Annotated in this window: 226 protein-coding genes, 3 tRNA genes and 1 pseudogene (2 of these 230 running past the window's edge); 80 read left to right on the forward strand and 150 right to left on the reverse strand. The window is 68.7% G+C overall.

The window, feature by feature from the left end:
• Positions 1-239, forward strand: the 3' portion of a protein-coding gene (locus FB475_RS10795) for a tryptophanase (RefSeq protein ID WP_238332078.1). It extends 1,126 nt beyond the left edge of the window; 239 of the gene's 1,365 nt are visible here — the last part of the coding sequence; its start codon lies beyond the left edge, outside the window; the stop codon is at positions 237-239.
• On the opposite strand, the gene FB475_RS10800 is transcribed toward FB475_RS10795, so the two are convergent.
• Positions 206-511, reverse strand: a complete 306-nt coding sequence (locus FB475_RS10800; RefSeq protein WP_141854933.1) for a helix-turn-helix transcriptional regulator — start codon at positions 509-511, stop codon at positions 206-208. The two genes, FB475_RS10795 and FB475_RS10800, sit on opposite strands and share 34 nt — an antisense overlap.
• A 56-nt stretch (positions 512-567) precedes the next feature.
• Between FB475_RS10800 and tsrT the strand changes: the two genes are divergently transcribed.
• Positions 568-2,397: a tryptophan 2-C-methyltransferase gene (gene tsrT / locus FB475_RS10805; RefSeq protein ID WP_272952063.1), complete on the forward strand. Its 1,830-nt coding sequence runs from the start codon at positions 568-570 to the stop codon at positions 2,395-2,397.
• Positions 2,398-2,484: 87 nt separating this feature from the next.
• Positions 2,485-3,855, forward strand: a complete 1,371-nt coding sequence (locus FB475_RS10810) for a TrpB-like pyridoxal phosphate-dependent enzyme (protein WP_141854935.1) — start codon at positions 2,485-2,487, stop codon at positions 3,853-3,855.
• Here the strand turns inward: FB475_RS10810 and FB475_RS10815 are convergent.
• Both FB475_RS10815 and FB475_RS10820 read right to left on the reverse strand, forming a co-directional pair.
• Positions 3,848-4,354 (reverse strand): hypothetical protein, encoded by a 507-nt coding sequence (locus FB475_RS10815; protein ID WP_141854937.1) that lies wholly within the window; start codon positions 4,352-4,354, stop codon positions 3,848-3,850. The genes FB475_RS10810 and FB475_RS10815 overlap by 8 nt on opposite strands.
• Before the next feature lie 261 nt (positions 4,355-4,615).
• Positions 4,616-5,866: an IS256 family transposase gene (locus FB475_RS10820; RefSeq protein WP_141854940.1), complete on the reverse strand. Its 1,251-nt coding sequence runs from the start codon at positions 5,864-5,866 to the stop codon at positions 4,616-4,618.
• Between the two features lie 149 nt (positions 5,867-6,015).
• Here FB475_RS10820 and FB475_RS10825 point away from each other — a divergent pair, with 149 nt between their 5' ends.
• The 4 genes from FB475_RS10825 (at position 6,016) to FB475_RS10840 (ending at position 10,197) form a co-directional block, all read left to right on the forward strand.
• Positions 6,016-7,356 (forward strand): NsdA family TPR-like regulatory protein, encoded by a 1,341-nt coding sequence (locus tag FB475_RS10825; RefSeq protein WP_141854942.1) that lies wholly within the window; start codon positions 6,016-6,018, stop codon positions 7,354-7,356.
• Between the two features lies 1 nt (position 7,357).
• Positions 7,358-7,987: a 2'-5' RNA ligase family protein gene (locus FB475_RS10830; protein WP_185759191.1), complete on the forward strand. Its 630-nt coding sequence runs from the start codon at positions 7,358-7,360 to the stop codon at positions 7,985-7,987.
• Between the two features lie 254 nt (positions 7,988-8,241).
• A complete protein-coding gene (locus FB475_RS10835) occupies positions 8,242-9,558 on the forward strand; it encodes an NsdA family TPR-like regulatory protein (RefSeq protein WP_238332079.1) in 1,317 nt (438 codons plus the stop codon).
• A gap of 12 nt (positions 9,559-9,570) precedes the next feature.
• The gene (locus tag FB475_RS10840; protein WP_141854946.1) at positions 9,571-10,197 is read left to right on the forward strand and encodes a 2'-5' RNA ligase family protein; all 627 of its coding nucleotides are present in this window, start codon (positions 9,571-9,573) and stop codon (positions 10,195-10,197) included.
• Here FB475_RS10840 and FB475_RS10845 read toward each other — a convergent pair.
• From FB475_RS10845 to FB475_RS10885, 9 genes are all read right to left on the reverse strand, one after another.
• Positions 10,179-12,401, reverse strand: coding sequence for an FAD-dependent oxidoreductase (locus FB475_RS10845; RefSeq protein WP_141854948.1), 2,223 nt, complete (start codon positions 12,399-12,401; stop codon positions 10,179-10,181). The two genes, FB475_RS10840 and FB475_RS10845, sit on opposite strands and share 19 nt — an antisense overlap.
• Before the next feature lie 10 nt (positions 12,402-12,411).
• Positions 12,412-13,287 (reverse strand): MurR/RpiR family transcriptional regulator, encoded by an 876-nt coding sequence (locus FB475_RS10850; protein WP_238332080.1) that lies wholly within the window; start codon positions 13,285-13,287, stop codon positions 12,412-12,414.
• 22 nt (positions 13,288-13,309) lie between these two features.
• A complete protein-coding gene (locus FB475_RS10855; protein WP_141854952.1) occupies positions 13,310-14,689 on the reverse strand; it encodes a hypothetical protein in 1,380 nt (459 codons plus the stop codon).
• Positions 14,686-15,504 (reverse strand): carbohydrate ABC transporter permease, encoded by an 819-nt coding sequence (locus FB475_RS10860; RefSeq protein WP_141854954.1) that lies wholly within the window; start codon positions 15,502-15,504, stop codon positions 14,686-14,688. Before FB475_RS10860 ends, FB475_RS10855 begins: the two co-directional genes overlap by 4 nt.
• Positions 15,497-16,429: a carbohydrate ABC transporter permease gene (locus FB475_RS10865; protein ID WP_141854957.1), complete on the reverse strand. Its 933-nt coding sequence runs from the start codon at positions 16,427-16,429 to the stop codon at positions 15,497-15,499. The genes FB475_RS10860 and FB475_RS10865 overlap by 8 nt, the downstream gene beginning before the upstream one ends.
• Entirely contained in the window at positions 16,429-17,601 is a 1,173-nt protein-coding gene (locus FB475_RS10870) for an ABC transporter substrate-binding protein (RefSeq protein ID WP_141854959.1), read from the reverse strand. Before FB475_RS10870 ends, FB475_RS10865 begins: the two co-directional genes overlap by 1 nt.
• 215 nt (positions 17,602-17,816) lie before the next feature.
• A complete protein-coding gene (locus FB475_RS10875) occupies positions 17,817-18,842 on the reverse strand; it encodes a UDP-N-acetylmuramate dehydrogenase (RefSeq protein ID WP_141854961.1) in 1,026 nt (341 codons plus the stop codon).
• The gene (locus tag FB475_RS10880) at positions 18,839-19,240 is read right to left on the reverse strand and encodes a MaoC family dehydratase (protein ID WP_141854963.1); all 402 of its coding nucleotides are present in this window, start codon (positions 19,238-19,240) and stop codon (positions 18,839-18,841) included. Before FB475_RS10880 ends, FB475_RS10875 begins: the two co-directional genes overlap by 4 nt.
• Complete coding sequence (locus FB475_RS10885) at positions 19,237-19,659, reverse strand: FAS1-like dehydratase domain-containing protein (RefSeq protein WP_141854965.1); 423 nt, start codon at positions 19,657-19,659, stop codon at positions 19,237-19,239. Before FB475_RS10885 ends, FB475_RS10880 begins: the two co-directional genes overlap by 4 nt.
• Before the next feature lie 68 nt (positions 19,660-19,727).
• On the opposite strand from FB475_RS10885, the gene FB475_RS10890 reads away from it, so the two are divergent.
• Positions 19,728-20,474: a (2Fe-2S)-binding protein gene (locus tag FB475_RS10890; protein WP_238332081.1), complete on the forward strand. Its 747-nt coding sequence runs from the start codon at positions 19,728-19,730 to the stop codon at positions 20,472-20,474.
• Positions 20,475-20,820: 346 nt separating this feature from the next.
• Here FB475_RS10890 and rpmG read toward each other — a convergent pair whose 3' ends face one another.
• The 4 genes from rpmG to FB475_RS10910 all read right to left on the reverse strand — a co-directional run bounded on the left by rpmG (position 20,821) and on the right by FB475_RS10910 (position 22,311).
• Positions 20,821-20,988, reverse strand: a complete 168-nt coding sequence (gene rpmG / locus FB475_RS10895; RefSeq protein ID WP_130384703.1) for a 50S ribosomal protein L33 — start codon at positions 20,986-20,988, stop codon at positions 20,821-20,823.
• A gap of 63 nt (positions 20,989-21,051) precedes the next feature.
• A tRNA-Met gene (locus tag FB475_RS10900) sits at positions 21,052-21,125 on the reverse strand.
• 48 nt (positions 21,126-21,173) lie between these two features.
• Positions 21,174-21,246, reverse strand: a tRNA-Thr gene (locus FB475_RS10905).
• 87 nt (positions 21,247-21,333) lie between these two features.
• The gene (locus FB475_RS10910; protein ID WP_141854967.1) at positions 21,334-22,311 is read right to left on the reverse strand and encodes an NAD-dependent epimerase/dehydratase family protein; all 978 of its coding nucleotides are present in this window, start codon (positions 22,309-22,311) and stop codon (positions 21,334-21,336) included.
• Between the two features lie 140 nt (positions 22,312-22,451).
• Between FB475_RS10910 and FB475_RS10915 the strand changes: the two genes are divergently transcribed.
• Positions 22,452-23,084 (forward strand): DUF899 family protein, encoded by a 633-nt coding sequence (locus FB475_RS10915; RefSeq protein WP_141854969.1) that lies wholly within the window; start codon positions 22,452-22,454, stop codon positions 23,082-23,084.
• Here FB475_RS10915 and FB475_RS10920 read toward each other — a convergent pair.
• The 12 genes from FB475_RS10920 to FB475_RS38380 form a co-directional block, all read right to left on the reverse strand.
• A complete protein-coding gene (locus FB475_RS10920; protein WP_141854971.1) occupies positions 23,075-24,124 on the reverse strand; it encodes an LLM class flavin-dependent oxidoreductase in 1,050 nt (349 codons plus the stop codon). The genes FB475_RS10915 and FB475_RS10920 overlap by 10 nt on opposite strands.
• Positions 24,121-24,897 (reverse strand): DUF1684 domain-containing protein, encoded by a 777-nt coding sequence (locus tag FB475_RS10925; protein ID WP_141854973.1) that lies wholly within the window; start codon positions 24,895-24,897, stop codon positions 24,121-24,123. The genes FB475_RS10920 and FB475_RS10925 overlap by 4 nt, the downstream gene beginning before the upstream one ends.
• On the reverse strand, positions 24,894-25,994 hold the full coding sequence (locus FB475_RS10930) for an LLM class flavin-dependent oxidoreductase (RefSeq protein WP_141854975.1): 1,101 nt from the start codon (positions 25,992-25,994) through the stop codon (positions 24,894-24,896). Before FB475_RS10930 ends, FB475_RS10925 begins: the two co-directional genes overlap by 4 nt.
• Entirely contained in the window at positions 25,984-27,900 is a 1,917-nt protein-coding gene (locus FB475_RS10935; protein WP_141854977.1) for an FAD/NAD(P)-binding protein, read from the reverse strand. Before FB475_RS10935 ends, FB475_RS10930 begins: the two co-directional genes overlap by 11 nt.
• Entirely contained in the window at positions 27,897-29,213 is a 1,317-nt protein-coding gene (locus FB475_RS10940) for an NtaA/DmoA family FMN-dependent monooxygenase (protein WP_141854979.1), read from the reverse strand. The genes FB475_RS10935 and FB475_RS10940 overlap by 4 nt, the downstream gene beginning before the upstream one ends.
• Positions 29,210-30,238 carry an LLM class flavin-dependent oxidoreductase gene (locus tag FB475_RS10945; RefSeq protein WP_141854981.1) on the reverse strand — a complete coding sequence of 343 codons (1,029 nt, stop codon included), beginning with the start codon at positions 30,236-30,238 and terminating at the stop codon, positions 29,210-29,212. Before FB475_RS10945 ends, FB475_RS10940 begins: the two co-directional genes overlap by 4 nt.
• On the reverse strand, positions 30,235-31,290 hold the full coding sequence (ssuE, locus tag FB475_RS10950; RefSeq protein WP_141854983.1) for an NADPH-dependent FMN reductase: 1,056 nt from the start codon (positions 31,288-31,290) through the stop codon (positions 30,235-30,237). Before ssuE ends, FB475_RS10945 begins: the two co-directional genes overlap by 4 nt.
• Before the next feature lie 14 nt (positions 31,291-31,304).
• Complete coding sequence (locus FB475_RS10955; protein WP_238332082.1) at positions 31,305-32,249, reverse strand: ABC transporter substrate-binding protein; 945 nt, start codon at positions 32,247-32,249, stop codon at positions 31,305-31,307.
• A gap of 9 nt (positions 32,250-32,258) precedes the next feature.
• A complete protein-coding gene (locus FB475_RS10960) occupies positions 32,259-33,197 on the reverse strand; it encodes an ABC transporter substrate-binding protein (RefSeq protein ID WP_141854985.1) in 939 nt (312 codons plus the stop codon).
• A 3-nt stretch (positions 33,198-33,200) separates the two neighbouring features.
• Positions 33,201-33,953, reverse strand: a complete 753-nt coding sequence (locus FB475_RS10965) for an amino acid ABC transporter ATP-binding protein (RefSeq protein ID WP_141854987.1) — start codon at positions 33,951-33,953, stop codon at positions 33,201-33,203.
• The gene (locus FB475_RS10970; protein ID WP_141854989.1) at positions 33,950-34,843 is read right to left on the reverse strand and encodes an amino acid ABC transporter permease; all 894 of its coding nucleotides are present in this window, start codon (positions 34,841-34,843) and stop codon (positions 33,950-33,952) included. Before FB475_RS10970 ends, FB475_RS10965 begins: the two co-directional genes overlap by 4 nt.
• A gap of 89 nt (positions 34,844-34,932) precedes the next feature.
• The gene (locus FB475_RS38380) at positions 34,933-35,007 is read right to left on the reverse strand and encodes a putative leader peptide (protein WP_355483003.1); all 75 of its coding nucleotides are present in this window, start codon (positions 35,005-35,007) and stop codon (positions 34,933-34,935) included.
• 338 nt (positions 35,008-35,345) lie between these two features.
• Between FB475_RS38380 and FB475_RS10975 the strand changes: the two genes are divergently transcribed.
• Positions 35,346-36,284 carry a M23 family metallopeptidase gene (locus FB475_RS10975; protein ID WP_238332083.1) on the forward strand — a complete coding sequence of 313 codons (939 nt, stop codon included), beginning with the start codon at positions 35,346-35,348 and terminating at the stop codon, positions 36,282-36,284.
• Positions 36,285-36,294: 10 nt separating this feature from the next.
• Here FB475_RS10975 and FB475_RS10980 read toward each other — a convergent pair whose 3' ends face one another.
• Positions 36,295-37,617 (reverse strand): hypothetical protein, encoded by a 1,323-nt coding sequence (locus FB475_RS10980; RefSeq protein WP_141854991.1) that lies wholly within the window; start codon positions 37,615-37,617, stop codon positions 36,295-36,297.
• 114 nt (positions 37,618-37,731) lie between these two features.
• Complete coding sequence (locus FB475_RS10985) at positions 37,732-38,229, reverse strand: GNAT family N-acetyltransferase (RefSeq protein ID WP_141854993.1); 498 nt, start codon at positions 38,227-38,229, stop codon at positions 37,732-37,734.
• Positions 38,230-38,288: 59 nt separating this feature from the next.
• On the opposite strand from FB475_RS10985, the gene FB475_RS10990 reads away from it, so the two are divergent.
• From FB475_RS10990 to FB475_RS11000, 3 genes are all read left to right on the forward strand, one after another.
• Positions 38,289-39,122, forward strand: a complete 834-nt coding sequence (locus tag FB475_RS10990; RefSeq protein ID WP_141854995.1) for a helix-turn-helix domain-containing protein — start codon at positions 38,289-38,291, stop codon at positions 39,120-39,122.
• 66 nt (positions 39,123-39,188) lie between these two features.
• Positions 39,189-39,767 (forward strand): dihydrofolate reductase family protein, encoded by a 579-nt coding sequence (locus FB475_RS10995; protein ID WP_141854997.1) that lies wholly within the window; start codon positions 39,189-39,191, stop codon positions 39,765-39,767.
• Between the two features lie 66 nt (positions 39,768-39,833).
• Positions 39,834-40,430, forward strand: a complete 597-nt coding sequence (locus FB475_RS11000) for a M15 family metallopeptidase (protein ID WP_141854999.1) — start codon at positions 39,834-39,836, stop codon at positions 40,428-40,430.
• Here FB475_RS11000 and FB475_RS11005 read toward each other — a convergent pair.
• Positions 40,427-40,948, reverse strand: a complete 522-nt coding sequence (locus FB475_RS11005) for a GNAT family N-acetyltransferase (protein WP_141855001.1) — start codon at positions 40,946-40,948, stop codon at positions 40,427-40,429. The genes FB475_RS11000 and FB475_RS11005 overlap by 4 nt on opposite strands.
• A 38-nt stretch (positions 40,949-40,986) precedes the next feature.
• On the opposite strand from FB475_RS11005, the gene FB475_RS11010 reads away from it, so the two are divergent.
• Complete coding sequence (locus FB475_RS11010; protein WP_141855003.1) at positions 40,987-41,550, forward strand: helix-turn-helix domain-containing protein; 564 nt, start codon at positions 40,987-40,989, stop codon at positions 41,548-41,550.
• On the opposite strand, the gene FB475_RS11015 is transcribed toward FB475_RS11010, so the two are convergent.
• Positions 41,517-43,031: an FAD-dependent monooxygenase gene (locus FB475_RS11015; RefSeq protein WP_141855005.1), complete on the reverse strand. Its 1,515-nt coding sequence runs from the start codon at positions 43,029-43,031 to the stop codon at positions 41,517-41,519. The two genes, FB475_RS11010 and FB475_RS11015, sit on opposite strands and share 34 nt — an antisense overlap.
• A gap of 68 nt (positions 43,032-43,099) precedes the next feature.
• Complete coding sequence (locus tag FB475_RS11020; protein ID WP_141855006.1) at positions 43,100-43,705, reverse strand: TetR/AcrR family transcriptional regulator; 606 nt, start codon at positions 43,703-43,705, stop codon at positions 43,100-43,102.
• Between the two features lie 101 nt (positions 43,706-43,806).
• Between FB475_RS11020 and FB475_RS11025 the strand changes: the two genes are divergently transcribed.
• Complete coding sequence (locus FB475_RS11025; RefSeq protein WP_141855008.1) at positions 43,807-45,015, forward strand: TerC family protein; 1,209 nt, start codon at positions 43,807-43,809, stop codon at positions 45,013-45,015.
• 4 nt (positions 45,016-45,019) lie between these two features.
• Here the strand turns inward: FB475_RS11025 and FB475_RS11030 are convergent, their stop codons facing one another.
• From FB475_RS11030 to FB475_RS11045, 4 genes are read right to left on the reverse strand one after another with little or no spacing between them, the layout of a single operon-like run.
• Positions 45,020-45,850 (reverse strand): carbohydrate ABC transporter permease, encoded by an 831-nt coding sequence (locus FB475_RS11030; protein ID WP_141855010.1) that lies wholly within the window; start codon positions 45,848-45,850, stop codon positions 45,020-45,022.
• A 2-nt stretch (positions 45,851-45,852) separates the two neighbouring features.
• Positions 45,853-46,794, reverse strand: coding sequence for a carbohydrate ABC transporter permease (locus FB475_RS11035; protein WP_141855012.1), 942 nt, complete (start codon positions 46,792-46,794; stop codon positions 45,853-45,855).
• On the reverse strand, positions 46,791-48,101 hold the full coding sequence (locus tag FB475_RS11040; RefSeq protein WP_141855014.1) for an extracellular solute-binding protein: 1,311 nt from the start codon (positions 48,099-48,101) through the stop codon (positions 46,791-46,793). Before FB475_RS11040 ends, FB475_RS11035 begins: the two co-directional genes overlap by 4 nt.
• Positions 48,102-48,103: 2 nt before the next feature.
• Positions 48,104-49,936, reverse strand: coding sequence for a glycoside hydrolase family 127 protein (locus FB475_RS11045; RefSeq protein WP_141855016.1), 1,833 nt, complete (start codon positions 49,934-49,936; stop codon positions 48,104-48,106).
• Between the two features lie 193 nt (positions 49,937-50,129).
• Here FB475_RS11045 and FB475_RS11050 point away from each other — a divergent pair, with 193 nt between their 5' ends.
• On the forward strand, positions 50,130-50,930 hold the full coding sequence (locus FB475_RS11050) for a TrmH family RNA methyltransferase (protein WP_141855018.1): 801 nt from the start codon (positions 50,130-50,132) through the stop codon (positions 50,928-50,930).
• Here the strand turns inward: FB475_RS11050 and FB475_RS11055 are convergent.
• Positions 50,913-51,707 (reverse strand): methyltransferase domain-containing protein, encoded by a 795-nt coding sequence (locus FB475_RS11055; protein WP_141855020.1) that lies wholly within the window; start codon positions 51,705-51,707, stop codon positions 50,913-50,915. The genes FB475_RS11050 and FB475_RS11055 overlap by 18 nt on opposite strands.
• Before the next feature lie 167 nt (positions 51,708-51,874).
• Here FB475_RS11055 and FB475_RS11060 point away from each other — a divergent pair, with 167 nt between their 5' ends.
• A complete protein-coding gene (locus FB475_RS11060) occupies positions 51,875-52,171 on the forward strand; it encodes a putative quinol monooxygenase (protein ID WP_141855022.1) in 297 nt (98 codons plus the stop codon).
• Positions 52,168-52,902, forward strand: a complete 735-nt coding sequence (locus FB475_RS11065; RefSeq protein ID WP_141855024.1) for an isocitrate lyase/PEP mutase family protein — start codon at positions 52,168-52,170, stop codon at positions 52,900-52,902. Before FB475_RS11060 ends, FB475_RS11065 begins: the two co-directional genes overlap by 4 nt.
• On the opposite strand, the gene FB475_RS11070 is transcribed toward FB475_RS11065, so the two are convergent.
• Positions 52,899-54,179, reverse strand: coding sequence for a bifunctional transcriptional activator/DNA repair enzyme AdaA (locus FB475_RS11070; protein ID WP_141855026.1), 1,281 nt, complete (start codon positions 54,177-54,179; stop codon positions 52,899-52,901). The genes FB475_RS11065 and FB475_RS11070 overlap by 4 nt on opposite strands.
• An 84-nt stretch (positions 54,180-54,263) precedes the next feature.
• On the opposite strand from FB475_RS11070, the gene FB475_RS11075 reads away from it, so the two are divergent.
• Both FB475_RS11075 and FB475_RS11080 read left to right on the forward strand, forming a co-directional pair.
• The gene (locus tag FB475_RS11075) at positions 54,264-54,803 is read left to right on the forward strand and encodes a P-loop nucleotide/nucleoside kinase family protein (protein WP_238332084.1); all 540 of its coding nucleotides are present in this window, start codon (positions 54,264-54,266) and stop codon (positions 54,801-54,803) included.
• Between the two features lie 20 nt (positions 54,804-54,823).
• Positions 54,824-55,498: an RraA family protein gene (locus tag FB475_RS11080; RefSeq protein WP_141855029.1), complete on the forward strand. Its 675-nt coding sequence runs from the start codon at positions 54,824-54,826 to the stop codon at positions 55,496-55,498.
• Positions 55,499-55,507: 9 nt separating this feature from the next.
• On the opposite strand, the gene FB475_RS11085 is transcribed toward FB475_RS11080, so the two are convergent.
• The gene (locus FB475_RS11085; RefSeq protein ID WP_141855031.1) at positions 55,508-56,392 is read right to left on the reverse strand and encodes an LLM class flavin-dependent oxidoreductase; all 885 of its coding nucleotides are present in this window, start codon (positions 56,390-56,392) and stop codon (positions 55,508-55,510) included.
• Positions 56,393-56,484: 92 nt separating this feature from the next.
• Here FB475_RS11085 and FB475_RS11090 point away from each other — a divergent pair, with 92 nt between their 5' ends.
• On the forward strand, positions 56,485-56,907 hold the full coding sequence (locus FB475_RS11090; RefSeq protein ID WP_141855033.1) for a MarR family winged helix-turn-helix transcriptional regulator: 423 nt from the start codon (positions 56,485-56,487) through the stop codon (positions 56,905-56,907).
• Between the two features lie 10 nt (positions 56,908-56,917).
• On the opposite strand, the gene FB475_RS11095 is transcribed toward FB475_RS11090, so the two are convergent.
• From FB475_RS11095 to FB475_RS11105, 3 genes are all read right to left on the reverse strand, one after another.
• Entirely contained in the window at positions 56,918-57,436 is a 519-nt protein-coding gene (locus FB475_RS11095; protein ID WP_141855035.1) for a YciI family protein, read from the reverse strand.
• Positions 57,433-58,512 (reverse strand): hypothetical protein, encoded by a 1,080-nt coding sequence (locus FB475_RS11100; RefSeq protein ID WP_141855037.1) that lies wholly within the window; start codon positions 58,510-58,512, stop codon positions 57,433-57,435. The genes FB475_RS11095 and FB475_RS11100 overlap by 4 nt, the downstream gene beginning before the upstream one ends.
• A gap of 95 nt (positions 58,513-58,607) precedes the next feature.
• A complete protein-coding gene (locus FB475_RS11105; RefSeq protein WP_141855039.1) occupies positions 58,608-59,696 on the reverse strand; it encodes an HD domain-containing protein in 1,089 nt (362 codons plus the stop codon).
• A gap of 95 nt (positions 59,697-59,791) precedes the next feature.
• On the opposite strand from FB475_RS11105, the gene FB475_RS11110 reads away from it, so the two are divergent.
• A complete protein-coding gene (locus FB475_RS11110) occupies positions 59,792-60,649 on the forward strand; it encodes an alpha/beta fold hydrolase (protein ID WP_141855041.1) in 858 nt (285 codons plus the stop codon).
• An 86-nt stretch (positions 60,650-60,735) separates the two neighbouring features.
• Here the strand turns inward: FB475_RS11110 and FB475_RS11115 are convergent, their stop codons facing one another.
• The 4 genes from FB475_RS11115 to FB475_RS11125 form a co-directional block, all read right to left on the reverse strand.
• Positions 60,736-61,044 (reverse strand): hypothetical protein, encoded by a 309-nt coding sequence (locus FB475_RS11115; RefSeq protein WP_141855043.1) that lies wholly within the window; start codon positions 61,042-61,044, stop codon positions 60,736-60,738.
• Between the two features lie 23 nt (positions 61,045-61,067).
• The gene (locus FB475_RS11120; protein WP_141855045.1) at positions 61,068-61,841 is read right to left on the reverse strand and encodes a hypothetical protein; all 774 of its coding nucleotides are present in this window, start codon (positions 61,839-61,841) and stop codon (positions 61,068-61,070) included.
• A gap of 544 nt (positions 61,842-62,385) precedes the next feature.
• Positions 62,386-62,661, reverse strand: coding sequence for a DUF7669 domain-containing protein (locus tag FB475_RS38385; protein WP_420359205.1), 276 nt, complete (start codon positions 62,659-62,661; stop codon positions 62,386-62,388).
• Positions 62,662-62,959: 298 nt separating this feature from the next.
• Positions 62,960-63,042: transfer RNA gene (locus FB475_RS11125), tRNA-Tyr, on the reverse strand.
• 81 nt (positions 63,043-63,123) lie between these two features.
• On the opposite strand from FB475_RS11125, the gene FB475_RS11130 reads away from it, so the two are divergent.
• Positions 63,124-63,615 (forward strand): YajQ family cyclic di-GMP-binding protein, encoded by a 492-nt coding sequence (locus FB475_RS11130; RefSeq protein ID WP_141855047.1) that lies wholly within the window; start codon positions 63,124-63,126, stop codon positions 63,613-63,615.
• A gap of 60 nt (positions 63,616-63,675) precedes the next feature.
• Positions 63,676-64,605 (forward strand): phosphotransferase enzyme family protein, encoded by a 930-nt coding sequence (locus tag FB475_RS11135; protein ID WP_185759195.1) that lies wholly within the window; start codon positions 63,676-63,678, stop codon positions 64,603-64,605.
• A gap of 3 nt (positions 64,606-64,608) precedes the next feature.
• Here FB475_RS11135 and FB475_RS11140 read toward each other — a convergent pair whose 3' ends face one another.
• Positions 64,609-65,340 carry a hypothetical protein gene (locus FB475_RS11140; RefSeq protein ID WP_141855051.1) on the reverse strand — a complete coding sequence of 244 codons (732 nt, stop codon included), beginning with the start codon at positions 65,338-65,340 and terminating at the stop codon, positions 64,609-64,611.
• Between the two features lie 10 nt (positions 65,341-65,350).
• A complete protein-coding gene (locus FB475_RS11145; protein ID WP_141855053.1) occupies positions 65,351-66,130 on the reverse strand; it encodes an AraC family transcriptional regulator in 780 nt (259 codons plus the stop codon).
• 102 nt (positions 66,131-66,232) lie between these two features.
• Between FB475_RS11145 and FB475_RS11150 the strand changes: the two genes are divergently transcribed.
• Together FB475_RS11150 and FB475_RS11155 are read left to right on the forward strand one after the other, a co-directional pair.
• A complete protein-coding gene (locus FB475_RS11150; protein ID WP_185759197.1) occupies positions 66,233-67,096 on the forward strand; it encodes a phytanoyl-CoA dioxygenase family protein in 864 nt (287 codons plus the stop codon).
• Positions 67,093-67,389, forward strand: coding sequence for a hypothetical protein (locus FB475_RS11155; RefSeq protein WP_202878304.1), 297 nt, complete (start codon positions 67,093-67,095; stop codon positions 67,387-67,389). Before FB475_RS11150 ends, FB475_RS11155 begins: the two co-directional genes overlap by 4 nt.
• Here FB475_RS11155 and FB475_RS11160 read toward each other — a convergent pair.
• Positions 67,386-68,399 carry a lactonase family protein gene (locus FB475_RS11160; protein WP_141855056.1) on the reverse strand — a complete coding sequence of 338 codons (1,014 nt, stop codon included), beginning with the start codon at positions 68,397-68,399 and terminating at the stop codon, positions 67,386-67,388. The genes FB475_RS11155 and FB475_RS11160 overlap by 4 nt on opposite strands.
• 76 nt (positions 68,400-68,475) lie before the next feature.
• Here FB475_RS11160 and FB475_RS11165 point away from each other — a divergent pair, with 76 nt between their 5' ends.
• Positions 68,476-69,324: an arylamine N-acetyltransferase family protein gene (locus FB475_RS11165; protein ID WP_141855058.1), complete on the forward strand. Its 849-nt coding sequence runs from the start codon at positions 68,476-68,478 to the stop codon at positions 69,322-69,324.
• On the opposite strand, the gene FB475_RS11170 is transcribed toward FB475_RS11165, so the two are convergent.
• The 10 genes and pseudogenes from FB475_RS11170 to FB475_RS11215 form a co-directional block, all read right to left on the reverse strand.
• Positions 69,302-70,753: an NADH-quinone oxidoreductase subunit N gene (locus FB475_RS11170; protein ID WP_141855060.1), complete on the reverse strand. Its 1,452-nt coding sequence runs from the start codon at positions 70,751-70,753 to the stop codon at positions 69,302-69,304. The two genes, FB475_RS11165 and FB475_RS11170, sit on opposite strands and share 23 nt — an antisense overlap.
• On the reverse strand, positions 70,750-72,303 hold the full coding sequence (locus tag FB475_RS11175; protein WP_141855062.1) for a complex I subunit 4 family protein: 1,554 nt from the start codon (positions 72,301-72,303) through the stop codon (positions 70,750-70,752). The genes FB475_RS11170 and FB475_RS11175 overlap by 4 nt, the downstream gene beginning before the upstream one ends.
• Positions 72,300-74,066, reverse strand: a complete 1,767-nt coding sequence (locus tag FB475_RS11180) for an NADH-quinone oxidoreductase subunit 5 family protein (RefSeq protein WP_141855064.1) — start codon at positions 74,064-74,066, stop codon at positions 72,300-72,302. The genes FB475_RS11175 and FB475_RS11180 overlap by 4 nt, the downstream gene beginning before the upstream one ends.
• A complete protein-coding gene (gene nuoK / locus FB475_RS11185) occupies positions 74,063-74,380 on the reverse strand; it encodes an NADH-quinone oxidoreductase subunit NuoK (protein WP_141855066.1) in 318 nt (105 codons plus the stop codon). The genes FB475_RS11180 and nuoK (FB475_RS11185) overlap by 4 nt, the downstream gene beginning before the upstream one ends.
• Position 74,381: 1 nt before the next feature.
• Complete coding sequence (locus FB475_RS11190) at positions 74,382-74,912, reverse strand: NADH-quinone oxidoreductase subunit J family protein (RefSeq protein WP_141855068.1); 531 nt, start codon at positions 74,910-74,912, stop codon at positions 74,382-74,384.
• 137 nt (positions 74,913-75,049) lie between these two features.
• Positions 75,050-75,241 (reverse strand): annotated as a pseudogene (locus FB475_RS37520) (4Fe-4S binding protein); the annotation flags it as partial.
• A gap of 205 nt (positions 75,242-75,446) precedes the next feature.
• Positions 75,447-76,205, reverse strand: coding sequence for a methylenetetrahydrofolate reductase (locus FB475_RS11200; protein ID WP_141855072.1), 759 nt, complete (start codon positions 76,203-76,205; stop codon positions 75,447-75,449).
• A gap of 26 nt (positions 76,206-76,231) precedes the next feature.
• On the reverse strand, positions 76,232-77,428 hold the full coding sequence (locus FB475_RS11205; protein ID WP_141855074.1) for an RNA polymerase sigma factor: 1,197 nt from the start codon (positions 77,426-77,428) through the stop codon (positions 76,232-76,234).
• A complete protein-coding gene (locus FB475_RS11210; RefSeq protein ID WP_141855076.1) occupies positions 77,425-77,766 on the reverse strand; it encodes a YciI family protein in 342 nt (113 codons plus the stop codon). The genes FB475_RS11205 and FB475_RS11210 overlap by 4 nt, the downstream gene beginning before the upstream one ends.
• A gap of 90 nt (positions 77,767-77,856) precedes the next feature.
• Complete coding sequence (locus FB475_RS11215; RefSeq protein ID WP_238332085.1) at positions 77,857-78,804, reverse strand: complex I subunit 1/NuoH family protein; 948 nt, start codon at positions 78,802-78,804, stop codon at positions 77,857-77,859.
• 62 nt (positions 78,805-78,866) lie between these two features.
• On the opposite strand from FB475_RS11215, the gene FB475_RS11220 reads away from it, so the two are divergent.
• Positions 78,867-79,712 carry an SDR family oxidoreductase gene (locus tag FB475_RS11220; RefSeq protein WP_141855080.1) on the forward strand — a complete coding sequence of 282 codons (846 nt, stop codon included), beginning with the start codon at positions 78,867-78,869 and terminating at the stop codon, positions 79,710-79,712.
• On the opposite strand, the gene FB475_RS11225 is transcribed toward FB475_RS11220, so the two are convergent.
• The 3 genes from FB475_RS11225 to FB475_RS11235 are packed head-to-tail and all read right to left on the reverse strand — an operon-like array spanning position 79,703 to position 82,022.
• On the reverse strand, positions 79,703-80,635 hold the full coding sequence (locus FB475_RS11225) for a GNAT family N-acetyltransferase (RefSeq protein WP_238332086.1): 933 nt from the start codon (positions 80,633-80,635) through the stop codon (positions 79,703-79,705). The two genes, FB475_RS11220 and FB475_RS11225, sit on opposite strands and share 10 nt — an antisense overlap.
• Before the next feature lie 11 nt (positions 80,636-80,646).
• On the reverse strand, positions 80,647-81,468 hold the full coding sequence (locus tag FB475_RS11230) for an NADH-quinone oxidoreductase subunit C (RefSeq protein ID WP_141855081.1): 822 nt from the start codon (positions 81,466-81,468) through the stop codon (positions 80,647-80,649).
• A complete protein-coding gene (locus tag FB475_RS11235; protein ID WP_141855083.1) occupies positions 81,465-82,022 on the reverse strand; it encodes an NADH-quinone oxidoreductase subunit B in 558 nt (185 codons plus the stop codon). Before FB475_RS11235 ends, FB475_RS11230 begins: the two co-directional genes overlap by 4 nt.
• Before the next feature lie 89 nt (positions 82,023-82,111).
• On the opposite strand from FB475_RS11235, the gene FB475_RS11240 reads away from it, so the two are divergent.
• The 7 genes from FB475_RS11240 to FB475_RS38095 all read left to right on the forward strand — a co-directional run bounded on the left by FB475_RS11240 (position 82,112) and on the right by FB475_RS38095 (position 88,614).
• Positions 82,112-83,563 (forward strand): purine-cytosine permease family protein, encoded by a 1,452-nt coding sequence (locus tag FB475_RS11240; RefSeq protein ID WP_185759199.1) that lies wholly within the window; start codon positions 82,112-82,114, stop codon positions 83,561-83,563.
• A gap of 3 nt (positions 83,564-83,566) precedes the next feature.
• A complete protein-coding gene (locus FB475_RS11245; protein ID WP_141855085.1) occupies positions 83,567-84,079 on the forward strand; it encodes a cysteine hydrolase family protein in 513 nt (170 codons plus the stop codon).
• Positions 84,076-84,777 carry a GntR family transcriptional regulator gene (locus tag FB475_RS11250; protein WP_141855087.1) on the forward strand — a complete coding sequence of 234 codons (702 nt, stop codon included), beginning with the start codon at positions 84,076-84,078 and terminating at the stop codon, positions 84,775-84,777. The genes FB475_RS11245 and FB475_RS11250 overlap by 4 nt, the downstream gene beginning before the upstream one ends.
• 110 nt (positions 84,778-84,887) lie before the next feature.
• The gene (locus tag FB475_RS36710) at positions 84,888-85,043 is read left to right on the forward strand and encodes a hypothetical protein (protein WP_185759201.1); all 156 of its coding nucleotides are present in this window, start codon (positions 84,888-84,890) and stop codon (positions 85,041-85,043) included.
• Positions 85,044-85,261: 218 nt separating this feature from the next.
• Positions 85,262-85,390: a hypothetical protein gene (locus FB475_RS38090; RefSeq protein ID WP_272952064.1), complete on the forward strand. Its 129-nt coding sequence runs from the start codon at positions 85,262-85,264 to the stop codon at positions 85,388-85,390.
• A 15-nt stretch (positions 85,391-85,405) separates the two neighbouring features.
• Positions 85,406-85,570, forward strand: coding sequence for a hypothetical protein (locus tag FB475_RS36715; protein ID WP_185759203.1), 165 nt, complete (start codon positions 85,406-85,408; stop codon positions 85,568-85,570).
• A 125-nt stretch (positions 85,571-85,695) separates the two neighbouring features.
• A complete protein-coding gene (locus FB475_RS38095; RefSeq protein ID WP_141855088.1) occupies positions 85,696-88,614 on the forward strand; it encodes a helix-turn-helix transcriptional regulator in 2,919 nt (972 codons plus the stop codon).
• A 13-nt stretch (positions 88,615-88,627) separates the two neighbouring features.
• Here the strand turns inward: FB475_RS38095 and FB475_RS11260 are convergent, their stop codons facing one another.
• Positions 88,628-88,834, reverse strand: a complete 207-nt coding sequence (locus FB475_RS11260) for a hypothetical protein (protein ID WP_141855091.1) — start codon at positions 88,832-88,834, stop codon at positions 88,628-88,630.
• A 233-nt stretch (positions 88,835-89,067) separates the two neighbouring features.
• On the opposite strand from FB475_RS11260, the gene FB475_RS11265 reads away from it, so the two are divergent.
• A complete protein-coding gene (locus FB475_RS11265) occupies positions 89,068-89,976 on the forward strand; it encodes an ornithine cyclodeaminase family protein (protein WP_185759205.1) in 909 nt (302 codons plus the stop codon).
• Here FB475_RS11265 and FB475_RS11270 read toward each other — a convergent pair.
• Positions 89,973-90,329, reverse strand: coding sequence for an NADH-quinone oxidoreductase subunit A (locus FB475_RS11270; RefSeq protein WP_141855095.1), 357 nt, complete (start codon positions 90,327-90,329; stop codon positions 89,973-89,975). The genes FB475_RS11265 and FB475_RS11270 overlap by 4 nt on opposite strands.
• 9 nt (positions 90,330-90,338) lie before the next feature.
• A complete protein-coding gene (locus FB475_RS11275) occupies positions 90,339-91,094 on the reverse strand; it encodes a hypothetical protein (protein WP_141855097.1) in 756 nt (251 codons plus the stop codon).
• 260 nt (positions 91,095-91,354) lie between these two features.
• Between FB475_RS11275 and FB475_RS11280 the strand changes: the two genes are divergently transcribed.
• Positions 91,355-93,325: a 2-oxoacid:acceptor oxidoreductase subunit alpha gene (locus FB475_RS11280; RefSeq protein ID WP_238332088.1), complete on the forward strand. Its 1,971-nt coding sequence runs from the start codon at positions 91,355-91,357 to the stop codon at positions 93,323-93,325.
• Positions 93,322-94,395, forward strand: a complete 1,074-nt coding sequence (locus tag FB475_RS11285) for a 2-oxoacid:ferredoxin oxidoreductase subunit beta (RefSeq protein WP_141855099.1) — start codon at positions 93,322-93,324, stop codon at positions 94,393-94,395. The genes FB475_RS11280 and FB475_RS11285 overlap by 4 nt, the downstream gene beginning before the upstream one ends.
• Here FB475_RS11285 and FB475_RS11290 read toward each other — a convergent pair.
• Genes FB475_RS11290 through FB475_RS11310 form a run of 5 tightly spaced genes read right to left on the reverse strand, consistent with a single transcriptional unit; the run spans position 94,392 to position 98,923 of the window.
• On the reverse strand, positions 94,392-95,144 hold the full coding sequence (locus FB475_RS11290; RefSeq protein ID WP_141855101.1) for an alpha/beta fold hydrolase: 753 nt from the start codon (positions 95,142-95,144) through the stop codon (positions 94,392-94,394). The two genes, FB475_RS11285 and FB475_RS11290, sit on opposite strands and share 4 nt — an antisense overlap.
• 58 nt (positions 95,145-95,202) lie before the next feature.
• Positions 95,203-95,847, reverse strand: coding sequence for an HAD family hydrolase (locus tag FB475_RS11295; protein ID WP_141855103.1), 645 nt, complete (start codon positions 95,845-95,847; stop codon positions 95,203-95,205).
• A complete protein-coding gene (locus FB475_RS11300) occupies positions 95,844-96,866 on the reverse strand; it encodes an alpha-hydroxy-acid oxidizing protein (RefSeq protein ID WP_238332089.1) in 1,023 nt (340 codons plus the stop codon). Before FB475_RS11300 ends, FB475_RS11295 begins: the two co-directional genes overlap by 4 nt.
• Positions 96,754-98,367 carry a nitrilase-related carbon-nitrogen hydrolase gene (locus FB475_RS37535; protein ID WP_141855107.1) on the reverse strand — a complete coding sequence of 538 codons (1,614 nt, stop codon included), beginning with the start codon at positions 98,365-98,367 and terminating at the stop codon, positions 96,754-96,756. Before FB475_RS37535 ends, FB475_RS11300 begins: the two co-directional genes overlap by 113 nt.
• On the reverse strand, positions 98,351-98,923 hold the full coding sequence (locus tag FB475_RS11310; RefSeq protein WP_185759207.1) for a TetR/AcrR family transcriptional regulator: 573 nt from the start codon (positions 98,921-98,923) through the stop codon (positions 98,351-98,353). Before FB475_RS11310 ends, FB475_RS37535 begins: the two co-directional genes overlap by 17 nt.
• A 165-nt stretch (positions 98,924-99,088) precedes the next feature.
• Here FB475_RS11310 and FB475_RS11315 point away from each other — a divergent pair, with 165 nt between their 5' ends.
• The 5 genes from FB475_RS11315 to FB475_RS11335 are packed head-to-tail and all read left to right on the forward strand — an operon-like array spanning position 99,089 to position 104,580.
• Positions 99,089-100,087 (forward strand): hypothetical protein, encoded by a 999-nt coding sequence (locus FB475_RS11315; RefSeq protein WP_141855111.1) that lies wholly within the window; start codon positions 99,089-99,091, stop codon positions 100,085-100,087.
• Positions 100,065-101,267, forward strand: a complete 1,203-nt coding sequence (locus tag FB475_RS11320) for an MFS transporter (protein ID WP_238332090.1) — start codon at positions 100,065-100,067, stop codon at positions 101,265-101,267. Before FB475_RS11315 ends, FB475_RS11320 begins: the two co-directional genes overlap by 23 nt.
• Before the next feature lie 35 nt (positions 101,268-101,302).
• Positions 101,303-102,550: a DUF445 domain-containing protein gene (locus FB475_RS11325; protein ID WP_141855115.1), complete on the forward strand. Its 1,248-nt coding sequence runs from the start codon at positions 101,303-101,305 to the stop codon at positions 102,548-102,550.
• Between the two features lie 54 nt (positions 102,551-102,604).
• Positions 102,605-103,144, forward strand: a complete 540-nt coding sequence (locus FB475_RS11330) for a SigE family RNA polymerase sigma factor (RefSeq protein WP_141855117.1) — start codon at positions 102,605-102,607, stop codon at positions 103,142-103,144.
• The gene (locus FB475_RS11335) at positions 103,141-104,580 is read left to right on the forward strand and encodes a hypothetical protein (RefSeq protein ID WP_141855119.1); all 1,440 of its coding nucleotides are present in this window, start codon (positions 103,141-103,143) and stop codon (positions 104,578-104,580) included. The genes FB475_RS11330 and FB475_RS11335 overlap by 4 nt, the downstream gene beginning before the upstream one ends.
• On the opposite strand, the gene FB475_RS11340 is transcribed toward FB475_RS11335, so the two are convergent.
• Both FB475_RS11340 and FB475_RS11345 read right to left on the reverse strand, forming a co-directional pair.
• Complete coding sequence (locus tag FB475_RS11340) at positions 104,577-105,329, reverse strand: sugar phosphate isomerase/epimerase family protein (RefSeq protein WP_141855121.1); 753 nt, start codon at positions 105,327-105,329, stop codon at positions 104,577-104,579. The two genes, FB475_RS11335 and FB475_RS11340, sit on opposite strands and share 4 nt — an antisense overlap.
• 63 nt (positions 105,330-105,392) lie before the next feature.
• Positions 105,393-105,809, reverse strand: a complete 417-nt coding sequence (locus FB475_RS11345; RefSeq protein WP_141855123.1) for a hypothetical protein — start codon at positions 105,807-105,809, stop codon at positions 105,393-105,395.
• Positions 105,810-105,882: 73 nt separating this feature from the next.
• Here FB475_RS11345 and rarD point away from each other — a divergent pair, with 73 nt between their 5' ends.
• The 4 genes from rarD to FB475_RS11365 all read left to right on the forward strand — a co-directional run bounded on the left by rarD (position 105,883) and on the right by FB475_RS11365 (position 109,253).
• Positions 105,883-106,797: an EamA family transporter RarD gene (rarD, locus tag FB475_RS11350; RefSeq protein ID WP_141855125.1), complete on the forward strand. Its 915-nt coding sequence runs from the start codon at positions 105,883-105,885 to the stop codon at positions 106,795-106,797.
• 39 nt (positions 106,798-106,836) lie between these two features.
• A complete protein-coding gene (locus FB475_RS11355; RefSeq protein WP_141857928.1) occupies positions 106,837-107,313 on the forward strand; it encodes an RrF2 family transcriptional regulator in 477 nt (158 codons plus the stop codon).
• A 182-nt stretch (positions 107,314-107,495) separates the two neighbouring features.
• Positions 107,496-107,978, forward strand: a complete 483-nt coding sequence (locus FB475_RS11360) for a cupin domain-containing protein (RefSeq protein ID WP_141855127.1) — start codon at positions 107,496-107,498, stop codon at positions 107,976-107,978.
• 33 nt (positions 107,979-108,011) lie between these two features.
• Entirely contained in the window at positions 108,012-109,253 is a 1,242-nt protein-coding gene (locus tag FB475_RS11365; RefSeq protein WP_141855128.1) for an HNH endonuclease, read from the forward strand.
• Here the strand turns inward: FB475_RS11365 and FB475_RS11370 are convergent.
• Both FB475_RS11370 and FB475_RS11375 read right to left on the reverse strand, forming a co-directional pair.
• Positions 109,225-110,907 (reverse strand): IS1182 family transposase, encoded by a 1,683-nt coding sequence (locus FB475_RS11370; RefSeq protein ID WP_238332091.1) that lies wholly within the window; start codon positions 110,905-110,907, stop codon positions 109,225-109,227. The genes FB475_RS11365 and FB475_RS11370 overlap by 29 nt on opposite strands.
• Before the next feature lie 1,093 nt (positions 110,908-112,000).
• On the reverse strand, positions 112,001-112,405 hold the full coding sequence (locus FB475_RS11375) for a hypothetical protein (protein WP_141855133.1): 405 nt from the start codon (positions 112,403-112,405) through the stop codon (positions 112,001-112,003).
• Between the two features lie 1,618 nt (positions 112,406-114,023).
• On the opposite strand from FB475_RS11375, the gene FB475_RS11380 reads away from it, so the two are divergent.
• Together FB475_RS11380 and FB475_RS11385 are read left to right on the forward strand one after the other, a co-directional pair.
• The gene (locus tag FB475_RS11380) at positions 114,024-115,286 is read left to right on the forward strand and encodes a cytochrome b (RefSeq protein ID WP_238332092.1); all 1,263 of its coding nucleotides are present in this window, start codon (positions 114,024-114,026) and stop codon (positions 115,284-115,286) included.
• A complete protein-coding gene (locus tag FB475_RS11385) occupies positions 115,246-116,760 on the forward strand; it encodes a phospholipase D family protein (protein WP_238332093.1) in 1,515 nt (504 codons plus the stop codon). Before FB475_RS11380 ends, FB475_RS11385 begins: the two co-directional genes overlap by 41 nt.
• Here FB475_RS11385 and FB475_RS11390 read toward each other — a convergent pair.
• The 21 genes from FB475_RS11390 to FB475_RS11490 all read right to left on the reverse strand — a co-directional run bounded on the left by FB475_RS11390 (position 116,709) and on the right by FB475_RS11490 (position 140,864).
• On the reverse strand, positions 116,709-117,863 hold the full coding sequence (locus tag FB475_RS11390) for an XdhC family protein (protein WP_141855139.1): 1,155 nt from the start codon (positions 117,861-117,863) through the stop codon (positions 116,709-116,711). The genes FB475_RS11385 and FB475_RS11390 overlap by 52 nt on opposite strands.
• Positions 117,856-118,338: a (2Fe-2S)-binding protein gene (locus FB475_RS11395; RefSeq protein WP_141855141.1), complete on the reverse strand. Its 483-nt coding sequence runs from the start codon at positions 118,336-118,338 to the stop codon at positions 117,856-117,858. Before FB475_RS11395 ends, FB475_RS11390 begins: the two co-directional genes overlap by 8 nt.
• A gap of 6 nt (positions 118,339-118,344) precedes the next feature.
• Positions 118,345-120,663 (reverse strand): molybdopterin cofactor-binding domain-containing protein, encoded by a 2,319-nt coding sequence (locus FB475_RS11400; RefSeq protein ID WP_238332094.1) that lies wholly within the window; start codon positions 120,661-120,663, stop codon positions 118,345-118,347.
• Positions 120,664-120,808: 145 nt separating this feature from the next.
• Positions 120,809-121,996: a PucR family transcriptional regulator gene (locus FB475_RS11405; RefSeq protein WP_141855145.1), complete on the reverse strand. Its 1,188-nt coding sequence runs from the start codon at positions 121,994-121,996 to the stop codon at positions 120,809-120,811.
• Between the two features lie 42 nt (positions 121,997-122,038).
• On the reverse strand, positions 122,039-123,079 hold the full coding sequence (locus FB475_RS11410; RefSeq protein WP_141855147.1) for a polyprenyl synthetase family protein: 1,041 nt from the start codon (positions 123,077-123,079) through the stop codon (positions 122,039-122,041).
• On the reverse strand, positions 123,076-124,656 hold the full coding sequence (gene nuoN, locus FB475_RS11415) for an NADH-quinone oxidoreductase subunit NuoN (protein ID WP_141857929.1): 1,581 nt from the start codon (positions 124,654-124,656) through the stop codon (positions 123,076-123,078). Before nuoN ends, FB475_RS11410 begins: the two co-directional genes overlap by 4 nt.
• Positions 124,657-124,661: 5 nt before the next feature.
• Entirely contained in the window at positions 124,662-126,185 is a 1,524-nt protein-coding gene (locus FB475_RS11420) for an NADH-quinone oxidoreductase subunit M (RefSeq protein ID WP_141855149.1), read from the reverse strand.
• Positions 126,182-128,050, reverse strand: coding sequence for an NADH-quinone oxidoreductase subunit L (gene nuoL / locus FB475_RS11425; RefSeq protein WP_141855151.1), 1,869 nt, complete (start codon positions 128,048-128,050; stop codon positions 126,182-126,184). Before nuoL ends, FB475_RS11420 begins: the two co-directional genes overlap by 4 nt.
• A gap of 11 nt (positions 128,051-128,061) precedes the next feature.
• A complete protein-coding gene (gene nuoK / locus FB475_RS11430; protein WP_130384807.1) occupies positions 128,062-128,361 on the reverse strand; it encodes an NADH-quinone oxidoreductase subunit NuoK in 300 nt (99 codons plus the stop codon).
• Positions 128,358-129,197, reverse strand: a complete 840-nt coding sequence (locus FB475_RS11435) for an NADH-quinone oxidoreductase subunit J (RefSeq protein WP_141855153.1) — start codon at positions 129,195-129,197, stop codon at positions 128,358-128,360. The genes nuoK (FB475_RS11430) and FB475_RS11435 overlap by 4 nt, the downstream gene beginning before the upstream one ends.
• Positions 129,194-129,775, reverse strand: coding sequence for an NADH-quinone oxidoreductase subunit NuoI (gene nuoI, locus FB475_RS11440; RefSeq protein ID WP_141855155.1), 582 nt, complete (start codon positions 129,773-129,775; stop codon positions 129,194-129,196). The genes FB475_RS11435 and nuoI overlap by 4 nt, the downstream gene beginning before the upstream one ends.
• On the reverse strand, positions 129,768-131,075 hold the full coding sequence (nuoH, locus tag FB475_RS11445) for an NADH-quinone oxidoreductase subunit NuoH (protein ID WP_141855157.1): 1,308 nt from the start codon (positions 131,073-131,075) through the stop codon (positions 129,768-129,770). The genes nuoI and nuoH overlap by 8 nt, the downstream gene beginning before the upstream one ends.
• Entirely contained in the window at positions 131,072-133,504 is a 2,433-nt protein-coding gene (locus FB475_RS11450) for an NADH-quinone oxidoreductase subunit G (RefSeq protein ID WP_141855159.1), read from the reverse strand. Before FB475_RS11450 ends, nuoH begins: the two co-directional genes overlap by 4 nt.
• Complete coding sequence (gene nuoF / locus FB475_RS11455; protein ID WP_141855161.1) at positions 133,501-134,811, reverse strand: NADH-quinone oxidoreductase subunit NuoF; 1,311 nt, start codon at positions 134,809-134,811, stop codon at positions 133,501-133,503. The genes FB475_RS11450 and nuoF overlap by 4 nt, the downstream gene beginning before the upstream one ends.
• Before the next feature lie 2 nt (positions 134,812-134,813).
• Positions 134,814-135,644: an NADH-quinone oxidoreductase subunit NuoE gene (nuoE, locus tag FB475_RS11460; protein ID WP_185759211.1), complete on the reverse strand. Its 831-nt coding sequence runs from the start codon at positions 135,642-135,644 to the stop codon at positions 134,814-134,816.
• Positions 135,645-136,982 carry an NADH-quinone oxidoreductase subunit D gene (locus FB475_RS11465; protein WP_141855163.1) on the reverse strand — a complete coding sequence of 446 codons (1,338 nt, stop codon included), beginning with the start codon at positions 136,980-136,982 and terminating at the stop codon, positions 135,645-135,647.
• Positions 136,982-137,689, reverse strand: coding sequence for an NADH-quinone oxidoreductase subunit C (locus FB475_RS11470; RefSeq protein WP_141855165.1), 708 nt, complete (start codon positions 137,687-137,689; stop codon positions 136,982-136,984). The genes FB475_RS11465 and FB475_RS11470 overlap by 1 nt, the downstream gene beginning before the upstream one ends.
• Positions 137,686-138,240, reverse strand: coding sequence for a NuoB/complex I 20 kDa subunit family protein (locus FB475_RS11475; RefSeq protein ID WP_131286677.1), 555 nt, complete (start codon positions 138,238-138,240; stop codon positions 137,686-137,688). Before FB475_RS11475 ends, FB475_RS11470 begins: the two co-directional genes overlap by 4 nt.
• A 1-nt stretch (position 138,241) precedes the next feature.
• Positions 138,242-138,601 carry an NADH-quinone oxidoreductase subunit A gene (locus tag FB475_RS11480; RefSeq protein ID WP_141855168.1) on the reverse strand — a complete coding sequence of 120 codons (360 nt, stop codon included), beginning with the start codon at positions 138,599-138,601 and terminating at the stop codon, positions 138,242-138,244.
• A gap of 96 nt (positions 138,602-138,697) precedes the next feature.
• On the reverse strand, positions 138,698-140,011 hold the full coding sequence (locus tag FB475_RS11485; protein WP_141855170.1) for a geranylgeranyl reductase family protein: 1,314 nt from the start codon (positions 140,009-140,011) through the stop codon (positions 138,698-138,700).
• A gap of 154 nt (positions 140,012-140,165) precedes the next feature.
• Positions 140,166-140,864: a demethylmenaquinone methyltransferase gene (locus FB475_RS11490; protein WP_141855172.1), complete on the reverse strand. Its 699-nt coding sequence runs from the start codon at positions 140,862-140,864 to the stop codon at positions 140,166-140,168.
• A 59-nt stretch (positions 140,865-140,923) separates the two neighbouring features.
• Here FB475_RS11490 and FB475_RS11495 point away from each other — a divergent pair, with 59 nt between their 5' ends.
• Complete coding sequence (locus FB475_RS11495) at positions 140,924-142,204, forward strand: isochorismate synthase (protein ID WP_141855174.1); 1,281 nt, start codon at positions 140,924-140,926, stop codon at positions 142,202-142,204.
• A 1-nt stretch (position 142,205) separates the two neighbouring features.
• The gene (locus tag FB475_RS11500) at positions 142,206-142,820 is read left to right on the forward strand and encodes an MBL fold metallo-hydrolase (RefSeq protein WP_141855176.1); all 615 of its coding nucleotides are present in this window, start codon (positions 142,206-142,208) and stop codon (positions 142,818-142,820) included.
• Here FB475_RS11500 and FB475_RS11505 read toward each other — a convergent pair.
• Positions 142,813-143,643 carry a GNAT family N-acetyltransferase gene (locus tag FB475_RS11505; protein ID WP_141855178.1) on the reverse strand — a complete coding sequence of 277 codons (831 nt, stop codon included), beginning with the start codon at positions 143,641-143,643 and terminating at the stop codon, positions 142,813-142,815. The genes FB475_RS11500 and FB475_RS11505 overlap by 8 nt on opposite strands.
• A gap of 56 nt (positions 143,644-143,699) precedes the next feature.
• Between FB475_RS11505 and FB475_RS11510 the strand changes: the two genes are divergently transcribed.
• The 4 genes from FB475_RS11510 (at position 143,700) to mptB (ending at position 147,590) form a co-directional block, all read left to right on the forward strand.
• Positions 143,700-144,335 (forward strand): PadR family transcriptional regulator, encoded by a 636-nt coding sequence (locus tag FB475_RS11510; RefSeq protein ID WP_141855180.1) that lies wholly within the window; start codon positions 143,700-143,702, stop codon positions 144,333-144,335.
• A gap of 63 nt (positions 144,336-144,398) precedes the next feature.
• Positions 144,399-145,385, forward strand: coding sequence for an ATP-binding cassette domain-containing protein (locus FB475_RS11515; RefSeq protein ID WP_202878305.1), 987 nt, complete (start codon positions 144,399-144,401; stop codon positions 145,383-145,385).
• A complete protein-coding gene (locus FB475_RS11520) occupies positions 145,382-146,146 on the forward strand; it encodes an ABC transporter permease (RefSeq protein WP_141855182.1) in 765 nt (254 codons plus the stop codon). Before FB475_RS11515 ends, FB475_RS11520 begins: the two co-directional genes overlap by 4 nt.
• Positions 146,147-146,186: 40 nt before the next feature.
• A complete protein-coding gene (mptB, locus tag FB475_RS11525; protein WP_141855184.1) occupies positions 146,187-147,590 on the forward strand; it encodes a polyprenol phosphomannose-dependent alpha 1,6 mannosyltransferase MptB in 1,404 nt (467 codons plus the stop codon).
• Here the strand turns inward: mptB and menD are convergent.
• The 3 genes from menD to menE are packed head-to-tail and all read right to left on the reverse strand — an operon-like array spanning position 147,577 to position 151,228.
• A complete protein-coding gene (gene menD / locus FB475_RS11530; RefSeq protein WP_141855186.1) occupies positions 147,577-149,217 on the reverse strand; it encodes a 2-succinyl-5-enolpyruvyl-6-hydroxy-3-cyclohexene-1-carboxylic-acid synthase in 1,641 nt (546 codons plus the stop codon). The two genes, mptB and menD, sit on opposite strands and share 14 nt — an antisense overlap.
• Positions 149,214-150,140 carry an o-succinylbenzoate synthase gene (locus FB475_RS11535; protein WP_141855188.1) on the reverse strand — a complete coding sequence of 309 codons (927 nt, stop codon included), beginning with the start codon at positions 150,138-150,140 and terminating at the stop codon, positions 149,214-149,216. The genes menD and FB475_RS11535 overlap by 4 nt, the downstream gene beginning before the upstream one ends.
• Positions 150,137-151,228 carry an o-succinylbenzoate--CoA ligase gene (gene menE, locus FB475_RS11540; RefSeq protein ID WP_141855190.1) on the reverse strand — a complete coding sequence of 364 codons (1,092 nt, stop codon included), beginning with the start codon at positions 151,226-151,228 and terminating at the stop codon, positions 150,137-150,139. The genes FB475_RS11535 and menE overlap by 4 nt, the downstream gene beginning before the upstream one ends.
• A gap of 110 nt (positions 151,229-151,338) precedes the next feature.
• On the opposite strand from menE, the gene FB475_RS11545 reads away from it, so the two are divergent.
• Positions 151,339-152,211 carry a 1,4-dihydroxy-2-naphthoate polyprenyltransferase gene (locus FB475_RS11545; protein WP_141855192.1) on the forward strand — a complete coding sequence of 291 codons (873 nt, stop codon included), beginning with the start codon at positions 151,339-151,341 and terminating at the stop codon, positions 152,209-152,211.
• Positions 152,212-152,221: 10 nt separating this feature from the next.
• Here FB475_RS11545 and FB475_RS11550 read toward each other — a convergent pair whose 3' ends face one another.
• A complete protein-coding gene (locus FB475_RS11550; protein WP_141855194.1) occupies positions 152,222-152,806 on the reverse strand; it encodes a TetR/AcrR family transcriptional regulator in 585 nt (194 codons plus the stop codon).
• A 106-nt stretch (positions 152,807-152,912) separates the two neighbouring features.
• Between FB475_RS11550 and FB475_RS11555 the strand changes: the two genes are divergently transcribed.
• Positions 152,913-153,878 carry an NADPH:quinone oxidoreductase family protein gene (locus FB475_RS11555; RefSeq protein WP_141855196.1) on the forward strand — a complete coding sequence of 322 codons (966 nt, stop codon included), beginning with the start codon at positions 152,913-152,915 and terminating at the stop codon, positions 153,876-153,878.
• Positions 153,879-154,103: 225 nt separating this feature from the next.
• Complete coding sequence (locus tag FB475_RS11560; protein WP_238332095.1) at positions 154,104-154,523, forward strand: hemerythrin domain-containing protein; 420 nt, start codon at positions 154,104-154,106, stop codon at positions 154,521-154,523.
• Between the two features lie 377 nt (positions 154,524-154,900).
• On the opposite strand, the gene cds1 is transcribed toward FB475_RS11560, so the two are convergent.
• Positions 154,901-156,019 (reverse strand): L-cysteine desulfhydrase Cds1, encoded by a 1,119-nt coding sequence (gene cds1, locus FB475_RS11565; protein ID WP_141855200.1) that lies wholly within the window; start codon positions 156,017-156,019, stop codon positions 154,901-154,903.
• A gap of 81 nt (positions 156,020-156,100) precedes the next feature.
• Between cds1 and FB475_RS11570 the strand changes: the two genes are divergently transcribed.
• The 4 genes from FB475_RS11570 (at position 156,101) to FB475_RS11585 (ending at position 158,621) form a co-directional block, all read left to right on the forward strand.
• Positions 156,101-156,409, forward strand: coding sequence for a hypothetical protein (locus FB475_RS11570; RefSeq protein ID WP_141855202.1), 309 nt, complete (start codon positions 156,101-156,103; stop codon positions 156,407-156,409).
• Between the two features lie 114 nt (positions 156,410-156,523).
• Positions 156,524-157,540 carry a M48 family metallopeptidase gene (locus tag FB475_RS11575; protein WP_141855203.1) on the forward strand — a complete coding sequence of 339 codons (1,017 nt, stop codon included), beginning with the start codon at positions 156,524-156,526 and terminating at the stop codon, positions 157,538-157,540.
• Positions 157,541-157,548: 8 nt separating this feature from the next.
• Positions 157,549-158,148: a TMEM175 family protein gene (locus FB475_RS11580; protein WP_202878306.1), complete on the forward strand. Its 600-nt coding sequence runs from the start codon at positions 157,549-157,551 to the stop codon at positions 158,146-158,148.
• A complete protein-coding gene (locus tag FB475_RS11585; RefSeq protein WP_141855208.1) occupies positions 158,145-158,621 on the forward strand; it encodes a GNAT family N-acetyltransferase in 477 nt (158 codons plus the stop codon). The genes FB475_RS11580 and FB475_RS11585 overlap by 4 nt, the downstream gene beginning before the upstream one ends.
• 50 nt (positions 158,622-158,671) lie before the next feature.
• On the opposite strand, the gene FB475_RS11590 is transcribed toward FB475_RS11585, so the two are convergent.
• The 9 genes from FB475_RS11590 to hemL all read right to left on the reverse strand — a co-directional run bounded on the left by FB475_RS11590 (position 158,672) and on the right by hemL (position 167,250).
• Positions 158,672-160,234: an MFS transporter gene (locus tag FB475_RS11590; RefSeq protein ID WP_141855210.1), complete on the reverse strand. Its 1,563-nt coding sequence runs from the start codon at positions 160,232-160,234 to the stop codon at positions 158,672-158,674.
• A 57-nt stretch (positions 160,235-160,291) separates the two neighbouring features.
• A complete protein-coding gene (locus FB475_RS11595; RefSeq protein ID WP_238332096.1) occupies positions 160,292-160,888 on the reverse strand; it encodes a TetR-like C-terminal domain-containing protein in 597 nt (198 codons plus the stop codon).
• 177 nt (positions 160,889-161,065) lie between these two features.
• Positions 161,066-161,317 carry a DUF4229 domain-containing protein gene (locus tag FB475_RS11600; protein ID WP_141855213.1) on the reverse strand — a complete coding sequence of 84 codons (252 nt, stop codon included), beginning with the start codon at positions 161,315-161,317 and terminating at the stop codon, positions 161,066-161,068.
• A 1-nt stretch (position 161,318) separates the two neighbouring features.
• Positions 161,319-162,371, reverse strand: coding sequence for a c-type cytochrome biogenesis protein CcsB (gene ccsB / locus FB475_RS11605; RefSeq protein ID WP_141855215.1), 1,053 nt, complete (start codon positions 162,369-162,371; stop codon positions 161,319-161,321).
• Positions 162,368-163,954, reverse strand: coding sequence for a cytochrome c biogenesis protein ResB (resB, locus tag FB475_RS11610; protein ID WP_141855217.1), 1,587 nt, complete (start codon positions 163,952-163,954; stop codon positions 162,368-162,370). Before resB ends, ccsB begins: the two co-directional genes overlap by 4 nt.
• A gap of 1 nt (position 163,955) precedes the next feature.
• Entirely contained in the window at positions 163,956-164,699 is a 744-nt protein-coding gene (locus tag FB475_RS11615) for a cytochrome c biogenesis CcdA family protein (RefSeq protein ID WP_141855219.1), read from the reverse strand.
• Between the two features lie 4 nt (positions 164,700-164,703).
• Positions 164,704-165,267: a TlpA family protein disulfide reductase gene (locus FB475_RS11620; protein ID WP_141855221.1), complete on the reverse strand. Its 564-nt coding sequence runs from the start codon at positions 165,265-165,267 to the stop codon at positions 164,704-164,706.
• Positions 165,267-165,890, reverse strand: a complete 624-nt coding sequence (locus FB475_RS11625) for a histidine phosphatase family protein (RefSeq protein WP_238332274.1) — start codon at positions 165,888-165,890, stop codon at positions 165,267-165,269. Before FB475_RS11625 ends, FB475_RS11620 begins: the two co-directional genes overlap by 1 nt.
• 37 nt (positions 165,891-165,927) lie before the next feature.
• Complete coding sequence (gene hemL / locus FB475_RS11630) at positions 165,928-167,250, reverse strand: glutamate-1-semialdehyde 2,1-aminomutase (RefSeq protein ID WP_141855225.1); 1,323 nt, start codon at positions 167,248-167,250, stop codon at positions 165,928-165,930.
• Positions 167,251-167,544: 294 nt separating this feature from the next.
• Between hemL and FB475_RS11635 the strand changes: the two genes are divergently transcribed.
• Complete coding sequence (locus FB475_RS11635) at positions 167,545-168,906, forward strand: lytic transglycosylase domain-containing protein (RefSeq protein WP_141855227.1); 1,362 nt, start codon at positions 167,545-167,547, stop codon at positions 168,904-168,906.
• A 115-nt stretch (positions 168,907-169,021) separates the two neighbouring features.
• Here FB475_RS11635 and FB475_RS11640 read toward each other — a convergent pair whose 3' ends face one another.
• From FB475_RS11640 to FB475_RS11650, 3 genes are all read right to left on the reverse strand, one after another.
• Entirely contained in the window at positions 169,022-172,672 is a 3,651-nt protein-coding gene (locus FB475_RS11640) for a S8 family peptidase (protein WP_238332097.1), read from the reverse strand.
• A 149-nt stretch (positions 172,673-172,821) separates the two neighbouring features.
• Positions 172,822-173,784: an LLM class F420-dependent oxidoreductase gene (locus FB475_RS11645; RefSeq protein WP_141855230.1), complete on the reverse strand. Its 963-nt coding sequence runs from the start codon at positions 173,782-173,784 to the stop codon at positions 172,822-172,824.
• 86 nt (positions 173,785-173,870) lie between these two features.
• Positions 173,871-175,682, reverse strand: a complete 1,812-nt coding sequence (locus tag FB475_RS11650) for a S8/S53 family peptidase (protein ID WP_141855232.1) — start codon at positions 175,680-175,682, stop codon at positions 173,871-173,873.
• A 177-nt stretch (positions 175,683-175,859) separates the two neighbouring features.
• Between FB475_RS11650 and FB475_RS11655 the strand changes: the two genes are divergently transcribed.
• The gene (locus tag FB475_RS11655; RefSeq protein ID WP_141855234.1) at positions 175,860-179,018 is read left to right on the forward strand and encodes a glycoside hydrolase family 3 N-terminal domain-containing protein; all 3,159 of its coding nucleotides are present in this window, start codon (positions 175,860-175,862) and stop codon (positions 179,016-179,018) included.
• A gap of 58 nt (positions 179,019-179,076) precedes the next feature.
• Here FB475_RS11655 and FB475_RS11660 read toward each other — a convergent pair whose 3' ends face one another.
• From FB475_RS11660 to FB475_RS11670, 3 genes are all read right to left on the reverse strand, one after another.
• Positions 179,077-179,736: a hypothetical protein gene (locus tag FB475_RS11660; RefSeq protein WP_141855236.1), complete on the reverse strand. Its 660-nt coding sequence runs from the start codon at positions 179,734-179,736 to the stop codon at positions 179,077-179,079.
• Between the two features lie 68 nt (positions 179,737-179,804).
• Complete coding sequence (locus FB475_RS11665) at positions 179,805-180,722, reverse strand: GlxA family transcriptional regulator (RefSeq protein WP_141855239.1); 918 nt, start codon at positions 180,720-180,722, stop codon at positions 179,805-179,807.
• A gap of 4 nt (positions 180,723-180,726) precedes the next feature.
• Positions 180,727-181,326: an isochorismatase family protein gene (locus FB475_RS11670; RefSeq protein ID WP_185759213.1), complete on the reverse strand. Its 600-nt coding sequence runs from the start codon at positions 181,324-181,326 to the stop codon at positions 180,727-180,729.
• A 179-nt stretch (positions 181,327-181,505) separates the two neighbouring features.
• Between FB475_RS11670 and FB475_RS11675 the strand changes: the two genes are divergently transcribed.
• Positions 181,506-182,747, forward strand: coding sequence for an aldose epimerase family protein (locus FB475_RS11675; RefSeq protein ID WP_141855241.1), 1,242 nt, complete (start codon positions 181,506-181,508; stop codon positions 182,745-182,747).
• Positions 182,748-182,757: 10 nt separating this feature from the next.
• Here the strand turns inward: FB475_RS11675 and FB475_RS11680 are convergent, their stop codons facing one another.
• Positions 182,758-184,155, reverse strand: a complete 1,398-nt coding sequence (locus FB475_RS11680) for a sensor histidine kinase (protein ID WP_238332098.1) — start codon at positions 184,153-184,155, stop codon at positions 182,758-182,760.
• 244 nt (positions 184,156-184,399) lie between these two features.
• Here FB475_RS11680 and FB475_RS11685 point away from each other — a divergent pair, with 244 nt between their 5' ends.
• Positions 184,400-185,746 carry a hypothetical protein gene (locus tag FB475_RS11685; RefSeq protein ID WP_141855245.1) on the forward strand — a complete coding sequence of 449 codons (1,347 nt, stop codon included), beginning with the start codon at positions 184,400-184,402 and terminating at the stop codon, positions 185,744-185,746.
• 1 nt (position 185,747) lies between these two features.
• Here the strand turns inward: FB475_RS11685 and FB475_RS11690 are convergent, their stop codons facing one another.
• The 5 genes from FB475_RS11690 to FB475_RS11710 are packed head-to-tail and all read right to left on the reverse strand — an operon-like array spanning position 185,748 to position 191,271.
• Positions 185,748-186,965 (reverse strand): cytochrome P450, encoded by a 1,218-nt coding sequence (locus tag FB475_RS11690; RefSeq protein WP_141855247.1) that lies wholly within the window; start codon positions 186,963-186,965, stop codon positions 185,748-185,750.
• A gap of 34 nt (positions 186,966-186,999) precedes the next feature.
• Complete coding sequence (locus FB475_RS11695) at positions 187,000-188,115, reverse strand: Gfo/Idh/MocA family protein (protein ID WP_141855249.1); 1,116 nt, start codon at positions 188,113-188,115, stop codon at positions 187,000-187,002.
• Positions 188,116-188,140: 25 nt separating this feature from the next.
• Positions 188,141-189,442: an ABC transporter substrate-binding protein gene (locus tag FB475_RS11700; RefSeq protein WP_141855252.1), complete on the reverse strand. Its 1,302-nt coding sequence runs from the start codon at positions 189,440-189,442 to the stop codon at positions 188,141-188,143.
• Between the two features lie 31 nt (positions 189,443-189,473).
• The gene (locus FB475_RS11705) at positions 189,474-190,358 is read right to left on the reverse strand and encodes a carbohydrate ABC transporter permease (RefSeq protein ID WP_141855256.1); all 885 of its coding nucleotides are present in this window, start codon (positions 190,356-190,358) and stop codon (positions 189,474-189,476) included.
• Positions 190,348-191,271 carry a carbohydrate ABC transporter permease gene (locus FB475_RS11710; protein ID WP_141855257.1) on the reverse strand — a complete coding sequence of 308 codons (924 nt, stop codon included), beginning with the start codon at positions 191,269-191,271 and terminating at the stop codon, positions 190,348-190,350. Before FB475_RS11710 ends, FB475_RS11705 begins: the two co-directional genes overlap by 11 nt.
• Before the next feature lie 215 nt (positions 191,272-191,486).
• Here FB475_RS11710 and FB475_RS11715 point away from each other — a divergent pair, with 215 nt between their 5' ends.
• Positions 191,487-193,235: a hypothetical protein gene (locus tag FB475_RS11715; RefSeq protein ID WP_141855259.1), complete on the forward strand. Its 1,749-nt coding sequence runs from the start codon at positions 191,487-191,489 to the stop codon at positions 193,233-193,235.
• A 22-nt stretch (positions 193,236-193,257) separates the two neighbouring features.
• Here the strand turns inward: FB475_RS11715 and hemB are convergent, their stop codons facing one another.
• From hemB to FB475_RS11750, 7 genes are all read right to left on the reverse strand, one after another.
• On the reverse strand, positions 193,258-194,244 hold the full coding sequence (gene hemB / locus FB475_RS11720) for a porphobilinogen synthase (protein ID WP_141855262.1): 987 nt from the start codon (positions 194,242-194,244) through the stop codon (positions 193,258-193,260).
• A gap of 6 nt (positions 194,245-194,250) precedes the next feature.
• The gene (locus FB475_RS11725) at positions 194,251-195,894 is read right to left on the reverse strand and encodes a bifunctional uroporphyrinogen-III C-methyltransferase/uroporphyrinogen-III synthase (RefSeq protein ID WP_141855264.1); all 1,644 of its coding nucleotides are present in this window, start codon (positions 195,892-195,894) and stop codon (positions 194,251-194,253) included.
• A gap of 146 nt (positions 195,895-196,040) precedes the next feature.
• Positions 196,041-196,943: a hydroxymethylbilane synthase gene (hemC, locus tag FB475_RS11730; protein ID WP_141855266.1), complete on the reverse strand. Its 903-nt coding sequence runs from the start codon at positions 196,941-196,943 to the stop codon at positions 196,041-196,043.
• A complete protein-coding gene (locus tag FB475_RS11735) occupies positions 196,940-198,217 on the reverse strand; it encodes a glutamyl-tRNA reductase (RefSeq protein ID WP_141855268.1) in 1,278 nt (425 codons plus the stop codon). Before FB475_RS11735 ends, hemC begins: the two co-directional genes overlap by 4 nt.
• A complete protein-coding gene (locus FB475_RS11740) occupies positions 198,214-198,969 on the reverse strand; it encodes a redox-sensing transcriptional repressor Rex (protein ID WP_141855269.1) in 756 nt (251 codons plus the stop codon). The genes FB475_RS11735 and FB475_RS11740 overlap by 4 nt, the downstream gene beginning before the upstream one ends.
• 100 nt (positions 198,970-199,069) lie before the next feature.
• Entirely contained in the window at positions 199,070-199,306 is a 237-nt protein-coding gene (locus FB475_RS11745; RefSeq protein WP_141855271.1) for a glutaredoxin family protein, read from the reverse strand.
• Positions 199,303-200,745, reverse strand: coding sequence for a class I adenylate-forming enzyme family protein (locus FB475_RS11750; RefSeq protein WP_141855273.1), 1,443 nt, complete (start codon positions 200,743-200,745; stop codon positions 199,303-199,305). Before FB475_RS11750 ends, FB475_RS11745 begins: the two co-directional genes overlap by 4 nt.
• A 367-nt stretch (positions 200,746-201,112) precedes the next feature.
• Between FB475_RS11750 and FB475_RS11755 the strand changes: the two genes are divergently transcribed.
• Together FB475_RS11755 and FB475_RS11760 are read left to right on the forward strand one after the other, a co-directional pair.
• Positions 201,113-201,685 (forward strand): sigma-70 family RNA polymerase sigma factor, encoded by a 573-nt coding sequence (locus tag FB475_RS11755; protein ID WP_238332099.1) that lies wholly within the window; start codon positions 201,113-201,115, stop codon positions 201,683-201,685.
• Positions 201,686-201,890: 205 nt separating this feature from the next.
• Positions 201,891-203,012, forward strand: a complete 1,122-nt coding sequence (locus FB475_RS11760; RefSeq protein ID WP_238332100.1) for a DUF5667 domain-containing protein — start codon at positions 201,891-201,893, stop codon at positions 203,010-203,012.
• Positions 203,013-203,113: 101 nt separating this feature from the next.
• On the opposite strand, the gene FB475_RS11765 is transcribed toward FB475_RS11760, so the two are convergent.
• The 3 genes from FB475_RS11765 to FB475_RS11775 all read right to left on the reverse strand — a co-directional run bounded on the left by FB475_RS11765 (position 203,114) and on the right by FB475_RS11775 (position 205,365).
• On the reverse strand, positions 203,114-204,196 hold the full coding sequence (locus FB475_RS11765; RefSeq protein WP_141855277.1) for a lysophospholipid acyltransferase family protein: 1,083 nt from the start codon (positions 204,194-204,196) through the stop codon (positions 203,114-203,116).
• Positions 204,189-205,181, reverse strand: a complete 993-nt coding sequence (locus tag FB475_RS11770) for an NAD-dependent epimerase/dehydratase family protein (protein ID WP_141857933.1) — start codon at positions 205,179-205,181, stop codon at positions 204,189-204,191. The genes FB475_RS11765 and FB475_RS11770 overlap by 8 nt, the downstream gene beginning before the upstream one ends.
• 82 nt (positions 205,182-205,263) lie before the next feature.
• Positions 205,264-205,365 carry a 30S ribosomal protein bS22 gene (locus tag FB475_RS11775; RefSeq protein WP_008356322.1) on the reverse strand — a complete coding sequence of 34 codons (102 nt, stop codon included), beginning with the start codon at positions 205,363-205,365 and terminating at the stop codon, positions 205,264-205,266.
• A 110-nt stretch (positions 205,366-205,475) separates the two neighbouring features.
• On the opposite strand from FB475_RS11775, the gene FB475_RS11780 reads away from it, so the two are divergent.
• Positions 205,476-206,135 carry a class I SAM-dependent methyltransferase gene (locus FB475_RS11780; protein ID WP_141855280.1) on the forward strand — a complete coding sequence of 220 codons (660 nt, stop codon included), beginning with the start codon at positions 205,476-205,478 and terminating at the stop codon, positions 206,133-206,135.
• On the opposite strand, the gene FB475_RS36720 is transcribed toward FB475_RS11780, so the two are convergent.
• Together FB475_RS36720 and FB475_RS11785 are read right to left on the reverse strand one after the other, a co-directional pair.
• A complete protein-coding gene (locus FB475_RS36720) occupies positions 206,132-206,299 on the reverse strand; it encodes a hypothetical protein (protein WP_185759215.1) in 168 nt (55 codons plus the stop codon). The genes FB475_RS11780 and FB475_RS36720 overlap by 4 nt on opposite strands.
• Before the next feature lie 160 nt (positions 206,300-206,459).
• Positions 206,460-208,208, reverse strand: coding sequence for an AfsR/SARP family transcriptional regulator (locus FB475_RS11785; protein WP_141855282.1), 1,749 nt, complete (start codon positions 208,206-208,208; stop codon positions 206,460-206,462).
• A gap of 54 nt (positions 208,209-208,262) precedes the next feature.
• On the opposite strand from FB475_RS11785, the gene FB475_RS11790 reads away from it, so the two are divergent.
• Positions 208,263-209,123 carry an alpha/beta fold hydrolase gene (locus tag FB475_RS11790; protein ID WP_141855285.1) on the forward strand — a complete coding sequence of 287 codons (861 nt, stop codon included), beginning with the start codon at positions 208,263-208,265 and terminating at the stop codon, positions 209,121-209,123.
• Here FB475_RS11790 and FB475_RS11795 read toward each other — a convergent pair.
• Positions 209,113-210,348 (reverse strand): amidohydrolase family protein, encoded by a 1,236-nt coding sequence (locus FB475_RS11795; RefSeq protein ID WP_238332102.1) that lies wholly within the window; start codon positions 210,346-210,348, stop codon positions 209,113-209,115. The two genes, FB475_RS11790 and FB475_RS11795, sit on opposite strands and share 11 nt — an antisense overlap.
• A 64-nt stretch (positions 210,349-210,412) precedes the next feature.
• Here FB475_RS11795 and FB475_RS11800 point away from each other — a divergent pair, with 64 nt between their 5' ends.
• Positions 210,413-210,892, forward strand: coding sequence for a MarR family winged helix-turn-helix transcriptional regulator (locus FB475_RS11800; RefSeq protein WP_141855287.1), 480 nt, complete (start codon positions 210,413-210,415; stop codon positions 210,890-210,892).
• Between the two features lie 56 nt (positions 210,893-210,948).
• Here the strand turns inward: FB475_RS11800 and FB475_RS11805 are convergent, their stop codons facing one another.
• The 3 genes from FB475_RS11805 to FB475_RS11815 form a co-directional block, all read right to left on the reverse strand.
• Complete coding sequence (locus FB475_RS11805) at positions 210,949-211,164, reverse strand: helix-turn-helix domain-containing protein (protein WP_012923942.1); 216 nt, start codon at positions 211,162-211,164, stop codon at positions 210,949-210,951.
• A gap of 196 nt (positions 211,165-211,360) precedes the next feature.
• On the reverse strand, positions 211,361-212,536 hold the full coding sequence (locus FB475_RS11810) for an acetoin utilization protein AcuC (protein ID WP_141855289.1): 1,176 nt from the start codon (positions 212,534-212,536) through the stop codon (positions 211,361-211,363).
• Between the two features lie 17 nt (positions 212,537-212,553).
• On the reverse strand, positions 212,554-212,865 hold the full coding sequence (locus FB475_RS11815) for a hypothetical protein (protein WP_141855291.1): 312 nt from the start codon (positions 212,863-212,865) through the stop codon (positions 212,554-212,556).
• Between the two features lie 75 nt (positions 212,866-212,940).
• On the opposite strand from FB475_RS11815, the gene FB475_RS11820 reads away from it, so the two are divergent.
• The 4 genes from FB475_RS11820 (at position 212,941) to FB475_RS11835 (ending at position 216,337) form a co-directional block, all read left to right on the forward strand.
• Positions 212,941-213,525, forward strand: coding sequence for a TetR/AcrR family transcriptional regulator (locus tag FB475_RS11820; protein WP_202878307.1), 585 nt, complete (start codon positions 212,941-212,943; stop codon positions 213,523-213,525).
• A gap of 170 nt (positions 213,526-213,695) precedes the next feature.
• On the forward strand, positions 213,696-214,463 hold the full coding sequence (locus FB475_RS11825) for an SGNH/GDSL hydrolase family protein (protein WP_238332275.1): 768 nt from the start codon (positions 213,696-213,698) through the stop codon (positions 214,461-214,463).
• 162 nt (positions 214,464-214,625) lie between these two features.
• Positions 214,626-215,594 carry a tryptophan--tRNA ligase gene (gene trpS, locus FB475_RS11830; protein WP_141855297.1) on the forward strand — a complete coding sequence of 323 codons (969 nt, stop codon included), beginning with the start codon at positions 214,626-214,628 and terminating at the stop codon, positions 215,592-215,594.
• Complete coding sequence (locus tag FB475_RS11835) at positions 215,591-216,337, forward strand: endonuclease/exonuclease/phosphatase family protein (RefSeq protein ID WP_141855299.1); 747 nt, start codon at positions 215,591-215,593, stop codon at positions 216,335-216,337. Before trpS ends, FB475_RS11835 begins: the two co-directional genes overlap by 4 nt.
• Here the strand turns inward: FB475_RS11835 and FB475_RS11840 are convergent.
• The gene (locus FB475_RS11840) at positions 216,323-217,225 is read right to left on the reverse strand and encodes a TIGR03560 family F420-dependent LLM class oxidoreductase (protein ID WP_141855301.1); all 903 of its coding nucleotides are present in this window, start codon (positions 217,223-217,225) and stop codon (positions 216,323-216,325) included. The two genes, FB475_RS11835 and FB475_RS11840, sit on opposite strands and share 15 nt — an antisense overlap.
• Before the next feature lie 5 nt (positions 217,226-217,230).
• A complete protein-coding gene (locus tag FB475_RS11845; RefSeq protein ID WP_141855304.1) occupies positions 217,231-217,587 on the reverse strand; it encodes a winged helix-turn-helix transcriptional regulator in 357 nt (118 codons plus the stop codon).
• Positions 217,588-217,638: 51 nt separating this feature from the next.
• On the opposite strand from FB475_RS11845, the gene FB475_RS11850 reads away from it, so the two are divergent.
• Positions 217,639-217,953: a TIGR03618 family F420-dependent PPOX class oxidoreductase gene (locus tag FB475_RS11850; RefSeq protein ID WP_185759217.1), complete on the forward strand. Its 315-nt coding sequence runs from the start codon at positions 217,639-217,641 to the stop codon at positions 217,951-217,953.
• Between the two features lie 106 nt (positions 217,954-218,059).
• Here FB475_RS11850 and FB475_RS11855 read toward each other — a convergent pair whose 3' ends face one another.
• From FB475_RS11855 to FB475_RS11865, 3 genes are all read right to left on the reverse strand, one after another.
• Complete coding sequence (locus tag FB475_RS11855; protein WP_238332103.1) at positions 218,060-218,635, reverse strand: hypothetical protein; 576 nt, start codon at positions 218,633-218,635, stop codon at positions 218,060-218,062.
• Between the two features lie 71 nt (positions 218,636-218,706).
• The gene (gene proC / locus FB475_RS11860; protein ID WP_141855309.1) at positions 218,707-219,510 is read right to left on the reverse strand and encodes a pyrroline-5-carboxylate reductase; all 804 of its coding nucleotides are present in this window, start codon (positions 219,508-219,510) and stop codon (positions 218,707-218,709) included.
• Between the two features lie 29 nt (positions 219,511-219,539).
• A complete protein-coding gene (locus tag FB475_RS11865) occupies positions 219,540-220,469 on the reverse strand; it encodes a proline dehydrogenase family protein (RefSeq protein ID WP_141855311.1) in 930 nt (309 codons plus the stop codon).
• A gap of 169 nt (positions 220,470-220,638) precedes the next feature.
• Between FB475_RS11865 and FB475_RS11870 the strand changes: the two genes are divergently transcribed.
• From FB475_RS11870 to FB475_RS11880, 3 genes are all read left to right on the forward strand, one after another.
• Complete coding sequence (locus tag FB475_RS11870; protein WP_141855313.1) at positions 220,639-221,673, forward strand: DUF695 domain-containing protein; 1,035 nt, start codon at positions 220,639-220,641, stop codon at positions 221,671-221,673.
• Positions 221,674-221,738: 65 nt separating this feature from the next.
• Positions 221,739-222,248, forward strand: coding sequence for a SigE family RNA polymerase sigma factor (locus FB475_RS11875; RefSeq protein ID WP_141855315.1), 510 nt, complete (start codon positions 221,739-221,741; stop codon positions 222,246-222,248).
• An 11-nt stretch (positions 222,249-222,259) separates the two neighbouring features.
• Positions 222,260-223,294, forward strand: a complete 1,035-nt coding sequence (locus FB475_RS11880; RefSeq protein WP_141855316.1) for a hypothetical protein — start codon at positions 222,260-222,262, stop codon at positions 223,292-223,294.
• Positions 223,295-223,345: 51 nt separating this feature from the next.
• Here the strand turns inward: FB475_RS11880 and FB475_RS11885 are convergent, their stop codons facing one another.
• The 6 genes in view from FB475_RS11885 to FB475_RS11910 are tightly spaced (at most 39 nt apart) and all read right to left on the reverse strand, a layout consistent with a single transcriptional unit that may run on beyond the window.
• Complete coding sequence (locus tag FB475_RS11885) at positions 223,346-224,083, reverse strand: ABC transporter permease (RefSeq protein ID WP_141855318.1); 738 nt, start codon at positions 224,081-224,083, stop codon at positions 223,346-223,348.
• Positions 224,080-224,802 carry an ABC transporter ATP-binding protein gene (locus tag FB475_RS11890; protein ID WP_141855320.1) on the reverse strand — a complete coding sequence of 241 codons (723 nt, stop codon included), beginning with the start codon at positions 224,800-224,802 and terminating at the stop codon, positions 224,080-224,082. The genes FB475_RS11885 and FB475_RS11890 overlap by 4 nt, the downstream gene beginning before the upstream one ends.
• Before the next feature lie 39 nt (positions 224,803-224,841).
• Positions 224,842-225,411, reverse strand: a complete 570-nt coding sequence (locus FB475_RS11895; protein WP_141855322.1) for an HD domain-containing protein — start codon at positions 225,409-225,411, stop codon at positions 224,842-224,844.
• A complete protein-coding gene (locus FB475_RS11900) occupies positions 225,411-226,001 on the reverse strand; it encodes a TetR/AcrR family transcriptional regulator (RefSeq protein ID WP_141855324.1) in 591 nt (196 codons plus the stop codon). Before FB475_RS11900 ends, FB475_RS11895 begins: the two co-directional genes overlap by 1 nt.
• Before the next feature lie 7 nt (positions 226,002-226,008).
• A complete protein-coding gene (locus FB475_RS11905; RefSeq protein ID WP_141855326.1) occupies positions 226,009-226,857 on the reverse strand; it encodes a sugar phosphate isomerase/epimerase family protein in 849 nt (282 codons plus the stop codon).
• Positions 226,858-226,861: 4 nt separating this feature from the next.
• Positions 226,862-226,884, reverse strand: the 3' end of a protein-coding gene (locus tag FB475_RS11910) for a Ppx/GppA family phosphatase (RefSeq protein ID WP_141855328.1). The gene runs 910 nt beyond the window's last position; the window shows 23 of its 933 coding nt (coding positions 911-933); the start codon falls outside the window, past its right edge — the gene reads right to left on this strand; the stop codon is at positions 226,862-226,864.

Consider the following 226,884-nt stretch of genomic DNA (forward strand, 5'->3'; position numbering starts at 1 on the left):
ACTTGGGCACCTTGGCGTTCGGACGGGCCGACCCGGACGGCGGGGTGGACATCGCCGCACCCCGCGAACTCGTCCGCTTCGCGCTGCCCCGCCGGGTCTACACCAAGAGCCACCTCGAGTACGTGGTCGACGTGGCAGCGAACGTGGCCGCCAAAGCCGCACAGATCCCCGGTTACCGGATCGTCGAGCAGGCGCCGGTGCTGCGTCACTTCACGGCAGTGCTCATGCCGCTCGGGTGAGGCAGTCGTTCACGAGCAATCCGCCGGTCCGACCGTTGAGACCGGATCGCGACCTCCAGATCGCTCACCGGCAACCGGAGAACCACACAGATCCACCGCCGCCAGTACGGACCAGGCAGTCGCTTTCCGCGTTCCCAGCGCGCGACCTCCTCCCGGGTCAGCGAGTCGTTGCCGGACACGCGCGCCAACTCGTCCGCGATCACGTACTGGCTGTATCCGAGGCTGTGACGCGCTTGCCGCAGCATCTCCCCGACCGGCATCTGGTGCTCCATGGCGCTCCTACGTCGCGATCGGTCCTCACTCTCAGCCATCAGGCTAGAAGCGCGGAGTGAGCCGCAAGATCCACATTGCGCACCGTCAAGTGCACTTCGCGAACCGCGGTGCCGCGCCCGAGCGTGACCCGGGCTACCGCGGGTTACTGGCCCCTGCCACGACCGTCGCCGGCGCTGTCACGATCGCAGCGACGATCCGCCGGACGAAGGAGACCGTGGTGCTCAACAGGCTCGTGACACTGGTGAACCCGAACCTTGTCCATCCCCCGATCACGCCTTACGCGCTGGACATTCTGACGACGTCGCTGGAGGCTGCCGGCTTCGAGGTCGAGGTGCTCGATCTGACCCTGGTCCGGGACCGTTGGCGCAGCGCGATCGCGTCGTACTTCGAGCACCGCGAGCCGCTGTTGGTGGGAATAACCATCCGCAACACCGACACCATCTATCCCCAGGAGCAGCGGGTGTTCCTGGATTCGCATCGGGACATCATCAGCGAGATCCGCCACTACTGCGCCGCGCCCGTCGTCGCCGGAGGGGTCGGGTTCTCCTCGATGCCGTTCGCGTTGGTCGACTTCTTCGACATCGATTTCGGGGTCAAAGGGCCGGGGGAGGTCACGGTCGTCCGGTTGGCCCAGGCTCTTGCGGCCGGGTCGCCGGCGAGCGACGTACCGGGGCTCATCGTCAACGAGGGCGACGGGCAGGTTCATCAGGTACCGCACCACGATCGGCTCACGGCGGTCGGTCGTGCCGCCCTCGTCAACCGCTCCACGCCGTACCAGCGGCGATCCGGTACGCCGTACAAAGTCGACAACCTCGCGTACTACCGGCACGGCGGTCTCGGCAACATCCTGACCAAGAACGGTTGCACCTACGCCTGCACCCACTGCGTCGAGCCCGATGCGAAAGGCGCTCAGTTCGCGCGTCGCGCCGAGACGGCGGTCGTCGACGAGATGGAGTTGCTGACCGCGCAGGGTGTGCACGACCTGCACACGACCGACAGTGAGTTCAACCTCAGTATCGGCCACAGCAAGGCCGTACTGCGCGAGATCATCCGGCGGAAGGCGAGCGACGCGTCATCGCCGTTGCACGACCTCCGGCTCTGGATCTACGTGCAGCCGGCGCCGTTCGACGAGGAGTACGCCGATTTGCTGGCAGCTGCCGGCTGTGCAGGTATCAATGTGGCTCCCGACCATGTCCGGGACGACGTGCTCGACGGCTGGAAGGTCACTGGGAAAGGGACTCGGTTCTACACCTCCGAGGATGTCCGGAGGTTGTGCAAACTGGCGCAGAAGTACGGAATGCTGACGATGGTCGAGGCACTTCTCGGCATGCCCGGCGAGACCGAGTCGACCATGCACGACTGTGTGGACGAGCTGATGGCGCTCGACGCCACGGTGGTCGGATTCACGCTCGGGATCCGTGCCTTTCCGTACTCTCCGCTCGGCAAGCTGCTCGCCGACCGCAGTCGTGGCGTCCGCCCGGTCCCGGGTGTCCAGTCCAACACGGCGACCGAACCGATCCTGCTGACGCCGGCGGACCGGTGCCGGAGCGTTGTCGAGTACGAGCGGCAGTTCATGTTCGACCCGCAGGGCAACTTCCGGCCCGTCTACTTCTTCTCTCCCGAACTGCCCGAGGGCGACGCCACGATCCATCCAGGTGACCGCTGGCTGACCAGCCTCGATCTGCTCTGGAAATGGGTGCCGGAACGCGACCGGCACCGGGTGATGTTGCCGACCGTGGCCGGACTCACCCCGGAGGACAACAACTACGCCGACAACCCGTTCCTCCTCCGCCTGACCCAGCTCGGCTACAAGGGAGCGTTCTGGTCGCACTGGCGCGAGCGCGAGGAGATCATGGCGACGGATGCTGCCCCTGTCGGGTCGTAGGCGCCGGCTGATCAGGGCAAAATTTGTTCCGGTCCGGTTCCGGATCGGGTCATTGTCGGGGCGCCTGCCCGGGCATAACTTTGCGTTATGACGCCGACGAAGATCCTGTTGCCAGAGGACGAGCTGCCCACCCGGTGGTACAACGTGCTCCACGATCTGCCGACGCCTCCGCCGCCGGTGCTGCATCCGGGGACGGGGCAGCCGATCGGGCCGGAGGATCTGACGCCGTTGTTCCCGATGGACCTGATCCTGCAGGAGGTCTCGCAGGAGCAGTACGTCGACATCCCGGGCGAGGTGCTCGACGTCTACCGGCTCTGGCGGCCCAGCCCGCTGTACCGGGCGCACCGGCTGGAGAAGGCGCTCGATACGCCGGCGCACATCTACTACAAGTACGAAGGCGTCTCCCCGGCCGGCTCACACAAGCCGAACACAGCGGTTCCGCAGGCGTTCTACAACGCCAAGGCCGGCGTCCGGAAGCTCACCACCGAGACCGGCGCGGGCCAGTGGGGGACGGCGCTCGCGTTCGCCTGCGCGCAGTTCGGGCTGGACTGCGAGGTCTGGCAGGTGCGCGCGTCGTACGACCAGAAGCCGTACCGGCGGACGATGATGCAGGTCTTCGGCGCGACCGTGCACCCGAGCCCGTCGGAGCTGACCGAGGCCGGCCGCAAGATCCTCGCCGAGAACCCGGACTCCACCGGGTCGCTCGGCATCGCGATCAGTGAGGCGGTCGAGGCCGCGGTCCAGGATCCCGAGGTGCACTACGCGCTCGGTTCGGTGCTCAACCACGTGTTGCTGCACCAGACCGTGATCGGCGAGGAGGCGCTGATCCAGCTGGCGATGGTGGGCGAGACCCCGGACCTGATCGTCGGCTGCACCGGCGGCGGGTCGAACTTCGGTGGCCTGGCGTTCCCGTTCCTGCGGGAGAAGTGGGCCGGCCGGATGTCACCGGTGATCCGCGCGGTCGAGCCGGCCGCCTGCCCGTCGCTGACCCAGGGCACCTACGCGTACGACTTCGGCGACACCATCGGGATGACGCCGCTGATGAAGATGCACACCCTCGGCCACGACTTCGTGCCGGACCCGATCCACGCCGGCGGCCTGCGGTACCACGGCATGAGCCCGCTGATCAGCCACCTGTACGAGACCGGCGAGATCGAGGCCGTCGCCAAACCCCAGTCCGAGTGCTTCGCCGCCGGCGTCCAATTCGCCCGTACGGAAGGAATCGTCCCCGCCCCCGAACCCACCCACGCCCTAGCCGCCGCCGTCGAGGAAGCCTTGCAATGCAAGGAGTCCGGCGAGGAAAAGGTCATCCTCACCGCCCTCTGCGGCCACGGCCACTTGGACCTCGCCGCGTACGACGCCTACCTGTCCAACTCCATCACCGACCGCACCTGGGAAGACGCCGACATCCAATCCGCCGTAGCCGCCGCCCTCACCCGGCTCCCCGCGCTCAGCTGAAACCGCCACGCTTCCACCAGGGCTTCGGCCGCTTCGCGACCGCGGTCAGCCAATCCTCCGGGATGGCCCAACCGCGGCCGCGCAAGGCGTCGAAGTACTCGGCCTTCAGGCTGTCCGGTAGCCAGTACGTCGCCTTCTGGCGCGCGGCAACCTCGAAGTACGTCGTGCGCTGGCGACGGCTCCACACCGTCGCCTGGTTCGAGCTGTACGCCAGCCGCACGTAGTCCCACCGCGCCTGCTCGTCATCCATCTCGAACCCGCGCTCGACCACCCGCGCCCTGCCGACCGGCTCCTCCTCGATCTCGTCGATCAGCTTTTGCACCACAGCGCGGTCAGCGGTCATGTTCTCCGGCAGCCGGAGTCCCACCGGATCCAGCACCACCGCGCCGAGCTGGGGCCGAGCCACCTCCAGGAACACCTCGAGCAGAGCAAACCCTTCCTCCACCCGATCGAACCGCTCCAACTCCGCACGCAGCGTCGTGACGGCTTCCTCAGGCATTCACCCACTGTAGAGGGCTGCCCCGAAATGCCCCGCGATGCCCCGTTGCAGTCACCGCTCAGCGAGCCCGGATTCGGGGCCGCAGGCCGGTTGCGGGGTGGCCGGCAGTGTCCGGGAAGCCCTTTACCGACTGGGATTCGGGGCATCGCGGGGCAGTGTGGGGCAGATCGTCCACAGGTCCCGATTTGGCCGTCGCAGAGGGTGTTCGAGGTCAAGTCCTGTGGAGTGGTGTACGAGGGTTGGTGATTCGTCGTTGGTTGGTTAGGCGCTGATCGCGCCGGCGGTCTGGGGGTTCTCCTCCTCGGTGGGGTTGGTGGTGGTGATGAGGACGAGGCGGCTGCGGTGGAGGGCGTCGAGGCCGAGGTAGCGGCGTCCGTCGGCCCATTCGTCGTGTTGTTCGGCCAGGACGGCGCCGACGAGGCGGATGATCGAGGGCCGGTCGGGGAAGATGCCGACGACGTCGGTGCGGCGGCGGATTTCGCGGTTGAGGCGTTCGTTGGGGTTGTTGGACCAGATTTGTCGCCACACGTCTTTGGGGAACGCGGTGAAGGCGAGGATCTCGGCGCGGGCGTCGTCGAGGTGGGCGTGAACCTCGGGCAGCGTCTGCGCGACCTGGTCGAGGAGTTTGTCGTACTGCGTGTGCACCGCGGCGGCGTCGATCTGGTCGAACACCGAGTGCAGCATCGCCTTCACCCCGCCCCAGGCGTGTTTCGGGCAGGTGGCCATGAGATTGGCGGTGTAGTGGGTGCGGCACCGTTGCCAGGACGCGCCGGGCAGGTTCGCGCCGATCGCGTCGACCAGCCCGGCATGCGCATCAGAAGTCACCAACGCGACGCCGTTCAGGCCGCGGGCGACCAGGTCTTTGAAGAAGCTGTTCCAGCCGGCCCCGGACTCGGCGGTGGAGGTGGCGACGCCGAGGATCTCGCGGAACCCGTCGGCGTTCACGCCGGTGGCGACCATGACCGCGATCTTGATCACCCGGCCGCCCTCGCGGACCTTCATCGTCAACGCGTCCGCGGCCAGGAACGTGTACGGTCCCTCGTCCAGCGGCCGCTCCCGGAAATCGCGGACCAGCTCGTCGAGATCCCGGGCCATCACGCTGACCTGGCTCTTGGACAGGCCGGTGATGCCCAGCGACTGCACCAGCCGGTCCATCCGCCGCGTCGACACCCCGAGCAGGTAACACGTCGCCACCACGCTCGTGAGCGCCGCCTCCGCGCGCCGGCGCCGCTCCAGCAGCCAGTCCGGGAAGTACGAGCCTTCGCGCAGCTTGGGCACCGCGACATCCAGCGTGCCGATGCGGGTGTCGAGTTCGCGGTGGCGATACCCGTTGCGGGAGTTCACCCGGCCCGGATCGCGTGTCCCGAACGCGGCACCGCACACGCTGTCGGCGTCCGCGGACAGCAACGTGTTGATGAAGCCTTCCATCAGCTCCCGCAGCAGATCCGGGCTGGCCTGCTCGAGGTGCTCGTGCAAGAACTCGGCAGGGTCGATACTGGGTGATGCGGTCATCGCAGTGCTCTTCTCTTCGAGTGGGTTGTGAGAGATTCCTCGAAGAATCACGCGGTGACCGCACCCACGTCCATGCCTGGGCCAGCCACCACCTCGCCGTACACCACTCTGCTGGACGCAACTGTGTTCGACGTCTTACAGTTACCGCCATGTCAGGGCCGAACGACTTGCTGCGCGCAGCGCGTGAGCGCACCCCATCACGTCGCGCACCGGGCGCACACATGTCCCGCAGCGAACTCGCCGACACCGTCCGCGCCTGGCTCTGGGACACCACCGAGGTCAAGTACGAGCTCGACGGCCACTACATCGCCAAGCTGGAACGCGGCGCGGTCCGCTGGCCCGGTGCCGCGTACCGTTCCGGCCTGCGGCATGTCCTCGGCGTTGCCTTAGACAACGAACTCGGCTTCTTCCCGCCCAACGGCGTCGTGCTGACCGAGCCGGAACCGACGCCGCCGGCGTCGATGGCCGGCGCCGAGGACGACCTGGTGAACGCCGGCGACGAGTCGATCGCGCTGCTCGCGTTCGCCGAGGAGTCCAACGTCGGCGACCTCACCGTCGAGCAACTGCACGCCGACATCGAGCGGATCGCCCAGTCGTACCTCAGGACGCCGATCCGCCCGCTCTTCGCGAAGAGCCGCGCGATCCGCGACCGGGCGTTCACGCTGCTTGCCGGGAACCAGTCCCCGCATCAGTCCCGCGACCTGTACTCCGCCGCCGGCTGGGCGATCACGCTGCTCGCCTGGATGTCCGTGGATCTGGGCCGCCCTGACATCGCCGAGAGCCACACGCGTACCGCCTGGGCGTGCGCCGAGGCCGCCGACCAGGACGTACTCCGTGGCTGGATCCGTGCCACCCAGCACACCGCCGCGTTCTGGCAGGAGGACTTCGCCCGCGCGGCGGCGTACGCCGAAGACGGGCTCCGGTACAACGCCGGCACCGCACGGCTGTTCCTCGCCAGCGCCGGCTCGGTGGACCTCGCGCGGATCGGCAGCAGCGACAAGGCCCGTGAGCTGCTCGACATCGCCCAGGCGTTGAACGTCCGGCCCGCCGGCTCCGAACCTGGCGGCGTCTTTCTCTGTACGCCGGAGCGCGCCGAAGGGCTGTGGGCGGATACGCACCTGGCGTTCGGTGATGCAGGACGAACGGCGGAGCACGCCGATCGCAGCGTCGCGCAGTTCGAGACCGTCCCGTACGCCCTCCGGAACGCGGGGTCCGAACGCATGGCCCGCCTGCAGCAGGCAAAGGCCAGGCTCCTGCTGGGCGAGCTCGACGGCGCCATCGAAGCGGTCAAGCCGGTGCTCGAACTGCAACAGGAGTACCGGGTCCGCCCGCTCGTCCAACGGCTCACGGAGGTGGCGGCACTCAGCGCGCCGTATGTACGCAGTCCGAAAGGACGACTACTGCGGGACCGGATCGCCGAGTTCATCCAACGTCCGGGGCTGCCGACCCGCCGCCTGGCCCGGACCGACAAGGCGCCGAAGAGGAGCTGACATGGTCCAACAGGTCCGCGATCACTGGTGCTGGGGCCCGAACTGGCGGCCGGGCCGGTCGTTCTACACCTGGCACATCATCTTCCCGAGCGACGCGGTGCTGGCAGGCCTGCACTCGGCGTACCAGGGCCTGGTGACCTCCTTGCCCGGGATCTCACCGGTTCCGGCGCAGTGGCTGCACCTGACATTGCAGGGCATCGGGTTCGCGGACAAGGTCCCGCAGGCCGACCTCGACCTGATCATCGACGCTGCTCGCCACCGGCTCGAAGAGTTCCGGCCGTTCGCGATCAAGCTCGGCCCGGCGATCGTCGAGGCCGAGAGCCTGCAGCTACCGGTGTCGCCGGTCGACCGGCTGCGCCGGCTGCGCGGCCAGCTACACGCCGCGATCACCGATGTCTGGGGCCGCGACTCGGTGCCCGAGCTGCCGGAGCTCCACCCGCATGTCTCGCTCGGTTACTGGAATCAGAACGCCCCGGCCGCACCGCTGCACCGACAGGTCAAGGCCATGTCGATCGGCGTCGCGAAGACCGAGGTCACGCAGGTCAGCCTGATCAACCTCACCCGCGACCACAAGCAGTACGAGTGGACGAAATACGCCGACCTCGCGCTCGGAGCAACGCTGTCCCGGTGAGGCTGCTGTCTCCGCTCGGGGCATTCGTCCTGGCTGCATGGGCCATGCGATGGCCCATCTGCCCTGACCTTCCCCGATCTGCCCACGCTTGCTCCCGTTACGACACGCTCACTTTCGGGTCGGGACTCCGCAAACCCCTTATGCACCAGGAAAATCCGGGGCATGCCGGGGCATCGTGGGGCAGCTTGGGGCAGATCGTCCAAGGCCCCGGATTCGACGTCGCTGTGGGTGTTCGCGCTCCTACAGTTACCGGCATGCCGGAGCCCAATGAACTACTGCAAGCCGCACGGGAGCGGACGCCGTCGCGGCGGACACCTGGCGAGCAGATGTCCCGGGCAGAGCTCGCGGACGCGGTCTGCACCTGGCTGTGGGAGACGACCGAGACCAAGTACGAACTCGACGGGCACTACGTCGCGAAACTCGAACGCGGTGCCGTGCGTTGGCCCGGAGCGGCGTACCGCGCCGGCCTGCGCCATGTTCTCAACGTCGAGGACGACAGCGAGCTCGGGTTCGTCCCACCCGGTGGGTTCGGCACCGCGGAGCCTGAACCCGGACTGAGCTCGGTGGTCGATCTCGAGGACGAGCTCGTGGAGGCCGGCGACGAGTCGATCGCCCAGCTCACACTGGCCGAGGAGTCGAATGTCGGCGACCTCACGGCCGGGCAGTTGCTGGCCGATCTCCTGCGCATCACCGAGAACTATCTCCGCGCCCCGACCAGGCCCTTGTACGTCCGCACTCGCGCCATCCGGGACCGGGCGTTCCGGCTGCTGTCCGGGCGACAGCCACCGAGCCGGACCCGTGAGCTGTACGCCGTCGGTGGCTGGGCGCTGACCCTCCTGGCCTGGATCTCGGTGGATCTCGGCCGACCGGACATCGCCGAGAACCACACGCGGACCGCCTGGGCATGCGGCGAGGCCGCAGATCGGGACGAGCTTCGCGCGTGGGTCCGGGCCGCACAGCACCGGGCCGCGTTCTGGCAGAACGACTTCGGTCGCGCGGCATCGTATGCCGAAGACGGGCTGCGGTACGCGACCGGCAGTTCGTTGCTCTATCTCGCCAGTGTCTTCGCCGTGGACCTGGCCCGTTCCGGCCGTCACGCGGAAGCCCGCGAGGCGTTGGCGATCGCCAAACGCACCACGGTCCGGCCTGATGTCCCGGAAATGGGCGGGCCCTTCCTGTGTACGCCGGAGCGCGCCGAAGGACTGTGGTCCGACGCCCACCTGGCAGTTGGGGAGGCGCACCTGACTCTGCAGCACGCGGATCGTGCGATCGCCTTGTTCGAGGCGTCTCCGCATCTGGTCCGCAATTTCGGGTCCGAGCGCATGACCAGACTCCAGCAGGCGAAGGCGCACCTGCAGATCGGCGATCTCGACGCCGCGGACGAGGCCGTCGCGGTGGTGCTGACGACTCCGGTCGAGTACCGCGTCCGGCCCTTGATCCACCTGATCAACGAGGTCGCCGCCCTGACCCGGCTGAGCCGGCATGCGAACGATCCGAAGGCCCGGCACCTGCACGACGCGATTCGGGTCTTCACCCGGCACCCCGCCATCCGGGTTGCCGCCGGCAACTGAAAGGAACCACCGATGTTCGAAGAAGTGCGGGACCATTGGTGCTGCCGTCCCGACCGCCCGTTTTACTCCTGGCACATCACCTTCACCGACTGTCCCGAGATTGCTGCTCTGCAACTGTCGTACGCCGAGCTGATCGACGAGCTGCCCGGATTCACCGCGGTGCCTCCGCAGTGGTTGCACCTGACCGTGCACGGCGTCGGATTCACCGACCGGGTTCCGGATTCGGAGCTGGCTGACATCGTCGAGGCGACCCGGCATCGGATCGCCGAACTGTCAGCCTTCCCGGTGACCGTCGGCCCCGCAGTACTGGACCCGGAGTCCATTCTGCTGCCGGTACGCCCGATCCAGCCGTTCCAGCATCTCCGAGACCTCGTTCGCGCGGCCATCTTCGATGTCTGGGGCGAAGACTCCGTTCCGAGGCTGCCCGAGATCGATCCTCATGTGGTCCTTGGCTACAGTCACCTTCGGGCGCCGGCAGCGCCGATCGCCGCGCGCGTGCAGGCCTATCCGGAACAGTCGACGACCTCGTCGGTCTCCGCCCTCACGCTCCTGTCGCTCACCCGGACGGGCCGCCTCTACCACTGGATTCCGAAGCTGACGATTCCGTTCGGGTCCCGTGCTCAGGTTGGCGAACCGTAGGCGCGGAGGGAGACGACGTGGGCTCTGGAGACGCCGTTGGTGTGGTGGGGGGTTAGGCGGAGGTGGGTGGTGGGGGTGGGGGTTGGTAGGGGGTGGCGTTGGGTGCGGTGGTGGTTGTTGGTTACCTGGGCGATTGTTTGCCAGTCGCCATTGCCGTTGCGGAGTTGGAGGTCGTAGTCGGCGAGGAGGGTGGGGAGGGATTCGAAGGGGGTGCGGTGGTGGTGGAGATTGATGAGGTCTTCGTGGACGTCGGCGTCGAGGATGACGACGATCTCGGAGAGGGTGACCGGTTCGGGCCAGGTGAGTTGTAGCCAGGGGTTGGGGTCCCAGGCGAGGTCTTCGGAGGACCAGAGGTTGGGGCCGCCGTACGGGCGGGAGAAGCCGCCGACGACCTTGTCGGGGGTGTACGCCGCTGTCTCGCCCAGGCGGATGCACAGGCCCTGGCGGGGAAGGATGTGTTTCCAGGCGCGGAACTGTTCGGTCCATTGCTCGTCCGCCGTGGGATCGCGGTGGGCGAAGTGCACGGTGCCGGGGAGGGCTGCCGCCGTGGTGTGGACGGAGATTTCCGAGGTTTTCCGCAGGATGACGAAAGCGTTCGACGGATTGCCCGGACGCCACGACAAAGGCACCGTAATCCAGCGCTTTTCGCCGGCCGCGACCTCTACAGTGCAGGAGTCGATCAGCTCAGCAGGCAGGTAGTTCTGGGGCTTGACCGGATCGTGGAGCTCGACGGTCAGCGTGCCGCCGGTGGAGTCGACGAGCAGTTCGAAGCCATCGAGAACCGGGTCCACCGGGATGATCATGCCGATATCCGTTGTCAGCGGCAACGTTCCGGACGAGACCTCCAGTGCGGGCCGGGTCAACGTCGAGGAAGCGGTGGCAGTTGCCGAGAGCGCGAGGTTGGCGGGGTCGTCGTCGCTGACACCGAGGACGGAGGAGTCCGCGCGGGTCAGCGCGTGGCGCATCAGGGCGAAGTGGTCATGCGCCAGTTCGTGCGGCGTCAGTCCGTTGCGCAGGGCAACCGCCGCGCCGATGCCGGCGGCTTCGCCGAGCAGTGCGCAGGTGGCCATCACCCGGGTCGTTCCGAACGCGACATGGCTGGCGCTGATGTTGCGCCCGGCCATCCACAGATTCCGGACGTTCCGCGAGTACAAGGAACGCAACGGAATGTGGTACGCGCCGTCGGAGAACCAGTGCTTCGAACCGCGCTCGGACGCGTACACCCCGCCCGGCGGATGCAGGTCGATCGACCAGCCGCCGAACGCGACCCGGTCGTCGAACTCGGTCTGCTCGAGGACGTCGTGCTGGGTCAGCACGTGATCGCCCAGGAAACGCCGGTACTCACGCTTTCCGGGGACCGACCCGATCCACTCCAGGGTCAGGTTGTCGGCGTCGAACTTTCCGCTGTTCTTGATGTAGTCCCAGATCCCGTAGACCACGGCCTGCAGCTCGTCCCGGATCGCCTCGTTGTCGTCGACGACGTCCAGCTCGCCGCCCCATTCGATCCACCAGTACGCGCAGCCGTTCAGGTCGGTGCGGATCACCCGGCGGTCCGGAATAGCGGTTTCCGTGACGTCCCGCGCGAACCACGGCGGTACGAACCGGACCGGCTCGCCCGCGTCCTTGGAGTAGAACAGGATCGTGCTGCCGAGCGTGTTCGAGTCCGGTACGTCGGGCGCCCACGACTCGCCGTACTCCGATCGCGGCTCCCGCCCGGTGTGGAACTCCGCCCCGGCCAGCAGACCGACCAGCCCGTCGCCCGAGCAGTCGACGAACACCGGGCTGACGAACCGGATCTCCTTCTCCGACCCCATTTGCCACCCCGTGACGGACCGGATCACGGCGTCCGCGGCCTCGACGGAACGTACGTCGGTGTTCAGGAACAGCGTTATCCGCGGTTCCGCGCGCACCGCCTCCAGCAGCACGAGGTCCCAGTAGTACGGGTTTCCGAGCGGATTGCGGTACTGGTTCTCCAGGAACAGCTCGCCCATGATGCCGGTCTCGCGGGCGAAGCTCTGGACGCCGTGCGCGGTCGCGCCGCACACCCACACCCGCACCTCGCTGGACGAGTTGCCGCCGAGCACCGGCCGGTTCTGCACCAACGCCACGGTGCTCCCCTGCCGCGCGGCGCCGATCGCCGCGCAGATCCCGGCGAGCCCGCCGCCGACGACGGTCAGATCGGACTGGACCTCGAGCTGCTGCATACAAGACCTCTCAGGTATCAGGCTGGACGACGGGCTGCCCGGGCCCGTTCGGATGATGTGCGGTCAGGTGGTCGGGCACCCGCTGGGCGACCAGGACGAACAGCAACCCGGCCGTCAGTACGTCGCTCGCCCGGCCGGCGAAGAACTCGGTCCAGTTCGCGCCGTTCGGCGTACCGGTATCGAGCGTGACGTCGGCGACCCGGCCGATCGGCGCGCTCGGCATCCCGGTGATCGCGACCGTGAGCGCGCCTTCGGCTCGGGCCCGCTCGAGGTAGTCGAGTGTTGTCGGATCGGTACCGGACCGGGTCACGGTCAGCGCGACGTCGCCCGCCCCGAGCAGGCCGGCGCCGATCTGTGAGGACTGCGGACCGTCGAAGAACCACACCGGGATGCCGATCCGCAGCAACCGGATGTACAGCTCGCGGGCCGGAACTGCGTCGCCCCACTCGCCGTAGATGTGGGTACGGCGGGCGCCGGCGATCGCGTCCGCGACCCGGGTGGCGGCGCCGAGGTCGATCGCGGACAACGCGTTCCGCAGCGCGTTCGCCTGCGTCGACGCGAGCACGTTCAGCACCTGCTCCGGCGGGTCCGCCGGGCCGATCGCCATTCCGATGTCGCTCGCCCAGCCCGCTTCCAGACCGCGCCCGACCTCCATCGCCAGTGCGGCTCGCAGCGCCGGGTACCCGGCGTACCCGAGGTGGGTCGACAACCGGGTCACGGTCGCGGCCGAGGTCTGCGCGGTCTCGGCCAGCTTGGTGATCGAACCGCGCGCGACCTCGTCCGGGTGCGCGAGGATGTGCTCCGCGACCCGCTGCATCGCCCCGTTCAAATCGGGCAGCGCCCGCTTCACCAGCTGCAACGGGCTCGGACTGCCGGCTCTGTCCATCGAGGAATCCATCCCGTTATCGTCACGTATAGACGAACTGGGCACTGGCCACACCGTCGGTGTCGCTGACCACCCGCACCCAGTGCGCGCTGAAACCGGGCGGGAAAACGTGTGACCGCACCTGCCCCGGCTCGACCGTCAGGCTCTCTACCGCACCGAACCGGCCGTGCCCGTGGAAGTCGATCTCGACGGTGAACGTCATCGCGGTGTCCGAGAAGTTCTCCAGGTGCAGGCACTTCCCGTCGAAACCGGTCATCAGGTACGGATCGGACGGAACGCCGGCGGACACCGGTGTCTCCCACCACGGCCCACCCCAGCCGGCCGGCTTGCCGAAGCTCCACAGGTCGTCGGTCTTCCCGAACCACAGCCCGGACTGCGGTTCCGCGGTCGTGGGGTTCAGCCCGTGACTCGGTGAGGCGTTGTCCGCGCCGGCGACGAGCATCCCGCGCCAAGAGCAGAAGTCGCCGAGCACCCACAGATGCGTCGAGATCGGGCGGACACCCCAGATCCGCCCGCCGTACGCCCAGGGCGAGAGCTCGTAGAACATCCCGTGGTGGTCCATCAGCAGCCGCTCGTGCTCGACCTCGCGGATCCGCGGCCACTCGGTCTGCCACTTGTGGTCGAAGCAGTGCGACGCCTTCGGCAACCTGTACCGCGTCCACCGCTGATCGGACTCGGTGAACACCTCGAGGATCGCCGACGCGCGGTCCCAACCGGTCGCGAAGATCGTCCCGCCGAACTCGTGCCGCCCGCCGATCGCCGTGTACGGGTCCTCCCGCAGTACCTTCCACGCCGTACCGTCGTACTCCGCGAGCCGGCCGCGGGACCGGACGCCGGCCCACTCGGGCTCGGAGTACTCGTTCGAGCAGACGACCAGTCGGCCGAACGACGTGTAGCAGTCCTTGTAGTGGACCTTCATCTCACCCTCGGTACCGAGCTCGTCGTTCAGGTCGAAGAGCTGCGTGCATTCGTACGTCGTGACGTCCAGCTCGAACAGCTCACCCTCCATCGCGAGCACGTACACGTGCGTGTCCGGTTTCGTCAGATGCCGCGACGTACCGCAGACCCGGGTTGGCTGCAACTCGGGGATCGTGACGATCTTGTGGTCGGCCGTGATCACATGCGGACCGAGGACCAGCCGCGAGGTCGGAAAATGCACGAACCGGTTCGTGTAGGTGCCGTCCACGCCGAGCGTTTCCGACACCGTTTCCATCGAGAAGTCGGCGTCGATCCGGCGCAGGCTGACGCCGGCGCCGGACGACGCCTTGTGCGAGTTGTAGTTCTGGACGTAGAGCTTCCCGTTCCACGGCATCAACGAGCCGACGCCGAGCTCGCTGCGCGGCGGACCGAAGTCGCCGATCTGGGCGAGCTGCGGAAAGACTCCGGAAACACTGATGGTCATTTGATTCCCGTATGGGTCATGGCGGCGATGAAGCGCCGCTGCAGGACGATGAACACGAGCAGGACCGGCACGATCGAGATCACCGAGGCGGCCATCGTCACGCCGGGCGCGATCTGACCCTGCTCGTCGACGAAGTTGGTCAGGCTGAGCGGCAGCGTGTACCGGTCCGGGTTGCTGATCAGGACCAGCGGCGTCTCGTAGTCGTTCCAGGACCAGACGAACGCGAGGATGCCGAGCGCACTCAGCACCGGCGTTGCCAACGGCAAGTAGATCCGGGTGAACACCCGCCACTCGTTCGCGCCGTCCATCCGGGCCGCCTCGGCGAACTCGGCCGGCTGGCTGACGAAGAACTGCCGCATCAGGAAAGTCCCGAGCACGGTGAACATCCCGGGCAGGATCAGTGCCCACAAGGTGTCGTACAGCCCGAGTTTCTGGAAGTAGATGAATCGCGGGACCAGCAGCAACTGCGCCGGGATGATCGCCGTCGCGAGGTACAGCAGGAACAACTTGTCCCGGCCCTTGAACGACATCCGCGCGAACGCGTAGCCGGCCATCGTCGCGGTGGTCAGCTCCCCCGCGACCCGCAGTACGGCGACGAACACCGACCGGCCGAACGCGGGCAGCACCGAGGTCGCGCCGCTCAGCACCGTACTGAAGTTGTCCCACTGGAACGGGTGCGGGATCCACTGCATCGGGATCTTGTACGCGTCCACGTCCGGCTTCAGCGCGGTCGAGATCATCCACGCGAACGGCGCCAGGAAGGCGATGGCGAGCACCCACAGCGGGATCCCCCACCACCATTTCGACCTAGTCATTCAGAGCCCTCCCTCGCTGTGCCCGCCACGTGAGCAGGGTCAGGACGAGTACGCCGGCGAAGGTCACCAGGCCGATCGCCGACGCGTAACCGAACCGGTAGAACTGGAAGCCCGTCTGGTACATGTAGTACGAGATCGTGGTGGTCACGTCACCCGGGCCACCGGCGGTGATCAGTGCGATCAGGCCGAAGCCCTGCGAGGCCCCGATGACCAACGTCACCAGCAGAAAGATCGTTGTCGGCAGCAACGACGGCCAGGTGATCACGCGGAACTTGGCCCATGCGGACGCGCCGTCGATGTCGGCCGCCTCGTACAGCTGCCGCGGCGCGTCCTGCAGGGCGGACAGATAGATCAGCGAGCAGTACCCGACGCCGCCCCAGACCGCCATCACGATCAGCGCCGGCAGCGCCCAGTGCGAGGACGCGAACCAGCCCGGCCGGAGCCCGAACACGTCGAGCACCTGGTTGACCAGGCCGGCCTTCGGGTTCATCAGCATCAACCAGGTCATGCCGATCGCGACCACGTTGACGATGTACGGCAGGAAGAAGATCGCCCGCAGCACGGCGCGACCTGGCAGCGGGCGGTTGAGCGCGATCCCGAGGGCGAGTCCGAGGACGACGGTCAGCGGGACCGACACCACGACGTACACCAGCGTCAGGCCGATCGCGTGCCAGAACCCCGGGTCGCGGGCGATCGCGACGAAGTTGTCGATGCCGGTGAAGGTGATGCCGCCGATTCCGGACACCAGATTCCAGTCGGTGAACGCGAGTACCAGCACGCTGATCAGCGGGATCAGCGTGAACGCCACGACGCCGAGCAGGTTCGGAGCGATGAACAGGAACCCGATCCAGCCGGACGGGCGGATCCCGCGGCCTTGTTCGGTACGGGCCTTCGTACCGGCGGTGACCAACGTGGCGGTGGCCATCAGGGCCTCCTCTCGTTCCGGGCGATCGCGGCGTCGGCGAGCCGCCGTACCTCACGGATCGCCACCCCCGGGTCCTTCTCGCCGAGCCAGCACAGGTCGCGCTGCTGCTTGACCGCGAGCGAGATCTCCGGGAACCCGGTCAGCCGGGTGTCGGTGGCCAGCTTCGGGTCGGCGGTCAGCACGACCCGCTGGAAGGAATCGAGGTCGAAGTACTTCTCCGGTTCTTTCCCGAGCATTCCGGCAACGACCTGGTCGTCGGTGACGTCGCCGAGCACCGGCAGCTTGCCGCCCTTGAGCATCGGCGTCGCGCCCTCGGTCAGCCAGAACTTCACGAACGCCCAGGCCGCCTCGAACTTCGGCGACTTCGGGTTGATCATGATGAAGTTGCTGAACGAGCCGCCGTTCCAGTCCCGGCCGTCGACCGTCGGCGGCGGCGCGAACGCGACCTTGAAGTCATGCGGGTACTTCTTCGCGTCGTACAGGTACCGCAGGTTGAACGGCGCAGTCGACCAGAGATGGAACTCCTCGCCCAGAAAGGCGTTCTGCTGGTACGCGTCCAGGTGCCGGGACAGGACCTCGGTCCACGGAAACGCCGTTCCGTCCGCGATCATCTCCCGGCCGAGCCGGAAACCCTGCTCGAAGTGCGGATCGCCGAAGTTCGAACGGTTTCCGTCGTACCAGTAGTTCGGGCCGAGCGCGATCCGCGCGACGTCCGGGACCGTGTACACCCCGACGGTCCGGTCCGTGGTCAGTTTCCGGGCCGTCGCGCGGAACTCGTCGATCGTCCACCCGTGCGGCAGCTCGACACCCGCCTGCTGCCGGAGCTTCTCGTTGAACAGCACGAAGAAGGGCTCGCGCGCGGTGGCGAGCGCCTTGACCTTGCCGTTGTCGATGTACGACCGCGGCTGCTCGGTGTCGAGGAACACCTGCAGCTCCGGGTCCGCCGTGACCCGATCGGTCAGGTCCGCGGCAAGTCCGGACCCGGCCCGGAGCGCCATCGCGCCCAGCGAGTACGTGAAGTACACGTCGATGTCGACGCCACCCTGGAGCGCGGTGTCGAGCTTCAGGTTGCCCCGGTCGTCGTTCACGAACCGTGTGTACTCGACCTTGTACTGCGGAAACTTCTGCTGGAACGCTTTCACCACATCGGCCGGCCCCGACGCGGCGGGCACCCCGCCCCACACCTGCAGAGCACCCGAGCGCCCGCCGTCGTCCCCGGAACACCCAGGAAGCACGGCAGCCGTCAGCCCCGCCCCGACCCCGGCGAGTACCTCCCGCCGAGAAAATCTTTTGCGCCTCACAACCCACCTCCCGCCTGATTTCGCAAAAGATTAGCGAGCGCGACCAGGCTTGGGAAGGGTTGGTGTAAAAGTTTTTCAGCGCCCGGCTAGAGCGAGCAGTTCACCAGGACCGGTTCGTTGACCAGCGTGATGCCGAAGGACTGCTGAACCTGGGTGCGAACGTGAGTGGCCAGCGTGAGGAGTTCCTTGGCGGTGGCGTTGCCGCGGTTGGTGAGGGCCAGCGTGTGCTTGGTCGAGACACCGGCGTTGCCGATCGTGAAGCCCTTCGAGACGCCGGCGTGTTCGATCAGCCAGGCCGCGCTGGTCTTCACGCGGCCGTCCGGTTGCGGCCATTGCGGCGCGCCGGCCGGGACCTCGGCGGGCGAGTCGAGGATCGGGTTGGTGAAGAACGAACCCGCGCTCCACGTGTCGTGGTCGGCGGGGTCGAGCACCATGCCCTTGCTGCGGCGCAGGCCGAGGACGGCTTCGCGGACCTCGGTCATCGGCGCGCGGGAACCCGGTTCGACATCGAGCACGCGGGCGAGTTCGGCGTACCCGACCGGTGCCGACAGGTCGCCCAGCTTCAACTGGAAGGTGACCTCGAGGACGACGTACCGCGACGGGTCCTCCTTGAACCGGGAGGTCCGGTACGAGAAGCCGCAGTCCGCGGCGAAGACGGTCCGGACAACGTTGTCGGAGCGGTCCCAGACGCGTACCGACGCGATCGTCTCGGCGACCTCGTGTCCGTACGCACCGACGTTCTGCACCGGCGTCGATCCCGCCAGTCCGGGGATCCCGGACATCGACTCGAGCCCGCTCCACTGCTCCGCGATCGCGCGCTGGACGAATCCGTCCCAGTCCTCGCCGGCCGCGACCCGGACCATCGCGCCGGAACACATGTCCGCGTCGATCCCGATCCCGGTGGTCGCGACCTTCACGACGGTGCCGCGGAAACCGTCGTCGCCGATCACGACGTTGCTGCCGCCGGACAGCAGCAGCACCGGTTCCCCGGCCGCGTCGGCGTCCCGGACCGCGGCGATCAGATCGGCTTCGGTCGTGACCTCGACGAACTTGTCGGCCGACCCGCCGATTCGCAGCGTGGTGTAGTCGGCCAGCGACACGTGGTTGTTCACCGGACCCGCACGACCGCCCTGGCGCGGCCGAGCACCTTCTCCTCGCCGGCGAGCGCCGTGATGTCGATCTCGGCCAGCCCGTCCCCGACCTTGTCCACCTTGGCGGAGAACGTGATCGTCGCGCCCTTGTCGTCATCCGGTACGACGACCGGCTTGGTGAACCGTACGCCGTACTCGACCAGGTCGGCCGGGTCCTCGATCCAGTCCGTCACGACCCGCGCCGCCGACGCCATCGTGAGCATCCCGTGCGCGATCACGCCGGGCAGCCCGAGCGCGGCTGCCATCCGGTCGTTCCAGTGGATCGGGTTGAAGTCGCCGCTGGCCCCGGCGTACCGGACGAGGTCCTCGCGCCGCAGCGTCACCTGCAGGGGCGGCAGTTCGGTACCAACCTCGATCATGCTTCCGCCCGGTTGTGCGAGATCGTGGACGTCGAGGTGGCGATCGGCTCGCCGTCGACGGTGGTCAGGGCGGTCTCGTACATGATCACCTCGACGTCGCCGGCCTTGCGGACGGTGGTGAGGGTGGCGGTCGCGGCGATGTCGTCGCCGGCCTTGATCGGGCGGGTGTAGCTGAACTTCTGCGCGCCGTGCACGATCCGGTCCAGCCGCAGGCCGAGCTCTTCGTCGTTCAGCAGCTGCTCGAGCGCACGGCTGCCGAGCACGAACGCGAACGTCGGCGGTGCGATCGCGTCGTCACCCCGGTACGCCGGGTTACCGTCGCCGATCGCGTCGGCGAACTCCCGGATCTTCTCCCGGCCGACCTGGTAGGACTCGGCGGCCGCGTAGCTCCGGCCGACCATCGTGGCGTCGATCGTCATATCCGCTAACCCTACTGGCACACTATGGCTCGGGTTTCCGCCGCCCACGATTCGATGGAAGGTTGATCGTGACGGCTGTGGCGGCGCTGGCGGAGTACGCGCCTCGGTACCGGGTGGAAATCGGTGAGCCGGAGGGCTCCGAGTGGCTGCGGGTGGACCGGATCCTCGAGCCCGGCAGCCCGGAGCTGACCGAGTTGCTCAAGCGTGACGACGAGGCGAGTTGTCACCGTACGGCGCATGCGAACGCGCTGAGCATGATGTCGTTCTACGCCGGGCGGGCGCCCGCGGCCGCGTTGCTGTTGTGGGCGCTGGAGGGGCACGTGCTCGACATCCGGCCGCAGAACCTGTGGGTCCGACCGCACGACGGGCATGGGATCGCCTCGGTGGCGATCCGGTCGGCCGACTTCCTGCCGGGTGGGTTGGAGACGCTGTACGACGTCGTACTGCGGCAACATCTGCTGCCGCTGTCCGAGGAGTTGCACCGGCGGACGCGGGCCGGTTTGCGGCAGGTGTACGGCGGGGTGGCGGCGGGCTGCGCGATGGGGTTCTGTGCCGCTACGCGTGAGGAGGTGACGGTCGAGCCGGCGTACCTGCTGGAGCGGTGGCGGACGTTCGTCGCGAAGGCACCGGGTGACCTGGCGCGGCTGGGGGACGTGGAGGTGGCGGCCGGGAAGCTCGTCTACCTGCGGAACACGTGCTGCCTGTACTACACGAGCCAGTCAGGCGAAGGCACCCTCTGCGGCTCCTGCTGCCTGACCCCACGTGACCAGCGTCTCACCGCCTACGAAGCCGGCCGCCCCATCCTCACCGTCTGAACACACAACACAAAGCCGCTCCGGACTGCCGGAGCGGCTTGGCTGGAACCTTGGATCAGCGGGTTTCGCGGTGGGAAACCTCACCCCGCCTTTCCCCGACCACAGCACAAAGCCGCTCCGGAGCGCCGGAGCGGCTTGGCGGAAACCCTGGATCAGCGGGTTTCGCGGTGCGAAACCTCACCCCGCCTTTCCCCGACCACAGCACAAAGCCGCTCCGGAGCGCCGGAGCGGCTTGGCGGAAACCCTGGATCAGCGGGTTTCGCGGTGGGAAACCTCACCCCGCCTTTCCCCGACCACAGCACAAAGCCGCTCCGGAGCGCCGGAGCGGCTTGGCTGGAGCCTTGGATCAGCGGGTTTCGCGGTGGTCCGTGTGGTCGTTGCAGCGGTGGCAGTACTTCTTCAGCTCAAGACGGTCCGGGTCGTTGCGCCGGTTCTTCTTGGTGATGTAGTTCCGCTCCTTGCACACCGTGCAGGCCAGCGTGATCTTCGGGCGGATGTCGGTCGACTTGGCCACTGCTACCTCTTCATGTCATGAGTACGCAACTTGGGTGATCGCACTCTCGAAATACTGCGCCGGTAGCGGGGGCGGGAGTCGAACCCGCGACACCACGATTATGAGCCGTGTGCTCTAACCACCTGAGCTACCCCGCCGGGTGAGTGAGTTCGGCATCCCACCCGGAAGCGGGATGCCGTGCTCAGAGCCCCTTTACGGAATCGAACCGTAGACCTTCTCCTTACCATGGAGACGCTCTGCCGACTGAGCTAAAGGGGCGGGCCGAGGAGAGAGATTACACGGTCTCCCGGCCGATGCGAAATCGAGTCAGGAGCGCCTTGCAGGCCCCTCAGTCCGTCCCGGAAATCATACCGGGTCCGCGGCAGTGCTCCTGACCATTTTCCGGTCCAGTACGGCGTCGTCGGCGGAGAAGTCGTCCGAGGCGTCCGCGGGCGGGTGCGCGAGGTGCCACCGCACGGACGCCCGCAGCGAGGCCGCCGGATCCGCGGGCACCCACCCGAGCACGTCGCGCGCCTTGGCGGAATCCGTCACCAGGTGCTGGCTGATCGCTCCGGTCAGCGCCAGATCCTCCGGCAGCAGGTCGTCGGGTACCCGTACCAGCTCCACGTCGTCCGCATCCGCCGCCGCGAGGATCTGCTCCGCGAACAGCCGGTACGGCGCGGTCGTCGGCTCCACCACGTTGAACGCGCCCGGGAAATCGCCGGCCAGTGCCAGCGACACCGCTGCCGCGACGTCGCCGACGTACACCCGGCCGAACAGGAACTGCCCGGAACCGACCGGAAGACGCTTTCGACCCGCCCGCACCCGGCGCAGCACGAATTCGAACCGGTGCTGGTAGTCGTACTCGCCGTACACCGCCGCGAGCCGGAGCACGGTCGCTCCGCGCGGCAGGTACCGCTCCTCCAGCTCGAGGTTCTCGTACCGCGGTCCGTCGACGAACCGGCGCTCCCGCAGCGGCGAGTCCTCGGTGAGCGGCACCACGTCGGTCGTCCGGTCCGAGTGCAGGGAGTCGTACGCGCGGTACACGTCACAGCTGGAGATCGCGATCAGCTTCACCTCCGGGCCGACCGCCGCGAGTGCGGCGTCGGCGGCGGTCGCGTTCATCCCGGAGATGTCGACGAGTGCCTCCGGCCCGAACGGTCCCAGCACCCCGGAAAGCGCTGCCGGATCGTTCCGGTCGACATGCGCGTGCTCGACCTCGACCAGGTTCTCCGGCTCGTTCTCGCCGCGGTGGACGACCAGCAACTGATGTCCCTCTGCGGCCAGGCGCTCGACGACGGCGCGGCCGATGAACCTGGTTCCGCCCAGAATCGCGATTCTCATGGACCCAGTCCTACCGGTCCCGGCATCGTGGGCCCAGAAACTTCTGCGAGTGGCAGAAACGATGTCGAGGAACGGCCGGCAGGTTCGTCATACCCATGAGACCCCATGAGACCCCATGACACCTATGTGAGGAGCACCAGATGGCTGCGAAGGCACAACCGCCGATCGTGTCGGCCGAGGAGTGGGAGAAGGCGCGGGCCGAGCTGTTGGTGGCCGAGAAGGAGGCCACCCGCGCCGAGGACCGGTTGGCGGCGCAACGGCGGCGGTTGCCGATGGTGCAGTTCGGCGAGTACACGTTCGCGGCGCCGGACGGTCCGGTGACACTGCGGGAGCTCTTCGGCGACCAGCAGCAGCTCGCGCTCTACCAGTTCATGAACGTCGGCCCGGATGCGCTCTGCGGCGGGTGCACGTACTTCACCAACAACGTCACCAACCTGGACACCCTGGCCCGGAACGGAATCGCGTGGGCGACGGTTTCGGACATGCCGCTCGAGCAAATGGCCGGGGACTGGAAGCGGATGGGCTGGGAACACATCCCGTTCGCGTCCTCGGCCGGTACGACGTTCTCCGCGGACTGCGGCGCGGGCGGCGGGTTCCTGCTGAACATGTTCTTCCGCGACGGCGACACTGTGTACCGGACCTATTCGACCGGTCAGCGCGGTGTCGACCGCCTGATGTTCAGCACCCTCGTCAGCGACCTGGCTCCGTACGGCCGCCAGGAGGACTGGGAGGACTCCCCCGAAGGCTGGCCGCAGCAGCCCACCTACGGCTGAGCCCAGACGCGGCTGGGGTACGACGCGCGCAGTACGGGCATCACCTCGGTGACGAAGGCTTCCACGGACTCCCGGTTCTCCTCCTCCGGGAGCCCGGCCACCTCCAGGGAGATCCCGGAGAGCTCGTGCCCGAAAGCCTCCTGGTACCGGCCGAACTTGTCGATCACCTGTTCCGGCGACCCGACGAGTACGGATCCGCCCTCGAGGAACTCTTCCAGCGTCCGGAACGGCAACTGGTTGTGCCGGGCGCCAGGCGAGTCCATGAACGCGTCGAAGATCGGCCGGTACCCGTCGACTGCTTGCTGGGACGTCTTCTTCACGTACAGCCCGTTGAACCCGGCGCCGACGACCGCGTCCGCCGGATCCCGTCCGTACGCCTCCCAGCGCTCCCGGTAGTGCTGGATAAGCCCCGCGTACTTGGCGAGCGGATGGAACCCGTTGGCGGAGAACAACGGATCGCCCCACCGAGCCGCGAGCTCGGTCGACTCGGTCGAGGACGCCGACCCGTGCCACAGCGGGATGCCGTCCGGGCGGTAGGGCCGCGGTTGCGTGGTCGCGTCCGTCAGCGCCGGGCGATACTTCCCCGACCACGACACTTTCGTCTCGCGCAGCAGCCTCCGGAGCAGCTCGTACTTCTCCCGGTTCCGGTCCCACTGCCCGTCGAGGTCGTACCCGAACAGCGCGTTCTGCTCCGGATCGTTGCCCTTGCCAATGATGATGTCGAGCCTTCCCCCGGACAGCTGGTCGAGCGTCGCGTAGTCCTCGGCCACCCGCACCGGATCGAGCAACGACAGCACGGTGACCGTGGTCAGCAGGCGGATCCGCGACGTGACCGCGGCGATGTAGGAGAGCACGACCGGCGGCGCCGAGGAGATGAAGCGCTGCGCGTGCCGCTCGCCCACGCCGTATGCGTCGAACCCCAACTCCTCGGCCCATTGCGCCTGCCGGACCACGTGCTGGAACCGCTCGGCCGGTGTGAGCTGTACGCCGCTGATCGGGTCGGGCGAGTTGTCGATCAGCGTGTAGGTACAGAACTTCACCGCACCCTCTTCTCGCCGGCGGTCACCGGAAGCGCGAGGCGGTTACCTGGTACCGGCGCGGGGCAGGTGCCGTACGCCGTGAATGCGAACGGCAGGTTGATCGTGCGGTTGAAGTCGATCCGCACCGACCCGTCCGGCTGGACCGGGCCGGTCGTGACGACCCGCCACGGCGCGGTCTCCTCACCGTTCGTCTTGTCGTGGAACGAGACGTTGAGCCGGCCGTCCGCCGCGGCGGTCGCGACCAGCTCGTACGTCGTACCGCCGAGCGCGACGTGCACCGTACCGACGGCGGTGATGTTCTGCCGGAGGTCGTCGCGGGCGGTCGACACCTCGACGCTCCGCGCCTTGGGGTACGGGCTGAAGTAGCCGGTGACGACCCACGAATCGTCCAGCGGGTACGTCGGTACGCCGCCGAAGCCCTGCCGGGTGGCCGCGTGCGGGTCCCGTTGGCGGATCGCGTACCGGCCGCCGCGGAGGACGAGTTCCGCGAGCCGGTCGCCGTACTGGAGCCAGCTGAGCGATCCGGCTTCCGGAACGGTTGCGGAAACCGTTCCGTGCACGGGTTCGCCGGCGAGGGTGAGTTCGCCCGAGGCCGCGGCGTACGCCTGGCCGGCCGCCCACCATTTTCCGGGCAGTCCGTCGATCACCGTCGGCGTCGGCTGCAGCCAGTCGAAGGCAACGATCGACAGCCAGCCGTAGTCCGTGTCGAGGTCGCGTTCCCGGGCGGCGTGCCAGGTATGCCAGTCCTGCTCGAGATCGGAGACGACGGTCATGATGCTTTCCTTTCTTCGCGGTGGGCAACCTCGGAGCGGACCAGCGGGATGACGTGCCGGCCGAAGTCGATCGCGTCGTCGTAGATGTCGTAGCCCCGGGCGGAGAAGATCCGGATCCCGAGGTCGTAGTAGTCCAGCAGTGCGGCAGCAACTGTTTCCGGTGTTCCGACCAGTGCGGTGGAGTTTCCGCCGCCACCGGTCAGCCCGGTCGGCGCGGTCCACAGCGCGCGATCGTGCCGATCGCCCTCGGCGACCGCCTTGAGCAAGCGCTGCGAGCCGGCGTTCTCCGGTGTCTTCGAGCGTAGCCGGGTGCTCGCCGGAACTCCGCCGGCCTGCACGGCCTTGATCCGGCCGAGGACGTTCTCCGCCTTCTCCCAGGCGAGTTCCTCGGTGGCCGCGATGATCGGCCGGAACGCGATCTGGATGATCGGCCGGTCCGTGCGCCCCGCCGCGGCCGCCGCGGCGTCGATGGTGGCGAGCTGCTCACGGGTGCCGGCCAGCGGTTCGCCCCAGAGCGCGAAGATGTCCGCCTCGGCCGCGCCGACCTCGTACGCCGCCGGGGACGAGCCACCGAACGAGATCCGCGGCCGCGGCTGCTGCAGCGGCTTGATGTCGGCCAGGAACTGCTCGAACCTGTAGTGCTCTCCGTCGAAGTCGAACCGCTGGTCCGAGGTCCAGGCCTGCTTCAGGATCTGGATGAACTCGCGGGTCCGCCCGTACCGGTCGTCCTTGGCCAGGAAGTCACCCTCGGCGGCCTGGTCCGCGGTCGAGCCGCCGGTGATCACGTGCACCTCGAAGCGTCCGTTGCTGAGCTGGTCCAGCGTGGCGAACGTCTTCGCGGTCAACGTCGGGTAGGCGACGTTCGGCCGGTGCGCGACGACCAGGTTGATCCGCTCGGTGCGGCCGGCGACGTACGCCGCGACCTGGGCCGGATCGGGTGCGCCGGAATGGTAGGCGAACAGGATCCGGTCCCAGCCGTTGTCCTCGTGGGCACGGGCGAGCTTGGAGGTGTACTCCAGGTCCAGCGGGCCGCCGGTTCGCGGCGTCACCTCGCTGGCCGGGTTGGTCCCGGCGATCCCCAGGAACTCAACTGGCATGACGTTCTTCCTTCCGTACGGTGGGAGCGAGAAGTTTGAGCAGGTCCCGGGCGACGGCGTCGTTCTGCCGGAAACCGGGGCCGTTGAAGTGCGGGCGGGAGAACCCGGACGAGCCGGCCGAGCCGGACACCGACGGACCGAGCAGGAACAGGTTTTCCTGGACCGAGCCGTCGGCGCGGATCGCGCGGCACCGCGAGTCGGCCTTGAGCTGCCCGCCGCCGAGGCTGGTGCCGTCGGCGGCGAACAGTTCGTCGGCCGCGAGGACGCCGGAGGCCAGCAGGCCGCGGAGCAACGGATCGGAGGCCGCGAGGACGTCGGGACGCGGGAGACGGGCCTCGACGAACGCTCGCGCGGTGATCTCACCCGCCACACCGGGGCTCCAGGCAACGAATTTGTCGTTGTCGATAGCAACTTCCAGGTCAGGGCCGGCGAACCGGACGATTCCTGCGCGGTGCAGCGCGAGCAGCTCTTCCAGCCGCCGCGGCGGCGGCCCACTCGCCACGAATGAGAAGAACCCGTGCCACTCGGTCTCCACCTTTCGCACCCGATCCTCGTCCGACAGTTGCCCGTCGGTGATCGCTCGCGACAACACGGTGTAGATGCTGAGCAAGGCGTTGAACACCGCCAGATCAGCCGAGTAGGCAGGGTCGGCCCGCCGCAACAGGTCCCCCTCGATCAGCTCGACCATGAACTGCTCGAACCGTCCCCGCTCGGCGAACACCCTCCCACCCAACGGCCGATCCACCTCCTGCCGGACAAACCGATCCGCAGGATCCGGCACCGCAACAGCAACCACGTCCACGAACCCCCCATCGGCCTCCCTCGATCCGCAGTTCTGGGCCGGCGTGGGGTGCCAGTTGTCCAGAGCCTTCGCGAACTCCTCCCAGGGCATGCGGACTCGCTCGGGATGGGCGGTGAACAACTGCTTGTAGTGGGCGTACGCGAGTTCCTTCTCGATCAGTGGCAGTACGTCCCGGTCGAAGTCGAGGGGCCCGTCCCCGAGCGCCTCCTTCCTCAAGTAGTGCGTGGGAACAGGCTTGGTACCGGCAACCGTGTAGCCCAGCTTCGAGTGGTACGGGACCCCGCGGCGCGACCCGACGTACAGCACCGGCTCGTCGCCGGACGGCCGGTACGTGAGAAGCCCGTCGCACTCGTCGTACCAGCCGCCACGTCCCTCGGTGAGCAGCACCATCAGGTCGATGAACGCCTGCCCGAACCCGCGTACGATCACCGGTGCCTGCGGCCACAACCCGTCGAGATCGACGTCGGCCGTGTACCCGGGCGGAATGTAGGTCAGCCCCGCATCGGCGGCCTGTGCCGCCCAGGCGGATTCAGATGCCGTCGGCAACCGATCCAGGTAGCCGAGGGCAAGTACCACCGCGTCGGCCGCGATCTCGGCCCCGGACTCGAGCACCACCCGCTGGTCCGCGGTGAGCTCGACGGCCCGCTCCCGGTGCGTACTGACGGTCGCGGGGAGATCGCGGACGACGCGCTTCCACACCCACGCCAGGTACTCCGCCTGCTCCAGCCGCGACGGGAAGTCCATCGGCCCGGGCGGCTCCAGCCCGGCTTCCTCCAGGATCACCGCCCCCTCACCGGCAACCCAGGTGGCCAGGTCCGGCCCGGGAACGATCGGCCCTTCGCACTCGACCGACTCGTCGGTGAAGATCGTGACGTCGGACGTCATCGAGTTCATCCACAGCAACCGCGACTGTTCCCGCCGCCAGATCCGGCCACCACCGGCCGGATACGGATCGACGACATGGATGTGTACGTCGCGACCGCCGAGCAACTCGTCCGCGCTGGCCGCGAACCGCTCCAGCAGGCCTACCGTCCGCGGCCCGCCGCCGACGAACACGACAGTTGCCGGCGGCTCCTTCCACGGGCGCATCGCCGAAACCGTCATCGCGACAACCCCAGGTGGTCGCGCAGCGTCGTACCGCTGTACTCGGTCCGGAACACGCCGTACTCGCGGAGCAGTGGGACGACCCGGTCGACGAAGTCGTCGAGGCCGCCCGGGGTCAGATGCGGAACGAGTACGAAACCGTCTGCCGCGTTCTCCTGAACGTGCCGGTTGACCGCTTCCGCGACCGTGGTCGGCGAACCGACGAACGTCTGCCGGTTCTGCTGGTTGATCACGGTCTGCCGCAGCGACCAGCCGTTCGCCTCGGCCTGCGCCCGCCATTCGGCAACGATCGGGAACGGATCGTTGTACCCGACGCGCCCCTGCGTCACCGACGATCCGACCACCGGGTCTTCGGCCGGCAACGGTCCGTCCGGGTCGTAGGCGGACAGGTCCCGTCCCCACAGCAGCTCCGCCAGCACCAGCGCGGTCGGCCCGGAGACTTGCTGCTCCCGGATGTACGCCGCCTTCTCGATCGCCTCGGCGTCGGTGTCCGCGACCACGACCGTCACGGCAGGCATGATCTTCAGCGAGTCCTCGCTCCGGCCGTACTTCGCCAGCCGCGACTTCACGTCCTTGTAGAAGGTCTGCCCAGCGGCGAACGTCCCGTGCCGGCTGAAGATCACGTCCGCGCTCGCGGCCGCGAACTCCCGGCCCTCGTCGCTGTCACCGGCCTGGATGATCACCGGCCGGCCCTGCGGCGACGGTGGCAATCCGAACCGTCCGTGGATGCTGAAGTGCGGGCCGTCGTCCGCGAAGGCCCCAGCGCCTTCGCGGGCGAACGTTCCCGCCGCCTGGTCGAGCACGAGCTCGTCGCCGGTCCAGGAGTCCCAGAGTTTGCGCACGATCCGCAGCGATTCCTGCGCGCGGGTGTACCGGTCCGCCTTGTCCAAGTAGCCGCCGCGGCGGAAGTTCTCGCCGGTGAACGCGTCCCAGGAGGTGACGACGTTCCAGGCCGCGCGCCCGCCGGACACGTGGTCGAGCGTGGCGAGCCGCTTGGCGAGTTCGTACGGTTCGTTGAAGGTCGAGTTCACCGTCGCCGCGAGACCGAGGTGAGTGGTGACCGCGGCGAGTGCGCTGAGGACCGTCAGCGACTCGGGGCGGCCGACGACGTCGAGGTCGTGGATCTTTCCTTTGACCTCGCGGAGCCGGAGTCCTTCGGCCAGGAAGAAGAAGTCGAAGGTTCCGCGTTCCGCCGTTTCCGCGAGTTTCCGGAACGAGGAGAACTCGATCTGTGAGCCGGATGCCGGGTCCGACCACACCGTGGTGTTGTTGACGCCCGGGAAGTGCGCGGCCAGGTGGAGCTGCTTGGTCATCGCGCGCTCCCCGAGAACGTGTTCCGCGGTCGTCCCAGGCCCAGTCGCCCGCGCAGACTCCCGCCCCGATCCGCCGGCCCGGTCAACCCGCGCGCCCGCAGCTCGGGCAGCACCTGATCAGCAATCACCGGCACGTCCAGCTCGAGCGAGGCCGGCCGCAGATGCACGCCGTCGATCCCCGCGGCGGCCCACCGCCCGATCTCCTCGACCAATGCCCCGACCTCTTCGGCCTCTACGGGGAGTGAAACCACAATCACCGGCACAGAACGGGAGCCCTCCGCTGCGATTCCGCTGGTGCGCAGGGCCTGCAGCTGAGCGGCGACCTCGTCGGAATCCGGCAGCAACACCAACTCGGCATCGCGGGCAGCCTCGAGCGCCTCCGGCGTACGAACGAAGACCGCGGTCACTGGATGACCCTGAGGGGGCCTCGGAACGATCGACGGACCTTTGACGGAAAACGTCGGCGAGGAGAAGTCGACGTAGTGCAGCCGCTCCCGGTCGACGTACCGGCCGGTCGAGGCGTCGCGGATGATCGCGTCGTCCTCCCACGAGTCCCACAACCGCCGGCTCACGTCGACGACGTACCGCGCCTCCCGCCAGGTCTCCGCAGCCGAGGCCGGCTCCCGGCGGCCGATCACCGCGGCCGCTTCACCGGATGTCGACACCTCGACAACCCAGCCGGCGCGACCGCCCGAGATGTGGTCGAGCGTCGCCACCGACGCCTGCACATGGAACGGCTCGGTGTGCGTGACCGTGATCGTCGGCAACAACCCGATCCGCTCGGTCACCGGAGCAACTCGCGCCGCCAGCCCTAGCGCATCGAGCCGCACGCTCACCCGGTCCGGTACGTCCTCGGGCGCCTCCAACGCATCGGCGAACGTCACGAAGTCGATCCCCGCCGCCTCCGCCCGCTGCGCGGCGCGTACCGCGAGCTCGCCGGTCAGCAGCGCCCGCGGATCCACCTCGGCACCGCGCCAGGCCGCCGGATCCGCGCCGGCCCCGTCGATCTCCAGACCGATGATCACGACGCCACCTTCAGCGCCACGGTGATCTCCTTGGCGAACGGCAGCGGCCCGACGGACTCGGGATCCGCCGCGGTGTCGAACTGCGGCTCGAAGCCCGCCGCCAGGTACAACCCAGCTGCCTCCGGCTGTCGCGGCCCCGTCGTCAGATACAGCCGCCGGTACCCGAGATCCGCGGCCGCGGCCTCCAACTCCGCGAGCACCCGGCGCCCGAGCCCCTGGCGCCGATGCAGCTGCGACGTCCACATCCGCTTCACCTCGGCGGTCTCGTCGTCGTACCGCCGGATCGCCCCGCCGGCCACCGTTTGCCCGCCGTACCGCAACAACACGAACGCGCCACCGCGTTCACCGTGGAAGTCCGACGGCGGTACTTCGGTCAGCTGGGTGTTCTCGTTCGTCCGCCCGTACCGCGTGCTGTACTCGACGACGAGATCCGCCAGCAACGGCGCTGCCTCCGGGTCCTCCGGCCGTACCCGGACCGCCTCGACCGCTCCGAGCTGCAGCGGCACGCTCTCCACCACCGGCGCGCCCTCGACCGTTGCGAGAAACGCCTCGGTCACCTGGTACAGCGGTACCGACGCGGCCGGATCGAGCAGCAGCCCGCCGCCTTCATACACGTGGATGTGCGACGACAGTACGAACCACCCCTGCCCGATCGCGCCCGCGCCCAAGCTAGTCAGCACCGGCCGGAGCGCGTAGTCGATCACCAGCACGTGTGCCGGCGTACCACCCGTTGCCAACGGCAACACCGTCTTGCCCTTCAGTGCGTACTGCGGCAACAGGTCGAGGAACACCTTCAGTAGACCGGAGTACGCCGCCTTGTAGACCGGGGTCGTGACGACGACGGCATCGGCGGCCTCCAGTACCGCGACCGCGGCGGAAATCGCTGGATCGTCGGCCGCGCCGCGCAGCAGCGGCTCGGCCGGGAGGTCGCGGAGCACGATCGGCGTCACGGTGTGGCCGTGGCTGATCAGCCGTTTGGTGACGTGGTCGAGGACCGCGTCGGTGCGTGAGGAAAACGACGGACTGCTCGAAATCGTTGCGATGGTCGCCATAGGAAAGCTCGCTCCTACTTCTTCGGAAGGCCGGGGGGATTGATCAAGGACTTCGGGACGGCCTCGGCCTGCAGTCCCCACTTGGCCAGGACCTTCGCGTAGCTGCCGTCGGCGATCGCCGCGTTCAGCGCGTCGGCGAGCGGCTTGACCAGGCCGTTGTCCTTCTTCGTCGCGACCGCGACCAGACCCTGCACCGGGTAGCTGGACGAGACGGTGCCGACGATCTCGGTCTGGTGCTGGGTGGCCACGTGGTACGAGGCGTTCGGGTTCGGGCCGAGGTACAGGTCGATCCGCCCGGACTGCAGCGCGAGGTAGGTGTCGGCGGACTGCTGGTAGTACTTGATGATCACGGGTTTGCGGCCGGCCGCGACGTCCTGCTTGCTCCAGTCGGCGAGGATCGCCTCCTGCAGCGTTCCGGAGCCGACGGCAACGGTCTTGCCCGCGACGTCGGCCGGACCGGTGACCTTCAGGCCGGAGCCCTTCTTCGCCTCGAAGGCGTGCAGCCCGAGCCGGTACGACGCGAAGTCGTACTTCTCCTTGCGCAGCTCGGACACTCCGATGTTCGAGATTCCGACCTGGTACTTCCCGGAATCGAGCCCGAGGAACAGGTTCTCCCAGCTGGTCGTCTCGATCTCGGGTTTCAGCCCGAGCACGCTCGCGAGCAGGTAGGCGATGTCGATCTCGACACCGATCGGTGTCTTGTTGTCGTCGGCGGTGAAGCCCAGTGGCGGCTGCCCGCCACCGGCGGAACCGTTGCCGACCACCAGCGTCCCCGAGTCCCGCACGGCCGCCGGTAGCTCCGCCGCGATCGCGTCCACCTTCGCCGAGGTGACGTGCGTCTGCTTCGCCGAGGTGTCGAAGGCGACCTCGGAGGCCTTCGATGCCGACGTGGTCTGCGGATCAGCGCAGGCAGCGAGCAACAGCACACCGGCGGATACCAGCATCAGATGTTTTCTCATCAGTCGTCCTCAGCTCGTGATCGGCAGGCCGGGCGGGTTGATCTCGGACTTCGCGACCGCCTCGTTCGAGACGTTCCAGCGGGCCAGTACCTTGGCGTAGCTGCCGTCCGCGATCACCGCGTTCAGCGCCGCCTGGTAGGCCTTGACCAGCCCGTCGTCCTTCTTGGTGGTGGCCGCGATCAGTCCCTGCAGCGTCGGCCCGGCGCCGGAGAACTTTCCGATCGTTTCCGTGTCGCCCGACGTCTTGACGTGGTACGCGATCGACGGGTTCGGACCGAAGTACGCATCGATCCGCCCGGAGCTCAGCGCCAGGTACGTGTCGGTGTTCTTCTGGAAGTACCTGATCGTTGCCGCGGGCAACCCAGCCTTGATGTTCGCCTCGTTCCAGTCGACCAGGATCTTCTCCTGGTTCGTCCCGGAACCGACCGCGATCGTTTTCCCGGCGATGTCCTTGCCGCTGGTGACCCGCCAGCTGCCACCCTTCTTCGCCTCGAACGCGATGTCGTCCTTGCGGTACGTCGCGAAGTCGTACTTCTGCTTGCGCTTCTCAGTCACGGTGATGTTCGAGAATCCGACGTCGTACTTCTGCGAATCGAGACCGACGAACAGGTTCTCCCAGCTCGTCACCTCGATCTCCGGCTTCAGCCCGAGCGCGTCCGCGACCAGGTACGCAATGTCCACCTCGAGCCCGATCGGGGTCTTGTTGTCGTCGGCGTAGAAGCCGAGCGGCACACTGCCGCTGCCGAAGCCCGCACCGACGATCAACGTCCCGCGGTCGCGGACCTTGGCCGGCAACAGCGCGGCCGCGGCCTCGTTCTTGGCCGTCGTCACCCGGTTCTGGGAAGCCGACGTGTTCACACCGGTATCGGTGGTGGAGGAGGCGGTTGCCTGCGCGCCGCAGCCGGCCAGCGTCAGCAGTGCGAGGGAAAGGACGAGAAAGCGTTTCATCAGTCAGAGCACCTTCGAGATGAACGCGCGAGTGCGTTCGTGGACAGGGTTGTCGAGCACTTCGCGCGGCGGACCCGACTCGACGATCCGGCCGGCGTCGATGAAGACCACCGTGTCGGCGATCTCCCGGGCGAAACCGATCTCGTGGGTGACGACGACCATCGTCGCGCCGTCCCGGGCGAGTTCCTTGATCACGTCGAGGACCTCGCCGACGAGTTCCGGGTCGAGCGCACTGGTGGGCTCGTCGAACAACAGCACCTTCGGTTTCAGCGCCAGCGCCCGGGCGATCGCGACCCGCTGCTGCTGGCCGCCGGACAGTTGCCGCGGGTACGCGTCGGCCTTGTCAGCGACGCCAACCCGCTCCAGCAACTCCCGCGCGTACGTCTCGACCTCGGCGCGCTTGCGCCGCTGCGCCGACACCGGCGCCTCGACGACGTTCTCCAGCACGGTCAGGTGCGCGAACAGGTTGAACGTCTGGAACACGAACCCGACCTGCGAGCGCTGCCGGAGGATCTCCCGCTCGCGCAGTTCGTGCAGCTTGTCGCCGCGCCGCCGGTACCCGATCAGCTCGCCGTCGATCCGGACCAGCCCGCGATCCACCTTCTCCAGATGGTTGATCGCGCGCAGCAGCGTCGACTTCCCGGATCCGGACGGCCCGAGAATCACGGTCACGTCGCCGGCCGGTACCTCGAGGTCGATGCCCTTCAGGACTTCCAGATCCCCGAAGCTCTTGTGTACCCCTCGTACGTCGATCATCGCGTCGTACCTCTCGCGAACCGGCGTTCCACGTAGTACTGCACGATCGACAGCAGGGTGGTCAGGACGATGTACCAGACCGTCGCGACCATCAGCAGCGGTACGACCCGGCTGTTCCGGCCGTAGATGACCTGGACCTGGTAGAAGAGTTCCGGGATCGCCATCACCGACACGATCGACGTGCCCTTGAACAGGCTGATCACCTCGTTCGCACCGTTCGGCAGGATGGATCGCATCGCCTGCGGCAACACGATCCGGAAGAACTGCCGCAGTTTCGGGATCCCGAGCGCGGCGGCCGCCTCGGTCTGCCGGGCGTCCACGGAGATGATTCCGCCGCGGATGATCTCCGCGGCGTACGCGGCCTGGTGCAACGCCAGCCCGAGGACGGCGGCGCCGAGCGGACCGAACAGGTTGTTCGTACTGAAGTGCACGAACTCCGGCCCGAACGGGATGCCGAGGCTGAGTTCCTTGTACAGATAGGCGATGTTGAACCAGAACAGCAGCTGCACGATCAACGGGATCGAGCGGAACGCCCAGATGTAGCCCCAGGCAACTACTTGCAGGAACGGGCTGCTGGACAGGCGCATCGAGGCGAGGACCGCGCCGAGCACGAAGCCCAGCACCGTTCCGTAGACCGTCAGCTGCACGGTCACCCAGAGCGCGGAGAAGATCGTCCGGGTGGCGAAGAACTGGAAGAACGTCGGCCAGTCCCAGCCCGGGTTCGTGGCGAGTCCGTGCACGAACATCGCGAGCAGGACGAGGACGGCGGCGACACCGACCCAGCGCCACGGGTGCCGGCGGGCGACGACGGGCAGTTCGGATTCGGGTAGCAACGCGGTGACAGGCGGTCCGGTCGTACCGGACGCAGGCGTGACTGAAGTAGTGGACACGATGACTCCCTGGCGGTGGGCAGGCTTCGCGGGCCCTTCGGCGGCGAAGGGCAGCAGCGGGTGATGGGGCGGGGGTACGACGACTCAGGTCAGCGCAGACAGAGCGCGCTGGAGACCCGGAGCAGGTCGATGTGGAGGCGGTAGTACGGCGGCTTGCGCGTCATGCCCGTCCCCTCTCGTCGGTCGTGTCATTTCAGTATGAGACCGGCTTGAAAGAATAGTAAGTGGGTCGACAAACCTCTCAATATATGGACGGCTTATACCGGTTCGGAGGGGCTGCTCGGCGCCAAAGTTCGGGTGATCCGCGTCACGTCTTCAGCGCCGTTCCTTGCCGTCGCGATCACGCCTGAGCATCGACTGGGCGCCAAGCCGCACTCACGGAGCGTGGCCGATTTCGTGAAAGTTTTCGCAACCCTTGTTTGAGCCCGCCGTGATCTGATCGTTATGGTCATTCAGCGCCGGACCCCTCACCGGCGCAATTCCCCTCCCTGGAAGGTTTCCCGTGCCCACTCACCAAGACGCGCCGACCGCAGATCGGCAGGCGTCCAGTCGCCCGGCTGCCTCGCGCGGGGTGGCCAAGCACCGCTTCTCCCGTCGCGGCTTCACCCGCCGTAACCAGCTGATCGGTCTGACCGCCGCGCTGGCAGCCGCCGCCGGCACCGTCGGTGTCTCCGCGGCCGCCTCCGGCTCGCCTGCCGCCCCGAACACCAGCACCGGCCTGAGCCCTGCCCAGGCCGACGCGCTGATCGCGGCCCGCGTCGACCGGCGCGATCTCGGCTCCCGGGACGCGTCCCGGATCGACGTATCGCTCGACGACGCGCAGAAGGCGGCGGCTGCGACCGCCGCGCGGCAGCGCGCCGAGAAGCTCGCGGCGAACGCGACCCTGACGCAGCGCCGGGCGCTTGCCCTGGCCGCCACCAAGGCCGCCGCCGCGAAGAAGGCCGCCGACAGCGCCAAGGCCCTCGCCGCCGCGAAGGCCGAGGCGGCTGCCAAGGCCGCCGCGATCGCCAAGCAGGCCGCGATCGCGAAAGCGGCCGCCGCGCCGAAGATCGTGCTGCCGACCACCGGTTACCACCTGACCGCCCGCTTCAACCAGGCCGGCGGGCGCTGGGCGCACAACCACACCGGCCTCGACTTCGCGGCCCCGATGGGTACGCCGGTCCTCTCGGTGATGGCCGGCGAGGTCATCCAGGCCGACTGGGAAGGCGCGTACGGCCGCCAGGTGAAGGTCCGGCACGCCGACGGCACGGTCACGTCGTACAGCCACATGTCCGAGTTCGACGTCTCGGTCGGCGACACGGTCCAGGCCGGCACCATGGTCGGCCGCATCGGCATGACCGGCAACACCACCGGCCCCCACGTCCACTTCGAGGTCCTCCCCGGCGGCGGCGCCCCCATCGACCCCGAACCCTGGCTCCGCGAACACGGCCTCAACCCGTAAGGCCCAGGCGTCAGCGAACCGTCAGCTTGAACGCGCGGCTCGTGGTGGGCTGGATCGGCAGACCGTTGACGGTCATCGTCGGTACCACGATCCGCCACGACCGCGTCGTCCCACGGCCCGCGGCCTTGAAGACGAACGCACCCCTGCCCTTCGTCAGCGAGATGTACGCCGCGTGGCGCCAGACCTTGCCGTCGTACCACTGGAGGTCGGCCTTCACCGTCCCGGCCGGCTGAACGCTGACCGAGGCGGTGACCTGCTGACCGACCTGTGCGACCGAAGTGTTGAAACCCGCAGTGACGAGCTTGGCCAGTACGGCGGTGTACCGCGCCGACGTGGAGATTGCCGGCGCGACCGTCAGCTCGCGGCCCTCGAGGTGTGACCAGGCCGGAACGTAGAGGCGGTACTGACTTCCGCCGTACACCCGGAAACTGGTCGAGAACCGCAGTTGCTGACTCGTGTACCGGCCGATCGTCTTCCAGGGACGGTCGGCGTCCGGCCGGGACTGCAACTGGATCTGGATGCCCGGGTTGGCGACGAACGGGTTCGACGGATCCGGACAGTTCACCGTCGGGTTCACGCAGAGGCGCACGCCGGCGAGGCCCGTGAGCTGAACGCTGTCCGCGTAGACCCCGGCGGCCGGCATCGTCAGTCCGGCGGTCATCGCGCTGAAGACAACGCTGGATGCGCCCGTGTAACCACCCCTCAGACTCCATTCGTTCTCGGTCATGAGTCGCACCGGGTATGGGCGCGGATGTGGCGGCAAGGTCGTCGAGGTGGTGCCTGCCGGCAGCTGGAACCCCTGTCCGGCGGCGCTCGGTGTGCTGTCGATGACCACGTCGACGATCTCGTTCGTGGACGGCAGGTCCAGTGGATCGCCAGGGGTGGTGTCGGCAGGTACGTCGCTCAGCGACCAGTCGAGTTTGAGCGATCCGTCCGCGAGTGGCGTCGCCGCCGTGAAGGTCGGCACCGGGGCACCGATGGTGTCGAACCACGGTGAGACCACCGGCGCGCTCTCGGCACCCGCTGCGTCCACGGACACCACACTGATCCGGACGACCCGGTCGACGGCCGCGAGCGCGACGCCGGATCGGATGTACTCGTTGGGCAGGTCTGCCCTCCAGGTCACCAGCTTGCTGACGCCGCCGCCCTGGTACTCGACGCGCACTATGTTGGCCTCGCCACCGTCGGTCCAGGCGATCTTGACCTTGTGGTTGTCGGTGACCCAGCTGAGTTGCAGATCTGTCGGCGCCTCGGGGGATGCGGCCGCCGCGGGAAGCTGGGTTGCCCCGAGCAGCAAAGCCGCGGCTGCGACGACACCGATTGTTTGACGCATGGCTGGTGACCCCCAGGAATTGGAATGCCTGGCGATCCACCCCAGCCGCCAGTACGTCGGCACAAGTTAGCGCATTCGGGCGCTGCCGAGAAGCATGGCTGCAGCTTGTTGCAGTCAGAGGAACTTCGCCATGTCGAGGGCGTCTACCGGGGCGCCCTCGATGACGAACTCGGCGGTGTGGATGCCTTCCACGACGTAGCCGTGGCGTTCGTACAGGCTGCGGGCCGGGGCGTTGACGCCGTGGACATGCAGGGTGATCTTGCGGGCGCCGCGGCGGCGGGCCTCGTCGGTGGTGGCGATCATCAGCGCGTTGGCGACGCCGAGGCGGCGGGCCTTCGGGGCGACCGCGAGGCCGTTGATCGCGAGTACGCCGGCGCCCTCGGGAAACGGGTACTTGTCCTGCAGCCGGAGGTATCCGACCACCTTCCCGTCGTACTCCGCGACGAGGTGCGCGTCCGGCCCGCTGCGAGTGAAGAACGTGTCCTGCAGCGTCTCGCTGTACGACGGGAACCCGGACGTCGCGTCCCACGCCACCCGTTCGATCGCGAGCAGCGCCGCGTCATCCTCCTCGACAGCCCGTCGTACGGTCACCCGCTGGTCTTCTGCACTCACCTCCCCATCCTCACCCGCCGACCGGGCCAACTGTCTGCGGCGTCGGCGATGCTGTGGGGATGGAGTACGTCTTCCGAGTGCCGCGACCACCACTGGACGCGCTGATCGACGACCTCTACTACTTGGAGGGTTCGCCGCCGTACGCCCGGCTGACGCTGCCGCCCGCGCCGGCGGCGCTACTCATCGTCAACCTCGGGGCGCCGTTCCGCATCCGCACCGGCACCGAGACGGCCGAGTACGCCGACGGTTGCGTGGTCACCATGCCGACCCGGGCGTATCAGTTCAGCTACCCGATCCGGACCCGGTCCGTCGGAGTGCACCTCAAGCCGTGGGGGCTCGCGCCGTTCTTGCCGATGCCCGCGGCCGAACTGTGTGACCGGCCGTTGACGATAGAACAGGTGTGGGGCCGGGCCGCCAGCGCTGAGCTGCGGGACCGGCTCGCCACGCTCGACCGGCCGCACGAGATGCTGACGCTACTCGAGGCGGAGCTGATACGACGGCTGTCAGAGACCACCGGCCTCGGGCTGGTCCGCCACACGAGCAGCCTCATCGCGGCGACCAGCGGGGCGGTGGCGATCGGCGACCTGAGTGTGGCAGCCGGCGTCAGCAGCACTCATCTCGCGCAGCGGTTCAAGGAGCTGATCGGCGTCACGCCGAAGCGGCTCGCCCGCACCTACCGCTTCACCGCAACCGTGTTCGCGATCAACCCGGGCGGACCGGTCGACTGGGGCGAGCTCGCGGCCGGCGCGGGGTACTTCGACCAGGCTCATTTCGGCCACGAGTTCCGGGCCTTCACCGGGCTGACGCCGAGCCGGTACGTCGAAGTACGTCGCCGATTCCTGCGCGAACATCCCGGCAACGCGTTGGACGGCTGGCCGCTGCCGGCCGATTGATTTCTTACAAGAACGCCCGCCCGCGAGCCGCTAACTTGAGGCAACCCCGAAGTAGAGGAGAGCCCCGTGGGCAAGGTGGTTATGTACAGCTCGGTGTCGGTCGACGGCTTCATCGCGGATCAGGACGATCAGCCGGGGCCGTTGTTCGACTGGCTCTCCAGCGGTGATGTCCCGTTGGACGCGAGCGGCGCACTCACGGTGTCTCAGGTGTCGTACGACTACACGCGGGCGTACTGGGACCAGATCGGGGTGACAGTCGTCGGCCGCCATGTCTTCGACATCACGGACGGTTGGGACGGGAAGCCTCCCGGCGGGATCGACCACGTGGTCGTCGTGACGCACCGGCCGGCGCCCGACGGCTGGGATCCCTCGGCGCCGTTTCACTTCGTCGATGGCATCGAGGCAGCGATAGCCCAGGCGCAGCAGCTTGCAGGCGAGCGTCTCGTCGAGGTCGCGGCCGGTGATGTCGGCGGGCAAGTGCTCGCCGCGGGCTTGGTCGACGAGGTGCGGATGGACGTTGTACCCGTCGTGTTCGGATCCGGAAAACACTACTTCGGATCGACCGCTGCGCAGCACCTGTTGGAGGATCCTGATGTGCTGCAGGGACAACGGGTGCTGCACATGCGCTACCGCACCCGCCGCTGACCGTATCGAAAATGTATAGGAAACGGGAGACGGCCGGGCAACATCGGTTCCGATGCACTGGTGGGCATGGTCACCAGTCGCATCCTCGCCGGCTTCGCGATGGTTGCCGTCGTCATCGGTCTTGCCGTGACCGCTTGTACGACGGGCGCGGCCCGGAGCGAGCCGCCGTCCACGCACAGCGCGCCTTCGAAGACCACCTCGACGTCAGCAGTCCCTACCCACAAGGGCCCGCCGAACGCGGAGGACGGCGTACTGCCTGACCACACGTCCGCGTACGACACCGATCTACCTGGCATCGCGAAGCTCGATCCCGCGCTGCGCAAAGCGGTTCAGGAGGCCGAGACCGCGATGCGGGCGGACGGCATTCGGATGCAGGTCACCACCGGATGGCGGAGCAAGAAGTACCAGGAAGAGCTGCTGGAGAAGGCGATCCTGAGGTACGGCAGCCGGAAGAAAGCGCTCGAGTACGTCGCCGAGCCGAACGAGTCGCACCACGTCACCGGGCACGCGGTCGACATCGGCCCGGCCGCCGCCGACCACTGGCTGGAGCGCAAGGGCAACCGCTACGGTCTGTGCCGCACGTACACCAACGAGATCTGGCACTTCGAGCTCGTCACCACACCCGGCGGCAGCTGCCCGCCGATGATCGACCCGACGCGCTAGCGCGGTTCCTCCGGCGGATCCGGGAGCTGGGCGAGCGGGCGCTGGGACCAGGCGACATCGTGCCAGCTGTCGTGCTTCCAGCCGATGTTGCGATAGATGCCGATCGGTTCGAAGCCGAGCGACTTGTGCAGGGCTTCGCTGGCCGGGTTCGGCAGCGTCACACCGGCGACGGCCGTGCGGTAGCCGCGGGCGACCAGGCGCTCGAAGAGTGCGTCGTACAACCGGCGGCCGGCACCGGTGCGGTGATGGGTGGGGCTGACGTAGACGCTGACCTCACAGGACCAGCGGTACGCCGGGCGCGGTTTCATCGGGCCGCCGTACGCGTACCCGACGACCTGGCCGTCGTCCTCCAGGACCAGCCAGGCGTGGGTGGCGACCGCCTTCGCGATGCGCTCGGCCATCTCGGCGGCCGTCGGTGGCTCGAGCTCGAAGGTGATCGCCGTACCGGTGACATAAGGCGCGTAGATCGCCGCGCAGGCCTCGGCGTCCGCGGCCGAGGCGTCTCTGATCTGAACCATGGCACGATAGTAGCCACAACTGACGCTATAGTGGCAACGTGATTGACGATCTTTCTCGCTCCCTGGCCACTACGGTGCAGCAGGCCCGGGTCGCGCAGGACCTGTCCGTGAACGCGCTGGCGGAACGGTCCGGGGTGTCCCGCGCGATGATCGGCAAGATCGAGCGGGGCGAGGCGCAGCCCACCGCCGTACTGCTCGGAAAACTGTCCGGCGCGCTCGGTATGACGCTTTCCGAACTCGTCGCCCGGGCGGAGAACACCGGTGACCTGCTCCGCCGGGCCGCCGACCAGCCGGTCTGGACGGACCCGGTCACCGGCTACCACCGCCGTGCGGTGTCCCCGGTGACCGACGGGCCACTGGAGTTGGTGGAGGTGGAGTTGCCGCCCGGCGCATCGGTCTCGTACCCGGCCGACGCGTACATCTTCAAGTACCAGCAACTCTGGATCCTCGACGGAAACCTCCGTTTTCACGAGGGTTCCCAGGTCCACGAACTCCACGCCGGCGACTGTCTGCAACTCGGTCCGCCGTCGGCGACAACGTTCCACAATCCTGGTACGACGGCCTGCCGCTACCTGGTCGCGCTGGTCAAAGGCCGCGCCTGAAACCACCGCGCGAGCGCGTCCCGCAGCCCGTCCCGCTCGGCAGCTCCGTCCTGCTCGGCGGCCCAGGCGACATACCCGTCCGGCCGGATCAGCAACGCGATCGGCCGTTCGCCGCGCCCCGTGACGACCTCGATTTGTTCCGGAACAGGTGTCCCGGCGAACAGACCGCCAGGGGTGAGGTCGACGAGCAACGGACGGCCGGACCGCATCAGCTCAGCCAACCGCGCGGAGTCGACCAGCAGGTCCGGAGCCCAGCGACCCACCAGTGGATGCGCGCCCGCGGCATACCGGATGTCGGCACCGGACATCAGGTCCGCGATCCGCTGGACGTTGCCGGAATCCTGCAGAAACTCGCCGAACAATTGCCGCAGCGCGGTCACGTCGTTGCCCGGAGCAATCAATGCGGACTGCGCCTGGGTGTGCATCAGCACCCGTTCGGCGACCGGCCGGCGCTCGGCCTCGTATGTGTCGAGCAGCCCCGGCGGCGCCCAGCCCTGCACCTCGGCCGCCACCTTCCACGCCAGGTTGACCGCGTCCTGCAGCCCGAGGTTGAGACCCTGGCCGCCGATCGCGGAATGCACGTGCGCGGCGTCGCCGACCAGCAGCACGCGTCCGGAACGGAAACTCGAAGCCAGCCGGCTGTTTCCGCCGACAAGTCGCCGGAGCTGCCGGACGCCGTCACCCGTTGGCTCGGCCAACGGAAGGTGCACCCCGAGCACCCGGTCGACACTGTCCTGCAGCTCCTGGAACGTCATCTCGCCGTCCGGCGGCACGTCCCACTCGACCGTACTCACGGCAGGCAGCCGGCCCGGGAACGGCGCCCAGACGAACATGCCGCGCTCCGTGCGCTGATGCAGGAACGGCGGCACCGCGCCGTACCCCGGAAGGTGCAGCAGGCCGCCCCGGACGTACTCCGCCGGCACCTCGGCGCTTCCGGTCCGCGACACCGTCGAGTCGTTGGTGACACCGGGAAAATCGATGCCGGCCAGTTTGCGGGTCAGGCTGTGCCCGCCGTCGGCGCCGATCAGGTACCGGGTGCGCAGCCGGTACTCGCCGTCCGGTCCGGACAGTGTGACCGTCACGCCGTCCGCGTCCTGCGTGAACCCGATCAGCTCGTGCCCGCGCCGGAGCTCCGCGCCGAGCTCGAGCGCCCGCTCCTGCAGGACCTCCTCGATCCGTGCCTGCGGAACCGGCAGCAGGTAGAGCGGGTTCTCCTCGAGTAGATCGAGCTGCAGCGGCATCGCACCGAAGACGAAGCCCGGTGCGGGTTGCGGTGCACCCGGCGTACCGCTCAATCGTTCGTACAATCCGCGCCGGTCGAGCATCCTCACGACCTGGCCGACCAGACCGTTGGCCCGCGGCACCGTGCTGCGTTCCGGGAGCTTCTCGAGCACGATCGGCCGCACTCCGGCCAGCCGCAGTTCGCTCGCCAGCATCAATCCGTTCGGCCCGGCACCCGCAATGACGACATCTGTATCCATGACACCCTCCAAGTGGGCATGACTGACCACCCCGGCGACGGGCCAGGGGCAAATAATCGGGTTGGTTGTTAGGGGACCGGCAGCCCGGCTTCGATCTGGTCGAGTGCCGACGAGAGCAGCTCGGCGACCGATCGCGGTGGATCGGCCCGCATCCATTCGGCCGTCACGACCGACCGGGCGGCGCCGATCACTTCGGCGACCAGCCGCGGGTACATCCCGGACGTCCCGGTGCGCTCGGCGACGGCGGCGGCGAGCTCGTCGGCGGCCCGGGCGTACGCGCGCACGATCGCGCCCTGTAGTGCGGGCTCGGTCATCATCAACCGGATGCCCGCGATCCACTTGTCGTCCGGCGGCCGCCGCTCGGCGTGGCCCTCCTCGCCGAGGGCGAAGTGCTTCTCGACCGCCGCGCGGATCGCCACCCACAACGGCTCCTCCGCCGGACGGGCCCGGAGCTCCTCGGCGATCCGCAGGCTGCGATCCACCTCGCGCGCGGCGATCGCGTCCGCCTTGCTGTCGAAGTAGTTGCGGAACGTCCGCAGCGAGACCCCGGCTTCGGCGGCGATGTCCTCGATCCGCACGTTGCCGTACCCGCGCTCGACGGCGAGCCGGACCGCCGCCCAGCTCAACGCGATCCGCGTCTCCTGCTTCTTCCGCTCCCGCAACCCATCGGCCATGTCCCGACCGTAGCCGAACTTGCCTAAAAAGCAAAGATGCCTTTTAGGCAAATTTCCTCCAGGTGGGCAGGCCGCGCGGCCGGCCGTGGTTGGGTAAGCACATGACGGTGTCCCCGCTGGTCTGGGTGCTGACGCTGCTGGCGATCGCCGGCCTGCTGTTGTTCGACTACTTCTTCCACGTCCGCTCGGCACACGTGCCGACGCTGCGCGAGGCCGCGGTCTGGTCCGCGGTGTACGTCGGGATCGCGATCCTGTTCGGGCTCGGGACGCTGGTCCTCGGCGGGACCCAGATGGGCTCGGAGTACTTCGCCGGGTACATCACCGAGAAGGCGCTGTCGGTCGACAACCTGTTCGTGTTCCTGATCATCATGACCGGCTTCCGGGTGCCCCGGGAGAACCAGCAGAAGGTGCTGCTGGTCGGAATCGTGGTCAGCCTGATCGCCCGGGCCGCGTTCATCTTCGTCGGATCCGCGTTGCTGCACACGTTTTCCTGGGTGTTCTACCTGTTCGGGATCGCGCTGCTGCTGACCGCGGGCAACATGCTCAAGCCGGAGACCGAGGAGTCGCATCAGGCGCAGAACGTGGTCGTCCGGCTGGCCCGCCGGCTGTTCCGCACCTCGGAGGACTACGACGGCGACCGGCTGACGACCCGGGTCGACGGGCGCCGGATGCTGACCCCGATGTTGCTGGTGATGGTCGCGATCGGCGCCACCGACCTGATGTTCGCGCTGGACTCGATCCCGGCGATCTTCGGCCTGACCCAGAACGTGTACGTCGTGTTCACCGCGACCGCGTTCAGCCTGCTCGGTCTGCGGCAACTGTTCTTCCTGCTCGACGGACTGCTCGACCGGCTGATCTACCTCTCGTTCGGGCTGGCCGCGATCCTGGTCTTCATCGGCGCGAAGCTGATCCTGCACGCGCTGCACGAGAACAACCTGCCGTTCGTGAACGGCGGCGACCACGTCGAGGTCGCCGAGATCAGTACCGGACTCTCGCTCGCGGTGATCCTGGTCGTCCTGCTGATCACGATCTTCGCCTCGTTGTTCAGCACCCGCGGGCGGACCCAGACCGCGATGGCGCACATCCGCCGGGACGCCACGGCGTACCTCGACCCCGAATACACCGACGACCCGGCGGAGCGGGAGCGCGTCTTCCAGCGGCTACTGCGGGCCCGCGACCACATCACCGCCCTCGGCCCGAAGGCCAAGCAGCACGTGCTGAACGAGGAGGAACTGATGGCCCTCTGCCGCCAGGTCGGCGAGGCCCACGCCACCGCCCACGCCGACCATGTGATCCGCCCCAGCCTCTGAGGACCTAGCCTTTGACAGCTCCCGACGCGAGCCCGGAGACATAGAACCGCTGCAGGCCGACGTACAGCACCACGCACGGGATCATCGCGATCACCGATCCGGCCACCAGCGAGCCGAAGTTGATCTCGCCGTACGCCCCGGCCTGTACGTTCACCAGCGCGACCGGCAGCGTGTACAGCTTCTCCTTGGTCAGGAACGTCAGCGCCCCGAGGAACTCGGTCCACGCCGCGAGGAACGCGTACAGCGCGACGGTCGCGGCGCCCGGCGTGATCAACGGACGGAGCACCGAGCCGAGCATCCGCAACGTCCCGCAGCCGTCGACGTGCGCGGAGTCCTCGAGCTCCACGGGTACCGAGGAGAACGAGTTCCGCATCACGAAGACGCCGAACGGCAGGTTCACCGTGGTGTAGAACAGCACCAGCCCGAGCGGGCTGTCCGTCAGCCGCAGGACGTTCAGCTCCAGGTACAGCGGCGTCAGGATCGCCTGGAACGGGATCATCATCGAGACCACCACGAGCGCGAACAGCAGCGGCCCGGTGCGGAACCGGAACCGCGCGAACCCGTAGCCGGCAAGGGTGGCCAGCAACGTCGTCAGTACGGCGGTGCTCAAGGCGACGATCAGACTGTTGCCGACGGCCCGGATCAGGTTCCCGGGTCCCTCGATCAGCGTCCGGAAGTTGTCCCAGGTGAGGTGGAAGAAGGTCGAGGCGTTCGGCGCCGCGACGATCACGTCGTTCGGCTGCACCGACCGGAACAGTGCCCACAGCAACGGTACGGCGAAGACCAGGAACGCCCCACCACCACCGATCAGGTAAAACGTGTTCTTGAGTCGCATCGTCAGTCCTTCTCCCGGAGCAGGCGGAACTGGGCCGCGGTGACCAGGCCGACCACGATCACCAGCACGATCGACAGCGCGGTCGCGGCGCCGAGCTGCAGCTGGACGAACGCACGGTTGTAGATGTACTGGACGACCGTCGTGGTGTCCGTCCCGGGGCCGCCGCGGGTGAGGATGTAGAACTGCGAGAACGCGAGCAGCGAACCGATGACCGAGATGATCACCGCCATCGCGATCGTCCGGCGCAGGATCGGGATGGTGATCTCGCGTTCCTGCTTCCACCAGCCGGCCCCGTCCAGCTCGGCGGATTCGTAGAACTCCCGCGGGATGGCCTGCATACCGGCCATCAGCAGCATCATCGTCAGCCCGCTGACCGCCCACACGACGAGGACGCAGATCAGTCCGGTGGCGAGCGGCCCGCTCACCAGCCAGGCGGTCGAGCCGTCGGTGATGCCGAGGGCCTTGAGGACGATGTTGATGATTCCGCTGTCCGGTTGCGCCTCCAGGACCGTGACGAAGCTCAGCGTGGACAGCCCGACCACGAACGGCAGGAAGAACACCGTCCGCAACATCGTCGACCCCCGGCGTTTCCGCCGGACCAGCACCGCGAGCGCGTAGCCGAGCACCAGGATCGGCCCGGTCACGATGACCGTGTAGAGCAGCGTGTAGAGGACGGACTTGGCGAACGCCGCGTCGGAGACGATCGCGGTGTAGTTCTTCAGCCCGCTGAACTTCACCGTGCCGATCAACGGCCAGTTCGTCAGCGAGATCACCAGCGCGAACACCAGCGGCACCAGGACGAAGACGCCGACGAACAGTACGGCGGGCGTGACCAGCAGCAGCCCGGTCCGGGAGGGGTGCGTGAGCGAGCCGCGGCCGATCCGGCGCGGCGGGGACCCGGCGTTCTTCGCGAGCCGGGTCCGCACTTCGAGGCCGGTACTCATGCCTGCCCCTGGCGGAGAATGCGGTCGTAGTTCTGTTGGGCTTCCTTCATGGCGGCCTCCAGCTCGCCGTCGAACACTGCGCGGCGGAACATCTGCAGCCACGGCCCGTCCGGCTGGTTGTAGAGGAGGTTGTAGGACAGCGTTGTCGGCGCGTACCCGTGCTGAATCTGCTCCAGCGGCAGCGTCGCCAATGGGTATTTCTTCGCAAACTCCGCGGTCCGCGCGTCCGACCGGACCGGCGTGTAACCGCCGGCCGGCAGATCGATCTGCTGCGGCAGGTCGAGCGCGAACCGGACGAACTCCCAAGCACCGGAGGCGTTGCGCGCACCGCGCGGGATGCACATGTTGTCGCCGCCGTCGAAGAACGCCGAGCCCCCGTCGGGCCCGGACAGCAGCCGGGGCGTCACCTTCCGGTGGAACGCCGGATCCGAGGCGGAAACGACCACGCTGTAGTTGGACGGAAAGATTCCGATCTTCCCGGCGCGGAAATCGCTGCCCCATCGCGAGGCGTCGTCGGAGAAGTTCGCCCGCGGCACGAGTCCCTCGACCCACAGCTGCCGGTGCAGCTCGAGCATCTGCCGGACGACGTCGTTGCCGACGATGTGCCCGGACTGACTGCCGACCGGCCCTTGGATCAGATCCGTGTCCGCGGCCCAGACCATCGGCTGGACCACGAACCCGAGCGCACCCGGACTGTTCGCCGGGAAGCTCCAGGCATAGATGTCGTCGCCGAGTTTGCGGAGTTTCCGCGCCGCGGCGAGCAGGTTGTCGAAGGACTTGATCGCCTCGTCCGGATCGACGTCCGCCCGGTCGCACAGCTCGGTGTTGAACCAGAACATCGAGTTGTCCGCCAGGTACGGAACGCCGTACACGCGCTTGTCCTTGGTCGCCAGCCGGAGGTGACCCGGACTGAGCCGGTCCCGGAAATCCAGCGCGGCCAGCGGTTCGGTCAGGTCGGTGAACGCGTCGCGGTAGATGAACAGCATCGAGTTGATGTCGTCGATGTCGACCAGGTCCGGCACACTGCGGCCGCGGATCGCGGTCGCCAGCTTGGTCACGTACTGCGCGTCCAGCACCGGTGTCAGCTCGACGGTGAGCCGGTCCTGGGACGCGTTGAACTTCTTCACCAGGTCGGTCAGACCGCTCTGCGTCGCCGCCCGGCACCAGACCTGCACGGTGCCGGTCGCGTCCTGCCCGAAACCCGCCGCCTGGACGTCGGGTTCGGGCAGCACCGAACTGCAGCTGGACGCGAAGCCGGCCGTGGTCACCGCGGCTCCGAGGCCGAGAAACTTCCGCCGGGTGAGCATCCCTAGACCCGCGGCAGCCAGACGCGCATGGCACCGATCTCCCGGTTGGCCCACGCGTAGTACGGCACCGCCACCACCTCGACCTCCTCGCCGACGGAGTCACCCGCCTCAGGCACGAACGACCAACCCGGCCGATGGCCCGTTCCGGCACGTCCCTGGGCTCTCAGTACGGTCACGCCGTCCAGCAGCTCCGAGGCTTCCGCGATAGGGGCTCCGGGCAACAGATGCAGGTCGTCGACGTTCGCCGCGTTGTCCTCCTGCTCCACGGCGTACACCAGCGGACCGCGTTCCAGTGCGACACACCCCCGCACAGCGTCGATCCGCGGGTCGGCGCCCACGACGCGCGGAGTCAGCGGCAGGACCAGTTCGATCTCGGTCCCCTCCGCTCGGGCATAGCCACCCGCGTCCACGCGATGTCCGTTGACGGTCGCACCGTCGGCCCACCCCGGAATGCGGAGTTCGACAGCGGTCGGCGCAGACGCCGTGATGTGGACGGTGCCGTCCCACGGGTACGCCGTCTCCACCGTCAGCTCCACGTCACCGGACTTGATCACGCCGTCGGCGTACTGGTGGAGCTGGATCGCGTCGTCGGTGCTCGTGGCCAGGTAGGTGTCGAGGCTGGCGAGCGTACGCATGATGTTCGGCGGGCAGCACGCGCAGTCGAACCAGCCGCGCCGCCCGTGCGCCGGGCTCCGGCCGTTGTCGGCGTGCGCCGCGCCGCGCAACTGCAGCGGGTTGACGTAGAAGTATTCCGTTCCGGACAGCGAGACCCCGGCCAGGAAGCCGTTGTACAGCATCCGCTCGATGGCATCGCCGTACTTCGCCTCACCGGTCGCCAGCAGCATCCGCCAGGCCCATTGGATGCCACCGATCGCGGCACAGGTTTCGGCGTACGCGCGGTCCGCCGGCAACTCGTACTCGTCGCCGAAGGCCTCGCCCTCCCAGCGTGCACCCAGCCCGCCGGTGATGTACGTCTTGGTGGACCACATGTGGTCGAATTGCACCTTCAGCGCGTCGAGCAGCGCGGTGTCGTCGGTTTCCAGCGCGACATCGGCGGCGCCGGCGGCCAGGTAGACCGCACGGACCGAGTGCCCCTCGACCGTGGTCGCCTCGCGGACCGGGACGCGGTCGGAGAAGTACGCCGGCGCGTGCCCGTGCCGCTCGATGATCCCGTGCCCGCGGGCGTCGACGAACCACTTCGCGAGCTCCAGGTACGTCTCCGTACCGGTTTCCCGGTACAGCTCGACGAGCGCCATCTCGATCACCGGATGGCCGTCGATGTCGACCGTCTTCCCGTCGCCGAAGGTCGCGTACAGATGGTCGGCGAGCTTGATCGCCACGTCGAGCAGCTCGCGCTCACCGGTACAGCGGACGGTCGCGACGGCGGCCTGGATCAGGTGGCCGGCGCAGTAGTGCTCGTGGCTCCAGACGAGTTGCTGGTAGCGGCCCTCGTCGCCGTACCGGAGCTGGACGACCGAGTCGAGGTAGCCGTCCTCGCGCTGCGCGGCCGCGACCACCGCGGTCAACTCGCGGATCCGCCGCAGCAGGTCGTCGTCGGGGTTGCGGCCGTACTCCCAGGCGGCAGCCTCGAGCCACTTGTAGACGTCGGAATCGGCGAACACCGGGCCGATCGCCTCGCCTTCGCCGATCCCGGCGGTGAGCCGGAGGTTGTGCAGGTTGCCGGCCTTCTCCAGCTGGTCCTGGCCGCTGGGAATCGCGGCGGCGCCGTTCCGCGCCTGCCGGGGGGCCCAGAAACCGCCGGTGATGCTGACCTGACCGAGTCCGAGGGGGTGCCGGCGGCCCTTGGTGGTGGCGGCCGGGCTGCGAGAGGTCATAGGGCGCTGTCTCCTGAGTTTAGGAAAATACGGCACACGTTTTCCTAAACGAAGGTAAGGACCAGCGAGCTCCAGGTCAAGCCCTACTTCGGGCCCCTGGACAACTTCCGAGCCGACCGAGCTGCTCTTCGCGGAAATTATGGAAAGGAGTTGCCTCGCAACTGCATCGAGCCGCTTCTCGTAAGGTGAGGCCGTGCAACGGATCTCGTCGCGGAATGCCCGGTTCCAGGTGTGGCAGGCCTCGCTGACCAACCGGACCAAGCGGCAGCGGTCCGGCGAGTTCCTGGTCCAGGGCGTCCGGCCGATTTCGGTTGCCGTGGACAACGGTTGGCCGGTGCGGACGGTGATTCAGGATGCCTCGCGGCCGTTGTCCCGCTGGGCATCGGAGCTGCTGCGGCGGCTGCCGCACGTCGAGCGGGTGGCGATGGCGCCCGAACTGCTCGCCGAGCTCGGCGAGAAGGAGGACCCGGAGCTGATCGCCGTCCTCGAGCTGCCGCCCGACGACCTGGATCGCATCCCGGTGGGACCGGACTTTCTCGGTGTGGTGTTCGACCGGCCGACCGGGCCCGGGAACATCGGGTCGATCATCCGGTCCGCCGACGCGTTCGGCGCCGACGGGGTGATCGTGACCGGGCATGCCGCCGATGTCTACGACCCGAAGGCGGTCCGCGCGACGACCGGGTCGCTGTTCGCGGTCCCCGCGGTCCGGATGCCGTCACATCGCGAGGTGCTCGAGTGGGTACGCCGTACGCCGGTCGTCGTGGTCGGTACCGACGAGCACGGGTCGACGAACATCTACGACTTCGACTTCACCCAGCCCGTCCTGCTGCTGATCGGCAACGAGACGGCCGGACTGAGTACGGCGTGGAAGGAAGCGGCCGATCACCTGGTGCGGATCCCGATCACCGGATCGGCCAGCTCCCTCAACGCCGCGAACGCGGCAACCGCCGCCTTGTACGAGATCTCGCGGCAGCGGTCACGCCGTGCAGAGTAGTTCGCCGTGCAGGATCGAGATGAACGCGTCCGGTGTTTCCGTCCAGGTCCGCCAGGCTCGGGAGATCGCTTCGAGCGTTTCATCCGGTACGCCGGACGCGCGGGCCTGATCCGCGAGCGCTGACTTGAGGATCCGATCCGCCCACATCCCGCCCCAGAAAGCGCGATCCTCCGGATTCGTGAACGACCAGGTCGACGTGGTGACGTCCGCCTGCTCGAAGCCCGCGGCTTGCGCCCACGACAGCAGCCGGCGCCCGGCGTCCGGGTCGCCCTTGTTGGCGCGGGCCATCCGCTGGTAGAGGTCCATCCACTCGGTCAGCTCCGGTAGCTCCGGATACCAGACGAAGCCGTGGTAATCGGAGTCACGGGCCGCGACGATCCCGCCCGGCTTGCAGACTCGGCGCATCTCGCGCAGCGCCTGGACGGGATCGGCGACGTGCTGCAGCACCTGGTGTGCGTGGACGACGTCGTACGTGTCGTCGGGCAGGTCCAGCGCGTGGACGTCACCGACCACGAACTCGACATCGGCCGTCTCGTTCTCGAAGGCCTTCCGGGTGATGTCCAGCGCGGCGGCATCGGCCTCGAGCGCGGTCGTCCGGCCGGGTGCGACCAGGCGGGCGAGGTCGGCGGTGATGGTCCCGGGACCGGCGCCGACGTCGAGCAGCGACATTCCCGGCCGCAGGTGCGGCAGCAGGTATCCAGCCGAGTTCTCCGCGGTCCGCCAGCGGTGCGACCGCAGCACCGACTCGTGATGGCCGTGTGTGTACACGTTGTTCATCCAAGGCTCCTTTGCCCTCGCCGACATTTCCACGCTAGCGCAGAGTCTTGCTGAATGAGACATATTGTCTCGCTATATGGGCGGAGGGACATGACCGAATATGGCCAGACCGGGGGCGGACAACGCGCGAACCTTGACGTACTGCGAAACCGTCAAGGAGGAAAGTGATGCTGGCAAAGGTGTTTCCGATCAAGCTGAAGGACGGCAACCAGGCCGCCGCGGAGGCGATCGTGCAGGAGTTCGGGCCGCGCGGACCGGGCGCCGAGGAGGGGACGCTGTCGTTTCGGGTGTACCGCGACGCGGCGACGCCCGACTACCTGTTGTTCGTCGAGCACTTCGCGGACCAGGCGGCGTACGACGCGCACACCGGGTCGGAGGCGTACCAGGAACTGATCGCGGGACGGTTCGCCGACCTGATCGTCGAGTTCGTCGAGATCGACCACGAACTGCTGGTCAGCCTGTGAACGATCTGGCGCGGCGGCTGCGTGAACTCCACGAGCAGCCGCCGCTGGTGCTCCCGAACGCGTGGGACGCCGGCTCGGCGCGCGCGATCGAGGCGGCCGGAGCGCAGGCGATCGCGACGACGAGCGCCGGTGTCGCCTGGGCGCACGGGGTGGACGACGCGGGTGGGTTGGATCGCGCTGCGGCGGTGGCCGCAGTGCGGGCGATCTGCGCCGCGGTCTCGGTGCCGGTGACGGTGGACGTCGAGGCCGGGTACGGCGATGTGGCGCGGACAGTTCGGGAGGTGGTCGAGGCAGGTGCTGTCGGGGTGAATCTCGAGGACAGTACGGCGCGGGTGCTCGACGAGCCGGCGGTGCACGCGGAGCGGATCCGTGTCGCGCGGGAAACCGGTGGGGCCGAGTTGGTGATCAATGCGCGGACGGACACGTACCTGTTCGGCGACCGGACCGGGACGATCGAGCGAGCGAAGCGGTACGCCGACGCCGGGGCGGACGTGCTGTTCGTACCGGGCGTCGTCGACCTGCCGACGATCGCCGAACTGGTGAAGGAGTCACCCCTCCCGGTGAACGTCATGGTCGGCCCCGGCGCACCGTCCGTGCACGAACTCGCCGAGGTCGGCGTGGTCCGGATCAGCGTCGGCCCGGCCATCACCGGCGCGGCCTACGCCCTCGCAACAGCTGCCGCCCGAGAAGTCCTTACCACCGGCACCTACGAAACCCTGAGCATCCACTAACCGATGCCTGCGGTGAGGCGGTGGTAGGTGGTGGCCAGGGAGCGCCAGGGGCGGAGGTGCTCCGCGTCGTCGGCGAACGGCCAGGCGTCGCGGGCTCCTAGGCGTAGGGCAATCTCTTGGGCGGCCGGCGGGCTCGTCACGGTCTCCAGGGACCGGACGAGCTCGGCGGCGTCCTCCCCCACTTCCAGGGTGATGTTGCCGTTGGCAACTTCTACGGCAAGCGACCCGACCAGCTCGGCGGACGCCAGAGCCTCGGGGCCGGGGAACAGGTGGGTGAGGCCGTGCGCCAGCCCCGGCACCGGTACGCCGTACACCTCGACCAGCTTGCGCAGCGCATCGGGAACGTCCAGTGCGGGCAGCTGGTCCCGGACGACCGCTTGTACGGCGACCTCGAACAGGCCCCAGGCGCCGGGAACGCGGACCCCGGGCCGCTCCGCCACCAGCGGGCCCAGCTCTGGATCGGAAGCAAGCAGCGCCCGGGCCAGCACCGGCTCGCAGTCGAGACCGACCAGCCGCGCGGCCCGGTCGACGACGTGGATCACGCCCTCCCAGAACGGCAGATGCGCCCGGAGCAACAGGTAGTCGTCGCCACCCGGACCGATCTCGAGCATCCCGGGCGAGCCGTCGAGCGAGATCGTCCGCCGGTACACCCCGTCATAGACCGCCTCCACCCCAGGAATCGCCCGCTCCGCGAGGAACGTACACATGGCGTCCCAGTCGTACGGCGGTGTGTACGGCAACCGCAGCACCAAGCCGCCGTCCGCGATCAAGCGATCGCTGCGTCGCCGGCGCTCGCGCAGCTCGCGCGGTGAAGCGCGGAAGATCTCCCGCATCGCCCGGTTGAACTGCCGCAGACTCCCGAACCCGGACGCGAACGCGATCTCCGCGATCCCGAGCTCGGAATCGTCCAGCAACCGCCGCGCGAAATGCGCCCGCCGCGACCGCGCGAACTGATCCGGCGTGACACCGAGATGCTCGTGGAACATCCGCCGCAGGTGCCGCGCCGACATCCCCAGCCGCGCCCCGAGTGCCTCCTCGCCGGATTCGTCCAGCAACCCGGCGATGATCAGCTGGACCGCACGGCAGACCAGCTCGGGCGCTTCGTCCGCGACCGTGCCGGCCACCCGGTACGGACGGCAGCGCAGGCAGGCCCGGTACCCCGCGGCCTCGGCGGCGGCGGGCAGCTCGAAGGTGCTCACGTTCTCCGCGAGCGGTTTCGCCCCGCACCCGGGGCGGCAGTAGATGCCCGTCGTGCGGACCGCCGAATAGGTCGTCACACCGAGCACGCTAGCCGGGCCCACCGACAGTTCATGACACGCGCTTTACACCGGGCGCGCGCGGTCCCGACTAAGGTACGGCGAGTGCAGTCGAAACCTATGCTGGTCGTGGTGAGTGGTCCGCCTGGGACGGGGAAGACAACGCTGGCGCACCGGATCGCGGCCGCGATCGGCTGCCCGGCGATCTGCCGGGACGAGATCAAGGAGGGCATGGCGCACGCGACTCCGGGATTCGTGCCGGGGCCCGGCGATCCGCTGACGATGCGCACGCTGTCGACGTTCTTCGACGTGATCGGTCTGCTGGTCGGACGCGGTACGACGGTGGTCGCCGAGGCCGCCTTCCAGGACCGGCTGTGGACGCCCGGGCTGAGCCCGTTGCTCGGCCGCGCCGATGTGCGGATCGTGCACTGTACGACGTCCGCCGAGGTCGCGCTCGCGCGGATCACGGCCCGGTCCGGTGCGGACCCGCGCCGGGCGGCACACGAGGACGCGCAGATCAGCCCGGAGGCGCGCGTACGGACCCACAACGCGTTCCAGCCGGTGGATCTGCCGGTTCCGTCGCTGGTGGTGGACACGACCACGGAACCTCCGTTGGAGCAGGTGCTGGCATTCTTGTCCCGCTGACGACACGAGAGGGGACGGACATGTTGGAGGGTTTGACCACGGCGCACCTGGCCGACGCTTGTGTACGGGCCGGGGTGCCGGTGCGCACGGTGTCCGTCACAGCGGTTGTCGGCGAGCGGGTCGCGGGGCGGGTGTTGCCGGCGCAGCATGTGGGCAGCGTGGACGTGTTCCTGGAGGCGTTCGAGTCCGCGGCCGAGGGCGACGTACTCGTGGTGGACAACGGTGGCCGCCGGGACGAGGCGTGTGTCGGAGACCTCGCCGCGCTGGAGGCTGTCGCGGCCGGTGTCGCGGGCATCGTGATCTGGGGATTGCACCGCGACACGGCCGAGATCACCGCGATCGGGTTGCCGGTGTTCAGTCTCGGCGCGTTGCCGACCGGGCCGCTGCGGCTCGACCCGCAGCCGGCCGATGCGTTGTCCAGGGCAACTATCGGGGAGTGGACGGTGACCCGCGACGACGTCGTCCTCGCGGATGCCGACGGCGCGATCTTCGTACCGGCGGATCGCGTCGACGAACTGCAGGCGCTGGCGGAAGGGATCCGGGACACCGAGCACCGGCAGGCCGCGGACATCCGGGGCGGGCGGACGTTACGGGAGCAGGTGAGCTTCGCGGAGTACCTGGAGAAGCGGGCGGCGGATCCGTCGCTGACGTTCCGGCAGCATCTCCGGGCGGTGCGTGGGGCGATCGAGGAGTAGGCGGCCGGCTCAGCTGATTGCGGCGCGGACTGCGGGAACGACTTCTTGGGACCAGCGGGTCAGCTGGGTCTCGTACGGCGTGGCGCCTCGGGGGAAGAGGGTGAAACCGGTGGCGTTGTGGTTGAGGATGCCGTCGGTGAGCTCCTCGATCCACTGCGCCGCAGACCCGCCGATCCAGCGGCCCTCGGCGTCGCGGGTCCGGCGGAGTGGGGCGTCGGTGATCTCGCCGGGGAAGTTGTAGATCGTGCCGACGTCGGACGGTTTGCGGCCGACGGACGACGCGGCCTCGTCGATGATCGGGCGGGACCAGCGGTAGCGGTCGCTCAGCCAGTCGGCGGCGTGGCCGGGGATCCAGCCGTCCGCGTTCCGGCCGGTCGCGGCGAGGGACTTCGGCCCGTTCGAGCCGGTCCAGATCAGCGGGGCCGGTACGGCGGCGGGCCGGAGCTTGCCGATCGGGTAGTGCTTGGTCGGTACCGGCGTACCGCCGTCGGACATCGCGTGCACGAGTTGCATGGCCTCTTCGAGTGCCTCGACCGCTTCCGCGGGGCGGAGTTCCGGGATGCCCATCGTGGTGATGCGGTCCCAGGCGCCGCCGGCCCCGAGGCCGAGGACGAACCGGCCGCCGGACAGCGCCGTCAGCGAGGTCGCCGTCCGGGCGAGAACCGGCGCGGGGCGCAGCGGGAGGTTCGTGACGTTGACGAACGCGGACAGGTGCTCGGTGCGGCCGAGCAGGAACGCGATTGCGGCGTACCCGTCGAGCATGTCGGGGACGTACGGGTGGTCGGCGAGGCTGACGTGGTCGAGGCCGTCGCGGTCCGCCTGCTGGGCGAGCCGCACGATCGCGGCCACCTCCCGGACCGAGTCCGGCGATCCGTATCCGAACCGCACGTTCATATCGACTCCTTCAGATAGTTCGATGTCCCAACTAGTTGTAGCACGAATACTTCGTACCACAAACTATTAGCTCAGCTGACTATCATGGGGTCATGGTGACGACGACGGCTGCCCGGGACACCGACCTCGCGAGCGCGCTGGTGCAGGCGATGCACCGGCTGCAGGACATCCACGCCGAAACCAGCCGCCCGCTCGGCCTCACTCCGCAGCAGGCGCACCTGCTCTGCGTACTGATCGGCGGCCCGGAGGGCATGACCGACCTGAGCCGCATCCTGAGCATCGAACGCTCGAGCCTGACCAGCATGGTCGACCGCCTCGAACGCCGCTCCCTCGTCGCCCGCATCCCCAGCCCCGGCGACCGCCGCGCCTGCCGCATCGAACTGACCCCCGACGGCCTCACCCTCGCCCACCAGGCCCACGACGCGGTAGTGGACCGCATCAACACCCTGACCGCCCACCTCCCCCCAACCACCCGCCACGCAGTAACCACCGCCCTCCAATCCATCACCGGCTGAGGGCGCCGGTTCAGCGACGGCCGCCGAACTCCCAGGGGTGGATTTCGGGGGTGCTCGACTGGAGTAGGTCGGCAGCGGCTTCGGGGGACGGAGCTTCGAGGAGAGCGGCTCGGCCCGCGTGGCGGGTGCCGTCGTACAGGTTGCCGTAGACGATCAGGTGATCGGAGGACAGCGGGCGCGGGGCATCCTTCGTCAGGACGAGGAAACGGTCGTACTCCGGGACCGTTGTGGTGAACTCCCACATCGTGTGGGCGGTCAGGTTTTCGAAGCGGTACACCTCGACGGAGGCGAACGCCCCGCCGAGGTAATACGGCTCCTCGTACACGAATCGCCGCAGCGCATCCACCGACGAGAGGTCGACGATGTGCAGGCTGCCGGTCGGACGGGAACGGTCCGCGGTGAGGGTCGGGCCGCGGGCGATCAACTCCGCGGCGTACCTGTCCATGAAGGTCCAGTGTTCCTCGGTCAACCGGACCTTCACGTCGAGGCTTCCAGGCCGATCCCGGCCGTAAACCAAGTACTGCGTCACGCCAGGTGCAACCGCAGGATCGTGTCGTAGTCGACGACCTCGACCCCGGCGGCCGGCGTCACGGTCTCCTGCGACGGGACGATCAGCAGCAACCGCGGGTCGGTGACGTCGACGTCGTACTTCGACTTGAGCTGCGAGCGGTTGTCCGCGGTCTTGAGGTATTCGGCGTACGTCACCAGCTCGGCCGCGCTTTCCTGCACCGGCAGGCGGAACACCCGGCGGCGCTTCTTACCGTTGGTGGTGTCAACGACCGGGAGCTCCAGCCGGCCGACGATGTGGCTGCCGTCCGCCCGCTCGAGGATGAAGTCCGGGTGCAGCTCGCCGAGCGCCGGCTCGCGGACCAGCTTGGTCGCGCCGAACGCGGACAGCAGGATCTGCTCGTGCGTGTCCAGGAAGCCGTCGACGGTCGAGTCCTGCAGGCCGTGCGCGAGGTACGTGCTCTCGAACGGGTCGGCCTTCAGTACGGCGGGGTCGATCGGCAGGCTGATCGTGCCGATCGGGTCGAGGTGCGGGCGGGCGTTCGAGTACGACTGCAGGAAGTCGAGGTACTTGTCGGCCGGCTCCGAGCGGTGGATCGCGATCGCGAAGTTCACCCAGTGCAACCGCAGCGAGTCACCCGCGGTGTGCACGAGCAGCGTCCGGTCGAACGTCGAGTAGTTGCCCGGCGCGAACTGCAGCAGCTCCTCCCCCGGCCCGACGTACTCCTCGCCGATCACGTTCGCGGCGGCCGGGAACCGCTCTTCCAGCGCCTGCCGTCCCGCCGTGGTCGCGATCGTCGCGTCCTTGAACAGGTTCTCGCCCGGCAGCGTCATCACCGCGGTGCCGTCGCCGACGCCGAAGTACTCCTCGACGCTGCCCAGCTTCTGCCGCCGGACCTCCGGCGTCCGGTACTCCCGGCTGAGCCCGACGAGCTCGAGGATGTTCCAGTCCGGCGTCTCGGTCAGCACCATCATCCGCGGGAACAGCATCGGCCCCGGCAGCTCCGTACGGTGGCTGACCGGCAGGTGCCCGGCGACCCCCTTCAGGTGCTCCCCCCAGAACTGAGTGTTCACCTTGACGAACTCGGTGGGTTTCATCGTTCTCCTCGCTCAGACACGCTTGAATGCAGACACTCCGGCCCAGCTTCCAACTCCCGCCCGATCCGAGCCTATTCCCCGTCAGCGCAACACGATCAGTGAGTCCCGGCCGCGGCGTCGTGCCGGTGGTCGACGTGCTCGTTCGCGCCGAGCAGGTGTGAGTTCTGGACTGCATCGAAGAGGATCCCCAGGAGAATCACCGCCACCGCGGCGCCGAGGATGCCCACCGTCCGCCCTCGATTCCGCGCGACGGCCGGCGTGAACCAGGTGGCGGCGAAGGCTGCGGCGCCACCCAGGATCAGCGCGACCGACCCGAGCAGCATCGTGGTGACACGCGGCCCAGGACCCGAGACGCTGGCCAGGACCACGACCGCTCCGACGAGACCGATCGCTACCGGCGCCGCAGCGACGAGCCGGGCCGTCCGATCGGTACGACGTGCCGCCCACGTCACGGCGAAGAGCGATACCAGAGCCAGGGCCACCATCAGGACCGGTTGCCAGCTCACGCGGTCGTGCGGTCTCGGGCCAACCGCTCCGCCGAGTCCGGCGGCCGCGGCCCCCGCGGCCATGATCGCCAGCATCGAGAGGGCGCTGTGCTGCCAGCCGTGCCAGCGGCTCAGGGCCATGTGGTCGAGCAGCTCCAGCTCGGCCGCGAGGTTGGCGCGGGCGGCCGGCTCGTACCGCTCGTGCGCGAGGTCGGTGCGATAGATCCGCCCGGACGCCAGCATCGCGCGGAGCTGCTCCCGCCGTACGCCGATGTCGAAGCGAGTGTCCCGCCGGATCTCGGCCGCGAACGTCGCGTACTCCGGATCCGCGAGCAGGGCGTTCACCGCATCCTGCAGGACCGCTCCGTTGGCGCCCTCGCCACCTGAGTACGAGACCAGCCGGGCCACCTCAGCGGTCCGCATCTCATCGACGCCGTACTCCGGCAGCAACTTCTCCGCCAACCGCGCCGACGCGGCGGCGTCGTCCATCGCGGTGCGGTTAGCGGAGTACGCGGCCCGATGGAACCAGGCCGCAAGCCGTACCGCGACCGGGTCCGTCGCCAGGTGCTCGAGCGAGTCGAGGGCGTTCAGGATGACGATCAGATACTTGGCCCGGTACCCGTACCGCCGTACCAACTGATCAGCAAGGTCCCCGGCGCCAGGGATCACCTCGCCCCACAACTCCCGCAGTCCAGCCACCTATCAATGGTGACAGAACCACAGGGGGACCCGCTGTGGCCGTCCGCGTGGCACCGGGCGGAGTAAGGAGGACGCGAGAGGGTACGAGAGAGGGCGTGATCGACGGGTTCGAGGAGTTCGACGTACGGGTGCCTGGGGCAACCATCCACGGGCGGCGCGGCGGCAATGGTCCGCCGGTACTGCTGCTGCACGGATTCCCCGAGTCACATGTCATGTGGCACCGCGTGGCGCCGGCGCTCGCGGGCGAGTTCAGCGTGGTCGCGACCGACCTGAGCGGCTTCGGCGACAGTACGTCCGACGGCGAGTACTCGATGCGCGCACTCGCCCGGCATCAGGTCGAGGCGATGAGATCGTTGGGGCACGACACGTTCGCCGTCGTCGGCCACGACCGGGGCGCGCGCTGTGCGTACCGGATGGCGCTCGACCATCCCGAGACGGTGACGAAGCTCGCCGTACTCGACATCGTCCCGACCCTGGACGCGTTCGAACGCGCCGACAAGGACTTCGCGCTCGGCTACTGGGCCTGGTCGTTCCTGACCGCCCCCATCGCCGAGACCTTGATCGGCACCGCACCCGAGGCATTCGTCAACCATCTCCTAGACAGCTGGGCCGCCCACGACGCGTTCCCACCAGAGATCAGAGCCGAATACGCCCGCCACTTCCGCGACCCGGCCACAGTCCACGCCATCTGCGAGGAGTACCGCGCAGCCGCCACCACCGACTGCGACCACGACTCGGCAGACCGAGGAATCAACCGAATCACCTGCCCGGTACTCGCCCTCTGGGACTCCTCCGGCGCCCTCGCCCACTGGTACGGCGACCCCCTCGCGATCTGGCGCCACTGGGCCGACAACGTCTCAGGCGCCCCCGTCGAAGCCGGCCACTTCATCCCCGAAGAGGCCCCGGCCGAGACCCTCCAGCACCTCCTCCCGTTCCTTACCCGCGGAGAATAGGCCCGAACGCGATGAGGGCCGCGCGGTTGGTTCCGTTGAAGACGCCCGGCACGCTGCCGCACGACATCACCTTGACGGCGTCCACCTCATTGCTGGTTCGCGTCCAAGGCTGCAAGCTGCTCCTTCAACGAATGGATCTCTTCCTCAATGGCTTGTAGCCGGTATGGATGGAGCCAGCCGAGAGGCTGATTGTTCACCGCGTGCGCGACAACCATGTCACCGCCGAACAGTTCAGCGACCTGGCGAATTGAGATCTCGTCATCTCTGGTATCCGCGACTCGGTAGATCTCCAGCAATGCCGGCATCTTCTGCGGCAGTTCAGCGAACGCGCTCAGCAACCTCAACCGCATCAGAATACACCCCCGCCGATCCCCTTCCGAGTCAACCAGATCCACGACGGGTTCCTTCCATGGGTGTGTCACACAAGCCAATATGGATGAGTGCTTGACTTTGGAATGTACCAGCGCTTGGTGTCCCACTTCCACGGCCCGAACGACGGCTTCGACAGAGCGCTGGTCCTGAACGTCAGCGCATACTTGTTGTAGTACTTCTCACCGCGTGTCCCGCCCTGCTTCCAGGTCTCAGGCAGGATCAGCGCCCGCTTCGTAAAGGTATTGCGCTGGTGCGCAGCCGGGCAGTTGGACCAAGTGTGAACGGTCGAGTCCGGCCAGTTGTTGGCGTCCCATCGTGCCAGGCAGTCGTTCTGCGTAAAGTCGACCGTCGGGCCCTGGGTTACGGACAACTCACCATCCAAGGTGACTTCGGGGTAAAATCCGATATTGGTAACGTACTTCGCACGGACCTTCCCGAGCAGCGTGCACCCCGTGGACGGACAGTAGAAGTAGTTCATCGTGTAGTCGGGAGTGTGAATGTAGCCACTAACTGTGCCCTCACCAGCTGCCGCGGTTATTGCATCCCCGCGCAACTGTTGATCGCTGAAGAGTTTCTCAAGTACAGCCTGTTCACCATCCCGACGGCTTCGGCTACGGTTACTGACGAATTGGCGGGCTTGAGCCACCCCGCCACGCTCTATCGCCTGCGCGACAGCCACTTTAGGCGACACCGCCGTCCCTTCCGGAACGAGGGCCGTCAGGCAATTTCCCCGGGTAAAATCAGAATTCGTGCAACCGGCCGCATCGGCCGACAGTAGAATCACCGCGAGCCCGACGGCCGAGATCACTATTGCCAACACGGGAATGAGTTTTCGAGACACGGGCGGCCCCCCAATAGTGGAAAATCTAGATTCAGCATGTTCAGCGCACGGCTTCAGCGTCAACAGTTCTCAACCAAGTTGCATCTTTTGACATTCGTGTTCCAGCGGCTTGCCCGATAGCTTGCTGAGCTTCCGTGACGGTTCCCCGAGGTCCGTCATGCCTACATCTCCCGATGAGGTCCGGATCTTCAAGACCGAGGCCTACGACGGCAAACGTCGGACCAGTTACGGGGGTTCGATAGTGCATGGACGGCGCTACCGCCACCCATCGCCGAAGGCACGACACCGACGTAGCTGGTATCAGCACGCCTGCGCGTAAGTACGTCGACCTGAAGTGGCCGCATGTCTTACCCGGTCACAGCCGGTGCATCTCTGTTACCCGGACCGCACCTGGGTGCGCTGACAGTGACGCCCGACGCCGATGAGAGAGCACTCAGCACTCGGAGCGCCCTCCAAAAGCACAGCGGCGATGCCCGGGAGCCGCGTGCACTGCGATGGCACTGGGGCTTCGGACGAGCGAGGCTCAGTCGGAGTCATCCCGGTAGAGCCGGTACCGACCTCGGCCCCGGTCAACGCACCAAAAGTCTCGATAGCGGACGGCATGGTGAGCCGGCGCGTTCGCGCACATCCGTGACGTCACGTGGGTGCGGATTGTCGACTCCTTGTATCGGCTGCCGCGAGCACGCATCTCCGCGATGAGCTCGGACAGGTGGAACTCGCCGTCGGGGGCTCTGGAAGCCAGCGCGTGCGCCACGTCGCGAATCTCGTGATGTGCGGCCACGGGGCCATCCTCGTTCACTCGGGGCTGGTTGAGGAAGAACCGGCTACGTCTGTGCGGTCACCGAGCCAGTCTCGCCATCAGGGCTGTCGCCGGGACGCCCGCCTCGGGGCTGAGCCGACCGCCCGCCGATCGGCGGCTTGAGGCCACCGAACCGTTAAGTGCGCCCCTTGCCCAGCACCCGCAAGCTGGCACTAGCTGCATGCATCGAGGATGCCAACGGCGACGCGCTCAATCTTCCGGACAGTCGAACACAACCGGACACAGCAAGAGAGCCCCTGGTCTGCGTTTCCGCAGGTCAGGGGCTCATTCTTGCGTGTGGCGGGTGCAGGGTTCGAACCTGCGTAGGCATACGCCGACAGATTTACAGTCTGCTCCCTTTGGCCGCTCGGGCAACCCGCCAGGGTGGTGCCGGTTCGTGAACCGGCGTGGGAGACGATACAACAGGTAGTGGCCCTGACAGCAAATCGGAAAGGAAGTGCCATGGCTTCGGAGTCCTCCTTCGACATCGTGAACAAGGTGGATCACCAGGAGGTGGACAACGCCGTCAACCAGGCGGCGAAGGAGATCAGCCAGCGGTTCGACTTCAAGAACGTGGACGCTCAGATCAAGTGGTCCGGGGAGTCGATCGACATGCAGGCGAACACCGAGGAGCGGGTGAACGCGGTCCTGGACGTGTTCAAGGACAAGCTGGTGAAGCGGCAGATCTCGCTCAAGGGGCTGGAGGCGGACGACCCGAAGCTGTCCGGGAAGGTCTACAAGATCAACGCGTCGATCAACGCCGGCATCACCCAGGAGAACGCGAAGAAGATCTCCAAGCTGATCCGCGACGAGGGCCCGAAAGGTGTGAAGGCGCAGATTCAGGGCGACGAGCTGCGGGTGTCGAGCAAGAGCCGCGACGACCTGCAGGCGGTGCAGGCGCTGATCAAGGGGCAGGACTACGACTTCGCCGTACAGTTCGTGAACTACCGCTGACGCACGGCTGGGCGCTAATCGGGTCGCTTCGGCATCCGGTGGGCGGGCATGCTGGCGGGCGTGGGTGTGACGTTGATGCGGAAGTGGTTGCTGGCGGACTTCGGGCTCGAGGTGGTGGAGCTCACACCGGTGGCGTTCGGGGCGGATGTCGCAGCGCAGGTGTGGAAGGCGGCGACGGCGACCAATGTGTACGCCGTGAAGTGGAGCGGTGCCGGTACGAACACGGGCCACCAAGTCGCGGCGTACCTCGCCGACTGCGGGCTGCCCGGCGTACCGGAGCTGATCCGGACCGTCGAGGGCGGCCTGTGGAGCGTGCACGCGAAGAAGCGGCTCACGGTGACGCCGTGGATCGACGGGCCGCGCGCGGCGGAGACCGGGCTGACGGACGAGCAGTGGACGGAGTACGGCGTACTCCTGCGCCGCGTGCACGACGCGGAGCCGCCGCCGCGGCTGCGGGACGCGCTGCCGAAGCACAGTCACATCGATGCGCGTACGCCGGCGCTGGCCGAGGAGGTACGTACGCGGCTCGAGACGCCGGAAGGTGACGTCGAGGAGGAGCTCGCGGCGGTGTGGACGCAGTACGACGGCATCCTTGACGACCTGCTCAACAACCGCCCGCCCGAGCCGACCGGCCCGCGCGTGGTCTGCCACGGCGACCCGCACCTCGGCAACGTCCTCGTCGGCAAGCACCTGCACCTGATCGACTGGGACGACGTGATCTACGCGCCGCGCGAACAGGACCTGATGTTCATGCTCGGCGGCATGGGCGACGTCGGCCCCACCACTCAGGCCCAGTTCGAAGCCTTCCTGACCGGCTACGGCCCGCACGTCCTCGACGAGGAAGCCGTCCACTACTACCGCCACGTACGAGCCTTCGAAGACGTCATCGGCTGGTCCCACCAGGCCCTCACCGGCCCGGACGAGCCCTACGCCCTCCAAGTAACCAAGAACATCCTCACCCAAGGCCTGGCCGCCCTGGCCGTGCAGTAGCTCTCAGGCGTGGCGGAGCCAGATGTTGGGTTCTACGTAGAGGCCAGTGTCTGATTCCCGGTTGATCTCCAGAGTGGTCAGCCCGGCGGGGATGGTGTAGGTGCCGGTGCTGGGAAACAGCATGGAGGTCCAGGATTCCCAGTCCGAGACCGAGCCCGTCATGGTCTGGGAGGCGGGGGCCGGGGCCAGCAGCGTGGCGCCCAGGCGGACGTGGGTTCGGACCCAGGGGTCCAGCGGGAGGCCGTCCGAGCGGGTCCAGGTCATGAAGGTTTCGATGGGGGTCAAGGGGTAGCTCGACTTGAGGGTCGGGCGGACCGGAGCGATGACCTGGGGCAGGCCGTTGGCGACAGCGTGGTCGCGGACCGCGGTGATGACTCGGCCGGCGTGGCCTTGGCCCTGTTCGTCGGAGCGTACGGCGGCGGCCATCAGTACGAACGTGTTCGGTACGACGTTTGCCTCGTACGACGTGACCGATCGCGCCAGCGCGTCCGTGAAGCCGCCAGGCAGGTCCTCCACGGTGCCGTCCCAGGCGAGCGGTACACCCCAGCAGCCCGCTATCAGACGGCCGTCCAAAACGTAGTAGAACTCCCACTGCGGGAAGTACGACACCCGACGCTCGCGGTACTTCTTCACCTCGGCGTCGTGGAAGATGAACTCCGGCCAGTCCTCGGCGAACCGCACTTCCGCCTCGGCGTCGTACTGCGGGGCGTCGCCGGCCGGGATCAACTCGTACATGCGCGGAACGCTAGACCCCCGACCCGGTCACAGCCACCGCATTACGCACCGACCGCGGCGAGGAGCCCAGCTCACGACGGCAGGTCTTGTTGAAGGCTTGGAGGTCCGGGATGCCGACCGACGCCGCGATCGCCGGGATCGACAGCGTCGACGACACGAGGAGATGTCGCGCGCGGGCCATCCGTCGCCGTCTCAGGTAGGCGATCACCGTCGAACCGGTCTCCGCCACGAACAGCCGGGTCAGGTGGTTGTGGGACACCCCGGCGACCCGCGCCAGCTCGGGGACGGCGAGGGGTTGCGCCAGGTTCGCCTCGATGTGCGCGATCGCCGACGCGACGGCCGGATGCCCCGCCTCGACCCGGGCCGGGGTCAGGTCGGCGATCCGCCACAACGCCGTCCACACCTCGGCCGTGGTCCGCGACGACCCCGACGGCGACGACTCGATGGCCGAGCGGAGCAGCCGCGACAGCACCGGCGCTGCCTCCCCCGCGTCCTGCACGACGGGCACGTACGAGGGCTCGCCCACGGGAACCGGGCGGAAATGCGCGTACAGGTGCTCGGAGCGTCCGCGGTAGTCGAACCGCACTTGGGTGCCGGCCGGGGTCAGGGAAACGTAGCCGGGCGCGACGGAGAACGTTTCGCCCAGCAGCGTCAGCTCGGCCGAGTAGTTGTACAGGTGCAGCTGCCACAGGTCCCGCAACCGGAAAACGTCGCGCGGACGACGCGTGCCGTGGATGCCGGCGCCGACGTTCACGGCCTCCGGCGGTTGCGCCAGGTGCAACTCGATCACGGTGAGAATTTACCACTAGTAGTGATCACAACCCACGCGAGACAACGGCGACCGATCGCAGAATGGAGGAGTAGTGACCACTACCGCGAACAGGGAGTCTTCATGCCCCAACCGCACCGCAAGCACCTGCTCACCTCGGTGCAGATGGCGCACTTCGTCGCCACCGGCGCCCTCCGGATGGACGCCGTCGTACCGGACGACATGAACCAGCAGGCGATCGAGGTCCTGAAGAACGGCATTCCGGGTGTTCCGTACGGCACACCGCTGTCGGAGGCGTTCGTGGACAGCGAGTTCGTCCAGCGGCTGGTGCAACTGCCGGAGGTGGCGGGGGCGATCCACAGCCTGGTCGGTCCGGAGCCGACCGTCGACCACCACGCGGTCCACATCCGCAAGGCGCACGAGGGCGAGGCGCAGAACCTGCACGGTGACGCGATCATCGACGTCCGCACCGACGCCTTCGACGTCCAGCTGATGTACTACCCGCAGGACGTGACGCTGGAGATGGGCGGCACGCTGAGTGTCCCGGGCAGCCACCTGCGCCGGACGAACGAGTCCGACACCGGCCGGTACCAGAACCTGCTCGGCCAGACCCGGCTGGTCTGCCCGGCCGGCACTGTGCAGTTCCTGCATCACGGCATCTGGCACGGCGGCCGCAAGAACGACAGCGACGTCGACCGCTACATGTTCAAGATCCGCTTCAACCCGACCGTGCGTCAGGTCCGGCTCTGGAACACCGACGACCTCTACGACGACGCGGTCGCGGCCGAGCTCGAGCAGAACTTCCCGTGGTACGAGAACGCCACCGGCCGGCTCGAGCGGTACAACCGCATCCTGCTGTGGCGCGCGATCAGCGGCGACGACACCTACGACCCGAACTACTGGGTCACCCGCGTCAGCAACCGCCCGCAGCGGGTGGTCACGGACCGCGCCAACAACCCGCACGCCGGCAAGAAGGAGATGGTATGACCGCCACCGCCGAGACTCCGACCCAGACAGGCTTGAGGCAGCAGGTGCTGGTGCTCTACCTGGCCTCCTCCGCCCTCGACTCGCGGACGGTCGGCTGGTCGACGTACGACGGCACCGGCGAGACCCACCCCACGACGGGTGACTCCGACGAACCGCCGTACGTGACCGGGCTCGACGCGCTCAAGGACGGGTGGCGGCTGTTCCAGGCGTCACAGCTGAACCCGCCGTACCCGGGTCACGAGTACGACGTGTCGTTCCTCAAGCACGAGTTCTTCTTCGAGAAGCTCGTCTAGACCGGCAGGATGCACACCGGCTTCGGCCAGCTGACAGGCTCACCTCGAGCGGTCAGCTGGCCGTTGCTGATGGCAAAGACCGCGATCTGGTCGGAGCGCTCGTTGGCGGCGTACAGCCGGGTGCCGTCGTTGCTGAAGGCAAGGTGCCGCGGCCAGTCGCCGCCGGAGCCGATGGTCTGTACCAGCTCGACGCTCAGCCCGTCCGGCGCGATCGCAAACACGGCGATCGTGTTGTCGCCACGATTCGACCCGTACAGGAAACCGCCGTCCGCGGAGATCAGCAGCTCCGCCGGGTAGTTCTCGCCCGGCGAGTCGGCCGGCCGGGTCGACACGGTCTGCACGATCTGCAACTTGCCGTCGGCGTACCCGCAGACCGTCAGCGTCGAGTCGAGCTCGTTGATCACGTACGCCGCACCCGCCGTCGGGTGGAACACGATGTGCCGCGGCCCCGCGCCCGGGTGGATGTGCAGGCGGTCGACCTCGGCCAGCTCGCCGTCCGCGCTCAGCGTCGACGAGTAGACGGTGTCGGAGCCCAGGTCGATGTCGAACACGTACGCACCCGCCGGGTCGAACGCGACCTGGTGTGCGTGCGGCCCTTCCTGGCGATCCGCGTTCGGTCCTGTGCCGGAGCGCTGGACGAAGTACACCCGCTCGCCGAGCGAACCGTTCTCGTTCAGCGGGTGGACGGCCACCGAACCCGACGAGTAGTTCGCGGACAGCAGGAACCGGCCGGACGGGTCGATCTCCACGTGGCATGGGTGCATGCCGCCGGTCGGCTGTTGGTTGAGCAGCTCGAGCCCACCCTCCGGCTGGATCGCGAACGCCGCGACGCTGCCGTCGTCGGTCTCGTCGGTCGAGTAGAGGAACCGGCCGTCCGCGGACCTGACCAGGAACGACGGGTCGGCCACCGTCGCCACGGTCTCGAGCCCGTCCAGCGGGCCGAACGCGATCCCGTCCCCGCCGCCGGCTTGACTGGTGTAGCTCCCGACATAGATCCGCTCAGAAGTCATGACGCCTACCCTGCCAGGTCAGCGAGCTTCCGGCACTCCCGTGTCCAGCCTGTAGAGCGCGCTTTAGCCTAAGCGCATGGACACCGCGGCGTTCTTGCGACGGATCGGGCTCAGCGGGTACGACGGCCCGCCGCGGCTGGAGGCGTTGACGCAGCTGCACGAGGCGTTCGTGGACCAGGTGCCCTACGAGACTGTGCAGTACCAGCTGACGCCCGGCGGTCCGATCGACCCGGAGGAGGTGGCGAAGCGGATCGTCGCGCGCGAAGCCGGCGGGTACTGCTTCCAGCTGAACGGCTCGTTCGCGCTGCTGCTCACCCAGCTCGGGTACCGCGTCGCGATGCATCGCGGCGGCGTACAGACGGTCAACCGCCCCGGCGACATCGACGGCAGCCACCTGGTGCTGACCGTCACCGGCCTGGCCGAGGACCCCGATCGCGTGTGGCTGGTCGACGCCGGCTTGGGCGACGGTCTCCGCCAGCCCATGCCGCTGGAGACCGGTGAAGCCGAGCAGTACCCGTTCACGCTGCGTCTGCGCCGGTCCGAGAAGACCGACGGTTGGCGGCTCGACCACGATCCGCGCGCGAACCTGATCGGCATGGACTTCGAGTCGGCCCCGGTCACGCTCGACGCGTTCGCCGCGAAGCACGCGGAGCTGTCCGCGGACCCGTCGTCCCCGTTCGTACGCCTCGCCTCAGCGTTCCGCCGGACGCCGAAATCGGTCGTCGTACTGCGCTCGATCGGCCTGACCGAGACGTACGCCGACCGCGTCGACAACCAACTGCTCGACACACCCGCCGACTACTTCACCGCACTCGCAGACATCTTCCGGCTCCCCCTCCCGCACTACACCGCGGCCGACCGAGACACCCTGTGGCGCCGCGTGTGGTCCCAGTACGAGGCATTCAGGTCGCAAGCGCGAACATGACGCTTGGGAGGACCGAGAGTACGGCGGTTAGCGCGGCGCACAGGGTGAGCATGGTGACGGCGGGGGTCTCGATGTCGACGGAGAACGGGTTGTCCGCGGGTAGCCGGAACAGTTCGGTGATCCAGCGGAGGTAGACGGCCAGGCCGATCATCACGTTGAGCGCCATCACGATCGCCAGCCAGCCGAGGTGCGCGTCAATGACGGCCTGGAACGCGGCGAACTTGGTGAACAACCCGGCGAGCCCCGGCGGCAGGCCGGCCAGAACCACCAGGAAGAAGATCAGCGCGGCAGCGAGACCAGGCTCCGAGCGGACCATGCCGCGGTAGTCGGTGAGCAACCCGCCGGGACGATGCCGCTGCACGACAGCGACCGCCCCGAAGGCGCCGAGCGTCACCACGACGTACGCCGCCAAGTACCCGACGACGGCCTGCGCGTCGCCGACCGCCAGCGGGGCGAGGAGGAACCCGACCTGACCGATCGACGACCACGCGAGCAGCCGGACCGCCTCGACCTGACGCAGTGCCGCAAGGTTGCCCACTGTCATCGTCACGGCCGCCAGGATCGCCACCGCCGTCCGCAACTCCGAGCCAGCCGGCGCGATCCCGGACGTCACGACGACGAGCAGCCCGCCGACGCCCGCTGACTTCGACACGACCGCGAGGAACGTGGTGACCTCGACCGGCGCTCCGACGTACGTGTCCGGCAGCCAGGCGTGGAACGGTACCGCCGCGATCTTGAACGCGAACCCGACGATCACGAACAACCCGGCCGCGAACGCCACCCGGGCCCGGTCCGGATCGAGGTCGCTCAGCCGGTTCGCGATCGTGGACAGGTACAGCGAGCCGGTCACGCCGTACAGGTAGGAGACGCCGAACAGCATCACCGCGGTCGACAGCACCGAGACCAGGAACGCCTTCAACGCGCCCTCGGAGCCGCGCCGGTCGTGCCGCAGCCCGACCATCGCGAACGTCGGCAGCGACACCACCTCGAGCGCGATCACCAGCGTGGCCAGGTCCCGCGCGCCGGCGAGCACCGTCGCGCCGGTCAGCGCACTGAGCAGCAGGAAGTGGTACTCCCCGATCGGTACGTCCTTGGCCAGCAGGTTGTACGACGACAGCCCGACGACGCCGAGCGCGCCGACCAGCAGCACCGCCCACAGCCCGGCTGTCAACGGCTCGAACACGAGGCTGCACTGCGCGGGCCCTTCGACGGCCGGCCGGCAGAACCCGGGCTTGAAGTCGTCCCGCTGCGCCCAGACGAACACGATCCCGAACAGGATCACCGCACTCGTCAGCGAGGTGACGACGATGTGCCGCAGTTCGGCCGGCGCGCTCTTCCAGAAGCTGTCGATCAGCAGTACGGCGATCGCGCCGATCGCCAGCACCAGCGGCACCGCGACCGCCTGCCAGTCCGTCCACGACAGCGTCATAGGAACATCCACTCGTTCAGGAGCGTGAACGGCCAGAGGCCGAGGAACACCGTCAGCACGGCCAGTGGGCCGAAGGTGACGAGCTCGATCCGGCTGAGGTCGACGGCGAACGCGGTCGGCGGGTACTCGGCGGGATCGCCCTGGCACAGGTTCCGGATCAGCCGGAGGAAGTACGCGGCGGTGAGGACGGCGCCCAGCCCGGCGATCACCATCAGCACGACGAAGGTTGTCCGTGGCAACCAATCGGCGGGGTGGTACGCGCCGAGCAGGATCAGCATCTCGCCCCAGAAACCGGCCAGCCCGGGCAGCCCGAGCGACGCGAGGCAGGCGTACGTGAGCAGGCCGCCGATCCGCGGCAGCCGGGCGTACAGCGCGCGGCCGAGCGCCCGCAGGTCGCTGGTGTCGTGCCGGTCCTTGATCGCACCGGCCAGGAAGAACAGCAGGCCGGTGATGACGCCGTGCGCGATGTTCGCGTACAGCGCGCCGTTCAGCCCCTCCGGCGACATCGTCGCGATACCGAGTCCGATGAACCCCATGTGCCCGACGCTCGAGTACGCGATCAGGCGCTTCACGTCGGTCTGCGCCAGGCAGGCCAGCGATCCGGCGATGATCGCCACCACCGAGAAGCCCGCCAGGTACGGCGCGATCGTGGCCGTCGCCCCGGGCAGGATCGGCAGCAGGATCCGGATCATGCCGTAGCTGCCCAGCTTCAGCAGCACGCCCGCGAGCAGCACCGACCCGACCGTCGGCGCCTTCGCGTGCGCGTCCGGCAGCCAGATGTGCAACGGCCAGAGCGGCATCTTCACCGCCAGCCCGACGGCGATCAATACGGCCGCTGCGAGCGCGATCCCGTGTCCGCCGCGCAGCGGATGCTCGCCGAGCTGCAGTACGTCGAACGTCCCGGTCTGCCGGTGGATCAGCAGGAACCCGAGCAGCATCAGTGCGGACCCGAACACCGTCATCAGCACGAACGTGTTCGCGGCCCGCCGGCGCCCGGGCCGGTCGTGGTGGTCGCCCCAGATGTCGATCACGAGCCACATCGGGATCAGTACGACCTCGAAGAACACGAAGAACAGCACGAGGTCCGCGGCCGCGAAGGTGCCGATCACGCCGGTCTCGATGACCAGCAGCAGGGCGATCAGTGAGCGGACGCGGCCGATGCGCGGCGTGATCTTCAGTGAGTACAGGCAGCAGAGCAGGACGAGCAGCGCGGTCAGTGTGATCAGCGGCATCGAGATGCTGTCGACCGCGACGTGGAACCGCACGTCGAGCTGCGGGATCCAGGACACGTCGGTCTGGGCGTACGGCAACAACTTGCCGGGCAGGGTGCGCGGCGGCAGACCGTAGGAGACTTCGGCCCGGGTCACACATGGGCAATGTGGACGGCGCATGTCCCACCACAGGACCAGCGAGCCGACGAGAACCAGCCCGGAGACTGCCGACCCGACGATTGCCGCGACCCGCTCGCCGACAACCACCGGCAACGACCACAGCACGACGGCGGTCAGCGCCGGCACCGCCAGCAGGGCGATCAGCAACGCCTGGCTCACGAGCCGATCACCCCCGCGAGGATCGCCAGCGCCACCACGCCGACCACGGCCGCGGTCAGGTACGTCTGCACGTTGCCCGTCTGCAGCTTCCGGAACCCGGCCGACGCGAGTACGCCGGCCCGTCCGGTCGCGCGCACGTATGCCCCGATCACGTCCTGATCCCCACCCACGGTCAAGCGGGCCAGCCACCGCACCGGGACGACGAACAACCGCTGGTACGCCGGATCGACGCCGTACTCCCGCTCGAACAGCACCGGCCGCGGGTCAGCGCCGCGGCTCCACAGCGAGTACGCCGGGAGCGCGCCGAGCACCGCGAGCACCGTCGTGATCAACGCGATCTGCCACTTGAGGTGCACGCCGTCGGTGTAGCCCAGCCCGATGGCGGCGATCGTCAGCAGGAGCATCGGCGCGAGCATCACCCACGATCCCTCGCGCAGCTTGCGGGCGTCCGGTTCGTCCAGGTCCGCCATCGGGTCGTCGTCCTCGAACGCGCCGACGGCTCCGGCGAGGGCCGGCGTACGGAAGAAGATCCACAACCACATCCGCACGCAGTAGAACGCGGTCATCATCGCGGTCAGGCCGACCGACACCAGCACGATCCAGCCGACCACCGAGCCGTCCCGCGCCCTCTCCCAGGCCGCCTCGACGACGGAGTCCTTCGAGAAGAACCCGGCGAAGCCCGGTACGCCGGCCAGCGCCGCGAGGCCGATCGTCATCGTCACGAACGTCCACGGCAGCCGCTTGCGCAGCGCACCGCGGCGCGAATACCGGCGGAGCACGACGAAGGCGGCGCTGCCGACCTGATGCAGCAGGACGCCCGCGCAAAGAAACAGCAGGCCCTTGAAAGCGGCGTGCGTCAGCAGATGGAAGAGCGCCGCGTGCCGGCCGTCGCGCGTGCCGAGCGAGAGCCCGGAGAACATGATGGCCAACTGGCTCACCGTCGACCACGCGAGCACCCGCTTCACCTCGACGGCCGCCATCGCGCACGACGCCGCGAACAGCATCGTCACGCAGGCGATCACCGCGAGCACGGTCAGCGTGGTCTCGGCCTTGACGAACAGGTCGAACAACCGGGCGATCAGGAAGACGCCCGCGGCAACCATCGTGGCCGCGTGGATCAGCGCGCTGACCGGACTCGGACCGGGCATCGCGTCCGGCAGCCAGGTCTGCAGCGGCACCTGCGCCGACTTGCCGACCACGCCGACGAGCAGCAACAGTGTGCCGATCGTCAACGTGTGCGACTGGATCGGGCCGCTGCCCAGGTCGGAGATCCGGAACGTGTGATACCCGACGCCGAGGACGAAGATGCCGAACAGGAACCCGACGTCGGCGAGCCTGGTGATCAGGAACGCCTTCATCGCGCCGGCCCGGGCGTCGCGACGCTCCCAGTAGTGACCGATCAGCAGGTACGAGCAGGCGCCCATCACCTCCCAGCCGATCAGCAGCACGAAAAGGTTGTCCGAGATCACCACCGTCACCATCGCGGCGGTGAACAGCGTGACGAGCGCCGTGTACGACGCGACGCGCTCGCGGACGTAGCCGATCGAGTACACCTGGACGCAGGCCGAGACGACCCCGACCACCGCGAGCATCAGGACAGTCAGGCCGTCGGTGCGGAACTCGTACGAGAACCAGAACTCCTGGCCGATCATGATGCCGCCGGCCTTGGTCGTCCCCGGCGTCACGCCGTGCAGCAGGGCCGCGGCGAGCACGACCAGCAACGAGAAGCCGACGCCGACGACCCGCCAGGCGGTGGCGATCACGAGGCCTCCTCGCGCTCGAGCAGGTCGCGGGCGGCGTCCGCGTCGACGTGGCCCTGGCTGCGGAACAGCAGCAGCACGATCGCCAGCCCGAGGCCGATCTCGGCGGCGGCGAGCGTGATCACGAAGACCGCGAGGGTCTGGCCGGTCGACTCGTCCACGCGCCAGGCGTCGAAGGCGACCAGGTTCAGGTTGACGGCGTTCAGCATCAGCTCGAACGACATCAGGATCGTGATCACGTTCCGCCGGGCGAGGACGCCGTACACCCCGAGGCAGAACAGCACCACCGCCAGCAGCAGCGGCAGAATCAGCGGCATGTCAGTCCTCCTTCCCCGAGGAGGACACTGTGTCAGACCGCTCCGACAATTTCCTTTGGGACAAGGCGATCGCGCCGATCAGGGCGGCGAGCAGCAGTACGGAAAGGACTTCGAACGGAAGCACCCAGTTCTTGAAGACCTGGGTCCCGACCGCGGTTGCCGATCCGCCGTGCACGGGCTTGATCTTGTCGTTGCCGAAGGCAAGCACAATGCCGAGGCCGAGGATCACCGCGAGCACAGCGGCGACAACAGCGGCGAACGGGCTGCGGCCGGTGGTCAGCTCCGGCAGCGGATTGGTCGGTGCCTTGGTCAACATCAGCGCGAACAGCACCAGTACGACGATGGCGCCGACGTACACCAGGATCTGCACCAGCGCGACGAACTCGGCGTGCAGCGCGCCGAAACAGCCGGCCACCGCGCCGAGCGCGACCACCAGCCAGAGCGCGGCGTGCACGATCCGGCGGGAGGTGACGACGAGGACTGCGGCAGCGACCGCCACCAGGCCGGCGACGGAGAACAGGACCGTTGTCACTCGGCGTCCTCTGATTCCCCCGCAGCCGGTCCCGGGTCGATCGCCTGGGGCGCCGGGACGGTCCACATCCAGTCGCGGAGGCGGTCCTTCTCGTGGGTCAGGTTCCGGATGTCGGTCTCGGCGTACTCGAACTCTGGCGACCAGAACAGCGCGTCGAACGGGCAGGCCTCGATGCAGATCCCGCAGTACATACAGAGGCTGAAGTCGATCGCGAACCGGTCCAGCACGTTCCGGCTGCGCTCGCGGGCCTGCTCACCGACCGACGGCGCGGTCTCGGTGTGCGAGTCGATGTAGATGCACCAGCTCGGGCACTCGCGCGCGCACAGCATGCAGGAGGTGCAGTTCTCCTCCAGCAGCGCGATCACACCGCGGCTGCGCGGCGGCAGCTCCGGCTGCACGTCCGGATACTGCTCGGTGACGGAGCGCCGGGCCAGCGTCCGCGCAGTGACCTTCAGCCCCTCCACCAGCCCCTTACCAGGCAGCCCCACACTCCACCTCCCGTCGGTTAACAGGACACTAGCCGATCGGTACCCCTTACAGCTCACGTTCCAACTTGGCGGCGACCTGGCGGTAACGGCTGACCGGTATCAGGTGAACTCCCTCGAAGGCGCCGGAGTCACGGATCTTCAGGATCTGGTCGCAGGCGTGGTCGACGCCGGCGTCGCGGTCCTTGTCGACGACCTCCACCAGCGCGTCCGGGATCTTCAGTTGGGACAGCCCAGCGAGGTTGCGGGCCATCTGGGTGGACGCGAGCACCATCACCCCGGCGTACACCGGGATGTCGAGCCGGACCGACTCCCGCCAGCGGAGCAGCTCGTCGAGGTCGTAGCTGACCTGGACGTACAGGAAGTCGGCCTCGGCCTTCCAGCGCGGGACCGGCCGCAGCCGGGTCGCGGCGCCGACCTTGAACGGGTTGCAGCCCGGGTACGTCGTCTCGCGGGTCTGCTCGATCATCCGCCGGACCGTCAGCTGGCTGGTCCGCGCACCCTCGGCCGGATCGTCGCCGTGCACGAACAGGAACTGCTCGACGCCGTACGCCGCCGCGGTCAGCAGGTCGCGCCGGAACCCGAGCAGGTTCCGGTCCCGCGAGTTCAGGCAGGCGATGCCGCGGGCGCCCATCAGCTGCACCTCGTTCGCGACCGCGACGCTGGACACCGTCGCCCGGCCGATGTGGTTGTCGGGGATCAGGAACCCGTCGGCGACCGCGCTGAGCACCCCGATCTGGTGCCGGACCTTCTTCAGGTCGGGACGGGTCGGCGGCTCCACTTCGCAGATCAACTCGAATCCGGACACGGCTCGGACCCTACAGAAAAGTCCGGCTACCGGATCCGGGTTCTCAAGAAATCGCGTTCCGCCTGGTTGGTGCTGTGCGTCAGGGCGGTCGCGTACGCCGCCTGCGCCTCGGCGTCGCGGCCCAGCTGGGCGAGCAGGTCGGCGCGGATCGCGTGGAAGAGGTAGTAGCTGTCGAGGGACAGCTCGTCGACGATCGCGAGCGCGGCGGCCGGCCCTTCCACCTCGGCGACAACGACCGCTCGGTTGAGCGCGACGATCGGCGTCGGGTCGATGGCCAGCAGGTGGTCGTACAGCTGCAGGATCTGCCGCCAATCAGTGTCCTCGGCGTTCGCAGCGTCCGCGTGGACGGCGTTGATCGCGGCCTGCAGCTGGTACGGACCAGGCTGATTCCTGCGCAGACACTTCCGGACGAGCTCATGCCCTTCGGCGATCAGCGCGCGGTCCCACAGGCCGCGGTCCTGGTCGCGGAGCCGGATCAGCGTGCCGTCGGGCGCGACCCGGGCCGGTCGGCGGGACTGCTGCAGCAGCATCAGCGCGAGCAGGCCGGCCGCCTCGGGTTCGTCCGGCATCAGGTCGACAAGGAGCCGGCCCAGGCGGATGGCCTCGGTCGCGAGCTCGTCGCGCACCAGCGTCTCGCCGGACGAGGCGGCGTACCCCTCGTTGAAGATCAGGTAGACGACCGCGAGGACGCCACGGACGCGCTCGGGCAGATCCGCCTCGGACGGCACCCGGTACGGGATGCCCGCGGCCCTGATCTTGGCCTTCGCCCGCACCAGCCGCTGCGCCATCGTCGGCTCCGGGACCAGGAACGCGCGGGCGATCTCGGCCGTGGTCAGCCCGCCGAGCATCCGCAGCGTGAGCGCGACACGGACGTTCAGCGCGAGCGCCGGGTGGCAGCAGGTGAAGATGAGTCGCAGACGGTCGTCGCGCACAACACCCTCCTCCACCGGTTCGGCCTGGGCCTGCAGCAACGCCGCCTGGGCATGTTTGTCTGCCCGCGCCGCCTCCCGGCGCAGGCGGTCGATCGCACGGTTCCGCGCGGTCGTGATGATCCAGCCGGCCGGACTCGGCGGTACGCCGCTGTCCGGCCACTTCTGCACCGCGGCTGTGAACGCGTCCTGGACGGCGTCCTCCGCGATCTCGAGGTCCCCGAACACCCGGGTGAGCACGGCGACGGCGCGCCCGTGCTCGGCCCGGAAGATCGCCGCGAGGTCAGCTGTCACGACTGCGAGGGCCTGACCTCTACCGGCAGGCCGAGGATCGTGGTGAGGCGGCGTCCCCAGTGCAGCGCGGCGTCCAGGTCCTCGACCCGGATCACGATGAAGCCGCCGAGGTGTTCCTTGCCCTCGGTGAACGGACCGTCGGTGACCAAGACCTCGTCGCCCTTCGCCCGCAGCACGGTCGCGGTCTCGGGCGGGTGCATGCCGGCGTCGAACACCCAGACCCCGGCGGATCTGAGCTCCGCGTTCAGGACCGCGAGGTCGCGCATGATCGGATCCAGGATCTCCGGCGGGGGCGGCGGGCCGTCGGGCTGGTAGATGCTGAGCACGTACTGGTTCATCGTTCCTCCTTCTCGTCCCCTACACGAACGCCCTCACCCTGGATCGACAGGTAGCGTGACGGGTTGGGGAAGAAGCTCCTCCCCAACCCCTCAGAACGCGATGACGCCGATGCCGGTGAGGGCGAGCTGCAGGAGCGCGACCGGGACGAGGCCCTGCCAGGCGAGCTTCTGCAGTTGGTCGGCGCGCATGCGCGGGAACGATACGCGGACCCAGATCACCACGACGGATACCAGAGCGACCTTCAGCAGAGTCCAGATCCAGCCGATCGACTCCGGCCCGGGACCGCTCCAGCCGCCCAGGAACAGCACGGTGGTGAGGCCCGCGAGTACGACGATGCCGGCGTACTCGGCGAGCAGGAACATCGCGAAGCGGAGCCCGGTGTACTCCGTGTACGGGCCGAAGATCACCTCCGAGTCCGCGACCGGCATGTCGAACGGCGGCCGCTGCAGCTCGGCGAGACCGGCGATGAAGAACACGATCATGCCGGGCAGCTGCCACAGCAACCACCATGGGTTCCAGGCGTGGGCGATCCCGGTCAGGCTCAACGACCCGGCCGCCACCGCGACGCTCGCCGCTGACAGTACGAACGGCAGCTCGTAGCTCATCAGCTGCGCCGCCACCCGGAGCCCGCCGAGCAGGCTGTACTTGTTGCCGCTGCCCCAGCCCGCCATCAGCGAACCGAGTACGCCGATGCTCGTCACCGCGAGCACGAAGAACAGGCCCGAGTCGAGGTCCGCGCCGACCAGGCCGGGCGCGAGCGGGATCGCGGACAGCGCGGCGAGGTACGGCAGGATCGCGACGATCGGCGCCCACTCGAAGACGCGCTTGTCCGCGGCGGCCGGGACCACGCTCTCCTTCTGCACGAACTTCACGCCGTCCGCGACCAGCTGCGCCCAGCCGTGGAACCCGCCGGCGTACATCGGGCCGAGCCGTGACTGCATGTGCGCCATCACCTTGTGCTCGGCCTGCCCGACCAGCAAGGGCGCCACCAGGAAGGCGACCAGTACGCCCACCACCCGCACCACGAACTCAAGCATGTACGTCAGCCTAGTGGTTCCGGCTTGACCTCAACCGGCGTTCAGGTCCGAGGCTGGGTCGCATGCGAACAATCCTTGTCACCGGAGCCACCGGTCGCGTCGGTCGTCACGTCGTCGACGGACTGCTTGCGGCGGGCGCCTCCGTTCGAGCCCTCGTCCGTACGCCGGAACGCGCCGGCCTCCCGTCCGGCGTCGAGCTGGTCCAGGGCGATCTCAACGATCCGGGCGCCGTACGACGTGCCGCGGAAGACGTCGACGCGGCTTTCCTGCTCTGGCCGTCGTTCAGCGCCGACGGTGCCGCGGCCGTGATCGACGAACTGCCGCGGCGGGTCGTCTACCTGTCCTCGTTGAGCGCGCCGGCGGGTGGCGTCTGGGGTGACGTCGAGAAGCTGCTGCAGGACAAGGACTGGACCTTCGTCCGGCCGAGCGGGTTCGCCGTCAACGCGCAGAACTGGGCAGCTGATTTCCGGACCGGCGACGTGGTCCGGGTCCCGTCCCCCGCGGCGGGCCGCTCGCTGATCCACGAACGCGACATCGCCGCGGTCGCCGTACTCACGCTCCTCGACGACCACCACATCGGCCGGACCTACGAGATCACCGGCCCGGAGGTGCTCACCCAGACCGAACAGATCCAGACCATCGCGAGAGCCATCGGCAAGCCGATGCGCGTCGAAGCCCTGTCCGACGCAGCCGCCCGCCAGGCAATGCTCGACCTCGGCGCCGACCCCATCCTCGCCGAAACCTCAGTCGCCTACTGGTCCTCCCTCGTCAACAACCCCGAACCAGTCACCACCACGGTTGCCGAGCTGACCGGCCAACCCGCCCGCACCTTCGCCGAATGGGCCACGGAGCACGCCACCGAGTTCCGCCCACCAACCACAGCCGATGTCGCCCAGGCTCAGGGTTGAACGAGGGGGAGTTGGAGCCAGCCGCCTACGTCTTGGCGGCCGGATTTCAGGGCGGCGGTGCGGGCGCCGTGGTTGGCGGCGTGGATGGTGCCGATCAGGACGCGGGTGGGGTCGGGGAGGGACTGGGCGAGTAGGGCGCTCAGGTGGCGGCCGTAGCCGTGGCCTCGGTGTTCGGGGGCCAGGACCAGTTCGCGGACGACGTAGGCCGAGAGGCCCAGGGCGTCGTCGGGTTTGATGGTCGCGGCGGCGTAGCCGGCCCACTCGCCGTTGACGGTGACGTCGAACAGCAGGCCGTCGTCCGCGGATTCCTGCAGGTCGTCGAGGTCCTGGAGAGTGGCTTCCTCGACGTGGTGCGGGTGGTCGGCGTCGACGGCGGCGTATGCGCGGCGTGCGTCGTCGTAGTGGTCGACTTTCTTCGCCGGGCGGAGCGCGAGGCCGGGCGGTACGTCGTACGGCTGCAGCTCGCTGATCGGTGCGCCGAGGAACCGGCGGTCCGGGGTGGTGCCGTCGACGCCGGCGTCCGCGGTCCAGAGGCGGACGTACAGCGGGTGGTGGATGCCGTAGTACTCGCGTGCCGCGGCGGCGATCGCGGGCAGGTCGGGCGGTTCCGGCGAGCGCGTCATCGGGGTCGCGTCGACGAACGGCCTGGCCAGGTTCATGTTCTCGAACCGGATGCTGAACATCACGCCAAGATCGTTGCCAACAGCAACCCAACGGTTGAGCATCGACCCGGCCGGCTTGCCCGGTGCGAGCCGGGCCGCCCGCAGCGCCGCGACGTCGAGGTCCTCGGCGAGCAGGATGTCCAGCGCGGCATGCTCCTCGGCCAGGATCGCGAGCCGGCGCGCGTCGTCCACCCAGGTACGCGTCAGCGGGTGCTGCCGCTCCAACGTCCACCCAGCCAGCTGTTCAGCAGTAGGAATCACAGCCGATCAGCCTACGACTCGTCCGCCCTGTCGGGCGGCGGGTCGCCCTGAGGAGGGCCTGACGGCCCCGCACCGGACGCGGGCGGCTCCGGTGGCGGGGTGGCCCGCGGCGCCGGCTGGTCCGGCTCAGGTGCGGACGGTGCGGCGTCCGCGGGAGTCTGGCGGCGGGTGCGGCGTTCGCCGGAGGCGGGCGTGCGGCGTGGGCGGGCTGGGGTGGAGGCCGCCTCGGCGGGCGCCAGTGGGTCGGGGTCGGGCGAACCTGGTGGGCGAGGCCCCCAGGTTTCGGGGTCGGGTACGCCCGGTGGAAGCGTGCGGCGGCGGCTCGGCGCGCCGGCGGGCGCGTGGTCGGATTCGCCGGGTTCCTTCGCGCCGGGCCACGGCTTGGCGACCCGGGAGGCGAGGACGAACTCCTTGCGCAGCGGGTGCCCCTCGAACTCCTCCGGCAGCAGCAGCGTGGTCAGATTCGGATGCCCGTCGAAGCCGATCCCGAACATCTCGTGCGTCTCGCGTTCGTGCCAGTTCGCCCCGGCGTACACATCGGTCAGTGTCGGCAGTACGGCGTTGTCGCGCGGCACCAGCGTCCGCACCAGGACGTGCTCGACGTGCGCACCGCCCCAGAAGTCCGCGAGATGCGACACCACCCGGAACCCGTCCTTGAGCTCGTCCGACGCGCTCAGGAAGTCGAAGAACGTCAACCCGACCGCGTCCCGCAGTACCTCGTGCGCCGCCACCCAGGACTCCGGCGGTACGTCGACCGCCGCCGGGCCGAAGCTGTCCGCCTCGGTGGCCGCGATCCCGGCGCCGGTCAGCGCCTGCAGCGCGTCCGAACTCAAGGCTGCACCAGGCCCCGCGTCAACGCGCCCACCGACGGCTCGTCGTACCGGCTCGCGACGGTCTCGCCGGCGATCTTCTCCTGCAGTTTGAGGATGCCCTGCAGCAGCGCCTCCGGTCGCGGCGGGCAGCCCGGTACGTACACATCGACGGGAATGATCTGGTCGACGCCCTTCGTCACGCAGTACGAGTCCCAGTACGGGCCGCCGGAGTTCGAGCAGGAGCCGAACGAGATCACATACTTCGGCTCGGGCATCTGGTCGTACAGCCGCTTGATCGCGGGCGCCATCTTGTCGGTGACGGTGCCGGACACCACCATCAGGTCCGCCTGCCGCGGTCCGGGCGCGAACGGGATCACGCCGAGCCGGATGAAGTCGTGCCGGCCCATCGACGCGGCGATGAACTCGATCGCGCAGCAGGCCAGACCGAAGTTGAACACCCAGAGCGAGTACTTCCGGCCCCAGTTCAGCAGGTACCGCACGGGCTCCGGCGCGAGCCGTGCCAGCGCACCCACCTCCGGCCGCACGGTCGGCATCCCCAGCTCGGTTTCGGCCATGTGGCCAGCCTATAACTCGTTGACCGCCCACGACCCGCGTCCTACCGTCGTTTTGAACAGGACTGGACAGGTCCTTCGAAGGAGCCGAGATGACCGATCAGGTCGAGGTGCAGCAGACCCGCGCGCTGTCCGTCGAGAGCAACGGGCTGAACGTGATCGCGGACGCGGACCGCAAGGGCCGACCGAGCCAGTTGTTCTGGCCGTGGTTCGGGGCCAACGTATCCGTTCTCGGCCTGAGCTACGGCGCGTTCGCGCTCGGGTTCGGCATCTCGTTCTGGCAGGCGGTGATCGCCGGGCTGATCGGAGTGGTGTTCTCGTTTCTGCTCTGCGGGCTGATCGCGCTGGCCGGAAAACGTGGCTCGGCGCCGACCATGGTGCTCAGCCGGGCCGCGTTCGGGGTCCGCGGCAACAAGCTTCCGTCGCTGATCTCCTGGCTGCTGACGGTCGGCTGGGAGACCGTGCTGACGATCCTCGCGACGCTGGCGACGGCCACCGTCTTCGAACGCCTCGGCTGGGGCGGTGGCGCGCTGACCAAGGTGATCGCGCTGATCGTGGTCGGCCTGCTGACGGTGGCCTGCGGCGTACTCGGGTTCGATCTGATCATGCGGGCGCAGACCGTGATCACGATCGTCACCGGCGTACTGACCGTCGTGTACCTGGTCCTGGTCGCCGACCAGCTGCACTGGACGACGGTTTCGTCGATTCCGAACGGCTCCACGCAGGCGGTGATCGGCGCGCTCGTGTTCCTGATGACGGGTTTCGGGCTGGGCTGGGTGAACGCCGCCGCGGACTACTCGCGGTACCTGCCGCGCCGGTCGTCCAGTGCGGGCGTGGTCGGCTGGACGACGTTCGGCGGATCGGTCGCCCCGGTCGTACTGCTGGTGTTCGGTCTGCTGCTCGCCGGCTCGTCGGAGGACCTCAGCAAGGCGATCGGTGCCGACCCGATCGGGGCGCTGGCGGCGCAGTTGCCCACCTGGTTCCTGGTGCCGTTCGTGGTCGTCGCGGTGCTCGGGCTGGTCGGTGGCGCCGTGCTCGACATCTACTCGTCCGGGCTCGCGCTGCTGTCGCTCGGGCTGCCGGTGAAGCGGTACGTCGCGGCGTTCGTCGACGGCGTGGTGATGATCGCGGGGACGATCTACGTCGTGTTCTACGGCGGGAAGTTCCTCGGGCAGTTCCAGGGGTTCCTGATCACGCTCGGCGTACCGATCGCCGCATGGTGCGGGATCATGCTGGCCGACATCGCCGCGCGCCGGCGCGACTACGCCGAGGACGACCTCTACCGGCCGGAAGGACGCTACGGCGACATCCGGTGGCTGCCGGTGCTGACCGTGCTCGTTGCCACCGGCATCGGGTGGGGCCTGGTGACGAACACGCTGGCGTCCTGGCTGACCTGGCAGGGGTACCTGCTCGGCGCGGTCGGGCTCGGCGGGAAGAGCGGGTCCTGGGCGTACGCGAACCTCGGTGTACTCGTGGCGCTGGTGCTCGGGTTCGTCGTGCAGTGGTTCGGCGGGCGGCCCGCCGTACGGCGTCAGGAGGCGTGACCGGTGCTGGCACTGATCGATCTGCAGCGGATCTTCGCGGACCCGTCGTCGGGCTGGGCGACACCTGACTTCCGGCGGGTGGTGGATCCGGTACGGGAGCTGATCAAGCTGTTCTCGCCTGACGTGGTGTTCACGCGGTTCATCGCGCCGGAGAAGCCCGCGGGCGCGTGGACCGGGTACTACGAGGCCTTCCCGTTCGCCCTGCAGCCCGCTGATGCCGAGGACTACCAGTTGGTGGACGAGTTCAAGGGCGCTCCAACGCTGGACAAGACCACGTTCGGTGCCTGGGGCCCCGAATTGGCGGCACGGGTCGACGACCGGCTGGTGCTGGCCGGGGTGGCGACGGACTGTTGTGTGATCAGTACGGCGCTGGCCGCGGTCGACGCCGGCGTCCAGGTGCAGGTGGTCGAGGAGGCGTGCGCCGGGTCGACCGCGGAGAACCATGCGAAGGCGATCGACGTGATGCGGCTGTACGCGCCGATGCTGGAGATTGTGAGCGTGGAGCAGTTGCGATGATCCGCCTGAAGCACGAGCGGATTGCGCGGGTACTGGCCCGGGAGATCAAGTCGGGCGCCGTCCGGCCCGGGTCACAGTTGCCCGGCGAGGTGGAACTGGCGAAGCGGTTCTCGGTCAGCCGGAACACGGTTCGCGCCGCTCTCGCCGTACTCGCCGAGGACGACCTGATCGCGACGCGGACCGGCAAGGGGTCGTACGTCCTGTTCGACGGGCGGCCCTTGGACGGGCGCCTCGGCTGGACCCACGCCCTGTCCGAGCAGGGCGTCGAGACCCGGATGCGCACGGTCCGGATCGAGCTCGAGGACGACGCCGACCTGGCCGCGCGCTTCGACCTCGGATCGCCGTCGTTCGTGGTGATCGAGCGCGTCCGGCAGCTCACCGACGGTACGTCGATCTCGCTCGAGCGCAGCCGGATCCCGGCCCTCGACACCCTGCGCGACCTGTCCGAACGCGGTCTCGACAACGGCTCGATCAGCGTCACCCTGAACCGGGCGGGCCTCTACCTCGACCACTGCGAACAACGCCTCCGCGGCCGCCCCCTCACCCCGGTCGAGGCCGGCCACCTGAATCGCCCGGCCGGCACCTGGTTCCTGCACACCACCCGGACCAGCTGGACCGCCACCGACCAGTTCGCCGAACACGCCGACGAACTCCTCGACCCCACCCACTACGAACTGAGCCTGTCCTACAACAGCTGAACCGGTCCCTAAGGGGGTAGTTGCCGGGGGCATAGGGAGTTGTGCTGATGTGGCGGGTCTCCTCAGGGGCGGACTGTGTTCTCACGAGCGAGAAGCAGTCGGAGGAAATCATGTTCGTTTACTCGACCGCCGCGGTTCAGGCGGAGATGAAGTACCGCCAGGAGCGGATCCGCCGCGACTTCCAGCGTCCCGTGTGGTTCCGCAAGCGGCTGCCGCAGCCCCCGCCGCCCTGTGCGCCCGAGCTGCGGGCCCGGCCGGCGATGTGACCGCACGTTCACCGCCGTACCAGACCCCTCCCCCCGGCGCGGCCGGCTCGTCGTGAGCCGGCCGCGCCCCTGTCGTTTCAGGAGCACTAGGACCCCCTGAGACCGCCTAAGTGGCACCAGGGCGCAGGGATAGGGAGGAGTTCCGATGTGCGGGTCCACCTCAGACGCGCAGATTAGTGGTTGCCGGCAGCGAGCCGGCGCAGACAACGGAGGAACACATGTTCAGCAACGCATCGGTCAAGGCAGAGGTCGACTACCGCAGGGAGCGCCTCAGCCGTGACTTCCGGCAGCACCGGGAGTCCCGCGGCCGCCGGACCATCAGCCACCTGTTCGGCCGGAAAGCCTGAGAGGAGGAACCGACCATGATCAACATGCCACTGACCCCGGACTCCGTACGAGCCGAGACCGCGTACCGGCTGGAGCGCGCCAAGCGTGACTACCGGGCCGCGAACCGCCGCAAGCGGACCGCGAAGGAGACCGAGCGCCCCGAGGCGCGGCCCGCCCTTCGACCCCGTCCGGTCGCATGACCGCCGGAACCGCCGTCCCTGATCGAGCAGCACAGATCAGGGACGGCTTTTCTGTCGCCGGTTCCGCGACTGGAAGAACTCACACAACGGGATGCCGTCGATTTGTGTCGGCGCCAGGGGCGAAGATGGACGACGTGCCCTGGAATTCGACACCTCTCGTCGGCCGCTCGTCCGAGATGGCCGCCCTGCTCAGCGCCGTGGACGACGCCAAGACGCGCCGCGCCGGTGCCGTGCTGCTGTCCGGCGACGCCGGCGTCGGCAAGACCCGGATGCTCGACGAGGTCGCGACCGGTGCGCACGAGCGCGGTTTCGGAGTACTGGTCGGGCACTGCACCGACTTCGGCGACGCCGGCCTGCCGTACCAGCCGTTCTCGGAGATCTTCGGCCGGCTGGCCGGCGACCGCCCCGACCTGGTCGAGGGCGTGCTGCGGAACTTCCCCGCGATCGGCCGCCTGCTGCCCGCGCACCGCCTGCTCGGCGCCCAGCCCGCGCCGCAGGAGGCCCAGCTCGACCGGGCCGCGCTGTTCGACGCGGTCCTCGGCGCGTTCACCGCACTCTCGACCAGCGAGCCGCAGTTGGTGATCATCGAGGACGCGCACTGGGCCGACGACTCGACCCGGGACCTGATCGGTTTCCTGATCACCCGGCTGACCTCGCAGCGCCTCGCGCTCGTGGTGTCGTACCGCAGCGACGACCTGCACCGCCGGCACCCGCTACGCCGCCCGATCGCCGAGTGGTCCCGCAACCCCCGGGTCGGCCGGGTCAACCTGCTGCCCCTCGACGCCGAGGAGTCCCGCACGCTGCTGCACTCGCTGCTGCGCGCTCCGCTGCCTCCGATGGAGGAGCGGCGGATCCTGGAGCGGGCCGGCGGCAACGCGTTCTTCACCGAGGAGCTCGCGGCCGCGGCGTCGATGGGCGACAACGACGGCGTACCGCCCGACCTGGCGGATCTGCTGCTCGTCCGCCTCGACCCGCTGTCCGACGACGCCCGCCAGGTCGCCCGGGTGATCGCGGTCGCCGGTCACCGCGTTCCGCACACGCTGCTCACCGCGGTCGCCGACCTCCCGGACCGCGAGCTCGACGAGGCCCTGCGCGAGCTGATCGACGCCCACATCATCGACATCCCCACCACCGATCGGTACTACTTCCGCCACGCCCTGCTGGCCGAGGCTGTGTACGACGACCTGCTGCCAGGCGAGCGCGTCCGCCTGCACGCGGCGTACGTGAAGGCCCTCAAGGACCAGACCGTGGCCGGTACGGCGGCCGAGCTCGCGGGGCATGCCACCCGGTCGCACAACCTGCCGGTCGCGTTCGAGGCCCGGGTCCGAGCAGGTGAGGAGGCGATCTCGGTCGCCGCGCCGCAGGACGCGCTCAAGCACTACGAGCTGGCGCTGGAGCTGTTCCCGAACCGGGCGCCTGACAGCGCGATCGACAAGACCTGGCTGATCGTCCAGACCGCGACCGCCGCGACCCTGTCGTCGCAGCACCTGCGCGCGGTGAAGATCCTGCGCAAGGCGCTGGCCGATCTTCCGCCCGATGCGCCGAAGCTCGAGCGGGCGCAGCTACTCCTCCCGCTGGCCGACATCGCGCTGGTGATCGACCAGGACCAGGAGTCCCACGAGGCCGTGTCGCAGGCGCTGAAGCTGGTCAACGACGAGCCGGCCAGCGTGTTCAAGGCGCAGGTCGCTTCGCTGTACGCGCGGGTCTCCGACGCGCTCGGCCGCCCGATGGAGGCCGAACGGTGGGCGCACAAGGCGCTCGAGATCGCCCGGGACGCCGGTCAGGAGTCCGCCGCCAGCGACGCCGGGATCACCCTCGCCCAACTGCGGCGCCGCGCCGGCGATCCGGAGACGGCGGTGAAGCAGCTCGAGGAGGCCGCCGTCCGGGCGCAGCTCACCGGGGACCCGGCCGCCGAGGTGCGCAGCCGGTTCCTGCTCGGCTCCACGCGCTACGAGCAGGGCGACCTGCTCAACGCGAAGGCCGCGCTGTCGTTCGCGACCAAGCGGGCCGGGGAGCTCGGGCGGCAGTGGGCGGCGTACGGGTTCGACGCGCGCCGGATGCTGGCGCTGACCCAGTTCATGCTCGGTGAGTGGGACGAGGCGTCGGCGACCGCGCGGACGGACTCGATGACGCCGGCCGCGGCCGCGGCGGCACTCCGGGCGGTGGAGTTCTCGGTCCGCAGCGGGCGCGGTGACACCGCGGTCGCGGAGGAGTTCGAGATGTCCCGCAAGTGGTGGGACCTGGACATCATGCTGCCGATCATCGGGCTGCAGCCGGCCGTGGACGCGTACCGGATGCTCGACAAGCCGGCCGAGGCGGAGAAGCTGATCGCCGACGTCTCCACGCTGTGTGCCGACCTGTTCCAGACCGAGTGGTTCCTCGGGCGGATCCGGTTCGCAACGCTCGGGCTACAGCTGTTGTGCCACCGCGCGGTCGGCGAGCCGTCGGCAGCGGCGGACCTGGCCGAGCGCGGGGCCGAGCTGCTGTCGATCGGTCAGGCGACCGCGGAGAAGGGGCTGCCGCCGGGGCGGTTGATGGGCGTCGAGGGGCTGGCCTGGCTGGCGCGGCTGGAGTCGGAGTGGGATCGGTTGCGGTGGCTGGCCGGGATCGACGCGCCGACGCCGGAGGACCATGTCGCGTCGTGGCAGCGCACGGCCGACGCGTTCGGGTACGGGTACGTCTTCGAGCAGGCGTGGTCCCGGGTGCGGCTGTCGGACGCGCTGCGTGCGGCAGGGCGGGTCGCGGAGGCGAACGAGCAGTCCGCGTTGGCGGCCGAGGTCGGGCGCGAGCTGAATGCGCGGCCGTTGCTCGAGGAGGCCGGTGGCGGGGACGCGCACGGTGCGAGTGCGCTGACGTCGCGCGAGACCGAAGTACTGCGGTTGCTCGCCGAGGGCCGGACCAACCGGCAGTTGGCGCGCGAGCTGTACATCAGCGAGAAGACCGTCAGCGTGCACGTGTCGAACATCCTCGCCAAGCTCGGTGTCCGCTCGCGGACCGAAGCAGCCGCGGTGGCCAGGCGCGACGGGCTGCTCACCGAGGACTAGGGCGTGTCTGGTCCTAGCCGTGGCGGCGTTTGGGTTCGGCGTCCAGGTGCCGGGCCCGGGCCCGAGCCAGTTCGTCAGGCTCGGGCTCGCGGCGTGGCGCGGGGCGGCTGACTCCGGTGATGTCGTCGAAGACCTTGCGGGCGTGCCGCATCCGCGCTGCGGCCAACAACACCAACCCGGCCGCAGCGAGGGTGATCAATACCCACAGTTGCCACGACATAGCCTCACCACCACGTGCTCGCCCCGTTCCCCCGAGTAATCACCATAACCCCGAACCCAGCGCTTGGCGACCGGCTGTACGCAATCCGTTAAGAACGGCGCTTGAAACTCCCGTTTGTTGCCCCACGCAAGCACAAACGGTGACCAGGGCAACGGAAATTGAAGGGACTTTCAGTTACTCCGGGGAGTGAGCCGCCGGCCGCTCAACAGACACGTAGCGCGACGGTCCGCCGTATGCTCGGGCAGGTGTTGGTGCTGTCAGCTGAGGATGTCCGTAACGCCGTTCCGATGAGTACGGCGATCGACGCTGTCCGGGACTCGTTCCGGGAGCTGGCGGCCGGGAACTTCGTGCTGCCGCCGCGGCAGATCTTCGGCGACGGCGCGGTGCTGGTGATGTCGGCGTACCACTCCCCGACCGGGACTGCGGTGGTGAAGAAGATCGGCATCGCGCTCGACCAGGTGCCGGCGATCCGCGCGACCGTGATCTGGACCGGCGCCGGCGAGCAGCTCGTTGCGGACGGCGGCTCGATCACGACGCTGCGGACCGGCGCGGTCGTCGGCGTCGCCACCGACCTGCTCGCGCGCGCGGACGCGATCCGGCTGACTGTGATCGGAACCGGCGCCCAGGCCCCCGACCAGGTCCGCGCGGTCCTCGCCGTCCGCCCGATCACCGACGTCACCATCACCGGCCGTTCCCTCGACCGGGCCACCGCCTTGGCTCGGGCCCTCGCGGCGGAGTTCCCAGAGGTCCGCTTCACGCCGACCACGGACGTCGAAGCCTCGATCGCCACCACGAACATCATCTGCTGCGCCACCTCGTCAAGCACCCCACTCTTCGAAGCCGACGCCCTCCCGGTAGAGGTTCATATCAACGCCATCGGCGCCTTCCGCCCCACCATGCGGGAACTCCCGCGCGCCCTCTTCACCACCAGCACGGTCGTGGTCGACCAACGCGAAGCCGCGCTCGAGGAATCCGGCGAAGTCATCGACGCCGTCGAATCCGGCACCCTCGACAGCCTGATCGAACTTGGCCCAGCCCTCTCCGACCCACCAGCTCCGACCGCCCGAACCGTCTTCAAATCAGTAGGCATCGGCTGCCAGGACTGGGCCATCGCCGCCGCGCTTGCCGGAATTCGCTGCTAAGTCCAGCGCAGAACGCCTTTGCGGTAGGCGTACAGCAGGCCGACCGCGACGAAGGCGAGGAACACGAACATCTCGATCAGGGTGGCGAAGCCGAGGGTGTTGAAGATGGTGGCCCACGGGAAGAGGTAGATCGCGTCGACGGCGAAGATCACGTAGAGGTACGCGAACAGGTAGTACCGGATGTGGACCTGGGCCCAGCCCTCGCCGACCGGGTCGACGCCGGACTCGTACGTCTTGAGCTTGCCCTCGGTCGGATAGGTGACGGTCAGCGCCTTGTTCAGCGCGAACGCGCCGATCAGCCCGACCAGGCCGAGCGCGACCACCGCGGCGACGACGCCATAGCTGTCCGACACGAGACCACTCTAGTTCGTGCAGAGCAGCAGGGAGTCGATCGAGACGTACGGGCCGTAGCCCGAGCGGATGTCGTCCACCTGGAGCCGGAGCCTCGTCACGCCGGTGATGTCGGAGTTCAGCCAGCCCTCGGTCTCCTGCCGCATCCGGACCGAGGCGATCGCCTTGACCTCGCTGCGCAGCGATACCCGGACCAGCCCGTCGGTCAGGTTCCCCAGCCAGTTCCGCGAGTACCGGCAACCGGTCGAGTCGACCTCGCCCCACACGTACCCGCCCTGGTTCGCGAGCAGGTCCGCCTCCGCGCGCCGCGGCCCTTCGTTCGGCGGTACGACGTTGAACTGCGGCTGACCCGCTCCACCGACGGACAGCACGCCCTTCTTGAACATGCCCCGCCACACGTAGTGCTTGAAGCTGATCGTCGGCGAGAGCGCAGCGGCGTACGGCGCCTGCGCACCGACCGCGATCCGGTACGTCCGGATCGACCCGGGCTGGACCGTGGTGATCGTCACGCTGGTGCCCTTGGAGTAGCCGTGCGCGATTTCCTGCCAGCGCTTCAGCGACGGGATCCACTGGTGCAGCGGGATCCGCGTCCCGTTCGCGGGCGCCGGCGTCAGCGTGCCGACGACGGTGATCACGCCCTTGGTCGCGTCCGTCGTACGGATGCTGGAGATCTGCACCGTGCGCACCGGCGACGGGACCGCGGACGCACTCGGGACCACGCAGCCGAGGAACAGCACGACAAGCAGTCCGGTCAGTAGTCGGCGCATCGGACAACTCCCTGAAGTTGCAAGCAGTTGCGCGCCAGCCTGCCGGTTCTGGCTGCGGATCGCAAGCGAGCGTTCGCGCACGGTGATAGGCCCCACTACCCGACCTGACCAGCTTTTAACACCGCGTCCCAGGCTGTGGACCACCGGGGCTTGCGCATGGTTCCGTTCTAAGGGCGAACTAATATTGGGGTTATCGCCCTGACGGGGGGATCGACCTGTCGTCCACGAAGCGGCAGACCGACCCAAGCTTGGACTTGGAGATGAACAGAACAGTGACCATCGAGGTCAAGCAGCTCGACCGCGTGGTGATCCGCTTCGCCGGCGACTCCGGTGACGGCATGCAGCTCACGGGGGACAGGTTCACAGCGGAAACGGCGTCGTTCGGCAATGATCTGTCGACGTTGCCCAACTTCCCAGCAGAGATCCGGGCACCAGCCGGGACCCTGCCGGGGGTCAGCTCGTTCCAGCTGCACTTCGCCGACCACGACATCCTCACGCCGGGCGACGCGCCGGACGTGCTGATCGCGATGAACCCGGCCGCGCTGAAGGCGAACCTCAAGGACGTGCCCCGCGGCGCGACCCTGATCGTCGACACCGCCGACTTCACCGCGCGCAACCTGAAGCGGATCGGGTACGACGAGAACCCGCTGGAGACCGGCGAGCTCGACGGCTACCACGTCGTACCGCTGAACCTGACCGGGATGACGGTGGAGTCGGTCAAGGAGTTCGGTCTGTCCCGCAAGGACGCGTCCCGGGCGAAGAACATGTACGCGCTCGGCCTGGTGTCCTGGCTGTTCCAGCGGCCGGTCGAGTCCACGATCACGTTCCTGGAGACCAAGTTCGCCTCGAAGGCGGATATCCGGGACGCGAACATCGCCGCGTTCCGCGCGGGCTACAACTTCGGCGAGACCGCCGAGGAGTTCTCGGTCCGGTACGAGGTGAAGCCGGCCTCGATGGCCTCCGGCACCTACCGGAACATCTCCGGCAACCTGGCGCTGGCCTACGGGCTGGTGGCGGGCGCACAGCGGGCCGGGCTGCCGATGGTGCTCGGTGCGTACCCGATCACCCCGGCGTCCGACGTACTGCACGAGCTGTCCAAGCTCAAGCGGTTCAACGTCACCACGATCCAGGCCGAGGACGAGATCGCCGGGATCGGCGCCGCGCTCGGAGCGTCGTTCGGCGGTGCGCTCGGCGTCACCACGTCGTCCGGCCCGGGTATCAGCCTGAAGTCGGAGACGATCGGCCTCGGCGTGATGCTCGAGCTGCCGCTGGTGATCTGCGACATCCAGCGCGCCGGCCCCTCCACCGGGATGCCGACCAAGACCGAGCAGGCCGACCTGCTGCAGGTGATGTTCGGCCGCAACGGCGAGGCCCCGCTGCCGGTGCTCGCGGCCCAGTCCCCCGCGGACTGCTTCGCGATCGCGGTCGAGGCGGCCCGGATCGCAATCACCTACCGGACGCCGGTGATCGTGCTGTCCGACGGCTACCTGGCGAACGGGTCCGAGCCGTGGCAGATCCCCGTCATCGAGGACCTGCCGACCATCGACCCGAACTTCACCACCGCGCCGAACGCCCCCGACGGCAAGTACCTGCCGTACGAGCGCGACCCGGAGACGCTGGCCCGTGCCTGGGCCGTCCCCGGTACGGCGGGCCTCGACCACCGGATCGGTGGCCTCGAGAAGGAGGACAAGACCGGGAACATCTCCTACGACCCGGCCAACCACGACCTGATGATCCGCACCCGGCAGGCGAAGGTGGACGCAGTCGCGCGCAGCATCCCGCCGATCGAGGTCGACGACCCGGACGGTACGGCGAAGGTCCTGGTGCTCGGGTGGGGTTCGACGTACGGACCGATCGGCGCCGGTGTCCGCCGGGTCCGCACCGTCGGCGGCAAGATCGCGCACGCGCACCTGCGGCACCTGAACCCGTTCCCGTCGAACCTCGGTGATGTGCTGCGCAGCTACGACAAGGTCCTGGTCCCGGAGATGAACCTGGGCCAGCTGGCGATGCTGCTGCGCGCGAAGTACCTGGTCGACGTGGTCTCGTACGCGCAGGTCCGCGGGATGCCGCTCGGCGCCGCGGAGCTGGCCGAGGTGATCGGCAACTTGGTCGAGGAGACCGAGGGCATCGACGACGACGCCCGCCACCTGGGCACCGCGGCCGCGGCGTTGAAGCACGGTGAAGCACTGGCCGATCAGAACGGTCATCTCAAGACGGAGGGTGCACGATGAGCACCGTTGAGCTCGGCATGCCGGGTCATGGTTTGGCAGGCGTCCCGCTGGCGACCGAGCCACAGAACCGCAAGGAGTACGTGTCGGACCAGGAGGTCCGGTGGTGCCCCGGCTGCGGTGACTACGCCGTACTCGCGGCCTTCCAGGGGTTCCTGCCCGAGCTCGGGATCAAGCGCGAGAACGTCGCGATCGTCTCCGGGATCGGCTGCTCATCCCGCTTCCCGTACTACCTGTCGACGTACGGCATGCACTCGATCCACGGGCGCGCGCCGGCGATCGCGACCGGGCTGGCGACCGCGCGGCCGGACCTGAGCGTGTGGGTGGTGACCGGTGACGGCGACGCGCTGTCGATCGGCGGCAACCACCTGATCCACACGCTGCGGCGGAACGTGAACCTCAAGATCCTGCTGTTCAACAACCGGATCTACGGGCTCACCAAGGGGCAGTACTCGCCGACCTCGGAGCCGGGCAAGGTGACGAAGTCGACGCCGATGGGGTCGGTGGACAACCCGTTCAACCCGGTCTCGCTGGCGCTCGGCGCGGAGGCGACCTTCGTGGCCCGTACGGTCGACTCGGACCGCAAGCACCTGACCTCGGTGCTGCGGGCCGCGGCCGAGCACCGGGGTACAGCGTTCGTGGAGATCTACCAGAACTGCCCGATCTTCAACGACAACGCGTTCGAGGCCTTCAAGGACCCGGAGACCCGGGACGACGCGATCATCCCGCTGGTGCACGGCGAACCGATCCGGTTCGGGACCAATGGGCACCTCGGCGTGGTCCGCGACGGGTTCGCGTCGCTCGCGGTCCGCGAGGTTGCGGACCTGCCCGGGGGCGAGGCCGACCTGGTCGTCCACGACGCCCATGTCGAGGACCCGGCGTACGCGTTCGCCCTGTCCCGCCTCACCGACGGCGGCGTGCTGCACCGCGCTCCGATCGGCGTGTTCCGCAACGTCGAACGGCCCGCGTACGACGACCTGGTCCGCCAGCAGATCAAGACCGCCCAGGAAACCCAGGGCACCGGCGACCTCCAGTCCCTCGTCACCGGCGCCGACACCTGGACGATCAACTAAGCGAGGAATTCCCGGACGACTTTCTGGAAGCCGTCCGGGTCCTCGATCCACGGGTAGTGCCCGACACCGTCGAGCACTACCCGTTCCGCGTCGGGCAGCGCCTCGAGCAGACTGTCGGTCACGTCCGGCGGCCGCAGATCCTCTGCACCGTGCACCAGCAGCGTCGGTACGACGACCTTGGCGCAGACGCTTGCCCGATCCGTCAGCGCGGCCAGCTCGGCTCGAAGTGCGTCCGCGCACACCTGGTTGGGCTCGAACCACGGCGTGTTCAGCTTCCTCGCGCGATCGAGAGCAAGCTTTCGATCGGCGAGGTTCACGGAGATCTGCGCGATCCACGGATCAGCTTCCGGTGTCATGGCAAGACGCTCGGCAACCCGAGCGCGGTAGTCCGCCGGCGGGCCGTCGAGCCCGACCGACGAAACCAGCACCAACCTGGACACGGCGTCCGGATGTGCCTGGGCAAACTCCAAGGCGAGCGACGCTCCCCAGGAGTGCCCGATGACGATGGACGGAGCAGGCCCGCAGACGGTGGCGAGGTCAGCGACGTAGCGGGCCAGCGTGTACGGACCACGACGGTCCGAGCGGCCGCAACCGCGTTGGTCCCATCTGTGCAGCGTGAACTCGGGCAGCGACAGCTCGTGGAACACGTCCCACCACCCGGGACCACCATGCACAAGTACGACGGACGGCCCGGAGCCACGAACCTCGGTCCAGAGCCGACAGCCGTCGTCAGTCGTCAAGTGCGCCATCCGCCCCGCGACCTCCTTGTAGCTACTACTTCAGAGAACCGAATCTCTGTCACATAGACTACAAGAGGTCGAGCAGGGTCTGTCCCACCGCGCGATCCAGGTGGCGCGCGGCCAGCCCGGCTTCGCGGGCTGCCAGTACGTCCAGCTCCAGGTTGTCGCCGACCATCAACGCAGCTGCCGGCTCCACACCGAGCTGTTCACAAACGCGTTGGTAGGCATGAGGATCGGGTTTGCTGACTCCGAGTGATTCGGACGTACACACGACATCGACGTACTCCGCGAGGCCGATGGCCGCCAGCTTGGCGTTCTGTTGCTTCGTACTCCCGTTGGTCAGCACGCCCACCAGCCAGCCGTTGCCCCGAGCAACTTCCAAGGCCGGTCGCGCGTCCGGGTAGGCCACCCAGTTGTCCTGGTACAGCCGCAGATACCCGCCGAAGACCTCGTCCAGCCCGGCGTCCGTGCCCGGCACCTCGCGCCCGAGCAACGGCAGGAATTGCCGCATCCGCTCGCGCCGCTGCCCCTGATGCGTCAGCTCGCCGGCCAGCCACGCCGGGTAGACCAGGTCTTCGATGACGAACCACTGCGCGACCAGCTCGTCCGTCGGCACGACCCCGAGCTCCGCCACCCACGCCCGCAGGGCTCGCTCCGCCGACCCGGTGTGGTCGAAGAGCGTGTTGTCGAGATCGAAAACGACCGCCTTCATGCCCGCACGACCGAGTCGCGGTTCAGCTCGCGGTGGTTGGCGTAGCCGGACAGTGCCAGCGTGAGGTCCAGTTCGGCCAGGAGACAGCGGAGTACGTGCTCGACGCCCGCCTGGCCCGCGAGCGCCAGCCCGTAGAGCAGCGGGCGGCCGAGCAGTACCGCCTTGGCGCCCAGCGCGAGCGCCTTCGCGGCGTCGGAACCCGTGCGTACGCCGGAATCGAACAGGACCGTGAGCTGCTCGCCGACCGCGTCCGCGATCGCCGGTAGTGCGTCCAGCGCGGCGACCGCGCCGTCGACCTGGCGGCCTCCGTGGTTCGACACGACGATCCCGTCGACGCCGTGCTCGGCCGCGAGCTTCGCGTCCTCGACGTGGGTGATGCCCTTGAGCACGATCGGGCCGTCCCAGTTGTCGCGCAGGAACGACAGGTCGTCCCAGGCCAGGCCGACGTTCGGGAACATCTGCGCCCAGTGCATCACCGCCGCGGCCGGATCGTCGGTGATCGGGGCGACCAGCTTCGCCTGGAAGGCGGGGTCGCTGAAGTAGTTCGCCAACCCCTCGCCCTTCAGGAACGGCAGGAAGCCGCGGTCCAGGTCGGCCGGCCGCCAGCCGATCGTCCCGGTGTCGAGCGTGACCACGAGTACGGCGTAGCCGGCGGCCTTGGCGCGCTGCAGGAAGCTGAGGCAGACGTCGCGGTCGGTCGGGTAGTACAGCTGGAACCACTTGTTCGCGGCCTCGATCTCCTCGATCGCGTGGCTGGCCTGGGTGGAGTGCGTGTACGTGAGGCCGAGGGTGTCTGCGGCCCGGGCGGTGGCGAGTTCGCCGTCCGGGTGGGCGAGGGTCTGGACGCCGATCGGCGCGACGAGCACCGGCGCGGGCATCGCCGTACCGAGGATCGTGCAGGACAGGTCACGGTCGGTGCTCCCCCGGAGCATGCGGGGTGCCAGCCGCCAGCGGTCGAACGCCGCCTGGTTCGCCCGCGCGGTGGCGCCACCACCCGCGCTCGGCACGATGTATCCCATCGCCTCGACCGGCAGTTTCCCGGCCGCCTGCGACTCCAACCGCGCCAGGTCGGTGGTGATCTCCGGCGTCGTCCCCTGCAGCATCCCCTGCAGGTAGATCTGCAGCTGGTAGTCCCCGAAGTTGGCCATGCCGGATGCTCCCACGACCACCACGCCGGCTCAACAGCACCACCCCCGCGAGCGCGATCAGGCCGCACAGCCAGGCGAACCAGTCGCCCCAGGCGGTGTAGAGCGTCCGGTCGACGCCTGGCCGGAGTTCGCCGATCAGGGTCGCCGGGCCGTCCGGCGGGGCGGTCGTCTCGGCGACGATGCGGCCGTTCGCGTCGGTCAGCGTCACGCGGCCCTTGCTGCCGTCGCGGGCGATCGGGATGCCGTTCTCGATCCCGCGGAGGATCGCCATCCGGCTGTGCAACCAGCCGTCGTCGACGAAGTCCAGCGCGGGGACGAGCAGCAGGCCGGTACGGAGTTCGCCGTACTGCCGGGCGAGCGCCGGGAAGTCCATGTCCTTACAGATCATCAGCCCGAAGTCCTTGTACGTCGCCAGCTTGTCGCCGGACTCGTACGGCTCGAGGCCGGGGATCAGGTGGTGCTTGTCGTACGACGTCGGCGGGGTGCCGTCGGGGTGGAAGATCAGGGCACGGTTGTGGTCGCCGCCGCCGAGTGCGGTGACGCCGACGACCAGTTCGATCTTGTTGCTGATGGCAAGCTCTTGGAACAGCTTGGGCAGTCGGTCGTTCTGCACGTCGATCGTCTTCTCCGGGAGCAGGACGATCTGTGCGCCTTGGTGAGCGGCGTTCTCGATCAACGGGCGATACCGCTCCAGGATCTTTGGTCCACCTGCGTTCGGCCAGCCCGCGTCGTCGGCACCTTCAGCTGACAGTACTGCGATCTTCACGGGCTCGGCGTTGGTGCTGCCATCGAGTCGCACCACGCCGTACACGCACACACCCAGGGCAACCACAAGCACGAGGAGGGTGCGCCGGGCCGCGATCGCCGCCGCCGGAAGCAACAAGAGGAAGCTCAAACCCCAGGGACCTGCCAACGAAACGATCTGGTTGACCGGGGCAACTTCCACCTGCGTGTACGCGAGACTCGTGAACGCCCCGTGCGGCGAGACCATCGCGATCAAGTAATCAGCCGCGGCCCACAACGCCGGCGCCGCGACCGCCGCCACCACCGGATGCCCCCGTACCACCAACGCCCGGAAGAACAACACGGTCCCCGCGAACACCAAAGCCAACCCCACCAAAAACCCCAACACCACTGGCGGAACCTCGAGATCCCCCAGCAAGTACCCCACTAGATTGCTGAGACCGAGCAGCCACCCCACGAACGCCGCCACCCCTGCGACCCACGCCCTCACCCGCGGCGCAACAAAGAAGACAGGCACCGGCGCCAGCCACGTCAACAAAGGAACCGTGTGCAAACCCGACCCGAAGAACAGCAGCACACCCGCGGCAACAGCTGCCGCGACAGCCCACCACCTAGACACGTAGTTCATCGATCATCCTTTCGCCCAGGCGGAGGCACAGGGTGCGGAACGACTTGTCCGGCATGCTGATGCGGTCGCCGTGGTGGAGCTGGATCAGGCCGTGCAGGAGAGCTGCGAACATCAGGCTGGTTTCCCAGATGTCCTGGTCGCGGAAGAGTTTCTGCTCGACGCCGGCGGTGACCGCGTCGGCGACCAGGTTCAGCGTCGGCGACCTGCGGGCGCGAAAGTCCGCTGGGAACTGCCGCGCCTGGTCACGCCGTTCAGTGAACATGTAGTCGTACAACCGCGGCTGGGCGAGTGCGAAGTCGACGTGGTCGACCAGCATCTCCCGCAGCCGTTCGTCCGCCGCGACCGGCCGGTCCGCGGCCTCCCAGCGCCGGACCAGCTCGGCGAACGCCGTGTCGGCCACCGCGTTCAGCAACGTTTCCCGATCCGGGAAGTACTGGTAGATCGCCATCGGCGTGATCCCGACCGCGGCCGCCACCTTCCGCATCGACACCCCGGCCGCGCCGTGCTCGGTCAGCAAGTACGTCGCCGCCACGGTGATCCGCTCTTTTGTCGTCACGGAAACCATTAGAAACGCATTCCCTATACGCCGTATAGGCAATGTGACCCTGATTGGACCCTGAGACCGTGACATCCGTCAGGGACCGGACCGCGCCGGACGTCAGCACCGGAACGGGACGGATCGCATCCGCAGGCCCCGCCCGCCGCGCCCACAGTGGTGACCATGACGAACACGCACGTGGTGACCGCTCCCCGACGAAGCGGCGTGAAGCGCGGACTGCCGGCTCTCGGCCTGTTCTTCCTGTCTCCGATGGTCGCCGAGTTCCTGCTCGGGAACATCCCGATCAGCGGCCTGTTCGCACTGTTCGCCCTGGCCCCGCTGTACGGCGGCGGCGCGGTGCTGATCCGTGAGGTCGCCCGGCGCCGCGGCTGGGGCTACCCGAGCATCCTGATCCTCGCCCTCGCGTACGGCGTGATCGAGGAGGGCATCACCACCCAGTCGCTGTTCAACCCGAACTACGCGCACCTGCGGCTACTCGACCCAGGCCACATCTCGTTCCTCGGCATAGGCGCACCGTGGACCGTGATGGTCCTCGGCCTGCACACGCTCTGGAGCATCACGGTCCCGATCGTCGTGATGGAGTCCCTGTCCAGCCGCCCGCGCGAACCCTGGCTGGGCAAGCTCGGCCTCAGCGTGTACGGCGTCCTGTTCATCCTCGGCGTCGTCGCGACCACACTGTTCGGCTACGCCCAGGACTCGTTCCGCGCCTCCCCCGGGCAGAACGTCGGCGTTGCCGTCGCGGTCGTCGTACTGATCGCTCTCGCAGTCTGGGCCGGCCGCCGCACGCCCCGGCGTACCACCGGAAATGTCCCGTCGCCGTGGATCGTCGGCATCGTCGGACTCGTGCTCAGCAGCGGCTGGATGCTCGTGAATGACGAGATCAAGAACGGCTGGCTCTGCGCCGCGGTATCGATCGCCGTCGACGTACTCGCGATCGTCCTGTTCGTCACGTGGTCCCGCCGGACCACGTGGACGCGAATGCACACCTTGGCCGCGGCGGGCGGCGCGATGCTCACCTACGCGTGGCATGCGTTTCCGGAAAGCCCGACCTTCGGCGCCTCGAGGACGGTCGACCTGATCGGGAACGGGGTCTTCGCCCTGCTCGCGGTGGTCCTGCTGATCTCTGCGACAATCAGGTGTGACAAGTTCGTTCGCTCCTGACCGTACGGCGCGGCACGTCAGCCTGGCGTTGTTCGCGCTGGCGACCGGTGGTTTCGCGATCGGGACCACCGAGTTCGTCACGATGGGGCTGCTGCCACAGATCGCGGACGGCGTCCGGATCTCGATCCCGACCGCGGGCCACATCGTCTCGGCGTACGCGCTGGGCGTCGTGGTGGGTGCTCCGGTGATCGCGGCGCTCGGCGCGCGGACGGGCAGAAAACGGTTGTTGCTCGGGCTGATGGCGGTTTTCGTGGTCGGCAACGTGCTGTCGGCCGTTGCCTCGAGCTACGAGTTCCTGCTGGCGGCGCGGTTCCTGTCCGGGTTGCCGCACGGCGCGTTCTTCGGGATCGGCGCGGTGGTCGGAGCGTCGATGGTTCCGGCCGAGCGGCGGGCGCGGGCGGTGTCGATGACGATGGTGGGGCTCCCGGTCGCGAACATCATCGGCGTACCGGTGACGACTCTGCTCGGGCAGCAACTCGGGTGGCAGGTGCCGTTCCTCGCGGTCGGCGTACTCGGTCTGCTGACGCTGGTCGCCGTCTGGCTCTGGATCCCGCCGCAGCCGGTCGGGAGCGACGTCAACGTCCGCAGCGAGCTGAGTGCGCTGGCCCGGCCGCAGGTGTGGATGGCGCTGCTGGTCGGCATGGTCGGGTTCGGCGGGATGTTCGCGACGTACTCGTACATCACGCCGACGATGACGGAACTGGCCGGTTTCTCCGAGTCCGCGGTGACGATCGTGCTCGGCGTGTACGGCGTGGGCATGACGGTCGGCACCGTTCTCGGCGGCCGGCTCGCGGACCGCTCGCTGATGGGCAGCGTGTACGGCGGCCTGGTCGCGGTCGCCGTCGTACTGGGGACGTTCGGCTGGCTCGCACACACTCGGCCCGGCGCGCTGATCGCGGTGTTCGCGATGGGCTGCTCCGCGAGCATCCTGGTCCCGGCGCTGCAGACGCGCCTGATGGACGTCGCCCACGAGGGCCAGTCGCTGGCCGCCTCGCTGAACCACTCCACACTGAACATCGCGAACGCCCTCGGTGCCTGGCTCGGCGGCGTCGTCCTGGCCGCCGGCTACGGCTACGAATGGCCCAGCCGCCTCGGCGCCGCCCTCGCCGTGGCCGGCCTGATCCTGGCCGCGATCTCCGGCCTGATGGAACGCCGAGGGTCGACTCAGGTACTTGCCTGAGGGTTTCGTGACCAGGGACTTGGTTAGATCGGTGTATGGCGACCTTGACGTTGGGTGCTGCCGACCTGGTCCGGCGGCGTGGGCTGCGGCGGATGCGCTCGGTGGCGCTGGCCCTGCTCGTGCTGGCGGCGGCGATCTACGTGGCGACGCTGCACCGCGGCGGTGGCTGGGCCTATCTGAACGCGGCCTCCGAGGCGGCGATGGTGGGTGCGCTGGCGGACTGGTTCGCGGTCACCGCGCTGTTCCGGCGGCCGCTCGGGCTGCCGATCCCGCACACCGCGATCGTGCCGACCCGCAAGGACAGCCTGGCGGAGAGTCTCGAGCAGTTCGTGACCGAGAACTTCCTCTCCGAGGAAGTCGTCTCGGAAAAGATGCGGACCGCGGAGATCAGCCGCCGGGTCGGTGAGTGGCTTGCCGACGGCAACCATGCCGAGCGGATCGTGGCCGAGGGCGCCCGGACGGTCGGCGCGGCGCTGCCGAAGCTCGGCGACGACGACGTGGCCGCGTTCGTCCGCGGTTCGCTGCTGCCGCGCTTCGTGAAGGAGCCGTTGAGTCCGATCGCCGGGCACTTCGTCCAGTCGGTGGTCGAGGACGGCGCACACCACGCGCTGTTCGACCTGCTGATGGTGGAGGCGTACGACTGGCTGGCGAGCAACCGGGACCTGCTCGCCGACGTGGTCGGCCCGCGCGCGCCGCGGTGGTCGCCGCAGTGGGTGGACCGGCTGGTGATCGACCGGATCCACCGCGAGGCGCTGGCGTGGCTGGCCGACGTACGGGACAACCAGGCGCACCCCGCCCGCCGGGCCGTCGACCGGCTGCTCGCCCAACTGGCCGACGACCTGCAGAACGACCCGGAGACGATGGAACGGTTCGAGGCCTGGAAGGCTCGGATGCTGACCCATCCGGACATGAGCAACAGCCTGACCGCGGTCTGGGACGCGATGCGGACCGCGCTGATCGACTCGATCAACGACCCGAACAGCACGCTGCGCGTTCGCGGCATCAAGGTGCTGCACGACCTCGGCGACCGCCTCCAGCACGACGACGACCTCCGCACCAAGGTCGACACCCGCGCCGCCGAGGCGGTCGGGTACGTCGTCCGCACCTACGGCACGGAGATCGTCTCGGTCATTTCTGACACCATCGAACGCTGGGACGGCCGCGAAGCCGCCGCCCGCATCGAACTCCACGTCGGCCGCGACCTTCAGTTCATCCGCATCAACGGCACCGTCGTCGGCGCCCTCGTAGGCCTCCTGATCCACACCGCCAGCCAGCTGATCTGACGCTGTGCGCCGGTCGGGGCAACCATCCGGAAGACCCAGGCGGTCCAGCAGGATGTGAGCATCGACGACGGCGTGGTGACGGAGGTGAGAGCGGTGCCGACCGGCGGTACGGCGAGTTTCGACGCGTTCGTGGCAGCCCGCTCACTGGCCCTGGTCCGGACCGCGTACCTGCTGACCCGCGACCACGCGCTGGCCGAGGACCTTGTGCAGACCGCGCTGGCGAAGGCGTGGTTCCACTGGAGCCGGATCCGCGAGGACAACCCGGAGCCGTACGTCCGGCGGATCCTGGTCACGACGTACGCCTCCTGGTGGCACCGCAAGTGGACCGGCGAGATCCCGACCGAGGAGCTGCCCGAGGCCCCGGTCCCGCACCGTGAGGACCGCCTCGACCTGTGGGACGCGATCGGCCGGCTCCCCCGCCGGCAACGCGCGGTCGTCGTACTGCGCTTCTACGAAGACCTCAGCGAGCCCGAGACCGCGCGCCTCATGGGGACGAGCGTCGGCACCGTCAAGAGTCAGACCGCCAAGGCTCTTACGAAGCTCCGGCTCGACCCGGCGTTGACCACTCCGGCAGATCTGGAGACCCCACGATGAACCTCCAAGACCTCCGCGACGAGCTCAGCACCCGCGCCGCCGACGCCGACCAGCACCAGAACGACCTGCTGCCCGGCGTACGGCACAAGGTCCGCCGTACCAAGCGGCGCCGGATCGTCACCGCCGCCGGAGCGGCCGCCGCCGTACTCGCGGCCGTCGTCGCCGGATTCCTCCCTGGGACGCATTCGGCAACCCCGCCGGCCGACCGGCCGCCCGCGGACTACACCCGCGACGGCGTCACGGTTCCGGGCACGGTCGGCAGCGACAAGTTGCTCAAGGCATGGATCGGCGACCGCGGCCAGGACAAGCTGTCGTTCTCCTGGACCCCGACCACCGACTCGATCACCGTCCACGCCAACTGCGAGGCGGACGGCGGTCTGTACGCCGTCCGCTTCAAGATCAACGGTTGGTACGTCGGTGACGCCGGCTGTGTGACCGGATCCGATGCATGGACGCTGGGCAGCAGCGTGTCGCTGCGACCGGACTCGCCGTTCTGGCTGGCGTCCCCGATCGGCCGACCGGTCCAGGTCGTCGCGGACGTGATCGATCTGTCGACCCGGCGCGTGGTCACTCCCCACGCCCGGATCTCGCTCGGCATCTACTCGACGCCGTACGACCCGTCGGCGGCGGTCGACGGCGCACCGGCGCGGACGGTCCCGGCCGGCCCGGACGACTACACCAAGGACGGCGTCGTCTACCGGCGGCGCATCGGCGGCGACACCCTGGCCGGCGCCCAGATCGCGGACCCCGGCCGCAGCCAGGTGCACTTCAGCTTCACCTCGACCGGCAGACCGCTGGTCGTGCACCAGTTCTGTACGGCGAACGCGGGCTCCGACAGCGAAGAACGCCCGTACTCGATCTCTGTCCGCGTCGGCGCCGGAGAGCCCAACATCTCCACCTGCGTCGGCAACTCGACGGACGCGGGCGCCGGCGACAGCGTGACGCTCCCGGCGCCGGTCCCGGCCGGACAGCGCATCGACGTCGTCGCGGAGGTAGTACCGGCGAAACCGGGCGGCCCGCCGGTGCCACCGGACACGCGCTTCGGTCTGGGCGTCTACTTCCAGGGCGAGCAGCGGACGATCGACGGCGTCGACCTGGCGGAGCGGATCGAGCTCGGGGGGTACGACTACCGCCTCGCGGACGTCCGGACGGCGCCCGGCCCGAGCAAGAAGCTCACGATCGCCACACCCGCCGGGCGCCCGTACGTGATCGCGTACGGCAGCTCACCGCTCGGCGTCGCGGGTGAGGTCACCGGCAGCCTCTGGATCGGCAAGACCGAGCGCACGCTCAGCATCGGGCCGAACACCACCGGCGCTCTGGGTCTCAGTACTTATCCGCGCGCCGCCGGAGCGGCCGACCGCGCCACCCTCACCGTCTCGAACGGCACGCCGACCAAGGGCACGCTGATCGTGGCGCTGTACGAACCGGTGTCCTAGACCCAGCTGTGCAGGTCGGCGGCGTCCTGGGTGAATTGTTCGGTGGAGTCGTCGGCGACGAACTCGAGGAGGGCGTTGATCTCGCGGGGTTCCGCGGCGAGGCGGTCGAGGACCGGGCGCCACAGGGACTCGCGGGCCGCCAGCGGCAGGCGGTTGTTCGACGGCCACCACGAGAAAACGTGCACCGTGCTCAGCCAGGGCATCAGCGACTCGAGCTGCTGCAGGCACTCCGCGTCGTCCAGGTCGACCGGCGGCTGCCAGTACGTCGTGAGGTTCGGCGCGCCGACGTCGAGCAGCAGGGTGATCGTCGAGTCGACCTCGTCGGTCAAGGTGTTCCGGTGGAACTCCATCGCGATCTCGATGCCAGCGCCGGCTGCCATCTCGGCCAGTTCGCCGAGGCCCCGGGTGACCGCCATCCGGTCGCCGACGCCCGCGTCCGCCGTACCGACGTTGCCCGCCCAGACCCGGATCCGCGGCGCGCCGAGCGCCTCCGCGGTGGCGACCGCCGACCGCATCTCCTCCCGGTCGACGCTGCCGGCCCGCAGGTACGAGCCGTACGCCGCGATCTGCAGGCCGTGCACCTCGGTCAGGTTCCGGACGCGCTTGGCGTTGACCAGGTTCCCGAGCGGGACGTGGATGTCCCCGCCCCACTCGATCGCCGACAACCCCGCCGCGGCAGCCACCTCGACCACCTGGTCGACGGCCAACTGCCGAAACGTCACCGAGACCAGACCGGTCCTCACACCCACGCGTGCCTCCTGGTGTCCACACCTCCATCCAACCGCATCACACCAACAGACTCACGCCACGAGTCACCCGATGGACGGCGTCCTGCCCTTGTCGCCCTGTACCCCGGCCTTGCCGGCTGTCACCGGAACACCCACCGGTCCGGCGGCCGCCGCAGGAGCCTGGGACGGACGACCGGGTGCCCTCCCGGCCTCGGCGCCCGCGTCGAAGACGACGGCATGCGCGACGTACTCCTGCGCCCGCTCGGTCCGCACCGGGTCCATCGAGTTCGTCCGGCTGTCGGCGGCGATCAGCTCGGCCGCCAGCCTCCGTTCCGGCGAATCGGCGGCATGTTGCGGCCGGGACTGCGGATCGCTGTTCAGGTAGGCGTTGAACGCGTCCGCCTGCGGGCTCGCGGGGCGCTGGTTCGCCGCGACCACGTCACCGAGTGCCCCCAGCGCGGACGACTCGATCTGCTTGCGGACGCGCTGGCTCGCCAGCACCCGGTCCTCCGCCGTCTCACGTCATGAGCAAAGTAATTGGATGCGGCTGTCGGGCGGGTTTACGCTGAACGGCGTGCCGGAACAGCGAAAAGGATTCACCTACGGGTTCACTGCCTACCTGATCTGGGGCCTGTTTCCGCTGTACTGGAAACTCCTCGACTCCTCCGGCGCGATCGAACTGCTCGCCCATCGGGTGCTGTGGTCGCTCATCACGATCGTGATCCTGGTCGCCGTACTGCGGAAGTTCGGTGCCGTGAAGGCGCTACTGGCGGAGCCGCGCCGGCGCTGGCCGTTGATCGCGGCGGCGTTCCTGATCTCGGTGAACTGGGGTACGTACATCTGGGGCGTCGGCAACGGTCACGTCGTCGAGACCTCGCTCGGGTACTTCATCACCCCGCTGTTCACGGTCCTGCTCGGCGTCTTCGTACTGAAGGAGAAGCTCCGGCCGGTGCAGTGGACCGCGCTCGCGATCGCGTTCGTCGCGGTGGTCGGCCTGACCATCGAGAACGGCCGGCCGCCGTGGGTCGCGATCATCCTGACGTTCTCGTTCGGGTGCTACGGGCTGGCGAAGAAGCAGGCCGGCGCGGGCGCGATCGAGGGTATGGCGGTCGAGTCCGGCACCGTCGTGCCGTTCGCGGTCGCGGCGATCGTCGTACTCGGGTTGCAGGGGCACGCCACGGTCACCCACCACGGCACGGCGTACCTGATCCTGGTGATGCTGACCGGACCGATCACCGCCGTACCGCTGCTGCTCTTCGGAGCCGCCGCTACCCGCGTCTCGATGACGACCCTGGGGCTGCTGAACTACATCGCCCCGATCATGCAGTTCATCTGCGGCCTGGTGATCTTCCACGAGCGGATGACGCCGATGCGCTGGCTCGGCTTCGGCCTGGTCTGGGTGGCGCTCGCGCTGTTCACCTTCGACAGCATGCACACCCGCCGCCGCAACCTGGCCCTCGAGCGCGCCGCGGTCACGGCCACGGCTTGACCTTCGCTATCTTGGACATCTAATATCCAGATTGTGAAGATGAACGAGGGCGTCGAGTGGGCGATGCACAGCTGCGTGAACCTCAGCTGGATGCCCGGCGCGGCGGTTCCCGCCAAGCGGCTCGCGGCCTTCTACAACCTGCCGACGGCCTACCTGAACAAGCAGCTCCAGGCGCTCGCGCGGGCCGGCATCCTCACCTCGGTCTCCGGACCGAAGGGCGGTTTCCAGCTCGCCCGCGACCCGCGCAACATCTCGCTGCTCGACATTGTGGTCGCGATCGACGGGCCGGACGAGGCATTCCGGTGTACGGAGATCCTGCGCGCCGGGCCGGGCGCGGACGACCGGACCGACTACACCAAGGCCTGCCTGATCTCGCAGGCTATGCGGTCCGCGGAACTGTCGTACCGGCGCGAGCTGGCGGGTCAGAGCATCGCGGACATCGCCTCGCGGGTCGTCGAGCAGACGCCGGAAGCACCAGAGAACACCCGCAACCATTTCGCCAACCTGAAGGCCTGAAGGCCGCTTTTTTCTGGAGCAATTCTGGATGTCTAACATCCTGAATAAATCGATGATCTTCACGTTGGCCGGACAGCAGCCATTTTGGTTGCCTTCGCCAACAACACCAGCGTCCGGCTCCCCCATTTTTCTCTGACCGCCGCGACCCGAACCTTTGCCCTTAGCAACTAAAGGAGAAACTCATGACCATCCTGATCCGCGCCGGCGAAGCCGAGACCCTGTCCGCGAGTGGGGTCACGTTGCTCGCCGACATGACCGACACCGACGGGCACCTGACCAGCCACCGCTCGATCTTCCAGCCTGGCAAGGAAGGCGCTCCGCCGCACCTGCACCGCGAGGCTGCCGAGTTGTTCTTTGTTTTGAAGGGTTCTCTGCGGGTGCTGACCGGGCAGGATCTCATCGTCCTCGGCGTCGGCGACTTTCTGCACGTCCCGCCGAACACCCCGCACGCCTTCGAAGCCGCGGGCGACGAGCCGGCCGAGGTGCTCTTCGTACTCACACAAGCGAAACCGCGCTTCGGCTACTACCGCCTGCTGGAGGGCGCGTACCGCGGCGAGACCGACTGGGCCGAGGTAGCCGCCACCAGCGACCTCTACGACAACCACTACGTCGAAAGCAGCGCTTGGCAGCAGCGATCCCTTGAAAACAAGGAGGTTCGGCTTTGAAAACTGTCGGAGGGGGTTGCTAACGTTCTCGGCATGGATCTTCTCGAGGGACGGGCAGTGGTGGCATTGGCCAACCACGAGCTGCTGCCCGCCCTCGACGACATCGACGCCGAGATCAACCGCCTGGAAGGGATCCGCCTGCAAATCGTCGCCCGCGCCGAAGACTCCGGGTACGCCCAGGAGCTCGGTGCGCGCGATACCGTTGATTTGCTGGCCTTCCGGTACCGTCGGGACCGCGCCGACGTCTGGCGCGAAGTACGCCTCGCCCGCGCGCTCCCGAAGTACGGCGCCGTCGCCGACGGGATCGCCGATGGCGCGGTGCGCACCGCACAGGCCGCAGGGATCGTCGCCGAACTCGAACGCGTCCGCACCCGCGTCCCGGTCGAGGATCTCGACGTCGCCGAAACCCAACTCGTCGGCCTCGCCGCCCACCTCGCCCCCACCGACCTGCGCTCGGCCGCCAAACGGATCTGCAACCTGATCGACTCCGACGGCCCAGAACCCGAAGAAAACAAGGCCTACGACCGCGAAACCCTCACCCTTTCCCGGGCCGACAACGGCGTAAAGTTCAAGGGCTTCCTCGCCAACGAAAACGCCGAACTCCTCCGCTCCGTCATCCACGCCGGCTCCCGCCCCCACAAGACCAAGGACGGCGAACTGGACCCCCGACCACGCGACAAGCGGCAGGCCGACGCGCTCACGACCGCGCTGACCCTCGCCGCCAACGCCTGGGACACCAACACCGCCACCCCAAACCCAGCAACCGGGACGGACGATGGTTCAACCGGCGGTGCGGGCGCACCCTGCTCCGGCCGCGCGATCCCCGGCCACGGCGCGAAGGCCAACATCACCGTCACCATCGACCTCGAAGACCTGCGGGCGGCCACCGCCAACGCGGTCGGCCAAACCGTCTACGGCGACGACCTCTCCGCGGCCACCATCCGCCGCCTCGCCTGCGACGCCAACATCATCCCGCTCGTCCTCGGCGCCAACTCCCAACCCCTCGACGTCGGCCGCAGCGAACGACTCGTCACCCGGCACATCCGCCAAGCCCTGATCGCCCGCGACCAAGGCTGCGTCATCTGCGGCGCCCCACCCATCATGACCGACGCCCACCACCTCATCCACTGGAAAGACGGCGGCCCCACCGCCATCTGGAACCTAGCCCTCCTGAGGCTGTCGCGCGAATCCTCGGGGCCGGGGGTTGGTGGTGTGTTCGGCGGTCCGGGGGTGCTGCCCCTGCCGGTCAGGCGGGGGTGGCTTGTTGGAGTTTGAGGAGGTTGTGGACGGTGCAGATGAGGCGCCATTCGCTGTGCACGGCCGGAAGGCTGCGGCGGGCGAAGCGCCGGAATCGGAGGTTGTGCTTGATGTTGCCGAACACGGGTTCGATGCTCGAGGCCCGTTGCTTGTAGAGTTCGGCGTTGCCGGGGTCGGCGAGTTTGGTGTCCATCGTTTTGCGGGCGACCGTTGGATCGGTGGCTTCGCCGCGGACGTGGGCAAGCATTGCGTTGATGCGGGTGTCGGAGACGGTGAGCTCGTCGCGGGCGGCGCGTTTGGACATCTCCCCGCGGGCGACTTGTTCGATGACCGGGATCCATTCGGCGGGTTCGGGTTCGGCGCTTCGGGTGATGCGTTGCCCGTCGTTTCCGAAGTACCGCTTGGTCATGTCCCGCACCCAGGTGTAGGAGACACCGAGGATCTCGCCGGCCTTGCGTTGTGACAACTCGCCACGGTTGACCTTGGCCAGGACCGCGAGCTTGTCGTCGTCGGGCTTGTCTGCCTTGCGCCATGAGGGTTTCTTCGTCGCGATGAGCACCTCGGCACCAACACCGGTGGTGCCGTTCGCAGCCGTCCAGTAACCGGCATCGGCCACGAACGCCCCGACCCCGTCGTTGTGTCCGGCGTCGGTCAGGTTCTCGCTCACCGCGGTGGCCATCGGCACGAAGTGGGGTTGATCGTTGGTGGTTGCGGTGACCTCGGCCGCGACCACGATCTGAGCAGTCGTGGCAGCTGTTTGGGCGTTGTAGCCCTGCATGACACCCTTCGACGCCTGAGCAATGATCCGCGAGTGCGGATCGGTGGTGTTGGCCCGCCGCGGCTTCGAGCGCCGAGCGGCGTCTTCCTTGGGTTTGGGGCCGGTCAGCTTTCGTCCCAGCCCGGCCTCCTTCTTCGCGCGCTCAGCCATCCGGGACTCGTAGTCGCGCGACTTCTGCGACTCCAGCTCATCGAGCGCGGCACGGATCCGGGCCCGACGATCCCGGCCTCCCGCCCACTCGACGGGAAGCTCGTCGCCGCGGGCATCGCCATGCTCAGCGTCCTCGGCCTCATCGACCGCGGCAGCCTCGGCCAAGACCGCCTTGGCGACCTCACGCGCCGCATCGACCAGATCGCCAGGATCCATCTGGCCGGCCTGGCTGTGCTCGGCCATCGCAGTGAGTTCCTTGGCCAGGGCTTTGCCTTCGCGGTTGGCGAAAAACGATGCATTCGCGGCGATCTTGGTGCCGTCGATCGCGACCACGCCGGCATCAACCAGACCGGCCTTCACACACAAACCAAGGACCTGCCCGAACAACCCGGCAATCGCTTCTTGATGACGCGCCCGAAACCGCGCGATCGTCGCGTGATCGGGCTGCTGGTTCGCCGCCACCACCCGATAGGCGACGTCCTCGACCAGACGCCGCTCGACCCGGCGCGAAGACCGCTCACCAGTGCAATACGCGTACAGCAACACAGCAAGCATCATCGCCGGGTCGTAGACCGAACCACCCCGCCCGTCAGCCCGATACGCCGCGAAGAACTCCGCCAGATCCAGCTCGGCCACCGTGTCCAGCACGAAGAACGCCAGATGATCCCCAGGCAGCCACTCCCGCACCGAAGGCGGCATCAACATCAACTGATCCACGTCGCCACAACGCACATTCACAGCCACACCAAATACTCCCGCGAAACCCCAGCCAGACCCCGCAGGCGCGCGATTCGTGCGACAGCCTCTCCTCTGCCGCCGCCACCACGTAGACACCCACAACGACCGCTGGACCATCACCATCACCAACGGCCACCCCCAAGTAGCCCGCCCCACCTGGGCCACCCCACCACCCCACCCGCCCCGCACCTGCGTACCCCCCGCCAAGGCCCCCGCACGCCCAGCCCCCTCAACTCGACCACCCGACCAGCCCGCACGCCCAGCCGCCTCAACTCGGCCACCCGACCAGCCCGCACGCCCAGCCGCCTCAACTCGGCCACCCGACCAGCCCGCACGCCCAGCCGCCTCAACTCGACCACCCGACCTGCCCGCACGCCCAGCCGCCTCAACTCGGCCACCCGACCTGCCCGCACGCCCAGCCGCCTCAACTCGGCCACCCGACCTGCCCGCACGCCCAGCCGCCTCAACTCGACCACCCGACCTGCCCGCACGCCCAGCCGCCTCAACTCGGCCACCCGACCTGCCCGCACGCCCAGCCGCCTCAACTCGGCCACCCGACCTGCCCGCACGCCCAGCCGCCTCAACTCCTCGGACCGACCTCCCCGCGACCCCCGCGACCCCCGCGACCCCCGCGACCGAGGACCTTAGCCGCCTCGCTTCATCAGCGGCCTCCCCCTTCACCGACAAGCAAACCGAACCCAGCCAGCCGACAACGGCCCCTTGGCAAGGCACACCTGTGCCCACCACCCACCGAGCTAGCCGCTGGAAAGCCGACCCCACCACCCTTGCCGAAGCAGCCAGATTCGCCGTCTGGGGCAACCCCGCCGAACCCGCGACCGGCCCGCCGACCTTCGCGACGATCTAACCCTCAATCCGCGAAAAACTCGCGGATCGCGGTCGCCCGATCGGCACCCCATGGAACGGCCCACCCCTGCCCACCGCCGACAGCCAGCGGTGGTCGACGATCCGAGTGATCGCCCGGGGCAGATCCCCGGGCCCCGCCGCGCCCGAGGTCCTGGGCGCGTGGCGACCCGGAGAGTTGCCAACTCACCACGCACGCGTATGTGGACCGGGAAGTACAGGCCACGCCACGTACATATCACCGGGCGTGCGCCCGCCGAGAGGTGCCGAGGTCGCGGAGTACGGCGTACCGCTGGGCGCGTCGACCGGGAGATACCGACTCGGCGTACCGCAGGGCGTGGGCGTCGCGGAAGGTCCTGAGCTCACCACGCGTGGGCACCGCGGCCCGTACGTCGACCGAGACGTAGCAAGCTCTCCGAGTACGGCGTACCGGTGGGGCGTGCGGGGCCGAGAGATGCCGGTTCCCCGAGTACGGCGAGCTGGACCACGAACGCGTACCGGGAACTGCAGCGAGCACGAAGTACGACGTACCGCTGCACGCAGGGGTGCCGAAGACGACGAACGGGATACGAGCGCGCGTGCCGGAGATGCCGAGTTCATCACCCGATGCGGCGTTAATGGACCGGGAGATGCTGACCCACACGAGGTACGGCGTGCCGCTTGGCGTGCGCAGGCCCGGAGGTCCAGGGCACACCATGTGTAAGGCGCACCGCTAGACGCGAGCTGCCGGCCGCATTACGTACGGCGTACTGCCGGGTGTGCACGGACCCGGTGGCGCCGACGTCATGGGTTCGGCATACCGCTGGCTGTGCACCGACCCGGAGGGCGCCGGGCGCACTACGTACGGCGTACCACTTGACCGGCGCTGCCAGCTCACCTTGGGTACGGCGTGCTGTTGCGCACCCATAGGCCGGGAGTCTCGGCCACACCACGTACGGCATGCCGCTGGGCGTGCGCCGATCGAGAGGTGCCGAGGCGCGGCGTGCGGCGTACGTTTGCGCGCACGGGCGTGAAGTTGCCGGCCGCATCACGTACGGCGTACTGCCGCGTGTGCACGGACCCGGTGGCGCCGAGGTCATGGAGCACGGCGGACCGCTGAGCGTGCATGGAGCCGGAGGGATCGAGGTCGCGGAGTGCGGTGCCGCAGCGCCTGCGCGGGCCGGGAGCGCCGAGCTCACCGAATGCGGCGTACCCCGGGGCGCGCGTACCCGAAGGCGACGGCTCACCGCGTGCGGCGTACCACGGGACCTACGTGGGCGCCGAAGTGCAGATCCTCAGTGCAGGCTGCCGCTGGTGCTGGGGAGGGTAGAGCCCTGGTGCGAGCTGCCGCTCGGGATGCGTAGAGCCCGGTGGTGCTTGCGATGCGCGGCGCGGGATGGGCGGTGAGTTGCGTGGTGTGCGGCTGGGCTGTCGTGGTGGGGTTCGTCGGACGGCGAACTTACGGCCGCCGCGAGCGCGTCGTTCGGTTCGCTCGGCTGGGGCCGTGCAGGAGTCGTGCGAATGCCTCGGCGGCCCGTCGGGGCATCACCTTCCTGCGGTGGCGCGGCGCACCGCCGGGTTCTGTACGAGGGCCTCGATGGGTCGTTGGGCATTGCGTTTTCTGCACCCCGCGCGGCGCACATCCCAGGCGGGGTGGTGCGCGGGTGGCGTGCGGGCGTCTCGGTGGGGCGTCGGCTTTCTGGGTTTGCGGGTCGTCTGTCGGCCGCAGCGGTTGACGCGGTGGTGGTCCACTGGCTCGGGGCGGGCGGTGGAGCGGCGGGCATGCGTAGATCCCGGTGGTATTTGCGGATGGGCGGTGGGGTGCGCGGGTGGCGTGCGGATGTCTCGGTGGAGTGTCAGCTTTCTGGGTTTGCGGGTCGTCCATCCGCCGCACGGTTGTCGCGGTGGCGACCCGTCGGCTCGAGTTCGGGCGGCGGAGGAGTCGGGCGGCGAAGCAGGCGGGCGGAGCGGTCGGGCGGCGAAGCGGTCAGGCGGCGAAGCGGTCGGGCAGCGGAGCGGGCGGGCGGGCGGGCGGCGAAGCGGTCGGGCGGTGGAGCGGTTGGGCGGCGGAGCAGTCAGGCGGGCGGCGAAGGTCCGGCGACGGAACGGGCGGACCGCGGAACGGGCGGAGTGGGGAGAGTGAGGTGGGACACGGGGCGTCACATTTGGAGGGGGTGTCGGGTCGTAGGGGTATGAGGCGTTTTTGGGGTGGGGTTCGGGGGCGGGTGGTTGGTGATCATTGGGCGTTGTTGTTCGGGCAGATTGCGTTTTACAGCTTTGTCATGTTGGTGGTGAGTGGTGTGGTGCTCACCGTGTACTACGAGCCGTCGGTTGGGCGTGTGATGTATGACGGGGCGTACGGGCCGCTCAGGGGATTGCCGATGTCGCGGGCGTTGGATTCGACTTTGCGGATTTCGTTCGAGGTGCGGGGTGGGTTGCTCGTGCGGCAGATCCATCACTGGGCGACCTTGTTGATGGTGGGCGCGATCACCCTGCAGCTGTTGCGGTTGTTCTTCACGGCCGGGTTTCGGCGGCCGTGGCGGGTGGGGTGGGTGGTGGTGTTCGGGTTGCTCGTGGTCGCGCTCGGTGCGGCGCTGACCGGTACGTCGTTGCCGGACGACATGGCGTCGGGTACGAGTCTCGCCGTACTCGACGGGGTTCTGCAGGCGACGCCGTTCGTCGGGTCGGCTGTGTCGTACGTGCTGTTCGGCGGGGAGTTCCCGGGTGACGTGATCTCGTGGTTCTATCCGTTGCACGTGATCGTGCTGCCCGCCGTACTGCTGCTGCTCTTCGTGACCGCCGCAGTCCAAGGGCTGAGGCACAAGCCGGCAAACTTCGCCAACGGGCCGACGAAGACGGCGAAGGTCGCTGTCGTGAAAGGCGCCGGGCTGTTCTGCTTCGTGGCCGGTATCTCGGTGCTGATGGGCGCGACGGCGACCATCAACCCGTTATGGCTCTACGGGCCGGCCGATCCGGCGAATGCCTCGGCCGGCGTCGGTCCGGCCTGGTACCTGGCGTTCCTGGACGGCTCGTTGCGGTTGGCGCCGGGGTGGGAGGTGGTGTGGTGGGGCAAGACGATCAGCTTCGCGATTCTCGTACCGGTCGCCGTCTGCACACTGTTCCTCGCCTTGGTCGCCGCGTACCCGTTCATCGAGGAGCGGCTGACCGGCGACCGGAGCGAACACGATTTCCTCGAGCGACCCCGCGACAACCCGACCCGGACCGGCGTCGGTGTGGCCGGCATGACGTTCTACGGCGTCCTGTGGGCCGCGGCCGGCGCCGACACGATGGCCGTCCAGTTCCACCTGTCGATGAACGTCCTTCTCCACACATTCCAGGTTCTCCTCGTCATCGGCCCGCCCGCCGCATTGTCAGTCACGCGCCGTATCTGCCTGGGCCTCCAACGGAGCGAGTTCGAAACCGGCCGGATCCTCCGGCGGCCGGACGGCGGGTACACGGAGATCCACAGTCATGAGCTGCCCCCATCCGGGGCACCGGGGTCCGGTGACGCACGACTGGTTCCTGACGGCGGCCGAGCGGGGTAACCCGGCGACCGACATCGATTCCCAAGGCTCCTGGACCGAGGGCAACCTCGTCCGGCCGCTGGTGCACGGCGCGACGTACTTCCAGCGCTTGTACGACGAACTGTGCAAACTGCGCCGCGGCGACCAGGTGTTCTTCACCGACTGGCGCGGCGATCCCGACGAAAAGCTGTACGATGACGGCCCGTCGATCGGCGAGGTGCTCCGCGACCTGGCCCGATCCGGCGTGGAGGTCCGCGCCCTGCTGTGGCGTTCGCACTCGGACCACCTCACGTTCAGCTCCAAGGAGAACCAGCACTTCGGCACCGAGCTGAACGAGGCCGGCGGTGAGGTGCTGCTGGACCAGCGCGTACGCCGGCTGGCCTCGCACCACCAGAAGTTGTTCGTCATCCGGCACCGCGGCGCCGAGGCCGAGGACGTCGCGTTCGTCGGCGGCATCGACCTGTGTCACGGGCGGCGCGACGACGAGCAGCACCGAGGCGACCCGCAGGCCGCGCCGATGGATCCGAGGTACGGCGAACGGCCGCCGTGGCACGACGTGACGCTCGAGCTCCGCGGGCCGGTGGTCGGCGTCCTGTTGCGGTGCTTCGCCGAGCGCTGGGACGACGGGCACCCACTGGACCGGCGGACGCCGTACCGGATGCTCGTCCAGCGCCTGACCCGGATGCCGCGCCACCCCGGACAACTCCCCGAAGCCTTCCCCGATCCGCCGCCTGCCGGCCCGCACGCCGTCCAGGTACTGCGGACCTACGCGCACAAGCATCCCGGCTTCCCGTTCGCGCCGCACGGCGAGTACAGCGTCGCCCGCGCGTACCTGAAGGCGTTCAGCCGCGCGAAGTCCCTGATCTACGTGGAGGACCAGTACCTCTGGTCGAATCCGGTCGCCGAGGCTCTCCGGGAGGCGCTGGCACGATCCCGGGAACTGCGCATCATCGCGGTCGTGCCGCGGTACCCGGACCACGACGGCCGGGTCAGCGGACCGCCGACCCGGCAGGCCCAACTCGAGGCGTTGCGGCGGGTGGACTCCGACCGGCTCGCCGTCTACGACCTCGAGAACGACGACGGCGTACCGATCTACGTCCACGCGAAGGTCTGCATCGTCGACGACCAGTGGATGACCTGCGGCTCCGACAACTTCAACCGCAGGTCGTGGACCAACGACAGCGAGCTGACCTGCGCGATCGACTCCCCCGACCTCGCCCGCTCACTCCGCACGCAGCTCTGGTCCGAACACCTCGGCACCACCGAGCCCGACCTGGACCCGATCGCCGGCTTCGAGCGATGGCGGTCGACGGCCGCCGCCCTCGACAAGTGGTACGCCGATGGTTGCCAAGGGCCACGACCGGGAGGAAGGATCCGAGCGCATCAGCCGCAGGCCGTGAGCCGCGTCCAGGCGTCCTGGGCCGGGTGGCTCGCCCACCATCTCTACGACCCGGATGGCCGCCCGACCGCAGCTCGCCGCGCCAACACCTTCTGAGCCGGCGTGCCGTGGATACGTCCCGTCATCGTGGAGAGTGGGCGAGCACTGGCGGCCGTCCGGGCTGCGATGATCTCGGCCGCGATCGAGATCGCCGTCTCCTCGGGTGTCCGCGCGCCCAGGTCCAGACCGATCGGCGACGACAGCCGCGCGAGCTCGGCCTCGCTCAACCCCGCGGCCCGCAACCGCACCATCCGGTCCTGGTGGGTACGACGTGATCCCATCGCGCCGATGTAGCCCGCTTTGGTCCGCAACGCCAACTCCAGCAGCGGTACGTCGAACTTCGGGTCGTGCGTCAGCACACACAACGCCGTCCGGCTGTCGACCGTGTCGAGCACCCCCGCGAGGAACCGGTGCGGCCAGTCGACCACCACCTCGTCGGCCTCCGGGAACCGCGCCCGGGTGGCGAACACGGCGCGCGCGTCGCACACCGTCACGTGGTACCCGAGGAACTTCCCGACCCGCGCCACCGCCGCCGCGAAGTCGATCGCCCCGAACACGAACATCCGCGGCGGTGGCGTCAACGCCTGCACGAACACCGCGACGTCGGAGCGCTCACACTCGCCGTGGACGCCGTACGAGCGGATCGCGGTCGTCCCGCTGCTGAGCATCCCCAGCGCGTCCTCGGCCACCGCGCGGTCCAGCCCGGGATCGCCCAGGCTGCCGCTGATTGATTGGCCGATGACGAGGCGCAGGCCTTGGCGCTCGCCCGCCGTGACCACAGTCGCCACCGCCATCGGCCGGCCCGATTCGATCGCTTCCGCGACCGCGCCGAACTCCAGGTACGACGCCGGATCGATCGGCTCGACCAGTACGTCGAGCACGCCGCCGCAGGTCAGCCCGATCGCGAACACGTCGTCGTCGGAGATGCCGTACCGGCGGACCACCGGGACCCCGGTCCGGATGACCTCCTCGGCCACCGCGTACACGTCGGCCTCGACGCACCCGCCCGACACACTCCCGACGACCACGCCGGCGGACGAGACCGCCATCGTCGCCCCGGGCTGCCGCGGCGCCGACCGGAAGGTGTCGATCACCGTCGCCAGTGCGAACCGCTCGCCGGCCGCGTACCACTCCCGGACGGACGCGAGGACGTCACGCACCCATGTGCTCCGCGCCGGCCTTGACCGCTTCCCGGATCCGCGTGTACGTCCCGCAGCGGCAGATGTTCCGCAGTTCGTCGAGGTCGGCGTCGGTGATCGTCCGGCCCTCCTCCTGCGCTCGCCGGACCAGCGCGGTCGCGGCCATGATCTGCCCGGGCTGGCAGTACCCGCACTGCGCCACGTCGTACTTCAGCCAGGCCTCCTGCATCGGGTGCAGGTCCTTGCCGACCGTCGCCGGCAGCCCCTCGATCGTGGTCACCTCGTCGGTCGGCTCGATGTCCTTCACCGGGACCGAGCAGGGGTTGAACGCCTTGCCGTTGATGTGCGAGGTGCACGACTTGCAGACGTTCAGCGCGCACCCGTACTTCGGGCCGGTGACGCCGAGCAGGTCGCGCAGCACCCACAGCAGCCGGACGTTGTCCTCGACCTCGACGCTGACCTGCTGGCCGTTGAGCTTGAAAGTGTGCGTTGGCATGATCCCTCAGAACGTGTGGTCGAGGCCGTCGGTCGGCGACTGCGGGGTGGACGGCTGCAACGGCAGCGGCTCGAAGCCGAGCGTGCCGTGGTTGATCGGGAAGTACGTCGGCAGCGTGCCGGTCGCCCGCGCGTACGCACAGGCGATCGCGGCGAAGGCGGGTGCCACCGCGAGCTCACCGGCACCGCTCGGGCTGTCGCTGGTGTTCGGCATGATCAGCACCTGCACGTCCAGCGGCGAGTTCCACTCCCGGGTGTAGAAGTAGTTGTCCCAGCTGCCCTCGAGCGGGATGCCGTCCTTGATGTGCAGGCTCGACGTCAGCGCCAGCGCGATCGCGTCCTGCAGACCGCCGAACATCTGCGCCTCCAGGCCGCGCGGGTTGATGCAGAACCCGGGGTCGACGACGATCAGCGCCTTGGTCACCCGCGGCCCGGTCACGGCTTCGCCCTCGATCGGGCGGTCCACCGTCGCCGGGCGGCAGTCGATCTCGACCAGCGTCGCGACCGCGGCCCGGTACTCCGAGTGCACGCCGATGCCCTGCGCCGTACCCTTCGGCATCGCCTTGCCCCAGTTGCCGACCTCGGCCGCCTTGTTCAGTACGGCGAGCAGCCGCGGGTCCTTGAGGAAGTTCCGGCGGAACTGGACCGGGTCCTGGCCCATCTTCGCCGCGAGCTGATCGACCATCAGCTCCTCGGCGCACACCACGTTCGGCGAGTAGATGTTGCGCATACTGCCGGTGTTGAACTTCAGCGGCACCTCGTTGAGCAGCTGCGTCGTGACACCGAAGTTGTACGGCGAGGACTGGCTGAGCTCGAAGATCGACTCGGCGAACGACAGGTTGCCGCCGATCGGGAGGTGCGCCGCGTAGGCCGTGAGCATCTCGCCGAGACCGTGGCCGAAGTCCGTCTGGACGCTGGTGTGCCGCTGCTCGTAGCTGAGCACGTTGCCGGCCGCGTAGTTCACCCGGATCCGCGACGTGCTCATCGGGTGTGTCCGGCCCTGGCGGAAGTTGTCGGTCCGCGACCAGGACAGCTTCACCGCCTTGCCCATCTTCTGGGAGATCTCCGCCGCCTCGGCCGCGACGTCGTGGAACAGGTGCCGGCCGAACGACCCACCACCCTGGACGACGTGCACCTTGACGGCGTCGACCGGCAGGCCGAGCTGCTTGGCGATGTCCTCCTGCGCGACGATCGGCACCTTCAGGCAGGCCCAGATCTCGGCGCTGTCCGGCCGGACGTCGGCGATCGCGCAGTCCGGTTCGAGTGGGCTGTTGCTGGCGAAGGCGAAAACGAACTCCGCGTCGATGGTCTTCGTGAGCAGCGGCGGTACGGTCATCGGCAGCTGCGCCGCCCGCAGCTTGGCCAGCACGGTCTCGTCCGACTCGTCGTCGACCGTTCCCGGGCCCCAGGTCGCGTCGACCTTCTGGATCGCGTCGATGCACTGACCGAACGTTTCCGCGCGGATCGCCACACCGTGGGCGATCCCAACGACATCGGTGACTCCCGGCATCGCCCGCAGCGCCGGCAGGTTGTTGATCCGGCGCAGCGTGCCGTTGATCGTCGGCGGCCGGGCCACCATCGTCGGCTTCGCACCCGGTACCTGCATGTCCATCGCGAACTGCTTGCGCCCGGTGACGATGTCGTGTGCGTCGACCCGGTTGTGCGGCTTACCGAGCACGGTGAACTCCGACGAGGACTTCAGCTCGGCGGCCACCTTGAGCGTCTTCGTGACCGCGGCCGCCTTCGCCAGCGAGCCGTACGTCGCGGTCAGCCCGTTCGGAGCGGTCAGCACACCGGCCGCAGCGGTGACCTTGTCCACCGCGACACCCCACTGCAGCGCGGCCACCTCGACCAGGCGCTGCCGGGTGATCGCGGCGGCCGTACGGACCGGGGTGTACATGCTGCGCATCGAGTTCGAACCGCCGGTGAGCTGGTTCATCAGCAGCTCGGGCCGGGCGTCCGCGAGGGCGATGTGCACCTTGTCGATCGGCAGGTCCAGCTCCTCGGCGACGATCATCGCGAACGCGGTCGTGATGCCCTGGCCGACCTCGGTCCGCGGCACCGCGAAGTACGCCGTGCCGTCGGTGCGCATCTCGACCGTGATCAGGCCGGACGTCGGCGCCGCGGCGAGGTTCTGCAGGTCACCGAGGTCGAAGACGTCCTCCGGCTGCGGCAGCGACGGTACGGCGGCGTCGGCCGGTCGCGGGTCGGAATCGTTGACCAGCCAGCTCACCCCGACCGCCAGCGTCGGCGCGGCGATCAGGTACCCGAGGACACGGCGGCGCCCCAGCAGACCGCGCCCACCCGCGTCGCTTGGTGCATCCAACGATCGACGGTGTTCGGCCATGGGGTCCTCCGCGCTAGAGCAATGCTGGGAACGCAGTCTGGCACCGAGGACGGGGTTGCGGGATGGCCGCTGTGCCCAGGTTTTCAGCACCTTCACTGTGCACAACGCACAGCAGACCGTTCGGTCACGCGGGGAAGAGGCGGAAAGCCTTCAGCGCAAGGGCTAGCTCCAGTTGGCAGGCGGCCTCGGTGATGTCACGGCCGGTGATCTGCTCGACCCGGTGCAGGCGGTTGATGACCGTGTTCCGGTGACAGTGTGCGAGTTCGGCCGTACGGCGGATCGAGCCGGCGGACAGGACCCACTTGTCCAAGGTGTCCAGTAACAGTTCGCGTTCCGGGGCGGACGTGGTTGTCAGCGGCATCAGCCAGGTGTGGATCAGTTGGTCGGCCAGCTCGGGTGCGCTGAGTAGCAGAGCTTCGGGGAGGCGTTCGGGTAGTGCTGCGACATCGATCTGGCCGGGTGCGAGGGTGCGGCGGGCAAGCATCGCCTGCCGGTACGCGACATCCACCTCCGCCAGACCTGCGACCACGCCGGAGAGTCCGGCCGGCGCATCCACCAGTTGCCGCAGCATCCGCAGTACCGTATCCGCGGATTCGGTGCCCAGGGCAAGCAATCCGACGACCGTCTGCGGCCGGACCTGCCACGCCGACGCGACCCGGACACCGGCGAACCGGCGGGCGAACGAGCTCGTCGTACAGTCGTCATCGACCAGGTTGTCGATCGCGACCACGGCGTACGGACCGTTCACCGGGATGTCGAGGACGGTGGCCGCCTCCTGCACGAAGGCGCGGTTCGCCCGGCCTTGGAGGAGACCTTCCCAGAGTGTCGACCTGCGCTGTTCGTCGGCACGGACCAGGTAGCGCTCAGCCGCGTGGTACGCCGTCGCAACCTGCGACGACGTACGGTCGACGACCTCCCACACCTTGCCGGCGACGTCGAGCAACACCTCGGACTCGGCCATCCCCTGCGCGCGTGCCTCGTCGATCAGGGCGGCCCAGACCACCCGCCCACCGAGCCGGAACGACTTCAGGACGTCGTCCAGCGGCATCCGCTGCTCCGCCCGCCGCCGGCCGGTCGCCTGCGCCGCGTCGAAGTGGTCGTCGTTGTCGGCAATCATCTCCACGACCCGCGCCACGTTGTCGTGACACGACCGCCACAGGTCCTGCCGCGGCACCGAATCCAGCTCCAGGTACGCCGGATTCTGCTCGTAGATGGTCGCCACCAGGACGTCCGTCAGCTCCGGCAGATTGCCCAGCACACTCGCCGCCAGGGACTGCACCGTCAACCCGGCCCGATCCACAGCATTACCCATAGTCGGCACAGCATCGCACACCGTTGCCGAACGGCACAGACCTCAGACGGAGCGGGTTGCCACCAGGTCGCAGAGGGCGTCGAGGGCTTGGCGGCCGGGGCCGTCGGGGAGGCCGGCCAGGAGTTTGCGGGCGTCGGCCGCGCGGCGGCGGACGTCCTCCTCGGCCTGGTGGAACGCAGGATGCGAGCGGAGCAGGTCGAGCGCCTCGGCGAGCGGAGCGTCGTCGGACAGGTCCGAGTCCAGGAGCTCCAGCAGGCGGGCGTCGGTCGGGTCCGTCGGGTCGGCCTGGGCGCGGAAGATCAGCACCGGGAGGGTCGGTACGCCCTCGCGCAGGTCGGTACCGGGAGTCTTGCCGGACTGGCCCGACTCCGAGGCGATGTCGAGGATGTCGTCGGCGAGCTGGAACGCCACGCCGATCTCCTCACCGAACGCCCGCAGCGCCTCCTGGATCTCCTCGGAGGCACCCGCGTACCGGGCTCCGAAGACGGCGGACGTCGCGATCAGCGAACCGGTCTTGTCGGCGACCACCGACAGGTAGTGCTTCAACGGGTCCTGGCCTTCGCCGACACCCATCGTCTCGCGGATCTGTCCCTCGACCAGCCGGCCGAAGGTGCGCGCCTGGATCCGGACCGCTTCCGGACCGAGGTCCGCGACCAGGTCCGACGCGCGGGCGAACAGCCAGTCGCCGGACAGGATCGCGACCGAGTTGTCCCAGCGCGCGTTCGCGGTGGACGACCCGCGGCGCAGCGCCGCCTCGTCCATCACGTCGTCATGGTGCAAGGTCGCGACATGCGTGAGCTCGACGACGACAGCGGCCTTGATGACCTCGTCAGGGGCCGGCACGACATCGCCGGATCCGTCAGTACCGAACTCGGCCCCCAGCAGTACCAGCAGCGGCCGGAACCGCTTGCCACCCGCGACCATGACGTGCTGGGCGGCAGCGGTGACGAACGGCGCCTCGGACTCGGTCGCCTCGAGCAGTGCCTGCTCGACGCGTTCCAGGCCCGCGCGAACCCGGGCCTCGAGTGCCGGATCGGCGAACTCGAAGCCCAGGCTCTCGGCCGGCAGCGGGGTCGTGCTCAACGGATGAACTCACCAGCTCGGGCCGCGAGGTCGAGCACCGGTCCGGGAACCAGACCGAGCACCACCGTGGCGGCGAGACCCAGCGCCACCGCCGACGTGGTCTGCCAGCCCGGCAGCGCCACGTCCGGCGCGTCGGCCGGCAGGTCGGAGAAGAACATCAGCACGATCACGCGGATGTAGAAGAACGCCGCGACGAGGCTGGACAGTACTGCGACCACGACCAGCGGCCACGCGCCACCGGTCCAGGCCGCGCTGAAGACCGCCCACTTGCCGGTGAAGCCCGCGGTCAGCGGGATACCGGCGAAGGACAGCAGGAAGAAGGCGAAGATACCGGCCAGCAGCGGCGACTTCTTGCCCAGCCCCGCCCACCGGGACAGATGCGTCGCCTCGCCGCCCGCGTCCCGGACGAGCGTGACGACCGCGAACGCGCCGATCGTCGGGAAGCCGTACGAGACCAGGTAGAACAGCACCGCCTGGGTCGAGGTGATCCCGTTGTGCACGCCGTTGCCCGCCTGCGCGAGGCCGACGAACGCGGTCAGCAGGAAGCCCGCGTGCGCGATCGACGAGTACGCCAGCATCCGCTTCACGTCGGTCTGGGTGATCGCGACGATCGAACCGACCACCATGGTGAGGATCGCGATGATCCACATCATCGGCGCCCAGTCCCAGCGGGAGCCGCCGAGCCCGACGTAGAAGACCCGCATCAGCCCGACGAACGCCGCGATCTTGGTGCAGGCCGCCATGAAGCCGGTGACCGGCGTCGGGGCGCCCTGGTACACGTCCGGCGTCCAGGAGTGGAACGGTACGGCGCCGACCTTGAACAGCATGCCGACCCCGAGCAGACCGGTACCGGCCAGCAGGATCGTGTCGCCACTGGTCTGGGTACCGAGCGCGTCGGCGATGCCGCCGAGCGACATGGTGCCGGCGTACCCGTACAGCAGCGCGATACCGAACAGCAGGAACGCCGACGAGAACGCACCGAGCAGGAAGTACTTCATCGCGGCTTCCTGCGAGATCAGCCGGCGACGCCGCGCCAGCCCGCAGAGCAGGTACAGCGGCAGCGAGAAGACCTCGAGCGCGACGAACAGGATCAGCAGGTCGTTCGACGCCGCGAACAGCATCATGCCGCCGACCGCGAACAGCGTCAGCGGGAAGATCTCGGTGTGCTCGATGCGAGCCGCCGTACCCTCCCGCTCGGCCTCCGAGCCGGGCACCGCGGCCGCCTGGCCCGCGAACGCGGACAGGCCACCGTCGATCGAGCGCTCGGCGAACAGCAGCACGCTGATCAGCGTCAGCGCCAGCAGGATGATCCAGGTGAACAGCGCCGGGCCGTCGACCGAGATCGCGCCCTGGGCGGCGATGATCTCCTTCTTGCCGTGCATCAGCATGCCGGTGCGCACGCCGGCCGCGATCACGGCGACCACCGTGATCGTCAGCTGCACCAGGTGCCGCAGCGGCCGGGGCACGAACGCCTCGACCAGGACGCCCACAGCCGCGGCACCGAAGACGATGAACAGCGGGAGCAGTTCGCCGTACTCGATGCTGGGCTTGATGAAGTCCGCCAGCGGCAGCAACATCGCGGTCACTTCTGTCCCTCCGTCACGGGGATCTGCGGTGCCTTGTCGGTCACGCCCACCCGCTGCATGGTCGAGTCGACCGCGGGCTTGATGATGTCGACGATCGGCTTCGGGAAGATGCCGAGGAAGATGATCAGGATCACGAGCGGTGCGATCGCCAGCACTTCACGCGGGTTCAGGTCCTTCAGCTTCTCGATCCCGTCGCGGACCGGGCCGGTCATCGTGCGTTGGTACATCAGCAGGATGTACAGCGCGGCCAGCACGATGCCGAGCACCGCGATCACCGCGATCACCTTGTGCCGGCTGAACGTCCCGGCCAGCACCATGAACTCGGAGATGAACGGCGACAGACCGGGCAGCGCCAGGCTGGACAGGCCGGCGAACAGGAAGGTGCCGGCCAGCACCGGTGCGACCTTCTCCACCCCGCCGTAGTCGGCGATCCGCGCGGACCCGCGCCGGGAGATGAGGTACCCGGCGACCAGGAACAGGGCCGCGGTGGACAGACCGTGGTTGAACATGTACAGCGTCGACCCGGTCAGGCCCTGCGACGTCAGCGCGAAGATGCCCATCACGATGAAGCCGAAGTGCGAGATCGAGGTGTACGCGATCAGCCGCTTGATGTCGGTCTGGCCGATCGCCAGCAGCGCGCCGTACAGCACCGAGATCAGTGCCAGGACGAGCACCACCGGGGTGGCCCACTGGGACGCGTTCGGGAACAGGCCCAGGCAGAACCGGATCATCCCGAAGGTACCGATCTTGTCCAGGATGCCGACCAGCAGTACCGAGGTACCGGGCGTCGCCTCACCGGCCGCGTCCGGCAGCCAGGTGTGGAACGGCACCATCGGCGCCTTCACCGCGAACGCGAAGAAGAAGCCGAGGAACAACCAGCGCTCGGTGTTCTGGCTCATGTCCAGCTTGACCATGTCGGACAGCAGGTACGACGGGTCGCCGTGCTTGGCCGAGACGACGTACAGGCCGACGACCGAGGCCAGCATCAGCAGACCGCCGAGCAGCGAGTAGAGCAGGAACTTCACCGCGGCGTACGAGCGCTGCGGGCCGCCGAAGCCACCGATCAGGAAGTACATCGGGATCAGCGTGGCCTCGAACAGCACGTAGAACAGGAACACGTCGGTCGCGGAGAAGACGCCGATCGACAGCGCCTCCAGACCGAGGATCCAGGCGAAGAAGGACTTCTCCGACCAGCGGCCGTGCTGTGCGTCGTTCCAGGAGGCGATGATCACGATCGGCGACAGCAGCGCGGTCAGCACCACCATCACGATGCCCAGACCGTCCAGGCCGAGCGCGTAGTGCGCGCCGAAGGCCTTGATCCAGGTGTGCGTCTCGGCGTAGTCCGCGGCGCCGTTGCGGTGGTACCCGATCGCGACGATCACGGTCAGCACCAGCGTCACGAGCGAGAACCCGAGCGCGACCTGCTTGGCCGTCAGCGCCTTCGCCTTCGGCACCAGCATCGTCGCGATCGCCCCGACGAACGGCAGGAGCAGTAACAGGGTCAGCCAACCGATGTTCACGACAACCTCACCGCGAGGAGGGCGACGACCACGAATGCGGCGCCGAAGACCATGCTGAGTGCGTACGAACGGACGAAGCCCGTCTGGAACCGGCGGAGCCGGCCGGACAGTCCGCCGAAGAGTGCGGCCAGGCCGTTGACCAGGCCGTCGACGCCCCGGTTGTCGAGCCAGACCAGCGTCCGGGTCAGGTACTGCCCGGGACGCATGAAGAGCGCCTCGTTGAGCGCGTCGCCGTACAGGTCACGCCGGGCGAACCGGGTGACCGGGGAGCCGACCGGCGCCTCGCGCGGGATGTCCCGGCGGTACAGCAGCACCGCGATCGCGATACCCACCGCGACCACCGCGAGCGTGATGATCGTCATCACCGTGGCGTTGAGCGGCGGGTGCGCCTCCTCGTGGCCGACGATCGGCTCGAGCCAGTTCACGATCCAGTGGCCGGCGAAGTACAGCGCACCGCCACCCAGCGACAGCGCCGCCAGGATGATCAGCGGCCACGTCATCACCTTCGGCGACTCGTGCGGGTGCACGTCCTCGGCCCAGCGCTTCGTGCCGAAGAACGTCATCAGCATCACCCGCGACATGTAGAACGCGGTGATGCCGGCGCCGAGCAGCGCGCACAGACCGATCACCGTGTTGTCCGCGAACGCGGCCTCGATGATCTTGTCCTTGCTGAAGAAGCCGGCGAACGGCGGGATGCCGAGGATCGCCAGGTAGCCGAACCCGAAGGTCACGAAGGTGATCTTCATCGACGTCCGCAGCGCGCCGTAGTGCCGCATGTTCACGTCGTCGTTCATGCCGTGCATCACCGAGCCGGCACCGAGGAACATGTTGGCCTTGAAGAAACCGTGCGTGAGCAGGTGGAAGATCGCGAACACGTACCCGACCGGGCCGAGGCCGGCGGCGAGCATCATGTAGCCGATCTGGCTCATCGTCGAACCGGCCAGCGCCTTCTTGATGTCGTCCTTGGCGCAACCGATGATCGCACCGGCGAGCGCGGTGACCGTACCGACGATCACTACCGCGGTCGAGGCCGCGTCGGTGACCGCGTAGATGGCGTGCGAGCGGACCACCAGGTAGACGCCCGCGGTGACCATTGTCGCCGCGTGGATCAGCGCCGACACCGGGGTCGGGCCTTCCATCGCGTCCAGCAGCCAGGACTGCAGCGGCACCTGCGCGGACTTACCGCAGGCAGCCAGCAGCAACATCAGGCCGAGCAGCGTGGCCCAGGTCTTCGACAGGTGCTCGGCACCGGCGTTCACCGAGGAGAAGGCCGAGGAGCCGAACAGCGCCCACATGCTCATCACCGCGAGGGACAGGCCGATGTCACCGACCCGGTTCACCACGAACGCCTTCTTCGCGGCGACCGCGGCCGAGTTCTTGTGCTGCCAGAAGCCGATCAGCAGGTACGACGCCAGACCGACGCCTTCCCAGCCGACGAAGACCAGCAGGTAGTCGGCGGCCAGCACCAGCAGCAGCATCGAGGCGATGAACAGGTTCAGGTACCCGAAGAACCGGCGCCGCCGCGGGTCGTGCTCCATGTAGCCGATCGAGTAGATGTGGATCAGCGAACCCACACCGGTGATCAGCAGCACGAACAGGATCGACAGCGGGTCGATCAGCAGGGTGAAGTCGACCTTGATGTGGCCGACCGAGAACCACTCGAACAACCGGACCGTCGCCGACCGGTCCTCACCGGACTTGCCTTGCATCTGGAAGAACAGCACGACGCCGAAGGCGAACGAGATCAGCGGCGCCAGCGTGCCCAGCAGGTGACCCCACGCGTTGGTGGCCTTGCCACCGAGCAGCAGGATCGCCGCGGACAGGGCCGGCACAGCGACCAGCAGCCACGTCAGCTCATGACTCATCGGTTGCTACCTCAGTACTTGAGCAGGTTGGCGTCGTCGACCGAGGCCGAACGACGGGTGCGGAAGATGGCCATGATGATCGCCAGCCCGATCACGACCTCGGCCGCGGCCACCACCATCACGAAGAAGGCGGCGATCTGACCGTCGAGGTTGCCGTGCTGGCGGGCGAAGCTCACGAAAGCGAGGTTGGTCGCGTTCAGCATCAGCTCGACGCACATGAAGACGACGATGGCGTTCCGGCGGACCAGCACGCCCAGAGCGCCGATACTGAACAGGATCGCCGCGAGCACGATGTAAGGCTCGGTGGTCACCGCTTTTCCTCCTCGTCGCGGAATCCGGTCAGGTCGGTGCTCTCCGCCTCACGCGGGTAGGGCTCGCCGAGGTCGAGTTCGCGGACCTCTTCGATGTCCGCGCGCTCCTCGGCTTCGGGGAACACGGTGCCACGTGCCTGCAGCACACGCGAAACCGAGGTCGGTGCGATCGACCCGTCCGGCAGCAGCGCCGGCGTGTCGACGGCGTTGTGCCGCGCGAGCACACCGGGCGTCGGCAGCGGGCCCGGGTGGATGCCCTGCTCGGCGTACTTGCGGATCCGCTCCTCGGCGAACTCACGCTGCGTCTTCTTCTTGGTCAGCCGCTCGCGGTGCGCCAGCATCATCGCGCCCATCGCCGCGGTGATCAGCAGCGCCGACGTGACCTCGAACGCGAACACGTACTTGCCGAACAGCAGCTGCGCGATGCCCTTCGGGTTGCCGTCCGGCTGCGCGTCGGCCAGGCCGGTCGGGTGCCCGTAGATCGCGTTGCCGACCGCGGCGATCAGCAGGATGCCGAAGCCCAGGAACGCGACCCCGGCCAGCAGCCGCTGCCCGCGGATGGTCTCGACCAGCGAGTCCGAGGCGTCGACGCCGACCAGCATCAGCACGAACAGGAACAGCATCAGGATCGCGCCGGTGTAGACGATGATCTGGACCGCGAACAGGAACGGCGCGTCCTGCGCGGCGTACTGCACCGCGAGGCAGATCATCACGGTGGCCAGCAGCAGCGCCGAGTGCACGGCCTTGCGGACCAGCACCATGCAGATCGCGGCCAGGATCATGATCGGCGCGAGCAGCCAGAACGCGACCTGCGGGCCGGTGACGAGGCCGATCATCGGTCGCCACCTCCCTGTACGGCGCTGTCCGGGTGCTTGGCCGCGCTCTGCGGTACGACGGCCGCACCGGTCAGACCGAGGTAGTAGTCCTTCTCGGTCTTGCCCAGCTGCATCTCGTGCGGCGGCTCCTGCATGCCCGGCAGCAGCGGCGCCAGCAGGTCCTTCTTCTCGTAGATGAGGGACTCGCGGCTGGTGTCGGCCAGCTCGTACTCGTTGGTCATGGTGAGCGCCCGGGTCGGGCAGGCCTCGATACACAGACCGCAGAGGATGCAGCGCAGGTAGTTGATCTGGTACACCCGGCCGTACCGCTCGCCCGGCGAGAACCGGTCGCCCTCGGTGTTCGACGCACCCTCGACGTAGATCGCGTCCGCGGGGCAGGCCCACGCGCACAGCTCACAGCCGACGCACTTCTCCAGCCCGTCCGGCCAGCGGTTCAGCTGGTGCCGGCCGTGGAAGCGTGGGGCGGTCGGCTTCTTCTCGAACGGGTACTGCTCGGTGAACACCTTCCGGAACATCGTCCGGAAGGTGACGCCGAATCCGGCTACCGGGTCCCAGAGGGACTCCTTGACACTAGCCACGGCTGCCTTCCTTGCTCTGGCTCGGAGTGTTGACGGCCATCGGTGGTGGCACCGGGAAGCCGCCGGCGAACGCGTCGAAGTCCTTGCTGTCGGCAACCTCGGGCTGTTCGGGCTTGGGCTTGGCCGGCACGAACATGCTGATCACCGCGAGCACCAGGACGATCGCGGCCGCGACCAGCAACGTGGTCCGGCTGAAGTTGGTCTCCCGGCCGACCGCGCGGACGGTGGCGACGAGCAGGATCCAGACCAGCGAGACCGGGATCAGGACCTTCCAGCCGAGCTTCATGAACTGGTCGTAGCGCAGTCGCGGCAGCGTTCCGCGCAGCCAGATGTAGAAGAAGATGAAGCACATCAGCTTGCCCATGAACCACAGCACCGGCCAGTAGCCGGAGTTCGCGCCGTCCCAGATCGAGATCGGCCACGGTGCCCGCCAGCCGCCGAGGAACAGCGTGGTGGCCAGCGCCGAGACGGTCGCCATGTTGATGTACTCGGCCAGGAAGAACATCGCGTACTTGATCGAGGAGTACTCGGTCAGGAAGCCCGCGACCAGCTCGCCCTCGGCCTCCGGGAGGTCGAACGGCGCCCGGTTGGTCTCGCCGACCATCGAGATCACGTAGATCACGAACGACGGGAACAACAGGAACCCGTACCACCCGGGCAGCGGGATCGACGCCCCGAACCAGTGCACGGTCTGGTGCCCCTGCGCGGCCACGATCTCCGAGGTGGACAGCGAGCCGGCGAACAGGAACACCGTGACCAGGGCCAGGCCCATCGCGACCTCGTAGGAGATCATCTGGGCGCTGGAGCGCAGACCGCCGAGCAGCGAGTACGTCGAGTTCGACGACCAGCCGCCGAGGACGATGCCGTAGATGCCGATCGAGGCGATCGCCATCACGTACAGCACCGAGACCGGCAGGTCGGTGAGCTGCAGCCGGGTGTAGGTGTCGGTCCAGGGGATCCGCACCGTCGGCCCGAACGGGATCACCGCGAAGGTCAGGAACGCGGGGATCGCGACGATCGCGGGCGCCAGTACGAAGACGACCTTGTCGACGCCCTTGGGCATCAGGTCTTCCTTCAGCATCAGCTTCACGCCGTCGGCCAGCGACTGCAGCAGACCGAACGGTCCGTGCACGTTCGGGCCGATCCGGTGCTGCATCCGCGCCACCACCCGGCGTTCCCACCAGATGTTGAACAGCGTCAGCAGGACCAGGAAGACGAAGATGAAGAGGACCTTGATCAGGATGACCCACCACGGGTCGTGTCCAACCCCGGCGTCCGGCACCGCGAGTGGGAGGCTCATGAGTTCCCTCCGGCGATCGTCACGATCGAGCCATGGTCTGCGTGCAGTGAACGGCGGACGTGGGAGTCGGCCGAGTTCGTCGGCAGCCAGACCACGTTGTCGGTCATCGGCGTGATCACGACCGGCAGCCGGATGCTCCCGGCGTCGGTGCTCACCGCCAGCTCGTCACCGTCGACGACACCGATCCGGCGCGCGGTGGTGACCGAGATCCGGGCGACCGGCTTGCGCGCGGTCGCGGTCAGGTGCGGCTCGCCGTCGCAGGCCCGGCTGTCGTCGATCAGCATCCGCCAGGTCGCCAGCCGGGTCGAGTCGAACGCGCCGAGCGCCGGACCGGCCTGGTACGTCGGCTCCTGCGCGCGGTCGCCGTCCCAGCGGCCGAGCTCGTCGAACTCCTGCTTGGCGCCCTCGGGAGTGCTGAAGCCGAGCGACTGCCCCATCTCCTGGGCCAGCGCGGCCAGCGCCCGGGTGTCCGGCATCGCGGTCGGCACCCGCAGCACCACCGGGAACGGCCGCTCGCGGCCCTCCCAGTTCACGAACGTGCCGGACTTCTCCACCGGCGGTACCACCGGGAAGACGACATCGGCGTACTCGGTGACCTGCGACTTGCGGATCTCGAAGCTGACCACGAACGGCACCGCGTCGAGCGCGGCCAGCGCCGCGGCCGGGTCGGGCAGGTCGTCGATCTCGACGCCCGCGACAACCAGCGCCTGCAGCGATCCGGCGTTCGCGATGGTCTCGGTCAGGTCCTTGCCCGGCCGGCCCGGGAGGTTGTCCACACCCCAGGCGGCCTGCAGGTCGACCCGCGCCTGCGGGTCGGTGACCAGGCGGCCACCCGGCAGCAGGCCCGGCAGACAGCCGGCCTCGAGCGCGGCCCGGTCACCCGCACGGCGCGGGATCCAGGCCAGCTGCGCACCGGAGTCCAGCGCCAGCCGGAGCGCGGCCGAGTACCCACCCGGGACGCTCGCGAGCCGCTCGCCGACGACGATGATCGAGTCCGGACCGAGCGCGGCCCGGGCGGCGGCCCCGGCCTCACCGGCGTTGCCGAGGTCGGACAGTACGGCGGCCTCGGTGCCCGGCGACGCCGGTACGACGACACCGTCGAGCTTCTCGACCCCACGCGACGCGTACGCCGCGACCGTGAACACCTTGGTGCCGTGTTTGCGCACGCCCTTGCGGACCCGCAGGAACACCGACGGAGCTTCCTCTTCCGGCTCGAACCCGGCGAACAGCACCGAGGCGGCCTGCTCCAGGTCCGTGAACGTCGTACCGAGACCGCTGCCGGCCACCGCGGCGGCCAGGAAGTCGGCCTCCTCGGCGGAGTGCGGCCGGGCCCGGAAGTCGATGTCGTTGGTGCCCAGCGCGACCCGGGCGAACTTCGAGTACGCGTAGGCGTCCTCGAGGGTCAGCCGGCCGCCGGTCAGTACCGCGGCGTTACCGCGGGCCGCCGTCAGCTTCTGCGCCGCGAAGGTCAGCGCCTCCGGCCAGGACGCCGGCCGCAGCTCGCCGTCCTCGCGGATCAGCGGGTGGGTCAGCCGGTCACCGGTTGAGGCGTACTGGAACGCGAACCGGTCCTTGTCGGAGATCCACTCCTCGTTGACCTGCGGGTCGTCGCCGGCCAGCCGGCGCATCACCTTGCCGCGCCGGTGGTCGACCCGGATCGCCGCACCGGACGAGTCGTGCTCGGCCACCGACGGCACCGAGACCAGGTCGAACGGCCGCGAGCGGAACCGGTACGCCGCGCTGGTCAGCGCGCCGACCGGGCAGATCTGGATCGTGTTGCCGGAGAAGTAGCTCTCGAAGGGCTCCTTCTCGTAGATGCCGACCTGCTGCAGCGCACCGCGCTCGATCAGCGCGATGAACGGGTCACCGGCGATCTGCTCGGAGAACCGGGTGCAGCGGGCGCACAGGATGCAGCGCTCGCGGTCCAGCAGCACCTCGGCGGAGATGTTGATCGGCTTGGGGTAGGTCCGCTTCACCTCGGTGAACCGGGACTCGCCGGCGCCGTTGCTCATCGCCTGGTTCTGCAGCGGGCACTCGCCGCCCTTGTCGCAGACCGGGCAGTCCAGCGGGTGGTTGATGAGCAGGAACTCCATCTGCCCGTGCTGCGCCTTGTCCGCCACCGGCGAGCTCACCTGGGTGCGGACCACCATGCCGTCGGCGACGGTGATCGTGCAGGAGGCCTGCGGCTTCGGCATGCCGCGGCCGTTCCCGGCGTCGGTGATCTCGACCAGGCACTGCCGGCAGGCGCCGACCGGGTCGAGCAGCGGGTGGTCGCAGAACCGCGGGATCTGCACCCCGATCTGCTCCGCGGCCCGGATCAGCAGGGTGTTCTTCGGAACCTTGACCTCGATGTCGTCGATGGTGACGGTCACCAGGTCGGTGCGCTCCACCTCCGAACCGGTGGCCGGCGGGTTCGCTTGGATCGTCATGCGCTAGCTCCAGCAGTCGCGAAGACAGTGCTTGCCATCGGGTCGAACGGGCAGCCGCCGTTCTCGAAGTGCGCCAGGTACTCGTCCTTGAAGTGCTGGATCGAGCTGGTGATCGGCGCGGTCGCGCCGTCGGCCAGGGCGCAGAACGAACGACCGGTGATGTTCTCGGACAGGTCGAGCAGGGTGTCCAGGTCCGCCGCGGACCCCTGGCCCTTCTCCAGCCGCTCGAGGATCTGCACCAGCCACCACGTGCCCTCACGGCACGGGGTGCACTTGCCGCAGGACTCGTGCTTGTAGAACTCGGTCCAGCGCAGCACCGAACGGACCACGCAGACGGTGTCGTCGAAGATCTGCAGCGCCTTGGTGCCGAGCATCGAGCCGACCGACCCGACGCCCTCGTAGTCCAGCGGTACGTCGAGGTGCTCGGCCGTCAGCAGCGGCGTCGAGGACCCGCCCGGCGTCCAGAACTTCAGCTCGTGGCCCGCCCGGACACCGCCGGCCAGGTCGATCAGCTCGCGCAGCGTGATGCCCATCGGCGCCTCGTACTGACCGGGGCGGGTGACGTGCCCGGACAGCGAGTACAGCGTCATGCCCTTGGACTTCTCGGTGCCCATCGAGGAGAACCAGTCGGCGCCGTTCTTGATGATCACGGGAACGGATGCGATCGACTCGACGTTGTTGATGACAGTGGGGCAGCCGTACAGACCGGCCACGGCCGGGAAGGGAGGACGCAGCCGGGGTTGACCACGACGACCTTCCAGCGAGTCCAGCAGCGCCGTCTCCTCACCGCAGATGTAGGCGCCGGCGCCGGCGTGCACGATCACGTCCAGGTCGTAGCCGCTGCCGAGGATGTTCGTGCCGATGTAGCCGGCGTCCTTGGCTTCCTGGACCGCCTGCTGCAGCCGGCGGATCACGTGCAGCACCTCACCGCGGACGTAGATGAACGCGACGGACGCGCGGATCGCGTAGGACGCGATCACGACGCCCTCGACCAGCGTGTGCGGCGAGGCCATCATCAGCGGGATGTCCTTGCAGGTGCCCGGCTCGGACTCGTCCGCGTTCACCACCAGGTACTTCGGCTTCGGGTTGTCCTGCGGGATGAACGACCACTTCATCCCGGTCGGGAAGCCCGCGCCACCACGGCCGCGCAGTCCCGAGTCCTTGACCGCGGCAACGACCTCCGCGGGCTGCATGGCGAGCGCCTTGCGGAGCGCGTCGTAACCGCCGTTGCGCTGGTACGACGACAGCTGCCAGGCGTTGATCTGGTCCCAGTTGTCGGACAGCACCGGGGTCAGCACAGACGTCATGGTCAGTCCTCCTTCCGGGTGTCTTCGCCGTTGACCGCCTGGGACTCCTTGCCCGGCTGGTCGGACGGTCGCGGACCGGCCGCGGCCTCCGGGGAGACCGTCGACTCGGCGGCGCGGCCGGTGTGGCCGGAGCCGTTGCCGGCCGGGGCGGACCAGTTGCGCTCGCGGGCCAGCCGGAGGCCGGCCAGCGAGGCCTTGCCACCGGTCGGGCCCTCGTCGGCGCGGCCGTCCGGGTATCCGGCGAGCACCCGCTCGGCCTCGCGCCAGGTGCAGATCGTCGCGCCGCGCGGCGACTTCACCTCGGCGCCCGCGCGCAGGTCGTCGACCAGCTGGGTCGCGGACTGCGGCGTCATGTCGTCGAAGAACTCCCAGTTGACCATCATCACCGGGGCGTAGTCGCAGGCCGCGTTGCACTCGAGGTGCTCGAGGGTGATCTTGCCGTCCTCGGTGGTCTCGTCGTTGCCGACGTCCAGGTGCTGCTTGAGCCGCTCGAAGATCAGGTCGCCGCCCATCACCGCGCACAGCGTGTTGGTGCAGACGCCGACGTGGTAGTCACCGACCGGGCGGCGCTTGTACATCGTGTAGAAGGTGGCGACCGCCGACACCTCGGCGCCGGTCAGCCCGAGCACGTCGGCGCACGCCTCGATGCCCTCCGGCGTCACCCGGCCCTCGACCGACTGCACCAGGTGCAGCATCGGCAGCAGCGCGGACCGGCCCTGCGGGTACCGTGCCGCGAGCTCGCGCATCTCCGCGATCGTGGTCTCGGTGATCGCCGAGTCGCCGGTGCTGTACGGCACGGTCTTGTCGGTACTCGTCGTGTGGTTCTCGGCCATTTAGCGGTCCACTCCACCCATCACCGGGTCAAGGCTGGCGACGGCGACGATCACGTCGGCGACCTGGCCGCCCTCGCACATGATCGGCATCGCCTGCAGGTTTGCGAAGGACGGGTCACGGAAGTGCACCCGGAACGGCTTGGTGCCGCCGTCGGAGACGACGTGCGCACCCATCTCGCCGCGCGGCGACTCGATCGCCACGTAGGCCTGGCCGGCCGGGACCCGGAAGCCCTCGGTGACCAGCTTGAAGTGGTGGATGAGCGCTTCCATCGACTCGCCCATGATGTGCTTGATGTGGTCGAGCGAGTTGCCCATCCCGTCGGCGCCGACCGCCAGCTGGCTCGGCCAGCCGATCTTCTTGTCGGCGACCATCACCGGCTGACCGTCCATCTTCTCCAGCCGGTCGGCGCACTGCTCGACGATCTTCAGCGACTCGTGCATCTCCTGCAGCCGGACCCGGAAGCGGCCGTAGGCGTCGGAGGAGTCCCAGGTCGGTACGTCGAAGTCGTACGTCTCGTAACCGCAGTACGGCTGGGTCTTGCGCAGGTCCAGCGCGTAGCCGGTGGAGCGCACCGTCGGGCCGGAGATGCCGAGCGCCATGCAGCCGGCCAGATCCAGGTAGCCGACGTTCTGCAGCCGCGCCTTGAAGATCGGGTTGGCGTTGCAGAGCTCGGCGTACTCCTTGAGGTGCCGGTTCATCCAGGTGATGTACTCGCGGATCTTGTCCAGCGCACCCGGCGGCAGGTCCTGCGCGACACCGCCCGGCCGGATGAACGCGTGGTTCATCCGCAGGCCGGTGATCAGCTCGAACAGGTCCAGGGTCTTCTCGCGCTCGCGGAAGCCGATCGTCATCACGGTCAGCGCACCGATCTCCATACCGCCGGTGGCGATACAGACCAGGTGGCTGCTGATCCGGTTGAGCTCCATCAGCAGCACCCGCATGACGTTGGCCTTCTCCGGGATCTGGTCCTCGATCCCGAGCAGCCGCTCGACCGACAGGCAGTACGCCGCCTCGTTGAAGAACGGCGACAGGTAGTCCATCCGGGTGCAGAACGTGACGCCCTGCGTCCAGGAGCGGAACTCCATGTTCTTCTCGATACCGGTGTGCAGGTAACCGATGCCGCAGCGGGCCTCGGTCACGTTCTCACCGTCGAGCTCGAGGATCAGCCGCAGTACGCCGTGCGTGGACGGGTGCTGCGGGCCCATGTTGACGACGACGCGCTCCTCCGGCTCCTCGCCGAGACCGGAGACGACCGAGTCCCAGTCCTGGCCGGTGACCGTGAAGACCTTGCCCTCGGTGGTGTCCCGAGTGGTCGCGTACGGATCTGTTGTGGTCATCAGTTGTACGACCTCCGCGTGTCGGGCGGCGGGATGACGGCGCCCTTGTACTCGACGTCGATGCCGCCGAGCGGGTAGTCCTTGCGCTGCGGGTGGCCCGGCCAGTCGTCGGGCATCAGGACCCGGGTCAGCGCCGGGTGACCGTCGAAGACGATGCCGAACATGTCCCAGGTCTCGCGCTCGTGCCAGTCGTTGGCCGGGTAGACCGAGACGATCGACGGGATGTGCGGGTCGGCGTCGGGCGCCGACACCTCCAGCCGGACCCGGCGGTTGTGCGTGATCGACAGGAAGTGGTACACGGCGTGCAGTTCGCGGCCGGTCTCGTGCGGGTAGTTGACCCCGCTGACCCCGGAGCAGAACTCGAACCGCAGCGCCTCGTCGTCGCGCAGGTGCTTGCACACCTCGACCAGGTTCTCGCGCTTGATGTGCAGGGTCAGCTCGCCACGGTCGACGACGACCTTCTCGATCGAGCCCTCCGCGGCCAGGCCTTCCAGCCGGTCCACCGCTGCGTCGAACCAGGAGCCGTACGGCCGCGGGGTCGCGCCGGGCAGCGCGACCTGGCGGCGCAGGCCGCCGAAGCCGGAGGTGTCACCGGTACCGCGGACACCGAACATGCCCTGGCGCTGGTCGATCACCTCGGCGCCCGGCGTCTGAGCGTCGCCGGCCGCGGAAGTCGCCGGAAGGTTCTCGGGCTGAGAATCACTCACCGGAGCAGCCCCTTCATCTCAATGGTCGGCGCGGCGGTCAGGGCCGCGGCCTCCTGCTCGGTCTGCAGCGCCTTCTTGTGCGCGCCGAGCTTCATGTGCTGGATCTGGTCGTGGATCTTCAGGAACGCGTCCAGCAGCATCTCCGGCCGCGGCGGGCAGCCCGGCAGGTACATGTCGACCGGGACCACGTGGTCCACGCCCTGCACGATCGCGTAGTTGTTGAACATGCCGCCGGACGACGCGCAGACGCCCATCGCCAGCACCCACTTCGGGCCGGGCATCTGGTCGTAGATCTGGCGCAGCACCGGAGCCATCTTCTGGCTCACCCGGCCGGCCACGATCATCAGGTCGGCCTGCCGCGGCGAGGCCCGGAAGACCTCCATACCGAACCGCGCGGCGTCGTAGCGCGGGGCGCCGGTGGTCATCATCTCGATGGCGCAGCAGGCCAGCCCGAAGGTTGCCGGCCACAACGAGGCCTTGCGCATGTAGCCGAGCAGTCCTTCGACGGTGCTCAGCAGTACGCCGGCCGGAAGCTGTTCCTCAAGACCCATGTCAGTCCCACTCCAGTCCGCCGCGGCGCCACACGTAGGTGTACGCGACGAAGACGGTGACGATGAAGATGACCATCTCGACCAGCCCGAACAGTGCCATCTGGTCGAAGGCGACCGCCCACGGGTAGAGGAAGATGATCTCGATGTCGAACACGATGAACAGCATCGCGGTGATGTAGTACTTCACCGGGAAGCGGCCACCGCCGACCGGCTGCGGGGTCGGTTCGATGCCGCACTCGTACGAGTCCAGCCTGGCCCGGTTGTACCGCTTCGGGCCGACCAGCGCACTCACGGTGATGCTGCCCGCCACGAAGAGCAGCGCGAGCACACCAAGAGCAAGAATCGGTGTGTAGGGGTGCATCGCTGCGTGCTCCCTCCTTCAGCCGGTGGTCTGTCTGTGTTTGTTCTTGTCTGTTGTTATCAGTACCGCTGTGGCGCAGTTCACTCGCCCCGCCGCTCAGGCGGCGGGAGCCAGCTTCGTGAGCCCGTTGATGATCTTGTCCATCACGTCCCCGTCCCGCGGGTCGGTGAGGTTGGCAAGCAACTTCAAGGTGAACTTCATCAGCGTGGTGCGCGGCAGACCGTACTTGGTGCACAGCCGCATCACCTCCGGATTTCCGATCAGCTTCACGAAGATCCGGCCGAGCGTGTAGTAGCCGCCGTACTCCTGCTTCAGCGCCTTCGGGTACGCCGAGAGCGCGCGCTCGCGCTGGTTCGGCTGCCGGCGCAGCGCCTGGGCGGCGACCTCGGCGGCGAACGCCCCGGACTCCATCGCGTACGGGATGCCCTCGCCGTTGAACGGGTTGACCATGCCGCCGGCGTCGCCGAGCAGCATCAGGCCGCGGGTGTAGTGCGGCTGCCGGTTGAAGCCCATCGGCAGTGCCGCGCCCCGGATCGGGATGGTCTGGAACTCGTCGCGGAACTGCCACTCCTCCGGCGTGTTCTTCAGCCAGGCCTTCAGCAGGTCGGCGTAGTCGACCTTGCCGAAGGCCTCGGAGGTGTTCAGGATGCCGAGGCCGACGTTGACGGTGCCGTCGCCCATCCCGAAGATCCAGCCGTACCCGGGCAGCAGCACCGTGCCGCCGGGCTGCTTCGGGTCGTCGGCCCACAGCTCCAGCCAGGACTCGAGGTAGTCGTCGTTGGTCCGCGGGCTGGTGAAGTACGTCCGGACGGCGACGCCCATCGGGCGGTCGTCGCGCTTGTGCAGGCCCATCGAGATGCTCAGCCGGGACGAGTTGCCGTCGGCCGCCATCACCAGTGGCGCCCGGAACTCGAGGTCGTCGCCGGCCCGCCGGCCGTTGTCGTCCACCGGCTTCGCGGTGACGCCGACGATGTGGCCGCGGTCGTCCAGGATCGGGCCGCTGACGTTGGTCCGCTCACGCAGCCGCGCTCCGGCCTTCACGGCCTGCCGGGCGAGCATGTCGTCGAAGTCCATCCGGTTGCGGGTCAGGCCGTAGTTCGGGTGGCTGGCCAGGTCCGGCCAGTCCAGCTGCAACTGGTGCCCGGCGCCCTGGATCCGGAGGCCGTAGTTGCGGATCCAGCCGGCCTCTTCGGAGATGTCGATGCCCATGTTGATCAGCTGCTTGGTGCCGCGCGGGGTCAGCCCGTCACCGCACACCTTCTCCCGCGGGAACGCGGTCTTCTCCAGCAGCAGCACGTCGAGACCGGCGTTCGCCAGGTGGTACGCGGCCGCCGATCCGGCGGGTCCGGCACCGACGACGATCACATCGGCGGTCTCCGCCTGCTGCCCGCTCGGCACGCTCTGGCTCATCTCTCCGGCCTGGATGTTCTTGGGGGGCGTGTGCGCTCGTGAACGACTTCACGAGCCCTCTTCACTCGACAGTCTAGGACTGCCTGACTCGGACACGAAACTCGCCCCAACCGCCTTGCAGACAAGCCAATTACGCATAATTTCCGTTGCGTAATTAAGTTGGCTTGACGGCCCGGTGGATGGCGACCAGACCGCCGGTCAGGTTGCGCCACTGGACCCGGGTCCAGCCTGCTTCCTCGATCGCCCGGGCCAGTGGTTCCTGCGGCAGCCAGGCGCGGGTCGACTCGGCCAGGTACTCGTACGCCTCGGGGTTCGTCGACACCACCTTCGCCACCGCCGGCACCGCGCGCATCATGTACTCCAGGTACACCACCCGGAACGGCTTCCAGGTCGGGTGCGACTGCTCGAGGACGACCAGCCGCCCGCCAGGCCGGGTGACCCGGAGCATCTCGGTGAGCGCGAGCGGTACGTCGTTCACGTTCCGCAGCGCCCAGGAGATCGTCACCACGTCGAACGTGCTGTCCGCGAACGGCAGCCGGAGCGCGTCGCCGGCGATCAGGTCCAGCTCGGGGTGCCGGCGCTTGCCGACCGTCAGCATGCCGACCGAGAAGTCGCAGGACACCACCTCGGCGCCCGCCTCACGCAGCTTGGTGCTCGACGCGCCGGTGCCGGCCGCCAGGTCGAGGATCTTCAGCCCCTTCCGCGGCGCGATCTCCTTGAACGTCTCCGGGCGCCAGTACAGCTTCTCCAGCCCCATCGTCGCGACCGCGTTGGTCCGGTCGTACCCCTCGGCGACGTTGTCGAACATCGCCGCCACGTCGTGCGGTTGTTTGCTGAGATCTGCGCGGGTCACCTGTCTAGTTCATCACGCGAGGCGGGGGTGGAAGGACGGGAGGCATACGCTTGCATCTCGTGAGTGCATCTCCAGGTAGCCGTGCGGCCCTCGCGACCCGAGGCCCCGCACCGCAGTTGGTGGTTCGCAGTCAACCGGTGGACGGGGTGTCGGCGCACCTGCTCGACCATCTGCCGGACGAGGGCGGGCTGGCGTGGGTCCGGCGTGGCGACGGTCACGTCGGCTGGGGCGTCGCCGCCCGGCTGGACGTTGCCGGGAGCAACCGGTTCGAGAAGGCCGCGCGCTGGTGGCAGGAACTCGTCGGCGCCGCGGTGGTCCGCGACGAGATCGGCGTACCGGGCTCCGGGCTGGTCTGCTTCGGATCGTTCGGCTTCACCGATTCCGACCCCAGTGAGCTGGTCGTACCGGAAGTGATCGTCGGCCGTCGCGCCGGCACCACCTGGGTGACCACGATCTCCCCGGCGAGCTCGCTGGCCGCGCCGCCGGAGCTGGAGCTGCACGAGCCGTCGCCGGTGTACGACGTGACGTTCGCCGACGGCGCCCGGACCGGGACGGACTGGTCGAGCATCGTCGCGGACGCGGTCCGCCGGATCACCGCGGGCGACCTGGACAAGGTGGTACTGGCCCGCGACCTGATCGCGATCGCGGAGCAGCCGATCGACCTGCGCTGGCCGCTGCACCGGCTCGCGACGGCGTACCCGAACTGCTGGACGTTCTCCGTCGACGGGCTGATCGGCGCGACCCCGGAACTGCTCGTCCGCCGGGAGAAGGGCCTGATCACGTCCCGCGTGCTCGCCGGGACGATCCGCCGTACCGGAGACGACGCGCACGACCTGGCGCTGGCCGCGTCGCTGGCGCGGTCCTCGAAGGACCTCGAGGAGCACGAGTTCGCGGTCCGCTCGGTCGCCGACGCGCTCGAGCCGCACTGCTCGTCGATGAACGTCCCGGAGACCCCGTTCGTGCTGCACCTGCCGAACGTGATGCACCTGGCCACCGACGTCGCCGGTGTCGCGAACAACGGCGCCTCCGCACTCGGCCTGGCCGCTGCGCTGCACCCGTCCGCTGCCGTCTGCGGTACGCCGACCCCGGTCGCGCGGGACCTGATCGGCGAGATCGAGGGCATGCAGCGGGGCCGGTTCAGCGGACCGGTCGGCTGGATGGACGCCGCGGGCGACGGCGAGTGGTGCATCGCACTCCGCTGCGGCCAGGCCGACCCGGACGACACCCGCCGGATGCGGCTGTTCGCGGGCGCCGGCATCGTGGCGGGCTCCAACCCCGACGCCGAACTGGCCGAAACCAACGCCAAGCTGGTCCCGATGCGAGACGCTCTAGGAGATTGAGTTGAAGCTCACGAAGTTCGCACATGCCTGTGTCCGGTTGGAGAAGGACGGCAAGGTACTGCTGATCGACCCGGGCGTGTTCTCCGAGAGCGCGGCCTTCGAGCAGGCGGACGCGGTCCTGATCACCCACGAGCACCCCGACCACGTCGACGCCGAGCGACTGAAGAGGCTGCAGGCACCGATCTTCACCACGGCGGGCGTCGCGGCCGGGCTCGATGACGAGCGGGTCACGGTGGTGGCGGACGGACAGTCGTTCGAGGCGGCCGGCTTCACGGTCCGGGCGTACGGCAAGGACCACGCGGTGATCCTGCCGGAGCTCGGCGTACCGTGCGAGAACATCGGCTTGCTGATCGAGGACGCCGTCTACCACCCGGGCGACTCGTTCACCCAGCCGGACCGCGAGGTGCACACCAACCTGGTCCCGATCTCCGGCCCGTGGTTCTCGCTGCCGTCGGCCGTCGAGTACGCCCGCTCCGTCAAGGCACAGCAAACGGTGGGCATCCACAACGCCCTGCTCAGCGACGTCGGCCTCGGCATGATGCAACGCTGGATCGGCGAGGCCGGTGGCCGCCCGTACCACGGCCTGACCCCGGGTCAGTCGATCGAGCTCAGCTGAACTCGACGTCGACGAAGTCGGCCACCGGGCGGTAGCCCGCCTGGTGGTAGATCTTGTTGGAGGTCGGGTTGGCCAGGTCGGTGTAGAGGCAGGCCTGGTTGCCGCTGGCAAGGATGTTGGCGCTGACCTGGCTGGTCAGGGCGCCGGCGTACCCGTGCCGCCGGTGCTCGGGCGGCGTGTAGACCGGGCCGACGCGGCAGACGCCGTACAGCGGCAGGTGGTAGCCGACCATGCTGACCGGTTCGCCGTCGACCTCCCAGATCCACAGCGTGCCCTGCTCCAGGTGCCGCTCGGCCCACTCGCGGTTGTGGGTCGCGACCTCGTCGGCGACCTCGGCGGCGAAGCCGTCCGCCCAGGCGGCGACCAGGCCGACGTCGTCCACACGCATCAGCCGGGCGGTGCCGTCCGCCTGGAGCAGCGTGAGCTCGATCAGCTTGTGCAAGCGGGTGCCACGCGTCTCGATCGCCTCGCCGCCGCGCAGCTCGCACCACCGCCGCCCGAACCGCATCGCCGCGGGCCGATCACCCGCCACCCCCTTGAGATCCGGCAGTACCGCGGCATACGCGTCGGCGATCGGCTCAGCAAGATCCTCCCGGAGTGCACCGACGTACACCCCGCGCCCCGGCGTCCGCATGGCCACCCCTACGACGTCCGGGTCGTGCACGGACACGAAGTACGACGGTTCGTCCTCAGCACCCGCCGTACCGGTGGCGCGTTCGTGGACGTTGCTCATGATGATCGTGTGCAGCACCGGATCCTGTTGCAGGAAAGGGAAAACCGTCTGCTCGAAGGCCTGCGGATCGCTCGTCACCCGGACATCCATGCAGCGGAGCGTACGCCTGACCGCCCCGAACGGTCGCCCGGATTTACACTGCGACCATGTCCACCACGCGGTTGCTGCTGCTCGGGGTCGTGCGGATCTTCCAGCCGGCGTACGGGTACCAGCTGCGCCGCGAGCTGCTCACCTGGAACGTGCAGGACTGGGCCAACATCAATCCCGGCTCGATCTACACCGGTCTGCGGACGCTGGCCAAGCACGGGTACCTGCAGGAGCTGGAGCAGGACGGCGCGCACCGGCCCGGGCGTACGTCGTACAAGCTGACCACGGACGGCGAGACGGAGTACTTCTCGCTGCTGCGCGGCATGTTGTGGACCGTCGACGGGTTCCACCCGGACAAGATGCAGGCCACGATCAGCTTCATGTGGTCGCTGCGCCGCGACGAGGTGATCGCCGCGCTCGAGGCACGGATCACGCAGCTGGAGTCGTGGCTGAAGTCCGAGCCGTTCTCCGAGCGGCAGATCCTGGAGGACCCTGGTACGCCGAACCACGTGGTCGAGATGTTCCGGATCACCACCGCGCGCGACAGCGGCGAGCTGCAGTGGACGCGGGATTTCCTGGGCCGAATCCGGAACGGCGACTACTCCTTCGCCGGCGAACCCGCCGACTGGACGCCCTACCCGGGCATGGTCACGCACTGGGGGGAGATCCCCGACCCGCCCCCGAGAACTTCCTGATCTCGTCCTGAACCGACATAATCAAGATTGACTAGTCAATCTTGAGTAGTCACACTGACTCGCATGATGATCGAAGCGCGCGGGCTGGTGCGGACGTTCAAGACGAAGCGGGGGGCGGTCCAGGCCGTCCAGGGGGTTGATCTCGATGTGGCCGACGGCGAGATCGTCGGCTTCCTGGGCCCGAACGGGGCCGGCAAGACCACGACGATGCGGATGCTCGCGACGCTTATCAAGCCGACCAGCGGGACCGCGACGGTCGCCGGGTGCGATCTCGCGAAGGACCCGGTCGGCGTCCGCCGCGGCATCGGGTACGTGCCGCAGAGCGGCTCCACGCTGCCCGAGGCGGTGGCCGGCGACGAGGTGGTCGACCACGCCCGGCTGTACGGCGTGCCGAAGGCGAAAGCGGCCGCGGACGGTCAGCGCCTGTTCGAGGAGCTGGACCTGCCCGGGCTGTGGCGCCGGCAGTGCAAGACCCTGTCCGGCGGGCAGCGCCGGCGACTGGACATCGTGATGGGCCTGATCCACGATCCGAAGCTGATCTTCCTGGACGAGCCAACCACCGGCCTCGACCCGCAGGCCCGGGCGAACCTCTGGGAGCACATCCGCGGCCTGCGGGACCGCGGCGCGACGATCTTCCTGACCACGCACTACCTGGACGAGGCGGACGCGCTGTGTGACCGGATCCTGGTCATCGACCACGGCCGGATCGTTGCCTCCGGCACGCCGGAGAACCTCAAGCAGCAAGTTTCCGGCGACGCTGTCCGGCTCAGTCTCGCGGAGGCCGCGCAGGCGCCGGCGGTGATGAAGATCGTCCGCGAGCTCGACGGTGCCGTCGAGGTGGAGGCCGACGACGACGTGGTCGGGTTCCGGATCCCGCGCGGCGGGTCGGTGCTGCCCGGCCTGCTCCGCTCGATCGATGCCCAGGGCATCGAGTTGCACGGGGTCGAGGTTCACCGGCCGACCCTGGACGACGTTTTCCTGACCATGACCGGTCGTTCGTTGCGCGACGAGGGCGCCACGCCCGAGGTGGAGAAGGAGTCTGCAGCATGACCGTCCTCCGTGAGACCTGGATCGTGTTCCACCGGGCGATGCGGTTGTCGCTGCGGAACCCGATGTGGTCGATCCTGATGCTCAGCCAGCCGCTGATGTACCTGTTCCTGTTCGGCCCGCTGCTCAAGCCGATCACCGCGCAGATCAGCCAGGGCCATGCCACCAACGCCTACCAGGTGTTCATCCCCGGCCTGATCGTGCAGCTCGGGATGTTCGGCGCGATGTTCGTCGGCTTCGGCCTGATCGCGGAGTACCGGGCCGGTGTCATCGAGGCGGACCGGGTCACCCCGGCCTCCCGGATCGCGCTGATGGCCGGGCGGGTACTGCGGGACGTCGTCGTGCTCGTCGTACAGTCCGTGCTCCTGCTGCTCGCCGCACTCCCCCTGGGGCTGCGGGCACCGTGGGGCGGCGTCCTGCTGTCGCTGGTGATCGTCGCGCTGCTCGGCGCCACGTTCGCCTCGCTGTCGTACTCGGTCGCGCTGATCACCAAGAGCGAGGACGCGCTGGCCCCGCTGCTGAACGGCATCGCCATGCCGCTCCTGCTGCTGTCCGGCATCCTCCTGCCGATGCAGATCGGCCCGAAGTGGCTGCAGCACCTGTCCGACATCAGCCCGCTCAAGCACGTGGTCAACGGCGTCCGCGCCCTGTTCCGCGGCGACATCAGCAGCTCGGCCTCGCTCTGGGGTCTGTTCTGGGTGGTCCTGCTCACCGTCATCGGCCTGACTGTCGGCGCACGGACCTTCCGGAAGGAATCTGCTTAGTGTTCATCGCGGTGTTGCATGGCGGCGCTACGGTGCCGCCATGCGCTCGCCGATGGTCCGTGGGGTCGTCGGCGCTGTCGTAGTCGCCCTTGCCAGCCTGGTGACGTCCGTGGTGCCGCGGTCTTCTTGGGTAGCCTCGTTCCCGCTGCGCGACTCCCTGCCCGGCCGGATGGTCGGGCTGACGTTCATGGTGGCCGGGCTCGGCTTGATGTCTTGGGCCTGGCTGACCGTGGGCCGGCGAGTGATGGCCGGCGAGAAGCTCCCGCTGCTGAGGATGACGGCGTGCTGGAGCATCCCGCTCCTGCTGGCGCCGCCTCTGTTCAGCCGCGACGCCTGGAGCTACGCCGCCCAAGGCGCACTGGTGGCGGAGGGCTACAACCCTTACGAGGTAGGGCCCGGCGTACTGTCCGGCCACATCGTCGAGGCCGTGGATCCCATGTGGATGCAGACACCTGCACCGTACGGCCCTGTGCCGCTGGCGTACGGCGGTCTGGTCGCGCACCTGACCATGAACCCGTACCTGCTCATGCTGGCGCACCGCCTCCTCGCAGTACTCGGCGTGGTGCTCATAGCGTGGGCCGTACCGCGCCTTGCGACCGCGTGTCGCGTCGACCCGGCCTTCGCGACCTGGCTGGTCGTACTGAACCCCATGCTGATCACCCACGGCATCGGCGCAGCCCACAACGACATGCTGATGCTCGGACTCGCCTGCAGCGCGTTCGCACTGGCCCTGACAGGCCATTGGGGTACGGCGGCTGTCGTGGCGGGTTCTGCGGCCGCGGTGAAGCTCCCGGGCGGACTGGTCGCCATAGCGATCGCAGCAGTGATGAGCCCGCTGGCGGGACGACTACACCGCCTTGCGAGTCTTGGGATCGCGGGAGCTGTCTCCGTGCTGACCCTGGTCACCGTCGGCGCCCTGACCGGTGTGGGCTCCGGCTGGCTCGGTGCACTCGACGTACCCGGACTGGTTCGTTCGCCGTTCTCCATCGCCAACCTCATCGGCATGGCGGCGTCCGGCGTACTCGGCTGGCTCGGTGAGAACACTGCGGCCGCACAGGCGCTGCAGATCGTCCGGCTGATCGGCATGGTCGCAGCACTCGGCCTGATCGCCTGGCTGAGCCTCAGGTCGTCCATCCACTACGCCGCGCGCGCTGTAGGAGTCGCCCTGCTCGCGGTTGTCGTTCTAGGTCCAAGCGCGCACGACTGGTATTTCCTGTGGTGCCTGCCGTTCCTCGCCGTCGCACGTCCCGGCCGGCGGCTGACCACGATCATCACCGCGGTCAGCCTGATCTTCACGATCGCGGCACCGCTCAACTCGTCACTGCGCGGTGCGACCATCCCGATCCTCACGACGACCGCACTGGTCATCGCGATCGCCCTGCCGCTCCTGAACCACCTCCGCACCCTGCAGCCGGCGCAGAAGGTCCCTGTTACAGCTGCTTGAGCGCCTCCACGAGTGACTGGCTCAACGGCCGGTGGTCGTCTCGCGAGAGCCGTACCTCCACCACGTCCAGTCCGGCGACGGTCGGTGTGAGCGCAGCACGCAGCTCGTCGACGGTCCGCACCAGGGTGTACGGCGTACCGCTGGCGGCGCACAGTGCGGACAGGTCGACGTTGTGCGGCGTACCGAAGACACGCTCGAAGTGCGTGGCATGGTCGGGATCGCCCTGCTCGAGCGTGGAGAAGATGCCGCCGCCGTTGTCGTTGACGACCACGATCCGCAGGTCCGGGCGGGCCTCGTCCGGCCCGATGATCAGGCCGTTGCTGTCGTGCAGGAACGCCAGGTCGCCGATCAGCGCGTACGTCGGCCCTGCGTTCGCCAGCGCAGCGCCGACGGCGGTGGAGATCGTGCCGTCGATGCCAGCCAGGCCGCGATTGGCGATGGTACGGATCGGGACGACCGGGGCGAGGTCGAGGTCGCGGACCGGGTTCGAGGAGGCGACGACGAGCATGCCGTCGGCACCGACCGCCTCACCGACGAGCGCTGCGACGCGCGGGCCGCTGAGCCCGTCCGCGAGCACCTTGTCGATGGCCGGCCGGGCGGCCTGGTCCGCGTCCTGCCATCGCTGCAGCCAGTCGGTCGTGTCGGCCGCGGTCACCGTCAGCCCGGACACCACAGCAGCCGCGCGGCGCGCCGGGTCCGGCCAGTGCCCGGTCGGCGAAACCACGATCACCTCGACGTCCGGACGCGCCAGCAACTTCGAGATCGGCCGCGACAACGTCGGGTGCCCGAACACCAGCACCCGCTCGATCTCGTCTGCGAGAGTGCTTGCCTGTAGCAACAACCGGTACGCGCTGATCACGGACCGCCCGGTCCGCGCCCGGCTGGACGGCTCCGCGAACAGGGGCCACTGCCCAGCCTCCGCCACCAGCCGCGCGGCCTGCGAAGCGCCATCCCCTGCAACTACAACTGTTCGGGCCACCGGAGACACAGCCGCGGGTTGCGCAGTGGCAGCATGCACCGCAGTCCAAGGGCCTGTACTGCGACCGTTGAGTGGCTCCGGCCACTCCGGACCGTCAGTAGGCACCAGCGGCTCGCTGAACGGGCAGTTGAGCTGCACCGGCCCCGGATCAGCCGACCGCGCCCCGGTGGCGACAGCAACAGCCCGCGCAACCTGCGACCGCCAGTAAGCGACCTGCCCAACCTCACGAATCGGCGTCCCCATCTCGTGGAACAACCGCACCGCGGACCCGAAGACCTTCAACTGGTCCGTCGTCTGGTTCGCACCGCTACCTCTCAACGCCGGCGGCCGATCAGCGCTCAGCACGATCAACGGCAGCCCACTGTGCGACGCCTCCAGCACAGCAGGGTGCAGGTTGGCCACCGCCGTACCCGAGGTGGTCACCACAGGCACCGGCAGGCCATTACCGCGCATCAGGCCGATAGCCAGGAAGCCCGCAGTACGTTCATCGATGCGGACATGCAGCCGCAGCCGCCCGTCGCGATCAGCAGCCGCGAGCGCCAGAGCCAGTGGCGCACTACGGGAGCCGGGTGAGACCACCGCCTCGCGTACACCGTTGCGGATCAGCTCGTCGACCACCACAGTCGCGAACGCTGTGGACGGGTTCATCCGGCACTCCTTACTCGGGACAGGCGCTCTTCCCACACCCTGGTGCGTTCCGCGTCGGCACGTGCTGCCTGCAACAGCTGGGGATCCGGGGTGACACGTTTGACCGGCAGGAAGCCGTTGGTCGGAAGGAGGGGTTCTGCGACGACCTCCTGGGTGAACATCGACACCGTACCCAGACCGCATGCGTACGGAAGCTCCGGCAGCGCAGCGGCGAGTGCTACCCCCGCAGCGATTCCGACTGAGGTCTCGAGGGCTGACGAGACCACCACGGGCAGTCCGATCTGCTCCGCGATCTCCAGGCAGGCACGGACACCACCGATCGGCTGCACCTTCAGTACGGCGATGTCGGCCGCGTCGAGCTTCTTCACCCGCAGCGGGTCCTCCGCCCGGCGGATCGACTCGTCAGCAGCAACGGGTACGTCCGTACGTCGCCGTACGTCTCTTAGCTCTTCCACAGTCGCGCAGGGCTGCTCGACGTACTCCAGGTCGAACCGCTGCAACTGCTTGAGGTGCTGCACCGCCTGGTCCACGGACCAGAGCCCATTGGCGTCGATGCGGACGCTGCCGTTGCCGATGGCATCCCGTACTGCTTCCACACGCTCCAAGTCGTCAGCGAGCGTCTGACCCGGCTCAGCCACCTTCACCTTGGCCGTACTGCACCCAGACGCCCTGACGATCTCGGCGGCTTTGGACGGCCCCACAGCAGGCACTGTGCAGTTGACAGGCACCTGGTCGCGTACCGGTGCCGGCCAGCCGTCCTCGGCCGCCTCGCGCGCCGCGCGCAGCCAGGAGACGCATGTCGCGTCGTCGTAGTCCAGGAACGGGCTCCACTCGGCCCAGCCGGCAGGGCCTTCGTACAGCATGCCCTCGCGTACTGTGATGCCGCGGAACTTGTTCTTGAGGCCGATCGAGTACGTGATCACCGGACGCCCTCGAGTAGCCGCTGCCGATCAACCTTGCCCGAGGCAAGCATCGGCAACGCCTCCAGCCGTACGACGTCCCGCGGAGCCCAGGCCCGAGGCAGCGTCGCGCTGACCCAGTCGCGCAGCTCGTCCCGCGACGGCTCGCCCACGACGAACGCGACCACCCGCGTCCCCCACTCGGCATCCGGAACGCCCAGCACTACAGCGTCCTTGAGCTCCGGGTGCTCGAGCAGCCGCGCCTGCACCGTCGTCAGCGTGACGTTCACGCCACCGGAGATCACCACGTCGTCCACGCGCCCGACGACCCGCAACCGGCCATCCACGAACTCGCCCCGGTCCTGCGTCCGGAACCAGCCGTCCCGCAGTACCTCGGCGGTGAGCTCGGGCCGCAGGCGGTACCCGGAGAAGAGTGTTCTCCCCTTGATGAGGATGCGCCCGCCGTCCAGGTCGATCAACGTACCGTCCAGCGGCACCCCGCCGTACACGCAACCGCTTCCCGTCTCGGTCATGCCGTACGCCGGGATCGCGTGCACGCCGGCGTCCCGCGCGCGCTGTTTGAGCGGCTCCGGCATCGATGCTCCGCCGATGACGATCGCGTCGAACGACCGGAGCGCCTCCAGATCCGTGTCGAGGTACCGCGCGAGCTGGGTCGGCACCATCGCGGTGTAGCGCCGTCCGCCGGTCAGTTGCCGGGCGGCCTCGGTGAAGCTCTGGTTGAGCAGCACCGGCGTCGTGCCGGCGACCAGGGAGCGGGTGAGGATCTGCAGACCGCCGACGAAGTACGGCTTCATCGGCAGCAGCCACTGCCCCGGGCCGCCCAGCCGGTCGTGGGTGGCGGTCGCCGACGCGATCAACGCGTCCCGCGACAGCACCACACCTTTGGGCTCGCCTGACGAACCGGACGTCGTCAGTACGACGGCGCAGTCGTCCTCGACCGGCTCGTCCGGCGCGGCCGCCTGGCGGACCCGCGCGGCCCCGACGGCATCCTCCGGCACCGGCGCGAACGGCGTACCGCTCCCGTCGAGTACGTCGCTCAACGCGGACAGCACCGCATCCGGCGTACCGGGAATCAGCCGCAAGGTAGACATGTCACTGTCGAGCCTACGGCCCGCGCTCGGCTCACAGCACGTTGGAGAGCTACGCCACACCCCTGGCCCGCGTCCGCCGGTCACCCGCCCGACTGACAGAATCGATGCTCATGGCTACCCCTGCCCAGTGGATCGAAGGCGCCCGCCCCCGTACCTTGCCCGCCGCGATCTCCCCCGTGCTCGTCGGAACCGGCGCGGCCGCCTTCCTGGACGGCTTCGTCTGGTGGAAGGCGCTGCTCGCCCTCGGCGTCGCGCTCGCCCTGCAGATCGGCGTCAACTACGCCAACGACTACAGCGACGGCATCCGCGGTACCGACGAGCATCGCGTCGGCCCGCTCCGCCTTGTCGGCTCCAAGGTCGCGACCCCGCGCGCCGTCAAGACCGCGGCCTTCACCTGCTTCGGCGTCGGCGCCGCGCTGGGCATCGTGCTCTGCGCGACGACCACGTGGTGGCTGCTGGTCGCCGGCGCGGCATCGCTGCTCGGCGCCTGGTTCTACACCGGCGGCAAGAAGCCGTACGGGTACCGCGCGCTCGGGGAGGTCAGCGTCTTCCTCTTCTTCGGACTGGTCGCCGTCCTCGGTACGACGTACGTCCAGGCCGAGAAGCTGCACTGGACCGCCCTCGCCGGCGCGGTCTCGGTCGGCTCGATCGCCTGCGCCCTGCTGGTCGCGAACAACCTCCGCGACATCCCGACCGACTCGGTCACCGGAAAACGCACGCTGGCCGTCGTCCTGGGCGCCGCCAACTCCCGCCGCCTGTACGCCGCCCTCGTCATCCTCGCCTTCGCCCTGGCTGCGGTCTCCGCGATCGCAACCCCATGGGCGCTCCTCGCCTTCATCGCCGTCCCCCTGGCCATCAAGTCCACCCGAGTAATCCTGAGCGACGCAGTAGGCCCAGCCCTCATCCCAGTCCTGAAAAACACCGGCCTCACCGAACTTCTCTACGCCCTCGGCCTGGCAATCGGCCTAACCATCGGCAGCTAGAACCTGCGGCTCATGACGTGAGGGATTCCCAGGCGGCCATTGCGCAGGTGATGACGGTTTCCAGTTCGTCGCGGGTGGCGCCGTCGCGGGCCTGGATCGAGAGACCTTGGACGACGGTGGTGTAGTAGCGGGCCATCGCGTCCAGGGCGTCGGGCGGGATCTCCTTGGCGAGGCGTTCCTTGATTTCCAGGTACATGCCGTGGCGGCCGTCGGCGAGGAATTGGCGTACTGCGTGGTTCTCGATGGCGCCGGTGGGTGCGGCGAGGATCAGCATGCAGTAGTGCGGGTGCTCGGGGTGGGTGATCTGGTCCGCGGTCGCCCGCAGCATCGCATGGATCGCCTCGCGGGCGGTCGGCCCTTCGCGGAGAGCGCGGCGGGGCGGTTCGCCGGCGGTCGCGCCGTACAGCGCCATCACCTGGCGGAACAGGTTCTCCTTGCTGCCGAAGTACGCGTAGATGCTCGCGGACCGGATCCCCATCGCGGTGGCGAGGTCGCTCAGCGAGGTGCCTTCGTACCCGCGTTCCCAGAACACGTCGAGGGCCTGCCGCAACGCGACGTCCGGGTCGAACGTCCGCGGCCTGCCGCGAGTCGCCATCGGCTCCTCCTGGGAGATTTATTGGTCGATCGACCAAGTTTAGCTTGACCAGTGGGTGCCGGGCTGCGAGGCTTTGTTGGTCAATCGACCAACAAAGGGGTGCGGGATGCAGGCGCTGGTGCAGACGTCGCTGGACGGGCCGCGGGATCTGAAGCTGACGGACGTGCCGGTGCCGCGCCCCGGGCCGGGCGAGCTGCTCGTCCGGGTGACCGCCGCCGGGGTCAACTACGTCGACATCTCACAGTCGTACGGCACGTTCGCGGGCGGTCCGCAACCGCCGTACGTCGCCGGAATCGAGGCCGCCGGCGAGGTGGTCGCCGTCGGCGAGGACGCAACAGGCACTGTCGGTACCCACGTCATCGGCGCCACGATCGGCGGCGGCGCCTTCGCGGAGTACTGCGTGATCCCGGCGGTCGCGGCGATCCCGATCCCACCCGGCTGGGACGACGAACAGGCACTGGGTCTGGCGGTGAGCTGGCCAACCGCCCTGGCCGCGCTACGCCTCGGAGCCCTGACCGCCGGCGAAACCGTTCTCATCCATGCCGCCGCCGGCAGCACCGGCCAAACCGCCGTAAAACTGGCCAAACACTACGGCGCCACCGTCATCGCAACGGCCTCCCCGGAAAAACACGAAACCGTACGCCGCCTCGGCGCCGACCACGTCCTCGATTCCCGCTCCCCCAACCTGACCACCGAAATCCTGGCCCTCACCAACGGCGCAGACCTGACCCTGGAATCCGTAGGCGGCCCCACCCTCGAAACCAGCCTCGCCGCCACCAAACGAGTAACCGGCCGAGTAGTAGTCTTCGGCCTCCCCGCCGGCACCGCCCCGATCACCAACTGGGACCTCGTCTACAAACACCAACTCCACCTCATCGGCCTCAACCTAGGCGCCCTGATCCGCTTCGCCCCCCAAACCTTCGGCGAAGTCATGCACGACCTCTTCGATCTCATAGCCACCGGAGTCCTGACCCCCACCACCCCAACCACCTACGACCTCTCCGAGGGCCCCAAAGCCCTGTTGGACCTCGAATCCCGAGCCACCGTAGGAAAACTGGCCCTTCTCCCTTGAGGCCCAAGGCACCAAGTCGCCTGCAGCGCACCCCAGCGGGCCGATGCGGGCGCCGGCCGGTGTCGGCCTGACTGTGTACGCTGGGCGCAGCGTCGCGTGCCGGTGGCAGACCGTGCCAGGCATGGAGGCGTGGAAGCTGAAGGGACGTGACGATGACGTCGTTCACCCCTTCGCCCTCACGTGACTGAGGGCGAGAAGTCCAGGCTGGTGTCCTGGAGCCGAGAGATGCGCCGAGTCCACGACCGGCTACGCGAAGCGCTGCAGGTAACGCGCGAAGCCGTTGCCACAGGCAACACTGGACCGACCCGCGACCTGTTGCTGTTCTGCCATGGGTTCTGCACGGCGCTGACCAAGCACCACGAGTGCGAAGACCGGCAACTGTTCCCCGCGATAGCGGCCGCCCACCCGAACCTGCGACAAACGCTGCGCCACCTCGAGCAGGACCACTCGATGATCGCCGACCTGCTCACCGCCCTACAGCAAGCCGTGGATCACCACGCCAACCCGCCCGACCTGGACCGCCACCTGGAGGGCATCGCCGCCATCATGGAATCCCACTTCACCTACGAAGAACGCCAACTCCTCACAGTGCTGGACACCCTCAACCTGCAAACCGACGTACCCTCTGCCCTCGGCCCCCTGTGAACCCTCCGGTCCGGCCATCCCTCGTCAGAGCACAATCGTCCAGTCAGCGTTCGGGCTGGCGAGGGTGCTCCTGCCGACAGTGAGTTCAACGGTCATGGCGTGCAGCGGGAACTGGCCGGCGGCCGCCCATCTCTCTCGGACGCGCTCAAGGTCATCCCACAACCGCCGCGGAGCACTTTGATCTGCCGTTCCGGTCTTGCCGTCGACCCGCGTCCCGGAGCCTGGCGCCCCGCAGACGGTGCGAAAGCTTATATACGCACGCGACAGACAACCACCGCGACCGGTCCCCACGTCCCCGTTCACCCACGGGCCCCCGCCAAGCCCTCACCCGCGAGCGGCAGCTCGCAATAAGGCGGCTGCCGTAGTGGGGGGGTGGATTACTCCGGTTCGGTCCAGTGGCCGGTGGTGGCGAAGGTTTCCAGGGTGGTGGTGTAGGGGGTGATGTCGATGCCGGCGGTGCGGAGCCAGGTGTCGTCGTAGTAGGTGTTGCCGTAGCGTTCGCCGCTGTCGCACAGCAGGGTGACGATGCTGCCGCGGGCTCCGGTGCGGCGCATTTCGGCGGCCAGGCGGAGGGCGCCCCAGAGGTTGGTGCCGGTGGAGCCGCCGACCAGGCGGCCGGTGACGCGGGAGCAGAAGCGCATGGCGGCGATCGAGGCGGCGTCGGGGACGGAGATCATCCGGTCGACGACGCCGAGGACGAACGAGGGTTCGACGCGGGGTCGGCCGATGCCTTCGATGCGGGAGGGGCGGCCGGTGGAGAAGTCGTGGTCGCCGGCTTCGAAGGCGGGGAAGAACGCGGAGTTCTCCGGGTCGACGACGGCGACCGACGTCTCGTGGCGCTGGTACCGGACGTAGCGGCCGATGGTGGCCGACGTGCCGCCGGTGCCGGCGCCGACCACGATCCAGGTCGGGATCGGGTGCTGCTCCAAGGACAACTGCCCGAAGATGGACTCGGCGATGTTGTTGTTGCCGCGCCAGTCGGTCGCGCGTTCTGCGTACGTGAACTGGTCCATGTAGTGGCCGCCGGTCTCCTCGGCGAGCCGCTTGGCCTCGCCGTAGATCTGGCCGGAGCGTTCGACGAAGTGGCAGCGGCCGCCGTAGAACTCGATCAGCTCGACCTTCTCGGGGCTGGTCGAGCGCGGCATCACCGCGACGAACGGGAGGCCGAGCAGCCGGGCGAAGTACGCCTCGCTGACCGCGGTGGAGCCGCTGGACGCCTCGATCACGGTGGTGCCCTCGTGGATCCACCCGTTGCACAGGGCGTACAGGAACAGTGACCGCGCCAGGCGGTGCTTGAGGGAGCCGGTCGGGTGCACGGACTCGTCCTTCAGGTACAGGTCCACGCCGGTTCCCGGAGGCATCGGGAACACGTGCAGATGCGTGTCCGCGCTCCGGTTCGCGTCGGCGTCCACGATGCGGATCGCCTCGGACACCCAGGCCCGCGCCTTGTCGTCGCGCCGGTCGACCTCCCGGCACACCCCGTCTACCTCACTCATGCGGGCCAGGCTAAGACGTACGGCGCGATTTGAGTATTCCTACGCTCGGTGACCACGCCCGGAGCGGGGAGGATCGCAGGCATGATCCCCCTCGGACCGGTCGAGTTCTCCCCGGCGGACGTCGCCCTGATCCTGGCCGTCCTCGCCTTCGGCGCCGTCGCGCTGGCGCTGCCCGCGACGCTCACGCTCGCCTGGGTCGGGCACCGGCGCGCCACCGCTCACAAAGCCTGGAATGCGGTCTGGTACTGGTTCTGCGGTACGGGGTTGTCGGTCGGGACGACGTTCGCGACGGCGCCGCACATCGGGTGGTGGGCGGTACCGCTCGGGTGGATCCCGACCGTCACGCTCGCGTGGGTACTCAATCCACGCTCGGACCCGGAGGCGAGCTAGTGTCGGAGGTCATGACGACCGGGCAGGGGGAACCGTGAAGGAACGAAGTGAGTTCACAGTCGAGCACAGCGCGCTTGGAGCCTCATCCGCGCCCGGAGCGAAGCGAGGACGCGGATGAGTACGAACAACGATCGGCCGACTCGGCAGCGCGTGACGCTGACTGACATCAGCTCGCGGGCGTGGGAGCACCCCGCGGACCGTGGTGCGCTGGTGGCGCTGCGGCAGCTGAAGGGGTTCGACTACGTACTGCGGAAGATGTCAGGGCTGATCAACGAGCGCGCCTTCCGGCTGCAGTACCTGGGCTCGGCGATCCGGGTCGACGAGCGGCAGTTCCCGACCGTGAACCGGCTGTACACCGAGGCGGCAAGCACGCTCGACGTCCGCGAACTGCCCGAGCTGTTCGTCACCAACAGCCCGATCTGGAACGCGGTCACGATCGGCATGGACAAGCCGTTCATCGTCGTGAACAGCGCCCTGCTGACCGGGCTCGACGAGGAGGAACTGCGGTTCGTCCTCGGCCACGAGCTCGGGCACGCCCAGAGCGGCCACGCCCTGTACCAGTCCCTGCTGATGTGGCTGATGCGCCTGACCGGTGCGTTCAACTGGATGCCGATCGGTGCGCTCGGGCTGCGGGCGATCATCGCCGCGCTGCACGAGTGGTCCCGCAAGGCCGAGCTGTCCGGCGACCGGGCCGGTCTGCTCGCCACCCAGGACCCCGCGGTCGCGCTCCGGGTGCAGATGAAGCTCGCCAGCGGCGGCCAGCTGAACGAGCTCGACACCACCGCGTTCCTTGCCCAGGGCACGGAGTACGAGAGCGCCGGCGACCTGCGCGACAGCGTCCTGAAGCTGCTGCTGCTCGAGGCTCAGTCGCACCCGCTGGCCGTGATCCGCGCGCACGAGCTGCGCCGCTGGGTGGACGAGGGCGAGTACACGACGATCGTCTCCGGCGAGTACCCGAAGCGCCAGGACGACGGCGACGCGTCGATCTCGCAGGAGGCGAAGAACGCCGCCAAGTCGTACTCCGACGCGTTCAACCGCTCCCAGGACCCGCTGGCCAAGTTCCTCCGCGATCTCGGCGACGGTCTCGGCGGCGTTCGCGACTGGGTCTCCTCCAAGTTCCCGCCCCGGTGACGGGGCAGGTGCTGAAGACTGCCCGTCTGGAGGCGTTCAGCGACGGCGTTTTCGCCATCGCGATCACCCTGCTGGTGATCGAGATCAAGGTCCCGGAGGACACCGCCCACCTCTGGGAACAGCTCGGTCACCTGTGGCCGTCGTACCTCGGCTATGTGATCAGCTTCCTGGTGATCGGCCTGATCTGGGCGAACCATCACGCGATGTTCGACCACATCGCGAGCGCGGACCGGGTCCTGCTGTTCCTGAACACGATCCTGCTGATGCTCGTCGCGCTGATCCCGTTCACGGCCGGCGTGCTGGCATCCGCGCTGCGCAACCACGAGGGCGAACGGACCGCGGTCGTCCTGTACGGCGTTGTGCTCGTCGCCGGCGGCCTGCCGTTCAACGCGACCTGGGAGTACGCGCGCCGCGGTCACCGGCTGCTGGGCGACACGATCACCCCGGACGAGGCCCGGACAATGAGCCGGCGCTTCCTCAAAGGCCCCTTGCTGTACGGCGTGGGCACCGCGCTCGGCGCGCTGCTCCCGGTCCTCGGCATCATCGCGTTCTCGCTGCTCATCCCGTTCTACTGGCTGCCGCCCCTGACTCGACGGATCAAGACATGATCGACATACGACCGATCGGCCCCGACGACTGGAAGGCGTGGCGCGAGCTGCGCCTGGCCGCGCTGCAGGAGGCCGCGTTCGCGTTCGGTTCGCAGTACGCGGACTGGGCCGACGCACCCGAGGAACGCTGGCGGCAGCGGCTGTCCGAACCCGGCGCGTACCAGGTGATCGCAAGCATCGACGGCACGCCGGCCGGCATGGCCGGTGGATTCCCGCACGACAACGAGGCCGAGCTGGTCTCGATGTGGGTCGCCCCGGAAGGCCGCGGCAAGGGCGTCGGCAACGCCCTGATGCAGGCGATCGAGAACTGGGCCAGAACCATCGGCGTCACCGCGCTCAAGCTGTCAGTTGTCCCCGGCAACGACCCGGCGCACAACCTGTACCTGCGCCACGGGTACGTCGACACCGACGAGCTCGGCGATCTGATGCCCGACGGCGTACGGCGCGAACTCGTGATGCGCAAACCGCTCTAGCACAAAGGGCCCGCTTCCCCTCGGGGAAGCGGGCCCTTCGAAGAGAGCACTCAGCCGACGTGGACCGAGGTCTGCCCGTCGTTGGCCAGGTCCTTGTGCTTGATCGACAGACCGACCAGCGTGATCAACGCGGCACCCAGTGCCAGGAACGCCGACCAGATGAACGCCCGGGTGAAGCCGTGCGTCGTGGCGAGCGCCGTGAACTGGCCCTGCAACTGCTTGATCTGGTCGGGCGACTGCCCGGACTCGGCTGCCTTCTGCAGGCCCGGGGCCAGCTCGGCGAACTTGTCCTTGATCGCGTTGGTGGAGATCGTGCCCAGCAGCGCCAGGCCGATCGCACCACCGATCTGCTGCACGGTGTTCAGTACGGCCGAACCGACGCCGGAGTCCTCCGCCGCGACGCCACTGACCGCGGTCAGCGTGAGCGGTACGAAGATCAGGCCCATCCCGAACGACAGCACCAGGATGTACGGCAGCAGATGCGTCCAGTACGTCGAATCCACCTGCAGCCGGCTGAACCCGAACATCCCGCCCGCGACGAACACGCCACCGACGCCGGCGATCCAGCGCGGATCCATCCGGGCCACCAGCGAGGACGCGACCTGGGCCGCGAGCACGATGCCGACGCTGAACGGCAGGAACGAGATACCGGTCTTCAGCGCGCTGTAGCCCATGATCGACTGCACGAAGATGCCCAGGAAGTAGAACATCGAGAACATCGCCGCGCCGACGATCAGCATCACGAAGAAGCTGACCCCGCGGGTCCGGTTCGCGAGGATCCGGAACGGCATCAGCGCGTGCCGGGACCGGGCCTCGATGGCGAGGAAGATCCCGATCAGCGCCAGGCCGGCGATGATGAAGATCAGCGTCCAGGTGTCGCCCCAGCCGTTGGTGGCGGCGTGCGTCAGGCCGTACACCAGCGACGTGAGACCCGCCGTACCGGTGATCGCGCCGGGCAGGTCGAACTTGCCGGTCTGCCGCTCGGACTCACCGAGGAAACGGAAGGCCAGCACCGCGACCAGCAGGCCGATCGGGGTGTTGATGAAGAACGTCCAGCGCCAGGACGCCTCGGTCAGCGCGCCACCCAGGATCAGGCCGACGGCAGCACCGGCACCCGACATCGCGGCGTACACGCCCATCGCCCGGTTGCGCTCCTTGCCGGCCGGGAAGGTGGTGGTGATCAGGGCGAGCGCGTTCGGCGAGGCCGCCGCGGCCGCGAGACCCTGCAGGATCCGGCTGATCAGCAGCACGCTCTCGCTCTGCGCGATACCACCGACGAACGACGCCAGGCCGAACAGTACGACGCCGAACACGAAGACCTTGCGGCGGCCGACGATGTCGCCGATCCGGCCGCCGAGCAGCAGCAGACCGCCGAACGCCAGCGCGTAGGCGTTGACCACCCACGGCAGCGACGCGTCGCTGAAGCCCAGCGCGCCCTTGATGTGCGGCAGCGCGATGTTCACGATCGTGCCGTCCAGCACCACCATCAGCTGCGCCATGCAGATCAGTGCGAGCGCGATACCGAGGTTGCGGTGGCCGTGCGCCGGGGCGTCGGCCGCGGTGTCGACCGGCCGTCCGTCCGGCGGATCGGCGTTGATGACTTCTTCGGACATAGGAATTTCCCCTCTTGGCAGACTGTGCTACTTGGTGGCCGACCGGCCCCTCACCGGTCAGCTCGCCTGCGACCCCCGCGCCGCAGGCAGGATCACGTTGTCGATCACTCGGAGGATCAGGTCGTCGGTGGGCTCGATGCCCAGGACGAACGCGTGGTAGATGATCACCGCGGGCAACGTCGTCGTGATCAGCTCGATGTCGACGTCGGGCGCGATCTCGCCACGCCTTACCGCCCGCTGGTAGACCTCGGTCACCAGGCCGAGCCGCGGCGCCAGGAACCGCTCCTGGACCGCCCGCTTCAACTCGGCATCGTGCTGCAGGGCGGTGAACAGACCGGCCATCACGGACATCGGCACCTCGTCCATGAAGCCGCCGTCGCCGCAGGACATCGCGATCAGGTCGCCGCGCAGGCTGCCGGTGTCGACCTGCTCCGGCATCGGGCAGCCCTTGGCCCGGCTGATCGCGTCCACGACCAGTTCGGCCTTGGTGGACCAGCGCCGGTACAGCGTGGCCTTGCTGGCCTTCGCAGCGGTCGCCACCGCGTCCATCGTCAGCCGGTCGTAGCCGAGCTCGGCCACCACCGCGACGGTCGCGTCGAGGATCTCCTCCTCACGACCGCCTTCGACCCGGGGCCGCTGCCGTACTGTCTCCACATCCATCACCCTGCGTAGCTACATCATCACGATAGAACGAAACCGTTTCGTTTCATCCATCACTCTACGACTCATGTGAAGGGAGGCACAAAGGATTTATCGGGGATTATGCTCGTGGCATAGGTCACTCTCCGTACCAGTCGATCACTGGTACGGCGTTTGGAGGCGGACTGCCTACTAGTCGTCGTCCTCGGCGGAGCGGGCGCGCTCGAGGCGGGAGGAGATCTTCTGCGCACGGGTGTCGATCGTCCCGGCCAGCCGGTCGCGGGCGGCCCGCAGGACGAAGATCGACAGGATCGAGGACACCACCAGGGCCAGCAGCGCGATCGGCCAGATCGACAGCCAGGTGTGCAGGACGACCCACAGCACACCCAGGCAGACGGCGAACAGAGCCGCCCGCAAGCCGGTGTAGATGCCGAACTCCTTCATCTCACACCCCAGCGTAGGAGTGCATGCCGGAGACCAACAGGTTCACGCCGACGAAGTTGAACAGGAACACGAACCAGCCGACGATCGCGATCGTCGCGGCCCGGCGGCCCCGCCAGCCGGCGGTCGCCCGCGCATGCAGGTAGGCGGCGTACACCACCCAGGTCACCAGCGACCAGACCTCCTTGGGGTCCCAGCCCCAGTACCGGCCCCAGGCGTACTCCGCCCAGATCGGACCGGCCACGAGGACGGCGAAGGTCCACAGCGGGAACGAGAACGCCAGCACCTTGTACGCCGTACCGTCCATCGACTCGGCACTGGGCAGCCGGCGCAGCGCCGGGGACATCGTGCCGCCGTCGAGGACCTTCCGCTCGGCGCGGGCCTTCAGCAGGTACAGCACCGAGATCAGGCCGCCGACCGTGAACCCGCCGCCGGAGGTCGCGGCCGCGGACACGTGCAGGACCAGCCAGTACGAGTGCAGGGCCGGCACGAGCGGGCCGGCCGGCGTGTAGAGCGCCAGCGACGCGAGACCGAGAACGCTCGCGATCACCAGCGTGACGCCGAGGCCGAGCCACTGCAGCTTGTACCGCTGGACGAAGATCAGGTAGACGATCGCGACCGCGAGCGACGCCGTGATCGAGAACTCGTACATGTTGCCCCACGGCACCCGGCCGGCCGCGAGACCGCGGGTGACCACGCCGCCGAGGTGGAACACGAAGCCCATCCAGGTCAGCAACAACCCGATCCGGCTCGCCGCATCCAGCCGCTCCGTGACGGCGCCTTCGGCGCCGGAGACGGAGGAGGTTGAGGGGCCGGCCGCTGCGCTCCCAGCGCCGGAGCCGGCTGCGCCGGAGCTCGCCGCGTCCGCGGCTGCGGTGCCGGCGACGGAGCCGACCAGGACCTGAGCTTCCTCCCGCTCCGCAGGAGCGGCCTTTCGTGCGACGGTTGCTCGGCCGAGGGCCCACTCCATCGCGTGCGAAACCATCGCCAGGGCGTAGACCACGGTGGCGGTGGGGATCAGCAGGTTGGAGACGTGTGCGTAGGTCTCCGGGCTCATGGCTGCTCCTGGGTATTCGAGCTGGCGGGTCTAAGACTCTTGGTGATCGCCTGGATCTCGTCGCCGAGGCCGCGCTCGGGGCCGCGGTCCAGACCGGCGACCTCGACAACGGTACGCCCGTCCTGTTCCCGGACCCGCACCCAGGTACGGCGCGGATGCACGAACAGCGAGCCCATCAGCCCGAGGATCGCCAGCAGGACGCCGGCCAGCGCGAGGTTCGTACCGGGTGTGTGGCTGACCTGCAGCTTCACCCAGCGGCTGTAGCCGTCGAACGTGATCGACCCGGCCTTGTCCGGCAGCGCGATGCTCTGCCCCGGCGCGAGCTGGAACCGCCACTTGTCGCCGTCCTTGGTGAACTGCGTCAGCTTGGTCTTGTCCAGCTGGTACACGGACTCGGGCTGCCCGGTCTCGGGCTGCGGACGGCCGTAGTACCCGGTCATCACCAGCGCGGGGTTCAGGTCGTCGGGGAACACCGACACCGGCCCCTGCTGGCCGATCACCGCGGTCGGCAGGAAGAACCCCTCGAAACCGAGCGTCAGCGGCCGCGCGTCCGGTGCCTTGATCACGCCGAACGACGAGAAGTTGCTGTCCTGCGGCAGGAACGGGGCGGGACCGGAGAACGCCACGTTGCCCTGCCCGTCGCGGACCGTCACCCGCGGCGCGTAGCCGTGGCCGATCAGGTAGACGCTGCTGCCGTCGACCTTCAGCGGGTGGTTGACCTGCAGCAGGTACGGCTTCTCGGGCGCGTCCGGCGTCTCCTGGTACGTCAACTGCGCCTTGAACTCGCGCGCCGCACCCTTCTGCGGGCCGTCCTGCTGGAACTTCACCTGGAAGTCCTTGACGGTCAGCGAGAACGGTGGCAGGTCGTCGTCGCCGCTGAACGCGCGGCCCGGCGTGAAGTCGTCGTACTGCGCGACCGAGTTCGAGAAACCGTTGCCGACGACAACCAATACCGAGCCGCGATAGCCGAACAGCGAGCCCCAGGCGACCCCGATCAGCGCGAGGATCAGCGAGAAGTGGAACAGCAGGTTGCCCGCCTCGCGCAGGTAACCACGCTCGGCCGCGACGGCTCCGTCGTACGACTGCACGCGGAACCGGCGGCGCTTGAGCTCGCGGGTCGCGACCTCCAGTACGTCGCCGGCCTCGTCGACCTCGAAGCGCTCGTACCCGGGCAGCCGGTTGAGGTTGCGCGGCGGCTTCGGCGGCCGGGACCGCAACGCCTTGAAGTACACCGACAGCCTGGGTACGACGCAGCCGATCAGCGAGATGAACAGCAGCAGATAGATCGCCGAGAACCACGCCGACTTGTAGACGTCGAACAGCCCGAGCTTGTCGTACAGCGGGCCGAGCTTCGGGTGCGCGGTGAGGAAGTCCGAGACCTTGATCGGGTCGATCGACGTCTGCGGGATGAGCGAGCCGGGCACCGCACCGAGCGCGAGCAGGAACAGCAGCACCAGCGCGGTCTTCATCGAGGTGAGCTGCCGCCAGGTCCAGCGCAGCCAGCCGACCAGGCCGAGCGCCGGCGGCGGCTCGTTGCCGGAGTTGCCGGTCAGTGCGGTGATGTGGTCCTTGATATCGGTCATCTCAGACCGCCGATCCGAAGTTGGCGACCCACTGCCGAAGGTCCGCGGTCATCGAGTCCCACACTCCTGTCAGCAGCAGCAGTCCCACCGCGATCATCAGTACGCCGCCGATCCGGATCACCAGCAGCTGGTGCTTGCGGACCCACGCCACCGCACCCAGCATCCGCCGGAACGCCAGCGCCGCGACGATGAACGGAATCCCCAGCCCGAGGCTGAACACCAGCGCCAAGGTGGCGCCGCGCGCCGTACTGCCCTGCGTGGTGGCCAGCGTCATCACGGTCCCGAGCGTCGGCCCGATACAGGGCGTCCACCCGAATCCGAACAGTACGCCGAGCAGCGGCGCGGCCGCGATCCCGACCGCCGGCACCCGGTGCACGCGCAGGTCGCGCTGCATGAACCCGAACCCGCCGAGGAACACGATGCCGAGGACGACGGTGAGTCCGCCGAGCACCCGGGTGATCGCCGTCTGGTGGTCGATCAGCAGGTTACCGGCGGTGCCGAACAGTACGCCGGTGAGGATGAACACCGTCGAGAACCCGGCGACGAACAACGCCGTACCGGCGAGCATCCGGCCCCGCTTCTCGGAGCCGAGCTCGGCCGCGGACAGGCCGGTGACGTACGACAGGTAGCCGGGCAGCAGTGGTACGACGCATGGCGAGAAGAACGAGATCGCACCGGCGAGCACTGCGATCGGCAGCGCTACCAGCATCGAGCCCGTCATCGACGAGGCGAACCACTGTCCCATCAGCTCAACCGGCGTCCTTCACCATACCGAGCAAGGTCTGCTTGGTCACTTCACCGACGACCCGGCCGGCGACCTTGCCGGTCTTGTCGATCACCAGCGTGGTCGGGATCGCCGCCGGCGAGATCTGCCCGCGGAACCGCAGCAGCGCCTTGCCGTTCGGGTCGTAGACGTTCGGGTACGGCACCCCGAACTCCTGCACGAACTTCTTCGCCTGTGCCTGATCGAGGTCGCGCGTGTTCAACCCGACGAACTGCACCGACGGCCCGAGCTCCTTGGCAGCTGCGACCAGGTCAGGTGCTTCCTTTCGGCACGGAGGACACCAAGAGCCCCACACGTTCAGCACGACAACTTGACCGCGATGGTCCGACAGCGTCCAGGTCTTGCCGTCGAGGGTCTTGCCGGTCAGCTCGGGCGCTGCCTTGCGGTCGGCGGCCCCGAACACCGACACGTTGCCGTTACCGCTGACGAAACCGGCCTGGCCCTGCCGGCTCTGCGCCGCCTGCTGCCCCGAAGAGCAGGCGGTCACCGCCAGCAGCACACCGGCGGTCAACAGCACGACGCGTCGCATCAGGCGCCCCCGACGAACTTCTTCGGGTGCTTCACCGGCAACAGGTCCTTCGCCGGTTCGGAATACCCGACGGAGACGATCTGGTCACCGTGGAAGCTGAACGACGTGAGGCTGGCGAGGCTGCACTGGCGCTTGCGCGGGTCGTGCGCCAGCCGCCGGCCCTCGATCGCGGACCGGACGATCCAGATCGGCAGCTGGTGCGAGACGATCAGTGCCTCGTGCCCGGCGGCCTTCTGCCGGGCGGTTTCCATCGCGTCGCGCATCCGGCGCACCAGTTGCTGGTACGGCTCGCCCCAGGACGGCTTCAGCGGGTTCCGCAGCAGCCACCAAGCGCTCGGGTTCCGCAGGGCGCCGTCGCCGACACCGAACTTCTTGCCCTCGAACAGGTTCGCGGCCTCGATCACCCGCTCGTCGATGTCCGGGGTCAGCCCGAACACCTTGGCGATCGGCTCCATCGTCTCCTGGGCGCGCTCCAGCGGCGAGCTGACCAGGTGCACGATGTCGCGGCCCTTGACGTGCTCGGCGACCCGCTCGGCCATCTGCCGGCCGAGCTCGGACAGATGGAAGTCGGGGATCCGGCCGTAGAGCACTCCGGTCGGGTTGTGCACCTCGCCGTGGCGCATCAGGTGCACGACCGTCGTTTCGGTCACCGCTGTCCCTTCAGTTCTGTACTGCGGCTGCCGCGCGGGCCGCCGGTACGAGGGCCGACTCCAGCGAAGCCAGCGCGTCGTCGTCGATCGCCGCACTCACGAACCAGGCCTCGAACGCGCTCGGCGGCAGGTAGACGCCGGCGTCCAGCATGGCATGGAAGAACGCCGTGAACCGGGGCAGCACCTGGGCGTTCGCCTGGGTGAAGTCCCGGATCTCGGCAGGTCCCTCCGAGGAGTCCACGAAGAAGACGCTGAAGAGGTTCCCGGCCGCGGAGATGACGTGCGGCACACCTTCCTTGTCCAGCGCGGTCGACACCAGCCGCTGGATGGTCAGCGAGGTCTCGTCGAGCTTCGCGTACACCTCGTCGGTGGCCAGCCGGAGCGTGGTCAGGCCGGCGGTGGTCGCGATCGGGTTACCGGACAACGTCCCGGCCTGGTAGACCGAGCCCTCGGGCGCCAGGTACGCCATCACGTCGGCGCGGCCGCCGAACGCCGCGGCCGGGAAGCCGCCACCCATCACCTTGCCGAACGTCATCAGGTCCGGCTGGACGCCGTCGACGCCGTACCAACCGGACTTGGTGATCCGGAAACCGGTCATCACCTCGTCGGAGATGAACAGGGCACCGTTCTCCTTGCAGATCCGGGCGAGGAACGCGTTGAAGTTGTCCCGCGGCGGGACTACGCCCATATTGCCCGGCGACGCCTCGGTGATGACGGCCGCGAGCTGGTCGCCGTACTCCGCGAACGCTGCCGCCACGGCTTGCTGATCGTTGTACGGCAGCACGATCGTGTCCGCGGTGGTCGCCTCGGTGACGCCCGGCGTCCCCGGGATGCCCAGCGTCAGTACGCCGGAACCGGCCTGCGCGAGCAGTGCGTCCACGTGGCCGTGGTAACAGCCGGCGAACTTGATGATCTTGTTCCGGCCGGTGAACCCGCGGGCCAGCCGGAGCGCGGACATCGTCGCCTCGGTCCCGGACGAGACCAGCCGGACCTTGTCCACCGGCGTCCGCGCGACGATCTCCTCGCCGAGCAGCACCTCGGTCTCGGTCGGCGTGCCGTACGACGTACCGCGGGCGACGGCGGCCTGGACCGCGGCGATCACCTCGGGGTGCGCGTGGCCGAGCAGCAGCGGGCCCCACGAGCTGACCAGGTCGAGATAGCGGTTGCCGTCGACGTCGGTCATGTGACATCCGTCACCGGAGGCCATGAAACGCGGTACGCCGCCCACCGCGCGGAACGCCCGTACGGGAGAGTTGACCCCGCCCGGGGTGACAGCGGTGGCCCTCTGGAAGAGCCTGGCGGACTGTTCTGAGTTGTCGGGCACGGCGGCCATTCTCCCCGACCGGTGCGGAGCTCCGACCGGCAGGGGCCGGGTGCCCCGACCGGCAGGGCCAGGCCCTTTTCTGGTACCGATCGTTCCCAAGGGGTTCACAGGCGCTTTGTTACGCGCCAGTATGGGTACTCGGTGACCGCTCGTACACGGTCTGGGTCCGGCGCGTAACCCACGCGACGGGGCGGGCGTTAGATCTCTTGCGACGGGAACCGAGGCAGTGACCATTGAAATGGCGCAAGGACTGTCCGCAGCGTGGGGCCGGACGAGTCGTTGAGTCACGGAGGGGATTCATCGATGGCGAAAGGCAAACGCCGCGCCACGAGTGGCGGGTGGCGTCAGGTGGCGCCGTTGATCCCGCTCGCGCTGTTCGCGACCGCGTTCACCGTCAGCGCCACGGACAACCCGGCGATCGCCACCGCGTCGCTCGACCACGGGCTGTCCGGAGGGAACCCGGTCGTCGTACCGAAGCAGCCGATCACCGTACCGGCCAACGTGGCCGTGCCGGGCACGGTCGGGCCGGGTGTCGACCCGGGTGAGCAGCCGACCCAGGTGGTGTCGGGCCTGTCCCGCAACGGCATCCCGAACGCCGCACTCAAGGCGTACTCCCGGGCCCAGCAGGTGCTGGCCCAGGCGGACCCGAGCTGCCACCTCCCGTGGACGCTGGTGGCCGCGATCGGCCGGGTGGAGTCCAACCACGGCCGCTTCGGCGGCAACTCCCTGAACTCGAAGGGTGTCGCCGTACCGGGCATCTTCGGCCCGCGGCTGGACGGTTCGGGCGGCACCGCTCGGATCGCCGACACCGACGCGGGCGCGTTCGACGGCGACGGTGCGTTCGACCGCGCGGTCGGCCCGATGCAGTTCATCCCTGGCACCTGGCGAGCCATGGGAGTGGACGGCGACGGCGACGGGGTGCGGAACCCGCAGGACATCAACGACGCGGCGATGTCCACCGCGGTCTACCTGTGCTCCGGCAACACCGACCTGTCGAAGGCCTCCGACCTGAACGCGGCCGTGCTGCGCTACAACCACTCGCAGCAGTACGTCGACCTCGTGCTCAGCATCGCCAAGGCGTACGCCGGTGGCAGCTGGATCGCGGTCGGCAACGGTACGTCGGGCGACGACGTGGACGAGGCCGGCGACCAGATCACCGACCCGGGCGTCGACCCGCCGGCCGACAAGAACCTGCCGGAGGTGACCGGCATCCCGACGCCGCCGCCGGCCCGGCCAACCCCGACGCTGACCGACGAGCGCGGCGTGACCCGGCCGACCGTCGAGCCGACCCAGCGCCCGACGACGCAGAAGCCGACCAGCAAGCCGACCGTGGAGCCGACCACCACCAGGCCCACCACGACGAAGCCGACCAGCAAGCCGACGACGCCGACCACGACGACGCCCGGTGTGGCGACGCTGACGACCACAGCCGGCCTGATCGTCGGCACCGTCGGCAGCACAGTGCAGCAGCTGCAGACCGCGGCGACGTACTGCCAGTCCGAGATGGCCAAGGTCACGATCACCAAGCCGACCCAGGACCAGCTGCAGAAGTGCGTGACCGCCTACCAGACCGGTGGCACGAAGGCTGTCGACCAGGTGATCCGCAACCTGCTGTCCCTGCTGGGACTGCTGGGCGTCCTCGGCGGAGGCGTTCTCGGAGGCTGACCCTCCCACCCAACAACACACAGACCGGCGCGCCTGCCCCCACCCCTCCCTTGGCGCGCCCCTGGCGACGCCACGGAGCACCTCCCCCCGGCTTCGTGGCGTCGCCTTTCAACGTTCAGCCGACCCAGGCTCGGTTGATGGTTTGGGTGATGCTGTTGCCGATCAGGTCTGTGGCGGTTACGCGGATGCTCGGGTAGGAACCGGGTGGAACAGGGGTGCGGAAGGTTCCGAAACCGCGCAGCGGGAGGGTTCGCCAGGTCTTTCCGTCGAAGGAGATCTCTGCTGTGGTGCGGAAAATGCCGGCTCCGCGTACGCCGGGCTGGTAGCGGGGTGTCAGCTCGAGCCAGCCGTCCGTGTGCTGGTAGTCGATCTGGACCAGCGGGAGTACGGCGCGGCCCTTCGTCGGCGCCGACAGGAAGTGCCACCGGGTGTGCGTGGACGGCGACGTCTTCGCCCAGCTGTTCGGGCCGCGCTGCTGGTCGAGGGTCAAGTCGTACCAGGCCGCCTTCGCCGGTACGGCGAACTGCGCGACCGACCAGTCCTTGCTGCCCAACTCGACCCCGGTGCTGCTCAACTTCAGGCTCGTCACGTCGCCACGGTCACCCCAGCCGAACACGCTCCGGTCACCGCTGACGTACTGCGGGATCGCGATCCGCAGCGCGTTCTCGAACCGCGCCGGCGGCCAGCCCTGATCCACATCACCTGGCGCATCGGACAACCCCGGTACGGCGGGACGCGTCAGCGGCTGCCACCAGCCGCGCGTGACCTGCTCGCCCGGCCGGTACGAGCGCGGGATCGTTGCCTCGAACCCGGTCTCGTTCCACTCCCCCGCGGACGTCTTCTCGTCCCAGGTGACACCCTTCAGGTCGGTGACCAGGTAGTCGGTCCGCCGCACCGCGCCGGCGATGCTCCGCGACGCCGACAGGCCGGTCGACAGACCCGGCAGATGGGCGATCCGCTGGTCACAGTGCAGCCAGAACGCGTCGTTGCGCTGGAAGTCGGTCGTCACCACGGCCGGCTTCATCGTCGCGACGTCGTACGTCAGGCCGCCCTTGACGACGGACGGGCCGATCGCAACGTCGTACCGGTAGGTGCTGTCGCGGACACCGCTGAGCTGCAGCGAGGCCGGTCCGTTCAGCAGCTGCTTCGCCTGATCCGAGCGCAGGGTGTAGACCGGGATGCCTTCCTCGGTGCCGGTGGACCAGTAGCCGGGCGCCTCGTTGTACAGGAACACCACCTTCGCGCCGGCCGCCTTCGCCGCCTGCACCTGCGTATCCGTCGCGTCGAACCCGCCCCAGCGGATCAGCGCGATCTTGCCCTTCGCCCCGGTCAGCTCGGCGGCCGTACCGTTGCCGCCGTTGTAGAGCGGGAGCGTCTCGTTGCCGACGTACACGGTCTGCTGGGATCCCGAGCCCGGCGTCGGCAGCTTGCTCCCGCCGGGCAGCGTGACCGTCAGCTGCGGCTGCGCCAGGTCCCAGCGCTGCACGACCTGGAAGGTGCCCTTGGCAACTTTTCCGAAGTCCTGGACGTAGACACCGTCGGCGATCCGGCCGTTGAACCCCCAGCCGGACACCGCGTCGCGGCTGCCGACCTTGCGGTGCCAGGCGACGCCGATACTCTCCGCGTCGGCCGGCCGTGGCGTCCTGATCGTCACCTTGTGGGCGGTCCGGGCGTCGAAGGTGAACGTCCGGTCGCGGTCGATCCACGCGTCCGGGTCGCCGAGCAGCGTCAGCGAGTTCGCCCAGTCCGCCTCGTCACCGCTGACCGCGTACGCCATCACGCTGTAGCGGCCCGTCGGTACGTCGAGGGTCCGGCTGCCGTTCTCGTCGAACGCGATCGCGTTGACGTCGCCGGTGTCCTGGTTCCATAGCTGCACGCCGCTCGCACCGGCGGCCGTGGTCGCGGGCCGCCCGTCGCGGCCGATCGCCTTCACAGTCACCTGATTCAGCCGTCCACCGGCCGCGAACCCGAGGCCCGTCCGGTACGACGTCCCACCGGCGCCCGCCATACCAGACCGTATGGTACGGGCGGTGAGGGTGCCGGCGTAGTTGGCCGGTTGCGTCCGTGCGAGGTCGAGCGTCACGGTCGCGGACGCGGTGCCGCCGGCCGGGATCGTCAGGCGGGTCGGGCTGACCTTCACGGCGGCGCTGACGCCGGCCGGGGACTTTGCGTCGACAGTCAGGGAAAGCGTCGCCGGGCGGTTCGTGTTGTTGCGGTAGGCAACGGTACGGGTGACCGGTGCGGGCGGCGCCGCGCCGCTCCAGGACAGGTCGCCGAAGAACAGGTTGGCGGTGTCCGGAAGGACCTTCGGGTCGAGCGCGGCCGGGATGTCGATCAGACCGAGTCCCTGCTGGTCGGGGCGGGCACCGGCGGACGGTACCGCCGTCGACGCGAGCGCGGCCTTCAGTTGCGGGCCGGTCCAGTCGGGGTGGCGTTGCGCGAGGATCGCGGCGGCACCGGCGACATGCGGCGTCGCCATCGACGTACCGCTCATCGCGGTGTAGTACTGGCCGAGCACGTGGCCCTGGACGGTACCGGCGGCGCGGGCGGCGGCGATCTCCACGCCCGGCGCGGTCACCTCCGGCTTCATCGCACCGTCGCCGAGGCGCGGGCCGCGGCTGGAGAAGCTCGCGAGCTTGCCGTCCCGGTCGACCGCGCCGACGGTCAGCGCCTCGGACGCGGCGCCGGGCGAACCGACGGTTCCCTCGGCGCCCGAGTTGCCGGCCGCGATCACGAACAGCGCGCCGCTCGACTTCGCCAGCCGGTCGACCGCCTCGCTCATCGGGTCGGTGCCGTCCGACGGCAGGCCGCCGAGGCTCATGCTGATCACCTTGGCGCCCTGTTCGACGGCCCACTCCATACCCGCGATCGCCTCGGAGTCGTACCCGCCGCCACTGTTGTCGAGAACCTTGCCGATCAGGAGCTCGGCCCCGGGGGCCACGCCCTTCCGTTTGCCGTCGGAGGCGACACCGAGGCCGGCGACGATCGACGCGGTGTGCGTGCCGTGGCCGTGCAGGTCCTGGACTGCTTCGTCGGGTACGAAGCTCTGCGACGCGACGACCTGCTTCGCCAGGTCCGGGTGGCCGGCGTCGTACCCGGTGTCGAGTACGGCGACCTTCACACCGTGGCCGTCGTACCCCTGCTTCCAGGCGGTCGGCGCACCGATCTGCTGGAGCGCCTGCTCGTCGGTGGTGTGGGTGCGGCCGTCGAGCCAGATCTTGGTGACGGCACTCGACGTGAAGGTGGTCGGACCGCTGATACCGGCCCAGAAGGTCTTCGCGTCAGCCTTCCGCACGCTGACCGCGGTGCTTCCGACGCTGGGAAGAGTACGACGAAGCGTGGCCGCCGTACTGCGCAAGGTCGTGGATCCCGAGATCAGCAACGGCAACTGGTTGCTGCGGGCGTCGTCGTACCCCTGGGCGGCCAGCTCGGTCAGGTTGAACAGGCGCTTGTCGAGGCGGCCCGCGGAGAGCAATGCGTACGCGTCGGCGGGGACGAGGGTGAGGTCGCCGTCGAAGCTGCCGAAGTAGTACGGCTCGTCACCGAGCAGCCGGGCCGAGGACTGGCCGTTGGCGCTGGTGGTCAGCTCGGCGACGTCGCCGGTGACCAGCGTGATGCGTTTGGTGCTCGCACCGGGCGTCGCCTGGGCGCCCGGTGCGAGCTGGGTGGGTGGTACCGCATTCGCCGTGGTGGCCGGCAGCAGCAGGGAACCGGCGACCATCGCGGCGAACAGACCCGCCGCGGACCGGGGGAATCGGGAAAACAACTGGGACACCTCCCGATGCCCCGACCCACGCGAGGCCATCGGGAGGAGCCTCACAGTTGCCCTGGGCCCCGGTCCACCACTCCGGCTGACCTACACCCGCCATGACCGGTTCCGGTCAGTGCCCGGTTCCGGTCACTGCCCGGCTGAGGTCAGACGAAGCGCTTGGTGACGTTCTCGACCCGCTCCAGCAGGTCCAGGTCGTAGGCGACGCCCGGCACGTAGAAGATCACGTAGTCGGCGCCCGCCTCGAGCGCCGCGTCGACCTTGTCGGCGATCTCGTCCTCGGTGCCGATGAAGTTGTCCCGGTCGAACTTCTCCCGGTCCATCGGGCCGACCGCCTTCTGCGTCGCCTTGGTCGGGTCGGCGCCCTTGTCGATCGGGAAGACGTTCAGCCCGGTCGACTTGATGATCTCGTCGTAGTCGCGGCCGATCCGGCGGCAGTGCTCGCGGAGGATGTCGCACTTCTCCCGGATCACCTCCGGGTTGCCGCCGCCGATGTTCGCCGCGTCGCCGTACTGCGCGACCAGCTTCAGCGTGACCTTCGGGCCGCCACCGCCGATCCAGAAGCTCGGGTGCGGCTTGCGGACGCCCTTCGGCTCGTTGATCGGCGCGTCGATCGAGTAGTACTTGCCGTTGTAGACCGGCTTGTCCTCGGTCCACATCTTGTAGATGATCTCGGTCGCCTCGCGGAACGCCGCCATCCGCTGCGGTACGTCGGTCCACTCGTAGCCGTACGCCTTCCACTCGTGCTCGTACCAGCCCGCGCCGATGCCGGCGTACAGGCGGCCGTGGCTGGCGACGTCGACGGTGGACGCGATCTTCGCGTACAGCGACGGGTTGCGGTACCCGTTGCAGCCGACCATCTGGCCGATGTTCACCCGCTTGGTGTCGCGGGCCAGCGCCGCCGTCGCGCTCCAGCACTCGAACGTGGTGTTGTCACTCGGCTCCGGCACCGTGTGGAAGTGGTCGAACAGCCAGATCGAGTCCCAGGACTGCTCGTCCGCGCGCTTGGCGACGTCCGTCATCGCCTCCCACTGCTCGATCGGATCCGCGATCTCGGCCAGATCCATCTTCCAGCCCTGCGGTACGAATACCCCGAAACGTGTAGTCATGCCGCCATCCTTTCCACGGATGGCGGCATCGGTCCATGAATACGAGTACTGAATTCGTTCTCAATCGGACCACTACGACTTCTTAATTACCGGGCGCTGAGGACTCCTACTCCTGTTCCGGGGCCGGTACGGGGTACCGCGCGGGCCGCGAGGATCGTGCTGAGCGCGATCGGGGCGAGGCGACCGCCGAACTCCTGCCGGGTCAGTGCGGCCACACCGATCGCGGTCGGTGCGGCGGCCGACGTACCGAAGAAGCGGCAGGCGCCCTGGGTCGTGGTCGGGCAGGTACCGGAGCCGAAGCCGCCGGCGCCGCTGACCGACTCACCGTCGGCGGCCAGCCAGTTCGGTGCCGGGAAGCTCCGTTCGCCGCCACCGGAGATGCCGCGGCACGGGCCGGGCTTGTTCCCCGGGCAGCGGGTCGTGGTGATGAACTGCACCGGTCCGGCGGCGCTGTACGCCTCGAGCGGGGTGGTCGCCGGGTCGGTCGAGACGCTGGCGTTCACCGCGCCGGCGCTGGTGGCGAAGTACGTGTAGTTCGAGTCCGGGTTCAGCGAACCGGCCCGCTCCGCCGGGTCGAGCGTCTGCACACCGGCCGACAGCGCCCGCCAGCGCAGGTCCAGGATCGGCGCCCGGACCGCGGACGACGTGCCCTGGACGTCGACGACCAGCTTCGCCCGCTGCGGTGCGGACGTGGTGTTGGTGTAGTCGAACTGCTCGATGGTGTCGCCGACGCCGTTGGCCTGGACGTTGTTGCTGACCGCCAGGCACTTCGTACCGGTCTCGTCCATCAGGTACAGGTTCAGGTCGGTGAAGCCGCCCTGGCCCGCGGTCGGGTAGATCGCCCGCGGCTCGCTCCACTGCAGCGTCGGCAGGATCCGCGCGCCGGGCAGCAGGTTCAGGTCGTACGACGTGTCGTCGCCGCGGAGCTTCACGACGTTGTCGGGGTCGGTCGGGCAGTTCGTGTACGGGCCGGTCGCGCCGTCGGCGCCCTTGCCGGTACCGACCGCGGTCACCCGCGGCGCGTGCCGGGTACCGAGGTTGCCGGCCGACGAGCTGATGAAGATTCCGTGCTTGGCCAGCGCCTCCGCGGTCGCGGCCGTGATGCCCTGCTGGAACGCGGGCTCGTCGTCGATCGCGATGTCCTCGGCGATCATCGACACCCCGGCGTTCGCGAGCGTGTGGAACGCCTCGACGTACTGCGCGGTGGTGTCCTGCGCACTGGCGAACGCGAGCTTCGCGCCCGGCGCCATGTCGTGGATGAGCTCGAGCATCGCGGTGCCCTCGTCGTCGGTGTACGACGCGGCCTGCTGGAGCACCTGGACGTCCGCCGGAAGCTCACCGGCCGCGATCGAGTCCGCGATGTGGTCCACGTCGCCGGAGATCGCGCCGATCTTCTGGCCACGCCCGGTCAGCCCACGAGCCTGGGCCTGGTCCGCCTTGTGCAGTTGCACGCCCTCGGCGGTCACCGGCCCGACATCCACAGCCGGCCGAATCGTCGGCCGTAGTGCGGTCACCCAGGGCAACGCCGCCACCGCGTCGAGCTTGTCGTACGGCACCTGAGCCGACACCAGGCCGGTACTGGGCAGGTCGACGCCTGGTACGCCCTTGAAGTCCGCAGAGTTCGAATCCACCGAGACACCGAGCGCGCTGAGCTCGCTCTGCTGCTCAGCACTGACCCGAGCAGCGGCGTACACCTGCACCCCCAACCGCCCGTTGCCCTGTACTCCGAGGGACCGAGCCTGCTGTTTACCGGCAGCGTCCTTCGCCGCCTGCCGCAACAACGAAGGCACCTTCCCCGCGTCGGCCTGTGGCGCTGCCGCGGTCGCCGGCTGCACGACCGCAACCACCGCCAGCGGAACGACCAACATCACCGAACTGAACACATAGCGAAGCTTCATTCGATGTCCTCTCCCCCACCTGACCGGTCGCGACCCACAGTCATCTACGCACCGCTCACCTGTCCAGTCCTTACGGCCGTGAGAGCGCTCTAGTTCCGGAACCGGCGAGGTCTTGACCGGGGGTTCCGCAGGGCTGAGAGTCGGGCGCAACCGCCCACCTGTCTGTGAGGAGTGCTCATGCGTTGGTTCGGTCGTCTGGGGTTCAGGCAGCGAGTCGGTTCGGTGGTGGTGGGAGCCCTGGTCGTCGGGTTGCTGGCCGTGGGGCCGGCAGCGGCCGACGATCCGGCCCCGATCACGTTGGCGGCCTTCGAAGGGGGCGAGCCGTTCGCCTCGCCGCCCAATGCCGGCATCTTCACCTGGGGTAGCGACGCGGACGATCCGCCGACGCTGGAGCTGCAGAGCCGGCCGGACGCACCGGCGGGCGACAAAGTGCTGCACGGGACGTACGACATCAGCGGCTGGGGCGGGTTCAGCCACGACGTGACGTACGACGTGAACCCCGGCAACTGGTCGGCGTACAAGGGGATCCGGTTCTGGTGGTACGGGCAGAACACCGCGCCGCTGCCGCCCGGCTCCGGGAAGCGGATCTTCTTCGAGATCAAGGACGGCGGCGCGAACGCCGAGGCCTCCGAGCTGTGGAACACCAGCTTCACCGACGACTGGCAGGGCTGGCACCTGGTCGAGATCCCGTTCAGCCAGCTCGGGTACCGCGGCGACTACCAGCCCGTCGGCGGCATCGACCACATCCTGAACCTGACCCAGATGTGGGGCTACGCGTTCACGATGCCGGTCGGCTCGCCGGGCGAGTTCGCGATCGACCAGGTCGAGGTCTACGGCAAGGCCGACCCCGCGTTCAAGAACAGCGTCGTCACCGACGCGGACGTCTACCCGGTCAAGGAGGGCGGCACCGCACAGGTCAAGGTGACGGTCGCGACCACCGGCGGTACCCCGCTCGACGAACCGGTCACGGTCGACTACAAGACCGGCAACGGAACCGCGACCGCCGACGACTACACCCCAGTGTCCGGAACGCTCACGTTCCCGGCCGGTACAGCTTCCGGAACGACCCAGAACGTTTCCGTGACGACCCGGAAGGACGATTCCGCCGAGGAAGCGGAGACCATCCCTCTCGAGCTCACGGTCACCGGTGCGAAGGCCCCGACGACCCAGCCCGTCGTGGTGATCGACGCCCACGATCTCCCGTACCTGAACCGGAAACTCCCGATCCGGAAACGCGTCGACGACCTGCTCGCCCGGATGACCGTCGCCGAAAAAGTCGGCCAGATGACGCAGGCCGAACGGAACGCGCTTCGCTCCCGCTCCGACATCGCGTCCTACGCACTCGGCTCGCTGCTGTCCGGCGGCGGCTCCGTCCCGACCCCGAACACGCCCGCCGCCTGGGCCGCGATGATCGACACCTTCCAGCGGAACGCCCAGGCGACCCGCCTGCAGATCCCGCTGATCTACGGCGTCGACGCGGTGCACGGCCACAACAACGTGGTGGGCGCGACGATCCTCCCGCACAACATCGCGATCGGCGCCACCCGCGACCCGGACCTGGCCCGGCGGATCGGTGAGGTGACCGCGACCGAGGTCCGCGCGACCGGCATCCCGTGGGACTTCGCGCCCTGCGTGTGCGTGGTCCGCGACGACCGCTGGGGCCGCGCGTACGAAGGGTACGGCGAGGACCCGGCGCTGGTGCAGTCGATGGCGACCGTGATCACCGGCCTGCAGGGCAAGGCCGACGGCAGCCAGCTCGCGCAGAACACCCACGTCCTGGCCACCGCGAAGCACTTCGTCGGCGACGGCGGTACGACGTACGGCAGCTCGTCGACCGGCTCGTACAAGCTCGACCAGGGCGTCACGCAGGTCACCCGGCAACAGCTCGAGACGATCCACCTGGCGCCGTTCCGGACCGCCGTCGACCTCGGTGTCGGCGCTGTGATGCCGTCGTACTCGAGCCTGTCGGTGGACGGTGCACCGCCGGTCAAGATGCACGGCAACGGCGAGCTGATCAACGGGGTGCTGAAGCAACGGATGGGCTTCGGCGGGTTCGTGATCAGCGACTGGCAGGCGATCGACCAGTTGCCCGGCGACTACGCGAGCGACATCCGGACCTCGATCAACGCCGGCCTGGACATGATCATGGTGCCGACCGACTACCAGGGCTTCACCCAGGGCCTGACCGCCGAGATCGCGGCCGGCCGGATCCCGATGACGCGGATCGACGACGCGGTCCGGCGGATCCTGACCGAGAAGTTCAAGCTCGGCCTGTTCGAGCACCCGTACGCCGACACCAGCAACATCGCGTCGATCGGGTCGGCCGCGCACCGCGCCGTCGGTCGCGAGGCCGCGGCGAAATCCCAGGTACTGCTGAAGAACGAGGGCAACCTGCTGCCGCTGAAGGCCGGTGCCAAGGTGTACGTCGCCGGCAGCAACGCCAACGATCTCGGTAACCAGATGGGCGGCTGGAGCATCACCTGGCAAGGCGGATCGGGCCCGACCACCACCGGTACGACGATCCTCGACGGCATCAAGCAGGTGGTACCGGACGCGACGTACAGCGCCGACGCCTCCGCGCCGCTCGAAGGGCACGACGTGGGGGTGGTCGTGGTCGGTGAACGTCCGTATGCCGAGGGGGTCGGCGATGTCGGCAACGGTCACGACCTGAAGCTCTCGGACGCGGACAGGGCCGCGGTCGACAAGGTCTGCGGCGCGATGAAGTGCGTCGTACTGATCGTGTCAGGACGCCCGCAGGTGATCGCCGACCAGCTCGGCGAGATCAACGCGTTGGTGGCGTCCTGGCTGCCGGGCACCGAAGGCGCCGGCGTTGCCGATGTGCTGTTCGGGAAGGTGCCGTTCAGCGGCCGCCTACCGGTCAGCTGGCCGCGGACCGAGGACCAGCAGCCGTTGAACGTGGGCGACGCGTCCTACGACCCGCAGTACCCGTTCGGTTGGGGCCTGACGACCCAGGCCGCCGCTCGCGCCGCGTTGGACAAGGCCGCGAACAGCCTGCTGCGAAGCCATGATCCGTACGCGGTGGCCGCCGGAATCGCGGCCGGGGTCGCGCTGCGGGTCCCGGCCTGGTCGGGGCCGCAGGCAACAATCGCCCTGGCCGCGGCAGCGCAGTCGGCCCGCCTACTCGAGCGTGCGCACGCTGACACCTTCACCGAGGACGACGCGGTGGTCGGCGTGGCCCGGTGGATCGCGCAGAACCACATCGGCCAGAACATCACCGAGCCGACGTCGAAACTGACCTCGGACGCCGACCACGCCCTACTCACCGGCCACCTCAACACCGCGGTCACAAACCTGATCACAGCAAGCCGCTCCTAAAAGGTGCCGGCCGGCGCGGTGACCCCTCATCCGCCCCGGCCGGCACGCCCCCATCCCGCTACCGGGTGATCTTGGCCGCCGCGGCGCGGGCCAGCTTGTCGAAGTTCGGCGCAGGTACGCCCGGGCCCATTTCACTGAAGGCCAGGACCGAGACGGTGCGGCCCTTCAGCGTGACGGCGTACGGGAAACCGCCGGCCTCGCTGCCCGGGTCGTTGGGCTTCGGGTAGTCGTACCAGCGGATCACCTGGGTGAGGTCACCGGAAGCCCCCTTGACGACCCGGTTCTCGGTGATCTTGCGCGCGTGCGTCGGCGCCGGCTTGCTGTACGTGCAGGACTTCAGCGTCGCGATGATCGAGTTGTACGCCGCCCGCGCGGTGGCGGCGTTCGCGTACTGGCTGACGTACTGCGCGCCGTACGCGTCCATCTCATCGGTGAAACCACGGGCCATCCGCGCGGCCACCCGCTTGCCCTCGGTCGAGGCCGGGCCGCAGTAGGTCCGCGGCAGGATTCCCCTGTCGACCTGACGGAACCAGTTGCGCCGTGCGTCGGCCTGCTTCACCTGCTTGACGGTCAGCAACTGCGACCGGCTGAGCGACGTCGCGGACGTCGTGCCTGCGTCGGCTCCTTGGGTTGCCAGGACGCTGAGTCCGACCGCCATCACGCTGGTCGCCACGCCGGTCGCCACCGCGCCGCGGCGGATACCCCCCGAAAACTTCATGATCTGTCCCCTCGTCGATCGCTGGTTGCACGAGTAGACGCGGGGCCGGCCGGAAAAGTTGTTCCGGTCTAGACAGACGTGCGGGAACGGAGGCGGCGGAGCATTCGGGGGTTTTCGAAGCCGACGGTGCGGGCGGCTGACTCGACGGTGCTGCCGTGCCCGATCAGGTGTTCGGCACGCTCTACGCGGAGGAGTTGCTGGTACCTCAGAGGGGTCAGGCCGGTGGCGGTGGTGAAGATGCGCGTCAGCGTGCGTTCGCTGACGCCGACCTCGCCGGCCAGCTCCGCGAGCGGCAGCTTGTCGGCGTACCGCGCGTCGATCACGTCCTGCACGCGGTGCGCGAGGTCGCTGAGATGACCGCGGTGCCGCAGCATCGCGGACTCCTGCAGTTCGTCGCCGTTGCGCCGGGCGTACACGACCATCTCGCGCGCGACCCGGGCGGCCGCCTCCGCGCCGCGGCCGACCGCGACCAGGTGCAGCGCGAGGTCGATGCCGCTCGCGATCCCGGCGGAGGTGATCACCCGATCGTCCTCGACGTACAGCACGTCCCGGACCATGGTCGCCCGCGGGTAGCGGGCGGCCAGTTCGTCGGTCAGGTCGTGGTGGGTGGTGAACCGCCGCCCGTCGAGCAGGCCGGCCCAGCCGAGCGCGTCCGCGCCCGAGCAGACGCTGGCGACCGTGCCGCCACGGGCGTGATGCGTGCGCAGCCGCTGCCGGAACTCCGGGCCGATCGGCGACTCCGGCGACAACCGCGGCGAGCGCCAGCCCGGTACGACGATCAGGTCACCCGGATCGAGCTCGGGCCACACCGACTGGGTCCGTAACGGCACCCCTTGGGCAGTGACGACCTCGTCGGATTCGGCCACATACGAGACGTCGTATCCGTAGCCGAAGTCCTTCGCCGTACTGAACACCTGCGCCGGTCCGGCCAGATCCAGTAAATGGAGCCGCGGCACCAGTACGAAGACCACGTGGGTAGGGCGCATTCGGTCAGGATGCCACGGGTACGGCGGTCAGCTCGTCGAGGGTCCGGACGGAGGCGAACCGGCCGGCCAGCACGTACTCGGTCCGTTCGGCGACCTGGTCCGCGGTCAGCGTCCGCGGGTCGGCGAGAATCTCCTCGACGCTCGCCTCGTCCCTGATCGACCAGTGCGCCAGCGCCATCGTCGCGGTCGCCTCGGTGACGAACACGACGTCGTACCCGAGGTCGGACCCGACCCGGGCGGTGGTCTCGCAGCACTGTTCGGTCCGGATGCCGCAGACAACAATCTCGGAAATACCGTGCTGGGTCAGGAACTGCTGCAGATTCGTTGTGGTGAAGGCGTTGTGCGACGTCTTCGTGATGATCGTTTCCGTCGGCAACGGTTCGAGTCCGTCCATCAGCCGGACGTGCCCCTCGGCCGGGTCGAACGCACCGCCGGTCCCCGGTTCGCTGTGCAGCACCCAGACGACCAGGTCGTGTTTCTCGCGCGCCGCGCGGACCAGCCGGTCGACGCGCTCGGCGATATCGGGGTGGTTCACCAGCTGCCAGTTCGGGCGGACCCGGAACGATTCCTGGACGTCGATCACGATCAGTGCGGTTCGGCTCATGACCCCATCCTGCGCGCGTCCCGCCGTACCGCAGAAGGCTCGATCGGGCCGGGGAGCGGACCGATCCGGTCAAACACCGAGAGATCGGACGAATTCACACCGTTCCGAACTGTTCCAAACACTCCGGCGCCGTCTTATCGTGCCCAGGTCTGGTTTCTCCAACGATTGAGGGGATTGCGATGCCCGATCACCTGCCCCGCCGCCAGGTCCTGCGGACCGCCGGCGCCCTGGGCCTCGGTGCCGCCGCCGCGGGCGCTCTCAGCAGCACCGCGGAAGCCGCCACCCGAACCGCCACCCAAGCCACCACCGGCACCGGTACGCCGGATAAGTTGCACGGTATGGGCGCACACCACGGCAAGCTCGAGATCCGCAAGGACCCGTTCGGCACCACCCCGGACGGCCAACCGGTGGACGTGTACACGTTCACCAACGGCCGGATGACGATCTCGATGCTCACCTGGGGCGCGACGATCCAGCGGGTCGAGACGCCCGACCGCCGCGGCCACATCGAGAACATCAGCCTCGGCTTCGACAACCTGCCGGACTACGCCAAGCTCAGCCCGTACTTCGGCGCCACCATCGGCCGGTACGGCAACCGGATCGCCAAGGGCAGGTTCACCCTCGACGGGGTGACGTACCAGATCCCGGTCAACAACGGCGAGAACGCCTTGCACGGCGGCACGATCGGCTTCGACAAGAAGGTCTGGACGGCGAAGGTCGTCCAGGACGACAAGTCCGTCGGCGTCGCGTTCACCTACGTCAGCCCGGACGGCGAGATGGGCTTCCCGGGCACGCTCACCAGCACCGTCACGTACACCTTGGACAGGCGCGACAACCTGCGGATCGACTACCACGCGACGGTGGACGCGCCGACCGTCGTGAACCTCACGAACCACGTGTACTTCAACCTGCTCGGCGAGGGCAACGGGACGATCTACGACCACGTGCTCGAGCTGAACGCGCCGAGGTACACCCCGGTCGACGCGGGCCTGATCCCGACCGGCGAGATCGCCCCGGTCGCGGGTACGCCGTTCGACTTCAGCAAGCCGACCGCGATCGGCAAGCGACTGCGTGGTGACCACCAGCAGCTCGTCTTCGGCCGCGGCTACGACCACAACTTCGTCCTCGGCGGACAGCCCGACAGCCATGGCATGCGGCTCGCTGGACGGTTCTGGGAGCCCGAGCACGGCCGCACCATCGAAGTACACACCGACCAGCCCGGCGTCCAGTTCTACAGCGGCAACTTCCTCGACGGCACCTTCCTCGGCATCGGCAAGAAGGCCTACCGCCAGGGCGACGCCTTCGCCTTCGAGACCCAGCACTTCCCCGACTCCCCCAACCACCCCAACTTCCCGTCCACGGTCCTGCGCCCCGGCCAGACCTACAAATCCACCACCATCTACTCCTTCGGCGCGAAGTAGCCGTTCGTCGTCAGACCGGCAGCGCCAGGGTGAAACTGGTGCTGCCGGGCCGCGACGCCAGCGTGAGAGTGCCGGCGTGGGCGTGGGCGATGGACTCGGCCAGAGACAGCCCGAGGCCCGTGCCGCCGGTGGAGCGGGTGCGGGCGGTGTCGGCGCGGGTGAAGCGCTGGAAGACGTTCGGGAGCAGGTCGGCCGGGATGCCAGGGCCGTCGTCGTGGACGGTCAGTAAGGCGGAGTCCTCGCGGTGCGTTGCGGCGACCGTCACCGTCGTACCGGGCGGGGTGTGCCGGCGGGCGTTCGTCAGCAGGTTGGTGACGACCTGGTGCAGACGTTGCTCGTCGCCGGTCACGATGATCGGCTCGGCCGGCAGCTCCAGTTCCCAATGGTGGCTTGGGGCAACGATCTCGGCGTCGGCGACCGCGTCCCGGGCCATCCGGGACAGGTCGACCGGGCGCCGGTCCAGCGGCCGGCCCGCGTCGAGACGGGCGAGCAGTAGCAGGTCCTCGACCAGCGACGCCATCCGTGTCGTCTCGACCATCACCTTCCCCATCGCGTGCGTGAACAACTCGGGGTCGTTCTGATGCAGACTCAACTGCGCATAGCCGTGGATCGTGGTCAGCGGCGTCCGCAGCTCGTGCGACGCGTCCGCGACGAACCGCCGGACCTGCTGCTCGCTGCGGTGCCGCGCGTCGAGCGCATGCTCCATATGACCGAGCAACCTGTTCAGTGCGACCGCGACCTGGCCGACCTCGGTGTGTTCGTCGGTGAGCTGGTCCGGGACCCGGGCGGTGACGCCGATCTCGCCGGTGTCGAGCGGCAGCGCGGCGACCTCGCGGGCGGTCTGCGCGACCCGGCGCAGCGGCCGGAGTTGCCGCCGTACGACGAAGATCGCGACCCCGCCCGCGGTCAGCACGCCGATGCCGCCGAACAGCGCCTCCCACCCGATCAGGCTGGTGATCGTGTTCTGGATGTCCTTCGTGGGCAGGCCGGTGACGACCGTGATCGAGCCGACGCCGGTCGCGTGCACGCGGTACGTGCCGAGGCCCGGTACGTCGACCGTGCTGCTCTGACCGGTCGGCACCTGGTCGAGTACGTCGATCGCCTGCTGCGACAGGTCGGCCAGCCGGCCGTCAGAGGTGATGACACTGCCGGCCGCCGCGGACGCCTGCAGGTACAGCGTGACCGTACCGGCGTCCTGTCCGTGCGGGGAGTCCGGCGGCGGACCGTCGTTGTGCAGGGCGCCGATCGCCCGGCCCTGCGCGGCGGCCACCTTGCCATCAAGCTGACGCGTCAGGTACGAGCTGATCGCAGCGGTCGTCAGGGCACCGATCACGATGCTCACCACCGCGACCAGCACCACCATCGCCGCCGCGACCCGGACACTCAACGACCGCGCCGCAACCCTCATGCGTCCCAGCATCCGCGCCGTGTCCGGATACTCGCTTCACATTCCCTGTGACCTTCCTGGGAATCCATTCGTTTGAATTGCGAGGTTAGAAGTGCGGTAAGACTGGGGACGTTCGAGACGTTTCCCGATTCGCCTCCCCTTTCGGGGCCGGAAACCGGTAGCCTCGTGCAGCGCGCTATGGGGGCCGCCGTACCACCCACCCGACGAACTGCCGGAGAGCCCAAACCGGTCAGGAGAGCACGTCTTGCAGGAGAACACCAGCACCACCAGTACTGGCGAACTGGTCAACGTACCCCTCACCGGTGCGGACAAAGTCGCCTACGCTTTCTACGCGACCGCGGCTGCCGCGGCTCTGGTCGGCCAGGTCTGGGCCGGCGTGACCCACATCCCCTGGCCGAGCGACGGTTTCTCGCCGTTGCTCAAGATCATCCTGGTCACCCCCGCGGTCGCGGTGCTCGAGCTCGGTGGTGTCGCCACCGCCGCGCTCGCGGACCTGCGCCGGCGCAAGGGTGAGCAGGCCTACGCCTACCGCGCGATGTCGTTCTTCGCGGCGCTCGTCGCGGTCGTCTTCAACGTCGTCGGGCACTGGCGTCCCGAGGAGCGGTTCCTGGCCTTCGGCTTCGGCGGCCTGTCCGCGTTCGCCTACGTGCTCTGGCTGATCCACAGCTCGGCCCGCCGCCGCGACGCGCTGCGCCGCGCCGGACAGATGCGCGACACCGGCCCGGTGTACGGCATCGTCCAGTGGGCCCGCGAGCCGCGCGTCACCTGGCTGGCCCGGTCGCTCGCGATCGAGCACGGCTACACGCTCTACGAGAGCCTGCGCGCGGCGCACGACCAGATCCGCAACCGCAGCCGCCGCGAGGCGATCGCCGGGACCGTTGCCGAGTACATCCGTTCCGAGCACCAGGACGAGCGGCTGGCGAAGATCGCCGAGACGACGTACGACCCGGACCGGCTGGCCGGGATGCTCGAGGAGCGGATCAACTACGAGGTCATCACGAACAAGCTGACCAAGGCGATCTCGCCGCCGCCGGAGCCCGAGGACCGGCCGGCCGTACCGGCCGCCGTCTGGGTGCTCGAGGGCGGGCAGCCGCGGCGGGCCGACAACACCGGCGTCGGGCTGCGCGACGACGACGCCTGGACCGGCGAGCTGATGGCGATCGTCGACCCCGACCCGGCCGACAGCGGGAACGTGTCCGAGGCGGTCGTCGTCGAGGACGAGAGCGAACCGCAGCACGTCGTGAACGGTACGTCGAGCAGCCTGAAGCCGTTCGCCCCGCAGCCGAAGGCCGAACCCCTGGTCGAGAAGCCGAAGCCGCCGTCTCCGTTCGCCGCCCCGGCCGACCCGCAACCGCCGGCGCTGATCACGCCGGAGGTGGTCAGCAAGCCGGTCGAGGAGGAAACGGTCGAGCCGACCGACCTGGAGAAGAAGCGGACCCGGGCGTGGAACATGCTGGCCGACTGGCCCGAGGGCCTCGACCGCACACCGCAGAACCTGGCCACGGCTGTCATCTGCAGTGAGCCGATGGCCGCCCGTTTCATCGAGCAGTACGAAGCCGAGCACGGAGTCGTGTTCGCCTCGCAGAACTGATTCACCCGGCTGCCGGTGGACCTCCCAGGTTCACCGGCAGTTCCGCGAGACCGCTCACCAGCACACGACGCCATTGGAGTTCTTCGGCCGGCTTCGCGAGGCTCATCCGCGGGAACCGCCGTACCAGCGCCAGCAGCGATTCCTGCAACTCGATCCGGGCCAGCTGGGCGCCGAGACAGAAGTGCGGTCCGAAGCCGAACGACAGGTGCTTGTTGTCCTTCCGGTCGATCCGCAGCTCGTCCGGAGCGTCGTACGCGCGCGGATCCCGGTTCGCCGAGTTGAGCGCGGCCATCACCCCGTCACCGGCCTTGATCTGTACGCCGTGCAACTCGACGTCCTCGAGCGCGACCCGCAGCTGCCCGACCTCGCTGAACCGGTTGAACCGCAGCAGCTCCTCGATCGCGGACGGGATCAGCTCCGGCTCTTCCACGAGTCGTGCCCAATTGGACGGCCGGCGCAGCAGTGTCGCCAAGCAGCTCGAGATCTGGTTCGCGGAGGTCTCGTGCCCGGCGACCAGCAGGTTGACGCCGAAGGCAATCAATTCCTCCTGGCTGAGCCGGTCGCCCTCCTCGCGGGCACGCACCAGCTCGTCGAGCAGGTCCTCGGGCGGCGCCGCCGTGGTGGCCAGTTTTCGCGTGACCAGATCCTCGATGTACGCCGTCAGGTTGGTCATCGCGTCCTCGACCAGGTCCTTCTCGGCCATCTTCATGCTGTACCCGAGCTCGGTCCACTCCCGGAACTGCGCGCGGTCCGCGTACGGTACGCCGAGCAGCTGGCAGATCACCTGGATCGGCAACGGCAACGCCACCAGCTGCCGGATGTCCGCACCGTCACCGGCCCGCGCGACGTCCTCGGCGAGCTGCGCGGACAACTCCGCGACCCACGGCCGGGTGCGCTCGATCTTCCGGTGCGCGAACGTTGGGACGACCAATCGTCGCAACCGGGTGTGCTCCGGCGGGTCGGTCGTGGTCAGGCTGTTCGGCATCGGCTTGGCCAGCGCGACCCGGGGCGCGCCCTGCTTGACCACCGCGGCCCGCGAGAACCTAGGGTCGGCCAGCACGAGCTTCACGTCGTCGTACCGCGTCACCAACCAGACCTCGGCCCCGGCCAACGTCCGCACCCGGGCAACCGGCCGCCCCTCGCGCAACTCCGCGAACGTCGGCGAAGGGTCGAACCGGAACGCATCCTCGAACGGAATCTGCAGCACGGTCTCGCTCATGCCTGAACCCTATGCAGGTCAGGTTGACCTTCGCTCACCGTCGCCGCGCGTTGCTCCAGGGAGCTCCGATCTCGCTGAAGAGGGCGAGTTCGTCGGCGGCGCGGTCGATCCAGGGTTCGACGTCGCGGAGGATCGGGTGGCGGTCGAGGCCTTCGCCTTGCCAGTCGATCAGGTCGGCCGGGATCTCGGCGGGGTCGGCAGCTGTGCGGACCGCCTCCACCACGCGGGTGAAGCCGCCCGTCGCGGCCAGCGGGCAGTAGAGCGGGACGGAGGGGTCCGCGCGATGCGCGAGCAGGTTCTCGAGCAGATCCGCACGCTCGTACGTCCGCACGGTTCGAGCGTCGCCTTGGTGGAGCTCGAGCGTGTCCGATGTGTACCGCAGCACGGCGCGACCCTCGGAGCCGTGCACGGTCACGGACGGCTCCAACTGTTCGCCGGCGCACAATGTCACCGCGATCAGGATCGGCGTACCGCGGCTGGTCGTGATCCGGACTGTCGACGTGTCGTCGGATTCGATCGGGTTGGCGCGGTAGAGCTCCGTCTCCACCTGCCGTACGTCGTCGACGCCGGTCGACCCGTCCAGCAGCAACGCGGCCGCCGCCGAATGCGCCAGCGGGTTCGTGACCGCGCCGTCCACCACGTCGACGCCGTCGAGGTGCCGCCGGCCGGACCAGCGGGCGCGCTGGAAGTACCTCGCCGTACGCAGCCACTTCCCGGTCGCGCTGATCCCACGGATCTCGCCGAGCTCACCACCGGCAACCATCGACGCCAACCCGAGCGTCGCCTCGGACGCCTGCGCCTGGAAGCCGACCTGGAGCGCCCGCCCGGTCTCCGCCACCACCGACGACAGCTGGTCGAACTCGGCCAGCGAAGCCGTCGGCGGTTTCTCCAGCAATACGTCGGCACCCGTGCGCATCGCCAACTCCGCCAGCGGGACGTGCGTCTGGATCGGCGTACAGATCACCACCACGTCCACCTCGACGGCGGCCAGCAGTTCGTCCAGGCTCGGGAAGACCTGAACGGCCAGGTCGCCGCCGCCCTGCGGATCGGCCACGGCGACCAGCTCGGCGTCGGGCAGGCGGAGCACGTTACGGACGTGGGAGGCACCGTGGCCGTGGATTCCCACCACGGCCACGCGCTTCCCCGTCATCGGCAATCAGTTGCCATCAGCAACACTATTTGAGCCCGCCCTTGACCTCGTCCAGGAATGCCTTGGCCGCCGCGTCCGGCGCCTGCCGTCCGAACAGTACGTCGGTGGTGTACCGCTGGATGATCTTCTCCACCTGACCACCACCGACCGGCGGCGCCGGCGACGGCTCGCCGAGGTCCGCCTTGATGTCCTGGATGAACTTCGCGGTCGCGGCGTCGGCCGGCTGCAGCTTCGGCGTCACCTCGGCGCGCACCTCCGTGTTCGGCGGCACGCCCCGCTCGGCCAGCAGTACGTTACCGGCGGCCGGGCTGTTCGCCAGGTAGTTGACGAACTCCGCGGCCTCCTTCTGGTGCTTGGACCGCGACGAGATCGACCAGAACATCGAGCCCTTGTAGTACGAGCCGTTGTCCGCTGCCTTGCCGTCGGTGCTCGGGACCCGCAGCAGCTTCAGCTGCTGGCCGGTCGCCTTGCTGAAGGCCACCAACTGGTTGCTCCAGATGAACGTCATCGCGAGCTTGCCGGTCGCGAACGCCGACTGGTCGAGCGACGCGTTCATGTCCTGCGAGATCGCCTCGGCCGACGGGATCGCCTTCTCGTCGCGGAGCTTCAGGATGTATTTGAAGAAGTCGGTGGTCTTCTCCGGGGAGACGCCGAGCTTGCCGTCCTTCGTCCAGAGCGACTCGCCGTTCTGCCGGGCCCAGAGGTTCAGGCCGGCCTCGTTGCCACCGAGCGTGCCGGTGCCGGTGATCTTGCCCCCGGTCTTGCTGGTGATCTCGGCGGCGGTCTTGGCGAAGTCGTCCCAGGTCCAGGTCTTGTCGTCCGGGATCGGTACGCCGGCCGTCTTGAACGCGGCCGGGTTGACGACCACCGCGAACGAGTTGATGCCGGCGTTCAGCCCGTACAGGCCGTTGTCGAACTCGCCGGCGCCGAGCGTGTCCGGCTCGAACTTGCTCGTGTCCAGACCCTGCGCCTTCTTCAGGTCGAGCAGCGCGCCGCGATCGGCGTACTCGCGCAGGTACTTCTCGTCCATCTGGATGATGTCCGGTGCATCGTTCGCGGCGACCGTGGTGGCGAGCTTGTCCCAGTACCCGGACCATTCGCCGTACTCGCCCTTGATCGTGACGTTCGGATGGTCCTTCTGGTACGCGTCGATCACCTGCTGGGTGAGCTTGGTCCGGGTGTCCGAGCCCCACCAGGTGAACCGGAGCGTGACCTTGCCGCCGTCCGACGACGACGCCGCACCACCGGAGTCGCCGCCGCAGGCGCTTGCCGCCAGCAACGTGGTGGCCAGCGCCAGCGCCGTGAGGGCGCGTGGGATGTGCCTCATGTGGTGAACCTTTCAGGTGATGACACGAGCGTTACTTGATGCCGGTGGTCGCGATGCCCTTGATCAGGAACCGCTGGCCGAGCAGGAAGGCGAGGAAGACCGGGACCAGGGAGACGACCGACATCGCGAACATCGAGCCCCAGGACGAACTCGAGGTCGCGTCGACGAACGACCGCAGCGCCAGCGGGACGGTGTACTTGTGCGGGTCGGTCAGGTAGATCAACTGGCTGAAGAAGTCGTTCCAGGTCCAGATGAACGTGAAGATCGTCGTGGTGGCCAGCGCCGGGACCATCAGCGGCAGGATGATCCGGAGGAAGATCGACGCCTTGCCGCAGCCGTCGATCCGGGCGGCCTCGTCGAGCTCGCGCGGGATGCCGCGGATGAACTGCACCATCAGGAAGACGAAGAACGCGTCGGTGGCGAGCAGCTTCGGCACGATCAGCGGCAGCACCGTGTTGATCCAGCCCAGGTGCGAGAACAAGATGTACTGCGGCACGATCACCACGTGGATCGGCAGCATGATGCTCAGCAGCATGATCGCGAACCAGAACTTCTTCCCGCTGAACTCCAGCCGGGCGAACGCGTAGGCCGCCATCGAGCAGGACACCAGGTTGCCGAGGATCGAGCCGAGCACCACCAGCGCGGAGTTCAGCAGGTACCGGGTGAACGGTTCGGTCAGCGCGTTCCAGCCGACCCGGTAGTTCTCGATCCGCAGGTCCTTCACCAGGATCCCGGGGTCGCGGAAGATCTCGTTGCCGGGCCGCAGCGAGCTGACCACCATCCAGATCACCGGGTACAGCATCACCAGCGCGGAGCCGGCCAGCACGACGTGGATCACCAGCGGCCGGATCCGGGTCCAGGTGATGCCCCAGGTGCGGCGGGTGGCGACGGTACGGGACAGCGTCTCAGTCGTCATAGAACACCCAGTACTTCGAGGCGAAGAAGTTCGCGGCGGTGAAGACCCCGATGATCACGAGCAGGAACCACGCCATCGCGGAGGCGTAGCCCATGTCGAAGTTCCCGAAGCCCTTGTCGTAGAGGTACAGCGTGAAGAACATCGTCGAGTCCGACGGCCCGCCGCTACCCCCGGAGACGACGAACGCCTGGGTGAACGACTGGAACGCGTGGATGATCTGCAGCACCAGGTTGAAGAACACGATCGGGGTGAGCAGCGGCAGCGTGATGCTGAAGAACCGGCGCAGCGTCCCGGCGCCGTCGACCGCCGCGGCCTCGTAGTACATCGCCGGGATCTGTCTGAGTCCGGCCAGGAAGATCACCATCGGCGAGCCGAACGTCCAGACGTTGAGCACGACCAGCGTGCCGAGCGCCGTACTCGGATCGGAGATCCAGCCTTTGCCGTGGATTCCGACAATGTCCAGCACCTGGTTCAGCAGGCCGGTGGTGCCGAACACCTGCCGCCAGAGGATCGCGATCGCTACGCTCGACCCGAGCAGCGACGGCAGGTAGAAGATCGACCGGTAGAACGCCATCCCGCGCACCCCGCGGTCGAGCACGACGGCCAGCAGCAGCGCGATCATCAGCTGCAGCGGGACCGAGACGAACACGTAGGTGAACGTCACCCGCAGCGAGTTGTGCAGCCGCTGGTCGGAGAGCATCCGGGTGAAGTTCTCCAGCCCGATCCACTTCGGCGCCTGGATCAGGTTGTAGTCGGTGAACGACAGGTACAGCGAGGCCAGCATCGGCCCGATCGTGATCAGGAAAAGACCGAGCAGCCAGGGGGCCAGGAACAGGTAACCGGCCAGGTTGTCCTTCTTCTGGCCGAGCCCTTTCTTGCCCCGCAGACTGCCCAGCTCACCTAGCGCACTCATGGTCACCTCTCTTCCATCCCCGCCGTCCTCCGGCAAGCGGCGGGCGCGGAAAACGCTTGCCTTGGCCGGTCAAACTAGCCCGGGAAACCGGTTTACGCAAGGGTTCGCCGACCGGCCGGGATGTCCGGATGCGGACGTTTGCGCGGTCTTGACAGAACAAAGTCCGGGAGCGACAGTTCCTGACATTTGGCAACCGCTTACCGACAGGATCACCGATGCTGCGACGTACGTTTCTGACCGGTTCGCTGACCACCGTGGCGCTCGGTGCGCTGCATCCGGCGGCCGCTCGTGCTGAGGTAACTGCTGTGGACGACGACTTCCTGAACCTGCTCACCGAGGCGAACCGGAAACAGATTCCGATCGTGCTCGGCAACTACCAGAACGCTTCCGACAGCGTCCGGACCGTCGCGCGGAAGGCGCGCCGGCTCGTCTCCGGCTACGTCTGGGGCAGGTCGTCGTACCACCACGACGCATCGCTCCTCGGGCCGCTGACCTGGCTGATCGAGCAACTCGCCGTACGGCAGCACGAGGACGGCCTGTACGACGTGGGCAACCTGCACTCACCGCCGGACAGCGCCTTCGCGATCCAGGACGTCTGCATGCTCTACGCGCTGCTCGACGCGGACGGGCAGGCTTCGACCGCAGGTTTGCGGACAACGCTGGCGTCGGTGATCAAGAAGGCCGGGCCGGCGTTGGCCGCGGGCGGCGTACACACGCCCAACCACCGGTGGGAGGTGTCCGCGGCGCTCGCCCGAGCGAACCACCTGTTCCCGGACCGGCGGTACGTCGCGCGGATCGAGGACTGGCTCGACGAGGGTATCGACGCGACGCCGGACGGGATCTACGGCGAGCGCAGTTCGACGTACGCGGCCGAGGTGACGAACCCGTGCCTGCTGACGATCGCCTGGCTGCGCGCCAAGCCGGCCCTGCTGGAGTACGTACGGCGGAACCTCGACGTGACGCTGTACCTGCTCGAACCGAACGGCGAGGTGGACACGACCGCGTCGCGTCGCCAGGACCAGAAGGGGGGCCGCGAGGTCTGGTGGTACCTGACCCAGTTCCGCGAGCTCGCTCTGCACACCGGCGACGGACGGTTCACGACTGTTGCCAAGAGCATCGAGGCGCGCGGCACCGGCGAACTCGGCGACTTCCTGGCCGAGGTCCTCGAGCGCCCTGAACTTTCCGCCAATCTCCCGGCCGCCACGCCCGCCCCGGCCGACTTCATCCAGCACTACCCGTCCCAGGCATCGGTCCGGATCCGCCGCGACGACCGGACGGCGACGATCTTCGGCGGCACGGACTTCCACGACATCCCGGTGATCTCGTCGGGCCTGTCCACGAATCCGACCTTCTTCAAGCTCCGCACGGGTTCCGCGATCCTCGACTCGGTCCGCCTGTCACCACAGTTCTTCAGCACCGGCCACTTCCGCAGCGACGGCCTGCGCCGTACGGCACCCAACACGTTCAAGCTCCAGCAGGAGGTCAAGGTCCCGTACCACCTCCCGCTCCCGAAACGCTACCGCCGGGCCGACGGCCGCTACGCCCTCACCCCCGAGGGCCGCTTCTACGCGTCAATGGACTTCCCGCACCGCCCGAAGCAGTACCGGACCCTACGAACCGAGGTCACAATCGTCGAGCTCACCAACGGCTTCGACCTGACCTTCGACTTCACCGGCGACGAAACCGCCTACGCCATAGAACTCTGCTTCCGCCCCGGCGGCACCCTCACCGGCGTAGACCCACTAGATGCCCCCGGCAACTACCAACTGGCTTCCGGCACCGGCACCTACAAGGTAGGCGCGGACCAAATCACCTTCGGCCCCGGCAACGGCCCCACCCGAGTCCCCATGGACCCAGGCGAGCGCTACACCTACCTAGGCGGCAACCTCACCCCCGACGGCCTCCGCGTCTACCTCACCGGCCGCACCCCAGGCCACCAACTCCTGCAACTACGCACCACATGAGCCGGCTGCCGTGTGGGTGGGGTTAGCGGGTGAGGAGGTGGGCGGCGGCTTCGGTGGCCCAGTAGGTGAGGATGGTGTCGGCGCCGGCGCGGCGGATGGCGGTGAGGGTTTCCAGGATGGTGGCCTCGCGGTTGAGCCAGCCGTTGGCGGCGGCGGCTTCGATCATCGCGTACTCGCCGGAGATGTTGTACGCGGCGACCGGGACGTTCACGTGGTCGCGGACCTGGCGGATGATGTCGAGGTAGGCCAGCGCCGGCTTGACCATCACGATGTCGGCGCCTTCGGCGATGTCGAGGTCAACTTCGCGGATGGCGTCGCGGGAGTTCGCGTTGTCCTGCTGGTACGTCTTGCGGTCGCCGGTCAGCGACGAGTCGACGGCCTCGCGGAACGGGCCGAAGAACGCCGACGCGTACTTCACGGCGTACGCGAGGATCACAGTGTCGACGAAGCCGGCCGCGTCCAGCGCGGACCGTACGACGCCGACCTGGCCGTCCATCATCCCGGACGGGCCGACGACGTGCGCACCGGCGGTGGCCTGCGCGACGCCCATCTCCGCGTAGATCTTCAGCGTCGCGTCGTTGTCCACCCGGCCCTTGGAGTCGAGTACGCCGCAGTGCCCGTGCGACGTGAACTCGTCCAGGCACAGGTCCGACATCACCAGCAGCGAGTCGCCCACCTCGGAGACCGCGTCCCGGATCGCCACGTTGAGGATGCCCTCAGGGTCCAGCGCACCGGACCCGACCGGATCCTTCGACGAAGGTACGCCGAACAACATCACGCCGCCGAGACCGAGCTGCGCCGCCTCCGCGACCGCCTTCCGCGCGGTGTCCCGGGTGTGCTGGACGACGCCCGGCATCGACCGGATCGGGATCGGCTCCCGCGCGTCCTCGCGGACGAACATCGGCAGGATCAGCTGCCGCGGTTCGAGCGTGGTCTCCGCGACCAGCCGACGTACCGCCGCCGACGACCGAAGCCGCCGCGGCCTGACCTCCGGGAAACCACCAGACACGATGCCTCAGCTCTTACGACGTGAACCCGAGCGACGTTCGGACGGACGGGTGACCGGCTCACCGGCCTCCACCATCGTGTCACGCCGATCCGCACCGAACCGGGCGAGGGCGTCGGCGAGCTCCTCGACCGACGGCGTCTCGGCCATCGCGTCGACCCGCAGGCCATGTTCCTCGGCGGTCTTCAGCGTGGCCGGACCGATCACCGCGATCACGGTCGACGCGTGCGGCTTGCCGGCGATGCCGACCAGGTTCCGGACCGTCGACGACGACGTGAACACGACCGCGTCGAACTTGCCGGACTTGATCGCCTCGCGGGTCGGCGCGGGCGGCGGGGCGGCCCGGACGGTCCGGTACGCCGTCACGTCGTCGACCTCCCAGCCCAGATCGGTCAGGCCCGCGACCAGCGTCTCGGTGGCGATGTCGGCACGCGGCAGGAAGACCCGGTTGATCGGGTCGAGCAGCTCGTCGTACGGCGGCCAGTCCTCGACCAGCCCGGCGGCCGACTGCTCACCGGACGGGACCAGGTCCGGACGGATGCCCCAGGCACCGATCGCCTCGGCGGTCTTGTCGCCGACCGCGGCGATCTTCAGCCCGGAGAACGCCCGCGCGTCCAGCCCGTACTCGTCGAACTTCTCCCGGACCGCCTTCACCGCGTTGACCGAGGTGAACGCGACCCACTCGTACCGGCCCTCGACCAGGCCGCGGATCGCCTTGTCCATCTGCTGCGGGTTCCGCGGCGGCTCGACGGAGATCGTCGGTACCTCTTCCGGCATCGCGCCGTAGCGACGCAGCCGGTCCATCAGCGGACCGGCCTGGTCCTTGGTCCGCGGCACCAGGATCCGCCAGCCGAACAGCGGCTTGGTCTCGAACCAGGACAGCGACTCACGCTGCTCGACCACCGCGCCGACCACGATCACGGCCTCGCCGGTGACCTTCGCGGTCCGCAGGTCGGTGACGATCGTCTCGAGCGTGCCGACCACGCTGGTCTGCGAGGTCGTCGTACCGCCGACGGTCGCGGCGACCGGGGTGGCGGCGTCGAAGCCGGCCTCGATCAGCCCGGCGACCGTCTCCTTCAGCACCTCGGACGTGTTCAGCAGCACCAGGGTCTGCTTCGGCTGCAGCCGGGTCAGGTCGAGCTTGTTCTCGGCGAGGTCGACGACGGTGACCTCGCGGTCGCCCTTCATGGTCAGCGGGATCCCGGCGTACGTCGGCACCGCGCTCACCTCGCTGACACCCGGGACGACGTTGAACCCGATGCCCGCCTTCTTGCACGCGGCCGCCTCCTCGGCGCCGCTGGAGAAGGTGAACGGGTCACCGGTCAGCAGCCGGACGACGTTCGCCGCGGTCTTGGCCGTCTTCACCACGAGCCGGGCCCGGGCCGCGACCTTCAGCGCCCGGCTGCCCTCGGTACCGGAGCCGTCGACGACCTCGACGCCGGGCCGGCAGTATGCCAGGAACGGGTCGTGTTCGGGGCCCTCGACAACGACCGCGTCGGCGTTCGCGAGCACGTCCCGGCCGGCCAGCGTCAGCAGCGCCGGGTCACCAGGACCGACGCCGACGAACGTGACATGGCCGAGCGGTTTGGTCTGCTTGACGGTACTGGTGGCGGCCTTCTGCGGTGCCGCGGTGGCGGCTGTCTTCGCGCTCACGTCTGCCTTCGCCCTCGTCGTTTTCGTGCTCGTCCTGTGGGCCGTCTTCTGCGCCGTCTTCCGGGCAGTTTTCTGGACCGTCTTCTGGGCTGTTTTCTGGGCCGTCTGGGCCTTCTTGTGCGCCGTGCTCGTGCCCTGTGCCGGTGTCATGTTCGCTCCAGCAACTCGTTCGCCAGCGCTCTGCCGAGACCCGCGGGGTCGTCCACCGGGCCGTTCGCGGACAGCCGCCGGACGCCGTCCTCCTGGCCGAGCGCACCCCGCAGCCACAGCTCCGGGCCGTCGTCGCCCTCGACCACCTCGGCGAGCGCGCCGACCGGAGCCGTGCAGCCTGCCTCGAGGGTGGCCAGCAACTGCCGCTCCGCGGTGACCGCCGCCCGGGTGGCCGGGTCCTCCAGCGGTGCGAGCGCAGCCAGTACGTCGGTGGCGTCCGCACGGCACTCGACAGCCAGGGCCGCCTGTCCCGGCGACGGCAGCATCTGGATCGGGTCCAGCGTCTCGGTCACCTCGTCGAGCCGTCCCAGCCGGGCCAGCCCGGCGCGGGCCAGCACCACCGCGTCGACCTTGCCGTCGGCAACGAGGCCGATCCGGGTGTCCACGTTGCCGCGGATGCCCGTGCACTCCAGGCCCAGACCGAGCGCCTCGATCTGCGCCGACCGGCGCGGCGCACCGGTACCGATCACCGCGCCGCGCGGCAGCTCACCGAGGGTCAGCCCGTCGCGGGCGACCAGGACGTCGCGCGGGTCCTCACGGACCGGGATCGCGCCGATCACCAGACCGTCGACCGGCGCGGTCGGGAGATCCTTCAGCGAGTGCACGGCGATGTCGATCTCGCCGGCCAGCAGCGCGTCCCGCAGCGCGCTCACGTAGATCCCGGTGCCACCGATCTGCTCGACCGGCGACACCTTGTCCACGTCGCCGGTGGTGGAGATCGGGACCAACTCGACCTCGTGACCGAGGTTCCGGAGCGCGTCCGCGACCAGCGTGGACTGCGCGATCGCCAGCTTGGACCGGCGGGTACCAAGTCGAATCTGCCGAATCTGCTGGGTCATGCCTGCTCACCACCCTTCGGCGTGGTGACCGCGTCGACGGCCGCCTGGTCGAGTGCGAACAGCTGCCGCAGCGCGTCGGCGTACGTCGGTCCGCCCGGATCGCCGCCGAGTTCCTTCACCCGGACGGTCGGGTTGTGCAGCACTTTGTCGACGACCCGGTGGATGGTCCGCTCGACCTCGTGCCGCTCGTGCTCGTCGAGGTCCGGCAGCCGGCGCTCCAGCCGGGCCAGTTCCTGCTCGACCAGCGAGGTCGCCATCGCCCGCAGCGCGACCACCGTCGGCGCCACCGACGCGGCCCGCCGGGTCGCCTCGAACGCACCGGTCTCCTCGCCGACGATCCGCCGTACCTCGTCGATGTCGGCCTCGCTGCCGCCCGCCGTACCGACCAGGTCGGCCAGCGTGATCAGCGTGACGCCCGGGATCCGGGCCGCCTCGGGTGCGACGTCGCGCGGGAGCGCCACGTCCAGTACGCCGAGGGCGCGCCCGTCGGCGGCGTTCCGGATCATCTCCTCGGTGATCACCACGCCGCGAGCGCCGGTGCAGGACACCAGCAGATCGGCCTCGGTCAGCGCGGCCGGTACGTCGGCCAGCCGGATCGCCGTACCGCCGATCCGGTCGGTCAGCGCGACCGCGCGGTCGTAGTTGCGGTTGGCAACCGTCACGCTCTGCGCGCCGTTGGTCATCAGGGTCTGCGCGGCCAGCGAGGCCATCGAACCGGCGCCGACGATCAGCGCCCGGCGACCCTCGCTACCACCGACGGCTTCCAGCCCGGCGGAGACGACCGAGCGGCCGGCCGAATCGATGCCGGTCTCGGTCCGGGCCCGCTTGCCGACCCGCAACGCGTGCTGGAACAGGGCGTTCAGGTCGGTGCCGATGGTCTCGTTGTCCTGGGCGGCCCGGAGCGTCTCCTTGAGCTGGCCGAGGATCTGGCTCTCGCCGACGATCATCGAGTCCAGCCCGACCGCGACCTGGAACAGGTGCGCGACCGCGCCCTCCTCGAAGTGCACGTACAGGTGCTCGGCGAGGTCGAGCAGCGGTACGCCGGTGACGTCGGACAGGATCGCGGTGACCTCGTCCATCCCGGCGTGGAACCGGTCGACCACTGCGTACACCTCGGTGCGGTTGCAGGTGGCAACGACCGCGGACTCCGCCACGGCAGCCGAGTTGCGGACCATCAGACCGAGCTTGGTCGCGGCCTCCGCGTCCAGCGCAACCCGCTCGAGCACATCGATCGCAGCGGAACGATGGCTGATACCGACTACCAGATAGCTCATGCGCCGAGGCCTCCCCCGACACTCGGGAGATCCGTCAGGCCGTTCATCGTTGGTAGTTCGGGCACCTCGGGGAGCGCCGCCTCTCCGGACTTTCGTTGTTCGTGGTACGCCAGGATCTGAAGCTCGATCGAGAGGTCCACCTTGCGGATGTCGACGCCGTCGGGCACGGACAGCACCACGGGCGCGAAGTTCAGGATGCTGGTGACGCCGGCGGCGACCAGCCGGTCGCACACCTCCTGCGCCGGACCGGCGGGAGTGGTGATGACCCCGATCGAGACCCGATCGGCCTTCACGATGTCCTCGAGCTGGGCGAAGTCGCGGACCTCCATGTCGCCGATCCGCTCACCGACCAGGTTCGGGTCGGCGTCGAGCAGCGCGACGATCCGGAAGCCGCGGGTGCCGAAGCCGGAGTAGTTCGCCAGCGCGTGGCCGAGGTTTCCGATCCCGACGATGACGACCGCCCAGTCCTGGGTGACGCCGATCTCGCGGGCGATCTGGTAGCGCAGGTACTCGACGTCGTAGCCGACGCCGCGGGTGCCGTACGACCCCAGGTAGGACAGGTCCTTGCGGAGCTTGGCCGAGTTCACGCCGGCCGCGGTCGCCAGGTCCTCGCTCGACGCGGTGGCGGTCCCACCGTCGGAGAGCGCGGTCAGGGCCCGCAGATACACCGGCAAGCGCGCGACAGTCGCCTCGGGGATGCCGCGTTCGGTTCTCGTCGGCGGGCCGGGGCGACGGCTGCTGGCACGCGTCACAATTCTCCTGGGAGCGGTTGGTTCACCGCGGTCTGACGGCCGGCGGCTCTCTTACTCTAGGAGCTTGTGAACGTGAGAACAAAATCGGTGGAAGTGAGCCCTACCTCATCAGGGCTTTTCGCAGTCGGGCGGGGTCCACACGCCAGAAGTCGTGCTGCTTGCCGTCCACGAAGGTGACCGGGATCTGTTCCCCGTACTGCGTGAACAGGCGGTCATCCTGGGTGATGTCGACCTCGCTCCACTCCACGCCCGCCTCGGCGCAGACCGCCCGGATGACCTCCCGGGCGTCGTCGCAGAGATGACAGCCCGGCTTTCCATACATGACGACTCTGGTCATCGCTCCCGCAACCGTCCCTTCGCGACCTTGCCGGTGACCGAGTGCGGGAGGTGGTCGACCACCTCGATGTCGACCGGGCTCTTGAACCGGGCCAGCCGGCCCTCGGCGTACGCGCGCACCTCCCGGACGTCGACCGATGCGTCCGGCAACGGCACGACGAACGCCTTCACCGCCTCGCCGGTCTCCTCCGACGGTACGCCGATCACCGCCGCCTCCCGGACCCCCGGAGCCGCGACCAGGACGTCCTCGACCTCGCTCGGGAAGACGTTGAAGCCGGACACGATGATCAGCTCGCGCAGCCGGTCGACCAGGAACAGGTCGCCGTCGGCGTCCAGGAACCCGACGTCGCCGGTCCGGTACCAGCCGTCGGCGTCCGGGCCGTCCGCCCCGTCCGGCCAGTAGCCGGAGAACAGGTTGCCGCCGCGGATCAGGATCTCGCCGGGGTCGTCGCCCTCGACGTCCTCGCCGCGCTCGTCGGCGATCCGCAGCTCGACGTTCGGCAGCGGACGACCGACCGAGCCGGGCTTCGGCGCGGCCTCGCCGAGCGTCGTGGTGACGCCTGGGGAGGCCTCGGTCAGTCCGTACCCCTGGTGGACGTACAGCCCGGTCGCCTGCTCGAACCGGTCCGCGAGCCCGCGGTCGAGCGTGGACGCGCCGGTCAGGACGACCTTGACCGTCTTCAGTGCGGCGCGCAGATCCGGGCGGGACAGCAGCGCGTGCAGGGCCGGCGGGGCGAGCGGCAGCCGCGTCACGCCGTACCGTCGGATCAGCTCGAGGGTCTGCTCGGGGTCGAAGCGGCGCTCGACGATCAGCGCGGCGCCGGTCGCGACCGCCCAGCCGAGGACCGCGTTCAGACCGAAGGCGTGGAACATCGGCAGCACCCCGAGGACCACGTCGTCGGGGCCCATCCGGTCCTCGCCGAGCTCGGTGAGGTTTCGCACGTTTGCGGCAAGTGCCCGATGGGTGAGCATCGCGGCACGCGGATCTCCACTGGTTCCGGACGTGTACAGAAGCACCGCGAGCGACTCGGGATCGATCGGCGGCGGTAACGGAACGTCACCATGGAGCTCGTCCGGAGCCACCGCCCGGAGACCTTCGATGCGGTCGGCAAGGACCGCGTCGGCGATCGCCAGCCGGGCCCCGGAGTGCGCCGCGACAGTCGCCAGCTCGGGCTTCGTGAGACCGGTGTTCAGCGGTACGGCGACCAGGCCGGCGCGAAGAACGCCCAGGTAGGACGTGACAAATTCGATGCTGTTGGCAACCAGGAGCAGGACCCGGTACCCGGGCACCAGGCCGGCCGCGGCGAGCCCCCGCGCGGTCCGGTCGACGGCCTGGTCGAGCTCGCTCCAGGTCAGCCGCCGGTCGCCGTCGACCAGCGCGAGACGCTCGCCGTGACGTTGCGCTGTGTCACGAAGGATGTCCGCGAAATTCACGTTCACCAGGCGAGTCTGTCACGGCCGGGATGCAGGCACGGACGCACCGGGTTTGGCCAGAACGGTTGCAGCAGAGCGTGACCACCGATATACAGGTGACTTCGCGAGCGAGCTTCTGCTGAACCTCACACTGCAGAAACCCGTCCGCGCGGGGACCCTCATGCGCGATGTACCACCCCCGACAGCAGGCTGCTCCGTGATGTGCGGACGCGGTCCGCTGGCGCATTCACGCAAGCTTCGGACCGGACGGAAGGCGGCACGCCCCAGCCTGTTGACAGCCCGTACATGAGCAGTAACGTTCGGTGCTGTCCCAGAGTCACTGAGGCCATTCGCGGATGTGTCGAACGACGTGTCAGTCGAACGGGGAGACAACTTGACCACGCCGGAACCAAGCCCGGACGGGATGCGACGTGCTGAGCTCGTCGATCGCGCCCAGGCCGGGGACGTCGGTGCCTTCGGTGAGCTGTACGACGAGTACTCGCTCACCGTCTATCGCTACATCTACGCCCGGGTGTCGTCGTCGGCACTCGCCGAGGACCTGACCAGCGAGACCTTCGTCCGGGCGCTCCGGGCGCTGGACTCGTTCCGCTGGCAGGGCCGGGACTTCGGCGCCTGGCTGGTGACGATCGCCCGGAACCTGATCACCGACCACTACAAGTCCGGCCGGGTCCGGCTCGAGGTGGTCACCGACGAGATCGAGACCCACGACCGGCAGACCGAGGGCCCGGAGATCGACGTGCTGGCCGCGGCCACCGCCGAGGTACTCCGGGACGCGGTGGCCGGCCTGCCCGACGAGCAGCGCGACTGCCTGACCATGCGGTTCTTCGCCGGTCTGTCGATCGCCGAGACGGCCAAGGCGCTGGAGAAGTCCGAAGGCGCCGTCAAGCAACTGCAACTGAGGGCCGTACGGCACTTGGCGAAGGTTATCCCCAAGGACTTGAGATGAGGCGGATGACAACGAACGTCTTTCGTAACCCGTCAGGGAGTTACCTCGTTTGCCTGGTGAGGACCTGTCGGTGACCCCGACTGGCCATTGAGGAGAACGAGAACTCATGAGTGACCTACACAGGGCTCGAGCGCGCGCGGAGGCATTCGCGCACGCCGTCGATCACGGGCCCCGTCACTCCGCGCGACTGGGCGACGATCCAGAGTTGCTGGAAGCTGTGGAGCTGGTCGGACGGCTGAGGACCGCCGGCGCAGTTGCACCGCGACCCGAGTTCAGTGCCGAGCTGCGGCACCGCCTGATGGAGCAGGCGGCGGCGCGGGCGGCGACCACTGCGACTCAACTGACGGTGCACACAGCACCAGACGACTCGGACGACCCGCCGGGTAGCGAGGACGTTGGCGCGTCCGTGACAGATATCCGCCGCCGCCAGAGCCGGAGGATCCGGCTGGTGGCATCGACTGCCGCGCTGGTGCTGCTGGGAGGTGGCATCGGTTCTGCCGCCGCCGCCCAGCAGGCGATGCCCGGCGACACCTTGTACGGGATGAAGCGCAGCATCGAGAACGTGGCCACCAATGTGGGCGTCGGCGACGACTCCCGCGGCCGGCGCGATCTCGAACATGCCATGACCCGGCTGTCCGAAGTCCAGGAGCTGGCCACCAACGGCGGCTCGGTGGGCACGATCAACGCGACCCTGGACGACTTCTCGAAGCAGGCCCGCCAGGGCGTGTCCAGACTGCTCGCGTCGTACCAGCAGAACAGCGACCAGAGTTCGATCACGGCGATCACGAGCTTCATCACCAGCGCCCGCCAGGCTCTCGGTGAGCTCGCGCCGCAGTTGCCACCCGAATCGCTGAAGTCCGGAGTCGAGGCGCTCGCCACCATCGAGCAGCTGGCCGGCCACACCGCGGCCGCCTGCCCGAAGTGCGACGCACCGAAGCCGGCTTCCGGTGCACCGAGCACCGGTTCGAACCGTCCGAACCGCACCAGCCCCGGCGCTACCCAGCCGAGCGATCCGGTCCAGGCGTCCTCGACGAGTCCGAAGGCCTCGGCGACGATCCCGACCCCGGTGGACTCCGGCTCGCTGCAGCCCAGCACCGCGCCGACCAACCTGCCGAACACGACGATCGTCGAGGAGTCCACCGCTCCGCCGCCGAGCGCCCTGAAGACACCACCCAAGACGTCGTCGTCGAACTCGCCGATTGCGACGCCCACGGTGCTGCCTTCCACCCTGACCCCGTCCACACCGGCGTGGCCGTGGCCGTTCCCGTCCACCCCGCTGATCAACCTGCCCGGCGTTCTCCAGACGTTGCTTCCGCCCTGGAAGTAGCAGGCACCAGTCGTGCAAAGGCCCCCGGCATTCGCCGGGGGTCTTTCGCGTGTTTCTTGGTGCCTGTTGGTGCCTGTTGGTGCCTGTTGTGGTCAGAAAGGTCAGAAGAAGACGCTGCGGCGCTGCATGAGCAGCGTGTAGAGGGTCTGCTGGATGGTCTCGCGGACCTGGTCGGTGACGTTGAAGACCAGCATCGGGTCGTCCGCGGCGCCGTCGGGGAAGTCGTCGGTCCGGATCGGTTCGCCGAACTCGATCAGCCACTTCGACGGCAGCGGGATCAGCCCGAGCGGGCCGAGCAACGGGAAGAACGGCGTCACCGGGATGTACGGGACGCCGAGCAGCCGGGCCAGCGAGGCGATGTTGCCGACCAGCGGATAGATCTCCTCGGCGCCGACGATCGAGCACGGCACGATCGGTACGCCGGTCCGCATCGCCGCGCTGACGAACCCACCGCGGCCGAACCGCTGCAGCTTGTACCGCTCGGAGAACGGCTTGCCGAGACCCTTGAAACCTTCCGGCCAGACGCCGACCAGGTTGCCCTGCCGGAGCAGGCGTTCGGCGTCGTCGTTGTTCGCGAGCGTCGCACCGCCCTTGCGGGACAGTTCACCGACGAACGGGGTCTGGAAGACCAGATCCGCGGCGAGCGTCCGCAGTGGGCGGCCGGTGTGGTCCGCGACCACCACCTGGCTGACCAGACCGTCGAGCGGCATCGTGCCGGAGTGGTTCGCGACGATCAGCGCGCTGCCGTCGGACGGGATGTTCTCGATCCCGCGGACCTCGACCCGGAACCAATTCTCCACCATCGGCCGCAGCAGCGGCAGCAGGACCTGGTCGTTGAGGTCGGCGTCGTACCCGAACTCGTCGAGCTCGTAGTCGCCTGTCACCCGCCGCCGAAGAAACGCCAGCCACTCCGCGACCCGCCGCTCCCCTTCAGCCCCGAACAACCCCCGCACCGCCCGCTCCAGACCGGCGAAGTCGAAGCTTGCGTCGGTTGGTCGCTCCTCGGTGTAGGCCGGGGACTCGACGACCGGCTCTGCCGTCTCTTCAACGGGCTGCTTGCGGCTCTTCTTCGGCCGGGTCTGGTCACCGGCGAGCGCGCGGGCTGCTGCCGACGGGGTGGTTCGGCGGTTGCCGCGGCCGGGGCGGCCGCCGGAGCCGATCGGGATGACGTCTGCGTCAGCCACGGAGCGCTCCCAGGCCGGCGCGCAGCAGGCCGGAGGCGCGGGTCACCGCGCCGGTGCCGAGCGACCTGCGGAAGTCGTCGAACGCCTCCGCGGTCGTGTACTTCGGCTCGAACCCGAACTCGCTGCGCATCCGTGTCGTGTCCACACCCCGCCCGTACGTCAGGAACGTGATCTGGTCCGGTGAGAAGTCCGCCAGCCGCGCGCGCCGGACGACGGCGGCCGTACTCGACGCGGTGAACGAGGGCAGCCGCAGCGTCGGCCGGCCGAGCCGGCGGATCGCCTGGGACAGCGAAAGGACGCCGTCACCGGCCAGGTTGAAGGTCCCCGGCAGCTCTTCGACGGTCGCGTGGTGGATCGCCTCGACGCCGTCGTCCTCGTGCAGGAACTGCAGGCGTGCGTCGTACCCGAAAACGGTCGGGACCACCGGGAGGGCGAAGTACCGCGTCATCGGGGAGTCGGTCTTCGGGCCGATCCAGTTCGCCATCCGGAGCGTGGAGACGCAGACGTCGGGGCGGCGCCGGGCGAATCCCCGGACGTACCCCTCGACCTCGACCGCGTCCTTGCTCAGCCCGTGGTGATGGATCGCCCGCGGCGCCATCTCCTCGGTGAACATCGCCGGATCCCGCGGACCCGCGCCGTACACCGTGGTCGACGACTTCACCACCAGCTTCGCCACACCGGGCGCCTTCTGGCACGCGGCGAGCAGCTGCATGGTGCCGATGACGTTGATCTCCTTCATCGACGAGCGGCCGCCGGCGCTGCCAGGGGTGGCCACCACGCCGGTGTGCACGACCGTGTCCACATCCTCCGCGGCGATCACCTTGGCGATCACCGGGTTGCGGATGTCGGCCCGGACGAACCGGACCCGGCCGAGCTCCGCGCGCGGCGGGACCACGTCGACACCGATCACGGTGCCGATCGACGGGTCCTCGGCCAGTCTCCGGGCACAGCGAGCACCGGCGTCTCGCGAGACGCCGGTCACCATCACTACCTGTGCCACGAGCTACCCCCAGCCGGACCGGGCGCGGCAGACCAGTGCTACCTACTGCTACCTGGTGCGTGCCGGGCTACTTGCCGAGCTTGCGGCGCTGCACCCGCGTCTTCTTCAGCAGCTTGCGGTGCTTCTTCTTCGCCATCCGCTTACGGCGCTTCTTGATTACCGAACCCACAGTTGACCATCCAAACTCAAAGAGAACGTCGGCAAAGCTTACCCGTAGGTCGCTTCGCGGACCTAAAGCAGGCTCGATCGGTAGACTCGGACCCTACCCGGGGAGGCTGGATGCGCGCTCGGTACGACGGTCTGGCGGAGTGGTACGACGAGCGTTTCGGGGCGGACGCGCCACCTCATCAGCCCGGTCTGCTGGAGCTGCTCGGCACCGGTTCGGGACCCTGCCTGGACATCGGCTGTGGCACCGGACGCAACTTCGACAGCATCCGCGCCGGCGGGCGTTCGGTGGTCGGGCTGGACTTCTCGATCGACCAGTTGCGCCGAGCCCGGACGCGGACCGACGGGCCGCTGCTCCACGGCGACGCGGCGGCGTTGCCGTTCGCCGACGGGTCCTTCGACACCGCGATCACGTTGTGGACCTCCACCGACGTCGACGACTTCGGCGCCGTGCTCCGGGAGGCCGCGCGGGTGCTACGGCCCGGCGGTGTGCTGGTCGCGTACGGCGTGCATCCGTGCTTCAACGGGCCGCACGTCGTGTACGAGGACGACGGCCGGCGGACCGTGTATCCGACGTATCGGCGCACCGGCTGGCACACGGACATGCCGTGGTGGGCCGAGGACGGGATCCGGCGGCGGATCGGTATGTCGCACCTCACCCTGGCCGACTACCTCAACGCGATCGTCGGGAGCGGGCTGGTCGCCGAACGGTTCGAGGAACCCGCGGGATACGACATCCCGCACGCGCTCGCCTTCCGGGCACGGAAGCCTTAGGCGGCTCTGCGGACCGGAGCGATCTTGTCGGTCAGCACCGCGAGGTGCGGGGTGGCGGTCTGTTTGCTGGTGCTCGCATAGGCGGCCGGGGTGAAGACGACGGCGGCCAGGCCCAGGGTCGCGATGGTGCCTACGGCAACGGTCTTGACGATTCGGATCGGCATCGGGAGCCTCCTTCAGGTTGGTGACTCCATCCTGGTCGCGCGCCCTGCGAGGGTCCTGCAGGATTCCTGGGACCCCTCTGGGAATGGCGGTTGACCAGTCCCAGCACGAGATTCGCCGGCAGGCGGGCCGCAGGTCCGAGACCGGATCGCCCGACGACCTCTAGTCCAGGTAGTCGGCGACCGGGCCGAGGGTGAGCAGTCCACTCCCCGCCGCGTGTTCGTTCGCGGCCGGCGCCAACGCTTCTCGCGCTCGCCTCAACAACTCCAGGTCTCCCGCCTGTTTGGCAGCGTGCGCCGTCAAGCACCACTGAGCTTCGAGCAGCAGACCAGGCGTCGGGCGGTACTCCGCCTCCGGCACCGGCTCGCCGTGCCGTACGGCGTACCCGGCCAACGCCAGCGGGAGCAAGCCATCACTCAGGCCAGGCATCCCCGCACCGTCGAGCAACTCGGCCGCGGCACGGTATGCCTCAGGGGTGTCTTCACGCAGCGCGCCGTACCACCGCGTGAAGACCGCGACCAGTGGAAGCTCATGCCGCTCAGCCAACGCATCCGCCGCGGCGGCGTGCTCGTCAGCGGCCGTGTGATCGGCGCGTGCACAGGCCGCCTGCAGACGGATCAGCTGACCCAGAACCTCATAGGTAAAGAGGTTGTGGCGCTGCGACAGCGTGATGAGCTCCGCGCCGATCGCGTCCCGCTCCGGTGCGAGGCCGGTGCGGTAGTAGGTCTGCATGAAGACCCCGTTCAACGTGAACGCCAGCAGCGCGGGATCGTCGAGACCGCGCGCGAGCTGCTCGGCTTCGAGGGCGGCCTCGCGCGGTCGGGCCTCCCGGGAACCGCGGGATTCGAGCGCGATCGTGGCCAGCAGCCGGGCGCGGATGCTCGGATGGTCCTGCGTCGGCAGTACGCGCTCGGCCGCGGCCACGATCGCGGCGGCCTGTGCCTCGTCGTCGGAGCGGGTCCAGATCGCGGGTACGTCGTACCCGCCGATGATGCGCGCGGTCAGATCCGGGTCGGAGAGCTCTTCGGCTGCTCGAACGGCGGCCAGGCGATGACGACGGGCGGCCTCGAGCCCGCCGCCCCCGGTGACCGCGAGGTTGCGGAGCAGGCCGACCGTCGACTCGATCCGGGCCCGCGTGCCGCCGACGACGCGGTCGTACGCCGCCGCCGTCTCGGCCCACACGTTGCCGGCCGGGGCAAGATGGGTTGCCTGGTTGAGGATGTCGCTCTCCAACCGGCTCAGCGCGGGACCAGGATCAACGCCGAGCTGCCCGACCAGGGTCGCCCGGGCGCGGCGCAGTACGGCGAGAGCATCGCCTTGCCGGTCGCTTCGGTACAGGGCCAGCGCGAGCAGCCGCCAGGCGTCCTCGCGCCACGGGTGCTCGGTGACGTGCGCGTCGAGGTCAGGCACCGCCTCGGCCGCGAGCCCCAGGTCCAGGCGGGTCGCCGCCACGCGCTCGACGGCGTGCAGGCGGAGCTCGGTCAGCCGGGAACGCTCCGCGAGCGCCCACGGCTCGTCCGCGAACTCGGCGTACGCCGGACCGCGCCACAGCTCCAGGCCCCCCAGGAGTTCCTTCAGTTCAACGGCTTTGACGGAGGCCTCGAAGCGCAGCGCGTCGACGTTCTCGGTCCGCAAGGCGTACCCAGGGCCTTCGGTGACCAGCAGCCGAGCCGGCGTCCGCGGCGCACGATCGGGTTCGATCGCCCGGCGGAGCGCCGCGACGAACGTCCGCAGTGCGCTCAACGCGCCGTCGGGTGGATCGGCCCAGAGGTCGTCGACCAGGACGTTCGCCGGCACCACCCGGCCGCGCGCGACGATCAGCCGCGCGAGGACTGCGCGGTGCCGCGGGCCCTTCAGGTCGACCGGCTCCCGGTCCCACGCCACCACCGGACCGAGCACGCCGAACTCCACCCGCCCACGGTACCGCTCATCGAATGCTCATCGGCCGGCGCGACGCTGGGCGGTATGAGGATCGAAGGATTTGCGTACCACCGTCTGTCGGGCGTCGACGGTGTCGAACTGAACGTTGCCGTCGGCGGGTCGGGACCGCCGGTGGTGTTGTTGCACGGGTTTCCGCAGACGCACCTGATCTGGCGTGAGGTGGCGCGTGAGCTGGCGGTGGATCACACGGTGATCTGCCCGGATCTGCGCGGGTACGGCGAGAGCGGGAAACCGTTGGACGGCTACTCGAAGCGGACCATGGCGGCGGATGTGGTCGGGGTGGCGGCCGAGCTGGGACATTCGCAGTTCGCGCTGGTGGGCCACGATCGAGGCGCATTGGTGGCCTTCCGGGCGGGGCTTGATCATCCGGACGTCGTCACACATTTGATGTGTCTCGACGTACTGCCGACGCTGGACATGTGGGATGTGATGCACGGGACGACGGCTGCGGTCGGGTTCCATCTGTATCTGATGGCGCAGCCGGTCGGGCTGCCCGAGCGGATGATCGCGGCTGCCGCGGACGAGTTCTTCGGGTACTTCCTGGATCTGTGGGGGAAGGATCCGGCGGCGATTCCGGCGGACGTGCGGGCGGAGTACCTGGCGGCGTCGCGGAACGCCGTACCGTCGATCGTCGCGGACTACCGGGCGTCGGCGACGATCGACGTCCAGCAGGACTCCGAGGACCTTGCTGCAGGCAACAAGCTCCGGATGCCGGTGACGGTGATCCAGCAGGACTGGGGAGCCGCGCTGGGCTTCGACGCGGCCGCCCGCTGGAAGAACTGGGCCACCAACCTCGACCACCGGACCACCACCGCCGGCCACTTCATGGCCGAAGAATCTCCCGGCGAGATCACCGCGGCCGTCCGGGACCTGCTCAAGCGGTGAGGTAGGCGGTCGATTCAGCCAGGGCGGCCAGAGCGGCCTGCAGGGAAGGGTTCGTCAGCCGGCCGTCGCGTTTGACGGGGGTGCCGCCTACCAGGACGGTGTCGACGTTGCCGGGGTGAGCGGCGGTGACGACTGTGGCGACCGGATCGTGCAGGCCGCCGACCAGGTTGAGGTCGGTGGTGCGCAGCAGGATCAGGTCGGCCTGGTTGCCGATGGCAAGCGATCCGACATCGTGGAGGCCTAGCGCTCGGGCGCCGCCGTAGGTTGCCAGTTGAAGAACCTCGGCGGCGGTGAACGTCTTGTAGCCTAGGGCAAGCACCTCGTGCATGGCGCGGAACATGTCGCCGCCGGCGGTCGTCACCACGTCGATTCCCAGACTGACGTCGACTCCGGCTGAACGCAGGCGGCCGGCCAGCGGTGGACCCATCTGCATCCGGGCCTCGACCGTCGGGGTTGCGGAAACCGCGGCGCCGGTTTCCGCGATCACCTTCAGCTCGGCGTCTGGCAGGAGATTCCCGTGGACATACAACGTGTTCGCCCGCGCCAATCCGGCGTCCCGTAGCCGCATCACCGGATCCGGGATGTCCGAACTACTGCTGATGTGCACCACTACCGGCAAGCCGAGCGAATCCGCCAGCTCCCAGTCGGCCCGTACCGTCTCGAAGGCCGCGAACGACGGTCCGATCGCCGCCACCGCCAACCCGAGCCGCGCAGACCGGCGCGCCATGATCCGGCGCATCTCGTCCGCGTTCACCGCACCACCGCTCAACGGCGACGGCCCGTATCCGAACACCGCCCGGATCCCGCTCCGCTCCAACGCGTCCAGCGCCGCGTCGGTGTGATCCGGCGTCCGCTGTACGTGCGAATAGTCCTGCACCGTGGTGATCCCGCCGTCCAGGCATTCCAACGCCCCGACAAGGTTGCCCGCAGCAACATCCTCGGCGCGGAACCGGGATCCGAACGACCCGAGCACCCGCTCGAAGTACACCCCGAGATCCGCGTCCACCGCGATCCCGCGCAACGCCGTCTGCCACAGGTGCCGGTGCGTGTCCACGAACCCGGGCAGCACGATTCGTTCCCGCGCATCGATCAGCTCCGCGTCGGCCCGCAGGTCCGGCCCGACCGCCGCGATCCGGCCGTGCTCGATCAGTACGTCGGTGTTCCGGCGGACGACCACCTCCGGATGGGTGTCGATCACCGTCCCGCCCTTCAGCAACAGCCTCACGAGCATCTCCCTCAATAGAAAGCTTTATGAAAAGCTATCATCAAAGCATTCTAGGATGTCAACCATGAACGACGATCCGGTGGACCGGCTGATCGCGTCCTGGGACCAGGAGTTGCCGGAGGTGCTCTATCCGTCCAGCGAGCTGACGAAGCGGATCCTGGTGCTGTCCGGCCTGCTGAACGAGACGACCCGGCGGGTGCTCCGCGATCTCGAGCTGACCACGGCCGAGTTCGACGTGATCGTCTCGCTGCGCCGCTCGGGTACGCCGTACCGCCAGAAGCCCTCCGACCTCAGCCGGAGCCTGCTGCTGTCGACGGGCGGCACCAGCAACGTCACGAATCAGCTGGTACGCCGCGGTCTCGTCGTCCGCGAGCCTGATCCGGCCGACGGCCGCGGGACCCAGATCCGGCTCACCGACGAGGGGATCGCGCTCGCCGAGAAGGCGGTGAAGGCGAGCTCCGCCGCCCATCACGAGCTGTGGGCCGGGCTGCCGGACGAGGTCGTCGAGCAGGCAACCGCCGCGCTCCGAAAGCTCCAGGCGTGACGAGCAGGCATGACGAAGGGGCCGGTCCGTGGATCCGGCCCCTTCGGCTTCTGTGATTATCCGGCCTGGAAGAAGGCGCCCTTGAGGTAGTCGTGCACCGCGTCCTCGGAGACCCGGAAGGAACGACCCACCCGCACCGCGGGCAGCTCACCGGAGTGCACCAGCCGGTACACCGTCATCTTGGACACGCGCATGGCCGTGGCGACCTCCGCCACGGTCAGAAACTTCACCTCGGCGAGCGGCTGCTCACCGCCGGACTTCTTTGATGCCATTGCGCACCGCACTTCCAGCACGGATCGTGCGCCGGCTTCCCCTCCGGCACCTCCGTCCGTGCATGCCACGAGCGTAGTGGCTGTTGGTACGAATGGGAAAGAGGGGGACTCGTGTGACTGGTCGTGGCTGATGGGCCAGCCCCGTCGCGAGCCGTGCCGAGTGCCGCGCAGTAGGCGCTGGGCCATCAGCCACGACCTAATAGCTCGGGTCCAGCCCGAGCAGCGGAAAGCTCGCTTCGCGGGTCGCGTTGATCGCCCGGTCGAGCCAGGTGTCCGGGTTGTAGCCGCTCGACCAGTCCACGTACGACGCATCCCGGCCGTCGGTCATCCGGACCGGCGCGACCCGACCGAACCGCAACTGCACCTCCTCGCGCCACCCTTCCGGCACCGCGGTCGCCGGGTCGATGGGGCTTCCGGCGACGATCGCGAGCAGATGCGTCCACGCCCGCGGCACCACGTCGATGATCGCGTACCCGCCACCGCCGGTAGCGATCCACTTTCCGCCGGTGACCTGGTGCGCGAGATCGTGCAGAGCGACGTACGCCGCCCGCTGCCCGTCGATCGTCTTGGTCAGGTGCGCCAGCGGATCCTCGACGTGCGAGTCGCACCCGTGCTGCGTGACGAGCACCTGCGGACGGAACGCCTTCACCACGTCCGGTACGACGGCGTGGAACGCGCGCAACCAGCCCGCGTCCCCGGTACCGGGTGGGAGCGCGACGTTGACCGCCGTACCTTCCGCGTCCGGGCCGCCCGTCTCGCCGGCGCTGCCGGTGCCCGGGAAGAGCGTGGTCGGCGACTCGTGCAGGCTGACCGTGAGTACGCGCGGGTCGTTGTAGAAGACGGTCTGGACGCCGTCCCCGTGGTGCACGTCGACGTCGACGTACGCGATCCGCTCGGCACCGTGGTCGAGCAACCACTGGATCGCGATCGCCGGGTCGTTGTACACGCAGAAACCGCTGGCCTGGTTGGGCATCGCGTGATGCAGTCCACCGGCGATGTTCACGGCGTGCAGTACGTCGCCCTCCCAGACCGCGCGGGCCGCCTCGACGGAGGCGCCGGCGATCCGGGCGGAGACGTCGTGCATGTGCGGGAAGCAGTACGTGTCCGACGTACCGAGGCCGTGCACCGGGTCGGACTCGTCCGGGTCCGCACCGGCGCGCTTCACCGCGGCGATGTACTCCGCGGTGTGCACGGTCCCGAGCAGCGCGTCGTCCGCGACCGGCGCCGGCACGATCTTGAGCTGATCGAGCACCCCGAGCTCCCGGGCGAGCTTGATCGTCAGCTCGACCCGGATCGGACTCATCGGATGCCCACGCCCGAAGTCGTACGCCGTCAACCCGTCGTCAAAGACCAGCAACGCCTCACCACTCATGCAAGTGACCTTAGCCGTCAGGCTTCCGGAAGGGGCCTCCCGAAGCGTCGGCTCATCCAGTAGGCGCCGCGGCGAGCATGGAAGACGGTCATCAGCACGGCCCCGACGGCGCCGGCGAACAGGGCGGCCCACGGATGGGTGCCGACGTGGGCCGCCGCGAGCAGGGCGGCCGCGATCGCGAAGGCCGCGAGGCCGCCGACAGCGTTGTTGGTGGCGGAGTTGCCGGTCAGATTCGGGAACTCGTGCCCGGTGATTCCGGTGACGAAGTGTGGGACGCCGTTGAGCCCCATCAGTCCGGCCAGGAAGGCCAGCACGATCGCCTGGACCATCACGATCCCCTTTCAGTCTACGAGCGTTGACTGAAAGCGTAACAAGAATCAGTCAACATGCGTAGACTGAATCTCGTGACCACCAGGGCGGAGCAACGCAGGCAGACCGAGGCCCGCATCCTCACCGCGGCGCGGGAGTTGTTCGGCGAGCACGGGTTCGACCGGACCACCGTGCGGATGGTGGCGACCCGGGCCGGCAGTGATCCCGGGCTGGTGATGCGGTACTTCGGATCGAAGGAGAAGCTGTTCGCGCAGGCCGCCTCGATCCCGCCGGACGGGGCGATCGAGGGTTCACCCGCGGAGATCGCCGAGCAACTGATCGCGGCGCTGACCGGCAAACTCGCCGAGGAACCGGCCGCCGCACTGGCCGCGCTGCGGGCGATGTTCAGTCACCCCGAGGCCGCCGCTGAGGTTCGTACGGCGATGACGGCCCAGCAACGGCAGATCGCCGAACAACTCCCCGGCGACGATGCACTGATTCGGTCCGGCGTACTCGGCGCGCTCACCCTCGGCCTGGTGATCTCCCGGCACCTGGTCAGGCTCGATGGTTTCGACGTACCCCCGGACCAACTGATGGCGATTGCCGGTCCACTGATCGAGGAGCTGGTGAAGGACGAACGGGCGGCGCGGCACCCCTCCCTGGCCGCGCCGACCCGTTAGGTCCAACAGTCGATTCATCGGCGGCGGACTGCAAAGCGTTACAGGTTTTGCAAACCTGAGCCGGAAGACCGGAGAATCTGCATCGGTTCCGCCGTCATCCGACTGCGGACAGTGAGATGCGGACTTGCGAGTACCCGACCGAGGGGCCCAAGGTTCTCCCTGTGAGGCAGATGAAACCCAACCGTCGGCAGATCTTCACAGTCGGCGCAGCGGCGGCCGCGGTGACGGCGGCCGGCGCAGCCCAGACCCAGACCGCATCCGCGAACACGTCCGCGTTCACCAATGCGTTCGCCGGTGCGTCCGCGTCCACCGGGCCGTACGGCTCCGGCGTGGCCGGGTCCTGGACGAGTGCGACGCACGCGATCTCGACCGCCGCGCAGTTCCAGCGCACCCGCGAGACCAACGGCGTCTACATGTTCGGCGACAGCATCTCGGTGCAGGACGGCAAGGCGCTGGCGATCCGGCTGCTGAACCGGAACGGCACCCAGCTCGCTGTGCACAACTGGTCCAGCCGCCCGACCTCCGGCGCGGTCGACGCGCTGCAGCAGATCGCGTCGGCGTACGGGCTGCCGCGGCGGATCCTGATGGCCAGCGGCTCGAACGACATCTTCGACCCGCCGAAGTTCCGGGCCCAGGTCGACCGGGCAATGAGCATCGTCGGCCGGGACCGGACCGTGTTCTGGGTCAACCTGCAGGTCGTCCGCAAGGCCGTCACCGCGCCGGTGCAGCTGGCCGACCAGCGCAACAGCTCGTGGCTGAACATGCAGCTGTACGACGCGCAGGAGCAGTACTCGAACCTCCGGATCATCCGCTGGGCCGAGTGGCTCTGGGTGAAGCCGTACCGGCTGGCCAACTACCTGCGCGACGGCGTGCACCCGTCGGTGCCGCTGGGCCAGGACGCCCGCAACGAGCTGATCGTCCAATCGCTGCTAAGCTGAAACCGTGAACACCCGCATGAACACAAACTTGCAGCTGTGGTGGGCCGTCTAGGGCGGTCCATCCCAGCGCGTGTTCGCACGCAGCCACCACGGCCGCCTCACCGAGGCGGCCTTTTTCATGCCCTTCTTCGGTGAGGCTCCCATCACCGAAGGAGAAAGATCATGACCTCGCTTTCCGGCATCACCCCGTCCGGCCGGCTGACGCTCGGCAACCACCTCGGCGCACTCCGCCGATTCACCGACCCGGATGGCTTCTACTTCGTCGCGAACCTGCACGCGATGACGACCAAGCACGATCCCCGAAGACTCGCCACACTCACCCGCGAGTTCGCGACGCTGATGCTCGCGGCCGGCGTCCCGGAGGGCACAGTGTTCGTCCAGTCCGACGTACCCACGCACGCGCAGCTCGCGTACCTGCTCGAGTGCACGTCGTACGTCGGGGAGCTGTCCCGGATGATCCAGTACAAGGAGAAGGGCAAGGGCCGCCCGATGACGCGGGCGTCGCTGTTCACGTACCCGTGCCTGATGGCCGCGGACATCCTGCTGTACGGTGCCGAGCGGGTGCCGGTCGGCGGTGACCAGGACCAGCACGTCGAACTGGCCCGGGACGTCGCGATCCGGTTCAACCGCGAGTACGGCGAGACGTTCGTCGTACCGCAACTGAACAAGGCAGCGCTGGCGACCCGGGTGAAGGACCTGCAGAACCCGACCGCGAAGATGAGCAAGTCCGACGCGGACGACGCGATCGGCACGATCCGGCTGCTCGACCCGGTGGACGTGATCCGCCGGCAGATCATGCGCGCGGTGACGGATTCCGAGAACGTCGTCCGGCACGACGAGCAGAACAAGCCTGGCATCACCAACCTGCTGGACATCCTCGCCGCCTGTACCGACGGGGACCCGGTCGAGCTGGCCGCGGCGTACACGTCGTACGGCGCGCTGAAGCAGGACGTCGCGGACGCCGTACTGGCCGTCATCGAGCCGCTGCAGAAGGAGTATGCGCGACTGGCGACCGACCCGGGCGCGATCGACCACCTGCTCGCCCAGGGCCGGGACCGGGCGCTCGAGGCGGGTACGCCGCGACTCCAGGCTGCGTCCCGGGCGATGGGTTTGGCAGGATCGGCTCCATGAAGATCCGCGCCGCTTCCTTTAATATCCGCAACTCCTCGGCACCGGACGGCGAGAACGCCTGGCCGGTGCGGCGGAAGGCGACGGTGGCGGCGATCGAACACCTGGACGCGGACGTGGTCGGCCTGCAGGAGGTGCTGCCCGACCAGCTCGAGTACCTGCGCTGGCGGTTCGGCAAATACGAGATCGTCGGCGCGGGCCGGGACGACGGGATGAGTGCCGGTGAGCACTCCCCCGTCCTGGTCCGGCCCGGCGACTGGCGGATCGAGCGGTACGAGACCCGCTGGCTGTCCGACGACCCCGCTACGCCAGGCTCGATCGGTTGGGACGCCGACCTGACCCGGATCGCGACGCTGGTCTGGCTGCGGCATCGCAACGGTACGACGGTCGGTGTCGTCAACACGCACTACGACCACGCGGGCGAGGTCGCGCAACTGCAGTCGTCGCGGCTGATCGCGCGCTGGATCAGCGGATCGCTGCCGTGGATCGTGATGGGCGACCTGAACGCGACCCCGGACTCGCCGCCGGTCAAGACCCTGGTCGACGCCGGGCTGCGGCTCGCCGTACCGCTGTCCGAGGGCGGCAGCTGGCACGACTTCACCGGCGCCGTCGACGACGACCGGATCGACCACCTGCTGATCACCCCGGAGTGGACCGTGACGGACGCGGCCGTCTCGCACTTCCGCCCCGACGGCCGGGTACCGAGCGACCACTGGCCGGTCGTCGCGACCTTAGAGCTTCAGTAGCACCTCTTCGCGCAGCCGCTCCAACGCCTCGAACCGCCTGTTGCCCTCACCGAGAAACGCATCCGGCACCAGCAACTCGTCGATCCCCGCGGCCGGGTACTGCGCCACCACATCCAGCACTTCCTGCGCCGACCCCATCACCACATGCGCCCCGCGGCTCTCCAACCGGGCCTTCCGCTCGCCGGCCTCGGAATCCCCGGGCACAACAACCTCCAGGAACGTCTGAGCCGACCTCCGCACCTCGCCGGGATCACGCCCGATCCGCTCGCAGCGCTCGGCGAACACCTCACCCTTCTGAGCCGCCAGGTCCGGCCGGCCCCAGTGGTTCCACTCGTCCGCATACTTCGCGACGATGCCCAGGGCAACTTTTTCGCCCGACGCCCCGATCAGGATCGGCAACCGGGCAGGCTTCGGTTCACAGGGCGCGTCCTTCAGTTGGTAGTACTTGCCGTCGAACGTCGTGCGTTCCTGGGTCAGCAGCCCGGTGATCACCTGACAGGCTTCCTCGAACCGCTTCAACCGCGGCCCGACGGCCGGCAACTCGATCCCGTACACCTCGTGCTCGTTGACCTGCCAGCCCGCGCCGATCCCGAGCACGAACCGGCCGCCCGCGAGCTGGTCGATGGTCGCGGCAGCGTTCGCGACCACGGCCGGATGCCGGTACGTGTTGCCGAGCACCATCGACCCGACCCGAACGCGCTCGGTCCGGGCGGCGATGCCCGCGATCAACGCGAGGCATTCGTTGACCGGCACGCTCAGGTCGTCACCGTTCTGCATGAAATGGTCGGCGATCCAGACCCCGTGCCATCCGGTGCGTTCGGCGTACTCCGCTCCGTCGAGCACAGACTGCCAAGAACGAGCCGCGGCGGGCCACAAAGAGAAGTCCATGGGGTTCATCTTCCCTCTTGGGCCTCGAGCACCTTCTCGCCGTTCGCTTCTGCCCACTCCGTGAGCTGGCGGATCGGGCCCATCAACGTGCGGCCGAGATCGGTCAGGTCGTACTCGACGCGGGGCGGGACGCCGCCGTAGTCGGTGCGGGTGACGAGGCCGTTGGCCTGCAGGCGGCGCAGTGTCTGGGTGAGGACCTTCTTCGAGATCCCGCCGATCAGCTCGATCAGCTCGGAATGCCGTCTGGCGTGGTCGTTGAGACCCCACAGCACGACGACCGCCCACTTGTCCGCGATCACCTCGACCGCGAGCCGAGCCGGGCAGTCGGCCAGGAAGACGTCGCCGGGTTCCAGTCCATGCACAGTCGTCAGGGTACCCAGAGGTTCCCACGGCGCTGGCTAGCGTTTTGTGCCATGAACCTTCCCGAAAGCACCTATCGGCTCTTCGACGAGCCCAAGGACGCCACGATGATCACGATCGACCCGGACGGGTCACCCCAGGCCGCGCTGGTGTGGGTCGGGCGGGACGGCGACGAGCTGCTGATCGGCGTCGAGCAGAAGCACCGCAAGACCCGCAACCTGCGCCGCGATCCGCGGATCACGTTGGTCGTGCAGGACGACCGGATCAGCCCGCGCGGGCTCACGCAGTACCTCGTCGTGCGCGGTACGGCGAAACTCGAGCGGGATCCGCAGCGGTACAAGGAGTTGATGGACCGGCTGAGCCAGTAGTATCTCGGCCGCGACGAGTTCCCGTTCTGGAACGAGGACGTGGCCGCGGGCGCGACCGTCGTCCGGGTGGTTGCCGACCAACTGACCGGCGAAGGGCCGTGGACGGTCAGATGACCAGGTGCCAGCGGAGCATGAAGGCGCCGATCGACAGCACGACGTAGAGCAGGACGAGCAGGGTGCCGATGCCGGGGCGCGGGCGGTGCCGGCGGACCCGGGAGGTCAGCGAGCGTTCGCGCAGCGCCTCCATCACGGCGGCGACCTCGGCGGTACGGTCCTTCCGGATGCCGTTGATCTCGTGCTCGTCCGGGCCGCGGGTGAGCACGACGCTGTCCTCGCCGATCTCGATCTTGCCGACGTCCTGCCAGGCGAGGCTGCGGATCAGCATGCTGGTACGTGCCTTCAGACCGGTCGGGAACAGCTCCACCCGGTACAGCACGACACCACCGGCGACCCGGACCACGGACGCGCCGATGATCGTCAGCAGACCGACCGCGAGCATGTCGCGGGCACCCATCCACAGCCACGAGTTCAGCGCCGGGACGGCGACGAACGGCAGCACGAACAGGGCCCACGCCCACCAGGGCGCCGGGTCCAGCGGCACACGCCACGGCAGCTGCGGCAGTTCGTGCTCCTGCTGCGGTTGGACAGGTGCGGTGGCCGGCTCGACCGAACCATTACCCATGGGCGGACTCATCCTCGAACATGGCAGGAAACCTCGGCCGGGCTACCTTAACGCCACCTGAGCAAGAGGTGTTACTCGGCTGCGAGAGCGCGCGAGCGATTGCGGGCGGCTTCGATCGCGGACAGGAAAGCGGCTCGCACCTTGTGGTCCTCGAGTTCGCGGACGGCGGCGGCCGTCGTACCTCCCGGAGAGGTGACGCGCTCGCGCAGCACGGTCGGGTGTTCGCCGGTTTCGCGGAGCAGCTTCGCCGATCCGACGACGGTCTGTACGACGAGGTCGGTCGCCGTACCGCGCGGAAGTCCCATGTGCACACCGGCCTCGATCATCGCCTCGACGACGAAGAAGATGTACGCCGGACCCGAGCCGGAGATCGCGGTGACCGCGTCCTGCTGCTTCTCCGGCACCCGGACCACCCGGCCGGTCGCAGCCAGCAGGCTCTCGGCCAGCTCCAGGTGGCTCTCGTCGCAGTGCGCGCCGCGGGAGATCGCGGCCATCCCCTCGTCGACCAGGGCAGGCGTGTTCGGCATCACGCGGACGACGGCGACACCTTCGGGCAGCCGCGACTCGACGAAGCCGGTACTGATACCGGCCGCGAGCGACACGATTGTCTGGGTCGGCTGAACGGCCGGGGCGATCTCGGCGAGCAGATCGGGCATGTCCTGCGGCTTCACCACGAGGACCAGCGTGTCCGCCTGTTTCGCGGCGTCCAGGTTCGACACCACGTCGACGCCGTACCGCTCACGCAGCTCGGCGGCGCGCTCCTCCCGGCGCTCGGTGATCAGGAGGTCCTCCGGTCGCCGGCCGGCCCGAATCAGCCCGGACAGCAACGTCTCCCCCATCACACCCGCCCCGAGGACGGCCACCTTTGCACTCATATGCCAAAGGTTAGCCGTCCCGGTTCGAGCTACTTCTTGCTGATCAAGGAGCGGGCGAAGAACTGCAGGTTCGCGGGGCGCTCGGCCAGTCGGCGGACCAGGTAGCCGTACCAGTCCTCGCCATACGGGATGTAGATCCGCACGGTGTGCCCGAGGCCCGCGAGGCGGAGCTGCTCCTCGGGGCGGATGCCGTACAGCATCTGGTACTCGAAGCTGCCCGGCTTGCGGCCGGCGCGGTCGGCGAGCGCGCCCGCGATCGAGATCAGCCGCGGGTCGTGCGAGGCGATCATCGGGTAGCCCTCGCCGTTCATCAGCACCTTCATCGCGCGCACGTACGCCTTGTCGACCTGGCGCTTGTCCTGGAACGCGACCGACTCGGGCTCCTTGTACGCGCCTTTGCAGAGGCGGACCCGGGAGCCCTCGTAGGCGAGGTCGCGGCAGTCGGCCTCGGTCCGGCGCAGGTACGCCTGCAGGACCGCGCCGGTCTCCGGGAAGTCCTGGCGCAGCTCACGAAGGATGCCCAACGTGGAGTCGGTGGTGGTGTGGTCCTCCATGTCCAGCGTCACCGTCGTGCCTGCGTTGCGGGCGGCGTGGCAGATCGTCCGCGCGTTCTCCAGCGCGATCTTCTCGCCGTCGCCGGGCAGCGCCTGGCCGACCGCGGACAGCTTCACCGAGACCTCGGCGTTCGCGGTCAGACCGGCCGCGGCCAGCTTCTTCAGCAGGTCCAGGTACGCGTCGGCGGTCGCGGTCGCCGCGGCCGGGTCGGTGACGTCCTCACCGAGGTGGTCGAGAGTGACCCGCAGGCCGTTACTGACCAGCTTCTCGGTGGCGAGCACGGCCTCCGGAGCGGTCTCACCGGCGACGAACCGCGCGACGATGCCGCTGGACACCGGCAGCGACGACACGGCCTTCTTGATCTGGGGGCTGCGGGACATGCCCAGCAGGACTCGCCGAAGCACTACGTGTTCCTCCTCGTGAACCCACGCGCGGCTGTGGTCGCCAGTGGTGTTTGCAGGTTACGCGCCTGAACCATGCTTTGCGGAATCGTGTGGCCCGGACCACACCACCGGTCATAGTGGTTCGTTCCACGGTCGCTGGTCGCACCCCTGGTTGGGAGAGGATGCGGCTATGCCCATCTTCAGACGCCGCCGCCGGAACGCCGTGGAGGCCGACCCGATCGGCGCGTTCTGGTCCTGGTGGACGACCACCGGCAGCGCGCCCGTCGCGGACGCCGTCGCGCGCCGCGAACCGGGTGACGCGAACGCCGAACTGAACGAGCGGGTCGGCCGGATCCACCCGGACCTGGAGTGGGAACTCGGGCCCGGCCTGCACGCCGAACACGTGCTGATCGTCACCGCGGCCGGGAACCCGGCGCAACGCGCGACCGCCCGGCGCTGGCTGCGCGCGGCGCCGCCGTCCGACGACATCTGGGAGTACGCCGATCTGCGCCGCCCCGGCGCTGCCGTGACGATCCAGTTCGAGGGGCTGCCGCCGGTCGCGGTCGACGAGTCGCTGGTGTCGATCGAGCCGGACTCCGCGTCGGTGCACGTCGGCGTACACCATCCGTCATTCGCGTCGCTGTCGGTGGACGCGCAGCGGCGGGTGACGTTCCTGATCCTCGACCTGGTGCTCGGCGAGGAGATGGTGGAGACCTGGGTCGGCGCGATCGACACGCTCCCGGATGCCCCGGCGGACGCCGTACCGGTGATGGAGCTGCTGCCGGCGGTGGCCGGGTTCGCCGCCGAGCACACGCTGGAGGACGGCAGTCCGGCCTGGAAGATGCTGGAGGGTACTCGCGACGGTCACCGGGTGATCGCGACGGCCGAGTACCCGCTGCGCTCGATCCGGCGTCCGCACCTCGACACGCATGTGGCGGTGGCGATCCGGTACCCGGTCGTCCGGGAGGACGGCCTGCCGGAGTCCGAGATGCTCGACGAACTCCGCGCGTTCGAGGACCACCTGACCGACCGGCTCGGCGGCTCCGGCAACCTGCTCGCCCACGAGACCTCCGCCGGCGTGCGCATCCTGCACTACTACACCGACGGCACCACGCCCGCCGACGCCCAACTCCGAGCCGCCACCACCGGCTGGCCGCACGGGAAAGTCACCGTCACCAGCACCCCCGACCCCGCCTGGCACAACGTCTCGCACCTGTCCGGCTGATCCGGGGTGCAACCTAGGAGTTCGGCCTTTCCGTCTTGAGGGGGAGATGGAGAGTGGAGGCGCGGATGGCGGAGCGGGACCGGGAGTTCGTCGAGTTCGTCGAGCAGGCCGGAGCGGGACTGCGGCGGACGGCGTTCCTGGTGTCGGGCGACCGGCACCGGGCCGACGACATCGTCCAGGACGCGTTCTACCGGCTGTACCTGGCCTGGCCGAAGGTCCGGCGGGTCGGCAACCCGCTGGCGTACGCGCGCCGGATGGTCGTGAACGCGGCGTACGACGGAAAACGCCGGCCGTGGCGCCGTGAGGTGACGATCGCCGACGTACCGGACACGGTGGCCGGCGACGACTTCGCGCACGGGTACGCCGAACGGGACGAGGTACTCGAAGCACTGAAGTCACTCGGACCACGGCAGCGCGCGTGCGTCGTACTGCGCTACTACGAGGACCTGTCCGTCGAGCAGACCGCGGAACTCCTCGGCTGCTCGGAAGGCACCGTGAAGAGCCAGTCGGCACGGGGTCTCGACACTCTCCGACGAGCCATCGACCTCCGGCGGACGGGCCGGGCGGCGCTGTGAAGGAGAACGAGATGGAAGACGTACGCGAAGTCAGCGCCGAGCTCCACAGGCTCGCCGCCGACGAACCCCTGGAGCCCTTCGACACCACCCGGATCCTGGAACGCGGCCGCCGTGGCAGGCGCCGCCGCCGGCTTCTCGGCGTCGGCGGGGCCGCGGCCGGCGTGGCTGCCGTGGCGCTCGTGGTCAGCCTCGTGCCCAACCTGACGGCGGCCGACAAGCAGCCGACCGTCGCGGGGAGTCAGCAGCACAGCGCACTGTTCGAGCCTGTCCCTGGCGTACCCAGCGGCGAGGACGGCGCCGATCAGCGGATCAGCAAGGAGGAGGCCACACGGCGGTGCGCGCTGCGGAATCCGCAGGAGCACCGGCAGCTGAGCGCGACGGGCGGCTTCCGGTCGGGCAGTCTGACGACGTACGACCTGAAGAACGGTGCCAAGGAGGCGCAGTGCATCATCCCGGGCGGCGACCGGCCCACGGCGGCGCTGGTCGCGGAGGTGCGGCGGCTGCCGGCGACCGCAGACGTCGCGGGGCAGTTGAAGATCTGCTCGGTGCTGGCCTGGGTCGACGTGACGAACTGGCAGGTCGTCGCCGTGGACCGCTCGAAGGCGCTCGGTCAGGCCGTCCTGGTCGCGGTGTCACCGTCCGGCCGCAAGGCGATGAGCTGCAACCTGTTGAACGACAAGACCCTGCTCGGCGGACCTGGCAGCACGAGGTTCCTGACGCTGACCGACATTCGGGGCGACGATCCGGCGCTCGACCCGGCCGACAAATCGGCACGTACCGACCTGTACGTGGCCGGCGGCGGTGGCGGGCCCTGCAGCACCGCCAACTGTTCGACGTACAACCTGACCGGCTGGGGACGGGTCGCCTCGAAGGACGCGACCGACGTCCGGCTGCGGATCGGCTCCGGGCCGGTGTACAAGGTCCCGGTCAGCAAGGGCGGATGGTTCGCGTTCACCTGGGTGAACACGTCGAGGTCCAAGCTGAGCGACCACCCGAAAGTCGCCGCGTACGACCGGTCCGGGAAGCTCGTCAAGACCTTCCAGTGACTGCTCGCCCGGGCCGGATCGCCGGCAACCGAAGCGATTCGGCCCGGGTCTTCAGGCAGTCCGGCGTTTGAGGGTGGCGGCACCCAGGCCGAGGGCGGCGAGGATGAAGCCGGCCACGACCAAGGTGTCGCCGCCCGTGCCGGTGGTCAGGTCGTTGCCTTTAGCAACTCCCAGGACGGCGTCGACCGCGTAGGACAGCGGCAGGATGTCGCTGATCGCGTGCAGCACCGACGGCAGCTGGTCGCGCGGGACGAACAGGCCGCAGAGCAGGATCTGCGGGATCATGATGGCCGGCATCATCTGCACGGCCTGGAACTCGGTGGCCGCGAATGCGCTGGCGAACAGCCCCAGGGCAGCACCCAGTACGCCGTCCAGTACGGCGACGACGCCCAGCTGCCAAGCAGCGCCCTTGATGTCCAAACCCAGCAAATACAAGGCGATCGACACCACGACCAGCGCCTGGACGACGGCGACCAGCGCGAACGCCAGCGCGTACCCGAGCAGGAAGTCCAGCTTGGACATCGGCATCGTGAACAACCGCGACAACGTGCCGCTGGAGCGTTCGCGCAGGGTCGTCACCGACGTGACCACGAACATGATGATCGACGGGAACACCGCGAGCAGCGGGCCACCGACCTGGTCGAAGACCGTCGGCTTGTCGTGGAACATCCACCACATCAGGCTGATGAAGAAGGCCGGCAGCAGGATCAGCATCGCCACCGTCCGGCCGTCCCGGCGCAGCTGGGCCAGCACCCTGGCCGCGATCGCGAACATCACCCGCGGAGTCATCGCGCCCCCGCCTTCCGCTCGATCAACGTGAGGAACGCCTGCTCGATGTCGGTGGTCCCGACCGAGTCGAGCAGCGCCTCGGGCGTCTCGTCGGCGAGCAGCTCGCCGTCCCGCATCAGCAGCAACCGGTCGCACCGCGACGCCTCGTCCATCACGTGACTCGACACGAGCAGCGTCGAACCGGCGTCGGCCAACTCGTGGAAGAGCGCCCACAAATCCCTGCGCAGCACGGGATCCAGGCCAACCGTTGGTTCGTCCAACACCAGCAGCTCAGGGCTGCCCAGCAACGCGACCGCCAGCGAGGCGCGCGAGCGTTGACCGCCGGACAGACTGTCCACCCGCGCGTCCGCGTGTCCGGTGAGGTCGACGGCGGCGATCACCCGATCCACCTCGGCCGCCGCGACACCGAGCACCGCGGCGAAGAAGCGGACGTTCTCCAGCACGGTCAGATCGCCGTACACACTCGGCTCCTGGGTCACGTACCCGATCCGGCCGCGCAGCTCGGCCGCGCCGGCGGGCAGCCCGAGCACCGAGATGTCGCCGGTGACGCGGTCCTGCAGACCGACGATCGCACGGATCAGCGTGGTCTTGCCGCACCCGGACGGCCCGAGCAGACCGGTCACACTGCCGGCCCGGAGGTCGAACCCGATCCCGTGCAGGACCTCCCGCGCACCGCGCACCACGACCAGGTCGTGGCAGCTCACCGCGTTTTTCATCATATGATGAATTTAGCTCGCAGCTCGCCGCGTAGCAAGAGTTCAGATGACCGCGTACCCGGTGGCGTCGCTGAGCGGGCCGAGCCGCGGGTCGCCGTACCGCGCCCGGAGGCCGGCGAACCGCCGGACCTTGTCCGCCCCGAACCGCCCGACCTCGGTCGCGTACGTGTCCGCCGACACGAACACCGGTGGCATCCGCTTGCTGTGGAACTTGTCGGCGTACATGACGAGCTCCTCCTCCGGCGTCCGCGGCAGGTAGTCGTCCACCGGGATCGGCAACCCCTGCCGGACCACGTCCTCCCGGGTGATGCCCATGCCGGTATGACACGAGGCGAACCGGCACAGCTCGACCGGATACCCGAGCGAGGCGAGCAGCTCGTGCCCGAGTACGCCGTGCCGTACGTACGCCGACGTCTCCAGCCGGTACACGCCGATGTCGTGCAGCAACGCCCCCGCCCGGACGAGATCGGTATCCACGTCGAGACGGTCGTAGAACTGCGCCGCCACGTCGGCGACCAGTTCGCAGTGCTCGTACACGAGGTCGAACGCCTCGCGACTCGGCGCGTACATGCGATGCAACTCGCGGATCTCCGCGTCGCCGGGGACCTGCATCAGCCGGTCAGATGTTGCTGCAGGACCGGCGCCAACCGGTCGATCAGCGTCTCGACGTCGACCGACGCGATCGGCTCCAGACCCACCAGGTACCGGACGATGGCAGCCCCGACCAGCTGCGTCGCGACCAGACCGACCCGCAGCCTGGCATCGGGTACGGCGAGCATCTGCGAGACCGGTACGACGATCATCTGGGTGATGCCTTCACGCATCATCCGGGCTACCTCGTCGCTGCTGAGCACGCTGCGGAACAGCGCCCGCATCCGCTGCTGGCCCTCCGCCGACTCCCAGATACCGAGGAACGCGGTCGCGATCCGGCGGCCGATCTCGTCCCGCGGGCCGTCGACGATGCGCGCCGCGATCATCCGCGGGTCCACCGGCAGCGCCAGCGCCTCGATGAACAGCTCGTCCTTGCTGTCGAAGTAGTGGTGCACGAGCGCCGCGTCGACACCGGCCTGCCGGGCGACGGCGCGCATCGAGGTAGCCTCGAAACCCTTGTCCGCAAAGGATTCCCGGGCCGCCTGGACGATCTCCCCGCGGGTGTCCGGGCCGCCCGGCCGGCGTCCCGGCGTCCGGCGTACCGGTGTCATCGGGCCGTCACGAGGTCAGCTCCGAGATCTCGCCCTCCGGGGTGACCGCGAACGGCGTCCGGCGCGACTTCACGAAGTGCCGGCGGGTGAACTCCAGCGACTCGACCAGGTCGACCTCGCGCTCGGAGCGGCTGGTCGCGCGCCGGGTGTTGATCTCGACGATGATGTGCCCACGGAAGTCCTGCCGGGCCAGTTCGTTCAGCAGGTCGGCGGCGCGCTGCGTGCCGCGGCCGGGGACCAGGTGCTCGTCCTTCGCGGAGCCGGTGCCGTCGGTGAGGTGTACGTGGGTGAGGCTCTTGCCCATCGTCGCCGCCAGCTCGACGCAGTCCTGCTCGGCCGTGGACGCGTGCGACAGGTCGAGCGTGGTGTGCGCGTACGTCTGCTCGGTCGGGTCCCAGCTCGGCGCGTACGCCTGCAGGTCCCGCCCCGGCGCGCGCCACGGGTACATGTTCTCGACGGCCAGCGTCACACCGGTCTCGGCCTCGAGCCGGGCGATGCCCTCGACGAACCCGCGCGCGTAGTCGCGCTGCCAGCGGAACGGCGGATGGACGACGACCACGTCCGCGCCCAGCTCCTTCGCCGCCTCGGCGCTGCGCTCGAGCTTGCTCCACGGGTCGGTACCCCAGACGCGCTGCATGATCAGCAGTGTCGGCGCGTGGATCGCCAGCACCGGCAGTTGGTGGTAGTCGATCAGCCGCTGGATCGCGTCGATCTGGGTGCTCAGCGGATCGATGCCGATCATCACCTCGACACCGTCGTACCCGAGCCGGGAGGCCAGCTCGAAACCGCTGGCGGTGGACTCTGGGTAGACGGAGGCGGTGGACAGGCCGATCTTCGCGGTCGTACGGGAGTTCATCGGTTCACCGGGGCTGCAGCTGGTCGA

Source organism: Kribbella jejuensis, from assembly GCF_006715085.1.
In the GTDB taxonomy this organism is placed as follows: domain Bacteria; phylum Actinomycetota; class Actinomycetes; order Propionibacteriales; family Kribbellaceae; genus Kribbella; species Kribbella jejuensis.

Coding starts and splice junctions, on each gene's coding strand:
- FB475_RS10825 (WP_141854942.1), top strand. CDS start 6,016: ATGTCAGGGCCGAACGACTTGCTGCGCGCAGCGCGTGAGCGCACCCCA.
- FB475_RS11435 (WP_141855153.1), bottom strand. CDS start 129,197: ATGATCGGCCTCGTCACCGGCCCGCAGGTCGCGTTCTGGCTGCTCGCG.
- FB475_RS11130 (WP_141855047.1), top strand. CDS start 63,124: ATGGCTTCGGAGTCCTCCTTCGACATCGTGAACAAGGTGGATCACCAG.
- FB475_RS11365 (WP_141855128.1), top strand. CDS start 108,012: ATGGATCTTCTCGAGGGACGGGCAGTGGTGGCATTGGCCAACCACGAG.
- FB475_RS10815 (WP_141854937.1), bottom strand. CDS start 4,354: ATGCCTGAGGAAGCCGTCACGACGCTGCGTGCGGAGTTGGAGCGGTTC.
- FB475_RS10840 (WP_141854946.1), top strand. CDS start 9,571: ATGTTCGAAGAAGTGCGGGACCATTGGTGCTGCCGTCCCGACCGCCCG.
- FB475_RS36715 (WP_185759203.1), top strand. CDS start 85,406: ATGATCAACATGCCACTGACCCCGGACTCCGTACGAGCCGAGACCGCG.
- FB475_RS11240 (WP_185759199.1), top strand. CDS start 82,112: ATGACCGATCAGGTCGAGGTGCAGCAGACCCGCGCGCTGTCCGTCGAG.
- FB475_RS11655 (WP_141855234.1), top strand. CDS start 175,860: ATGCGTTGGTTCGGTCGTCTGGGGTTCAGGCAGCGAGTCGGTTCGGTG.
- FB475_RS11055 (WP_141855020.1), bottom strand. CDS start 51,707: ATGAACAACGTGTACACACACGGCCATCACGAGTCGGTGCTGCGGTCG.
- FB475_RS11805 (WP_012923942.1), bottom strand. CDS start 211,164: ATGGCATCAAAGAAGTCCGGCGGTGAGCAGCCGCTCGCCGAGGTGAAG.
- FB475_RS11815 (WP_141855291.1), bottom strand. CDS start 212,865: ATGGTCCAGGCGATCGTGCTGGCCTTCCTGGCCGGACTGATGGGGCTC.
- FB475_RS11510 (WP_141855180.1), top strand. CDS start 143,700: ATGTCCACCACGCGGTTGCTGCTGCTCGGGGTCGTGCGGATCTTCCAG.
- FB475_RS11360 (WP_141855127.1), top strand. CDS start 107,496: ATGACCATCCTGATCCGCGCCGGCGAAGCCGAGACCCTGTCCGCGAGT.
- FB475_RS11260 (WP_141855091.1), bottom strand. CDS start 88,834: ATGTCGTGGCAACTGTGGGTATTGATCACCCTCGCTGCGGCCGGGTTG.
- FB475_RS10835 (WP_238332079.1), top strand. CDS start 8,242: ATGCCGGAGCCCAATGAACTACTGCAAGCCGCACGGGAGCGGACGCCG.
- FB475_RS11140 (WP_141855051.1), bottom strand. CDS start 65,340: ATGTACGAGTTGATCCCGGCCGGCGACGCCCCGCAGTACGACGCCGAG.
- FB475_RS11690 (WP_141855247.1), bottom strand. CDS start 186,965: ATGAGCGAGACCGTGCTGCAGATTCCGTTCGAGGATGCGTTCCGGTTC.
- FB475_RS11000 (WP_141854999.1), top strand. CDS start 39,834: ATGGTCACCAGTCGCATCCTCGCCGGCTTCGCGATGGTTGCCGTCGTC.
- FB475_RS11825 (WP_238332275.1), top strand. CDS start 213,696: ATGAAACCCAACCGTCGGCAGATCTTCACAGTCGGCGCAGCGGCGGCC.
- FB475_RS11355 (WP_141857928.1), top strand. CDS start 106,837: ATGAACGAGGGCGTCGAGTGGGCGATGCACAGCTGCGTGAACCTCAGC.
- FB475_RS10935 (WP_141854977.1), bottom strand. CDS start 27,900: ATGACGGTTTCGGCGATGCGCCCGTGGAAGGAGCCGCCGGCAACTGTC.
- trpS (WP_141855297.1), top strand. CDS start 214,626: ATGACCTCGCTTTCCGGCATCACCCCGTCCGGCCGGCTGACGCTCGGC.
- ssuE (WP_141854983.1), bottom strand. CDS start 31,290: ATGGCGACCATCGCAACGATTTCGAGCAGTCCGTCGTTTTCCTCACGC.
- FB475_RS11300 (WP_238332089.1), bottom strand. CDS start 96,866: ATGGGATACATCGTGCCGAGCGCGGGTGGTGGCGCCACCGCGCGGGCG.
- FB475_RS11890 (WP_141855320.1), bottom strand. CDS start 224,802: ATGATGAAAAACGCGGTGAGCTGCCACGACCTGGTCGTGGTGCGCGGT.
- FB475_RS11090 (WP_141855033.1), top strand. CDS start 56,485: ATGGTGACGACGACGGCTGCCCGGGACACCGACCTCGCGAGCGCGCTG.
- FB475_RS11850 (WP_185759217.1), top strand. CDS start 217,639: ATGAACCTTCCCGAAAGCACCTATCGGCTCTTCGACGAGCCCAAGGAC.
- FB475_RS36720 (WP_185759215.1), bottom strand. CDS start 206,299: ATGCCGATCCGAATCGTCAAGACCGTTGCCGTAGGCACCATCGCGACC.
- FB475_RS10910 (WP_141854967.1), bottom strand. CDS start 22,311: ATGAGAATCGCGATTCTGGGCGGAACCAGGTTCATCGGCCGCGCCGTC.
- FB475_RS11520 (WP_141855182.1), top strand. CDS start 145,382: ATGACCGTCCTCCGTGAGACCTGGATCGTGTTCCACCGGGCGATGCGG.
- FB475_RS10915 (WP_141854969.1), top strand. CDS start 22,452: ATGGCTGCGAAGGCACAACCGCCGATCGTGTCGGCCGAGGAGTGGGAG.
- nuoE (WP_185759211.1), bottom strand. CDS start 135,644: ATGGCCGAGAACCACACGACGAGTACCGACAAGACCGTGCCGTACAGC.
- FB475_RS11465 (WP_141855163.1), bottom strand. CDS start 136,982: ATGACCACAACAGATCCGTACGCGACCACTCGGGACACCACCGAGGGC.
- FB475_RS11475 (WP_131286677.1), bottom strand. CDS start 138,240: ATGGGTCTTGAGGAACAGCTTCCGGCCGGCGTACTGCTGAGCACCGTC.
- FB475_RS10885 (WP_141854965.1), bottom strand. CDS start 19,659: ATGACGATCGACGCCACGATGGTCGGCCGGAGCTACGCGGCCGCCGAG.
- menD (WP_141855186.1), bottom strand. CDS start 149,217: ATGAACCCGTCCACAGCGTTCGCGACTGTGGTGGTCGACGAGCTGATC.
- nuoF (WP_141855161.1), bottom strand. CDS start 134,811: ATGACGTCTGTGCTGACCCCGGTGCTGTCCGACAACTGGGACCAGATC.
- FB475_RS10845 (WP_141854948.1), bottom strand. CDS start 12,401: ATGCAGCAGCTCGAGGTCCAGTCCGATCTGACCGTCGTCGGCGGCGGG.
- FB475_RS11100 (WP_141855037.1), bottom strand. CDS start 58,512: ATGAAACCCACCGAGTTCGTCAAGGTGAACACTCAGTTCTGGGGGGAG.
- FB475_RS11280 (WP_238332088.1), top strand. CDS start 91,355: ATGAACAGAACAGTGACCATCGAGGTCAAGCAGCTCGACCGCGTGGTG.
- FB475_RS11235 (WP_141855083.1), bottom strand. CDS start 82,022: ATGGCCGAAACCGAGCTGGGGATGCCGACCGTGCGGCCGGAGGTGGGT.
- FB475_RS10880 (WP_141854963.1), bottom strand. CDS start 19,240: ATGATCGAGGTTGGTACCGAACTGCCGCCCCTGCAGGTGACGCTGCGG.
- FB475_RS11620 (WP_141855221.1), bottom strand. CDS start 165,267: ATGCGACGCGTCGTGCTGTTGACCGCCGGTGTGCTGCTGGCGGTGACC.
- FB475_RS11555 (WP_141855196.1), top strand. CDS start 152,913: ATGCAGGCGCTGGTGCAGACGTCGCTGGACGGGCCGCGGGATCTGAAG.
- FB475_RS11485 (WP_141855170.1), bottom strand. CDS start 140,011: ATGAGCCAGAGCGTGCCGAGCGGGCAGCAGGCGGAGACCGCCGATGTG.
- FB475_RS11210 (WP_141855076.1), bottom strand. CDS start 77,766: ATGAACCAGTACGTGCTCAGCATCTACCAGCCCGACGGCCCGCCGCCC.
- FB475_RS11635 (WP_141855227.1), top strand. CDS start 167,545: ATGGCGAAAGGCAAACGCCGCGCCACGAGTGGCGGGTGGCGTCAGGTG.
- FB475_RS11650 (WP_141855232.1), bottom strand. CDS start 175,682: ATGAAGCTTCGCTATGTGTTCAGTTCGGTGATGTTGGTCGTTCCGCTG.
- resB (WP_141855217.1), bottom strand. CDS start 163,954: ATGACCGATATCAAGGACCACATCACCGCACTGACCGGCAACTCCGGC.
- FB475_RS11615 (WP_141855219.1), bottom strand. CDS start 164,699: ATGGGACAGTGGTTCGCCTCGTCGATGACGGGCTCGATGCTGGTAGCG.
- FB475_RS11700 (WP_141855252.1), bottom strand. CDS start 189,442: ATGAGGCACATCCCACGCGCCCTCACGGCGCTGGCGCTGGCCACCACG.
- FB475_RS10965 (WP_141854987.1), bottom strand. CDS start 33,953: ATGATCGACGTACGAGGGGTACACAAGAGCTTCGGGGATCTGGAAGTC.
- FB475_RS11030 (WP_141855010.1), bottom strand. CDS start 45,850: ATGCGACTCAAGAACACGTTTTACCTGATCGGTGGTGGTGGGGCGTTC.
- FB475_RS11745 (WP_141855271.1), bottom strand. CDS start 199,306: ATGACCAGAGTCGTCATGTATGGAAAGCCGGGCTGTCATCTCTGCGAC.
- FB475_RS11695 (WP_141855249.1), bottom strand. CDS start 188,115: ATGACGGGGAAGCGCGTGGCCGTGGTGGGAATCCACGGCCACGGTGCC.
- FB475_RS10960 (WP_141854985.1), bottom strand. CDS start 33,197: ATGAAACGCTTTCTCGTCCTTTCCCTCGCACTGCTGACGCTGGCCGGC.
- FB475_RS38095 (WP_141855088.1), top strand. CDS start 85,696: ATGGACGACGTGCCCTGGAATTCGACACCTCTCGTCGGCCGCTCGTCC.
- FB475_RS10930 (WP_141854975.1), bottom strand. CDS start 25,994: ATGCCAGTTGAGTTCCTGGGGATCGCCGGGACCAACCCGGCCAGCGAG.
- FB475_RS11275 (WP_141855097.1), bottom strand. CDS start 91,094: ATGCGCCGACTACTGACCGGACTGCTTGTCGTGCTGTTCCTCGGCTGC.
- FB475_RS11285 (WP_141855099.1), top strand. CDS start 93,322: ATGAGCACCGTTGAGCTCGGCATGCCGGGTCATGGTTTGGCAGGCGTC.
- FB475_RS11895 (WP_141855322.1), bottom strand. CDS start 225,411: ATGCAGGTCCCCGGCGACGCGGAGATCCGCGAGTTGCATCGCATGTAC.
- FB475_RS11665 (WP_141855239.1), bottom strand. CDS start 180,722: ATGCGCCCTACCCACGTGGTCTTCGTACTGGTGCCGCGGCTCCATTTA.
- FB475_RS11085 (WP_141855031.1), bottom strand. CDS start 56,392: ATGAACGTGCGGTTCGGATACGGATCGCCGGACTCGGTCCGGGAGGTG.
- FB475_RS11265 (WP_185759205.1), top strand. CDS start 89,068: ATGCTCGGGCAGGTGTTGGTGCTGTCAGCTGAGGATGTCCGTAACGCC.
- FB475_RS11835 (WP_141855299.1), top strand. CDS start 215,591: ATGAAGATCCGCGCCGCTTCCTTTAATATCCGCAACTCCTCGGCACCG.
- FB475_RS11735 (WP_141855268.1), bottom strand. CDS start 198,217: ATGAGCTATCTGGTAGTCGGTATCAGCCATCGTTCCGCTGCGATCGAT.
- FB475_RS10820 (WP_141854940.1), bottom strand. CDS start 5,866: ATGACCGCATCACCCAGTATCGACCCTGCCGAGTTCTTGCACGAGCAC.
- FB475_RS11875 (WP_141855315.1), top strand. CDS start 221,739: ATGGCGGAGCGGGACCGGGAGTTCGTCGAGTTCGTCGAGCAGGCCGGA.
- FB475_RS11250 (WP_141855087.1), top strand. CDS start 84,076: ATGATCCGCCTGAAGCACGAGCGGATTGCGCGGGTACTGGCCCGGGAG.
- FB475_RS11790 (WP_141855285.1), top strand. CDS start 208,263: ATGAGGATCGAAGGATTTGCGTACCACCGTCTGTCGGGCGTCGACGGT.
- FB475_RS11840 (WP_141855301.1), bottom strand. CDS start 217,225: ATGGACTTCTCTTTGTGGCCCGCCGCGGCTCGTTCTTGGCAGTCTGTG.
- FB475_RS10855 (WP_141854952.1), bottom strand. CDS start 14,689: ATGACCATCAGTGTTTCCGGAGTCTTTCCGCAGCTCGCCCAGATCGGC.
- FB475_RS11870 (WP_141855313.1), top strand. CDS start 220,639: ATGCCCATCTTCAGACGCCGCCGCCGGAACGCCGTGGAGGCCGACCCG.
- FB475_RS11080 (WP_141855029.1), top strand. CDS start 54,824: ATGTTGGAGGGTTTGACCACGGCGCACCTGGCCGACGCTTGTGTACGG.
- FB475_RS11715 (WP_141855259.1), top strand. CDS start 191,487: ATGCTGCGACGTACGTTTCTGACCGGTTCGCTGACCACCGTGGCGCTC.
- menE (WP_141855190.1), bottom strand. CDS start 151,228: ATGTCTACCTTGCGGCTGATTCCCGGTACGCCGGATGCGGTGCTGTCC.
- FB475_RS36710 (WP_185759201.1), top strand. CDS start 84,888: ATGTTCGTTTACTCGACCGCCGCGGTTCAGGCGGAGATGAAGTACCGC.
- FB475_RS11165 (WP_141855058.1), top strand. CDS start 68,476: ATGGACACCGCGGCGTTCTTGCGACGGATCGGGCTCAGCGGGTACGAC.
- FB475_RS10850 (WP_238332080.1), bottom strand. CDS start 13,287: ATGGACAGAGCCGGCAGTCCGAGCCCGTTGCAGCTGGTGAAGCGGGCG.
- hemL (WP_141855225.1), bottom strand. CDS start 167,250: ATGGCCGCCGTGCCCGACAACTCAGAACAGTCCGCCAGGCTCTTCCAG.
- FB475_RS11800 (WP_141855287.1), top strand. CDS start 210,413: ATGAACGACGATCCGGTGGACCGGCTGATCGCGTCCTGGGACCAGGAG.
- FB475_RS11545 (WP_141855192.1), top strand. CDS start 151,339: ATGGCTACCCCTGCCCAGTGGATCGAAGGCGCCCGCCCCCGTACCTTG.
- FB475_RS11810 (WP_141855289.1), bottom strand. CDS start 212,536: ATGAGTGGTGAGGCGTTGCTGGTCTTTGACGACGGGTTGACGGCGTAC.
- FB475_RS11405 (WP_141855145.1), bottom strand. CDS start 121,996: ATGGGTAATGCTGTGGATCGGGCCGGGTTGACGGTGCAGTCCCTGGCG.
- FB475_RS11295 (WP_141855103.1), bottom strand. CDS start 95,847: ATGAAGGCGGTCGTTTTCGATCTCGACAACACGCTCTTCGACCACACC.
- FB475_RS11025 (WP_141855008.1), top strand. CDS start 43,807: ATGACGGTGTCCCCGCTGGTCTGGGTGCTGACGCTGCTGGCGATCGCC.
- nuoN (WP_141857929.1), bottom strand. CDS start 124,656: ATGTTGCTGCCGCTGGCGGACTTCATCAAGCCCAGCATCGAGTACGGC.
- FB475_RS11015 (WP_141855005.1), bottom strand. CDS start 43,031: ATGGATACAGATGTCGTCATTGCGGGTGCCGGGCCGAACGGATTGATG.
- FB475_RS10810 (WP_141854935.1), top strand. CDS start 2,485: ATGACGCCGACGAAGATCCTGTTGCCAGAGGACGAGCTGCCCACCCGG.
- FB475_RS11590 (WP_141855210.1), bottom strand. CDS start 160,234: ATGTCCGAAGAAGTCATCAACGCCGATCCGCCGGACGGACGGCCGGTC.
- FB475_RS11885 (WP_141855318.1), bottom strand. CDS start 224,083: ATGACTCCGCGGGTGATGTTCGCGATCGCGGCCAGGGTGCTGGCCCAG.
- FB475_RS11710 (WP_141855257.1), bottom strand. CDS start 191,271: ATGAGTGCGCTAGGTGAGCTGGGCAGTCTGCGGGGCAAGAAAGGGCTC.
- FB475_RS11005 (WP_141855001.1), bottom strand. CDS start 40,948: ATGGTTCAGATCAGAGACGCCTCGGCCGCGGACGCCGAGGCCTGCGCG.
- mptB (WP_141855184.1), top strand. CDS start 146,187: ATGCGCTCGCCGATGGTCCGTGGGGTCGTCGGCGCTGTCGTAGTCGCC.
- FB475_RS11585 (WP_141855208.1), top strand. CDS start 158,145: ATGATCGACATACGACCGATCGGCCCCGACGACTGGAAGGCGTGGCGC.
- ccsB (WP_141855215.1), bottom strand. CDS start 162,371: ATGAGCCCGGAGACCTACGCACACGTCTCCAACCTGCTGATCCCCACC.
- FB475_RS11570 (WP_141855202.1), top strand. CDS start 156,101: ATGATCCCCCTCGGACCGGTCGAGTTCTCCCCGGCGGACGTCGCCCTG.
- FB475_RS37535 (WP_141855107.1), bottom strand. CDS start 98,367: ATGAACTACGTGTCTAGGTGGTGGGCTGTCGCGGCAGCTGTTGCCGCG.
- FB475_RS11045 (WP_141855016.1), bottom strand. CDS start 49,936: ATGACCTCTCGCAGCCCGGCCGCCACCACCAAGGGCCGCCGGCACCCC.
- FB475_RS10990 (WP_141854995.1), top strand. CDS start 38,289: ATGGAGTACGTCTTCCGAGTGCCGCGACCACCACTGGACGCGCTGATC.
- FB475_RS10955 (WP_238332082.1), bottom strand. CDS start 32,249: ATGAGAAAACATCTGATGCTGGTATCCGCCGGTGTGCTGTTGCTCGCT.
- nuoH (WP_141855157.1), bottom strand. CDS start 131,075: ATGAGCCTCCCACTCGCGGTGCCGGACGCCGGGGTTGGACACGACCCG.
- FB475_RS11560 (WP_238332095.1), top strand. CDS start 154,104: ATGCGCCGAGTCCACGACCGGCTACGCGAAGCGCTGCAGGTAACGCGC.
- FB475_RS11170 (WP_141855060.1), bottom strand. CDS start 70,753: ATGACGCTGTCGTGGACGGACTGGCAGGCGGTCGCGGTGCCGCTGGTG.
- FB475_RS11035 (WP_141855012.1), bottom strand. CDS start 46,794: ATGAGTACCGGCCTCGAAGTGCGGACCCGGCTCGCGAAGAACGCCGGG.
- FB475_RS11325 (WP_141855115.1), top strand. CDS start 101,303: ATGGCGACCTTGACGTTGGGTGCTGCCGACCTGGTCCGGCGGCGTGGG.
- FB475_RS11880 (WP_141855316.1), top strand. CDS start 222,260: ATGGAAGACGTACGCGAAGTCAGCGCCGAGCTCCACAGGCTCGCCGCC.
- FB475_RS10980 (WP_141854991.1), bottom strand. CDS start 37,617: ATGCGTCAAACAATCGGTGTCGTCGCAGCCGCGGCTTTGCTGCTCGGG.
- FB475_RS11480 (WP_141855168.1), bottom strand. CDS start 138,601: ATGCACCCCTACACACCGATTCTTGCTCTTGGTGTGCTCGCGCTGCTC.
- FB475_RS11450 (WP_141855159.1), bottom strand. CDS start 133,504: ATGACGATCCAAGCGAACCCGCCGGCCACCGGTTCGGAGGTGGAGCGC.
- FB475_RS11335 (WP_141855119.1), top strand. CDS start 103,141: ATGAACCTCCAAGACCTCCGCGACGAGCTCAGCACCCGCGCCGCCGAC.
- FB475_RS11660 (WP_141855236.1), bottom strand. CDS start 179,736: ATGAAGTTTTCGGGGGGTATCCGCCGCGGCGCGGTGGCGACCGGCGTG.
- FB475_RS11675 (WP_141855241.1), top strand. CDS start 181,506: ATGCCCGATCACCTGCCCCGCCGCCAGGTCCTGCGGACCGCCGGCGCC.
- FB475_RS11905 (WP_141855326.1), bottom strand. CDS start 226,857: ATGAACTCCCGTACGACCGCGAAGATCGGCCTGTCCACCGCCTCCGTC.
- proC (WP_141855309.1), bottom strand. CDS start 219,510: ATGAGTGCAAAGGTGGCCGTCCTCGGGGCGGGTGTGATGGGGGAGACG.
- FB475_RS11575 (WP_141855203.1), top strand. CDS start 156,524: ATGAGTACGAACAACGATCGGCCGACTCGGCAGCGCGTGACGCTGACT.
- FB475_RS11215 (WP_238332085.1), bottom strand. CDS start 78,804: ATGCTTGAGTTCGTGGTGCGGGTGGTGGGCGTACTGGTCGCCTTCCTG.
- FB475_RS10865 (WP_141854957.1), bottom strand. CDS start 16,429: ATGGCCACCGCCACGTTGGTCACCGCCGGTACGAAGGCCCGTACCGAA.
- FB475_RS11290 (WP_141855101.1), bottom strand. CDS start 95,144: ATGGCGCACTTGACGACTGACGACGGCTGTCGGCTCTGGACCGAGGTT.
- cds1 (WP_141855200.1), bottom strand. CDS start 156,019: ATGAGTGAGGTAGACGGGGTGTGCCGGGAGGTCGACCGGCGCGACGAC.
- FB475_RS10830 (WP_185759191.1), top strand. CDS start 7,358: ATGGTCCAACAGGTCCGCGATCACTGGTGCTGGGGCCCGAACTGGCGG.
- FB475_RS11680 (WP_238332098.1), bottom strand. CDS start 184,155: ATGAGGGTTGCGGCGCGGTCGTTGAGTGTCCGGGTCGCGGCGGCGATG.
- FB475_RS11550 (WP_141855194.1), bottom strand. CDS start 152,806: ATGGCGACTCGCGGCAGGCCGCGGACGTTCGACCCGGACGTCGCGTTG.
- FB475_RS11020 (WP_141855006.1), bottom strand. CDS start 43,705: ATGGCCGATGGGTTGCGGGAGCGGAAGAAGCAGGAGACGCGGATCGCG.
- FB475_RS11040 (WP_141855014.1), bottom strand. CDS start 48,101: ATGCTCACCCGGCGGAAGTTTCTCGGCCTCGGAGCCGCGGTGACCACG.
- FB475_RS11900 (WP_141855324.1), bottom strand. CDS start 226,001: ATGACACCGGTACGCCGGACGCCGGGACGCCGGCCGGGCGGCCCGGAC.
- FB475_RS10940 (WP_141854979.1), bottom strand. CDS start 29,213: ATGACCAAGCAGCTCCACCTGGCCGCGCACTTCCCGGGCGTCAACAAC.
- FB475_RS11670 (WP_185759213.1), bottom strand. CDS start 181,326: ATGAGCCGAACCGCACTGATCGTGATCGACGTCCAGGAATCGTTCCGG.
- FB475_RS11515 (WP_202878305.1), top strand. CDS start 144,399: ATGATGATCGAAGCGCGCGGGCTGGTGCGGACGTTCAAGACGAAGCGG.
- FB475_RS11150 (WP_185759197.1), top strand. CDS start 66,233: ATGCCCCAACCGCACCGCAAGCACCTGCTCACCTCGGTGCAGATGGCG.
- nuoL (WP_141855151.1), bottom strand. CDS start 128,050: ATGAGTCATGAGCTGACGTGGCTGCTGGTCGCTGTGCCGGCCCTGTCC.
- FB475_RS10925 (WP_141854973.1), bottom strand. CDS start 24,897: ATGACCGTCGTCTCCGATCTCGAGCAGGACTGGCATACCTGGCACGCC.
- FB475_RS11705 (WP_141855256.1), bottom strand. CDS start 190,358: ATGACGACTGAGACGCTGTCCCGTACCGTCGCCACCCGCCGCACCTGG.
- FB475_RS11770 (WP_141857933.1), bottom strand. CDS start 205,181: ATGGTGACCGGCGTCTCGCGAGACGCCGGTGCTCGCTGTGCCCGGAGA.
- FB475_RS11855 (WP_238332103.1), bottom strand. CDS start 218,635: ATGGGTAATGGTTCGGTCGAGCCGGCCACCGCACCTGTCCAACCGCAG.
- FB475_RS10860 (WP_141854954.1), bottom strand. CDS start 15,504: ATGACTAGGTCGAAATGGTGGTGGGGGATCCCGCTGTGGGTGCTCGCC.
- nuoK (WP_141855066.1), bottom strand. CDS start 74,380: ATGCCGCTGATTCTGCCGCTGCTGCTGGCGGTGGTGCTGTTCTGCCTC.
- FB475_RS11780 (WP_141855280.1), top strand. CDS start 205,476: ATGCGCGCTCGGTACGACGGTCTGGCGGAGTGGTACGACGAGCGTTTC.
- FB475_RS11505 (WP_141855178.1), bottom strand. CDS start 143,643: ATGGATGTCCGGGTGACGAGCGATCCGCAGGCCTTCGAGCAGACGGTT.
- FB475_RS11600 (WP_141855213.1), bottom strand. CDS start 161,317: ATGAAGGAGTTCGGCATCTACACCGGCTTGCGGGCGGCTCTGTTCGCC.
- hemC (WP_141855266.1), bottom strand. CDS start 196,943: ATGACCCAGCAGATTCGGCAGATTCGACTTGGTACCCGCCGGTCCAAG.
- FB475_RS11645 (WP_141855230.1), bottom strand. CDS start 173,784: ATGACTACACGTTTCGGGGTATTCGTACCGCAGGGCTGGAAGATGGAT.
- FB475_RS11315 (WP_141855111.1), top strand. CDS start 99,089: ATGACGAACACGCACGTGGTGACCGCTCCCCGACGAAGCGGCGTGAAG.
- FB475_RS10800 (WP_141854933.1), bottom strand. CDS start 511: ATGGAGCACCAGATGCCGGTCGGGGAGATGCTGCGGCAAGCGCGTCAC.
- FB475_RS11155 (WP_202878304.1), top strand. CDS start 67,093: ATGACCGCCACCGCCGAGACTCCGACCCAGACAGGCTTGAGGCAGCAG.
- FB475_RS11160 (WP_141855056.1), bottom strand. CDS start 68,399: ATGACTTCTGAGCGGATCTATGTCGGGAGCTACACCAGTCAAGCCGGC.
- FB475_RS11625 (WP_238332274.1), bottom strand. CDS start 165,890: ATGCGCCACGGCGAGGTGCACAACCCGACCGGAGTGCTCTACGGCCGG.
- FB475_RS11395 (WP_141855141.1), bottom strand. CDS start 118,338: ATGCCAACGCACACTTTCAAGCTCAACGGCCAGCAGGTCAGCGTCGAG.
- FB475_RS11380 (WP_238332092.1), top strand. CDS start 114,024: ATGTTGGTGGTGAGTGGTGTGGTGCTCACCGTGTACTACGAGCCGTCG.
- FB475_RS38090 (WP_272952064.1), top strand. CDS start 85,262: ATGTTCAGCAACGCATCGGTCAAGGCAGAGGTCGACTACCGCAGGGAG.
- FB475_RS11220 (WP_141855080.1), top strand. CDS start 78,867: ATGCGAACAATCCTTGTCACCGGAGCCACCGGTCGCGTCGGTCGTCAC.
- FB475_RS11060 (WP_141855022.1), top strand. CDS start 51,875: ATGCTGGCAAAGGTGTTTCCGATCAAGCTGAAGGACGGCAACCAGGCC.